At 74.6% G+C, this 194,635-nt stretch carries 180 protein-coding genes, 1 tRNA gene, 5 pseudogenes and 2 riboswitches; of the genes and pseudogenes, 104 read left to right on the forward strand and 82 right to left on the reverse strand.

From position 1 onward, the window contains the following. Window positions 1-151 (reverse strand): annotated as a pseudogene (locus tag ABD990_RS20355) (sarcosine oxidase subunit beta); the annotation flags it as partial. 104 nt (window positions 152-255) lie between these two features. Between ABD990_RS20355 and ABD990_RS20360 the strand changes: the two are divergent. Continuing rightward, window positions 256-909, forward strand: coding sequence for a GntR family transcriptional regulator (locus ABD990_RS20360; protein ID WP_345382213.1), 654 nt, complete (start codon window positions 256-258; stop codon window positions 907-909). A gap of 343 nt (window positions 910-1,252) precedes the next feature. On the opposite strand, the gene ABD990_RS20365 is transcribed toward ABD990_RS20360, so the two are convergent. Together ABD990_RS20365 and ABD990_RS20370 are read right to left on the reverse strand one after the other, a co-directional pair. Then, a complete protein-coding gene (locus ABD990_RS20365; RefSeq protein ID WP_345382214.1) occupies window positions 1,253-3,394 on the reverse strand; it encodes a TPM domain-containing protein in 2,142 nt (713 codons plus the stop codon). 23 nt (window positions 3,395-3,417) lie between these two features. Beyond that, window positions 3,418-3,918 (reverse strand): HIT family protein, encoded by a 501-nt coding sequence (locus ABD990_RS20370; protein ID WP_345382215.1) that lies wholly within the window; start codon window positions 3,916-3,918, stop codon window positions 3,418-3,420. 273 nt (window positions 3,919-4,191) lie between these two features. Here ABD990_RS20370 and ABD990_RS20375 point away from each other — a divergent pair, with 273 nt between their 5' ends. Together ABD990_RS20375 and ABD990_RS20380 are read left to right on the forward strand one after the other, a co-directional pair. Beyond that, on the forward strand, window positions 4,192-4,596 hold the full coding sequence (locus ABD990_RS20375) for an SRPBCC family protein (protein WP_345382216.1): 405 nt from the start codon (window positions 4,192-4,194) through the stop codon (window positions 4,594-4,596). Window positions 4,597-4,607: 11 nt separating this feature from the next. After that, entirely contained in the window at window positions 4,608-5,579 is a 972-nt protein-coding gene (locus tag ABD990_RS20380; protein WP_345382217.1) for a PfkB family carbohydrate kinase, read from the forward strand. A gap of 20 nt (window positions 5,580-5,599) precedes the next feature. Here ABD990_RS20380 and ABD990_RS20385 read toward each other — a convergent pair whose 3' ends face one another. Further along, window positions 5,600-6,160, reverse strand: a complete 561-nt coding sequence (locus ABD990_RS20385; RefSeq protein ID WP_345382218.1) for a TetR family transcriptional regulator — start codon at window positions 6,158-6,160, stop codon at window positions 5,600-5,602. Between the two features lie 82 nt (window positions 6,161-6,242). On the opposite strand from ABD990_RS20385, the gene ABD990_RS20390 reads away from it, so the two are divergent. Further along, a complete protein-coding gene (locus ABD990_RS20390; RefSeq protein WP_345382219.1) occupies window positions 6,243-7,145 on the forward strand; it encodes an SDR family oxidoreductase in 903 nt (300 codons plus the stop codon). A gap of 61 nt (window positions 7,146-7,206) precedes the next feature. On the opposite strand, the gene treS is transcribed toward ABD990_RS20390, so the two are convergent. Continuing rightward, window positions 7,207-9,465, reverse strand: coding sequence for a maltose alpha-D-glucosyltransferase (gene treS / locus ABD990_RS20395; protein ID WP_345382220.1), 2,259 nt, complete (start codon window positions 9,463-9,465; stop codon window positions 7,207-7,209). A 188-nt stretch (window positions 9,466-9,653) separates the two neighbouring features. Next, complete coding sequence (locus tag ABD990_RS20400) at window positions 9,654-11,165, reverse strand: aminotransferase class V-fold PLP-dependent enzyme (protein ID WP_345382221.1); 1,512 nt, start codon at window positions 11,163-11,165, stop codon at window positions 9,654-9,656. Between the two features lie 56 nt (window positions 11,166-11,221). Continuing rightward, window positions 11,222-11,335: riboswitch (SAM riboswitch) on the reverse strand. Window positions 11,336-11,820: 485 nt separating this feature from the next. Between ABD990_RS20400 and ABD990_RS34455 the strand changes: the two genes are divergently transcribed. The 11 genes from ABD990_RS34455 (at window position 11,821) to ABD990_RS20450 (ending at window position 21,774) form a co-directional block, all read left to right on the forward strand. After that, on the forward strand, window positions 11,821-11,907 hold the full coding sequence (locus ABD990_RS34455; RefSeq protein WP_425569633.1) for a putative leader peptide: 87 nt from the start codon (window positions 11,821-11,823) through the stop codon (window positions 11,905-11,907). Window positions 11,908-12,129: 222 nt separating this feature from the next. After that, a complete protein-coding gene (locus ABD990_RS20405) occupies window positions 12,130-12,471 on the forward strand; it encodes a hypothetical protein (protein ID WP_345382222.1) in 342 nt (113 codons plus the stop codon). Between the two features lie 7 nt (window positions 12,472-12,478). Further along, a complete protein-coding gene (locus tag ABD990_RS20410; protein WP_345382223.1) occupies window positions 12,479-14,332 on the forward strand; it encodes a hypothetical protein in 1,854 nt (617 codons plus the stop codon). Further along, window positions 14,316-16,736 (forward strand): hypothetical protein, encoded by a 2,421-nt coding sequence (locus ABD990_RS20415; RefSeq protein ID WP_345382224.1) that lies wholly within the window; start codon window positions 14,316-14,318, stop codon window positions 16,734-16,736. Before ABD990_RS20410 ends, ABD990_RS20415 begins: the two co-directional genes overlap by 17 nt. Window positions 16,737-16,748: 12 nt before the next feature. Then, window positions 16,749-18,050: a YeeE/YedE family protein gene (locus tag ABD990_RS20420; protein WP_345382225.1), complete on the forward strand. Its 1,302-nt coding sequence runs from the start codon at window positions 16,749-16,751 to the stop codon at window positions 18,048-18,050. Window positions 18,051-18,070: 20 nt separating this feature from the next. Then, the gene (locus ABD990_RS20425) at window positions 18,071-18,313 is read left to right on the forward strand and encodes a hypothetical protein (RefSeq protein WP_345382226.1); all 243 of its coding nucleotides are present in this window, start codon (window positions 18,071-18,073) and stop codon (window positions 18,311-18,313) included. Between the two features lie 189 nt (window positions 18,314-18,502). Beyond that, window positions 18,503-18,814 carry a hypothetical protein gene (locus tag ABD990_RS20430; protein ID WP_345382227.1) on the forward strand — a complete coding sequence of 104 codons (312 nt, stop codon included), beginning with the start codon at window positions 18,503-18,505 and terminating at the stop codon, window positions 18,812-18,814. A gap of 139 nt (window positions 18,815-18,953) precedes the next feature. After that, a complete protein-coding gene (locus ABD990_RS20435) occupies window positions 18,954-19,937 on the forward strand; it encodes an NAD(P)H-dependent flavin oxidoreductase (RefSeq protein ID WP_345382228.1) in 984 nt (327 codons plus the stop codon). Between the two features lie 161 nt (window positions 19,938-20,098). Next, on the forward strand, window positions 20,099-20,518 hold the full coding sequence (locus ABD990_RS20440; protein WP_345382229.1) for a TraR/DksA family transcriptional regulator: 420 nt from the start codon (window positions 20,099-20,101) through the stop codon (window positions 20,516-20,518). 322 nt (window positions 20,519-20,840) lie between these two features. Further along, window positions 20,841-21,566, forward strand: a complete 726-nt coding sequence (locus ABD990_RS20445; protein ID WP_345382230.1) for a hypothetical protein — start codon at window positions 20,841-20,843, stop codon at window positions 21,564-21,566. Window positions 21,567-21,573: 7 nt separating this feature from the next. After that, window positions 21,574-21,774, forward strand: coding sequence for a hypothetical protein (locus tag ABD990_RS20450; protein WP_345382232.1), 201 nt, complete (start codon window positions 21,574-21,576; stop codon window positions 21,772-21,774). 425 nt (window positions 21,775-22,199) lie between these two features. On the opposite strand, the gene ABD990_RS20455 is transcribed toward ABD990_RS20450, so the two are convergent. Next, on the reverse strand, window positions 22,200-23,336 hold the full coding sequence (locus tag ABD990_RS20455; protein WP_345382233.1) for an MBL fold metallo-hydrolase: 1,137 nt from the start codon (window positions 23,334-23,336) through the stop codon (window positions 22,200-22,202). A gap of 67 nt (window positions 23,337-23,403) precedes the next feature. After that, complete coding sequence (locus ABD990_RS20460; protein ID WP_345382234.1) at window positions 23,404-23,991, reverse strand: TetR/AcrR family transcriptional regulator; 588 nt, start codon at window positions 23,989-23,991, stop codon at window positions 23,404-23,406. 144 nt (window positions 23,992-24,135) lie between these two features. Between ABD990_RS20460 and ABD990_RS20465 the strand changes: the two genes are divergently transcribed. Then, window positions 24,136-24,630, forward strand: a complete 495-nt coding sequence (locus tag ABD990_RS20465) for a MarR family winged helix-turn-helix transcriptional regulator (RefSeq protein ID WP_345382235.1) — start codon at window positions 24,136-24,138, stop codon at window positions 24,628-24,630. Between the two features lie 89 nt (window positions 24,631-24,719). After that, the gene (locus ABD990_RS20470; RefSeq protein ID WP_345382236.1) at window positions 24,720-27,341 is read left to right on the forward strand and encodes an MFS transporter; all 2,622 of its coding nucleotides are present in this window, start codon (window positions 24,720-24,722) and stop codon (window positions 27,339-27,341) included. A 227-nt stretch (window positions 27,342-27,568) separates the two neighbouring features. Here the strand turns inward: ABD990_RS20470 and ABD990_RS20475 are convergent, their stop codons facing one another. Continuing rightward, window positions 27,569-27,994, reverse strand: a complete 426-nt coding sequence (locus ABD990_RS20475; RefSeq protein WP_345382408.1) for an organic hydroperoxide resistance protein — start codon at window positions 27,992-27,994, stop codon at window positions 27,569-27,571. Between the two features lie 102 nt (window positions 27,995-28,096). Between ABD990_RS20475 and ABD990_RS20480 the strand changes: the two genes are divergently transcribed. Further along, entirely contained in the window at window positions 28,097-28,681 is a 585-nt protein-coding gene (locus tag ABD990_RS20480) for a TetR/AcrR family transcriptional regulator (RefSeq protein ID WP_345382237.1), read from the forward strand. A 250-nt stretch (window positions 28,682-28,931) separates the two neighbouring features. Here the strand turns inward: ABD990_RS20480 and ABD990_RS20485 are convergent, their stop codons facing one another. After that, a complete protein-coding gene (locus tag ABD990_RS20485) occupies window positions 28,932-30,269 on the reverse strand; it encodes an amidohydrolase family protein (RefSeq protein WP_345382238.1) in 1,338 nt (445 codons plus the stop codon). 32 nt (window positions 30,270-30,301) lie between these two features. Continuing rightward, entirely contained in the window at window positions 30,302-31,474 is a 1,173-nt protein-coding gene (locus ABD990_RS20490) for a CoA transferase (protein ID WP_345382239.1), read from the reverse strand. 43 nt (window positions 31,475-31,517) lie between these two features. On the opposite strand from ABD990_RS20490, the gene ABD990_RS20495 reads away from it, so the two are divergent. The 3 genes from ABD990_RS20495 to ABD990_RS20505 all read left to right on the forward strand — a co-directional run bounded on the left by ABD990_RS20495 (window position 31,518) and on the right by ABD990_RS20505 (window position 33,664). Next, window positions 31,518-32,573 carry an enoyl-CoA hydratase/isomerase family protein gene (locus ABD990_RS20495; RefSeq protein WP_345382240.1) on the forward strand — a complete coding sequence of 352 codons (1,056 nt, stop codon included), beginning with the start codon at window positions 31,518-31,520 and terminating at the stop codon, window positions 32,571-32,573. Then, entirely contained in the window at window positions 32,563-32,997 is a 435-nt protein-coding gene (locus ABD990_RS20500; RefSeq protein WP_345382241.1) for a DUF5709 domain-containing protein, read from the forward strand. Before ABD990_RS20495 ends, ABD990_RS20500 begins: the two co-directional genes overlap by 11 nt. A 70-nt stretch (window positions 32,998-33,067) precedes the next feature. Then, window positions 33,068-33,664 (forward strand): hypothetical protein, encoded by a 597-nt coding sequence (locus tag ABD990_RS20505; RefSeq protein WP_345382242.1) that lies wholly within the window; start codon window positions 33,068-33,070, stop codon window positions 33,662-33,664. 28 nt (window positions 33,665-33,692) lie between these two features. On the opposite strand, the gene ABD990_RS20510 is transcribed toward ABD990_RS20505, so the two are convergent. After that, on the reverse strand, window positions 33,693-34,403 hold the full coding sequence (locus tag ABD990_RS20510; protein ID WP_345382244.1) for a response regulator: 711 nt from the start codon (window positions 34,401-34,403) through the stop codon (window positions 33,693-33,695). Next, window positions 34,400-35,593: a sensor histidine kinase gene (locus ABD990_RS20515; protein WP_345382245.1), complete on the reverse strand. Its 1,194-nt coding sequence runs from the start codon at window positions 35,591-35,593 to the stop codon at window positions 34,400-34,402. Before ABD990_RS20515 ends, ABD990_RS20510 begins: the two co-directional genes overlap by 4 nt. A 276-nt stretch (window positions 35,594-35,869) precedes the next feature. Here ABD990_RS20515 and ABD990_RS20520 point away from each other — a divergent pair, with 276 nt between their 5' ends. After that, complete coding sequence (locus tag ABD990_RS20520; RefSeq protein ID WP_345382247.1) at window positions 35,870-36,238, forward strand: DUF6223 family protein; 369 nt, start codon at window positions 35,870-35,872, stop codon at window positions 36,236-36,238. Window positions 36,239-36,258: 20 nt separating this feature from the next. Here ABD990_RS20520 and ABD990_RS20525 read toward each other — a convergent pair whose 3' ends face one another. From ABD990_RS20525 to ABD990_RS20540, 4 genes are all read right to left on the reverse strand, one after another. Continuing rightward, window positions 36,259-37,284 carry an alpha/beta fold hydrolase gene (locus tag ABD990_RS20525; RefSeq protein ID WP_345382248.1) on the reverse strand — a complete coding sequence of 342 codons (1,026 nt, stop codon included), beginning with the start codon at window positions 37,282-37,284 and terminating at the stop codon, window positions 36,259-36,261. A gap of 172 nt (window positions 37,285-37,456) precedes the next feature. Beyond that, a complete protein-coding gene (locus ABD990_RS20530; protein WP_345382249.1) occupies window positions 37,457-37,741 on the reverse strand; it encodes a hypothetical protein in 285 nt (94 codons plus the stop codon). Between the two features lie 191 nt (window positions 37,742-37,932). Then, window positions 37,933-38,439 (reverse strand): cupin domain-containing protein, encoded by a 507-nt coding sequence (locus ABD990_RS20535; protein ID WP_345382251.1) that lies wholly within the window; start codon window positions 38,437-38,439, stop codon window positions 37,933-37,935. Window positions 38,440-38,471: 32 nt separating this feature from the next. Then, window positions 38,472-39,017 (reverse strand): DUF1772 domain-containing protein, encoded by a 546-nt coding sequence (locus ABD990_RS20540; RefSeq protein ID WP_345382252.1) that lies wholly within the window; start codon window positions 39,015-39,017, stop codon window positions 38,472-38,474. Between the two features lie 194 nt (window positions 39,018-39,211). Between ABD990_RS20540 and ABD990_RS20545 the strand changes: the two genes are divergently transcribed. Continuing rightward, window positions 39,212-40,372, forward strand: coding sequence for a sensor histidine kinase (locus ABD990_RS20545; protein WP_345382253.1), 1,161 nt, complete (start codon window positions 39,212-39,214; stop codon window positions 40,370-40,372). A gap of 38 nt (window positions 40,373-40,410) precedes the next feature. Then, window positions 40,411-41,060: pseudogene (locus tag ABD990_RS20550) on the forward strand (response regulator transcription factor). Here the strand turns inward: ABD990_RS20550 and ABD990_RS20555 are convergent. The 4 genes from ABD990_RS20555 to ABD990_RS20570 form a co-directional block, all read right to left on the reverse strand. Further along, window positions 41,057-41,362: an antibiotic biosynthesis monooxygenase family protein gene (locus ABD990_RS20555; RefSeq protein ID WP_345382254.1), complete on the reverse strand. Its 306-nt coding sequence runs from the start codon at window positions 41,360-41,362 to the stop codon at window positions 41,057-41,059. The pseudogene ABD990_RS20550 and the gene ABD990_RS20555 overlap by 4 nt on opposite strands. A gap of 82 nt (window positions 41,363-41,444) precedes the next feature. Beyond that, the gene (locus ABD990_RS20560; RefSeq protein ID WP_345382255.1) at window positions 41,445-42,431 is read right to left on the reverse strand and encodes a LacI family DNA-binding transcriptional regulator; all 987 of its coding nucleotides are present in this window, start codon (window positions 42,429-42,431) and stop codon (window positions 41,445-41,447) included. Then, a complete protein-coding gene (locus ABD990_RS20565) occupies window positions 42,428-43,171 on the reverse strand; it encodes a DUF2306 domain-containing protein (protein ID WP_345382256.1) in 744 nt (247 codons plus the stop codon). Before ABD990_RS20565 ends, ABD990_RS20560 begins: the two co-directional genes overlap by 4 nt. Window positions 43,172-43,295: 124 nt before the next feature. Then, the gene (locus ABD990_RS20570) at window positions 43,296-44,318 is read right to left on the reverse strand and encodes a LacI family DNA-binding transcriptional regulator (protein ID WP_345382257.1); all 1,023 of its coding nucleotides are present in this window, start codon (window positions 44,316-44,318) and stop codon (window positions 43,296-43,298) included. Between the two features lie 189 nt (window positions 44,319-44,507). Here ABD990_RS20570 and ABD990_RS20575 point away from each other — a divergent pair, with 189 nt between their 5' ends. The 5 genes from ABD990_RS20575 to ABD990_RS20595 are packed head-to-tail and all read left to right on the forward strand — an operon-like array spanning window position 44,508 to window position 49,172. After that, window positions 44,508-45,431 carry a sugar phosphate isomerase/epimerase family protein gene (locus ABD990_RS20575; RefSeq protein ID WP_345382258.1) on the forward strand — a complete coding sequence of 308 codons (924 nt, stop codon included), beginning with the start codon at window positions 44,508-44,510 and terminating at the stop codon, window positions 45,429-45,431. Window positions 45,432-45,445: 14 nt separating this feature from the next. Next, window positions 45,446-46,444, forward strand: a complete 999-nt coding sequence (locus ABD990_RS20580; protein ID WP_345382259.1) for a Gfo/Idh/MocA family protein — start codon at window positions 45,446-45,448, stop codon at window positions 46,442-46,444. Continuing rightward, on the forward strand, window positions 46,441-47,331 hold the full coding sequence (locus tag ABD990_RS20585) for a sugar phosphate isomerase/epimerase family protein (protein ID WP_345382260.1): 891 nt from the start codon (window positions 46,441-46,443) through the stop codon (window positions 47,329-47,331). The genes ABD990_RS20580 and ABD990_RS20585 overlap by 4 nt, the downstream gene beginning before the upstream one ends. Before the next feature lie 60 nt (window positions 47,332-47,391). Beyond that, complete coding sequence (locus tag ABD990_RS20590; protein ID WP_345382261.1) at window positions 47,392-48,825, forward strand: sugar porter family MFS transporter; 1,434 nt, start codon at window positions 47,392-47,394, stop codon at window positions 48,823-48,825. Beyond that, window positions 48,822-49,172 (forward strand): universal stress protein, encoded by a 351-nt coding sequence (locus ABD990_RS20595; protein WP_345382262.1) that lies wholly within the window; start codon window positions 48,822-48,824, stop codon window positions 49,170-49,172. Before ABD990_RS20590 ends, ABD990_RS20595 begins: the two co-directional genes overlap by 4 nt. 310 nt (window positions 49,173-49,482) lie before the next feature. Here the strand turns inward: ABD990_RS20595 and ABD990_RS20600 are convergent, their stop codons facing one another. The 3 genes from ABD990_RS20600 to ABD990_RS20610 form a co-directional block, all read right to left on the reverse strand. Next, complete coding sequence (locus ABD990_RS20600; protein WP_345382263.1) at window positions 49,483-49,977, reverse strand: Hsp20/alpha crystallin family protein; 495 nt, start codon at window positions 49,975-49,977, stop codon at window positions 49,483-49,485. A gap of 456 nt (window positions 49,978-50,433) precedes the next feature. Further along, on the reverse strand, window positions 50,434-51,882 hold the full coding sequence (locus tag ABD990_RS20605; protein ID WP_345382264.1) for a serine/threonine-protein kinase: 1,449 nt from the start codon (window positions 51,880-51,882) through the stop codon (window positions 50,434-50,436). Window positions 51,883-52,019: 137 nt separating this feature from the next. Then, entirely contained in the window at window positions 52,020-52,427 is a 408-nt protein-coding gene (locus ABD990_RS20610; protein WP_345382266.1) for a cupin domain-containing protein, read from the reverse strand. Window positions 52,428-52,522: 95 nt separating this feature from the next. On the opposite strand from ABD990_RS20610, the gene ABD990_RS20615 reads away from it, so the two are divergent. Then, window positions 52,523-52,975: a DUF4383 domain-containing protein gene (locus ABD990_RS20615; RefSeq protein ID WP_345382267.1), complete on the forward strand. Its 453-nt coding sequence runs from the start codon at window positions 52,523-52,525 to the stop codon at window positions 52,973-52,975. A 3-nt stretch (window positions 52,976-52,978) separates the two neighbouring features. Here ABD990_RS20615 and ABD990_RS20620 read toward each other — a convergent pair whose 3' ends face one another. The 8 genes and pseudogenes from ABD990_RS20620 to ABD990_RS20650 all read right to left on the reverse strand — a co-directional run bounded on the left by ABD990_RS20620 (window position 52,979) and on the right by ABD990_RS20650 (window position 60,447). Then, window positions 52,979-53,434, reverse strand: a complete 456-nt coding sequence (locus ABD990_RS20620; RefSeq protein WP_345382268.1) for a MaoC family dehydratase — start codon at window positions 53,432-53,434, stop codon at window positions 52,979-52,981. Further along, window positions 53,431-53,835 (reverse strand): alpha/beta fold hydrolase family protein, encoded by a 405-nt coding sequence (locus ABD990_RS20625; RefSeq protein ID WP_345382270.1) that lies wholly within the window; start codon window positions 53,833-53,835, stop codon window positions 53,431-53,433. Before ABD990_RS20625 ends, ABD990_RS20620 begins: the two co-directional genes overlap by 4 nt. 26 nt (window positions 53,836-53,861) lie before the next feature. Further along, a pseudogene (locus ABD990_RS34460) lies at window positions 53,862-54,035 on the reverse strand (alpha/beta fold hydrolase); the annotation flags it as partial. Between the two features lie 79 nt (window positions 54,036-54,114). Further along, window positions 54,115-54,885: an ABC transporter ATP-binding protein gene (locus ABD990_RS20630; protein ID WP_345382271.1), complete on the reverse strand. Its 771-nt coding sequence runs from the start codon at window positions 54,883-54,885 to the stop codon at window positions 54,115-54,117. Further along, window positions 54,878-55,648: an ABC transporter ATP-binding protein gene (locus tag ABD990_RS20635; RefSeq protein WP_345382272.1), complete on the reverse strand. Its 771-nt coding sequence runs from the start codon at window positions 55,646-55,648 to the stop codon at window positions 54,878-54,880. The genes ABD990_RS20630 and ABD990_RS20635 overlap by 8 nt, the downstream gene beginning before the upstream one ends. Beyond that, window positions 55,641-57,638 (reverse strand): ABC transporter permease, encoded by a 1,998-nt coding sequence (locus ABD990_RS20640; protein WP_345382273.1) that lies wholly within the window; start codon window positions 57,636-57,638, stop codon window positions 55,641-55,643. The genes ABD990_RS20635 and ABD990_RS20640 overlap by 8 nt, the downstream gene beginning before the upstream one ends. A gap of 73 nt (window positions 57,639-57,711) precedes the next feature. Next, window positions 57,712-58,944 (reverse strand): ABC transporter substrate-binding protein, encoded by a 1,233-nt coding sequence (locus ABD990_RS20645; protein ID WP_345382274.1) that lies wholly within the window; start codon window positions 58,942-58,944, stop codon window positions 57,712-57,714. A 126-nt stretch (window positions 58,945-59,070) separates the two neighbouring features. After that, the gene (locus tag ABD990_RS20650) at window positions 59,071-60,447 is read right to left on the reverse strand and encodes a 4-hydroxyphenylacetate 3-hydroxylase N-terminal domain-containing protein (protein WP_345382275.1); all 1,377 of its coding nucleotides are present in this window, start codon (window positions 60,445-60,447) and stop codon (window positions 59,071-59,073) included. A 211-nt stretch (window positions 60,448-60,658) separates the two neighbouring features. Between ABD990_RS20650 and ABD990_RS20655 the strand changes: the two genes are divergently transcribed. From ABD990_RS20655 to ABD990_RS20680, 6 genes are all read left to right on the forward strand, one after another. Beyond that, entirely contained in the window at window positions 60,659-61,819 is a 1,161-nt protein-coding gene (locus ABD990_RS20655) for an acyl-CoA dehydrogenase family protein (RefSeq protein WP_345382276.1), read from the forward strand. After that, on the forward strand, window positions 61,816-63,069 hold the full coding sequence (locus ABD990_RS20660; RefSeq protein WP_345382277.1) for an acyl-CoA dehydrogenase family protein: 1,254 nt from the start codon (window positions 61,816-61,818) through the stop codon (window positions 63,067-63,069). Before ABD990_RS20655 ends, ABD990_RS20660 begins: the two co-directional genes overlap by 4 nt. 76 nt (window positions 63,070-63,145) lie before the next feature. Further along, window positions 63,146-63,919: a crotonase/enoyl-CoA hydratase family protein gene (locus ABD990_RS20665; RefSeq protein ID WP_345382278.1), complete on the forward strand. Its 774-nt coding sequence runs from the start codon at window positions 63,146-63,148 to the stop codon at window positions 63,917-63,919. A gap of 57 nt (window positions 63,920-63,976) precedes the next feature. Continuing rightward, the gene (locus ABD990_RS20670) at window positions 63,977-65,518 is read left to right on the forward strand and encodes a class I adenylate-forming enzyme family protein (protein ID WP_345382279.1); all 1,542 of its coding nucleotides are present in this window, start codon (window positions 63,977-63,979) and stop codon (window positions 65,516-65,518) included. A gap of 127 nt (window positions 65,519-65,645) precedes the next feature. Next, window positions 65,646-66,362: a TetR/AcrR family transcriptional regulator gene (locus ABD990_RS20675; protein WP_345382280.1), complete on the forward strand. Its 717-nt coding sequence runs from the start codon at window positions 65,646-65,648 to the stop codon at window positions 66,360-66,362. A 274-nt stretch (window positions 66,363-66,636) separates the two neighbouring features. Beyond that, complete coding sequence (locus tag ABD990_RS20680) at window positions 66,637-67,248, forward strand: UdgX family uracil-DNA binding protein (protein ID WP_345382281.1); 612 nt, start codon at window positions 66,637-66,639, stop codon at window positions 67,246-67,248. 21 nt (window positions 67,249-67,269) lie between these two features. Here the strand turns inward: ABD990_RS20680 and ABD990_RS20685 are convergent, their stop codons facing one another. The 3 genes from ABD990_RS20685 to ABD990_RS20695 all read right to left on the reverse strand — a co-directional run bounded on the left by ABD990_RS20685 (window position 67,270) and on the right by ABD990_RS20695 (window position 70,228). Then, complete coding sequence (locus ABD990_RS20685) at window positions 67,270-67,896, reverse strand: YigZ family protein (RefSeq protein ID WP_345382282.1); 627 nt, start codon at window positions 67,894-67,896, stop codon at window positions 67,270-67,272. Between the two features lie 318 nt (window positions 67,897-68,214). After that, a complete protein-coding gene (locus ABD990_RS20690; protein ID WP_345382283.1) occupies window positions 68,215-68,526 on the reverse strand; it encodes a hypothetical protein in 312 nt (103 codons plus the stop codon). Between the two features lie 10 nt (window positions 68,527-68,536). Beyond that, window positions 68,537-70,228, reverse strand: coding sequence for a sodium:solute symporter family protein (locus ABD990_RS20695; protein WP_345382284.1), 1,692 nt, complete (start codon window positions 70,226-70,228; stop codon window positions 68,537-68,539). 296 nt (window positions 70,229-70,524) lie between these two features. Here ABD990_RS20695 and ABD990_RS20700 point away from each other — a divergent pair, with 296 nt between their 5' ends. After that, window positions 70,525-71,316 (forward strand): DeoR/GlpR family DNA-binding transcription regulator, encoded by a 792-nt coding sequence (locus ABD990_RS20700; RefSeq protein ID WP_345382285.1) that lies wholly within the window; start codon window positions 70,525-70,527, stop codon window positions 71,314-71,316. Between the two features lie 48 nt (window positions 71,317-71,364). Here the strand turns inward: ABD990_RS20700 and ABD990_RS20705 are convergent, their stop codons facing one another. Beyond that, entirely contained in the window at window positions 71,365-72,183 is an 819-nt protein-coding gene (locus ABD990_RS20705) for a FadR/GntR family transcriptional regulator (RefSeq protein ID WP_345382286.1), read from the reverse strand. Window positions 72,184-72,312: 129 nt separating this feature from the next. On the opposite strand from ABD990_RS20705, the gene ABD990_RS20710 reads away from it, so the two are divergent. The 8 genes from ABD990_RS20710 (at window position 72,313) to rutA (ending at window position 81,427) form a co-directional block, all read left to right on the forward strand. Further along, window positions 72,313-73,155 (forward strand): HpcH/HpaI aldolase/citrate lyase family protein, encoded by an 843-nt coding sequence (locus tag ABD990_RS20710; RefSeq protein ID WP_345382287.1) that lies wholly within the window; start codon window positions 72,313-72,315, stop codon window positions 73,153-73,155. A gap of 169 nt (window positions 73,156-73,324) precedes the next feature. After that, window positions 73,325-73,849 (forward strand): MaoC family dehydratase, encoded by a 525-nt coding sequence (locus ABD990_RS20715; RefSeq protein WP_345382288.1) that lies wholly within the window; start codon window positions 73,325-73,327, stop codon window positions 73,847-73,849. Next, complete coding sequence (locus ABD990_RS20720; protein ID WP_345382289.1) at window positions 73,846-75,051, forward strand: CaiB/BaiF CoA transferase family protein; 1,206 nt, start codon at window positions 73,846-73,848, stop codon at window positions 75,049-75,051. The genes ABD990_RS20715 and ABD990_RS20720 overlap by 4 nt, the downstream gene beginning before the upstream one ends. A gap of 1 nt (window position 75,052) precedes the next feature. Next, window positions 75,053-76,216 (forward strand): acyl-CoA dehydrogenase family protein, encoded by a 1,164-nt coding sequence (locus ABD990_RS20725; RefSeq protein ID WP_345382290.1) that lies wholly within the window; start codon window positions 75,053-75,055, stop codon window positions 76,214-76,216. A gap of 28 nt (window positions 76,217-76,244) precedes the next feature. Then, a complete protein-coding gene (locus tag ABD990_RS20730; RefSeq protein ID WP_345382291.1) occupies window positions 76,245-77,894 on the forward strand; it encodes an amidase in 1,650 nt (549 codons plus the stop codon). A gap of 59 nt (window positions 77,895-77,953) precedes the next feature. Further along, window positions 77,954-79,345, forward strand: a complete 1,392-nt coding sequence (locus ABD990_RS20735) for an MmgE/PrpD family protein (protein WP_345382292.1) — start codon at window positions 77,954-77,956, stop codon at window positions 79,343-79,345. After that, window positions 79,338-80,420 carry an LLM class flavin-dependent oxidoreductase gene (locus ABD990_RS20740; protein WP_345382294.1) on the forward strand — a complete coding sequence of 361 codons (1,083 nt, stop codon included), beginning with the start codon at window positions 79,338-79,340 and terminating at the stop codon, window positions 80,418-80,420. The genes ABD990_RS20735 and ABD990_RS20740 overlap by 8 nt, the downstream gene beginning before the upstream one ends. After that, a complete protein-coding gene (gene rutA, locus ABD990_RS20745) occupies window positions 80,375-81,427 on the forward strand; it encodes a pyrimidine utilization protein A (protein WP_345382295.1) in 1,053 nt (350 codons plus the stop codon). The genes ABD990_RS20740 and rutA overlap by 46 nt, the downstream gene beginning before the upstream one ends. A 145-nt stretch (window positions 81,428-81,572) precedes the next feature. Here rutA and ABD990_RS20750 read toward each other — a convergent pair whose 3' ends face one another. Together ABD990_RS20750 and ABD990_RS20755 are read right to left on the reverse strand one after the other, a co-directional pair. Next, entirely contained in the window at window positions 81,573-82,835 is a 1,263-nt protein-coding gene (locus ABD990_RS20750; RefSeq protein ID WP_345382296.1) for a C40 family peptidase, read from the reverse strand. Window positions 82,836-83,300: 465 nt separating this feature from the next. Continuing rightward, window positions 83,301-84,410, reverse strand: coding sequence for a glycosyltransferase family 4 protein (locus tag ABD990_RS20755; protein ID WP_345382297.1), 1,110 nt, complete (start codon window positions 84,408-84,410; stop codon window positions 83,301-83,303). 133 nt (window positions 84,411-84,543) lie between these two features. On the opposite strand from ABD990_RS20755, the gene cobF reads away from it, so the two are divergent. The 3 genes from cobF to ABD990_RS20770 all read left to right on the forward strand — a co-directional run bounded on the left by cobF (window position 84,544) and on the right by ABD990_RS20770 (window position 87,700). Then, window positions 84,544-85,326, forward strand: coding sequence for a precorrin-6A synthase (deacetylating) (gene cobF / locus ABD990_RS20760; RefSeq protein WP_345382298.1), 783 nt, complete (start codon window positions 84,544-84,546; stop codon window positions 85,324-85,326). Window positions 85,327-85,363: 37 nt separating this feature from the next. Further along, on the forward strand, window positions 85,364-86,821 hold the full coding sequence (locus ABD990_RS20765) for an AI-2E family transporter (protein WP_345382299.1): 1,458 nt from the start codon (window positions 85,364-85,366) through the stop codon (window positions 86,819-86,821). A gap of 189 nt (window positions 86,822-87,010) precedes the next feature. Then, on the forward strand, window positions 87,011-87,700 hold the full coding sequence (locus ABD990_RS20770) for an ATP-binding protein (protein WP_345382300.1): 690 nt from the start codon (window positions 87,011-87,013) through the stop codon (window positions 87,698-87,700). A gap of 27 nt (window positions 87,701-87,727) precedes the next feature. On the opposite strand, the gene ABD990_RS20775 is transcribed toward ABD990_RS20770, so the two are convergent. Next, window positions 87,728-88,408, reverse strand: a complete 681-nt coding sequence (locus ABD990_RS20775; protein WP_345382301.1) for a TetR/AcrR family transcriptional regulator — start codon at window positions 88,406-88,408, stop codon at window positions 87,728-87,730. A gap of 94 nt (window positions 88,409-88,502) precedes the next feature. On the opposite strand from ABD990_RS20775, the gene ABD990_RS20780 reads away from it, so the two are divergent. Further along, entirely contained in the window at window positions 88,503-89,135 is a 633-nt protein-coding gene (locus ABD990_RS20780) for a DUF5709 domain-containing protein (protein ID WP_345382302.1), read from the forward strand. Here ABD990_RS20780 and ABD990_RS20785 read toward each other — a convergent pair. Both ABD990_RS20785 and ABD990_RS20790 read right to left on the reverse strand, forming a co-directional pair. Next, window positions 89,113-89,529: an SsgA family sporulation/cell division regulator gene (locus ABD990_RS20785; protein WP_345382303.1), complete on the reverse strand. Its 417-nt coding sequence runs from the start codon at window positions 89,527-89,529 to the stop codon at window positions 89,113-89,115. The two genes, ABD990_RS20780 and ABD990_RS20785, sit on opposite strands and share 23 nt — an antisense overlap. A 173-nt stretch (window positions 89,530-89,702) precedes the next feature. Beyond that, window positions 89,703-90,179 carry a hypothetical protein gene (locus ABD990_RS20790; protein WP_345382305.1) on the reverse strand — a complete coding sequence of 159 codons (477 nt, stop codon included), beginning with the start codon at window positions 90,177-90,179 and terminating at the stop codon, window positions 89,703-89,705. Between the two features lie 163 nt (window positions 90,180-90,342). Between ABD990_RS20790 and ABD990_RS20795 the strand changes: the two genes are divergently transcribed. Beyond that, a complete protein-coding gene (locus ABD990_RS20795) occupies window positions 90,343-92,028 on the forward strand; it encodes an AMP-binding protein (protein WP_345382307.1) in 1,686 nt (561 codons plus the stop codon). A 190-nt stretch (window positions 92,029-92,218) separates the two neighbouring features. Then, the gene (locus ABD990_RS20800; RefSeq protein ID WP_345382308.1) at window positions 92,219-92,398 is read left to right on the forward strand and encodes a hypothetical protein; all 180 of its coding nucleotides are present in this window, start codon (window positions 92,219-92,221) and stop codon (window positions 92,396-92,398) included. Window positions 92,399-92,403: 5 nt separating this feature from the next. Here ABD990_RS20800 and ABD990_RS20805 read toward each other — a convergent pair whose 3' ends face one another. Beyond that, the gene (locus ABD990_RS20805; RefSeq protein WP_345382309.1) at window positions 92,404-93,039 is read right to left on the reverse strand and encodes a flavin reductase family protein; all 636 of its coding nucleotides are present in this window, start codon (window positions 93,037-93,039) and stop codon (window positions 92,404-92,406) included. A 33-nt stretch (window positions 93,040-93,072) separates the two neighbouring features. On the opposite strand from ABD990_RS20805, the gene ABD990_RS20810 reads away from it, so the two are divergent. Continuing rightward, window positions 93,073-94,137 carry a cobalamin biosynthesis protein gene (locus ABD990_RS20810; RefSeq protein ID WP_345382310.1) on the forward strand — a complete coding sequence of 355 codons (1,065 nt, stop codon included), beginning with the start codon at window positions 93,073-93,075 and terminating at the stop codon, window positions 94,135-94,137. 1,288 nt (window positions 94,138-95,425) lie between these two features. On the opposite strand, the gene ABD990_RS20815 is transcribed toward ABD990_RS20810, so the two are convergent. Beyond that, window positions 95,426-96,286 carry an SURF1 family cytochrome oxidase biogenesis protein gene (locus tag ABD990_RS20815; protein WP_345382311.1) on the reverse strand — a complete coding sequence of 287 codons (861 nt, stop codon included), beginning with the start codon at window positions 96,284-96,286 and terminating at the stop codon, window positions 95,426-95,428. A gap of 481 nt (window positions 96,287-96,767) precedes the next feature. Between ABD990_RS20815 and ABD990_RS20820 the strand changes: the two genes are divergently transcribed. From ABD990_RS20820 to ABD990_RS20855, 8 genes are all read left to right on the forward strand, one after another. Continuing rightward, entirely contained in the window at window positions 96,768-97,967 is a 1,200-nt protein-coding gene (locus ABD990_RS20820; protein ID WP_345382312.1) for a right-handed parallel beta-helix repeat-containing protein, read from the forward strand. Between the two features lie 24 nt (window positions 97,968-97,991). Further along, window positions 97,992-99,512, forward strand: a complete 1,521-nt coding sequence (locus ABD990_RS20825; protein ID WP_345382410.1) for a cobyric acid synthase — start codon at window positions 97,992-97,994, stop codon at window positions 99,510-99,512. After that, window positions 99,509-101,701, forward strand: a complete 2,193-nt coding sequence (locus ABD990_RS20830) for a putative cobaltochelatase (protein WP_345382313.1) — start codon at window positions 99,509-99,511, stop codon at window positions 101,699-101,701. Before ABD990_RS20825 ends, ABD990_RS20830 begins: the two co-directional genes overlap by 4 nt. A 55-nt stretch (window positions 101,702-101,756) precedes the next feature. Further along, window positions 101,757-102,371, forward strand: coding sequence for a cob(I)yrinic acid a,c-diamide adenosyltransferase (cobO, locus tag ABD990_RS20835; RefSeq protein ID WP_345382315.1), 615 nt, complete (start codon window positions 101,757-101,759; stop codon window positions 102,369-102,371). Continuing rightward, a complete protein-coding gene (locus ABD990_RS20840; RefSeq protein WP_345382316.1) occupies window positions 102,365-103,753 on the forward strand; it encodes a cobyrinic acid a,c-diamide synthase CobB in 1,389 nt (462 codons plus the stop codon). Before cobO ends, ABD990_RS20840 begins: the two co-directional genes overlap by 7 nt. A 38-nt stretch (window positions 103,754-103,791) precedes the next feature. Then, window positions 103,792-104,190, forward strand: coding sequence for a cobalamin biosynthesis protein (locus ABD990_RS20845; protein ID WP_345382318.1), 399 nt, complete (start codon window positions 103,792-103,794; stop codon window positions 104,188-104,190). 162 nt (window positions 104,191-104,352) lie between these two features. Beyond that, window positions 104,353-105,564 carry a uroporphyrinogen-III C-methyltransferase gene (cobA, locus tag ABD990_RS20850; protein WP_425569630.1) on the forward strand — a complete coding sequence of 404 codons (1,212 nt, stop codon included), beginning with the start codon at window positions 104,353-104,355 and terminating at the stop codon, window positions 105,562-105,564. Beyond that, window positions 105,561-106,145, forward strand: a complete 585-nt coding sequence (locus ABD990_RS20855) for a histidine phosphatase family protein (protein WP_345382319.1) — start codon at window positions 105,561-105,563, stop codon at window positions 106,143-106,145. Before cobA ends, ABD990_RS20855 begins: the two co-directional genes overlap by 4 nt. A gap of 9 nt (window positions 106,146-106,154) precedes the next feature. On the opposite strand, the gene ABD990_RS20860 is transcribed toward ABD990_RS20855, so the two are convergent. After that, window positions 106,155-106,230 (reverse strand) — tRNA-Gly (locus ABD990_RS20860). Window positions 106,231-106,411: 181 nt separating this feature from the next. Then, window positions 106,412-106,583, forward strand: a riboswitch (cobalamin riboswitch). Between the two features lie 4 nt (window positions 106,584-106,587). On the opposite strand from ABD990_RS20860, the gene ABD990_RS20865 reads away from it, so the two are divergent. Together ABD990_RS20865 and cobT are read left to right on the forward strand one after the other, a co-directional pair. After that, complete coding sequence (locus ABD990_RS20865; protein WP_345382320.1) at window positions 106,588-107,016, forward strand: hypothetical protein; 429 nt, start codon at window positions 106,588-106,590, stop codon at window positions 107,014-107,016. Beyond that, entirely contained in the window at window positions 107,013-108,734 is a 1,722-nt protein-coding gene (cobT, locus tag ABD990_RS20870) for a nicotinate-nucleotide--dimethylbenzimidazole phosphoribosyltransferase (protein WP_345382321.1), read from the forward strand. Before ABD990_RS20865 ends, cobT begins: the two co-directional genes overlap by 4 nt. 66 nt (window positions 108,735-108,800) lie before the next feature. Here the strand turns inward: cobT and ABD990_RS20875 are convergent, their stop codons facing one another. Both ABD990_RS20875 and ABD990_RS20880 read right to left on the reverse strand, forming a co-directional pair. Beyond that, window positions 108,801-109,397 carry a flavodoxin domain-containing protein gene (locus tag ABD990_RS20875; RefSeq protein ID WP_345382322.1) on the reverse strand — a complete coding sequence of 199 codons (597 nt, stop codon included), beginning with the start codon at window positions 109,395-109,397 and terminating at the stop codon, window positions 108,801-108,803. Then, window positions 109,351-111,210, reverse strand: a complete 1,860-nt coding sequence (locus ABD990_RS20880; protein WP_345382323.1) for a wax ester/triacylglycerol synthase domain-containing protein — start codon at window positions 111,208-111,210, stop codon at window positions 109,351-109,353. The genes ABD990_RS20875 and ABD990_RS20880 overlap by 47 nt, the downstream gene beginning before the upstream one ends. Before the next feature lie 341 nt (window positions 111,211-111,551). On the opposite strand from ABD990_RS20880, the gene ABD990_RS20885 reads away from it, so the two are divergent. Continuing rightward, complete coding sequence (locus ABD990_RS20885; protein WP_345382324.1) at window positions 111,552-111,947, forward strand: hypothetical protein; 396 nt, start codon at window positions 111,552-111,554, stop codon at window positions 111,945-111,947. A 130-nt stretch (window positions 111,948-112,077) separates the two neighbouring features. Here ABD990_RS20885 and ABD990_RS20890 read toward each other — a convergent pair whose 3' ends face one another. The 3 genes from ABD990_RS20890 to ABD990_RS20900 all read right to left on the reverse strand — a co-directional run bounded on the left by ABD990_RS20890 (window position 112,078) and on the right by ABD990_RS20900 (window position 114,546). Beyond that, a complete protein-coding gene (locus tag ABD990_RS20890; protein WP_345382325.1) occupies window positions 112,078-113,502 on the reverse strand; it encodes a DNA polymerase IV in 1,425 nt (474 codons plus the stop codon). A 41-nt stretch (window positions 113,503-113,543) separates the two neighbouring features. Continuing rightward, window positions 113,544-113,927 (reverse strand): helix-turn-helix transcriptional regulator, encoded by a 384-nt coding sequence (locus ABD990_RS20895; RefSeq protein WP_345382327.1) that lies wholly within the window; start codon window positions 113,925-113,927, stop codon window positions 113,544-113,546. 79 nt (window positions 113,928-114,006) lie between these two features. Next, window positions 114,007-114,546, reverse strand: a complete 540-nt coding sequence (locus tag ABD990_RS20900; RefSeq protein WP_345382329.1) for a DsbA family protein — start codon at window positions 114,544-114,546, stop codon at window positions 114,007-114,009. A 46-nt stretch (window positions 114,547-114,592) separates the two neighbouring features. Between ABD990_RS20900 and nhaA the strand changes: the two genes are divergently transcribed. Then, window positions 114,593-115,927, forward strand: coding sequence for a Na+/H+ antiporter NhaA (gene nhaA, locus ABD990_RS20905; RefSeq protein WP_345382331.1), 1,335 nt, complete (start codon window positions 114,593-114,595; stop codon window positions 115,925-115,927). Between the two features lies 1 nt (window position 115,928). Here nhaA and ABD990_RS20910 read toward each other — a convergent pair whose 3' ends face one another. Continuing rightward, window positions 115,929-116,597 carry a 4'-phosphopantetheinyl transferase family protein gene (locus ABD990_RS20910; RefSeq protein WP_345382332.1) on the reverse strand — a complete coding sequence of 223 codons (669 nt, stop codon included), beginning with the start codon at window positions 116,595-116,597 and terminating at the stop codon, window positions 115,929-115,931. A gap of 327 nt (window positions 116,598-116,924) precedes the next feature. Next, window positions 116,925-117,110 (reverse strand): hypothetical protein, encoded by a 186-nt coding sequence (locus ABD990_RS20915; RefSeq protein ID WP_345382333.1) that lies wholly within the window; start codon window positions 117,108-117,110, stop codon window positions 116,925-116,927. Window positions 117,111-117,428: 318 nt separating this feature from the next. On the opposite strand from ABD990_RS20915, the gene ABD990_RS20920 reads away from it, so the two are divergent. From ABD990_RS20920 to phaZ, 7 genes are all read left to right on the forward strand, one after another. Next, window positions 117,429-118,532 carry an NAD(P)/FAD-dependent oxidoreductase gene (locus tag ABD990_RS20920; RefSeq protein ID WP_345382334.1) on the forward strand — a complete coding sequence of 368 codons (1,104 nt, stop codon included), beginning with the start codon at window positions 117,429-117,431 and terminating at the stop codon, window positions 118,530-118,532. A gap of 33 nt (window positions 118,533-118,565) precedes the next feature. After that, window positions 118,566-119,762 carry a cytochrome P450 family protein gene (locus tag ABD990_RS20925; protein ID WP_345382335.1) on the forward strand — a complete coding sequence of 399 codons (1,197 nt, stop codon included), beginning with the start codon at window positions 118,566-118,568 and terminating at the stop codon, window positions 119,760-119,762. 58 nt (window positions 119,763-119,820) lie between these two features. After that, window positions 119,821-121,854 (forward strand): ATP-dependent Clp protease ATP-binding subunit, encoded by a 2,034-nt coding sequence (locus ABD990_RS20930; protein WP_345382337.1) that lies wholly within the window; start codon window positions 119,821-119,823, stop codon window positions 121,852-121,854. 226 nt (window positions 121,855-122,080) lie between these two features. After that, entirely contained in the window at window positions 122,081-123,082 is a 1,002-nt protein-coding gene (locus tag ABD990_RS20935) for a LacI family DNA-binding transcriptional regulator (RefSeq protein ID WP_345382338.1), read from the forward strand. A 623-nt stretch (window positions 123,083-123,705) separates the two neighbouring features. Continuing rightward, entirely contained in the window at window positions 123,706-124,701 is a 996-nt protein-coding gene (iolG, locus tag ABD990_RS20940) for an inositol 2-dehydrogenase (RefSeq protein WP_345382339.1), read from the forward strand. Window positions 124,702-124,730: 29 nt separating this feature from the next. After that, the gene (locus ABD990_RS20945) at window positions 124,731-125,027 is read left to right on the forward strand and encodes a hypothetical protein (protein ID WP_345382340.1); all 297 of its coding nucleotides are present in this window, start codon (window positions 124,731-124,733) and stop codon (window positions 125,025-125,027) included. A 25-nt stretch (window positions 125,028-125,052) separates the two neighbouring features. After that, entirely contained in the window at window positions 125,053-125,865 is an 813-nt protein-coding gene (gene phaZ / locus ABD990_RS20950) for a poly(3-hydroxyalkanoate) depolymerase (RefSeq protein WP_345382341.1), read from the forward strand. A gap of 134 nt (window positions 125,866-125,999) precedes the next feature. Here the strand turns inward: phaZ and ABD990_RS20955 are convergent, their stop codons facing one another. Then, window positions 126,000-126,548, reverse strand: coding sequence for a hypothetical protein (locus ABD990_RS20955; RefSeq protein WP_345382342.1), 549 nt, complete (start codon window positions 126,546-126,548; stop codon window positions 126,000-126,002). A 113-nt stretch (window positions 126,549-126,661) separates the two neighbouring features. On the opposite strand from ABD990_RS20955, the gene ABD990_RS20960 reads away from it, so the two are divergent. Continuing rightward, on the forward strand, window positions 126,662-127,543 hold the full coding sequence (locus ABD990_RS20960; protein WP_345382343.1) for a crotonase/enoyl-CoA hydratase family protein: 882 nt from the start codon (window positions 126,662-126,664) through the stop codon (window positions 127,541-127,543). Between the two features lie 3 nt (window positions 127,544-127,546). Here ABD990_RS20960 and ABD990_RS20965 read toward each other — a convergent pair whose 3' ends face one another. The 5 genes and pseudogenes from ABD990_RS20965 to ABD990_RS20980 form a co-directional block, all read right to left on the reverse strand. After that, window positions 127,547-127,693, reverse strand: a complete 147-nt coding sequence (locus ABD990_RS20965; RefSeq protein WP_232869325.1) for a DUF1059 domain-containing protein — start codon at window positions 127,691-127,693, stop codon at window positions 127,547-127,549. Between the two features lie 59 nt (window positions 127,694-127,752). Further along, window positions 127,753-128,490, reverse strand: a complete 738-nt coding sequence (locus ABD990_RS20970) for an SDR family oxidoreductase (RefSeq protein ID WP_345382344.1) — start codon at window positions 128,488-128,490, stop codon at window positions 127,753-127,755. Window positions 128,491-128,499: 9 nt separating this feature from the next. Then, window positions 128,500-128,643: a hypothetical protein gene (locus tag ABD990_RS34465; RefSeq protein WP_425569631.1), complete on the reverse strand. Its 144-nt coding sequence runs from the start codon at window positions 128,641-128,643 to the stop codon at window positions 128,500-128,502. Between the two features lie 61 nt (window positions 128,644-128,704). Next, window positions 128,705-128,989: pseudogene (locus ABD990_RS34470) on the reverse strand (HoxN/HupN/NixA family nickel/cobalt transporter); the annotation flags it as partial. A gap of 17 nt (window positions 128,990-129,006) precedes the next feature. Further along, window positions 129,007-130,403, reverse strand: a pseudogene (locus ABD990_RS20980) (glycosyltransferase 87 family protein). Between the two features lie 9 nt (window positions 130,404-130,412). Here ABD990_RS20980 and ABD990_RS20985 point away from each other — a divergent pair. Further along, window positions 130,413-130,778: a hypothetical protein gene (locus ABD990_RS20985; protein ID WP_345382347.1), complete on the forward strand. Its 366-nt coding sequence runs from the start codon at window positions 130,413-130,415 to the stop codon at window positions 130,776-130,778. A gap of 199 nt (window positions 130,779-130,977) precedes the next feature. On the opposite strand, the gene ABD990_RS20990 is transcribed toward ABD990_RS20985, so the two are convergent. Then, on the reverse strand, window positions 130,978-132,606 hold the full coding sequence (locus tag ABD990_RS20990) for an alpha-keto acid decarboxylase family protein (RefSeq protein WP_345382348.1): 1,629 nt from the start codon (window positions 132,604-132,606) through the stop codon (window positions 130,978-130,980). Between the two features lie 102 nt (window positions 132,607-132,708). Between ABD990_RS20990 and ABD990_RS20995 the strand changes: the two genes are divergently transcribed. The 4 genes from ABD990_RS20995 (at window position 132,709) to ABD990_RS21010 (ending at window position 136,309) form a co-directional block, all read left to right on the forward strand. Continuing rightward, the gene (locus tag ABD990_RS20995; RefSeq protein WP_345382349.1) at window positions 132,709-133,182 is read left to right on the forward strand and encodes an Lrp/AsnC family transcriptional regulator; all 474 of its coding nucleotides are present in this window, start codon (window positions 132,709-132,711) and stop codon (window positions 133,180-133,182) included. A 67-nt stretch (window positions 133,183-133,249) separates the two neighbouring features. Next, on the forward strand, window positions 133,250-134,287 hold the full coding sequence (locus tag ABD990_RS21000; protein ID WP_345382350.1) for an ABC transporter substrate-binding protein: 1,038 nt from the start codon (window positions 133,250-133,252) through the stop codon (window positions 134,285-134,287). A 9-nt stretch (window positions 134,288-134,296) separates the two neighbouring features. Continuing rightward, entirely contained in the window at window positions 134,297-134,830 is a 534-nt protein-coding gene (locus ABD990_RS21005; protein WP_345382351.1) for a MarR family winged helix-turn-helix transcriptional regulator, read from the forward strand. A gap of 150 nt (window positions 134,831-134,980) precedes the next feature. Beyond that, window positions 134,981-136,309, forward strand: a complete 1,329-nt coding sequence (locus ABD990_RS21010) for an MFS transporter (protein WP_345382352.1) — start codon at window positions 134,981-134,983, stop codon at window positions 136,307-136,309. A gap of 15 nt (window positions 136,310-136,324) precedes the next feature. On the opposite strand, the gene ABD990_RS21015 is transcribed toward ABD990_RS21010, so the two are convergent. Then, the gene (locus ABD990_RS21015) at window positions 136,325-137,314 is read right to left on the reverse strand and encodes a LysR family transcriptional regulator (protein ID WP_345382353.1); all 990 of its coding nucleotides are present in this window, start codon (window positions 137,312-137,314) and stop codon (window positions 136,325-136,327) included. A gap of 220 nt (window positions 137,315-137,534) precedes the next feature. Here ABD990_RS21015 and ABD990_RS21020 point away from each other — a divergent pair, with 220 nt between their 5' ends. Then, window positions 137,535-138,821: a Glu/Leu/Phe/Val dehydrogenase dimerization domain-containing protein gene (locus tag ABD990_RS21020; protein ID WP_345382354.1), complete on the forward strand. Its 1,287-nt coding sequence runs from the start codon at window positions 137,535-137,537 to the stop codon at window positions 138,819-138,821. 23 nt (window positions 138,822-138,844) lie between these two features. Here the strand turns inward: ABD990_RS21020 and ABD990_RS21025 are convergent, their stop codons facing one another. Then, window positions 138,845-139,348, reverse strand: a complete 504-nt coding sequence (locus ABD990_RS21025; protein ID WP_345382355.1) for an SRPBCC family protein — start codon at window positions 139,346-139,348, stop codon at window positions 138,845-138,847. After that, window positions 139,345-139,866: a MarR family winged helix-turn-helix transcriptional regulator gene (locus ABD990_RS21030; protein WP_345382356.1), complete on the reverse strand. Its 522-nt coding sequence runs from the start codon at window positions 139,864-139,866 to the stop codon at window positions 139,345-139,347. Before ABD990_RS21030 ends, ABD990_RS21025 begins: the two co-directional genes overlap by 4 nt. Window positions 139,867-139,940: 74 nt before the next feature. On the opposite strand from ABD990_RS21030, the gene ABD990_RS21035 reads away from it, so the two are divergent. Beyond that, window positions 139,941-141,770 carry an ABC transporter ATP-binding protein gene (locus ABD990_RS21035; protein ID WP_345382357.1) on the forward strand — a complete coding sequence of 610 codons (1,830 nt, stop codon included), beginning with the start codon at window positions 139,941-139,943 and terminating at the stop codon, window positions 141,768-141,770. 4 nt (window positions 141,771-141,774) lie between these two features. Here ABD990_RS21035 and ABD990_RS21040 read toward each other — a convergent pair whose 3' ends face one another. After that, complete coding sequence (locus ABD990_RS21040; RefSeq protein ID WP_345382359.1) at window positions 141,775-142,746, reverse strand: aldo/keto reductase; 972 nt, start codon at window positions 142,744-142,746, stop codon at window positions 141,775-141,777. 127 nt (window positions 142,747-142,873) lie between these two features. On the opposite strand from ABD990_RS21040, the gene ABD990_RS21045 reads away from it, so the two are divergent. After that, entirely contained in the window at window positions 142,874-143,722 is an 849-nt protein-coding gene (locus ABD990_RS21045) for a dioxygenase family protein (protein WP_345382360.1), read from the forward strand. A gap of 115 nt (window positions 143,723-143,837) precedes the next feature. Here ABD990_RS21045 and ABD990_RS21050 read toward each other — a convergent pair whose 3' ends face one another. Together ABD990_RS21050 and ABD990_RS21055 are read right to left on the reverse strand one after the other, a co-directional pair. Next, window positions 143,838-144,560, reverse strand: a complete 723-nt coding sequence (locus tag ABD990_RS21050; RefSeq protein ID WP_425569632.1) for a dienelactone hydrolase family protein — start codon at window positions 144,558-144,560, stop codon at window positions 143,838-143,840. A gap of 52 nt (window positions 144,561-144,612) precedes the next feature. Continuing rightward, entirely contained in the window at window positions 144,613-146,088 is a 1,476-nt protein-coding gene (locus tag ABD990_RS21055; protein ID WP_345382362.1) for a DUF2235 domain-containing protein, read from the reverse strand. Window positions 146,089-146,318: 230 nt separating this feature from the next. Here ABD990_RS21055 and ABD990_RS21060 point away from each other — a divergent pair, with 230 nt between their 5' ends. From ABD990_RS21060 to ABD990_RS21070, 3 genes are all read left to right on the forward strand, one after another. Continuing rightward, on the forward strand, window positions 146,319-148,070 hold the full coding sequence (locus ABD990_RS21060) for an ABC transporter ATP-binding protein (RefSeq protein WP_345382363.1): 1,752 nt from the start codon (window positions 146,319-146,321) through the stop codon (window positions 148,068-148,070). A gap of 62 nt (window positions 148,071-148,132) precedes the next feature. Further along, window positions 148,133-150,067 carry an ABC transporter ATP-binding protein gene (locus tag ABD990_RS21065; protein ID WP_345382413.1) on the forward strand — a complete coding sequence of 645 codons (1,935 nt, stop codon included), beginning with the start codon at window positions 148,133-148,135 and terminating at the stop codon, window positions 150,065-150,067. A 168-nt stretch (window positions 150,068-150,235) separates the two neighbouring features. Continuing rightward, window positions 150,236-151,402 (forward strand): acyl-CoA dehydrogenase family protein, encoded by a 1,167-nt coding sequence (locus tag ABD990_RS21070; protein WP_345382364.1) that lies wholly within the window; start codon window positions 150,236-150,238, stop codon window positions 151,400-151,402. A 149-nt stretch (window positions 151,403-151,551) separates the two neighbouring features. On the opposite strand, the gene pruA is transcribed toward ABD990_RS21070, so the two are convergent. Together pruA and ABD990_RS21080 are read right to left on the reverse strand one after the other, a co-directional pair. Then, on the reverse strand, window positions 151,552-153,177 hold the full coding sequence (gene pruA, locus ABD990_RS21075; RefSeq protein ID WP_345382365.1) for an L-glutamate gamma-semialdehyde dehydrogenase: 1,626 nt from the start codon (window positions 153,175-153,177) through the stop codon (window positions 151,552-151,554). Between the two features lie 22 nt (window positions 153,178-153,199). Continuing rightward, complete coding sequence (locus ABD990_RS21080; protein WP_345382366.1) at window positions 153,200-154,105, reverse strand: proline dehydrogenase family protein; 906 nt, start codon at window positions 154,103-154,105, stop codon at window positions 153,200-153,202. Window positions 154,106-154,243: 138 nt separating this feature from the next. On the opposite strand from ABD990_RS21080, the gene ABD990_RS21085 reads away from it, so the two are divergent. The 6 genes from ABD990_RS21085 to ABD990_RS21110 all read left to right on the forward strand — a co-directional run bounded on the left by ABD990_RS21085 (window position 154,244) and on the right by ABD990_RS21110 (window position 160,989). Then, window positions 154,244-155,392: a PucR family transcriptional regulator gene (locus ABD990_RS21085; RefSeq protein ID WP_345382367.1), complete on the forward strand. Its 1,149-nt coding sequence runs from the start codon at window positions 154,244-154,246 to the stop codon at window positions 155,390-155,392. Window positions 155,393-155,540: 148 nt separating this feature from the next. After that, entirely contained in the window at window positions 155,541-156,860 is a 1,320-nt protein-coding gene (locus ABD990_RS21090; protein WP_345382368.1) for a SpoIIE family protein phosphatase, read from the forward strand. 56 nt (window positions 156,861-156,916) lie between these two features. Then, the gene (locus ABD990_RS21095; RefSeq protein WP_345382369.1) at window positions 156,917-157,675 is read left to right on the forward strand and encodes an ATP-binding protein; all 759 of its coding nucleotides are present in this window, start codon (window positions 156,917-156,919) and stop codon (window positions 157,673-157,675) included. A gap of 217 nt (window positions 157,676-157,892) precedes the next feature. Beyond that, window positions 157,893-159,530 carry a PP2C family protein-serine/threonine phosphatase gene (locus ABD990_RS21100; RefSeq protein ID WP_345382370.1) on the forward strand — a complete coding sequence of 546 codons (1,638 nt, stop codon included), beginning with the start codon at window positions 157,893-157,895 and terminating at the stop codon, window positions 159,528-159,530. Then, window positions 159,527-160,630, forward strand: coding sequence for a cobalamin B12-binding domain-containing protein (locus ABD990_RS21105; RefSeq protein WP_345382371.1), 1,104 nt, complete (start codon window positions 159,527-159,529; stop codon window positions 160,628-160,630). Before ABD990_RS21100 ends, ABD990_RS21105 begins: the two co-directional genes overlap by 4 nt. Further along, window positions 160,627-160,989: an STAS domain-containing protein gene (locus ABD990_RS21110; RefSeq protein ID WP_345382372.1), complete on the forward strand. Its 363-nt coding sequence runs from the start codon at window positions 160,627-160,629 to the stop codon at window positions 160,987-160,989. Before ABD990_RS21105 ends, ABD990_RS21110 begins: the two co-directional genes overlap by 4 nt. A gap of 6 nt (window positions 160,990-160,995) precedes the next feature. Here ABD990_RS21110 and ABD990_RS21115 read toward each other — a convergent pair whose 3' ends face one another. Beyond that, entirely contained in the window at window positions 160,996-162,231 is a 1,236-nt protein-coding gene (locus tag ABD990_RS21115; protein WP_345382373.1) for a sensor histidine kinase, read from the reverse strand. Between the two features lie 54 nt (window positions 162,232-162,285). On the opposite strand from ABD990_RS21115, the gene ABD990_RS21120 reads away from it, so the two are divergent. Continuing rightward, window positions 162,286-162,942 (forward strand): response regulator, encoded by a 657-nt coding sequence (locus ABD990_RS21120; protein WP_345382374.1) that lies wholly within the window; start codon window positions 162,286-162,288, stop codon window positions 162,940-162,942. Window positions 162,943-163,001: 59 nt separating this feature from the next. Here the strand turns inward: ABD990_RS21120 and ABD990_RS21125 are convergent, their stop codons facing one another. Next, a complete protein-coding gene (locus ABD990_RS21125; RefSeq protein ID WP_345382375.1) occupies window positions 163,002-163,796 on the reverse strand; it encodes a peptidoglycan-binding domain-containing protein in 795 nt (264 codons plus the stop codon). A gap of 294 nt (window positions 163,797-164,090) precedes the next feature. Between ABD990_RS21125 and ABD990_RS21130 the strand changes: the two genes are divergently transcribed. Genes ABD990_RS21130 through ABD990_RS21140 form a run of 3 tightly spaced genes read left to right on the forward strand, consistent with a single transcriptional unit; the run spans window position 164,091 to window position 165,726 of the window. Then, window positions 164,091-164,492 carry a hypothetical protein gene (locus ABD990_RS21130; RefSeq protein WP_345382376.1) on the forward strand — a complete coding sequence of 134 codons (402 nt, stop codon included), beginning with the start codon at window positions 164,091-164,093 and terminating at the stop codon, window positions 164,490-164,492. A gap of 26 nt (window positions 164,493-164,518) precedes the next feature. Next, window positions 164,519-165,097, forward strand: coding sequence for an RNA polymerase sigma factor (locus tag ABD990_RS21135; RefSeq protein ID WP_345382377.1), 579 nt, complete (start codon window positions 164,519-164,521; stop codon window positions 165,095-165,097). Beyond that, complete coding sequence (locus ABD990_RS21140) at window positions 165,094-165,726, forward strand: zf-HC2 domain-containing protein (RefSeq protein ID WP_345382378.1); 633 nt, start codon at window positions 165,094-165,096, stop codon at window positions 165,724-165,726. The genes ABD990_RS21135 and ABD990_RS21140 overlap by 4 nt, the downstream gene beginning before the upstream one ends. Window positions 165,727-165,741: 15 nt before the next feature. Here the strand turns inward: ABD990_RS21140 and ABD990_RS21145 are convergent, their stop codons facing one another. Next, complete coding sequence (locus ABD990_RS21145) at window positions 165,742-166,020, reverse strand: DUF2795 domain-containing protein (RefSeq protein ID WP_345382379.1); 279 nt, start codon at window positions 166,018-166,020, stop codon at window positions 165,742-165,744. Window positions 166,021-166,312: 292 nt separating this feature from the next. Here ABD990_RS21145 and deoC point away from each other — a divergent pair, with 292 nt between their 5' ends. After that, window positions 166,313-167,026 (forward strand): deoxyribose-phosphate aldolase, encoded by a 714-nt coding sequence (gene deoC / locus ABD990_RS21150; protein ID WP_345382380.1) that lies wholly within the window; start codon window positions 166,313-166,315, stop codon window positions 167,024-167,026. 88 nt (window positions 167,027-167,114) lie between these two features. Continuing rightward, the gene (locus tag ABD990_RS21155; RefSeq protein ID WP_345382381.1) at window positions 167,115-167,882 is read left to right on the forward strand and encodes an SDR family NAD(P)-dependent oxidoreductase; all 768 of its coding nucleotides are present in this window, start codon (window positions 167,115-167,117) and stop codon (window positions 167,880-167,882) included. 10 nt (window positions 167,883-167,892) lie between these two features. Here ABD990_RS21155 and ABD990_RS21160 read toward each other — a convergent pair whose 3' ends face one another. After that, window positions 167,893-169,266 carry an NtaA/DmoA family FMN-dependent monooxygenase gene (locus ABD990_RS21160; protein ID WP_345382382.1) on the reverse strand — a complete coding sequence of 458 codons (1,374 nt, stop codon included), beginning with the start codon at window positions 169,264-169,266 and terminating at the stop codon, window positions 167,893-167,895. A 19-nt stretch (window positions 169,267-169,285) separates the two neighbouring features. Then, window positions 169,286-170,440, reverse strand: coding sequence for an LLM class flavin-dependent oxidoreductase (locus tag ABD990_RS21165; RefSeq protein WP_345382383.1), 1,155 nt, complete (start codon window positions 170,438-170,440; stop codon window positions 169,286-169,288). Window positions 170,441-170,628: 188 nt separating this feature from the next. Between ABD990_RS21165 and ABD990_RS21170 the strand changes: the two genes are divergently transcribed. Next, a complete protein-coding gene (locus ABD990_RS21170; protein ID WP_345382384.1) occupies window positions 170,629-171,516 on the forward strand; it encodes an alpha/beta fold hydrolase in 888 nt (295 codons plus the stop codon). Further along, entirely contained in the window at window positions 171,513-172,652 is a 1,140-nt protein-coding gene (locus tag ABD990_RS21175) for an LLM class flavin-dependent oxidoreductase (protein ID WP_345382385.1), read from the forward strand. Before ABD990_RS21170 ends, ABD990_RS21175 begins: the two co-directional genes overlap by 4 nt. A 90-nt stretch (window positions 172,653-172,742) precedes the next feature. Here ABD990_RS21175 and ABD990_RS21180 read toward each other — a convergent pair whose 3' ends face one another. The 4 genes from ABD990_RS21180 to ABD990_RS21195 form a co-directional block, all read right to left on the reverse strand. Continuing rightward, entirely contained in the window at window positions 172,743-172,931 is a 189-nt protein-coding gene (locus ABD990_RS21180; protein ID WP_345382386.1) for a hypothetical protein, read from the reverse strand. Between the two features lie 52 nt (window positions 172,932-172,983). Then, window positions 172,984-174,579 (reverse strand): AMP-binding protein, encoded by a 1,596-nt coding sequence (locus ABD990_RS21185; RefSeq protein ID WP_345382388.1) that lies wholly within the window; start codon window positions 174,577-174,579, stop codon window positions 172,984-172,986. A gap of 34 nt (window positions 174,580-174,613) precedes the next feature. Beyond that, complete coding sequence (locus ABD990_RS21190) at window positions 174,614-177,019, reverse strand: CaiB/BaiF CoA-transferase family protein (protein ID WP_345382389.1); 2,406 nt, start codon at window positions 177,017-177,019, stop codon at window positions 174,614-174,616. Window positions 177,020-178,288: 1,269 nt separating this feature from the next. Beyond that, the gene (locus ABD990_RS21195; protein ID WP_345382390.1) at window positions 178,289-179,497 is read right to left on the reverse strand and encodes a saccharopine dehydrogenase family protein; all 1,209 of its coding nucleotides are present in this window, start codon (window positions 179,495-179,497) and stop codon (window positions 178,289-178,291) included. 133 nt (window positions 179,498-179,630) lie between these two features. Here ABD990_RS21195 and zwf point away from each other — a divergent pair, with 133 nt between their 5' ends. Then, window positions 179,631-181,127: a glucose-6-phosphate dehydrogenase gene (gene zwf, locus ABD990_RS21200; protein WP_345382392.1), complete on the forward strand. Its 1,497-nt coding sequence runs from the start codon at window positions 179,631-179,633 to the stop codon at window positions 181,125-181,127. Here the strand turns inward: zwf and ABD990_RS21205 are convergent. Next, complete coding sequence (locus ABD990_RS21205; RefSeq protein ID WP_345382393.1) at window positions 181,124-181,732, reverse strand: hypothetical protein; 609 nt, start codon at window positions 181,730-181,732, stop codon at window positions 181,124-181,126. The two genes, zwf and ABD990_RS21205, sit on opposite strands and share 4 nt — an antisense overlap. Window positions 181,733-181,868: 136 nt before the next feature. On the opposite strand from ABD990_RS21205, the gene ABD990_RS21210 reads away from it, so the two are divergent. After that, the gene (locus ABD990_RS21210) at window positions 181,869-182,642 is read left to right on the forward strand and encodes a DNA-formamidopyrimidine glycosylase family protein (RefSeq protein ID WP_345382394.1); all 774 of its coding nucleotides are present in this window, start codon (window positions 181,869-181,871) and stop codon (window positions 182,640-182,642) included. A gap of 10 nt (window positions 182,643-182,652) precedes the next feature. Here ABD990_RS21210 and ABD990_RS21215 read toward each other — a convergent pair whose 3' ends face one another. Continuing rightward, entirely contained in the window at window positions 182,653-182,892 is a 240-nt protein-coding gene (locus tag ABD990_RS21215; protein ID WP_345382396.1) for a hypothetical protein, read from the reverse strand. A gap of 144 nt (window positions 182,893-183,036) precedes the next feature. Between ABD990_RS21215 and ABD990_RS21220 the strand changes: the two genes are divergently transcribed. After that, entirely contained in the window at window positions 183,037-183,519 is a 483-nt protein-coding gene (locus tag ABD990_RS21220; protein WP_345382397.1) for an STAS domain-containing protein, read from the forward strand. A 158-nt stretch (window positions 183,520-183,677) separates the two neighbouring features. On the opposite strand, the gene ABD990_RS21225 is transcribed toward ABD990_RS21220, so the two are convergent. Together ABD990_RS21225 and ABD990_RS21230 are read right to left on the reverse strand one after the other, a co-directional pair. Continuing rightward, complete coding sequence (locus ABD990_RS21225) at window positions 183,678-184,886, reverse strand: NAD(P)/FAD-dependent oxidoreductase (protein WP_345382398.1); 1,209 nt, start codon at window positions 184,884-184,886, stop codon at window positions 183,678-183,680. Window positions 184,887-184,949: 63 nt separating this feature from the next. Beyond that, window positions 184,950-186,764: an NAD(P)-binding domain-containing protein gene (locus ABD990_RS21230; protein ID WP_345382399.1), complete on the reverse strand. Its 1,815-nt coding sequence runs from the start codon at window positions 186,762-186,764 to the stop codon at window positions 184,950-184,952. Window positions 186,765-186,894: 130 nt separating this feature from the next. Between ABD990_RS21230 and ABD990_RS21235 the strand changes: the two genes are divergently transcribed. The 4 genes from ABD990_RS21235 to ABD990_RS21250 all read left to right on the forward strand — a co-directional run bounded on the left by ABD990_RS21235 (window position 186,895) and on the right by ABD990_RS21250 (window position 191,128). Beyond that, window positions 186,895-187,875, forward strand: coding sequence for an aldo/keto reductase (locus tag ABD990_RS21235; RefSeq protein ID WP_345382400.1), 981 nt, complete (start codon window positions 186,895-186,897; stop codon window positions 187,873-187,875). A gap of 243 nt (window positions 187,876-188,118) precedes the next feature. Further along, window positions 188,119-188,958 (forward strand): glycine betaine ABC transporter substrate-binding protein, encoded by an 840-nt coding sequence (locus tag ABD990_RS21240; RefSeq protein WP_345382401.1) that lies wholly within the window; start codon window positions 188,119-188,121, stop codon window positions 188,956-188,958. Beyond that, on the forward strand, window positions 188,943-190,166 hold the full coding sequence (locus ABD990_RS21245; RefSeq protein ID WP_345382402.1) for a quaternary amine ABC transporter ATP-binding protein: 1,224 nt from the start codon (window positions 188,943-188,945) through the stop codon (window positions 190,164-190,166). Before ABD990_RS21240 ends, ABD990_RS21245 begins: the two co-directional genes overlap by 16 nt. 2 nt (window positions 190,167-190,168) lie before the next feature. Continuing rightward, window positions 190,169-191,128 carry an ABC transporter permease gene (locus ABD990_RS21250; RefSeq protein WP_345382403.1) on the forward strand — a complete coding sequence of 320 codons (960 nt, stop codon included), beginning with the start codon at window positions 190,169-190,171 and terminating at the stop codon, window positions 191,126-191,128. A 69-nt stretch (window positions 191,129-191,197) separates the two neighbouring features. Here ABD990_RS21250 and ABD990_RS21255 read toward each other — a convergent pair whose 3' ends face one another. The 3 genes from ABD990_RS21255 to ABD990_RS21265 form a co-directional block, all read right to left on the reverse strand. Then, window positions 191,198-192,271 (reverse strand): zinc-dependent alcohol dehydrogenase family protein, encoded by a 1,074-nt coding sequence (locus tag ABD990_RS21255; protein WP_345382404.1) that lies wholly within the window; start codon window positions 192,269-192,271, stop codon window positions 191,198-191,200. Window positions 192,272-192,291: 20 nt separating this feature from the next. Beyond that, window positions 192,292-193,947, reverse strand: coding sequence for a purine-cytosine permease family protein (locus ABD990_RS21260; protein WP_345382405.1), 1,656 nt, complete (start codon window positions 193,945-193,947; stop codon window positions 192,292-192,294). Window positions 193,948-194,207: 260 nt separating this feature from the next. Then, window positions 194,208-194,635: Hpt domain-containing protein (locus ABD990_RS21265; protein WP_345382406.1), on the reverse strand; the 428-nt coding region annotated here is incomplete at its 5' end.

Raw genomic sequence — 194,635 nt, forward strand, 5'->3', positions numbered from 1 at the left:
CCGCCACATTCGTGATCCCATGGTTGCGGGCCAGATAGTGCGCGGTGGCCAGGCCATGCCCACCCCCACCCACGATCACCACGTCATAGCTCTTCTTCGGCTCGGGCGTACGCCACAGGAAGTCGGGATGCTCCGGGAGCTGCTCGGCCATGCGGGACTCCGTCCGACGGTCTGCAGGATGAGATCGTGCAGACTGGTATATCAATCGTGAGGTACGGTAGGGACAGCAACGACGATCGGTCAAGGGGAGGGCACATGAGCGTGGCGCTCGTGGGAGAGGGCGGGTCGCTGGCCGAGCGCGCGTACACCGCGATCCGGGACAGGCTCGTCATGCTCGAGATCAGGCCCGGAGATCCGCTCAACGACGACCGTCTGGCCACCGAGCTCGGCACCGGCCGGACCCCGGTGCGCGAGGCGTTGAAGCGGCTGGAGGGGGACCGGCTCGTCGTCGCCTACCCGCGGCGGGGCACGTTCGCGACCGCCGTCGACATCACCGACCTCGCCCACCTGTCCGAGGTCCGGCTCAGCCTGGAACCCCTCGCCGCCCGGTCCGCCGCCCGGAACGCGGGCGCCACCGACCGCGCCACGCTGGGCGAGCTCGCCGAGCGGATCGCCGCGCTCGACACCTCCGGCGACCCGCGCGAACTGCTGCGCGCGGACGTCGAGGTGCACCGGGCGCTGTACCGCGCCACCGGCAACCCGCACCTCGAGGACGTCTGCGTGCGGCTCGACAACCTCGCCACCCGGATCTGGGTGCTCTTCCTCGACCGGCTCCCCGCATTGCCCGGACACATCCACGAGCACGCCGAGCTGCTCGGCGCCGTCGTCGCGGGGGAGGAGGAGAAGGCGGCGGAGCTCGCCCTCGCCCACGTCGTCGGATTCGAGAAGGCGATCCGCGCCCTCCTGTGAACTGCACGCACCGCCCTCGCGGTCGTCGATGAGCGAACGGCGCTCTCGCTCATTCCTAGTGAGCGAACGGCACTCTCGTTCAGATCTAGTGAGCGAAGGTGCCGCTCGCTCAGCCGCGGTGCGCTGCGCTCCCGGCTCCCGCGACCCGCGGCCACCGGTGAGCGAACGGCGCTCTCGCTCATTCCTAGTGAGCGAAGGTGCCGCTCGCTCAAGCCCCGGCGCGCCCCATCGATCACGGTTTCCGCGCCGCCTTCCCGCGGCCGTCGGTGAGCGAGCGGCGCCCTCGCTCATTCCTAGTGAGCGAGAGCGCCGCTCGCTCATCGACCTGGCGCACGGGCCGTGGTCAGAACCGGCCGCCGCCGCCTCGCCGGCCGCGGCTCGAGGAGCCGCCGAAGCTGCCGGGGACGCGGCCGCCGCGACCACCGCCACCGCCGAAGCCCCCGCCGCCTCCTCCGCCGAAGCCGCCGCCGAACCCGCCGCCGAAGCCGCCGCCGAAGCCGCCGCCGCGGTAGCCGCCGCCTCGCATCGCCTCGGACAGGATCCCGCCGAGCACGAGGGCACCCAGCTCGCCGCCGAGAGCGCTCCCCGTGCCGGATCCGCCCGACCAGTGGGAGACGTCCGCCCGCGCGAGCTCGAGGGCCTCCTGCGCTCGCGCCTCCGCCTGCTGAGCCTCCCGCAGCGCCCCCGCCGGATCGCCGCCCGCGGTCGCCGCTGCGAGGTGCCGTTGCGCCTCGGCGAGCCGCGTCCGCGCGGGCGCCCCGACCGCGCCGCGGCGGGTGGACACGAAGTCCGACGCGGCCGCCACCGTCGACCGGGCCGTCACCAGCGCCTGCTCGAGCGCGGCCGCGGCCCGGCGCGCCCGCTCCGCGCTCTCCCGCGCGTCGGCGATCGCGGCGTCGAGCGCTGCCCCCGCCTCGTCGAGCAGCCGCAACGCCGCGATGGGGTCGGGCAGCCCCGCTGCGCCCCCATCCGTCGGAACGCCCGCGCCGCCACCACCGCCCGCGCTGCCGCCACCGCTACCGCCGGCGCCACCGCCCCCACCACGCGAGCCGCCGCCCGCACCACCCGAGCCTCGCGCCGCCACCTCCGCGGCCTCCACCGTCGCCCGCGCCCGGGCGAGCACCCCGGCGTCGACTCCCGGCAGTGCAGAGGCCTCGGCGAGGTCCTGCACCACCTCCGCCCGTGCGGCCGGCACCCGAGCAGCGGCCTCGGCCAACTCGGTGCCGCGGCGGGTGATGCCGGCGAGGAGGGTCTCGGCCTGCGTCGCCGCGTCCTCCGCCGCCCGCCCGTCGACCACGGCGTACGCGGGTTGCGACGCACTTAACCGAGCCCGGGCCTCGTCGAGCTCCTTCTGCGCGTCGGCGAGCAGCGCGCGGACCTGCGGCAGGTCGTCCGCCACCGGTTCCAGCGCCGTGGGCGCCCAGCGCGCGGCGAGCTCGGTCCACTCCCGCTCGGCGTCGGGCACCCGCGCGGTGAGCCCGAACAGCCGGGCGGCGAGGCCGGCGACGTAGCCGGCGGCGTCGGCCTCGAGGGCCCGGAGCCGGTCGAAGGCCTCGACCTGCGCGTCGAGCCGGTCGTCGGCCTGCGTCGCGAGCCGGATGATCTCCGCGTGCAGCGCGCGCTGCTCGGGCTCGGTCTCGGGGACCTCGTCGTCGAGCCGCTGCCGGATCTCGAACGCCGCGAGCATGTCCGCGCGCGAGGCCTCCAGCGCGGCGGCGAACCCCGCGACCGCCTCCTCGCCGAAGTGGGTGCGGGCGGCGGCGAGTTCGCGCTCCGAGGTGCCGACGGCGTCGTCGACCTGCAGGAGCGCCTGGCTCGACCGGTAGGCGAGGTCCTGGGTGGACTCGCCGGGCGCGGGATCGGGCGGTCCGGCCGGCGGCTGCGTCGGCGCCGGAGCCTGACGCGACGGCCGCCGCCACCGGCTGACCAGCCAGGCCGCTCCGCCGGCGACCGCCACCCCACCGCCCACCAGCAACGGGATGGACACCCCGCTCCCGGTCTGCCGCAGCCCGTCTGCCAGACCGACGGCGGCGCCGGCCCAGTCGCCGCGCGACAGCGCCGGTTCGACGGTGTCCCGCCGGATCCGGAGGATCGACGCGTCGGACTCCGGGAAGCCGTCGTCGACCGACAACCCGTAGACCCGGTCCTCGGTCGCGACGGCGAGCAGCACCTGGTCCCGCCCGAGCTGGGAGGTCGTGGCGGTGGCGTCGGCCCACTGCTGCCCGTCCCGGCCGTCGAACGACCGCACGTACACGACGAACAGGTCGTAGCCCCGGTCGGCGCGCAGCCGGGCGATCGCCTCGGTCACCCGGGCCCGTCCGCCGGCGTCGAGCGCCCCTGCCCGGTCGGTGACGCGGTCGGGCACCCGGAAGGGCGGGTCGGCGGCCGCGCTGCCGGGGAGCAGCAGGAACGGCAGGACGAGCAGGACGGCGAGCGCGGCGCACCGGCGCACGATGATCTCCTTCGGCAGGGCGACGTCCGCCATCCTGGCCCTCCGCCCCGGCGGGTCTACAGCCCGCCCGTGAGCAGCGACCGCAGCTCGAGGGCGATCCGCTCCTTCAGCTCGTCGTGCCCCGGTCCGGCGGCGTGCTCGGGCGCGTGCAGGTCGGGGTAGCGCCAGACCGGCAGGAACTTGTACTCGTCGGGTTCCCACTCGTACCGGGCGTGCACGTGTCCGTGCAGGTGCGGCCAGGTGTTGCCCAGCACCTCGTAGTTGACCCGACGGAACTCCGGGTCGGCGCGCAGCGCGGTGCGCACGGCCTGCCCGAGGAGCGACAGCTCGTACAGGAACCGGGTCCGCTCGGGCCCGCCGAGGTCGTCGAGGTGCTCGACGTCCGCCCGGTGGATCAGCAGGCAGTACCCGGGCAGCTTCTGGTGGTCGCCGAACACCGCGAAGCCGGACGCCGTCTCGGCGATCAGGTTCGGCGGCTTCTCACCGCGCCGGAGGGCCTCGAGCCGGGTGTCCGGCTGGTCCCTCTCGCCGCGCCGCAGGGCCTCGCTCTGGCTCATGCGCCGACGGTAGGACGACCTGCCCGCGACCGCAGCCGGTGAGTCCTCACGCGACGGTTCCGGCCCGTTCCTGCGGAGAGGGTGCTTTGACGGACGGCGGCACACGTTATCGGTAGGGGTCGCGGATGCCGCCCGCCCGCGGTGCCCCCCTGATCGCCGCCTGCGGTACGTCCCGGCCGCCCTGCACCGCGGATGGTGATCACGAGCGGGACGGAGGTGCGCGACCGTCGGGGGGTGCGTGGGAAGGTGGCGGCCCGAGCGGAAGGAGTGCCCGTGTCCACTCTCCCGAGCCGGCACGTCGCCGTCCGGATCGAGGCGCCGGCGGCCGCGGTCTACGCCTTCGTCGCCGACCCCACGAACCTGCCGCGGTGGGCGGCCGGTCTCGCCTCCTCGGCCGTCGAGCTCCACGAGGGCCGGTGGGTCACCGAGTCGCCGATGGGCACGGTCGAGGTCGCCTTCGCACCGCGGAACGACTTCGGGGTGCTCGACCACGACGTCACGCTGCCGAACGGCGAGGTCGTCTCCAATCCGGTACGGGTGCTCCCCAACGAGGACGGCTGCGACCTCGTGTTCACCGTCCGGCGGCGCCCGGACATGAGCGAGGAGGACTTCGAGCGGGACGTCGCCGCCGTCCAGGCCGACCTCGACACCCTGGCCCGCCTGCTCGGCCCGTCGTGAAGGACGACGGCATGGGTCCGGGCGTGCTCGGGCGGGTCGTCGTGATCGGCGCGGTGAACGTCGACATGGTCGTCCGGGCGCCGCGGCTACCGGGTCCCGGCGAGACGGTGGTCGGGCCGGCGGTGGAGCGGTTCGGCGGCGGCAAGGGCGCCAACGCGGCGGTCGCCGCGGCCCGGGCAGGCGCCGAGGTCCGGTACATCGGTGCCGTCGGGGCCGACGACGTGGGTGCCGGCGCGCTGGCCGAACTCCGGGCCGAGGGGGTCGACGTCGACGGGGTCGCGGTGCTCGACGGGGTGCCGACCGGGGTCGCGCTGATCGCGGTCGACGCGGACGGCGAGAACCAGATCGCCGTCGGGGCCGGGGCGACCGCCGCCGTCGACGCGGAGGCCGTCCGGTCCGCGGTCGCCGGCTCGGCAGGCTGGGCCGGCTGTGTGCTCGTCAGCACGGAGATACCGGAGGAGGCGGTCGCCGCAGCGGTCGAGGCCGCCGCGGCGGAGGGCATCCCGTGTGTCGTGAACTCCGCCCCGGTGCTGCCGGTGCTCGGCACGCTGCTGACGTACGGGCCGGTGCCGACCCCCAATGCGACCGAGAGCCGCGACCTCGCGGCCCTGCTGTCCGGCGGCGGTGGCGGGCTCACGGAGGACACGGTCGAGGGCCGGGCGACCGCGCTGGCCCGGCGGGCGAAGGCCGAGGTCGTCGTGACCCTCGGTGGCGACGGGGCGCTCGTCGTCGACCCCGGCGGCAGGGCCGAACGTGTCCCGGCCCATCCGGCGCCGGAGGTGCGGGACACGACGGGCGCCGGCGACACCTTCAACGGCGTCCTCGCGGCCGGACTGGCGGCGGGGGAGCCGGTGGCCGGAGCCGTGCGGCGGGCGGTGGTGGCTGCCGCGTTGTCGGTCGGGGCGAGCGGCGCGCGCGCCGGCATGCCGGACGTACGACGGATCGAGCTCGAGCTGGCCGCGGCGGAGCGGCGACGGCCCTGAGACGGCGACGCACGGGTGCGTCAGCGGGTGAGGGAGCGCAGTCGGTCGACGGACTCCCGCATGACCTCCGCCAGGTCCCGCTCCTCCGGCCCGGTGACCCAGCGCTCGAAGGCCACCCGCAGCACGGCGATCCCCGCCTCCGCGGCCAGCCGCGCGTCCGCCTCGGCCACGCCGCGCCGGCCCAGTCCGCCCGCCAGGGCCGCCGAGAGCCTGGTCATCTTGATCAGCTCGCGCTCCTGCAGCTCGCCGTTCGCCGTGATGACGAGGTGGCGGCGGCGGGCGAAGTCCCGGTTGCCGCCGAGCGCGGCCGCGGCGGCGTCGAGGGCCACGCCGACCGCGGTCATCGGCGACGCCGCCTCGGGAGCGCCGACCAGCGCGTCGACCATGTGGCGCTCCAGGTCGGTCGAGCCGGCGAAGAGCACCTCGCGCTTGTCGGGGAAGTGCCGGAAGAAGGTGCGCGCCGTGAGCCCGGCGCGCGCGGCGATCTCGGCGACCGTCGTCTGCTCGAAGCCGCGCTCCACGTAGAGATCCAGGGCGGCCTCCCGCAGGCGCCCCTTCGCGTTCGGCTCCCAGCGACCCACTCGTGACATCCTAGTGATGACACTCGCTGACATCGAGGCGTAGGGTGATGTCATCAAGTGACATCACCACGGGAGGATCCCCATGCGCGTCTTCGTCACCGGGGCGTCCGGCTGGATCGGCTCGGCCGCCGTCCGCGAGCTGCAGCGGGCCGGACACCAGGTCCTCGGGCTCGCCCGCTCGGACGCCGCCGCGGCCGCCGTCGCCGCCCTCGGCGCCGAGGTGCACCGCGGCGGGCTGGACGACCTCGACGCCCTCCGGGCCGCCGCGACCGGCTCGGACGGCGTCGTCCACCTCGCCTACCACCACGACTTCACGCAGATGGCCGAGGCCGCCCGGATCGACGGGGCGGCGATCGACGCGATCGGTGAGGTCCTCGCGGGCACGGACCGCCCGTTGCTCGTCGCCTCGGGTGTCGCCGGGTTCGCGTCCGGTCACCTCGCGACCGAACGCGACGAACCGGATCCCGCCGTCCACCCGAGGACGGCGAACGCCGCGGCGGCGCTCGCCCTGGCCGACCGCGGCGTGCGCTCGTGCGTCGTGCGCTTCGCCCCGACGGTGCACGGCGACGGCGACCACGGGTTCGTCGCCCGGCTGGTGGAGATCGCCCGGGCGAAGGGCGTCTCGGCCTACGTCGGCGAGGGGACGAACCGGTGGCCGGCGGTGCACCGGCTCGACGCCGGCGCGCTGGTCCGGCTCGCGGTGGAGCGGGCACCGGCGCGCTCGGTCCTGCACGCCGTCGCCGAGGAGGGCGTGCCCACGCGCGCGATCGCGGAGGCGATCGGGCGCGGGCTCGACCTGCCGGTGGTCCCGGTACCGGCCGACCGGGCCGTCGAGCACTTCGACTGGCTCGGCCGCTTCTTCGCCCTGGACTGCCCCGCCGCCAACGAGCTGACGCGCACGGAGCTCGGCTGGGAGCCGACGCACGCCGGTCTCCTCGACGACCTGGCGCAGGGGCACTACTTCCGCACCCCGCGCGCCGCCTGACGTCGTGCGCGGTGACTGGTGCCGGAGCACCACTCACCGCGCACGGGGCGGCGGAGCCGCGTCAGTCGGGCGGCACCTCGAGCAGGAGCGAGTGGCCCTGGTGCGGCTCGAGCTCCACGACGAAGGCCTGCAGGTCGTCGACCACGCCGACCTCCTTGTCGGTGAACATGTCCGTCACCCGGCTGCCGGGGACGAGGTGCTCGGAGCGCACCGTGCCGGTCACCGCCTCGGCCGCGAAGTTGAGCACCGTGACGTGCATCCGGCGGCCGCCGTCCTCGCCCGGGTCGAGCTCGTGGACCAGCACGAGCATGCCCCGGTGGGAGACGTCCGGGATGTCGACCTGCCGCGCGACGGCGATGCCGTAGCGGGACCGGACGGCCAGGATCGCCTGCAGCTGCCGGGCGAAGCTGCGCTCGTCCTCCAGCTGCTCGGGCAGGGGGCCGTAGAGCGAGCGGCCGCGCGGCATCCCGGACGCCGACTTCACCGCGTGCGGGGCCACGCCCATGAGGTCGTGCGCCGCCCGGTGGATCCAGCGGGTGTCGCCCTCGGCGATCAGCTCGGCGACCTGGTCGGCCGGCAGGGGGAGCATGCCCGTGAGGTCCCAGCCGGAGAGGGCGAAGACGCCGGGCTGCAGGGCGTTGTACATCGCCAGCAGCAGGTGCACCCGCATGATCTCGGGGACGTCGTCGTCGGTGACCGCGTCGAGCGAGGAGAGCCCGAGCGTCGCGGCGATGACGGACGCGGTGGTGCAGGCGATGCCGTTGGTGGTGAACACCCGGTTGTACGGCGCGTTCTCGCCGGTCAACGCGGCGGTGAGGTCCGCGCGCACCCGCTCCGCGAGCTGCTCGCCGGTGAGCTGCTCGCCGGCGAAGTGGTAGACGTCGTCGCGGTGCCCGGTCGCCCAGTGCACCAGCTCGTAGGTCAGCTCGTCGTGGTTCTGCAGGGCGTGCACCAGCCCGGCCGGGTCGACGCCGAGCTCCAGCGAGGTCCGCTGGGTCAGCCGAAGGAACTCGGTGTCCCCGGTGACCAGCGCGTGGTGGTAGGCGGGCCGGTTGACGAAGTCGTAGGACAGGTCCGGGCCGCCCTCGGAGGTGGCGCGGATGTCGTCGATCGTCAGGTTCAGCTCCTGGAAGGTGAACCCGCCGAGCTTGCGCACCATGCTGGCGATCAGGTGGTTCGCCGCGGAGGAGAGCGGGTGCCCCTCCGACCAGGCCGGGAGCCCCTCCGCGCTCTTCTCGACGCCGAGGAAGCCGTTGGCGTCGAGCCGCAGCGCCCCGGAGCCGAGGTCGGCCAGCGAGTGCACGGCGTCCCCGATCACCAGGCGCATGCCGGCGAACGAGGGGTCGAGCCAGTTGATCGAGGGCTGGCCGTCCTTGAAGTAGTGCAGGTACACCCACCGCCGGGCCACGCCGTCGACGCCGACCACCGGCTTGGTCGCGCTCCAGTTCGTCTCCTTGACGCCCGGGGCGTAGAAGATGACCCGCTGCAGCCGGCCGATGATGTAGCCGGCCTTCTCCAGCGCCTCCTCGGTGGGCACGTCCAGGTTGACCGAGTCCCGGCCCGGCGGGACCTCGGGCAGGAGGTTCCAGTCCTCCTCCTCGATCTCCACCATGTGGTAGATGCCGGGGTAGTCGCCGTACTTCAGCTCGGCGAGCCGGAAGTCCGCGCCCTTGCCCGTGTGGCCGGGCACGATGTCGTCGATGATCGTGCCGCCGGACCAGGTGGCCATGCCGCACATCGCGCGGAACTCGGCCTCCGTGCCGAACGCCGGGTCGATCTCCGTGCCGATCCGGTCGAAGTGGCCGTCGACGCTGGAGGTGTACTGCCAGCCGGCGATGCCGCCCGCGCGCTTGACCGGGCCGGTGTGGATGGCCTCGATCCCGATCGTGCAGAAGGCGTTCCACAGCGCCTCGTCGCCCAACGAGGCCAGGAAGGACTCGCCGGGACGCGTGATCAGCGAGATCGGGTAGGCCGTGAACCACACGGACGCGGACTCGACGGCCTGGCGCGGGCCCGGGTCGGCGAACGGGTTCTGCCACATCGTGCCCTGGCCGGAGAACTGCCGGGCGATCTCGTTGGCGTCGGCGAGCATCGACTGGCTGAGCAGCCACGACACGTACGCCGGGTTCTCGCCGGTGGCCGCGCCGTCCTTCGCCACCGACCGCCGGACGACGGGCGACTTGGCCCGGGCGCGATGGCGGAGCGTGCGGGGACGCGCGGGATGCAGGTGCTCCGCGTAGGTGATCTCGCTGGGCTCGTGGGGGTGCTGCTCCGCGGTCTCCTCGGACTGCGCTCGAGACAGCGCTGCGTCGTCTGCCATCTACTCTCCGTGCTCGCCGCGACCCGGTCGTCGCCCGGGGGTGGGTGTACCACCCGCGTCAGCGGGGAAACGACGGTGACGCGCCGACGATGCGCCCGTCCACCCGACCGCACAGGCCGAACGGGCCTGCCGCACCGCTCGGCGACGGGCGCCCGTCCGCGCGGGGTCGGTGCGGGGTCGGCGCGGGCTCAGTGCCCGCAGGCCGCCCCGCCCGGTCCGGCGACGGTGCCGAGCTTCAGCGGGTCGAGGTCGCGCGGGTCCGGGGCCGGGGTCCACCGGCCGTCGACCTCCCGGTAGTCCCACTCCGGGCCCGCGCCGGCGATCGTGCGGACGGCCTCGACCAGCCGGTCGACGTCGGCCCCGGTCGTGTTCAGGCCGAGGCTGACGCGCACCGCGTCGGCCCCGCCGGCGAGGCGGGCGAGCAGCGGGTGGGCGCAGAAGCGGCCGTCCCGCACGCCGATCCCGTGCTCGGCGGACAGCGCCGCGGCGACGAGCCCGGCCGGGACGTCCGTGACGGTGAAGGAGGCGACGGCGACCCGGTCCGGCGCGTCGGCCCAGATCCGCAGCGGGCGCACGCCGGCGATCCCGGACAGGCCGTCGACCAGGCGGGCGAGCAGGGCGCGCTCGTGGGCGGGGGCGATCTCGTCGATCACGGGGTCGAGGGCGCGGCAGGCCGCGGCGATCGCGGCGGCGCCCAGGACGTTGGGCGTGCCGGCCTCGTGCCGGTGCGGCGCCGGGGCCCAGCTGACCTCGGTCGCCCGGTCCTCGACGCCGACCGAGCGCACCGCGCCGCCGCCGGCGAGGTACGGGGTGGCGACGTCGAGCCAGTCCCGCCGCCCGATCAGCGCGCCCGCGCCGTAGGGGGCGTAGAGCTTGTGCCCGGACAGCACGACGTAGTCCACACCGGACGCGCCGATGTCGACCCTGCGGTGCGGGGCGAGCTGGGCGGCGTCGAGCACGACGCGGGTGCCCGCGGCGTGCGCGATCGCGCAGATCTCGTCGATCGGCAGGATCTCGCCCGTGACGTTGGAGGCGCCGGTGATCGCCAGCAGGGCGGTGGGCTCGGCGGCGAGCGCGTCCCGCAGCAGGTCGAGGGTCTCGCCGACGGTGTCCGGGGCGCGCAGCACGCGGTGGTCGGTGCCGCGCCAGGCCAACAGCGTGGCGTGGTGCTCGACGTCCAGGCACAGCGTCGCGCCGGGGACCGCGCCGGCGAGCAGGTTGAGCGCGTCCGTGGTGTTGCGGGTGAACACGACGACGTCGTCGGCGCGCGCCCCGACGAACCGGGCGACGGTCTCCCGGGCACCCTCGAGCACCGAGGTGCAGACCTGCGAGGCGTACCCGGCGCCGCGGTGCACGCTCGAGTAGTAGGGGAGGAGCTCGGCGACGTGGTCGGCGACCGCACGCAGGGCGGGGGCGCTCGCGGCCAGGTCCAGGTTCGCGTAGGGCACGGTGCGGCCGTCGACGAGCGGGACCGGGAGCCCGGTGCCGACGAGCTCCGGCAGGGGCGTCGGTGCCGGGGCCGTGGTGGTCGAGGTGGTGGTCGAGGTGGTCGAGGTGGTGGTCGGGGCCGTGGTGGTCGGGGTCGCCGCCGCGGCGGGCGCGGTGCGCGCGGGCTCCTCGGCGGCGGTGCAGCCCGGAGCCTCGGCGCAGCGCGGCGCCGAGTCGATCTGGGTGTCGACCTGGGTGCGGACGTCGGACATCGTGGATCCTCCCGGATCACTCAGGACCCGGGACGGCACGAGGTGCCGCACACGAGGGTCCGCGCTTGCCGGCCGCGGGTCCGCGGCGGCCCGGTCGTCACCCGGAGCACCCCACCGCGGAGGAGGGTTGCCGGCCAGCGAGCCGGGGCTTGGCGCTGGCGCTCTTGACCTGACGACGACGGTAGGTGTCGATCCGGGGCCCGGTCAAGTGTGATCCGGGCCGCGGAATCGGCGCCGAGAATGACCGGACAGTGCGGTCGTCGGCGTTCCAGATCGGCGGTGAATGTCCGATCTCCGGGGCGGCTCGACCCATTTCCTCGGCATTTCCGTCCCTTTTGCCCCGGGCCGGGACCGCTGGTCACTCTGCGTTCATGAGCGGCGAGAGCAATGCTGTCATCCGGTCGGGGAGGGCATCGTAGAATCGCCAGGTCGAGCCGTTGGCGCGTGATCGGTTCCCGGCTCGACCGACACGATCGCGTGAAGAATCGGGCCCGCGTCACACGCTGCTCCGGGCCTGTTCCGGCGCCGATGAACCGCCGAAACGAGTGACCTGGGCCACGGAGAAGGGCCCGAGATGGCCCGGAACGGGCGTGGGACGACCCTCTGTCCGACCCCATGATCTCCACTGCTCCGTCCGGATGACACAGTTCCGGTCGTGCGCCTCACCGACCGCTTCGCCTATCGACGTCACGTCGATCTGGGTCGCGTGGCGAGCGCGCTGTGTAGTGCGCCGGTGAACTGAGGCCCGGGCCCCGCCGGCCCCGCCCCCTTCACCCTCGCGTTCCCCGCGGCGCACCGCCGTCCCCGTTCGCCCGGCCTCGGTCCGGGCCGCCGACCGGTGCGCCGGGCCGTGCCCACCGCCGTCCGCCCCACCGCCGCCGCTGTCCATGCGGACCGTCCGGCGTTCCCGGGCCGCGGTCCGCCGCCGTCCGCTCCCCAGATGAGAAGAAGTGGAGACACTGTCGTGCCGCGACACCGATACCGACCACCTCGGTCGGCACTGACCCGGCTCGCCGGGTCCGCGACCCTGGCGGGCGCCGCCGTGGTCGGCCTCACCGGGCCGGCCCAGGCCGCCACGCCGGACCTGGTGCCGGACCTCGCGCCGCTGCTCACGGCCCACTACGACCCCGCTGACGGTACCGGGCCGGCCCCCGCGCCGGAGGCGCCGTACGTGGAGCCGTCGTACACGGCGTTCGAGCAGGGCGACCTGCTCGGCCAGGGCCGCGACTTCGCTCCCGCCGGCGTCCCGATCGCCGGGCTGACCCAGTCGGCGGTGGGCGCGCCCAGCCGACTCCTGCCGAGCTGAGGCCGGGATGCGCGCACAGAGGCGAAGCCTGCGGAGCCGACCATCCGCACCGAAGAAGATCCTGCTCGGGCTGCTGGCCCTGGGGGTCCTCGCCGGGGTGACCACCATCCCGGGCGGCGACGCGTACGCCGACGTCCAGACCGTCAGGTCCGCCGTGAAGGGGGCCGACGGCAAGGACTACTGGGTCGAGAACAACATCGACACCGACGCCGCCGAGGACTCGCCCGACGCGTCCACGCGACCGGAGTACATGGTCGTGTGGGCCGGTGACGAGAACGTCGCCGACACGGTGGTCCCGGACGTCAAGAACCTGCCCGGGTCCCTGACGAACCCGACCGACAAGGTTCGCAACGCCCTGCCGGGCCCGGACTTCATGGCGGTCGTGGACGTCACCAAGGGCTCGCCCAGCTACGGCAAGGTCGTCAACACCGCGACCGTCGGCCCGCTGGTCGAGAACGAGCCGCACCACATGCAGTACTCGTGGCGCAAGGGCGACAAGATCTACGCGGGTGGCCTCTACTCGGCGGCCACCTACGTCTTCGACGTGTCCGCGCTGCCGGAGCTCACGCTCTCCGGCATCAGCCTCCCCAGCCAAACCCTCTGCGGGTCGGTGCCGGACGCGTACTGGGTTCTGAACGATGGAACGGCCTACGGGACCTACATGGGCGGCCCGGTCGTCCCGGGTCCCTGCACCTACTCCCACGGTGAGGTCCGCACCGGCAACGGTTTCGCGGGCACGCCGGGCGAGGTCGTCCGGTTCGGTCCGGACGCGCAGAAGCTGGTCGAGGCCCCGGCCGCGACCACCACGCCGGAGGACCCGACGCAGTGCCTCAACATGCCGGCGCTCGGCCGGCCCAGCTGCGCCAACCCGCACGGCATCCAGGTCCGCGAGGACCTGGACACGATGGTCACGAGTGACTACGCCGAGCCGCGGACGATCATCCTCGACCCGGTCAAGGCGCCGTCCCCGTACCTGCGTCGGCCCACCGTTCGGACGTGGGACATCTCCGACCTGAACAACCCGAAGGTCAAGGCGGTGTCCTACCTGCCGACCGGTCCGCGTTCGAACGGTCGGGACCCGCTGCACAACGAGAACCGTGCGGCGATGGAGACCACGGTGACCAACCTGCCGGGTCACAAGGGCGCCTTCGCCCAGACCATGCAGGGTGGCGCACTGTTCTACACCCCGGACATCACCGCACCCGAGCCGCGGTGGAAGGAGATCTACGACCTCTCCGCCGCGGTGAGAGAGCTCGACCCGAAGGCCGGCGACAACGGCGGCCCGAGCTCCAACGGCGGGTGGCTGCAGACCAGCCCGGACGACAAGACGCTGTACCACGCCATCATCGGCCGCAAGCCCGGTGCGCTGGGCAAGGACGATCCCGGCACCGCCGGCGGCGTGATCGCGCTGGACATCGAGAAGCTGGTCGAGGCGGGCGACGAGGCTGCCTGCTCGATCGACACCGCCGAGGAGATCGCCCGCGGTGGCGCGGAGTCCGACTGCCCGACGCTCAAGGGGCACCAGGTCATCAACCCGGGCAAGGCCGCAGGCGGCCCGCACTGGGGTGCCCTGGACCACCTCGAGCTGGGTGACGACGGCTTCTACCACGAGACCGACCAGCCGAAGCGCCTGGCGACCACGAACTACTTCGTGGCCCGCACCGGCACGGACGGCGACCACAAGGTCTGCCTCGTGGACATCGGGCGAGACGGCGAGCTGACACTCGACGAGGACTTCCGCGACGAGAACACGGGTGACACCTGCATCTCGTTCAACCGGGAGAGCTGGCCGCACGGCTCCTTCGGCAACGCGAAGCCCCACTCGATGCTGTTCGTGGCGAACGATGCCGACATCAAATGACACCCGGCACCGGGTCTCCCGGCCGCGGCGCGCCGCGGTGCGCCGCGGCCGGGCGGCCGCCGCCGGTGTGCCCGGCCCCGTGATCGGCCGGGTGATCGGCCCGGTGATCCGTCCCGTGGTCGGTGCCGTGGTGGTGCTCCCGCTCGCCCTGGTGGCGAGCGGGGGCACCGCCCTCGCCGACGCCGCGACCCCGGCCGCCCGTGCGGCGGCGGCCCTGGGGGAGCAGGCGGGTCCGGCGGCGGTGCTGCTGCGGGTGGCGCTGCTGGCGGGCACAGCGGTCGCGGGCGGGATCACCCTGGTGCACGGGATGCTCGGTCTGCTCGACGGGGACGGCCGGCGCGCACCGCGGGACTCCTCGCGTGGCCTGTTCGGGGGTGACGCCCCGCGCGGGCTCCTGGTGACGGCGTGGGTCGCGGCGGGCGTCGTGGCCGCCGCGGCCGAGATCACGCACCTGACGGGATCGGTGTCGGTGCTCGGCACCGTCGCGCACGTGGTCCTCGGGCTGCTGGCCGCCGCTCTGCTCGGGACCCGCTGGTCGGCCGGGCCGGGGGCGCTGCTGCTGGTGCTGCTCGCCGCTCAGCTCGGGTCGGCGCACACCGGCCTCGCCTTCGCGCTCGACGCGACGTACGCCGTCGCGGCGGGGGTGCTCGTCGGCGTCACGGCGGCCGCCGCCGAATCGCGGCGGGCGGGGCTCGCGCCGGGGCCGGGGGCGGGGGAGCCCCCGGCCGGGTCGTCACGGTCCGGGTCGTCACGGTCCGGGTCGTCACGGTCCGGCCCCTCACGGTCCGGCTCGTCGGTGTCCGGGCCGGCCGGGCGGTGCCCGGGGCCCGGGCTGCCCGCGGCCGGCGCGCGTAGCCGTGCGGCCGCGGAGGCGCCGACGGTGCCGTTCACGGCCGAGACCCTCGCGGGGGTCGACGACGAGGTGGCACGGGACGCGCGCCCGCGGTCCGGGGTGCTCGCCCGGGTCGCGATCACCGCGGGGTTCGTCGCCGTCGTCGCCGGGACCGCGCAGGTCGTCGTCAGCGGGCCGGACACCGCTCACGACCTCACCGGGAGCGGGTACGGCCTGGCCGGGCTCGCGGCCGTCGTGCTGCCCGTGCTCGTGGTGGCGGGCTGGGCGGTGGCGCTGCTGCCGGCCGGGCGGCTGCGGGCCCGGGAGCTGTACCGCATCGCCTGGGGCGCCGGTGTCGCCGGCATCGCCGCGGCGGCGCTGCTCGCGACCCTGCCCCTTCCCGGGCCGGGTCCGGAGCCGGGCCGGCCGCTGCTGCGCACGGTCGACGCCGGGGCCGGGCGGCTCGCCGTGCTGGTCGCCCCGATGCGGCCGGGCCCGAACCTGGTCCGCCTCTCCGGGACCGGCTACCCGCCGCCCGGCACCACCAGCGGCACCGCCAACGGCACCGCCAACGGCACCGCCGTCCAGCCCGTCGCGCTCGCGACCGGCGGACACGACCACGGTCCGAGGCTCCCCACCGCGGCGAGCGTCTCGACCGATCCGACGTCCGCCCCCGCCGTCCCGTTCACGGCGCGGGACGGTGCGGCGGGCGGCTGGGCCGTCGTCGACCTGCCCGCAGGGGCGAGCACGCTGACGGTCTCGGCCGGCGGCGTGACGAGCACCGTCCCCGTCGACACCGGGTCGGCGACGGCCACCCCCGCTCCGCCCGCTCAGGCGGCCCTGATCGGCCCGGACGGGCCGGAGTGCGCGGCGGCGCTGCTCGGCGACCTCGTCGGGCAGCGACCCGGCGACGTGACCCCGGAGGCCGGCACCTGTCCGTCGGACGCCCTGTCCGACGCGGACGCCGGAGCGCTGCGGGCCACGGTCCGCACGCTCACCGACCACGGCGTGCGCAGCGTGCGCGTGATGGGGGACGGCTCGCCCCGCTCGCGCGCGGCGGCGGAACTCGTCCGGACCCGGGCCGCCGAGGCCGGCGCCCGGCTCGTCGAGCGGCCCGACGCCGACAGCGCCCTGATCGTCGTGTCCGGCTGGACGCCGGCCGCGGCGACCCTGCGGGAGGCCTCGGCGCGAGCCCTGGAGACGCCGACGCACCTGGGCGGAACGTATCTCGCCCCGTGGTTGTTGACGGGTCAGGTCGTCACCCGGACGTCGTCGTCCGTGGTGCCGCTGGCCTTCAACCCGCAGGACCAGCGCGCCAAGCGCTACGCCGGTGAGGTCGGTGCCGCCTTCCCCGGTGAGGCGCCCTCGACCTCCGGATACGTGCGCTGGGCCGCCCACTCGGGAGTCCCGCTCGACGACCGCCCGACCCTGTTCGGCGCGGCGCCGGTCGACGTCCCGATGACCGTCAACGCCCCGGGCGACGCCGGCGGGCACCACGGCGGGGGCAACCCGGCCGCGTGGTTCCCGAACGGCACGGTCGTGCCGGTCAGCGCCCCCCTCGATCCCTCGTGAAGGAGACCAGTCATGTCCGTGCTCGATGATCCGGTCGGCGGGCCGGCGGGGAAGCCGCTGGTCCGGGCCCTGCGTGGGGTCCCCGCCCAGGAGCGCGCCGCGTTCGGCCCGGCCGACCGCGCGGCGCCGCCGGTGCAGTGGGTTCCGACGGCCGTCGCCGTGCTGCTCGCGGCCCTGCTGCTGTGGGGCATCTCGCGGGTGGCGCCGGCCACGACGGTCGGCACCGGGGCGCTCGGCCTCGCCCTCGGCTTCACGCTGTTCCACTCCCGCTTCGGCTTCACCTCCGGCTGGCGTCAGCTGGTCGCGGTCGGGCAGGGCGCGGCGATCCGGGCGCACATGGTGATGCTCGGCGTGGCGACGGTGCTGTTCGGCGTGATCTTCGCGACCGGGATCGGGCTGTCCGGGGACCCGCGCGGGTACGTATCGCCGGTCGGGATCGGACTGGTGGTCGGCGCCTTCCTGTTCGGCGTCGGCATGCAGATCGGCGGCTCCTGCGCCTCGGGCACGCTGTTCGCCGTCGGCAGCGGGCAGAGCGCGATCGTGCTGACGCTCTTCGGCTTCATCGTCGGCTCGGTGTTCGCCGCGCTGTCCTTCCCGTTCTGGAACGACGTCGTGCCGCAGGGTCCGGCGATCTCGCTGGTCGACGTCCTCGGCGGCATCCCCGGCGCCGTCGCCGCGTCCCTGCTGGTGATCGTGCTGATCATCGCCGCGACCTACTGGGTGGCGAAGCGGCGCACCCCGCCGCCGGTCGAGCGGCCGCCGTCGGCCCGCGGGATCGCCCGCGTGCTGCGCGGCTCGTGGCCGCTGTGGGTCGGTGCGATCGTGCTGGCCGTGCTGAACGCCGCGGTGCTGTTCGTGTCGGGCCAGCCGTGGGGCGTGACGTCGGCGTTCGGGCTCTGGGGGGCCAAGGCCCTGCAGTGGTTGGGCGCGGAGCCGCAGAACTGGGCGTTCTGGCAGCAGCCCGCGAACGCGAAGTCGCTCGCCGGCCCGGTCCTCGCCGACCGGATCTCGGTGCTCGACCTGGGCATCATGATCGGCGCGCTGTTCGCCTCCGCGGTCGGCGGCGCGTTCCTGCTGCACAAGCGGATCCCGTGGAAGCTCGCCGTCGGCGCGGTGGTCGGCGGGATCCTGATGGGGTACGGCGCGCGGCTCGCAGGGGGCTGCAACATCGGCGCCTACTTCTCCGGCATCGCCTCGTTCAGCCTGCACGGCTGGATCTGGGGTGCGGTCGCGCTGGCCGGGACGTGGGTCGGGCTGCGGCTGCGGCCGCTGTTCGGGCTCGCGAACCCCAGGCCGGCCGACTCGATCTGCTGATCGCCAGAAAGGAAACCTCGATGATCCGCATGACCTCCGCCGTCCTCGGCGGGATCGCCCTCACCACGCTCGCCGGCGGCGTGCTCGTCGGCACCGCCAACGCCGCTCCGGTGATCGCCGGGCCGCCGACCGAGCCCGGCCCCGCCGTCGCCGGGAACCCGCTGTGGGCCACCGACCACGTGCCGGTCCCGGTCGACGACCCGACCTTCGGCGCGTTCGATCTGCTCGCGCCGGCCTACGGCCTCGTCGGCGGCGTCGACTAGCGCCGACCTGCCCACCGGGGACCGGAGCCGCCACGACCTCGCGAGCGGTCGTGGCGGCTCCGGCACGTCCGGGCCGTTCCCCCGCTCGGCGGCCGCTCGTCGGTCCACACGGGCCGTTCGCGGACCGGCGGGGTGAGCAAGCTCCCGGGTACTACCCGCCGCAACCGTCCGGACGACAGGCTGACGACCATGCTGTTCATCGGGGCCGCGGCCGACGAGTCGACCGACGAGCACGAGGGCTTCGTCGCCGGGCTCGACGCCGCGGGGCGGGCCACCGACATCTGGACGGACGTCCGGGACCGGCTCTCCGGGTACGCCGCCGTCGTCGCCCGCTGCGAGTGCGGGTGGTCCGGTCTGCCGCAGCCGGCCGACGCCGCGGGCCTGCGGGCCGCCGAACGGGAGTGGATCGACGGCCACTTCTCCGCGGTCGTCGGAGCGGGGCCGTGGCCGGACGAGGTGTTCCTGCGTTCCCCGGCGCAGGCGACGTCCGCCGTGACGTGAGCCGGAGTCCATTGACGATCCTCCCGGCCGCCGGGCACGATCACGACCACGAGAATTAGTCGATCGTTCGTTCAGGAGCGCACCCGCGACGGCGCCGAGCCGGGCGCGGGCGTTGCCGGCGGGCGGGAGCGGAGCAAGGATGCGGACGCGCTTCACGGAACTGTTCGAGGTCGAGCACCCCGTCGCGCAGGGCGGGATGCAGTGGGTCGGGCGGGCACCGCTCGTCGCCGCCGTGGCCAACGCGGGAGGGCTCGGGTTCATCACGGCCCTCACCCAGCCCACCCCGGAGGACCTGCGGGCGGAGATCCGGCGGTGCCGGGAGCTCACGGACCGCAACTTCGGCGTCAACCTCACGATCCTGCCCGCGATCACGCCGCCGCCGTACGCGGAGTACCGGCAGGTGATCATCGACGAGGGCGTGCCGTTCGTCGAGACCGCGGGCTCCAACCCGATCGAGCACCTCGAGCACTTCCACTCGGCCGGGATCAAGGTGATCCACAAGTGCACCTCGGTCCGGCACGGGCTCAAGGCGCAGCGGCTCGGTGTCGACGCCCTGTCGATCGACGGCTTCGAGTGCGCCGGGCACCCCGGCGAGGACGACGTCCCCGGGCTGATCCTGCTGCCCGCGGCGGCCGACGCCCTCGAGATCCCGTTCATCGCCTCCGGCGGCTTCGGCGACGGGCGCGGCCTGGCCGCGGCGCTCGCGCTCGGCGCGGACGGCATCAACATGGGCACCCGGTTCATGGCGACCGTCGAGTCCGGCATCCACCAGAACGTCAAGGACCGGCTGGTCGAGGCGGGGGAGCGGGACACCCAGCTGATCTTCCGCCAGCTCCGCAACACCGCCCGCGTGGCCGACAACGCCGTGTCCCGCGAGGTCGTGGAGAAGCTGAACAACGGCGCCAAGTTCGAGGACATCCGGGACCTGGTCGCGGGCAAGCGCGGCTCGGTGGTCTACGAGACCGGCGACCTCGACCACGGCATCTGGTCGGCGGGCATGGTGCAGGCGCTCATCCACGACATCCCGACCTGCGAGGAGCTCATCACCCGCATCGTCCGGGACGCCGAGGAGATCATCACCGGCCGGCTCGCCGGGATGGTGGGCGCCCCCGCGGCGGTCTGACCCCCGGAGTCGCGCTCCGGGCTTCCGCGAGTCGGGCTGTGGGCTCCCGCGAGTCGGGGTGTGGGCTTCCGCGAGTCGGGGTGTGGGCTTCCGCGAGTCGGGAGTTCCGGCAACGCGAGTCGGGAGCTGCGGTCGGCGGCCGGGGCCGGGAGAGTGGACGTGTGCCTCTCGATCCCGGCCCCCGGCCCGACGCGGGCGACCGTCCGGCCGAAGCGCGGGCTGCGGACTCCGCTCACGCGGCAGACCGGATCGCGGCAGCCGGCGCCACCGCGGTCGCCCGGGCCGCAGCGCTGGAGGTGCAGGTCGCGGCGCTCGCCGAGCAGCAGGCGCTGACCACGCACGACGACGAGCACGATCCCGAGGGCGTGACGATCGGCTTCGAGCGCGCTCAGCTCCTGGGCCTGCTCAGCGGGGCGCGCGATGAGATCGCCGCGCTCGACCGCGCCGCCGACCGTCTCCGCGACGGAACCTACGGCCGCTGCGCACGGTGCGGCGCCGTTATCCCGGACGTCCGCCTCGAGGCCCTTCCCGCCACGGACACGTGCCTGACCTGCGCCGATCTCCGGCGGCGCCGCCGCTGATCCTCGCTTCCACGGATCATGGTCAGGCCTGGCACTCGACATGCCGGTACGCCGCACACACCGAGCCTTCTGGCCGGCCGGGGGCGCTCGCCACACCCTCCCTGGCCCTCTCACACCTACCGCGGCTGCCTCTCACACCTGCGGTGCCGCGGCACACCCCGTCGACGGCCCGTGTTGCGCCACACCGGGTGTGCCGGCGCTCTCGTTCGGCAGGCTCAGAACCCGGCGTCCAGGCTGAGCCGCCGTCGGGTGACCGTTCGCGATCGTGACTGCTTCTCCCGAAGGCCCCGGTGGCGGCTGCTGGTCCCGGCACGCTCCGTCCATGGACTCCTACCGTCTCCGCACCCGGCGCTCCTTGCTCGACGAGGGGTTCACCGCCGCCGAGATCCGCCGCATGCGCGCCACGGGCGCGCTCGCCCCCGTCCGTCGGGGCACCTACGCCGACCCGGCCGACGAGCGCCTGGAGATGCCGGAGGCCCGCCACACCCTCCTCGTGCACGCCACGGTGCCGCTGCTCGCCAAGGGGTCGGTGGTGAGCCACGCGTCGGCGGCGGTGCTGCACGGACTGCGTCTCTGGGCGGTGCGGCTCGACCGGGTGCACGTGACCCGGGACGCGACCAGCGGTGGCCGCACCTCCCGCCGCTTCCACCTGCACACCGCGCGGTTGCGGGAGGACGAGGTCGTCGAGAGCGACGGGGTCGCGGTCACGTCGTTGGCGCGAACGGCCGTCGACCTCGCCCGGACGCTGCCGTACGAGCAGGCCGTCGTCGCCGTCGACTCCGCCTTCGACCTGCGGCGGGCGCATACCCCCGATCGCGTTCCGCTCGCGCGGGGAGTGGGAGGAGGCGATCAGCAAAGCCTCCGGGTGGCCCGGCGGGCCGGCGGCCCGGCGGATCGGACGGTTCGCGGCCGACGGGGCGGAGAGTGCGGGGGAGTCGCGCAGCCGGATCGCGCTCGCGGCGGCGGGTCTTCCCCCGCCGGTCCTCCAGTTCGCGATCCCGGGAGTCGCGCGGGGCGTCGACGGGCGGGTCGACTTCGCCTGGTGTGACGAGCGCGTGGTCGGCGAGTTCGACGGCCGCGTCAAGTACGGACGGCTCCTCCCGCCCGGACAGGAGCCGGGCGACGCGGTCTTCGCCGAGAAGATCCGCGAGGACGCGATCCGCGCCGCGGGATGGACGGTGTTGCGCTGGACCTGGGGCGAGCTGCGCGACTTCGGCCCGGTCGCCGCCCGCCTCCGCCGCGCCCTCGACGGGTGATCGACACCTCGCACAACTCAAGTGGCGCGGCGCGGGTCGTCGACGGGGTGTGCGGGGGACCTTCGGGGTGTGGGACGGGGTCCTGCCGGGTGTGGCGCGCTGCTGCGGGTGTGGGGTGACCTTGGAGGGCCGATGAGCGCTACGAGGGGCTCCGGAACGCGAGACGGCGCCGCGCTTCCACGGCTGATCGGCACCTCGCACACCCGAAGCGGCGTCGCGCGGGTCGTCGACGGGGTGTGCGGGGGACCTTCGGGGTGTGGGACGGGGTCCTGCCGGGTGTGCCGCGCTCCTGCGGGTGTGGGAGCCACCTTGGAGGGCCGATGAGCGCTATGAGGGGCTCCGGAACGCGAGACGGCGCCGCGCTTCCACGGCTGATCGGCACCTCGCACACCCGAAGCGGCGTGGCGCGGGCCGTCGACAGGGTGTCAGGCGACGGCGCGGCGGGCGAGCCGGACGCGCAGCGTGCGGTCCGGCTCGGGCGCGGCGATCGCCCCCGGCACGCCGCCGAGGCACTCGAGCTCGCCCCGGTCGACGAGGTAGCGCACGTGCGAGGCGGTCTCGGCGAGCGCGCCGATCCGCATCGCGCCGACCTCCTTCCACGGCCGCGACCAGGTCAGCCGGGCCGCGAGCTCCCACATCGTCGGCTCGCCCGCCTCGCGGACGATCGCCAGCAGCTCCCGGCACCGCTCGGCGTGGTGCGCCTGCAGGGCGCGGGAGCGCGCGGCGAGCCCCCGGAACCGGTACTCGTGCGCGGGCAGCGCGGTGAGCCCGCCGTGCTCCTCGTCGGCGACGGCGACCCGCTCGAGCGAGTCGAGGAAGGTCTCGAGCGCGGGCACGTCGGCGCTGGTCAGGCCGATGTTCGGGGTGATCCGGGGCAGGACGTGATCGCCGGTCAGCAGCACGCCGGCGTCGGCCTCGAGCAGGCAGATGTGGCCGGGGGTGTGTCCCGGCGTCCACACCGTGCGGACCGTGCGGCCCGCCAGCGGGAGCGGGTCGCCGTCCTCGAGCAGGAGGTCCGGCTCGGCCATCGCGGAACCGTCCGGGCCGCCGGAGTGCGGTCCGGTGAGCTCACCGACCTCGGTGTCGGAGGCGCCGCACCCGCAGAGCCAGCCGGCCATGACCCGGCGCCGCTCGTCGGGGCCGCCGGAGTTCCAGCGCTGCGGCAGCGTCGCGGCTTCCATGCGGTGCATGGCGATCCACGCCCCGCTGCGCGCGGCCAGCCGACCGGAGAGGCCGTGGTGGTCGGGGTGGACGTGCGTGGCGACGATGCCGACGACGTCGTCGAAGCTCGCGCCCGCCGCCTGCAGACCGGCGACGAGGGCCGACCATGTCTCGTCCGTGTCCCACCCCGGGTCGACGACGACCACGCCGTCGTCGCCGGGGACGAGGTAGCAGAGCGTGTAGCGCAGCGGGTTGTGCGGGATCGGCACCGGCACGGACCACAGGCCCGCCTCCAGCCGCTCGACGGGCGGGAGCACCTTCGCGGCCCACGCCTCGCGCTGCGCGGTCCCGACGACCTCCACGCCCGCGGGGACACCGCCCGCGGGGACCTTCTGCACCACCCGCCACCCACTTCCTGGACGCCGAACGTCCGAAAACCTGTCCGGACGGTAACCCGGCGCGGGCCGCTCACTCAACCGAGCGCAGCAGGAAGGTGACGAGGCGCTCGGCGTAGCCCTCGACGTCGATGTCCGGGCGCAGCCGCTCCGGGGTGGACGAGACGTGCAGGGCGACGCCGCCGCACAGCGTGTCGAGCAGCAGCGTGACCGGGGTGTCGGCGGCGATCTCGCCGCGCTCGATCCCGCGCCGGACCATCGCCCGCGCCGCGCGCACCTGGGCCTCGCGGTGCCGCTCCCAGCGCTCGGCCACGCCGGGCAGCTGCGACGCGTCGAGCCCCATCCGCTCGAACGCGCGCCCCGACGGTCCGAGGTGCATCTCCAGGAGCTGACGGGCCAGTCGGACGAGGTCGCCGCGCAGGGTGCCCGTGTCGACGTCCGCGACGGGCGGCACGCGGTCGGCGAGCGCGCCGACCAGCAGGGCCTCCTTGCTCGGCCAGCGCAGGTAGATCGACGCCTTGCCGACGCCCGCGCGCCGGGCGACCGCCTCGACGCTGAAGCCCGCCCAGCCCTGGGACCCGAACAGCTCGACGGCCGCGCGCGTGACCCGCTTGTCGACGTCGGGATCGCGCGGGCGGCCCGCGGCGGGGGAGGCGCTCATGGCGGGTCCAGGCTAGTCGCGCACCGGGCGGACGAGCCCGCCGCAACCGGTCGGAGGGACCACGACGGACCAACGTGACGGACCCGAAATTGCATGGCACAAGCATCGGCGTATACTTGCGTGTAGCAAACAAGGGAGAGGCCCGTGATCAGCACCTCGACGGCGTCCGACCTCGTGGAGGCGATCCGCGAGTTCGTCGGCCTGGGCCGCCTCGCGCGGCAGCTGGCCGACGCCGAGCCGCCCGTGGAGGGCGCGTGCGTGCTCCACCCGTCCCGGGCCGGGCTGCTCGGCCTGCTCGTGACGGAGGGAGAGCAGCGCCTCGGGGTGCTGGCCGCCGCGCTCGACGTCGACGCGTCCGTGGTCAGCCGACGCGTCGCCGTGCTGGAGGAGGCCGGTCTCGTCGCCCGCCGGCCCGATCCGCAGGACCGCCGCGCGCACCTGATCGGCGTGACCGAGTCGGGCCGCGCCGCGCTCGCCGCGCACCGCGAGCACAACGCCGAGCAGATCGCCGCCGCCCTCGCCCACCGCACGGACGAGGAGGTCGGCCGGATCGCCGCCGAGCTCCGCGGGCTGGTCGCGGACCTGCACCGGATCCCGCCCGCGCCGCGCCGGCGCTCCGAACCGGCCGCGACCCGGTAGCCGCCGGCGACCGGGTACGCCCGGTACCGACCCGCACCATCCCGAGAAACCCGCGAGATCCGCGAGACGCGAGAGACGAGGAAGCACGCGTGTCCACCACCCGCGCCGAGACACCGGTCGCGCCGAGCGCGCCGGCAGCGCCCCCGACGAGCGGGCAGGAGGACGGCATGACGCACCGGCAGGTCCTGCAGGCGCTCTCCGGCATGTTGCTGGCGATGTTCACCGCGTTCCTGTCGGCGACGATCGTCTCGAACGCGCTGCCGACGATCATCACGGACCTGCACGGCTCGCAGAGCCAGTACACGTGGGTCGTCACCGCGACGCTGCTGTCGTCGACGGCGAGCACCCCGATCTGGGGCAAGCTCTCGGACCTCTTCTCGAAGAAGCTGCTGGTCCAGCTCGGCATCGTCTTCTACATCGGCGGCTCGATCCTCGCCGGCTTCTCGCACTCCGTCGACGTCCTGATCGTCTGGCGCGCCGTCCAGGGCCTGGGCCTCGGCGCGCTGCAGTCGCTGATCATGATCGTGATCGCGGCGATGATCAGCCCGCGGGAGCGCGGCCGCTACACCGGCCCGATCGCCGCGGTGATGTCGCTGGCCACCGTCGCCGGCCCGCTGATCGGCGGCCTGATCGTGGACAGCGCCCTCGGCTGGCGCTGGTGCTTCTGGGTCGGCGCGCCGTTCGCGGTGGTCGCGCTGGTCGTCGTGCAGCGCACGCTGAACCTGCCCGTCGTGAAGCGTGCGGTGACGATCGACTACCTGGGCGCGGCCCTGATCGCCGCCGGGGTCTGCGATCTGCTGATCTGGGTGACCCTGGCGGGCGACGAGTTCGCCTGGGGCTCCGGCACGTCGTGGCTGCTCCTGGCGATCGGCGTCGTCCTGCTGGGCCTCGCGGTGTTCGTGGAGTCGCGGGCCGCGGAGCCGATCGTCCCGCTGTACCTGTTCAAGGAGCGCACGACCACGCTCGCGGTGATCGCGAGCATCGCCGTCGGCGTCGCGATGTTCGGCGGCGCGGTCTTCCTCGGCCAGTACTTCCAGATCGCGCGCGGCTACTCGCCCACCGCGTCCGGGCTGCTCACCCTGCCGATGATCATCGGCTCGACGCTCTCGGCGACGGTCTCCGGCATGCTGATCACCAAGCTCGGGAAGTGGAAGGTCTTCCTGGTCGTCGGCGCGATCCTCATGGTCGGCGGGTTCGGGCTGCTGTCCACGATCGACCACGCGACGAACATCTGGCTGATGGGCGTGTACCTCGCGGTGCTGGGCCTCGGTATGGGCATGACCATGCAGAACCTCGTGCTGGCGGTGCAGAACACGGTCGAGGTCACCGACCTGGGCGCGGCGTCGTCGACGGTGACCTTCTTCCGGTCGCTGGGCGGCACCGTCGGCGTCTCGGTGCTGGGCGCGGTCCTCGCGACCCGGGTCGCCGACCTCACCGCGCAGGGCCTCGCCGACGCCGGGGTGCCGGCCACGGGGGCCGCCTCCGGTGAGGTGGGTATCGGCTCGCTGAACGAGCTGCCCGCCTTCGTCGCCGACATCGTCCGCGGCGCCTACGGCGACGGCACCGCCCGGATCTTCCTGGTCGCGGGCGCGCTGGCGATCGTCACGCTGCTCGCGGTCGTGTTCATCAAGGAGGTCCCGCTGCGCACGCTCAGCGGGATCCAGCAGCAGGCCGGGGCGGACGGCGTGAACGGGGCGGACGGCGTGAACGGGGCGGACGGCGCGGCCCCGGCCGTCGCGCCCGCCGGCGCCGTGCCGGCCGTCGCCGCTCCGGCTGCCGCGGCCGCCGCCCCGGTGACCACCTCGACCCCCGTCGAACTGCCCGCCGACCGGGGCCGCCACACGATGCCGCGCCACGCGACGAGCGAGCGCCGAGCCGACCCCGACGGCGTCGGCCCCGCGGTCTACGGCTTCGTGAGCGGCCCCGGCGGGGCGGGGATCGGCCACGCCGTCGTCACCCTGACCGCCGGGACGGGGGAGCAGATCGCGCGGGCCGCCACCGACCCCGACGGCGGCTTCGAGTTCCACCTGCCCACCGGCGGCACCTTCCTGCTGGTCGTCTCGGCGGGGACGCTGCGGCCCTCGGCGTCGATGGTCGCGGTGGCCGACCGCCCCGTGTGGCACGACGTCGTGCTGGGCGGGGGCGGCGAGGTGTCCGGGACGGTGTCGCGGGGCGAGCCCGGTGTCCCCGCCGCCGGGGTGACCGTCACGCTGATCGACGCCCGCGGCGACGTCGCCGGCACGGCCCGGACGGACGGGGCCGGCCGCTACCGCGTCGCCGGGGTCTCCGGCGGGGCCTTCACCCTGGCGGTCGCCGGGCCGGGCGTGCCCGTGGCCACCTCGGTGAGGCTGACCGACGGGGCGCCGCTGGTCCACGACGTCGTCCTGCCGAACCGGGCCGAGCTGCGCGGCACCGTGACCGCGGCGAGCAGCGGGCGGGGCGTGCCCGACGCCGTCGCCACCCTGGTCGACGCCGACGGCCACGTGGTCGGGTCGACGACCACGGACGGCGAGGGCGGGTTCGCCTTCGTCGACCTGCCGAGCGGCACCTACACCCTCACCGCCGCCGGGTACGCGCCGGACGTCCAGGTCGTGCGCGTCGACCCCGGATCGACGACGCAGGTGCGGGTCGCCCTCGGCGCGGCGGCCCCGGGTGGGATCCCGGCGCCGGGTCTCCCGAGCCGTGCGCCCCAGCCCGTCGCGGGTGACTGAGCCGCGGACGACCGAACCCGGGACGACCGAACCCGGGACGATCTCCCCGGGCGGGACTCCTCGGCGCTCCGGGCACGATCGCCCGGGCACGATCCCGGGCGTGGTCGATCCCGACCCGTCGCGGGCGACCGAGTTGACGAACGACGGCGGGCCCGGCACCTCGCGGTGCCGGGCCCGTGGCTGTCAGCCCGTGTATCAGGCGGCGTGTCCGCCGGTCTGCCGGCCGGTCACTCGACCGTCGCGTCGACCGTCACCGGGATGTTGCCCCGGGTGGCGTTCGAGTACGGGCAGACCTGGTGCGCGGCCTCGACGAGCTCGTCCGCGGTGGCCTGGTCGACCCCGCCGATCTCGGCGTGCAGGGCGACGGTCAGCGCGTAGCCGCCCTGGTCGTTCGGCCCGATCCCGACCTCGGCCGACACCGACGAGTCGCTGATGTCGATCTTCTTCTGCCGGGCGACCGCCTTGAGGGCCGAGTGGAAGCAGGCCGAGTAGCCGGCCGCGAAGAGCTGCTCGGGGTTGGTGGCCCCGCCCGCGCCGCCCATCTCCTTCGGAGTGGCCAGGTCGAGGTCGAGGATCCCGTCCGACGAGCGGACGTGGCCGTTCCGGGCGTCCCCGCTGGACATGGCGGCGGCGGTGTAGAGGACCTGCACGATCGGCTCCTTCGGTAGAACGAACGGTCTTTCCTGCTGACGCCGACTCTGGCACGGCCCGCCGGGAAGCGCAAGACCGATCGTTCTGTCTGCTACGGTGGCCGCATGCCCGCCCGGCTCGCCGTCCCGCCTTCCCGGGGCGGCCCACGCCCGTCGGAGGCCCGTGACCGGCTGCTGCGCACCGCGTCCGCGCTCTTCTACGGCGAGGGGATCCGCGCGGTGGGCGTCGACCGGGTGATCGGCGAGGCCGCGGTCAGCCGCGCGACCTTCTACCGCCACTTCCCGAGCAAGGACGATCTGGTCGTGGCCTACCTGCGCGAGGTCGACCAGGCGGTCCGCGCCGTCGCGGCGGCCGTGCCGGAGGGGGCGCCGCGGCTGCGGACCGTGGTCGGGAAGATGGGGGAGCAGCTGTGCTCCGCCGGGTTCCGGGGGTGCGCGTTCATCAACGCCGCCGCGGAGTACCCCGATCCGGACAGCCCCGTGCACCGGGCGGTCGCCGAGCACCGGGCATGGTTGACGGCGCTGTTCGTGCGCGAGCTCGGGATCGCCGGGCATCCCGATCCCGAGCAGGCCGCGGCGCAGCTGATGATGCTGCGGGACGGCGCGATGGTCGCCGGCTACCTCGCCGACGCGGTCCGGGCCCGGGAGACGTTGGCGCGCGGGCTCGAGGGGCTGCTCACCCAACGCTGAGCCGGGGCTGCTCACCCGGCGCTGAGCCGGGGCTGCTCACCCGGCGCTGAGCCGAGTCGCGGCGGGCTTCCTCCGGTCGTGAGGAGTGATCGTGCTCGGGCGCAAGGGTGTCGCCGTCCCGCACGCGTAACCGCGAGCACTGCGGCCGCCGTCCGCCGCTGCTCATGATCACCGCCTCTGGACGTGTGCGGTCGGATTCCTACCGTCCCGATCCAGGAACGGTGATCACAGCGGGAGGCCTTGCACCCGCTCAGCCTCCGTACACCCACCTGCCTCCGATCATCGTCCCGCGCACCGCGTGCGCGGACGGCGCGGTCAGGACCTGGGCGAGGGGTCGGTCCAGCAGGACGAGGTCGGCGGGGTCGCCGGGGACGATCCGCCGGGCCGGCCCGCCGGGGTCGTCGGGAGGCGCGAGGTAGGCGTCGAGGGCCTGTCGGGCGGTGAGGGCCTCGCCCGGGGTGAGCGGCGCGCCGTCCGGTGTGCGCCGGGTCGTCGCTGCTCCGATGACAGTCCACGGGTCGACCGGGCCGTAAGGGGCGTCGGAGGAGAACGCCACCGCGACCCCCGCCTCGAGCAGGCTCCGGCAGCGGTAGAGGTCGCCGTGCTCCTCCGCGGGCACCTCGCGCCGGAAGAGGTCGCCGCGGTCGGCGAGGAACCCCGGCTGCGTGACGACGGCGAGCCCGCGCAGCGCCGGGACCAGCTCCTCCGGCACCAGCGCCGCGTGCTCGACCCGGTCCGCGGGGTGCCGCCCGGCCTCGTCGAGCGCGGCGAGCAGCAGCACCAGCGACTCGCGGGTCACGCTGTGCACGGCGACCCCCCGACCGGCCGCGTGGGCGGCGCCGATCCGCGCCACCAGCTCGTCGAACGGCGGCAGGCCCGAGTCGGCGAGCACGATCTTCAGCGGGCCGACCGCGGCCTTCGACGGTACGGTCGCGTCGAGCGGCAGGCCGAGGAGCGTCACGCGCTGCGGGACCGCGGTGAGCGCCCGCGCGGCCTCGTCCGCGAGATCCGGGGTGGCGTCGATGACGGCGGTGATCCCGTACCCCGCCAGCTCCCTGCCGACCTCGGTGAGGTCCGGGAGGACGGCAGCGGGCAGCCGCGTGCGGAGCCAGTCGTCCGCGCGGAACAGCCGGCCGGTCGGGGTGCCGTCGGCCGCGCGCTCGACGCCGGCGTGGTCGAGCGGGCCGAGCGCCGCGAGGGCCCGGGAGTTGAGGACCCACAGCGCGCCGCTGCGGTGCTGGACCCGGACCGGCCGGGCGGGGTGGAGGGCGTCGAGGGTGCGGGCGTCGAGGTCGTCGCCCGGGTAGCCGGTGCCCCGGACCCAGCCGTGCTCGTCGGCCACCGCCGTGCCGAGCGCCGCGGCGAGGCGTGCCGGGTTCGAGCAGTCGACCGAACGGCGGGCCGCGGCCAGCGCGTGCAGGTGGACGTGGTGGTCGACGAGCCCGGGCAGCAGGGCGGCCCCGCCGCAGCCCAGGGCGGGACCGCGCAGCGTGCCGGCGGGCGCGACCACGGCGACGAGCCCGTCCCGCACCCGGACGTCGACCCGCGACCCGTCCACCTCCGCGTCGCGCAGCACCAGGTCGCTCATCGGAGGTCCCTCGGCGTCCCGCAGCAGGTCGCTCACCGGATTCCCAGCTCGGCGAGGACGGCCGCGGTGTCCGCGCCCGAGCCCGGCGCCGGTCCCGGCACCGGGCGCGCACGCGGGGCCGCGACCGGCACCGGGCCGGACGGCGTGTCGACCACCCACCCCGAGCCGTCCCGCCGAGCGCACTGTCCAGGGGTGCCGTCGAGGGTCCGGGCGACCACCTCGGTCATCGCGACGTCGTGCAGCGTGCCCGGCACGGTGAGGGCGAGCGCCGCCGCGGTGAGGCCGGTGAGCGGGTCGGCGATCGCGTCGCCGGCGAAGACCGGCAGCTCTGCGGCGTCGCGGGCGACGAGCCCGGCCGAGGCCGCGACGTCGTCGCCGAACCCGATCCGGTTCGACGCCCGGCCGGCCCCGGTGATCGAGATCCACGTGGCGCCGCGCGCGACCGCGGCCTCGGCGTCGAGCCCGAACCCGCGCAGGGCCCGCGGCCGGGAGGCCTCGATCACGATGTCGGCGGCGTCCACCAGGGCCGCGAGGGCCGCGCGGTCCGCGGGGCCGGCGGGATCGAGCACCACGGAGCGTTCGCCGTGGTGCAGCAGCGCGTGGAACCGCGGCTCCCCGCGCCGCGCCCCGTCCGGCCGCGTCGGCGTCTCCACGGTGACCACGCGGGCCCCGGCCCGCCCGAGCAGGTGGGCACACAGGGGGCCCGCCCACAGCGCGCCGAACGACACGACGAGCCGGCCCGCCACCGACCGCGGGGCGCCGAACGACAGCGGGGTGCACTTCGTGGCGCGGATCGGCGCCGCCGCGACCCCCAGCAGTTCGGCGCGCTCGGCGAGGTCGTGCGCCGGCATCCGGGCCAGCGCGGCGGAGAGCAGCGGCCACGGGTCGTCCTCCGGCAGGGGGTGCTCGACGAGCGCGCCCAGCAGCGCCGGATCGTCCGGCCGGGCACACGAGACGGCGGCCCAGCCCGCCGCGAGCGGCAGGAGCCGGCAGCTCCCGCCCACCGACACCCGCCCCGCCCGCCGGTGGCCGGTGAAGGCCGCGCGCTCGGCGAGCAGGGCGGCCCCGTCGAGCCCGAACAGGGACCCGAGCTCGGCGGCGACCGACGCCGCGCGGCCCGGCGGGACCAGTGGCGGGCCGTCCGGGTGCCCGGTCAGCGGCACGACGCCCGACGCCGCCCAGTCCGCCGTGGCGTCCGTCCCCACGCCGGCACCCTAACCCCGGTCGTGGCGCTAGAGTCACCGCGCCATGACGCCACCCCTGGTTCCGCCCGCCGAGCTGGCCGGCCCGGGGCCGCTGCTCGGCGCGGACGCCCGCGTCCACACCCCGCTGCTTGGGGTGGATCTCACGGCGCCGCCGGCCGACGTCGAGCGGCTCGCGCGGATCGCGGGGGAGTCCGACCGGATCCTCGTGGGTGTGGGCGAGCCGGACCCGGGGTGGGCGCCCCTGGTCGGCGCGCTGGCGCTCACGCTGGTGCCGGTCGGGCGCGACACCGGGCCGGAGCACGTCGGCGTCGACGATCCCGCGGCGGCGCTCGCCGGCCTGCACGCCGCGACGGAGGCGAACCCGCAGGCCGCGACCGTCCTCGCCGGGCTGCTGCGGTGGTCCGTCGACCTGCCGGTGCCGGCCGCGCTCGACGCCGAGTCCTTCGCCTACTCGACCCTGCTCGGCGGGGCGGAGTTCCGCGGCTGGCTCACCCGGCGGGGGCCGCGCCCGCTGCCCCCGCCGGTCGAGGAGCCGGTGCGGGTCACGCGGGCGGGCCGCGTCCTGCACCTCACCCTGAACCGGCCCGAGCGGCGCAACGCCTACGGCCGCCAGGTGCGCGACGCCCTCGTCGACGCGCTCGACCTGGCCCTGCTGGACCCGGCCGTCGAGCAGGTGGTGCTCGACGGCGCCGGCCCGGCCTTCTGCGCCGGCGGCGATCTCGACGAGTTCGGCACCGCCCCCGACCTCGCCACGGCCCACCTGGTCCGGACCCGGGCCGGCGCCGCCCGGCCCGTGCACGCGCTGCGCGACCGCGTCGAGGTCCGGCTGCACGGGCCGTGCGTGGGCGCGGGGATCGAGGTGCCGGCCTTCGCGGGCCGGGTCGTGGCCGCCCCGGACACGACCATCAGGCTGCCCGAGGTCGGGATGGGGCTGATCCCCGGCGCCGGCGGCACGGTGAGCCTGCCGCGGCGCATCGGCCGGTGGCGGACCCTCCACCTCGCCCTCTCGGGCACGCCCTGCGACGCGGCGACGGCGCTCCGCTGGGGTCTCGTCGACGCCGTCGCCGAGCAGTGCCAGGCTGACGCGCATGAGCCGTGACGACAACGGGCCCGACGTGGACACCGACCAGCTGGAACCCGAGGACACGCTGGACTACCGCGGGGTCGAGGACGTGCTCGACGAGGGCTACTCCCCGCCGGAGCGTCCCTGGGCGGTGAACGACTACGGCATCACGCCCTCGGACGAGCACACCGGCGAGGACCTCGACCACCGGCTCGCCCGCGAGATCCCGGACGACTGGGGCGACGACGACGAGGACGCGGACTGGCAGTCCGACACCTCCGACACGGACGGCGAGCTGCGCGACGACCAGGTCGGCAACGCGCGTGCCGGGCGGCTCGTCGACTACGACGACGGCGGCGTCACCGACGACGACGCGGACGCCTGGGCGCGGGACGCCGGGGTGGACGGGGCCGGGGCCTCCGCCGAGGAGGCCGCGGTGCACGTCGTGGACGACGAGTGACGACGAGCGACGACTCGTGAGGACGGGTGACGCCGGTTAACGGCTCCGGCGCGATGATCGTGGTCGGGCCATGACCGGACGACCGACCAGAACGGGGATCGACGTGGCCGCGTCCCCGCTGCCGCGCTGGATCGTGCCCCTCCTCGTGCTCAGCGACCTCGTCGTGCTCGGCGTCCTCTACGCGGTCCTGGGCCGGCCCGGGCTGCTGTTCGGGGTGCCGCTGCTGGTCGGCACGGTGATCGCGCTGCTGGTGCTCCGGCTCGTCACCGCCCCGCACCGGCGCCTGCTCGCGGACCTGCGGGCCGGGGCCGTCGGGCCGCTCGTCCCGAGCGGCGCGGCCGGGGCCACCCGGCCGGGGCCGTATCGGCACGGGTCGTCCGGCGCGGACGACCCGTTGTGGTGGTGGCCGGCCGACGGACCGGCGAGCGGGGACGACTCCTGTCCCGACCGGGACCACCGGCCCGGCGCGGAGCACTCGTGTGGCGGCTCGTGGACCTCGGACTCCGGCCCGGGCCGGTCGGAGTCGGGCGGGTCGGAGCCGGGCTGGTCGGGTTCCGGGGCCGCCTCCGGCTGGTCGGGTTCCGACACGTCGTCGAGCTCCTCCTCGGACTCGTCGTCGAGCTCCTCCTCGGACTCGGGCTCCTCCTCGTCCTCGTCCTCGGACTGACTTCTGGGCCGGGCCCGAAGTGCCGTGGTCAGGCGGGATCGGGGGGTTCGACGATCCGGTGCCGGTAGGCGAGCGCCACCAGCTGGGCGCGGTCGCGGGCGCCGAGCTTGGTCATGGCCCGGCTGACGTGGGTCTTGGCGGTGGCGTGGCTGATGGTCAGCTCGGCGGCGATCTCGGTGTTGCTCAGGCCATGGGCGACCAGGGCGACGATCTGCCGCTCGCGGGCCGTGAGCTGGGCCAGCGCCTCGGCGTCGAGTCGCGGCGGTGCGGCCCGGGCGGTGAGCCGGGCGATCAGCCGCCGGGTCAGCCCGGGGGACAGGAGGGCCTCACCACCGGCGACGACCCTGATGCCGCGCAGCAGCTGGGCGGGCTCGGTGTTCTTGATCAGGAACCCGGCCGCGCCGGCGCCGAGGGCGTCGACGACGTACTCGTCGTGGTCGAAGGTCGTGAGGATGAGGACGTGGACGCCGGCGAGGTCGGGATCGGCGGCGATCTCGCAGGTGGCGCGCAGCCCGTCGACGCCGGGCATGCGGATGTCCATGAGCACGACGTCCGGGCGGGTCCGCCGGGCCAGCTCCACCGCGGTGGCCCCGTCGCCGGCCTCGCCCACCACGACCATGCCGGGCTCGGTGTCGACGAGGACCCGGAAGCCGCCCCGCACCAGGGCCTCGTCGTCGACGATGAGCACGCGCACGGGCGCGGGCACCGGGTCGACCGGGAGGTCGTCGCGGGCGGTCATCGCGTGCCCGGAACAGGGAGTTCGGCGCACACCTCGAACCCGCCGTCGGGGTGGGGGGCCGCGGTGAGGCGGCCGGACAGCGCGCGGGCGCGCTCGCGCATCCCGTCGATGCCGTGTCCGCACGGGGTGCCCGCGGCGGACCTGAGGCCGTCGTCGCGGATCCGGATGAGCAGCCGCGAGGGTTCGTAGGTCAGCGCCAGCCGGACGGTGCGGGCCCCGGCGTGGCGGATCACGTTGGTCAGCGCCTCCTGGACGATCCGGTAGGCGGCCAGGTCGACGGGGGCGGGCAGGGGCCGCGGCTCGCCGTCGACCTCCAGCTCCACCTGCAGGCCGGCGGCCTCGGCCGGGTCGACCAGGTCCGTGAGCCGGTCGAGCCCGCCCCGAGGAGCGCGCGGTTCCGCCGGCGGTTCCTCGGCCGGGCCGTCGTCCCGCAGGATGCCGAGGATCGTGCGGACGTCCGTGAGGCCGTCGTCGCAGATCGTCTTGATCGCGGCGAGCGCCTCGCGGGCCTGCCCGGGCCGCCGGTCGACGACGTGCAGGCCGACCCCCGCCTGCACGCTGGCGGTCGCCAGGGTGTGCCCGACGACGTCGTGCAGTTCGCGGGCGATGCGCAGCCGTTCCTCGGCCGCGAGCCGGCGGGCCCGCTCCTCGCGGGCCTGGGTCTCCCGGGCGTGCCGGGCGCGGGTGGCCGCGAGCACCGCCCGGTGGTACCCGACGGCCGCGCCGGCGCTGCTGGCCGTGGCCGTCAGCAGCACCGCATCGGGCACCACGCCGACGGTCTCGACGTCGCCGAGCACGACGCGGATCGCCAGGATCTGGATCAGCGCGGTGCCCGCGGCACCCGCGGCACCCCACCGCCAGCCCCGGAGGGCCGCGAGGGTGTAGCAGCCGATCAGCGGGGCCAGCGCGACCAGGCGTCCGGGATAGGGGGCGAGGAACCAGACGACGGGGACCACGTCGAGCACGGCCAGGGCCACGACCGGGTGGCGGCGGCGCACGGCGATCGCGGCCGCGATCGCGACGACCAGCACCACCGCTCCGGCGTCGAGGGGTCGGGCGTCCGGCACGGCCGGGCCCACCCCGGCGACCGTGGCGGCGAGGAGTGTCACCGCCACGCAGATCCCGAGACCCGCGTCGGCCGCCGGCGCCGACAGCACGCCGCGCCCCGCCCCGCCCCTGGTGTCGATCATGCGCCCGTCCTCGACCCGCACCCGTCGCCTCCGGTCCATGGTCGCGGGTCTCGCCGCGCGAGCGCATCCACCGCGAGCGGTGTCCGGCACTACGCCCCGGGTCGACGCCGGCTACACCCGGCGGCTGACCCTACGCCGTGGGTATCGGCCGGAAGTGACGACCGTCGTCCGACGCGCACGCCCTGCCCCGGCGCCCACCATCGCTCCCATCGCGCACGGCGCACCGGCCTCGACCGACCCGGCAGGCCGGCTCACCACGACCGGGGGGAGCCCTCGATGTCCGTCCACCAGCTGCTCGCCGCACCCGACGCCGCTGACCTCTCCGTCGCCGTCGGCGGCTACGTGATCGGCACGGGGCGGACGGTCCCCACCGTCGCCGCCGTGCTGGCGCTGGCCGGCGTGGCCGTCGCCGTGCTGGCGCTGGCCCGCCCCCGCGGTCGTCCCGGCACCAGGCGGGCCGCGGCCCTCGTCGGACTGGTGCTGGGGCTCGTCGGCGCGGGCGTCGGCGGGCTGCACGCGGCCAACTCCGCCGGGGGTCTCGGCACCGGCAACGGGCTGGCCGGGGCCGTCGCGGCCGTGGCGCTGGGGCTGATCGGGGCGGTCGTCGCCGGGTTGGCGCTGGCCCGGTCGCGCCGCACCGCCTGACCCGGTCCGACCCGGTCCGGTCAGACGGGGACGACCGCGGCCTCGGCCCGTCGGCGGCTCGCCGTCAAGCGGCGCCGGAACGAGTCCGTGTCGCTGCGCACCGGTCTGGTGGTGTGCAGGAAGTCGAGGAGCGCCTCGGCGAAGCGCGCCGGGTGCTCGGAGTGGGGAAAGTGCCCGGTGCGCTCGAAGACCTCGAGCCGGCTCTGCGGGAGCCGGTCGTGGGCGGCGAGGGTGTGGTCGAGGGGGATCACGGCGTCGTCCGTGCCGGCGACGAGGAGCACCGGGAGGTCGGCGAGCAGGTAGAGCCGGCCCGTCCCGTCGAGGCGCTGGCCGGACCAGGTGAGCGCGCTGCGCACGGTGTGGATGAAGGCCTCGCGCGCACCGTGGTCGGCGAAGGAGGCCAGGGCGCAGGCCAGTTCGTCCAGGTCCGCGAGCGGTACCCCCGGGACGAGCCGCACGGCCCGGTGGCAGAGCTCGGCGATCCGGCGCGGGGTGAGCGTGTGCGCGACCTTCAGGACCGCGGCGGCGCCCGGCAGGCTCGCGGCGCGCAGCGCGATGCTCACGTCCGGGCCGAGACCGCCGCTGGCGTCCAGCACGAGGCGCTCGGTGAGCTCGGGGAACTGGTAGGCGAACTGCATCGCGACACCGCCGCCGAACGAGTGCCCCACCACGGTGGCCCCGTCCAGGCGCAGGGCGAGCAGGAGATCGCGCAGGCCGGCGGCGTAGGCGCCGAGGGAGTAGTCGCCGGTCCGGGGCTTCGCCGACGACCCGTGGCCGAGCAGGTCCGGCGCGACGACGTGCGCGTGCCGTCCGAGCAGGGGCAGCGCCGGCAGCCACGTGGCCGAACTGCTCGCGAGCCCGTGCAGGAGCACGACGGTCGGCCCGCCGCTGCGCCGCCCGCTCTCCAGGTAGGTGACGCGCTGGTCGTGCAGGACGATCTCGCGGCGGGCGACGGAGGCGGGTGCCGTCGAGCGGGAGCGGCGGTGGAGCCGGTGGGCGCGGGGCGGCACGCCGGGCGTGAGGCCACGTCGGGGAAGCTGGCTCATCTCGTCCTTCGGTCGCGGGGCCCTCGGGGACGGGTGTCGATCCCCTCGGCATCGGTGGAGCAGAGCGCCGGTGGTATAGCCGCTTCCGCGATCGATAGTCGGGAGACTGCTGTCGGGGGCGTCACACGGGGTGACCGCGACCGACCCGGAGCGCGGGCCTGCGCCGGCTCCACTACCTCCGCCACTGCCGCCGACACGTCGCCCACACCGCGGTGACCAGGCCGAGCACCGTGAGGAGGGGGATCGGGAGGCAGCACCCGCAGCCGCCGACCGAGACCTCCGAGCCGCGCCGGGTGCGGGTCGAGACGAAGGGCACGGGGCCCCAGAAGCCGACGCGGGTACGCGGTCGGACACCGCCGTGCGGGCGCAGGCCCGGGCCGGCGGCCCGCGCACGACGGGGGCCGAACAGGATGCGGTCGAGCAGCCTGCGCCGGATCTCGGCGACGAGACGGCTCACCGCTCCTCCCCGCTCACGCTGCCGGGTCCCTGCGGATCATGCCCCACGCTCACTCCTCGGTCGGCGTCGTCCGGTGCCGCGGCGGACCCGGTCGGGGCCGCCGATCACCACCCGGGCGGGGGTGTTCCCGCCCCGGAGCGGCTCAACCTCACCGACCGCACGCCGGAGCGGCCCCCGGCTGGACGAGCCGCCTACCGGTGACGACGGCCGTGCAGCCGGGCGAGCAACCGCCAGGCCGGACGCTGCACGAGATCGGGGACGCCGTGCAGGGCGAAGGGCAGGCCGTGCCGGACGTTGATCGCGGCCAGCTCCCCGAGCGGCGGCACCCGGCCGGCGCGCGCCAGCGCGCGGAACTGCTCCTCCAGCGGGCCCGCCGGCGTCTCGCGCATCCGGATCCGTGCGGGCTCGTCGAAGGGATTGGAGAAGGCGTGGACCACCGTGGGCGGCACCGTGGCGGTGTCGCCGGCGCGCAGCTCACGGGTCTCCGCACCGACGACGACCCGCAGGCGTCCCTCCAGCACGGTGAAGGCCTCGGTCTGGACGAGGTGACGATGGCGCGGCGGGCCGCCCAGTCCCGGCGGGAGGAGCGCGTCGACCTCGAACAGCGCGCCGGCGGTGTCGCGGCCCGAGGCCCGGATGGTCACCGCCTCCCCGGTGGGCAGGCGGAGGACGGGGGACGGGGGGCCGAGGTCGGACATCGCGGGCTCCTGCCGGGTCGGGTCGGACCGGTTCACCGGGGGAGCCGCTCGCCCGTCGAGCCCGCCGAGCCCGTAGCGGCGGCCGGTGCGGTCGCCCGGACCTGCCGCAGGAGCGCGGTGAAGGCGAGGGCGGCGGTCACGGCGCCACCGGCGAGGCGGACCCGGTGCCCGGCGACGAACTCGGCCGCGACCCGGCGCAGCTCCTCGGCCGGATGGGTGCCGATCGGGTCGACGAACATGATCTCGTTGCGTGGCCAGAAGAAGAACACGGAGAACAGGAACTCGCAGGCGACGAACACCGCGGCGGCCCCGGCGACCCACCACCGCAGCCGTGGGTCGCGCCAGGTCAGCACGACCGAGGCGAGGCCGGTCACCACGACCGCGAGGCCGAGCGGCGGGAAGTAGTCGGCCGGGCCGCCCGCCACCAGGAACTCCCGCGCCCGGTCCAGCGACGCGGGCGGGTCGGCGAAGATGTTCGGGTACAGCATCACGGTCTCGGCGGCCACGCCGCCGAAGGACAGCAGGGCCGCCCACACGAGGACGACGAGCGCCGTCGTCGTGACGGTGGTGCGGGACATGGGGTCCTCCTCCGCTGGATGGTCCCGGGACGGACGGCCCGGGTCGGGCGAGGGGGACGCTAGGTCCGGGAGCAGGCGGGGGTCTGCCGCCCGGGCGCGCGATCACGTGTCGCTTCTCGACGTACGGGCGGCGGCCTGGTCGTCGCCCCCGAGCGCCTGCCGCGGCGCTGCGCTCCGCTCTACTCTCGACGATCGTGCAGGCCCTCCGCCCCACCCGCGTCGAGGTGCTCCTCGGTGTCGCGGTGTTCTGCCTCGTCGCCGTGGCGGTGATCGGTGACGCCGGCCCGGGCGGCCGGTCGGTCGCCGGCTCCGTGACCGCGTTCGCGTTCGCCGTCGGCTTCGCCGCCCTGGTGCTCGCCGCCCGGGCCTGGCCGGTGCCGGTGCTGCTCGCGACGGCGGTCGGGCTCGTCGCCTACTACGTCCTGGACCTGCCGCCGATCGGCCTGGCCGCGCCGATCGCGGCCGCCCTGTTCGTCGCCGCCGAGCGGGGGCGTGTGCTGTGGGCCGCAGGCGTGGCCGGGTGCCTGCTCGCGGCGTCCGTCGGCGTGCGGCTGACCGAGGGCGACGACGCGGCGATCGTCCTCGGCCTCGAGCTCGGCTCCGAGGCCGCGCTCGTGCTCGCGGTCGTCGCCCTCGGCGACGCGGTCCGGAGCAGGCGGGCGCTGCGGGCCGAGCTCACCCGCCAGGTGGACGCCGCGGAGGAGGAGCGTCGCCGCGAGGCCGCCCGGCAGGTCGACGCCGAACGGGTGCGCATCGCGCGCGAGCTGCACGACACGCTCGGGCACACGATGTCCGTGGTCACGCTGCAGGCGGCGCTGGGGGAGGAGGCCCTCGCCGACGGCAAGCCGGCCGAGGCGCAGGCCGCGCTCGCCGCCATCGGCGCCGCGGGAGCCGGCGCGATGACCGAGCTGCGCGCCACCCTCGGGACCCTGCGTCGCGACACCGGTGCCCCGGAACCCGCGCCGGGCCTCGACCGGCTCCCCGCGCTGGTCGACGGGGTGCGCCGGGGCGGGCTGCCGGTCGAGCTCCACGTCCGCGCGGACACCGCCGCGCTCCCTGCCGTCGTCGCCACCACCACCTACCGGCTGGTCCAGGAGGCGCTCACCAACGTGCTGCGGCACGCCGAGGCCGGCCGCGCCGACGTGACCGTCGAGGCGGGCGGTGGATGGCTGCTCGTCGAGGTCGCCGACGACGGGCGCGGCGCCCCCGGGGCGGCCGCCGTGGAACCCGGCCACGGTCTGCGCGGCATGACCGAGCGGGTCTCCCTGCTCGGCGGCGAGGTGCAGGTCGGCACCGGGGAGGGCGGGGGCTTCCGGGTCCGCGCCCGCCTCCCGATCGGCAGGGCGAGCACGTGAGCGGACGTGCGGGCCCACCATCGGACCCCACAGGCCCCGTGCGCGTCGTCCTCGTCGACGACCAGCACCTCGTCCGCGCGGGCCTGCGCGGGCTCCTCGAGCGCGACCCCGACATCGCCGTCGTCGGCGAGGCGGGCGACGGTGCGACCGGGCTCGCCGTCGTGCGGACCGAGCGGCCGGACGTCGTCCTGATGGACGTGCGCATGCCCGGTACGGACGGGCTCCGGGCCACCCGCGAGATCCTGGCCGACCCGGCCCTCCGGCGGGTCCGGGTCGTCATGCTCACGACCTTCGACGACGACGAGTACCTGTTCGAGGCCATCCGTGCCGGTGCAGCGGGGTTCCTGCTCAAGGACACCCGGCCGGACGCCCTGCGCGACGCGGTGCGCACCGTCGCCGGCGGCGACGCGCTGCTCTCGCCCGCCGTCACGCACCGGGTGCTCGCCGCGGCGGCCCGCGCGGCCGCGCCACCGACCGGATCGCCTGCCTCACCCCGCGCGAGCGGGACGTCCTCGCGCAGGTCGGCCGCGGCCGGTCGAACGCGGAGGTCGGCGCCGCGCTGCACCTGAGCCCGGAGACCGCCCGCACCTACGTCAGCCGGCTCCTCGCAAAGCTGGGCGCGCGCGACCGGTCGCAGCTCGTCGTCATCGCCTACGAGAGCGGCCTCGTGCGCCCCGGCGACTCCTAGTCCCCGCCGCGCGAGTCGACCACGACCTCGTGCCACGTCAGCTCGCTGTCGCCCTCCTGCAGCCCCTCCATCCGGGTGCGGGTCTCGGCGAACGCCTCGTCCTCGTGCCAGGCCTGCCAGTCCGCGCGGCTCTGCCAGGTCCCGACCACGACCCGCGAGTTCTGGCCGTCCAGGGGGATGAGCAGCTGCCCGCCGACCCAGCCGGGCCGCCCGCGGGCGGCCGCGAGCCGGTCGCGCATCGCGGCGTCCCACTCCGGCTCGGACCCTTGCTTCAGCGTGATCTCGGTGATCACCGTCATCATGTCGATCGCTCCTTCCGGCGGCGTGGTCCGCCCCGGGTTCCCGTTCCGGGCCCTCGGCAGTCGCAACGGGTTCCCGGAACGGTCAGGCGCTGTCCCGCACCACGACGTGGGCGGGGAAGCGGCGCACCGCGTCGCCCGGGTCCCAGCGGCCCTCGATCGCGGCGAGGACGACCCCGGCGAGCGGCGTGTCGCCGCCGGTGAGGTCGGCGCGGACCGAGGTCAGCCGCGGGCGGAGCAGGTCGCAGAAGGGGTCGTCGTCCATCCCGATCACGGCGACCCGGCCGGGCACGTCGACGCCGGCGTCGGTGAGGGCGCCGAGCAGCAGGCCGGCGTGCCGGTCCGTCGGCCCGACGACGCCGTCCGGCAGCCCGTCCCGCAGCCACCCGTCGACGACCCGGGCAGCGGCGTCGACCTGGGGGCGCATGGGCACGTGGTGCGCCTCCAGCCCGCGCTCCCGCGCGGCCGCCAGCGCCTCGGCGATCCGGTTCCCCACCACCTGGTCCGCCGCCAGGTCCTCGTGCGACCCCAGAACCGCGATCCGCCGGCAGCCCCGGTCCGCGAGACGGCCGGCGGCGGCCCGGCCGAGCTCGCCGTCGTCGAGCACGACGGTGGCCGTGAGCTCGGACGACCGGCGACCGAGCGCGACCGGCACGGTGCCGGCCTCGGCGAGCATCGCGACGCTCTCCTCGGTGAACCGGTCGAGCGTGGCGACGACGGCCGCGGGGCGCAGCGCCAGCCACGCCCGGGCGGCGGCGAGCCCGCTGACCGTCGGGTCGCCGTGGATGAGGAAGGTGTAGCCCGCCTTGCGCACCTCCGACGCCACCTGCACCAGGCCGAAGAAGGGCAGCCGGTCGCTCATGATCGCGCTGCCGTCGACGTGTCCGACGACGAGGTCGCTGCGCCCCCGGCGCAAGGACCGCGCGCTCACGTGCGGGACGTACCGCAGCGCCTCCGCCGCGGCGAGCACCTTGGCGCGCGTCTGCTCCGGGATCCGGGCGCCGGGCGTCCGGTTGAGCACGTAGGAGGCGGTCGCCCGGGACACACCCGCCTGGCGGGCGACGTCGCTCATCGTCGCGGCCCGGGGTCCTGCCGCGCCGTGCGTTCCGTTCGGACCGGTCGTGCCGTCCACCTGGCCGATCCTGCCAGCCACCACTCCGCCACGATCAGGTTCAGTACCCAAGACGCCCAGACGGAGACACCGACGGCCTGCGCGATCACCGTGGGTGCAACGTCGGCGCCCGACAGGGCGCCCGGTGCGTACACGGCCAGGCAGAGTGGTGACCACACGCGATTGGCCACGATGGACCATGTCAGGGCGACGCTGCGTACCATCCAGGCCCGGTGCTGCGCGTACCGGCGCCGGCGGGCGGCCCGGTGACCGAGCACGCCGGTGATCAGCCACAGGACGCCCAGCGCGGTGTTGCCCGCCTGCTGCACCGGGCCCATCTGCCCGAAGGGCGCCACCGCGAGGACCGCCAGGCCGCCGGGCAGCACGCCGGCGAACAGGTACAGCCGCCCGCTCCACCGGTGCACCCGCGGGTGCGTGCGCCGCAGCCACGGCCAGACCTGCAGCACGCTGGTCAGCAGCGCGACCGTGCCGAAGGCGATGTGCGCCACGAGCATCGGGTAGAAGTGCGGCAGCTCGGGCTGCGGCGAGACCCGCGAGCGCGCGGGGTCGAGCCCGACGTAGGGCGGCAGGGCGGTGACGAGGAAGAGGACCGCCAGGAGCCCGAGCGGGAGGACCCAGGGGCGGCGCCAGAAGGGCGGTGCCGCGGGCGGCGGGATCGGGGACGCGGTGGGTGCGGCCATGTCCCGATCGTTCGACGGCACGGCGCGCGGCGGCAGCCGACCGGCCCCCGGGTACGGGGTGGGGGAAACCGGAGCAGGGCACATCGCCGCAGCTCGGGCACGGTCGTGAGTGGCGAGTGCCCTTCTAGGGGCAGTTGCCGCGCCCGGGGGGAGCGGTGGTGCCGCGGACGACCAGCTCGGGGGTCAGCACGGTCTCGCCGGGGTCGAGGTCGGGGTCGTCCAGCCGGGCGGCCGCGGCACGGACGGCCTGCCGGGCGAGCCGGCCCGCGTCCTGCCGGACCGTCGTGAGGTCGACGTGCGAGAGCCGGGCGAGCCGGTCGTCGTTGTACCCCACCACCGAGACCCGGCCCGGGACGTCGATCCCGCTGCGGCGCAGGGTGTCCAGCAGTCCGAGCGCGCACCGGTCGTTGCCCGCGACCACCGCCGTCGGCAGCTCCGGCTCGGTGAGCAGGGCGTGCGCGGCCGCGATGCCGGCGTCCTCGTGGTAGGCGCCGGGCAGCACCCGCGCGCGGTCGGCGAGGCCGTGCGCCGCCATGGCGTCGAGATAGCCGGTGCGACGGGCGGCGGCGTTGGACCCGGTGCCGCCGTCGACGTGCACGATCTCCCTGTGCCCCAGGCCGGCCAGGTGGTCGACGGCCTGCCGGATCCCGTCCGCGTCGGCGCTGTGCACGCTGTCGAGCCCCGCCGCGGCCCGGCCCACCACGACGGCGACGGTGCGGGCGCCGAGCTCGGCGAGGAAGGCGTCGTCGACGTCCGGCCCGAGCAGCACGATGGCCTCGGCGCGGTGGGCGAGCAGGCCGTCGACCGCCGTCGCCTCGTCCCGGCCGGGGGTGCGCGCGGAGAGCAGCACCTCGTAGCCCAGCCGCTCGGCCTCCGGGTAGATCGCCTCGACGAGGTCGGCCTCGAACGGCTCGCGCACCGTCATCAGCACACCGAGGGTGCGGCTGCGCCCGCGGGCGAGCAGCCGGGCGGCGCCGTCCGGCCGGTAGCCGAGCTCCTCGGCCGCCGCCAGCACGCGCGAGCGGGTCTCGGCGGAGGCGCCCGGCTGGTCGCGGAAGACGAGGGAGACCAGCGCGCGCGAGACTCCGGCGCGGGCCGCGACGTCGACCATGGTCGGCCGGCGGCGCGGCGGGAGGGGCGTGGCCATGGCGGCATCCTTGCAGGTCATGGACGGGCGGTGGATCACCGCGGGATGCGTTCACGAGTATGTCTTGACATGCGCACCTTGCGGTCACCATAGTGTGCCACGGAGCGACTAGAGCGCTCTAGTTCCACGACGAGGGCGTCACTTCACGGGCGCCCACGCACACGGCACCGAGGACCGGGAGACAGCAGCGTGGCCCCTTCATCGACGATCCGGATCGGCTCCGCGCCCGACTCGTGGGGCGTGTGGTTCCCGTCGGATCCCGCGCAGACCCCCGCCGACCGGTTCCTCTCCGAGGTCGCCGGCGCCGGCTACGAGTGGATCGAGATCGGTCCCTACGGCTACCTGCCCACGGACCCGAACGCGCTGCGGGACCAGCTGGACAAGCACGGCCTCAAGGTCAGTGCCGGCACCGTGTTCGAGCACCTGCACCGGCCGGACTCCTGGGAGGACGTCTGGAAGCAGGTCACGGACGTCGCCTCGCTGACCGCGGCGGTCGGCGGCGAGCACATCGTGGTCATCCCGGACACCTGGCGCGACCACAAGACCGGCGCCCCGCTGGAGGACCGCGTCCTGTCCGACGAGCGGTGGGGGCTGCTGACCACCGGGATGGACGAGCTGGGCCGCCGCATCCTGGAGGAGTACGGGCTGCGGGTCCAGTTCCACAGCCACGCCGACTCGCACGTCGGGTACCAGCACGAGATCGAGCGGTTCTGCGAGAACACGAACCCCGACTACGTGAACCTCTGCCTCGACACCGGGCACGTCTCGTACTACGGCGGCGACAACGTCGCGCTGATCAAGAAGTACCCCGAGCGCATCGGCTACCTGCACCTCAAGCAGGTCGACCCTGCGGTGATCGCCCGCGTCGAGGCCGAGGACATCCCCTTCCCGGACGCCGTGAAGCTCGGCGCGATGGTCGAGCCGCCGCTGGGCGTGCCGGACATGCGCGAGCTGCTCGCCGCCGTCGAGGAGCTCGACCGGGACATCTACGCGATCGTCGAGCAGGACATGTACCCCTGCCCGCCGGACCACCCGCTGCCCATCGCGCGGCGCACGCACACCTACCTCGCCGGCTGCTCGGGCCGGCTCGACATCGGCACCCCGAAGGCCTGAGAGGACGCGAAGACATGTCGGACGATCTGCGTATCGCCGTGGTCGGCGTGGGGAAGATGGGCTCCTTCCACGTCGACAGCCTCACCCGTCGCGTCCGCGGTGCCCGCGTGACCGTGGTCAACGACTTCTCCCCCGAGCAGGCGGAGAAGGTCGCCGCCCCGGTCGGCGCCCGCACCGTCGCCGACCCGTTCGAGGCCGTCGGGGCCGACGACGTCGACGCCGTCGTGCTGGCCAGCCCCGGCTTCGCGCACGAGAAGCAGGTCCTGGCCTGCCTCGAGCGCGGCATCCCGGTGCTGTGCGAGAAGCCGCTGACCATGGACGGCCCCTCGTCCTACGAGGTCGTGAAGGCGCAGGCCGAGAGCGGCCGCGACCTGATCCAGGTCGGTTTCATGCGCCGCTTCGACACCGAGTACGTCGCGCTGCGCGAGCTGATCGCGAGCGGCTCGGTCGGCGCCCCGCTGATGCTGCACTGCACGCACCGCAACCCGGCGGTGCCGGACTCCTTCACCTCGGAGATGGCCATGGCCGACTCCGTGGTGCACGAGGCGGACTGCACCCGCTTCCTGCTCGGCGAGGAGGTCGTGGCGGTCACCGTGCTGCGCGGGGCGGCGACGTCCGCGGCGCCCGAGGGCGTCTCGGACCCGATGCTCGTGCTGTTCGAGACCGAGTCCGGCCGGCTGGTCACCGTCGAGAGCTTCGTGCGCACCCAGGTCGCCTACGAGGTCCGCACGGAGCTCGTCGCCGAGAAGGGCAGCGCCACGATCGGGCTCGACCAGAACCTGGTGGTCAAGCAGGCCGGCCGCTGGGGCGGCACCATCGCCCCCGACTTCGTGGTGCGCTTCGGGCAGGCCTACGACACCCAGATGCAGCGCTGGGTGGATGCCGCCCGCCGCGGCACGATCGACGGCGCGAACGCCTGGGACGGCTACGCCGCCGCCGCGATCTGCGAGGCCGGCGTGCAGGCCGTCCGCACCGCCGGGCGCGTCGAGGTGAAGCTGGAGGCGCGGCCGTGAAGCTCGCGCTGGACCCGCAGATGTTCTACGCCACGCACTCGGTGCACGAGCTGCCCGACGTGGTCGCGAAGATGGGCTACCGCTGGATGGAGCTGTCGCCCAAGGCGGACTTCATCCCGTTCTTCCAGCACCCGCGCGTCGACGACGCCGGGGTGGCGAAGCTGCGCAAGCGCGCGGCGGACGCCGGGGTGGGGATCGCCTCGGTGCTGCCGGTGCTGCGCTGGTCCGGTCCCGGCGAGGAGGAGCGCCAGGCCGCGGTGCGGGCCTGGAAGCGGGCCATCCAGATCACCGTCGACCTCGGCGTGGACACGATGAACTCGGAGTTCAACGGCCGCCCGGAGGGCGCGGAGTTCGCCGAGGCGCAGTTCCTGCGGTCGATGGACGAGCTGATCCCGGTGTTCGAGCGCGAGGGCATCACGCTGGTGCTCGAGCCGCACCCGGACGACTTCATCGAGGACGGGCACGCCGCGGTGCAGATGGTGCGCGGGCTGAACCGGGACTGGATCTCGTTCCTGTACTGCACCCCGCACACCTTCCACCAGGGCGGTACCGGCGGAGACCCGGCCGGGATCATCGGCGCGGCCGGCGACAAGGTCACCTACGTGCACCTGGCCGACACCCTGGACCACACGGCGTCGAACGGGCTGCGCTACATCGTCAACCCGCCGGGGTCGACCGCGCGGGTGCACCAGCACGCCGAGATCGGCCGCGGCGAGGTCGACTTCGACGCGGTGTTCGCCGCGCTCGCCTCGGTCGGGTTCGACGGCGTGGTCTCGTCCTGCGTGTTCGGCTGGGAGGAGGACGCCGAGGGCATCAGCGTGCGGCAGCGGGAGAAGGCTACCGCCCTGATCGAGAAGCACTTCGGCGCCGACCGCCTCAACGCCTGATCGTCCGGCCGCGAGGGGCCGGTGCCCCTCGCGGCACCGCTCCCCTCGCGAAGGATTCCCTTGTCCCACGACACGCACGACGCCGTGCCGGCCGTCAGCACGGAGGTCCCCGGCCCGCACACCCGGCGGCTGAAGCTCCTGACGGTCGTCGCGACCTTCGGCGGCCTGCTCTTCGGCTACGACACCGGCGTGATCAACGGCGCCCTGCCGTACATGACCGACGACCTGGGTCTGACCCCGGCGACCGAGGGCATCGTCACCAGCTCCCTGCTCCTCGGTGCGGCCCTCGGCGCCTTCCTCGGCGGGCGCATCTCCGACCGCCGCGGCCGCCGCACCATGATCCTCTGGCTGGCGGTGCTGTTCGCCGTCGGCACCCTCGTCTGCACCTTCGCGCCGGGCGTCGGCGTGATGGTGTTCGGCCGGGTGGTGCTGGGCCTGGCCGTCGGTGGCGCGTCCGTCACGGTGATCGCCTACCTGTCCGAGGTCTCGCCCGCGGAGCGGCGCGGCCGGCTCGTCACACAGAACGAGCTCATGATCGTCTCCGGGCAGCTGCTCGCCTTCGTCTGCAACGCCGTGATCGGCGGGATCTGGGGCGAGGCCGGCGGCGTCTGGCGCTGGATGCTGGTGATCGCCACGCTGCCCGCGGTCGCGCTCTGGATCGGCATGCTCGCGATGCCCGAGAGCCCGCGCTGGCTGGCGTCGCGCGGCCGGTTCGGCGAGGCGCTCGCCGTGCTGCAGCAGGTGCGGGACGCAAAGCGGGCGGAGGCCGAGCTGGCCGAGGTCCGCGCGTTGGCGGAGGAGGACCGGGCCGCGCAGACCGCGGGCTGGCGCGACCTCGCCGTGCCGTGGATCCGCCGCATCGTGGTCGTCGGCCTGGCGATCGCCGTCATGCAGCAGATCACCGGCGTGAACTCGATCATGTACTACGGCACGCAGATCCTCACCGAGTCCGGCTTCGACCGGAACGGCGCGTTGATCGCGAACATCGCCAACGGCGTGATCTCCGTGGTGGCCACGTTCGTCGGCATCTGGCTGCTCGGGCGGGTGCCGCGACGGCCCATGCTCATCGCCGGGCAGATCGGCACCTTCTGCGCGCTGCTGCTCGTCGGCGTCTTCTCGCTGGTCCTGCCCGAGGGTGTCGGCCGCGCGTCGGTCGTGCTGGCGCTGACCGTGACCTTCCTGGCCTTCCAGCAGGGCGCGATCTCCCCGGTGACGTGGCTGATGCTGTCCGAGATCTTCCCGCTCAAGCTCCGCGGCCTCGGCATGGGCGTGTGCGGGCTGATGCTGTGGATCGTGAACTTCCTGGTCGGCCTGCTCTTCCCGATCCTGGTGGCGGGCATCGGGATCTCCGCGACGTTCTTCCTGTTCGCCGGTCTCGGGGTGTGCGCCATGCTGGTGGCGAAGGCGATCGTGCCGGAGACCAAGGGGCGGACCCTGGAGCAGCTCGAGCGGGAGTTCAAGCAGGCGGGCGCTCCGGCGGAGGTGGCGCGGTGACGGTGGTGGTGGCGGTCCCGGACTCGCCCGAGGGGCGGACGGCCCTGTCGGCGGCGATCGACGAGGCACGGCGCCGCGAGACGGACCTGGTCGTGCTGAACCTCGCGCTCGACCCGCTCGACGTCATCGGGATGCCGAGCGACCTGCCCATCACGGTCCGGGAGCGCACCGGGCACGCCGACCTCGCCGACTGCGTCCTCGCCGCCCTCGACGAGTACGAGGGCAAGGTCGACCTGCTCGTGATCGGGATGAAGCGCCGCACCCCGATCGGCAAGGCGCTGCTCGGGAGCCTCTCCCAGCGCCTGCTGCTGGAGGCCGACGTCCCGGTGCTTGCCGTCAAACGCTGAACGGCACAAGGCGTCGGCCGGGCCGCAGTGCTCGCGGATCCGGGTGCGGGCTGAGGTGCCCGCGGTCCGGCAGGCGGTGCTCGCGGATCCGCGTGCGGCGGGCAGTGTTCGCGGTTCCGCATCCAGCGCCGTCGACCATGATCAGTGGTCGTGGACGGAGCCGGTCGATCTTCGACCGTCGCGGTCCAGGAGCGACGATCATGAGTGGTTCCCGCACTCCGGTGCCCGACGACGTAACGGCACCCCGTCCTGAGGACGGGGTGCCGTCGTTCATCGGTCGTTCTTCGACCGGGGGATCCGGCCGACGGGATCACTCCCGCTCGGAGCCCTTCTCGGCCTCCTGCGCCGGCAGCTCGGCGGTCGTGACCTGCACCGGGATGCTGGTCACGCCCGGCTTGCGGGGCTCGGCGTAGGCGCCGGCCACGCGGACCTTCAGCACGCCCGCCTCGTAGGTGGCGCTCACCGCGTCGGCCGTGACGTGCTGCGGCAGGGCGAAGCTGCGGCGGAAGGAGCCGTAGCGCACCTCGCGGAACCGGCGGCCGTCGGCGTCCTCGCGCCGCTCGTCACGGCGCTCGCCGTGCACGACCAGCCGGCCCTCCTCGACGTCAACGTGCACGTCCGAGGCGGGGTCGAGGCCCGGGACCTCCAGGGAGACCAGGGCGTCGTCGCCGTCGCGGGTCACGTCGGCGGCCGGGGTGGAGCCGCTGTCCGGGCGCGGGAAGCGCACGGGCGAGGGACCGAACGCGCGGCGGACGAGGGCGTCGAACTCGGCGAAGGGGTCGCGACGCGGGATCAGGGTGCTCATGATGTGTCTCCTCGATGCTGGTCGCTGGCGCGGTTCGCAGCGTCTGACTGAGTAAACCTGAGCCTGACCGGCTCAATTCCCGACGGCGAGGAGTAGTTCGGGTCACACTGAGGACGGCCCGAGGGCCGTCTCGAGGCGCTGTGCGGAAGGGGAGCGGTGAGCGGTTTCGACGCGGAGAACGAGCGGTCCGACGCGGGCGATCCGGTCTGCTGGCTGCATCGCCTGTGCCCGGCCTGCGGCGCCATGCCCACCGATGACCCCACCGCCCCATCGGACCGGTGCTGGCGGTGCGGGGAGCCGTTCGTCGAGGAGTGACAGGCCTTCCGTGAGCGCGACAGCAGTCGGCGAAACATAGTCAGCTCCCCGAGACCTGCAGCACCGCGGAGTCGGCGAGCTGCCGCCGGCTGGGCGGACCGGACGGTAGGAGAACCAGCAGACCCAGGGCTTGCCGCGTGATCAGTAGTTGAAGGACAGGCAGATGACCGCCGCATGCGCGGTGGCCTTCGTTTGAGTCACGACGACGGCGCCCTTGTCGTCCGTAATCGTGCACGTCAACGTCGTGTCGCCCTTCGACGACGTACTGGTTGCGTGAAGTGAAGGCGTCGCGTCCTTACCCCAGCCCCCGGTCGGCACGACAAGCGTCCAAGGTCCATCGATCTGTGACGACGACACTTGATCACCTCGGGCGTCGGTGTAGCCGATCAGCGCTGGGTAGTTCGTCTCGATCGTGTAGGTGAAGCTCGACGTCTTCTCCTTGGCGGAGCGGGTGTCGAAGATGTTTCCGGAGCCGCCGTTCGGAGATGCCGTCGCTGGGGCGATCGTCGGCGCGGTCGTGGCGATGGGTGCGGCAACCGTGGTCGGCGCCGGCGTGGCGCTCGTGCCGACCGCAGCCTGCGTGGTCGAGACCCGTCCCAGTGCCACACCGGCGCCTACCGCCACCAGGAGGGCGAGCACGGCTCCGGCGGCGAGCACAGGCCGGAAACGGCGTCGAGGACGCTCCTCCTTCCGTACATCGCCGGCGTCCGGTCGCTCGGGCAACGGCAGGGCCGCGGTCGGCGGTGGGGCGTAGAGCGCCTGGTGTGCCGCCGCAGCGAGATCACGCGCGGTCGGGAAGCGGTCCTCCGGCTGCTTGGCCAGCGCGCGCAGGACCACGCCGTCGAGCGCGGGGGACAGGCCGGGCCGGGCGACGCTCGGCAGCGCGGGCTGGGAGGCGAAGTGGGCCCGCATCAGGGACGGGAGACTCGTCGCGTCGAACGGTCGTCGGCTCGTGAGGCACTCGGCGAGCACACAGCCGAGTGCGTAGATGTCGGACCGTGCATCCGGCTTCCCACCCTCGAACCGCTCGGGTGCCATGTAGGCCAGAGTGCCGACGGTCGCTCCGGCTTGCGTCAACGCGGTGTCGACGTCGTCGAGCGAGCGGGAGATGCCGAAGTCGAGCAGGTACACGAAGTCCGACGGACCGACGATCACGTTCGAGGGCTTCACGTCCCGGTGCACGAGACCGTGCCCGTGCGCGTCGGCGAGCGCCTCCGCGATCTGCCCGACGATCGCGACGGCCCGCGCCGGCTCGAGCGGGGCCTCCGCCAGGATCTCGTCGAGCCCGCGCCCCTCGATCAGGCGCATGTCGAGGAAGAGCCTGCCGTCGATCTCGCCGAAGTCGTGGATCGGCACGACGTGCGGGCTCGACAGAGCCGCGGCGTTGTGCGACTCCCTGCGGAAGCGCTCGCGATACTGCGGATCCTGAGCGAACTGCGGGCTGAGGAGCTTGAGTGCCACGGTCCTCGATCGTCTGGTGTCGAAGGCCCGGTGGACCTCGCCCATGCCACCCCTGCCGAGCAGGTGTTCCAGTCGGTACGGCCCGATCATCGCGCCGCCGGTCTCCGTCTTCGGGGTGTCGCTCGTCATGCCGTCCTTGCCCTTGCCCGTGCCTCGTTCGGACGGGAGATCGGGACGGATCAGCGGGCGTTACCGATTTGACCGAATCGTCACCGGAGCGTGATCATCGAACACGAGCGTGCGCGCCTGCTCCATCCGCAGCACAGTCACGCCGATGACGCCGGCGGTGTCGACGAACCCGTGGAGCCGCAACGCTGCTCGGGCTGCAGCCGGCGCAGGCCGCCGACCTCGGTGGGGGCGCCGGTCGGGTTGGGTCCGTAGATCGCGAGCATCCGGGCGTGGACCGGGGCCCGGTAGCGCCCGGTCGAACCGGCGGGCACGTGGACGACGCTGCCCCGTGGCGCCTCGACCGTCTCGCCGTCGCACTCGACGACCAGGGTGCCCTCGAGGACGTAGTTGACCTCGTCGTGCGGGTGCCGGTCCACCCACTCCTCGCCGGTGAGCTCCCACTCGGTCACGGCCACCGACCGCCATCCCCGTGGGTCGGCGGGGAGGAAGGCGTGGCTGCGCGGGCTGCCCTCGAGGGCACCCGGCCGGTGGAGGATCGGGGGCACGGGCGGGTCCTTCCGACGGCGTCGGCCGAGGTTTACCCGGGCCGGCAGCGGTGACACCCACGACGACCCAGCCTGAACGCCGACCGGAGGGCACCATGGGCCTCGCCGACATGCCGCAGCAGCGCAGCGCCGTCCGGGTCGCGGCCGCGACGATCGCGGCGGTGTTCCTGCTGGTCGGGATCCTCGGGTTCGTCCCGGGCGTCACGACCGCCTACGACGAGCTCGGGGGCGCGGGTCACCACTCCGGCGCCATGCTGCTGGGCCTGTTCCAGGTGTCGGTGCTGCACAACCTCGTCCACCTGGCGTTCGGTGTCGTCGGCCTGCTGGCCGCCCGGTCCGCGCGCGGAGCCCGCAACTACCTGATCGGCGGCGGGGTGGTCTACGCGGTGCTGTGGCTCTACGGCCTGCTCATCGACCCGAACAGCGCCGCGAACTTCGTGCCCGTCAACGACGCCGACAACTGGCTGCACCTCGCCCTGGCCCTCGGGATGGTCGGGCTCGGGGTGTTCCTCGGCCGGCGGGTCGCGCCGGCCGCCCCACGGGCGTGACGACTACTCCATCCACACGATGATCATGTCCGCGACGCAGGCGGGGCGCTCGGAGCCCTCCAGCTCGACGACGGCGCGGAAGGTCACCTTCGCGCCCCCGCGGACCGGCTCGGCGCCGACCACGCTGACCGCCGCGCGCACCCGGGACCCGACGGGCACGGGCGCGGTGAAGCGGACCTTGTCGAAGCCGTAGTTCAGGCCGAAGGTGGCGGAGGGGACAGTGGCCACCTCGCCGATCATGATCGGGACCAGCGACAGCGTGAGCATGCCGTGCGCGATGGTGGTGCCGTACGGGCCGGCGGCGGCGCGCTCGCGGTCGACGTGGATCCACTGGTGGTCGTCCGTCGCGTCGGCGAAGGTGTCGACCCGCGGCTGCTCGACCGTGCGCCACGAGCTGTGTCCCAGCTCGGTGCCGGGTTCGACGGCCAGCAGGTCGGGGACGGTGGCGAAGGCGGTCACCGGGCGGTTCCTCCGGGGGGTCTCACGGCGAGACGACGGCCGGCGCCTCGCGCAGCGCCGCGGCCAGCTCGACGGGGTGGTCGATAGCCGACCGCGCCGAAGATCAGCGGGTCGACCTTCCAGGCGTAGCCGCCGGGCACCGGGCGCACCGAACCCTCGGCGATCGCCCGCAGCACGCCCGGATCGGCCTCGGGCTGCGGCGGGGTGAGCCGGAACCGGGCGGCCACCTCGTCGAGGTCGGCGAAGGTCCGGGTGGCGCGCGGCGGGCGCCACTCCGGGACCTCCTGCGGGGAGCCGTCGACCACGATCGAGTCGACGAGCACGGTGGCCGCGACGGCGGCCGGGTCGAGCACCGCCGCCCCCGCCACCACGAGCCCGCCGATGCTGTGCCCGACCTGCACGGCCGGTCCGTCGAAGGCTGCCGCACGACGGCCAGGACGTCCTCGGACCACGAGTCGAGGTGGTACACCCCGCGGCGGCCCGAGTCGCCGTGCCCGGCCAGGTCCAGGACGACCACGGCGAACCGGTCGGGGAGCGCGGGCAGCAGGTGCTCCCACCAGCCCGCGTGCGCGGACGTGCCGTGCACCAGGACCAGCGGCACCGTGCCGGGACCGGCCGGCGCCGGTAGGCGACCGGCACCCCGTCGGCGGAGGTGGCGGTCGCCGGACCGAGGACGGCGGTCATCCGGCGAGCGTGCCCTCGGTGTCGGCGAACTGCTCGGAGCCGAAGTAGGCCGCCTCGACGAGGTGCCGGTCGCGGAGCAGGTCGGCCGCCGGCCCGGTGAGGACGACGCGGCCGTGGTTGAGGATCACGCCCCGGTCGGCGATCGACAGCGCGAGCTCGATGTGCTGCTCGACCAGCACCAGCCCGATGCCGTCCTCCTTGGCGAGGTCCCGGATCGCCGGCAGCATCTCCTGCACGATCTTCGGCGCGAGCCCGAGGCTCATCTCGTCGATGATCAGCACCTTCGGCCGGGCCAGCAGCGCCTTGGCGATGGCCAGCATCTGCTGCTCGCCGCCGGACATCAGGCCCGCCCGCCGCGAGTCCAGGTCGCGCAGCACCGGGAACCGGTCCAGCACCTGGGCCTCGCGCGCCGGGTCGGGCTTCCGCGCGGCCAGCCGCAGGTGCTCGCGTACCGTGAGGCCGTAGAAGATGCCGCGGTCGTCCGGCACGAGCAGCACGCCGGCCCGCGCGATCTGGTGCGGGCGGCGCCGCCCGAGCGGGGCGCCGAGCACCCGGACCTCGCCGCCCAGCAGCGGGACGAGCCCGACCATGGCGAGCAGCGAGGTCGTCTTGCCGGCGCCGTTGGGGCCCAGCAGCGCGACGACCTCGCCGGGGCCGACGGACAGCGAGAGCCCGCGGATGGCCGGCACGCCGTTGTAGCCGGCCGCGAGGTCGACGGTCTCGAGCAGCGGCTCCTGCGCGGAGCTCTGCACAGCGGACTCAGGCATGGCTCGCCTCCACCGGGGCGCCCAGGTAGGCCGCCACCACCGTCGGGTCGGTCCGGGCCTCGGCCGGGGTGCCGGTGAAGATCTGCTTCCCGAACTCCAGCACCGTGACGACGTCGCAGACGCCCAGGACCAGGGACATGTCGTGGTCGATCAGCAGGATGCCGGGGCCGGAGTCGGCGATCGACCGAACCCGCGCCGCGAAGGCCTGGCTCTCCATCGAGTCCAGGCCCGCGGCCGGCTCGTCGAGCAGCAGGACCTCGCAGCCGCCGGCGAGCGCGCGGGCCACGCCGACGAGCTTCTGCTGGCCGAGGGTGAGGTCGCGGGCCAGGGTGTCGGCGACGTCGCCGAGCCCGACGACCTCCAGGGCCCGGGCCACGACGTCGTCGCTCGCCTTGCGGCGGGGCACGAAGACGTCCCGCACCAGCGTCCGCCACCCCCCGGTGCGGGCCGCGACCAGCAGGTTCTCCGCGACGGAGAGGTTGCCGAACAGCTCGCCGGACTGCCAGGTGCGGGACAGGCCCGCCGTCCGGCGCTGGTGCGGGGGGAGTGCGTCGATCCGGGCGCCGTCGAGGACGATCTCGCCCTCGCAGGCGGTGAAGCCGGTGACGGCGTCGACGAAGGTCGTCTTGCCCGCGCCGTTCGGCCCGATGAGCCCGACGACCGTGCCCGGCTCCACGTCGATGGTGACCGAGTCGTTGGCCACGAGCCCGCCGTAGCGGACGGTGAGGTCGCGCGTGTGCAGACCCTTCTGTGCATCAGACACGGGACGGCTCCTTCGGGGGCGCGGCCGGCGCGACGGGTTGGGCGGAGGGCGGCCCCGAGCGCGAGAGTTTCCGTCTCACCCAGGCCACCTGCTCGCGGGTGGCGCCGGCGATGCCGACCGGGTTGAGGATGGCGGTGATGATCAGGCCGAGGCCGGAGATCAGCGCGTAGTACTCGCCGAGGTCGAACACGCCGCGGAGAAGCGTGTAGACGATGCCGAGCGGGCCGAGGACGCCGGCCACGATCGCGCCGCCCACGCTCGTGATGCCGCCGAGGTACGCGACCGCGAGCACCTGCAGGCCGGCGAACACGGTGAACGACTCGGCGGAGAGCTGGCCGCGGCTGAACCCGATCAGACAGCCCGCGATGCCGGCGATGAACGCCGAGATGGCGAAGCCGATCAGCTTGGTCTTGCGGACGTCGATGCCGCTGGAGGCGGCGGCGCGCTCGTTGGCGCGCACCGCGAGGAACGCCCGGCCGGTGTCGCCGGAGGCCACCCGGATGAACACCCAGACGAGGATCGCGGCGATGACGAGGACGGTGAGCGAGAAGGCGATCCGGGACAGGTCGCGGCCCTCGCGCACGCCCAGGTTGAGCCCGAACAGCGTGGCGTCCGCGATCGGGTTCCCCTCGGGCGGGCTCAGTGTGTAGTTGTTGAACACGAACCGCTCGATGGCCAGCGCCGCCGCGATCGTGATGATCGCGAGCTGGGCGCCGCGGATCCGGAACGCCGGCAGCGCGACCAGCATGCCGAGGGCCGTCGCCACCAGGGCGGAGAGGATCAGCGAGAGCGGGAACGGGATCCCCCACGAGCTGGTCATCTTCGACAGCGCGAAGCCCGCGGCGCCCGCGAAGGCGCCCTGCGCGAGCGAGATCTGGCCGAGGTACCCGGTGAGCACCACGTAGGACAGCGCCAGCAGCATCACGATGATCGACGTGGTGACGCCGAACCGGTAGGTGCCCGAGGTGAGCGACAGCGCCGCCACGCCCAGGACCAGCAGGATCACGGCGGGGACCGGCTTGAGCCGGGGGATCGAGACGTCGGGCAACCGGATCGTCTGCAGCGAGCCGCGCGAGGGGAGACGCTTGCCCTGCACGAACAGGATGATCATCACGACGGCGAACGGGATGACCTGGTCGAGCCCGGACTGCGCCCACTGCGGCCACCAGGGCTTGGTGACCAGCAGGCCGATCAGCGACTGGAACGCCCCGAGCAGCAGCGCCGAGACCACGACGACCGCGATGGACTCCATGCGCGCCACCAGCAGCACCGCGAGCGCGGGCACCACGAGCAGGGTGTAGTTGTCCGGGTTCAGGCCGGTCAGCGAGCTGCCGAGCATGACGGCGACCGTGCCGAGCATGACCGCGACCACCTGCGCCACGGCGGCGAGCCGGTCCGGCGAGAAGCCCATCAGCACGGCGGCCCGCTCGTTCTCCGACGCCGCCCGGGTCGCCACGCCCGCGCGGGTGAAACGCAGGTAGGCCCACACCACGGCGGCGAGCACGACCATGATCGCGGCCATGATGATCTCGCGGGTCGGCAGGTCGGTGCCGAGGACGCTGATCGAGCCCTCCGGCAGCAGCGACGCCACGTCGATGTTGTTGGGCCCGAAGCGGAGGACGACGAGCGCCTGGAGCGTGATCATCACGGCGACCGAGACGACCACCTGCGCGAGGACCGGGGCGTGGCGCACCGGCCGGAAGATCAGGTAGTGCACGACGAGGCCGAGCACGAACGCCGTGGCCAGACCGATCAGCGCCGCCACCTCGGTGGGCGGCCGGCGGTCGAACTCGATCGAGCCGATCGGGAACACCAGGGTGCCGTCCAGGCGGAGCTGCGCGAACACGTAGGCGCCCCACATGGCCATGGCGCCCTGGGCGAAGTTGATGATGCCGGTGGCGCGGTGCACCAGCAGGAGGCCGGTGCCCAGGCCGATGTAGATCGCACCCAGCCCCAGGCCCAGGACGACGAACTGCAGGAACGTCCCCACCGGGACTCCTTCCTTCGGTCGGTGGCCGGGGCGGGCGACCGCTCGGGTCGCCCGCCCCGGCGAGCTGGACCGCCTAGGCGGCGCTCATCTTCGACGGGTCGAGGTCGATGAAGCCCTTGGGGTCGACCGGCTTCAGCGAGCTGTCGGGTTGCACCTCGAAGAAGATCGCCTGGTGGCTGCAGGACGACGGCCGGTTGGCCCACTGCTGCCCGTCGCAGGTCACCGGCGGGCCGGCGAAGGTGGGCATGTCCTTGACCTTCTTCATCGCGTCGGTGATGGACTCCGGCGTGATGTCGCCCTGGATGCCCTTCATGACGTTCGCCAGGTTGACCATGCCGGCGAAGGAGTAGAGCGAGCGGGCGGACTGCTGGTCGCCGCGGTCGATCTCCTCCATGGAGGCCGCGAAGTCGTCGAGCTGCTTCTGCACCTCGGCGGGGGCGTTCGCCTTCGCCGCCGGCACCCAGACGCGGGGCTGGATGATGGCGCCCGCGGCCTGGTCCTTCATGTCCGCGATGAACTGCGAGCAGGAACCCGCGAAGATCGTGCCGTCGTAGCCCTGCTGGCGCAGCGCCTTGAACAGGCCGGTGCAGCCGTCCTCGGTCATCGCGATGATGCCGGCGACGTCCGGGTTGCTCGACAGCTCGGTGGCGGCCAGGACGTTGAAGTTCATGTTGCTGCCGGGGGCGTAGAGCGGCGACACGGTCATGCCGAGGTTCTTCGCGGCCGGCATCACCAGCTTGTCCACGTACCCGTGGCTGGCCGGGTTGTCGGTGACCGCCAGCGAGGCGTTCTTCTTGCCGAGCTGGTCGAGGATCGTGACCATGCCGAGCGCGCTGGTCTCGAGCGGGCCCGTGAAGTAGAAGGCCTGGCCCCACGGCAGCGCGTCGGGCACCGCGGACCCGCCGAGCTCGCCCACGATCGGGATCTTCGCCGAGGTGAGCACCGGCGCGGCGGCGCCGATCGACGCGTCGTAGGCGTCGAAGACGACGGCGACGTTCGACTGCACGAACTGGTTGGCGCAGTTCACTGCCGTTTCGGGGCTGCCGTCACCGGCGCAGAGCTGGATCTTCACGGGCCGGCCGTTGATCCCGCCCAGCTTCTCGTTGATGTACCGCTCGGCGGCCTCGGCGCCGTAGCCGGTCTGCGGGTAGGCCGCGGCACCCTCCATCGGGGCCTGGACGCCGACCAGCACCGGTTCGCCCGTGAGGCCGCCGGAGGCGTCGGAGGAGCCCTCGCCGGAGCTGCACCCGGCGAGGGCGAGGGCCACGGCCGCGAACGAGGCGACGGCGGCGAGCGTTCTCTTCATCGAGATCCATCCCTTTCGGCGGGACACGCTGGGGTTTCGGGGAGTACGCGGGCAGGGGGGAGCGGCCCGGCGGGGGCGCCCACGTCGTCGGGGACGCGTCCCGCCGGGCCTGCTACCGGCGAGGGACTAGCTCGCCAGGCCTGCGGCCTTGAGACCGAGCGCGCGGGCCCGGTCCAGGTCGTAGTTCTTGCGGGTGACCAGGCGCTGGGCGTAGAGCCCGCCGCCGGACTGGATGTTGGTCACCAGGTGCCAGCCGCCGTAGGCGTCGGCCGTGGTGTCCCGGATCGCGTGGAAGAGCTTGGAGCGGTACTCGCCCGAGATGCCGCCGCCCGTGCTCATGTACTTCTCGAGGTAGGGGTGCAGCGTCGGGTTGTCGAAGTCCGCCATCGACGGCGCGGTGACCACGGCACCGCCCGCGATGTCGTGCAGGTGGCGCACCATCACGCCGAACTGCGAGGCGCCCTGGTACTTCGTGACGTTGGTGAACATGTCGTCCGGGTAGAAGTAGCCCTCGGGCGTGCTGTGGGCGTTCGCGATCGCGGCCTCGAGCCCGGCCCGCAGCAGCGTCGCGTGGATCATCATCTCGTCGATCTTCTCCCGCACGTGGGAGACCTTCGCCGTGCCGTTGGCCTCGGCGATCAGGTGGGCGAGCCCGACGAGCTCGTCCGCCTGCTGGACCATGAAGGAGATGCCGCCGAGGCGCTCCCACAGGCCCAGGGAGTGGGCGAACACCGCGGCGTGCTCGGTCTCGCCGTCGAGGAAGACGCGCTCGTCGGGGACGAACACGTCGTCGAAGATGCACATCGAGTCCGGCATGGACTCGTGGGCGGACACCGGGAAGTCCCGCGGGTCCCCGTGCAGCGGGTGGTAGGTGGTGTTGGTGATGTGCACGCCGGGGGAGTTGACCGGGACCGCGCAGGCGATCGCGTAGTCCTCCTCGCCGGGGCGCATCGTCTTGGTCGGCATGACCATGAGGTCGTGGCCCAGCGCGGCCCCGCTGATGTGCAGCTTGGCGCCCCGGATGACCACGCCGTCGTCGCTGCGGGAGACGACCCGCACGTACGCGTCGGGGTCCTCCTGCTTGCCCGGGTGCAGGCTGCGGTTGCCCTTGGCGTCCGTGATGCACTCGGTGATCCGGATGTCCTCCCGGCGGGCCTTCTCGACGTAGGCCTCGATGCGCGGGATGTACTGCGGCACGGAGCCCTCGAGCCGGCCGGCGGCGACCAGGACCGTCATCAGCGACTGGTAGGTCACGTTGAGGACGAGGTCGAGCTCCATGAGCTCGGGGATCCGGTCCCGCAGCTCCTGCACGCTGCGCGGGGCGCTGACCACGGGGTTCACGGCGTCCGGTGCGGCGGAGTAGTACTTGTCGTAGCCGTCCGCCACGGACTGCAGCGGTACGGCGAGACCGGGCTCGGCCTCCATGTCCTCGATGAGCCTGCCCTGGAAGTAGACCTTCCGGCCGTCCTTGAGGGACTCCTTGTACTCCTGGCCGGTCAGCATGCGTTGGCGCTCCAGATCGTCGGCGGATGGACGACGCCGGCGGCCGGCCCGGGGAGGGTCCGGCGAGTGATTGTGACGTCGTCGTCATGTGGCAATATCGACCGTGATCGGGGTCATGTCAACCACCAGATTCCGGGCGATCGTCCAGCTCGTAGGCGGTCCACAAATGTGAGATTGACACCGACGTCACATCGGCTGCACGCTGGCGGCCGTGTACGCAGAGCAGCGTGAACCCGAGTTCGGGTGGACCGACGAGCACCGCGGGCTGCGGGAGACCGTGCGGCGGGTGCTGGCCGACCGGGCGCCCGTGTCCCGGGCCCGCGAGCTGGCCGAGGCGGGGGAGCGGCACGACCCCGCGCTGTGGTCCGAGCTCGCCGAGCAGGTCGGGGTGCAGGGCCTCGCCCTCCCCGAGCGGTACGGGGGGTTCGGCGGCACCCTGCTCGACCTCGCGATCGTCGTCGAGGAGATGGGGCGGGTGCTGCACGGCGGCCCGTTCCTGCCGACCGTCGGGCTCGCCGCCCCCGTCCTGCTCGCCGCCGACGACCGCGCCGCCGAGAGCGCGCCCGCGGCCGAGTACCTGCCCCGGATCGCCGACGGCAGCCTGACCGCCGCCCTGGCCGTCGAGGCCTGGGACGACGCCGGGCGGCCCGCCGTGACCGTGACGGCCGACGCCGGCGGCCGGCTGACCGGCACCGTTCCCGTCGTGCTCGACGGTGGCGACGCCGACCTGCTGGTCGTGGCCGCCCGTGGACCGGCCGGACCCGCTCCGTACCTGGTCGACGCGGGTGCCACCGGGCTCACCCGGACCCCGCTGGAGACCCTCGACCTCACCCGCCGCGCCGCCCGGATCACCCTCGACGGCACGCCCGGCCGCGCCCTCGGCGACCCCGCCCGCGGCGGCGCGGTGCTCGCCCACGCCCGGGCCGTCGCGTCCGTACTGGTGTCGGCGGAGCAGGTCGGCGGGATGACGGCCGCGACCGAGCTCACCGCCGAGTACGCCCGCACCCGGCGGCAGTTCGGCCGGCTCATCGGCTCCTTCCAGGGGGTGAAGCACCGGCTGGCCGACATGGCCGTCCGGCGGGAGATGGCGCACTCCGCGGCGTACTACGCCGCCTGGCAGGAGCCGGGCACGCCCGAGTTCGCGCAGGCCTCCGCCATCGCCCGCGCCTACTGCGGCGACGCCTTCCTGCAGACCGGGCTCGACACGATCCAGCTGCACGGCGGCATCGGCTTCACCTGGGAGCACGACGCCCACCTCTACCTGCGCCGGGCCCGCGCCGACCGGGCGCTGCTCGGCTCGCCGCAGCTCGCCCGGGCCGAGCTGGTGCCCGCCGCCCTGTCCCGCGCCACGACCGAGGGGGTTCCCGCATGACCGTCACCGAGCCCGTCACCGACCGGGTCACGCTCGCCCCGGAGGCGACGGACGCGGAGATCGTCGCCGCCGTCGAGGCGTGGCTGCACGCGCACCTGCCCGAGGACTGGCGGGCGGCCGTCGCGCGGGGCGACCTCGCCGCCGTCGAGGCGATCCGCGAGGACCCCGAGCGCGGGCCCGCCTGGTTCGACCTGCTCGGCGACTCCGGCCTCGCCACCCCGACCTGGCCCGCGGAGCACGGCGGGCTGGGGCTGCCCGCGGACCGCGGCGCCGTCGTCACCGAGACGCTCGCGCGGTACCGCGCCGAGCGGCACAACCGTGACTTCGTCGGCCTCGTCCTGGCCGGCCACACGATCCTCGAGTGGGGCACGCCGGACCAGAAGGCCGAGCGGCTGCCGGCACTGCGGCGCGGTCGCGAGTTCTGGTGCCAGCTGTTCAGCGAGCCGGGTGCGGGGTCCGACCTCGCCGGGCTGACCACGCGCGCCGTCCGGCAGGCGGACGGGACCTGGCTCGTCAACGGGCAGAAGGTGTGGAACTCCTACGCCCACCTCGCCGACTTCGGGCTGCTCATGGCCCGCACGGACCCGAACGCGCCCAAGCACCGCGGGATCACGTACTTCCTGCTGGACATGCGCACGCCCGGCGTCGAGCCGCGGCCGCTCAAGCAGATGACCGGCAACGCCGAGTTCAACGAGACCTTCCTCACGGACGTCGTGGTTCCCGACTCGGCGCGGATCGGGCCGGTCAACCAGGGCTGGTCGGTCGCGATCACCACTCTGATGCAGGAGCGCAACGGCCTGTCCGGGCGGCCGGCCGTCGGGGAGGGGGAGGCGGACGAGCTCGTCGCCCGTGCCGTCGGGACCGGCGCCTGGGCGGACCCGGTGCTCCGCGACCGGCTGCTCGAGGCCTACGTCGAGGAGAAGGTCCTCCAGATGACGACCGTGCGCAGCTTCGTCGCCTCCGGCGCGGCCGCCCCCACGGCCGAGGGGTCGATCCGCAAGCTCGCGCACTCCGTGCTCGCCGAGAAGCTCGGCGTGCTGGGCACCGAGCTGGAACCCGACGGCGCCGTGGCCTGGGAGCCCGAGGCCGGCAGCGAGGCGGCCGACCGGTTCCTGGCGATGAAGACCTACTCCATCGCCGGCGGCACGTCCGAGATCCAGCGCAACATCATCGCCGAGCGGGTGCTGGGGCTGCCGAAGGATCCCGACCCCGACCGGCACCTGCCGTTCGCCGAGCGCGGCCGCGGCTGACGCCGGTCGCCCACCCACCACGTCCCCGATCACGTCCCCGATCACGTCCCCCGCTCACGAGCCCGAAGGAGCGCCCGTGTCCGACCGCCCGCCCGTCCACGTCGACACCCCGGCCGAGGGGGTCCTGCTCGTCACCCTCGACCGGCCGGAGGCGCGCAACGCCGTCAACTCCGCCCTGGCCGAGGCCGTGGCCGAGGCGATGGACCGCCTCGACTCCGACCCCGACCTGCGCGTCGGCGTGATCACCGGGGCGAACGGCACGTTCTGCTCCGGCATGGACCTCAAGGCGTTCGTGCGCGGCGAGCGCCCCTACGCCGGCGGGCGCGGCTTCGCGGGACTGGTCGAGCGCGGCCCGGAGAAGCCGCTGATCGCCGCGGTCGAGGGGTACGCCCTCGCGGGCGGGTGCGAGATCGTGCTGGCCTGCGACCTGGTCGTCGCCGGCGAGGGCGCGATGTTCGGCATCCCCGAGGCCAAGCGCGGCCTGGTGGCGGCGGGCGGCGGGTTGCTGCGGCTGCCCGAGCGCATCCCGTACCACGTCGCGATGGAGCTGGCCCTGACCGGCAACCACATGCCCGCGCAGCGGATGGCCGAGCTCGGCCTGGTCAACCGGCTGGTGCCCACCGGCGGGGCGCTCGACGCGGCCCTGGCGCTGGCCGCCGAGATCACCGCCAACGGCCCGCTGGCCGTGCGGATCAGCAAGAAGATCGTCGCCGAGTCGCTCGGCTGGCCCGCCGAGGAGAAGTGGGCCCGTCAGCGCGAGGTCGCCGATCCCATCTCCTCCTCGGAGGACGCCCGCGAGGGCGCGCTCGCCTTCGCGGAGAAGCGCGCGCCCGTCTGGCGCGGCAAGTAGGCACCCCTCCCGCTCCCATCCCGCTCCATCCCGCTCGGTTCTCGACGAGGAGATCCCATGACGGCCCCGCTCGCGTTCTCCCTGGGCGAGGCGCTCCCGCTGTCCGCGGAACGCCATCCCGACAAGGCCTGCTTCCTGTTCCCCGACGGCACGGAGCACTCGTTCGCCCTCACCAACTCGCGGGTGAACCGGCTCGTCTCGGCGCTGCAGGCGCACGGGATCGGGCGGGGGGACCGGCTGGCGGTGCTCGCGCTCGACTCGCACCGCTACGTCGAGATCGTGCTCGCCTGCCTGAAGCTCGGCGCGGTGTTCATGCCGCTGAACTACCGGCTCATGCGGCCCGAGGTCGACGTGTTCCTCGAGCGCGGGCGGGCCGTCGCGATGTTCCACGACGCCCGCTACTCCGGGCTGCTGTCCGGGCTGGCCGAGCGGCACCCGTCGCTGCGCCTGGTGGTCGAGCTGGAGACGGACTTCGACCCGCTGCTGGAGACCGGCCGGGACGTCGAGCCGCCGGTCGTCTGCCAGGACCGCGACCTGCTCGGCCTGGCCTTCACCTCCGGCACGACGGGCACGCCGAAGGGCGTGCTGCAGTCGCAGGGGATGATGAAGGCGATCGTCGAGCACGGCATGATCGTCAACCAGCCGCGGCCGGACGACATCCGCTACGTCGCCGCCCCCGCCTTCCACGTCACCGGCATCGCCGGGCTGCTCGGTGGCGTCGCCTTCGGGTTCACCTCGCTGCTGCTCCCGCAGTTCGACGCGCAGACCGTGCTCGGGTTCATGGCCGAGGACCGGATCACCGGTGCGTTCCTCGTCCCCACGATGATCAGCACGCTGCTGCAGCAGCCCGGGGTCGCCGACCACGGCTACGACCGGCTGCGGCTGATCTACTACGGCGCCGCGCCCATGTCGCCGACCCTGCTGCGCCGCGCGATGGACGTGTTCGACTGCGACTTCCTGCAGCTGTTCGGCGCGGGCACCGAGGCCGGCCTGCAGGCCTTCCTCACCCCGGAGGAGCACCGGCTGGCGCTCGCCGGCCGGCCGGAGCTGCTGGGCTCGATCGGGCGGCCGGGCTACGGCATCGCGCTGCGGCTGGTCGACGAGGACCTGAACGACGTGCCGGACGGCGAGGTCGGCGAGATCGCCACCCGCAGCGACATGGTCATGGACGGCTACCTCGACATGCCCGAGGAGACCGCCCGCGCCTTCGCCGGCGGCTGGTTCCGCGCGGGCGACATGGCCTACCGGGACAAGGACGGCTACCTCTACCTGCACGGCCGCAAGAAGGACATGATCATCCGGGGTGGCGAGAACATCTACCCGGTGGAGATCGAGACCGTGCTCGCCGAGCACCCGGCCGTGGTGCAGTGCGCCGTCGTCGGAGTGCCGGACGAGCACTGGGGCGAGACGGTGCGCGCGTTCGTGACCGCGCCGTCGTGGACCGGCACGGACGAGGAGCTGGCCGCGGAGCTCGTGGAGCTGTGCCGGGGCAGGCTCGCCCGGTACAAGGTGCCCGCCGACGTGGTGCGCCGGGACGAGCTGCCGATGAACGCCAGCGGCAAGATCCTCAAGCGCGAGCTCAGACGGACCGGATCGTGACGCCCCGAGCCGCGATGGTGCAGGTCACGGCCGGTAGACTTGCACGTCCGGACGGTGACACCTGCGGCCGACCGCCGGTGCGGGGGCCGCGATGACCGCGGGCCGCACGGCCCCGAAGGGACGGACCATGGCATCGCGCGGCGGCAGCACCCGCGGCAGGCGGGTGACCGGCGCCAGCGACCCGCAGCAGCAGCGGCGGGACAGCGGCCCGCAGACCGACAAGGGCCAGCAGCGCCGCGACCAGCTCCTCGACGCGGCCCACGCCGTGTTCGTGCGCAAGGGGTTCGTCGACGCCCGGGTGGCCGACATCGTGGCCGAGGCGCGGGTCGCGCAGGGCACCTTCTACAGCTACTTCGACTCCAAGGACACGATCTTCCGCGAGGTCTGTGAGATCGTCGTGGAGAAGATGATGGCGGACGTCGCCGCCGCCACCGTGGTCCCGCCCGACGCGTCGATGCTGGAACGCATCCGGGCCGGTCTGCGCGGCTACATCGAGGTCTACCGGGAGAACGCCCGGATGATCGCGCTGATGGAGCAGGTCGGCACGTTCACCCCGGAGATGCGCGAGACGCGGCTGCACGTCCGGGAGGCGTGGCTGGGGCAGCTCGAGCGGGTGCTCAAGCGGCAGCAGGCCGAGGGGATCGCCGACCCGACGCTGGACCCGTCGATGACGGTGCAGGTGCTGGGCGCGATGGCGGACCACACCTGCTACGTCTGGCTCTCCCTCGGCAAGCCGTTCGAGGAGGAGGACGTGCTGGAGTCGCTCACCACGGTGTGGGCGCGCACCATCGGCGTCGAGGACTCCACGGCCTGGCGCACGGCGAGCGGCTCCGCCCCCGCCTGACCGCGAGTCGCGCCGCCGGCTCCCGCGAGCCGCGCTGTGGGCTTCCGCGAGTCGCGCTGTGGGCTTCCGCGAGTCGCGCTGTCAGGTTCCGCGAGTCGCGGGTTCCGGCAGCGCGAGTCGCAGCGGCACACCCGTTCTGGACGTGAGCGAGCGGCGCTCTCGCTCAGTAGGTGTGAGCGAGAGCGCCGTTCGCTCAGGGGTCAAGGGGCAGGGGCGGGTTCCGGCAGCGCGGGTCGCGCGTTTCGCGAGGTCCGCGGGCGGGCACTGTCCCCGCATGACCGAGCCGGCCGCCGACGCCCCGTCCGTGTCCGATCTCGAGCAGCTGCGCGAGGTGGAAGCCGCCTGCACCGGCTGCGACCTCTACAAGACGGCCGGGCCGACCGTCGGGGGAGAGGGCCCGGGCAGCGCCTGGCTGATGCTCGTCGGCGAGCAGCCCGGGGACCAGGAGGACAAGGCCGGCAAACCGTTCGTCGGGCCCGCCGGCCGGATCCTCGACCAGGCCCTCGACGAGGCCGGCATCGCCCGCGACGAGGTGTTCGTGACCAACGCGGTCAAGCACTTCCGCTTCGAGGAGCGGGGGAAGCGCCGGATCCACAAGCAGCCGACCGTGCGCCAGGTCCGGGCCTGCCGCCCCTGGCTCGACGCCGAGCTGCGGCTGGTCGCGCCGCCCGTCGTCGGGATGCTGGGCGCGGTCGCCGCGAAGTCGCTGCTCGGCCAGGACTTCCGGATCACCGAGCACCGCGGCGAGCGGCTGGAGCAGGACGGGCGGACCTTCGTACCGACGGTGCACCCCTCGTCGATCCTGCGGTCGGACCCGGCGCAGCGCGAGGAGCTCCTGTCCGCGTTCGTCGCCGACCTCAAGGTCATCGCCGGCGCGCGGCCCTGAGCCGGGGACTCCGGCCGTGGGTCAGGTGCCGACCTCGACGTCGGCCTCGCCGACCTCGACCGCCTCGACGCTCCCGCCGGTCTGCGCGGCGAGCCACGCGCGGAAGGCCTCCGGGTCGGCCGCGGTGGCGGTGATCTCGACCTCCCGCCCGTAGGCGACGTCGACGACCGCGTGCCCGGCCGCGCGCAGGGCGTTCTCCACGCGGCCGGCGTCGGCGTGCGGCACGGCGAGCAGGAACCGGGTGTGCCGGACCCGGCGGAGCACCCCGACGAGGTCGACCGTCTCCGACACGGCCCGGCCGTAGGCGCGCACCAGCCCGCCGGCGCCGAGCTTGACGCCGCCGAAGTACCGCGTGACCACGGCGACGACGTCCGTGAGCCCGCGGCGCAGCAGCACCTCCAGCATGGGGACGCCCGCGGTGCCGGCGGGCTCGCCGTCGTCCGAGGAGCGCTGGATCTCGCCCTCCCGCCCGACCCGGAAGGCCGTGCAGTTGTGCGTGGCCTGCCAGTGAGTGCGCCGGACCTCGGCGATCACGGCGGAGGCGGCCTCGGCGTCCGGCACCCGGACCAGCCGGCACAGGAAGCGGGACCGCTGGATCTCGATCTCGTGCTCGCCGTCCCGGGCGATCACGAGCAGCGGGTCCGGCACGGCGGCCACGCTACCGGCAGCGCCGGGCCGCGGGCGTCATCCCCGAAATTCGGTACGCGGTGTGACGCCGCTCGCGTTACCCGGAGGTTCGGTAACGATTCAGAAGATCGGCTCGTCACACCGGACGAGGGTCGGCGACAGGCCCTCACGACTGAAGAAGAGATCCCGATGGGAAGGAAGAGATGACCGCGTTCTGGACCACGGTCCGCAGCACTGTCCGCAGATTCGACGACTGGACGCTCCAGGCGTTCAACCCGCAGTACCCGGTCGGCTCGCGCAGCTGATCCCCACGCGGAGCCGACCGGGCACGGTCCGGCTCTAGTGAGCGGGGGGACCGGCAGTGTCGCCGGCCGTCCCCCCCACCGCGGCGTGCTTCAATGGACGCAGCCGCACCCACAGGGCGAACAGCGCCGCGACCACGATCATCACGATGCCGCTCCACAGGTTGATGTTCCAGTTGCCCGCCTTGGCGATGTCGGCCTGGTCGGTCGCGACCAGACCCACGATGAGCAGCACGAGCCCGTAGACGCCGTAGAGCAGCGCCAGCACGGTCCGCAGGTCGAACAGCCGCGCCGCCGTCATGGAGACAGGGGCGTCCTGCCCGGTCCGGGTTCCGTTCGGTTCCGCCATGGTCCGCCCCTTACCAGAAGATGATGTAGAGAACGGCGGTCAGGACGAGCACGCCCACCGCGAGGAGCGCGGGGCTGCGGTACCAGCCGGCGTCGTCACCCTCCGCGGAGTGGACCCGCTCCTCCTTCGAGGTCAGGCTCCACACGAGCCCGGTCAGCTCGGAGGCCGGCTTCGGGCTGGTCACCATCGACACGCCCGTCGCGACGAGCACGCCGACGATGAACGCGGCGCTCGCGCCGACGAAGCTGCCCGCCTGGCTGGAGAGGGCCAGGACGCCGGTGGTGGTCAGGATGTTGACGACCACCGCGGCCGCCGTGCCCGCGAGCAGCCCGATCCACGCCGACGGGCCGGTCATCCGCCGCCAGAACAGGCCGAGGATGAAGATCGCGAACAGCGGGGCGTTGAAGAAGCTGAACAGCGACTGCAGGTAGTCCATGATGTTGCCGGACCCCGAGGCGATGAACGCCGTGCCGATCGCCAGGACGCAGCCGATCACCGTGATCCAGCGGCCGACCTGCAGGTAGTACCGGTCCGAGCGACCCGGTTTCACCCAGTCCTGCCAGATGTCGTAGGTGAACACGGTGTTGAACGAGCTGATGTTCGCCGCCATGCCGGCCATGAACGCCGCGAGCAGGCCCGCGATCGCCACGCCAAGGATGCCGTTGGGCAGCACTTCCTTCATCAGCAGCGACAGCGCGTTGTTGTAGGTGACGTCCGTCTGGCCGCCGGCCTTGAGCGCCTGCAGCTGCGGCACCAGCACCGCGGCGATCATGCCGGGGACGATGATGACGAGCGGGATCAGGGCCTTCGGGTACGCGCCGATCAGCGGCGTGCGCTTGGCCGCGGACATGCTCTTCGCGGACAGCGCGCGCTGGACCTCGGCGAAGTTCGTGGTCCAGTAGCCGAAGGAGAGCACGAAGCCGAGGCCGAACACGATGCCGACGACCGACCACACCGGGTTCTCGATCTCGGTGAGCGTGGTGCCCGGCCACGAGGACAGCTCCTCGGGCCCGCCCGGCCCGTTGGCGACGGCCTGGGTCAGGCCGCTCCAGCCACCGACCCGGTTGAGCCCGGCGACGGTCATCGGGATCAGCAGCGCGAGGATCACGAAGAACTGCAGGACCTCGGTGTAGATGGCCGCCGACAGCCCGCCCAGGGTGATGTAGCAGAGGACGACGAGCGCGGCGACGGGGATCGCGAGGCCCAGCGACCAGCCGAGCAGCGCCTCGAGCAGCAGGCCCAGCGAGAACAGGTTCACGCCGGCGATCAGCACGGACGACAGTGCGAAGATCACGCCCTGCACGCGCTGGGTCGTCCGGTTGAACCGCTTGTAGAGGAACTCGGGGACCGAGCGGGCCTTCGAGCCGTAGTAGAACGGCATCATCACCAGCGCGAGGAAGACCATCGCCGGGATCGCGCCGATCCAGTAGTAGTGCACCGTCGGGATGCCGTACTGCGCACCGTTGGCGACCATGCCGATCAGCTCGAGGGCGCCGAGGTTCGCCGAGATGAAGGCGAGGCCGGTGACCCACGCGGGCATCGAGCGGCCGGACAGCAGGAAGTCCAGGCTCGACGACACCGAGCGGCGGGCCGCGTAGCCGATGCCGAGCACCAGGACGAAGTAGAAGGCGACGAGCAGGTAGTCGAGGACGCTGGCGTCCAGCCGGAGGTCCGTCTGTGCCTGGGCAAGGATGGTCGTCATGCGAGTCCGCCTCGCAGCCGGGCCGCCGTGCGGCCCCGTCCGGTTCGCGTCATAGCGGCTCCCTCGCCGTCCCGGTGCGGTACGTGTCGGGTGGCAAGGTACCCCGTCCCGCGCGGAACTGAACATTATCCGACAGACTGAATCGGTCGAGCGTGTGCGAACTCGGAAGGGATGTTCCTCCGGCCGAGGGGATGATCCTGCGCGGGGCCCGTCCGGAGCTGTCCGGTCGGCCCGTTGACGCCCGTGTGGTGACGTTGCATTGTGTGCGATGTGGTGCGGGACGAGGGTGTGCGGTCGTGAGCCTCCTCGCGCGTCAACGTCAGGCGCTCATCCTCGAACAGGTCCGTGAGCGCGGGGCCGTCCGCGTGTCCGACCTGGCCGAGCGGTTCGGCGTCTCGGACATGACCGTGCGCCGCGATCTCGACGTCCTGGCCCGGCGGCGGCTCGTCGACAAGGTGCACGGGGGCGCGACGGCGGTGGGCCCGGTCGCGTCGACCAGCACGGACGAGCCCGGGTTCGCGGTGAAGTCCGGCCGCCAGCAGAAGGAGAAGGAGGCCATCGCCGAGGCGGCCGCCCGGTTCGTCGAGCCCGGTACGGCGATCGGGCTCTCCGCCGGCACCACGACCTGGGCGCTCGCCCGCCGCATCACGGACGTCGCCGACCTGACCGTCGTCACCAACTCGATGGCGGTCGCCGAGGTCCTCCACGCCGCCCGCCGCCCGGACCGCACGGTGGTGCTGACCGGCGGGATCCGGACACCGTCGGAGGCGCTGGTCGGGCCGGTCGCCGTGGCGGCGCTGCGCTCGCTCAACCTCGACGTCGTGTTCCTCGGCGTGCACGGGATGAGCGCGGCCAGCGGTTTCACCACGCCGAACCTCATGGAGTCCGAGACCGACCGCGCGCTGGTCGAGGCCGGTCAGCGGCTCGTCGTGGTCGCGGACAGCACGAAGTGGGGGACCGCCGGCATCTCCACGATCGCGGAGCTCGCCGAGGCCGACGTCCTCGTCACGGACGACGGCCTCGACGCCGACGCCCGCGCGGTGCTCGAGGGCGAGGTGGACCAGCTGGTCCTCGCCCCCGCTCGCTGAATCGACCGGCGGTGGTGGCCGGAGCGACCGTCGCCACTCGCGAGAGGGTCAGGGGCGTGGGCGGCCGCGCCAGGTGCCCGGGTGCTCGTAGAGCTCGCGGAGGTCGAGCAGGTGGTCGCGCATGGCCTGCTCCGCCTGGTCGGCCTCGCCCCGGGCGATGTGCTCGGCGATCGTGGTGTGGCACGCGTCGACCTCGTCCCACTGCTCCCGTGCGACGGCGGCGCGGTCGAGCCTGGTGCGCAGGACGTCCCCGACCGGCTGGCCCATCATCGTGAACATCAGGTTCCCGGTGGCCATGAGGATCGTGGTGTGGAAGTCGAGGTGCGGGACGAAGCCGCTGGGGTCGCGGGGGTCCCGGGGCGCGGTCGCGGCGGCGCGCAGGGCCTCGACCGTCTCCGCGTCGGCGCGCTGGGCGGCGAGCCGGGCCGCCGCGGGTTCCAGCAGCAGGCGGGCCTCGAGCAGGTCGCCGATCCGCAGCTGCGGGGTGGCGACGAGGACGCCGAGCGCGCTGCCGACGTCCTCGACCAGCTTCGTCGGGTCCGGCGCGCTGACGAACGACCCGCCCTGCACCCCGCGCCGCGTCTCGATGAGGTGCTGGCTGGCCAGCGACCGCAGCGCCTCCCGCACGGTGGAGCGGCTGACCCCGAACATCCTGGTCAGCTCGGTCTCGGCGGGCAGCCGGGCGCCGGGCCCGAGGATGCCCTGCATGATCTGTGAGCGCAGCTCGTCCGCCACCTGTCGGTAGGCCGGGCGCACGCGCTGGACCCGCAGGTGCGCGACCGGCGGGCCGGATCGCACGGCCGGGTCCGACGACGCCGGGCCGCCGGCCGGGGGAGCCGCGGCACCGCGCTCCGGGGTCGGGGCCATGTGATCACGCTCCGGGTGGTCTCGCGCCCCGGCGGGACCGCGGGGGCGTCGACGGGCTCCGCCGCCGTCCGCAGCCTACCCACGGCCCCGGGTGGACCGGAGCGATCCGGCGTGGAAACGTCCGACATCGTGACCGACATCGTGCGGCCGACCGCCGCCCCCGACCTCCTCGGCGCCCGGACCTTCCTCTTCGTGCCCGGGGACCGGCCCGAACGCTTCGCCAAGGCCGCCGCGTCCGGCGCGGACGTCGTCGTGCTGGACCTCGAGGACGCCGTCGCCCCGGCGGCCAAGCCGGCCGCCCGGGAGGCCGTCCGGGAGTGGCTGGCCGCGGGGAACCCGGGGCTGGTGCGGATCAACCCGCCCGGCACCGAGTGGTACGAGGCGGACGTCGTCGCCGTGGTCGCGGCGGGGTCGGCGCCGGTCATGCTGCCCAAGGCGCAGGACCCGGCCGAGGTGGCCGCCCTGGTCGCGGCCCTCGGCGCGGACGCCCGGGTCGTGCCGCTGGTCGAGACGGCCCTCGGGGTGCACCGGGCCGTCGAGGTCTGCGGGGTGGCGGGCGTGGTGCGGGCCGGGTTCGGCAGCGTCGACCTCGCGAGCGAGCTGGGCGTCGACCCGGTCGACCGGGAGGCGCTGCGCTACGCGCGCTCCGCGCTGGTGCTGGGCAGTCGGGCCGCCGGCGCGGGCGCCCCGATCGACGGCGTGACGACGGCGGTGCGCGACGAGCAGGTGCTCCTCGAGGACTGCGTGCACGGCCTGTCGCTCGGCTTCACCGCGAAGATGTGCATCCACCCCACGCAGGTCGGGCCGGTCGCCACCGCCTTCTCGCCGACGCGCGAGCAGGTCGAGTGGGCCCGCGCCGTGGTGGGTGCGTCGGCCGGGGGAGGGGTCGCCGTCGTCGACGGGAAGATGATCGACCGGCCGGTGGTGGAGCGGGCGCGGGCCCTGCTGCTGCGCGCCGGCGAGAGCGCCTGACGGGCCGGCCGACGGGACCGTCCGCGGTCGGGCGGACTTCGGCCGGGCTCTTGTCCGCGAAACGTCTGACGATTAGCGTTCGGCACGGGGCAGGACACCCAGCAGGGCACCGCGCAGACCACAGATCACCGCGCGGAACCACCGCGCGCAGCTGAAGGAGGATCCGCACGTGACCGTGAAGCCGGGCTGGCAGGGACGGTTCTACGAGGACTTCGAGGTCGGCGACGTCTACCAGCACCCACTGGGGCGCACGATCACCGAGACCGACAACACCTGGTTCACGCTGCTGACGATGAACACCAACCAGGCGCACTTCAACGCGCAGGTGGGGCAGTCGTCGGAGTTCGGCCGGATGCTGGTGGCCTCCCCGCTGACCATCGCGATCGCCATGGGGCAGTCCGTCACCGACACCACGCAGAACGCCTTCGCGAACCTCGGGGTCGACGAGCTGAAGCTCACCGCCCCGGTCTTCGCCGGCGACACCATCTGGTCGGAGTCGATCGTGCTGGACAAGCGGGAGTCGGGCAGCCGGCCGCACGCCGGGATCGTCACGATCAAGACCCGGACGCTGAACCAGGACGCCGTCGAGGTGCTGTCCTTCAAGCGCACCTTCTACGTCCACAGGCGGGACAGCGCGGGCGCGGGGTCGCTGTTCCCGCAGGCGGCGAAACCCCTGAGCCTGGAGGACGCGTGAGACCCCTCGAGGACGTCCGGATCGTCTCGCTCGAGCAGTACGGGGCGGGCCCGTTCGGCTCCATGCACCTCGCCGAGCTGGGCGCGGAGATCATCAAGGTGGAGGACCCGTCCGTGGGCGGGGACGTCGGGCGGTCCGTGCCGCCCTACGCCGAGGGCGGCGACTCGCTGTTCTTCCAGTCCTTCAACCGGGACAAGTCCTCGATCACCCTGGACATCCGCACGCCCGGGGGCCGCGCGGTGTTCGAGGACCTGGTCCGCACCGCCGACGCCGTGTACTCGAACCTGCGCGGCGACGTCCCGAAGAAGCTCGCGATCCGCTACGAGGACCTCAAGGAGGTCAACCCGCGGATCGTCTGCTGCTCGCTGACGGGCTTCGGGATGACGGGCCCGCGGTCGAGGGAGCCCGGCTACGACTACGTGCTGCAGGCCCTGGGCGGGTGGATGTCGCTGACCGGCGAGCCGGGCGGGGCGCCGCAGAAGACCGGGTTGTCGCTGGTGGACTACTGCGGCGGGTACGTCGCCGCGATCTCGCTGCTGGCGGCGATCCACGGGGCGCGGCGGGACGGCGTCGGCACGGACTGCGACCTGTCGCTCTACGACACCGCCGTCAGCCTGCTGACCTACCCGGGCACCTGGCACATGACCGCGGGCTACGAGCCGGCCCGGACGCACCACTCGGCGCACCCCTCGCTGATCCCGTTCCAGGCGTTCGAGGCCGCCGACGGCTGGCTGGTCGTCGGCTGCGCCAAGGAGAAGTTCTGGCAGCGGCTCACCGTGGTGATGGACCGCCCGGAGCTGGCCGAGGACCCGCGCTTCGCCACCTTCGCCGACCGCAACCGGAACCGGGAGGTGATCATCCCGCTGCTGGAGGAGATCTTCCGGACGCGCACGGTCGCCGACTGGCTCGCCCCGATGTACGCGGCGTCCATCCCGTGCGCCCCGATCAACGACGTCGCCGGGGCGCTGGTCGACCCGCACACGCTCGAGCGGGACCTGGTCGCCGAGACGGACAACGACACGTTCGGGCAGGTCCGGACGCTGCGCAGCGCCGTGCGCGTCGGGCCGCCGGGCGCCGACCGCGCCCCCACCCGGGGCGCCCCGGCGATGGGCGCGGACACCGAGCGGGTGCTGCGCGAACTGGGGTACGACGACGCGAGGATCGCCGCGCTGCGCGAGGCGGGCGCGCTGGGGAAGGACTGAGATGGATTTCCAGCTGAACGACGAGCAGCGCCTGTTCCGGGACACGCTGCGGAACTTCGTCGACAAGGAGATCGTGCCGGTCGCGCGGGACTGGGAGCAGTCCGGGCGCTACCCGACCGAGATCGTGGAGGGGATGAAGCAGCTCGGGCTGTTCGGGCTCGCCGTCCCCGAGGAGTACGGCGGGCTCGCCGCGGACACGGTGTCCTTCGCGCTGACCTTCGAGGAGATCTCGCGCGGCTGGATGGGCATCGCCGGGATCCTCGGCAGCCACTCCGTGTCGTGCTTCATGCTCGCCCGGCACGGCACCGAGGAGCAGAAGCAGCGCTACCTGCCGGACCTGGCGACGGGCAAGCGCCGCACCGGGATCGCGCTGACGGAGCCCGGCGCGGGCACCGACCTGCAGGGGATCCGGACCGTCGCCCGCAAGGAGGGTGACGAGTACGTGGTCAACGGGACCAAGATGTGGATCACCAACGCCCGGTACGCGGACCCGCTGCCGGTGCTGGTGAAGACCGACCCGACGGCCGCCCCGGCGCACAAGGGGATGAGCATCCTGCTGGTCGAGGCCGGCACGCCCGGCTTCGAGGTCACCCAGGACATCGGCAAGCTCGGCTACAAGGGCACCGAGTCGTGCGAGGTCGTGCTGACGGACGTCCGGGTGCCGGCCTCGCAGCTGCTCGGCGGGGTCGAGGGCCGCGGCATGCAGCAGGCGTTGTCCTCGCTGGAGACCGGCCGGATCAACATCGCGGCGCGCAGCGTCGGTATCGCCCAGCGCGCCTACGACGAGTCGCTGAACTACGCCCGGGAGCGCACCGCGTTCGGCCAGGCCATCGGGGAGTTCCAGGCCGTGCAGATGCGGCTGGCCGAGATCGCCGTGCGGCTGCAGGCGGCGCGGCTGATGACCTACTGGGCCGCCTCGCGGATGGACGACGGCGTGCGGATGGACACCGAGTCCGGCATGGCCAAGATCTTCGCCTCGGAGCAGGCGCTGGCCTGCGCGACCGACGCGATGCGCATCCACGGCGGCTACGGCTACTCCACCGAGTTCGAGGTCGAGCGGCTGTACCGGGACGCCCCGCTGATGTCGATCGGCGAGGGGACGAACGACGTGCTGCGCGGCGTCGTCGCCAAGGCCCTGCTCGCGGGGAAGGCGACCATCCGGTGACGGAACCCCGCCCGATCGGGGGGCCGGCATGAGCTCGCCCGAGGAGCTCGGCGCCCTCGCCGCCCGCCTCGGCTACACCCTCGACCCGGCCCAGGTGAAGGACATGGCCGAGGCGGTGGCGGCCGCCGAGCCGGCCACCGCAGCGCTGCGCGACCTGCCCGTGCGCCCGGAGACCGCCGACCCGTTCCGCGGTGAGGCCTGGTTGCGGGGACCCGTGAGCGGCACCTGCCCCTCCAGCGGCACTTCGCCCGCACGACCCCTGGTGACCGGCGAAGACGGGCTCGGCGGAGTGGACGGCCTGTCGCTCGACGGCGTCGAGGGGCTGCGGGCGACCGCGGCCCGGCTGCGGGGGACGGCGCCGGCGGGGGAGCGGGTCGCCGCCGCCCTCGCCGGCTTGGAACGCGTGCACGCCGAGCTGAACTGCACCATCCGGTTCCTGCACGAACGCGCCGCGGACCGGGCCGCCGAGTCGGAGCGGCGCGGCACCCCGCGGCTGCTCGAGGGCGTCCCCTTCGCGGTCAAGGACGTGATCGACGTCGAGGGCGTCCCGACCACGGCGGCGTCCCGCACCCGCGCCGACGCGCCGCCGGCCGCGGCCTCGGCCTCGGTCGTCGCGCGGCTGGAGGCGCACGGCGCGATCCCGGTCTCCAAGGACGCGACCACGGAGTTCGCGGTCGGCGGCCCGCACCCGCCGTTGACCGGGGCCTGCCGCAACCCGTGGGATCCCGGGCGCTGGGCCGGTGGCTCCTCGACCGGCACGGCCGCGGCGGTGGCGGCCGGCGCCGTCCCGTTCGGCCTCGGCACGGACGTCGGCGGCTCGGTCCGGCTGCCCGCGGCCTGGTGCGGCCTCACCGGGCTCAAGCCGACGGCGGGCGCGATCCCGCGCACCGGCGTGGTCCCGCTGTCGTGGACGACGGAGACGGTGGGGCCGCTGGCCCGTGACGCCCGCACCGTCGCGCTCCTGTTCGCCCTGCTCCGCGGCCCGGACGGGGTGGACCCGCGGATGCCCGACGTGCCGCTGCGCCCGCCGGCGGACCTGCGCGGCCTGCGCGTCGCCCTGCCCGGCGGCTATCTCACCGAGCTGTGCGACTCCGCGGTGCGCGGGGGCGTCGCCGAGCTCGCCGACGTCCTCGTCGACGCCGGCGCCGAGATCGTCCCGGGGGAGATCCCCTCGGCCGAGCGGGCCCTGCCGATCGGCTACGAGATCGTGTTCACCGAGGCCGCGGCGCTGCACCGGATCGACGCCGCGCGCTGGGACTCCTACGACCCGGTGACCGTCAGGCGGATCAGCCAGGGGATCACCACGCCGGCGAGCGACTACCTGCGCGCGCTGCAGTTCCGCGCCGAGCTGCAGGCGGAGCTCGACGGCGTGTTCGCCGGCGCCGACCTCGTCCTCGTCCCGACGACCCCGGCGACGGCCCCGCGGCTGCCGGACTGCACTGTGACGGTCGACGGCGAGCGGTACCCGCTCTACGCCGCCCAGTCCCGCGCCACGATGCTCGGCAACCTCACCGGCGCCCCCGGCCTCGCCGTGCCGACCGGCGTCGCGCCCGACGGGTGCCCGGTCTCCGCACTGCTCATCGCCCCGCCGCACGGCGAGGCGACCGCGCTGCGGGCCGCCCAGCTCTTCCAGGACCGCACCGACCACCACCTCCGCACGCCGCCGATCTCGGCGTGACCCCTTCCCAGCGCACATACGTCTGACGTATCGTCCGCCCTCGACCAGGAGGCTCACCGATGACCCTCAGTCCCGAGAAGACCGCGACCACGACCCTCGCCGCGCAGGTCGGCGAGTTCGCCGCCCGCGCCGAGCTGTCCGACGTGCCCGCCGAGGTGGTCGAGCGTGCCCGGCACCTGATCCTCGACGCCGTCGGCCTGGCCTTCGCGTCGACGGCCTACGGGTTCCCGGCGGTGGCGCTGGAGGCGCTGTCCGCCTTCGGCGGCGGCACCCATCCGGTGCTGGGCATGCCGGACCGGCTGTCCCCGCGGGACGCCGCGGTGCTCAACGGCGTCCTGATCCACGGCATGGACTTCGACGACACCCACATCCCGGCCGTCACGCACGTCTCGGCGGCCGCGCTGCCCGCCGCGATCTCCGCGGCCGTCAGCCGGGGCGCGACCACCGAGGACCTGCTGCTGGCCTACATCCTCGGCGTCGAGGTGTCCGCGCGGGTCGGGATCGGCGGGGCCGGCGGGTTCCACGACGTCGGCTTCCACCCGACCGCGGTCGCCGGCGCGTTCGGTGCCTCCGTGGCGGCCGGGAGGATCGCCGGACTCGACGCCGACGGCCTGGCCGCGGCCCAGGGCGTCGTCGGGTCGATGAGCGCCGGGCTGCTGGAGTTCCTCGCCGACGGCGCCTGGACCAAGCGGCTGCACCCGGGCTGGGCGGCGATGTCCGGGCTGACCGCCGCGAGCTTCGCGAAGGCCGGCTGGAGCGGGCCGCCCGCCGTCTACGAGGGCCGGTTCGGGCTCTACAACACCCATCTCGCCGGCCGCGAGACCCGTCCCGGGGCCGTGGGCGACCGGCTGGGGGAGACCTGGGAGCTGGTGCGCACGGCGGTCAAGCCGTACCCGATCTGCCACTTCATCCACGCCTTCGCCGATGCCGTGCTCACGCTGCGCCCGGAGATCGGCGACACCGCGATCACCGAGATCCGGTGCGCGATCCACCCGGTGCCGGCCAAGGTCGTCTGCGAGCCGGCGGAGGCGAAGTGGGCCCCGCGCGACGAGTACGACGCCAAGTTCAGCCTGCCGTTCGTCGTCGCTGCGTCGTTGACCCGCGGCCGGTTCACGCTGGCCGAGCTGGAGGACGACGCCCTCGGTGACGCCGCCGTCCTCGACCTGGCCCAGAAGGTGCGGGTCTCCGACGACCCGGACAGCGCCTTCCCGGCCGCCTACTCCGGCGCCGTCGAGATCGAGCTGGCGGACGGCCGGGTGCTGCGGCACCGCGAGCAGGTCAACCGCGGGCACGACGAGCGCCCGCTCACCAACGCGGAGGTCGTGGCCAAGTTCCGGGAGACCATCGGCCGGGTCGCCTCCGACGCCACCGCCGACCGGGTGCTGAACGCCGTGCTCTCCCTCGGCGACGGCACCCCCGCCGCCGACTTCGCCGAGGCCTGCCGTGGTTGACGTCGGGATCTTCCTGACCCACCAGCAGCCGGCGGGCCGGGACCCGGTGGAGGCGCTGCAGGAACAGCTCTCGCTGGTGCGTGCGGCCCGCGACGAGGGGCTGGACTCGGTGTTCGCGGGCCAGCACCACCTCCCCGAGTCGTTCTCGCACATCCAGCCGCTGCCCTGGCTCGCCCGGCTCGCCGCCGACGCGGGCGAGATGCGGATCGGCACCGGCATCCACCTGCTCGCGCTGCACAACCCCGTCGACACCGCGGAGAACTTCGCGAGCCTCGACGCGGTGTGCGGCGGCCGCTCGGTCTTCGGCGTCGGACTGGGGTACCGGGAGGTCGAGTACGCCGCCTTCGGGATCCCGCCGCGGCAGAAGGTCCGGCGGTTCGAGGAGAACCTGCGGATCGTCGAGGCGCTGTGGTCCGGCGAACCGGTGTACGCGGCCGACGACTGGTGCCGGCTCGACGGCGTGCGCGCCACGACGCTGCCCGCGCGTCGCCCGCCCGTCTGGATGGCCGCGAACTCCGACGCCGCCGTCCGCCGGGCCGCCCGGCTCGCCGACACCTGGATGATCAATCCCCACGCCACGACGTCGACCATCCGGCGCCAGCTCGACCTGTTCCACGCGGAGCGCGCCGCCGCGGGCCGGGAACCGGTCCGCGAGCTCCCGCTGATGCGGGAGATCTACTGCGCGCCGACGCGGGAGCGGGCGCTCGAGCTGGCGCGGCCGCACCTGGCCGGGAAGTACGCGGTCTACGCCGACTGGGGGCAGGACCGTGTCATGCCCGAGAAGGAGTCGTTCCGAACGGATTACGCGGACCTCGCCGAGGACCGCTTCGTGGTGGGCTCTCCGGAGGACTGCCTCGCGGCGCTGCTGCCGTGGCGGGACCTGGGTGTCGACCACTTCGTCCTGCGCACCGACTGGGCGGGCATGCCGGTCGAGGACGCCCTGGCCTCCGTCCGGCTGCTCGCCCGCGAGGTCGCCCCCGTGCTCCGGTCCTCCCCGGCCGGTCCGTCCCCCGAGCAGAAGGAGTCGTCATGGACTTCGGCGTCTTCATCCCCATCGCCAACAACGGCTGGTTGATCTCCGAGAACTCGCCCCAGTACATGCCGTCGTTCGACCTGAACAAGCGGATCGTGCAGGAGGCCGAGGCGCAGGGCTTCGCGTTCGCCCTGTCGATGATCAAGCTGCGCGGCTTCGGTGGCAAGGTCGAGTTCTGGGACCACGCGCTGGAGTCGTTCACGCTGATGGCCGGCCTCGCCGCCGTCACCGAGCGGATCAAGCTCTACGCCTCGACGGCGGTGCTCACCCTGCCGCCGGCGATGGTGGCCCGCATGGCGACGACGATCGACTCGATCGCGCCCGGCCGGTTCGGCATCAACATCGTCTCCGGCTGGGCCAGCGGCGAGTACTCGCAGATGGGCCTGTGGCCGGGCGACGACTACTACAACTACCGCTACGACTACTCCACCGAGTACGTCACCGTGATGAAGGAGCTGTGGGAGAAGGGCCGCAGCGACTTCAAGGGGCAGTACTTCCAGATGGAGGACTGCGTGCTGTCGCCGCGGCCGTCCGGGCACATCGACATCGTGTGCGCCGGCCAGTCCGACCGCGGCATGCGAATGGTCGCCGAGCTGGGCGACTACAACTTCATCCTCAGCCCGGGCGTCAACGACCCCGAGGTCTACCGCGAGTCCACCCAGCGGCTCACCAAGGCCGCGGAGCAGACCGGCCGGGACGTCGGGTCGCTGCCGCTGTTCATGGCGATCATGGCCGACACGGACGAGGAGGCCCGCGCCAAGTGGGACTCCTACCAGGCCGGGGCGGACGCCGGGGCGCTCGGGTACATGGCCGACGAGGGCGGCAAGGACACCGGCACGGACACCGGCGGCACCGCGAAGATGATCAACCTGCCGGAGGGGGCCGTGAACTTCAACATGGCCACGCTGGTGGGCAGCTACGAGACCGTGGCGCGGCAGATCGACCTGGTCGCGGGCATGCCCGGTGTCAAGGGGATGATGTTCACCTTCGACGACTTCGAGAAGGGCGTGCACGACTTCGGCACGAAGGTGATGCCGCTGCTCGGCTGAGCGGAGCGAGCATCGACGCCGAGCGGAGCGTGCGGAGCGAGCATCGACGCCGAGCGGAGCGTGCGGAGCGACCATCGACGCCGATCCGCCGTTCCCGGGGGCCCGGTCGCGCCGGGCGGGCCCCCGGGACGGGAGCTCCTGGGGCTCAGATCCGCCGGGCGTTGTGGAACGGCATGGCCGACATGTCGGAGATCTTCACCGGCTCGCCGCTGGTGCTGGCGTGCAGGATCTTGCCGCCGCCCATGTAGATGCCCACGTGGCTCACCGGCGAGTAGAAGAACACCAGGTCGCCGGGCTGCAGCTGGTCCTTGCCGACGGCGGTGCCGAAGGTCGACTGCGCCGCGGAGGTGCGGGGGATGCTGACCCCGGCCTGCTTGAACGCCCACGAGGTGAGGCCGGAGCAGTCGAAGGCGTTCGGGCCGCTTGCGCCCCACTGGTAGGGCGTGCCGAGCTTGGTGCGGGCGGCGGCGAGGGCCTTCGCGCCGACGCCGGAGGCCTGGCCGACGACGCCGTCCACGGCGTCGTCCACCGCGCCGCCGATCGCGCCGCGGGCGGTCTGGGCGGCGCGGCGCAGCGCGTCCCGCTGCTCCTCGGCGGCCCGCTCGGCCTCGGCCTTCTGGACCGCGGCGATCCGGGCGGCGTCGGCCTTGTCGAACACCTGCGGCAACGTGCCCATCGCGGTGCCGAAGGCGGACCGCATCGAGCCGCCGACGGCGCCGGGCCCGTCCTGGACGGCCTGGAGGACCTGCGTGGGCCGGTCGTCGGTGGTGGCGCCGCCCGCCCCGTCCGTGTCGCCGTCCAGCGTGGCGTCGGCCGCGGCCAGCCGGACGGTCGGCGAGTCCACGCCAGTGGCCTCGGCGATCTCGGCGCCCGGGGTCGGCAGGCCGGTGAGGACCGCGGTGGCGCCCATGACGGTGACGGTGGCCGCGGCCGCGACGGCCTTCGGCGAGCGCACCGCGGCGGCGAGCGCGGGCAGGACGCCGGTCATCGAGATGCCGTCGCCGCCGCGCCCGGAGCCGCCCAGGCCCGAGGCGAAGAAGGAGCCGGTCAGACCGGCGGGGGGTTCGTCGGCGGGCCGGGCCGGCGGCACGGGGCGCGCCACCGCCGTCGGCGCCTCGACCGGACCCACGGGCCGGGCCGCCACGTCGGCCGCGTCGGCCGGGGGCACCGGGGCACTCGGCCCGTGGGTCGGGGGGACACCCGGAGGGGACGCCGGGGTGTCCTCGGCGGCGCGCCGGGCACGGCGGCCGCCGGAGGGCGGGGGAGCGGTCGCCCCGGTGAGCCGGGCGATCAGGTCGGCGGCGGACAGGCCCTGGCCGCCAGGGCGGTCCTCGGTGCTGTGCCGGGAGCATTCGGGCCGGGAGCTCGGCACGAACACCGGGCGCGGTGCCACACACGTGTCGGACATGCGTCGTTCCTCGCCGTCCGCGGGCGGCGTGCGGGGAGCCGGGGAGCAACCGCGCCGCGCCTGCCCCGTGCCGGGGGTGGGCGCCCGGGGGAGTGTCGGCGGGCAGGCGGGACGGGCCGACCGGGCGTGCCGGTGGACGTCCTTCCCACCGGCGGGACCGACCGTAACCGGCCCGTGATCGCCGGGAAGGCCGATCGGGCCCCGGCGCGCCGAGCGGCGTGGTCCGAGGGACGAGACGTCGATCCCGGCCGCCGAAGCCGCTCGTGGCGTTCCGGACGCAGGTCACGACCCGGCCTCGACCGGCGAACCGGGCAGCGCTCCCGCGGACCGCACGGCCGGCGGCGCCGGCCGTGATCACAGGTCGGGCACGTAACGGTGGGCGGGGATCGGACGCTTCCCGGGCCGCGGCCCGTCGGCGGTCGTGCGGGGCGTACCCCTCGCTCCCGCCGGCAAACAGGGCGGCACTCAGGGCCGGGCGAGGGCGGACTCGTAGACCTCGCGCAGCCGGCCGGCCCAGCCGCCGGCCTCGAACCGCTCGAGGTATCGGGCCCGGGCGGCGCGGCCGAGCCGGGCGCGCAGGTCCGCATCGCCCGCCAGCTCCACGATCGCATCGGCGATGGCGGCGGCGTCCAACGGCACCTGCCGGCCGACGTCCCGCGTCACGATCTCGGGCAGCCCGCCGACCCGGCTCACCACCGCCGGCACCCCGGCCGCCATCCCGCGCACCACCACGCTCGGCATCGTGTCCGTGCGGGTGGTGTGGAGCTGCAGGTCCGCGGCCTGCAGCAGCTCGCCGGGGTCGCCGTGGTGCCGGAACACGACCCGGCCCTCCAGCTCCTCCTCGCGGCCGACGCGCGCCTCCAGCCAGGGGCGCAGCGGCCCGTCGCCGGTGAGCACCACGGTGACCGGGAGGTCCCCGGGGAGCTCGGCGACGGCGTCGAGCAGCAGGTCCTGGCCCTTGCCCCGGCGCATCGGCGCGGCCGACACGGCCAGCACCCCGCCCTCGCCGACGCCCAGGCCGCGGCGGACCCGGGCCCGTACGGCCGGATCGGCCGGGCCGGGATCGGTGACGCCGTCCGGCAGCACCACGAGGCCCTGCTCCGAGCCGGCGACCCGCCGGTACCAGTCCCGCTGCAGGCGGGAGATCGCGATCGTGCGCGTGACGAACCGCTTCCGGGCCAGCGTGCGGGCGGTGCGCCGCATCCGGTCGAGCCGGTCCGCGGGCTCCTCCTCGATGCGGTGCAGCGTGGACACCACCGGGATCCGCAGCCGGGAGGCGGCCGCGCTGCCGGCGACGTCGGCGTTCGGCGCGTGCGTGTGCACCAGCCGGACCCGGTGCTCACGCAACGTCTCGAGCACCCGGGGCACGGCCCGCGGGTCCCACGGCGCCAGCCCGTGCTCGACGACGACGGCCCCGCACCGGCGGAGCGCGGCGGCCCGCGCCCCGTCGCCGCCACCGGAGATGCCGACGACCACGAGCTCCAGGTCCGCCGCGCGCGCCGCCCGGGCGAGGGCCTCCAGGCCGTACTCGCCCCCGTCGGGGTGCAGCGTGTCGACGAGGTGCGCCACCCTCACGTCCCGGTCCTCCGCTCGCTCGAGTTCACCCGGTCGAGCCCGCGACCCTACCCGGCCGGTGACGCTGCGCGACGCGGCGAACCCGGTCCGGAGGTCGGGTCCGGTCCGCCCGGCGGCCGCATAGGGTGTCGCCGTGCGCACGGTGTACGTGATCGGGATCGGCTCGGGGGACCCCGACCACCTGACGTTGCAGGCGGTGGCCGCGCTGAAGCGCGTCGACGTCGTGTTCGTCATCGACAAGGGCGAGGTGAAGGAGGACCTCACCGCGCTGCGGACCGAGATCCTCCACCGGCACCTCGACCCCGGCAGCTACCGCGTGGTCGAGGCCGCGGACCCGGAGCGGGACCGCCGGGCGGGCGCCGGGGAGGCCGGGCGCTCCGAGAGGTACACGGCCGCCGTCGTCGACTGGCAGGACCGGCGCGGGTCGCTCTACGGATCGATGATCGCCGAGCTGGCCGACGGCGAGACCGGCGCCTTCCTCGTGTGGGGCGACCCCTCCCTCTACGACGGCACCCTGCGGCTGCTGGAGGGCATCGAGGGGATCGAGGTCGTCTCGTACCCCGGCATCTCGAGCGTGCAGGCGCTCGCCGCCGCCCACCGGCTCATCCTCAACCGGGTCGGGCGCCCCGTGCTCATCACCACCGGCCGGCGGATCGCCGCCGGCCTGCCCGCGGACGTCGACGACATCGTGGTGATGCTGGACGGTGGAACCGCCTTCGCGCAGCTGCCGGACGACGAGATCGCCGATGTGGAGGTGTACTGGGGGGCATACGTGGGCAGCCCGGACGAGCTCCTGGTCTCCGGACCGGTGCTCGAGGTCCGTGACGAGATCGTGAGGCTGCGGGCCGAGGCACGGGAGCGCAAGGGCTGGATCATGGACACGTACCTGCTGCGGCGGCATCCCGGGGACCGCTGAGCGGGCCGACCGCACGGGCGGGACGGGGGTGGCGGGTGTGAGCGACCGAGGCGGGCCGGGTCGTGCGGCGCGCGAGGCGCGCGGGCGTCCGGACGAGGAGGGGCGCGCGATCCCGGCCAACGGGACCGGGCTCGGCGGGGCGGCCGTCGGGGGCGACCCCGACGCCGTCCGGAACGGGACGGTCGACGGGGTCGACGGGCGGGCCGACGGAGCGGTCGACGGCGCATTGGACCACAGGTCGGACGGCGTGGTGGACGGCACCGGGGACGGGTCGCCGCTCGCCCCGCCCGCCGCCCCGGTGACCGCCGCGGTGACCCCACGCCCCGACCGCGGCGCGGTGATCGGCGGCGGGCTGACCTGGCTCGCGACGTGGAGCTGGCGGATCCTGCTCATCGCGTGCGGCGCCATCCTGCTCGGCCTGGTGGTCGGTGCGCTCTGGTCCATCGCGCTGCCGGTGCTGCTCGGCGTGATCCTCGCGACCGTGCTCCGGCCGCCGGTGCGCTGGCTCGTGCGGCACCGGATCCCGCCGGCCGCGTCCGCGGCGCTCGTCCTCGTCGCCGCCCTCCTGGTGATCGGCGGCATCATCACCCTGCTGGCGCCGCAGGTGGCGGGCCAGTCGGACGAGATCGCCTCCGGGGTCACCGGCGGGCTCGCGCAGATCCAGCAGTGGGTGTCCGGGCCGCCGTTCAACCTCGGCCAGGGACAGATCGGCGCGATGATCGACTCCGTCACGCGCCAGCTGCAGTCCAGCGCGTCGACGATCGCGGGCAGCGTGCTGACCGGGGTGTCGGCCTTCGCCAACGGCCTGCTCAACATCGTGCTCGCCGTCGTGCTGGCCTTCTTCTTCGTCAAGGACGGCCCGCGGTTCCTGCCGTGGCTCACCGGCGTGACCGGCGCGCGGGCGGGGCGGCACGTCGCCGGCGTGCTGCAGCGGGCGTGGCGCACCCTCGGCGGGTTCATCCGCACCCAGGCGCTGGTGGCGCTCGTCGACGGCTTCTTCATCGGCATCGGCCTGGTGATCCTCGGCGTGCCGCTGGCCCTGCCGCTCGCCGTGCTGACCTTCTTCGGCGGGTTCGTGCCGATCGTCGGCGCGCTGGTCGCCGGGGCGCTGTCCGTGCTGGTCGCGCTGGTGACCAAGGGCGTGACGACGGCGTTGATCGTGCTGGCGATCATCATCCTGGTGCAGCAGATCGAGGGCAACGTCCTGCAGCCGATCCTGCAGAGCCGCAGCCTGAACCTGCACGGCGCCGTCGTGCTGCTGGCCGTCACCGCGGGCGGGGCGATCTGGGGCATCGCCGGGGCGTTCCTGGCCGTGCCGGTCGCCGCCGTCGCCGCCGAGGTGCTGCGCTACATCGGTGAGGAGATCGACCGGCGGTCCGGGGCGCGGGCCGCGCCGCCGAGCGCGGAGCCGGAGGGGCAGTCGGGGTCGCCCGTGGCCGAGCGGTCCGACGGCGCGACGGCCGACGGGGCCGCGACGGGCGACACGAGAGCCTGACGCCCGTCGGTCGACGCGCCTGCGCCACCCGGACGGATGGTCGTGGGCCGTCCGGACCGCCTTCCGACGGGGTACGCGCGACGAGCGGTGTCAGGGGCTCGACCAGCGGTGTTTGTGGGCCCGGCCCGCGGGGCCATCCCAGAAGCGTCCGGCCCGAGACGCTCCCCGTACCGAGAGGCCCTCACCGTCATGACCTGTCCGGCACAGATCCCGCACCCGGACGCACCCGCCGCCGGGGTCGACACCACCGCGGTTCCCGCCACCGGGACCGACACCGAGACCGCCACCGCCGCCGCCGCGCTCGACCCGCTCGCGGTGCTCGCCGAGGTGACCGGCGACACCGAGCGCGCCGAGGCCGACCTCACCGGCCTGGCCGACTCCGTCGAGTACGTCCACCGCACCTGGCCCGCCCGCGCCGACCGGCTCTCCGTCATCCGGCACGAGCTCCTCGGCTGGCTCGCCCCGCTGGGGCTGACCCCCGAGCAGCGCGACGACGTCGTGCTCGCGGTCGACGAGGCCGCCGCCAACGCCGTCCGGCACGCCTACCCGGAGGGCCGGCCCGGCGACGTCGAGCTCACCCTGTGGACCGAGGGCGAGGCGCTCTGCATCGAGATCACCGACCACGGCAACTGGCGGCCCGCGCAGGGCGAGGGCGGCACCGTCCCCAGCGACTCCCACGGGGGCCGGGGCATGCTGCTCATGCAGCACATGGTCGAGACGGTGCTCGTGCACTTCGACGGCCGTGGCAGCCGCGTGCTCCTGCGCCACCCCTTCGGGCGGCCCGGCGAGGCCGCGGTTCCCGAGGCGAGGATGCCCGAGGCCGGTCCCGGGACCGGGGCGGGCGGGGTCGACGCGGACGTGGCGCCGCACGGACGCTGACCCGGCGTTCGCCCGACGGCCGCGCCGTCAGCCCCGCCCGACGGGGGCGAAGAGCGCGTCGACCGCGCGCGTGACGTGCCCGACCACCGTGTCGGGGTCCGCGGCGACCACCGCCTCGGTGCGGATCACCTTGCGCAGCAGCGCGATCCCCAGCAGCCAGGCGAGGGCGAGCTCCGCGCGCAGGTCGGCGTCGGCGGGGTCGTCCGTGCCGACGAGCCGGGCGAGCGTGCCGCCGTACGCCACCCGCAGCTCCTCCCGGACCGTGGCGGCGGCGTCGGTGTTGCCGGCCGAGCGCAGCGCGGCGAGGAAGAGGGTGACGTCGTCGGCCGAGCCGTCGTCCGTCGCCAGGATCGCGGCCAGCGTGCGGGGCAGCACCTGCTCGGGCGGCCCGTCGTGCAGCAGGTCCAGGGCCTGCCCGGTGACCGCCTCGGCGAACAGGCCCTCCTTCGACCCGAAGTGCCGGAACAGCAGGGCCTGGTTCACACCGGCACGCTCGGCGACGGCGCGCACGGTCGTGCCCTCGTAGCCGGCGCTGGCGAACAGCTCCCGGCCGGCCGCGAGCAGCGCGCGGCGGGTCACGGCGGCGTCGCGGGGGCGGATCGGCCGGGGCGCGGCCGTCGACCGGTCCGTGCCGCCGCGCATGATCCCGCCCGAGATCCCGCCCGTGCCGCCCTCCGCGCCGCTTTCCGCGCTGCTGCCGCTGGTCATGCCCTATCCGACCACGTCGCGTGTGCGGAGGCGGCGTCCGGGGTAGGCGTCCACGAGGGCGCGGACGGCGCCCGGAACTTCGGATGGGAGGACCATGGCGAAGCACGAGGCGGACGAGAAGGGCCTCGACACCGCGCCGGACCTGGTGGAGGCCCTCCATCTCGGCAACGAGGAGGCGTTGACGGGCCCGTCGGGCGGCGACCCGCTCGACGCCGGCTACGTACCCGCGGACCGGCCCTACGGCGTCGACGACCCGACGGTCACCGCCGCCGGGATGCGCGAGGGCGAGTCGCTCGACGACCGCCTCGAGCGCGAGGAGCCCGAGGACGCGACCCACGACACGACACGCACCGGGCGGCTGGTCCCGCGGGACGCGGGCCCCGACGGCCGGGCCACCGACGAGGACCCCGCGACGGTGGCGGAGGACGTCGGCGTGGACGGGGCGGCGGCGTCGGCCGAGGAGGCCGCGGTGCACGAGCTCGACCAGGACATGGAGCCGGTGCTGGACGAGTCCCCGGCCGACGACCCGGAGGTCGCGCGGCAGCTGTCCGAGGACCAGCGGCCCGGCGAGGCCGAGGAGGACGCGGTCAGCGACTTCGCGGAGGAGACGGAACCGCAGGAGCGGCCGGGCGCCGCCTCGCGGATCGACGCGAACCCGGACACGGGCGGTGTGCCCGGGGTCGACGGGGCCCGGGACGCCGGGATCAGCCCTCGCAGCTCTGGGTGATCTGCTCGATCACCCGGTCGAGGTCCAGGGCCGCCGACTCCTCACCGAGCGGAACCAGCTCCGCCGACGACTCGACGAAGTGCCGCAGCAGGTCCCGGTCGACCTCGAGCACGGCGCGGCCGTCGGTGGAGCGGATCTCGATCTCCACGATGTCGTAGCCCTGGACCAGCTGCGGGCTCATCCGGATGTCGCCGTAGCCGGCCGACCCGGACAGCGCCTCGACGACCAGGTCCCGCGCGACGAGCCACTCGACCCACCGATCCTGCCTGGTCCGGACGGCGAGGGTGACCGCGAACGGGTCGGTCGCGGTGTACGTCCACCGCGTGACGACGGGCGCGGGCTGTCCGTGCAGCACGGTGAACATGTCCTGCTGGACCGAGTCGCTGGTCATCATGGCGTGGCTCCCTGGCGCTGGCCGCCCGGCGGTGTGGGCGGCTCTCACGGGTGGAATCGGCGGCGCTCGTCGGAACGCAGCAGGTTCGCGGTCCTTTCACCCTTTCTGGTGACCGGTTCCGCGACGGACGGCGGTGTCGGGGGCGGGTCCGAGCCGCTCTGCGGAGCCGGGGGTCAGCCGCGGGTGGCCGCGGAGACGACCCAGATGCCCGTCGGCCCCGCCCGGACCGGCTGGACCAGCGTGACGTGCGCGGTCCCGCCCGAGGGGTCGGTGAGGTCGACCGAACCGGGTGTCGTCGACGTCGGCTCCGGGTCGGTCCAGCCGTAGGTGGTGGTGGCGTAGCTGATCGCGACCTCCTCCGGGTCGAGGGTCCACGGCTGCGCGCCGCCGTCGACCTTCGTCTGGAGGTCCTGCGCGGCCGCCAGGTCGGTGACCGGCCACAGCAGGGGCGTCCCGGTCGGCGCGGCCTGGGGGACCGTCGTCGGCGAGGTCTGCTGCGTCCGTGAGGTCGCCGACGGGGCCGCCGATCCGGACGGTGCGCTCGCGCCCGGGCCGGAGGGGGGCGCGGCGCCCCCGCAGGCCGCGAGCAGCAGGGTCAGCACCCCCGCCGTCAGGAGTCCGCCGACCGCGCGCGCCTTCGCCCCGTCCACGCGCGGCACGCTAGTTGCGGCGTGCGCCTCCCCGGTGGCGACGCACCGACCACGTTCGAGGGGAGAAGGGCGTCGACCGGACCTGCCCGACCGGACGTGGCGCGGCGGGCGATCTCGAATAGGGTTCCCGCAGAGCAGAGCCGCCGACCCCTGGTGAGGTGCAATGTCCGAGAGCAGCACGGCCTTCTACGCGGCGCGGGACTTCCTCCTCGCGCACCGCACGGACTACGACACCGCCGTGCGCGACTTCCGCTGGCCCGAGCTCACGGAGTTCAACTGGGCGCTCGACCACTTCGACGCCGTCGCCGCGGATCCGGAGCGCGGTGCGCGCAAGGCGCTGTGGATCATCGAGGCGGACGGCAGCGACGCGTCCTGGACCTTCGCCGAGCTCTCCGAGCGGTCCAACCGGGTGGCGAACTGGCTGCGCGAGCGCGGTGTCGCCCGCGGCGACCGGATCGTCCTCATGCTGGCCAACCAGCTCGAACTGTGGGAGACGCTGCTCGCGGCGATGAAGCTCGGCGCCGTCGTCATCCCCGCGACCACGCTGCTCACCGCCGAGGACCTCCGCGACCGGGTGGACCGCGGCAACGCGAAGCACGTGATCGTCGGCAAGGACGACACGGGCAAGTTCGACGACGTCCCGGGCGACTACACCCGCATCTCCGTCCGGGGCGCGCCCTCGGGCTGGGAGGACTACACCGACGCGTACGAGAAGTCCGCGGTGTTCACCCCGGACGCGCCCACCCGGGCCACGGACACCCTGCTGCTGTACTTCACCTCGGGCACCACCGCCAAGCCGAAGCTGGTGGAGCACACGCACCAGAGCTACCCCGTGGGCCACCTGTCGACGATGTACTGGATCGGGCTCGAGCCCGGGGACGTCCACCTCAACATCTCCTCGCCCGGCTGGGCCAAGCACGCGTGGTCGAACGTCTTCGCGCCCTGGATCGCCGAGGCGACCGTGCTCGTCATGAACTACACCAAGTTCGACGCGTCCAACCTGCTCGGTGTGCTCGACAAGTACGGCGTCACCAGCTTCTGCGCCCCGCCCACGGTGTGGCGCATGCTGATCCAGGCCGACCTGTCCGGGCTCCGCATCCCGCCGATTAAGGTCGTGGGCGCGGGCGAGCCGCTCAACCCCGAGGTGATCGAGCAGGTCGAGAAGGCCTGGGGCCTGAAGATCCGCGACGGGTTCGGGCAGACCGAGTCCAGCGTCCAGATCGCCAACCCGCCCGGCTCGCCGATCAAGCCCGGCTCGATGGGCCGGCCGATGCCCGGGTTCCCGATCGCGCTGATCGACCCCGCGACGGGGGAGAAGGCCGACGAGGGCGAGATCTGCATCGACCTGGCGCAGCGACCGATCGGGCTCATGGTCGGCTACAAGGACGACCCCGAGCGCAACGCCGAGGCGATGGCCGGCGGCTTCTACCACACCGGCGACGTCGGGTCCCGGGACGCGGACGGGTACATCACCTACGTCGGCCGGGCCGACGACGTCTTCAAGGCCTCCGACTACCGGATCAGCCCGTTCGAGCTGGAGAGCGTGCTGATCGAGCACCCGGCGGTGGCGGAGGCGGCGATCGTGCCCTCGCCGGACCCGGTGCGGCTGGCGGTGCCGAAAGCCTACGTGGTGCTCGCCGCCGGCTACGAGCCGACCGAGGAGACGGCGAAGGACATCCTGCAGTTCGCGCGGGACAACCTGGCTCCGTACAAGAGGATCCGCCGGCTGGAGTTCCACGAGCTGCCCAAGACGATCTCCGGCAAGATCCGCCGGGTCGAGCTGCGGGGGCGTGAGGGCGACCTGCACGCCGACCCGGAGGCGACGCCGTCGGGCGAGTTCACCCTGTAGGTGCCGTGGCCGGGCGGGTCCGCCGCCCGGCCGTCGGGTAGGGATTCGCACGGGCCGTGCCCCCGGGGCGCGGCGCGCGACGGCGGGTCACCGCCGGCGGTCGCCGCCTCACCGGCGGTGGCGCACGACCGGATCGTGGAGGGGACGGATGGCCGCAGGCGACGGGGCGTACAGGCCGGGGAGCGGACCGATGGCGGGCGTGCTGGCGGACATGCCCGAGGTCTTCGGGCGGTTGCTCGCCGAGCACGTGCCGGACCGCCGCGGCCGCTGTTCGGCCTGCCGCAACGCCGGCTCCGGCGTCGTCTGGCCGTGCACCCTGCACCAGATCGCCACCCGCGCCGCCGACCTGCACGCCCGCCGGGCACGGTAGGCCGATCAGTCCTCGCGGCGGTAGTGGCCCGGCCACTCGTCGTAGGGGATGCGGGTGATGTCGAGGACCTTGCCGATCGTCGACCACTCGTTGCGGCCCAGGCGGGCGAGCGGCCGGAGCCGGTCGATCGCGGGCAGGCTGTGGCCGCGCGCGTCGGTCTCGAAGACGTCGGCGTCGATCGCGGCGTGCAGGACCCGCCCGATCACGACGGTGGAGTCGCCCAGCTCGAGGGCGTGCTCCAGCCGGCACTCCAGTGCCACGGGCGACTCGGCGACCCGCGGCGGCGCGACGGTCAGGCTCGGCTCGGCGGTCAGCCCGACCTCGGCGAACTCCGAGACGCCGGCGGGGAAGTTCGTGCCGGTGGCGTTGACCGCCTCGAACATCGCCTCGTTCGCGAGGCACACCACGAACTCGCCGGTCTCGGTGGCGTTGCGCAGCGAGTCCTTCTTGCCGACGGACGTGAACTGCACCATCGGCGGGTCCACGCACGAGACCGTGAAGAAGGAGTGCGGGGCGAGGTTGTCGACGCCCGCGGTCGAGCGGGTGGAGACCCAGGCGATGGGCCGCGGGACGACGACGCTGGTCAGCACCTTGTAGAAGCGGCCGTGCCCCAGCTCGCCGGGGTCGATGTCCGTGCGCATGCCCCGATCATCCCCCGGGATACGGTGACCGGCATGCGGCGTCCCCTCCTCCCTCGGTCCCCCGGCTCGACGCGGGCGTGGGGCCTGGCGCTCGGGGTGGCGGCCGACCTCGTCCTCGCCGATCCCCGGCGCGGGCACCCGGTCGCGGGCTTCGGCCGGATCGCCGCCGGGCTGGAACGACGGCTGTACACGGACTCCCGGGCCGCCGGTGCGGTCTACACCGGGGCGCTGGTCGGTGGTGCGGTGCTGGCCGGCGTGGTGGGGGAGCGCGTGGTCGGGCGGGGTGTCGGGTGGACCGACTCGCGCGGGCGGGGTGTGCAGGTGGGTGCTGCGGGACGCGCGGTGGGCCGGTGCTCGGTGGCTCCGCGCGCCGGGAGTGGGCTGGGCCCGGTGACGTCCGTGCTGCTCACCGCGGCGGCGACGTGGGCCGTGCTCGGCGGCACGTCGCTGGTGCGCGAGGGGGCGGCGCTCGGGAGATCGCTGGAGCAGGGCGATCTGGAGGCCGCGCGGGCCCGCATCCCGCACCTCTGCGCCCGGGACCCCGCCCTGCTCGACGCGGCCGGGATGGCCCGGGCGGGCGTGGAGTCGCTGGCGGAGAACACGTCCGACGCCGTGGTCGCCCCGCTGGTGTGGGGCGCAGTGGCGGGTGTGCCTGGGCTCCTGGGGTACCGCGCGGTCAACACGCTCGACGCGATGGTCGGGTACCGCTCCTCCCGCTACACCCGCTTCGGCTGGGCCTCCGCGCGCCTGGACGACCTCGCCAACCTGCTTCCCGCCCGGCTGGCAGCGCTGCTGACGGCGGTGGTGGCTCCGCTCGTCGGCGGGCGCCCGGGCGCCGCGCTGGCCGCCTGGCGCCGCGACGCCCGCGAGCACCCCAGCCCGAACGCGGGGCCGGTGGAGGCCGCGGCCGCCGGGGCGCTCGGGGTCCGGCTCGGCGGGCGGACCGAGTACGCGTACGGCGCGGAGGACCGGCCCGTCCTCGGCCACGGCCCCGCCCCGGTACCCGCCGACCTCGTCCGCGCGGCCCGGCTCTCCCGCGCGGTCGGGCTGGCCGCCGCGGGTGTGGCGGTGATCGTGGCGTCGCGCCTCCGCCGCTGAGCTTCCGGTCGCCCCAGGTCAGGGGTGTGTGGAGACACCTTTGCAATGCTCGCGCATCCGGGTGCGGAAGCGGGTGGCGTCGGAGTGGAGCCCGCGCTCATGACGCGCCGACCGCCGGACCGCCCCTCAGGTCCTGCGCCTTCATGATCGCCGGCCGTGACCGATACCGGCCATGGGTGGCCGCCAGGTGTCACAAGCGGCGATCTGGACGGTGATCGCGGCCGAGATCGCCCGCCCCTCCTCGATCAACAGGAGCTGAGGGCTCGGTAGGCGGTCGAACTCAGCCCTCAGCTCCTTCTCGATGCGGCGCGCGGCAGGCCGGGCTGACGGCAGTGGTGATCGCTGCTGGTGGTGCAGGGCGGTCGTGGGTGGCCGGGAGGTACCGCCGGTGGTGATGACCGCAGGAGCCAAGGGCTGGATCAGCGGTCCAAGTCGGCGCTGGGCTTCCTGTCGACCCAGGTCAAGGGTGTGTGGAGACACCTTTGCAATGCTCGCGCATCCGAGGGCGGAAGCGGGTGGCGTCGGAGTGGAGCCGGGGCTCATGACGCGCCGACCGCCGGACCGCCCCTCAGGTCCTGCGCCTTCATGATCGCCGGCCGTGACCGATACCGGCCATGGGTGGCCGCCAGGTGTCACAAGCGGCGATCTGGACGGTGATCGCGGCCGAGATCGCCCGCCCCTCCTCGATCAACAGGAGCTGAGGGCTCGGTAGGCGGTCGAACTCAGCCCTCAGCTCCTTCTCGATGCGGCGCGCGGCAGGCCGGGGCCGCGGCAGCGGTGATCGCTGCTGGTGGTGCAGGGCGGGTCGTGGGAGGCCGGGAGGTACCGCCGGTGGTGATCACGGCAGGAGCCCAGGGCCTCGGCCGGCGAGAGAACTCCGCCGCGAGGTCTTACGTGGCGTGTGCAAGCCGCGACGGCAGCGGAGATTGCTGATGACGATGCGGGGCGGCCGTCGAGGGTTGCCAGAGACCGCGACGGTGATCACAGTGCGGTGGGGTGCGCGGTCACGCTCGATCGTCACCCGTGGCGCAGGGCAGCCGCCCCCTGGCCGGGAGGTACCGCGGGCCGTGATCACGAGGCCCTGATCACGAGGCCCTGATCACGAGGCCCTGATCACGAGGCCCTGATCACGAGGCCCTGATCACGAGGCCCTGATCACGAGGCCCTGATCACGAGGCCCTGATCACGAGGCCCTGAGCACGAGGCCCTGATCACGAGGCCCTGATCACGAGGCCCTGATCACGAGGCCCTGATCACGAGGGCCGCGATCACGAGGGCCGCGGCGGCGTCAGTGGGGGGCGGGGGTGTCGCGGTCGTCGGCGTCGGGCTTGCTCGGGGCGGGGTCGTCGTCGACGGAGGGGTCGAGGTCCCGGCCCGCGAGGGCGTCCCGCAGGCTCGCCCGGGTCTCGCGCCTGCCGCGCCGCTGCAGCAGCTCGAGCCGGATGAAGTAGCCGAGCGCGATGATCGCGATGGCGCCGAAGGTGAGCCACTGCAGGGCGTACGAGCCGTTGGTGAACGGGGCCGCGGTGGTGGCGGGGGTGACCGGGATCGGTGTCAGGACGCCCGGCTGGCCGGCGGCGAGCTGGACGTACCCCTCGACCATGTCGCGCGTGCCGGTCGCGGCGGCCAGCCGGCCGGAGTTCGCCGCGTAGATCTGCAGGTGGCCGCCCTCGGTGGACGGCGCACGGCCGCTGGTGTCGGCCTCGTTCACGCGGAGCCGGCCGCTCAGGGTGACCGGCCCGGGGGGCGCGGCGGGGAAGTCCGGGATGGCCGCGCCGTCGTCCGTGGTGATCGAGCCGCGGTCGACGGCGACGGTGCGGCCGTCGTCGAGCCGGACCGGGGTGAGCACCTCGGAGGCGGGCTTGCCGTCGACGACCCGCAGCCGGACCAGCGCCTCGGCCTCGGGAAGGTACGTGCCGGAGAGCGTGATCTGACGCCATTCGTCGTCGGCGTCGATCACGGTGCCGGGCACCAGCTGCGCGAACGGCACCGGCGGGGTGGTGTTCGCGACGTCGATCGCGTGCTGCTGCGCCCGGCGCTGCTCCTCGCGCCCGAACTGCCAGGGGGCGAGCAGCGTGTAGCACGCCACGGCGAAGCCGACGACCACCACCACGAAGGCGATCCAGCCGGGGCGCAGCAGGAAGCGCATGCCCCTACGGTAGGCGTCCCGCCGAGGAGGGGTGCCGCCGCCTCGACGCCGGCCGCGCTCCGGCAGCACCGGTCGGGACGGCCTCCGATCGCCGGGAGTGCCCGCGGTCACCCGGTGGGCTGGCACGTGTCACCCGGCCCGGTGGAGCTCGGCGTCGCGCTGCTCACCCACCGCCATCCTTCGCGCATCCCGAGGAGCGCGGCCTCCGGCCGCGACCGGGTCACGTCTGAGGGGGCGTTCCATGAGGGGGAGTGCTGTGCGCGGGGCACCGCGGACGGACAGGGGCCGCACGGCCCGCCCGGTGCTGATCGCGGTGATCGCCGCGGGGATCGCGGTCGCCGGCGCGGGCACCGCGGGCGCCGCGGAGCCCGCTGCGGGGGGCCAGGCAGCACCCGCTGTGGGCCGGGCAGCACCCGCCGTGGGCCAGGCAGCGCCCGCCGCGGGCCAGGCAGCACCCGCTGTGGGCCGGGCAGCACCCGCCGTGGGCCAGGCAGCGCCCGCCGCGCAGGTAGCGCCCGCCGCGGGCCGGGCAGCGCCCGCCGCGGTCCCGGCGCAGGCCCCGCCGCCGGGAGCGATCCCGGTCGGCTGCGGGAACGCGCCCCCGGACCTCGCCGCGGCCATCGCGGCGGCACCGCCGAACGCCACCGTCACCGTCTGCCCCGGCACCTACCCGGGCGGCATCACGCTCACCAAGCCGATCACGCTGCTCGGCGCCCGGGTCGGCGTCGACGCCCGCACCGGCCGGACGGACCTCAGGGCGGAGTCCGTGGTCGACGGCAGGGGAGGCTCGGGCTTCACCGTCGCCGCCGGCGTCTCGAACGTCCGCATCGACGGGTTCACGATCAGCAACCCCACGCAGTCCACCGCGACGACGGGCGGCGTCCTCGCCGTCGGCCGCGGCTCCGGCATCACGATCACGAACAACGTGGTCACGCGCTTCAGCTTCGGCGTGAACATGAACTCGAACGGTCAGATCGCCAGCTCGGTGACCCGCAACCGTTTCGCGGAGAACAACGGCGCCGGCGGCCAGGCGGGCGTCTTCCTCTCGTCGGGGCCCGCCAACAACCTCACGATCTCGGACAACCTGTTCAGCGGCCACGACGGCAACGCCGCGGCGGCCGTCAACACCGCGGGCGACCCGGCCAACCCTTCGACGGGCCTGCGCATCGAGCGCAACCAGAGCATCGACGACGCCACCTTCGCCGTCGTCACCAACGCCGACGGCACGGTCGTCGCGAACAACCAGGTGGTCCGTCGTCCGACGGCCACGACGGCCGTCGGCACGGGCATCCTCGTCGGCGGGGCGACGAGGAACGTGGCGATCACCGGCAACGTCCTCACCGGCGGGGCGAAGAACGGCATCTCGGTGGGTCAGGCCTTCAGCGCGGTGAAGAACACCGGCCTGCTCGTCGGCACCAACACGGTGGTCGGACGGCTGAACGGCATCCGGTTCGAGGACCAGACGTCCGGCACGATCCGCGGCAACACCGTCGCCCAGGGCACCGGTACCGGCATCCTGCTCGAGGGTGCGAACAGCGGCGTCACCGTCACGGGCAACCGCTCCTTCCAGAACGCCGTCTCCGACTGCAGCGACCAGAGCAGGGGCAGCGGCACCGCGGGCACCTGGACGGGCAACCTCGGCCTCCGCAGCACCCCGCCGGGCCTCTGCCGCCTGTTCTGACGGAGACTGCTCGGCGTGGATCCGATCGGCGCCCTGCTGGTGGCGGGTACGACGTCCGACGCCGGCAAGAGCGCCCTGGTGGCGGGCATCTGCCGCTGGCTGCGCCGGCGGGGGGTGTCCGTCGCCCCGTTCAAGGCCCAGAACATGAGCAACAACTCCGTCGTCACCGTCGACGGCGGGGAGATCGGCCGGGCCCAGGCCATGCAGGCGCACGCCTGCGGGCTGGAGCCGAGCGTCGCGTTCAACCCGGTGCTGCTCAAGCCGGGCAGCGACCGGACCTCGCAGGTGGTGGTCCGGGGCCGGGCGGACGGGCACGTCTCCGCGCTGTCCTACCGGACCCGGACCGCCGCGCTGCTCGAGGTCGTCACGGAGACCCTGGCCGAGCTGCGCTCCCGCTTCGACGTCGTCGTCTGCGAGGGCGCAGGCTCGCCGGCCGAGATCAACCTGCGGGCGACCGACCTGGCCAACATGGGCCTCGCCCAGGCCGCCGACCTGCCCGTGATCGTGGTGGGGGACATCGACCGCGGCGGCGTGCTCGCGCACCTGTTCGGCACGCTCGCCGTCCTCGACCCGACGGACCAGGCCCGGATCGCCGGCTTCGTGATCAACAAGTTCCGCGGCGACCCCGCCCTGCTCGCGCCCGGGCTGGACCAGCTCCGGGCGCTGACCGGGCGGCCGACCCTCGGCGTGATCCCCTGGTCGGACCGGCTCTGGCTCGACGCCGAGGACTCCCTCTCCGCGGTCGCCGACGGGGTGCTCGGGCGCCCGGCACCGCCGCTCGGCGCGCAGTGGCTGCGGGTCGCGGTGGTCCGGCTGCCGCGGATCTCCAACGCGACCGACGCGGAGGCCCTGGCCTGCGAGCCCGGCGTGGCCGTGCGGTACGTGACCGAGCCGTCGCGGCTCCTCGATGCGGACGTCGTCGTGCTGCCCGGGTCCAAGGCGACCGTCTCGGACCTGGCCTGGCTCCGGGCGTCGGGCCTGGCCGACGCGATCGCGACGCACGCCGCCGACGGCAAGCCGGTCCTGGGGATCTGCGGCGGGTACCAGATGCTCGGCCGGCGGATCACCGATTCGGGTGTGGAGGTGCCCGGCGGCGCCGACGTCGCCGGGCTCGGGCTGCTCGACCTGGAGATCGCGTTTGACCCCGAGAAGCACCTCGGCACCCCCAGCGGGACCGCGTCCGGCGAGCCGGTGACCGGCTACGAGATCCACCACGGCCGCGTCGTGCGCTCCGGGGACCCGCAGCTGCTCGACGGGGAGGGGTCCGACGCCGGCACCGTCCTCGGCACCCACTGGCACGGGCTGCTGGAGAACGACTCCTTCCGCCGCCTCCTGCTGGCCCGGCTCGCCGAACAGTCAGGTCGGTCCGGGTTCCGTGCGGCCCCCGACACGTCGTTCGCCGCCGAGCGGACCGCCCAGCTCGACCTGCTCGCGGACCTCGTCGAGCAGCACCTCGACCTGGCGTCACTCGAGCATGTGATCAGTCACGGTGCTCCCGCGGATCTCCCGGTGCTGGGGACCGGTCTGGCAGAGTCGCGGCGATGAGCACGACCGCGAGCAGCACGACCTTCCCGTTCTCGGCGGTCGTCGGGCACGACGACCTGCGTCTCGCCCTGATCCTCAACGCCGTGCACCCGGGTGTCGGCGGGGTGCTGGTGCGCGGCGAGAAGGGCACCGCCAAGTCGACGGCGGTGCGGGCGCTCGCGGCGCTGCTGCCGGCGGTCGAGGTGGTGCAGGGGTGCCGGTTCGGCTGTGACCCGGCGGCACCCGATCCGTCCTGCCCCGACGCGCCGCACTCCGGCGGCTCCACGACCAGGCCCGCGCGGCTGGTCGAGCTGCCCGTGGGGACCACCGAGGACCGGCTGGTCGGCTCGCTCGACCTGGAGAAGGCGCTGTCCGAGGGCACCCGCGCCTACCAGCCCGGGCTGCTGGCCGAGGCGCACCGCGGCGTGCTCTACGTCGACGAGGTCAACCTGCTGCACGACCACCTCGTCGACCTGCTGCTCGACGCCGCCGCCATGGGCCGCGCGCACGTCGAGCGGGACGGCGTCTCGGTCTCCCACGCGGCGCGGTTCCTGCTGGTCGGGACGATGAACCCGGAGGAGGGCGAGCTGCGGCCGCAGCTGCTCGACCGGTTCGGGCTGACCGTCGAGGTCCGCGCGGCGCGCGAGGTCGACACCCGCGTCGAGGTCGTCCGGCGGCGGATGGCGTTCGAGGCCGACCCGGCCGGGTTCGCGGGGGCCTGGGCCGCGGCCGACGCCGAGGTCGCGGCGCGCATCGTCGGCGCGCGGGACCGGGTCGGGGCAGTACGGCTGAGCGACCGGGAGCTGCGGCGCATCGCGTTCGTGTGCGCGCGGTTCGACGTCGACGGCATGCGCGCCGACCTCGTCATCGCCCGGACCGCGGTGGCGCACGCGGCGTGGCGGGGCGCCGCGGCCGTCGCCGAGGAGGACGTGCGGGTCGCGGCGCGGCTCGCCCTGCCGCACCGGCGCCGCCGCGACCCCTTCGACGAGCCCGGCATCGACGAGAAGGACCTCGAGGAGGCGCTGCGGGAGGCCGAGGAGGACCTCGGGCCCGACGACCCGACCGACCCGACCGACCCGACCGACCCGACCGACCCGGACGACGATCCGGGCGGCGGGACCCCGGACGACGGCGACCCCGGCCCGGACGGCGGCCCCGACGGCTCGACCGACCCCGACTCTTCGGCCGGCGGCGACGGGGAGGCCGGACCCGCCCGGGCCCCGGCCCCGCCCCGCGGTCGGGCCGACCGGCCCGGCCCCGACCAGCCCGCCCCGGACCGGCCCGGTCCCGAGCAGCCCGGCGGCAGCGCAGGACCCGACGCGGGCGAGCCGGTCGAGGCCCCGCAGGACCGTCCGGAGGTCATGGGCGCCGGCGGCGCGATGCCCGTCGGGACCCCCGCCCGGCTGAGCCGTGTCGCGGCGCGGCGGTTCACCGTTCCGGGCGTCGGTGACGGCGCACCGGGCCGTCGCTCCCGCGCCCGGACCGACACCGGACGCGTCGTCCGGCCCGCGGACGCCACCCCCCGCCGGGCGGCGGACCTGCACCTGCCCGCGACGATCGCCGCCGCGGCCCCCTTCCAGCACGAGCGCGGCCGCCGCGGCCCGGGCCTGCTGCTGCAGCGTGCCGACCTGCGCGCGGCGCTGCGCGAGGGCCGTGAGGGGAACCTGGTGCTGTTCGTCGTCGACGCCTCGGGGTCGATGGCCGCCCGCAAGCGGATGGCGACGGTGTCCGGCGCCGTGCTGGCCCTGCTCCGGGACGCCTACCAGCGCCGGGACAAGGTCGGCCTGGTGACCTTCCGCTCCGCCGGCGCCGAGCTCGTCCTGCCGCCGACGACCAGCGTCCCGACGGCCCAGGTCCGCATGGCCGCGATGCGCACCGGCGGCCGCACCCCGCTCGCCGACGGCCTCCTGCTCGCCCGGCGGACCCTCGCCGCCGAGCGGGTGCGGGACCCGCGGCGCCGCCCGCTCGTCGTCCTGCTGACGGACGGACGGGCCACGGTGGCCGCGAAGCCCGGCGGGGACCCCGTGGCCGACGCCCGTCGCGCGGCCGGACTGCTCGCCGCCGACGGCGTGCACACCGTGGTCGTCGACTGCGAGTCCGGCTTCGTGAAGCTCGGTCTCGCCGGTCGGGTCGCCGCGGCCGCCGGCGCCCCCGTGATCGCGGTCGACGACCTCACGGTCGCCGATCTCACCTCCGCCGTGAGTGCCTAGTGCCCCTGGCGGGGCAGTAGACACTCACGATCACCACTGACCAGGGAGGACGACGATGCCCCAGGGCAGGGTCTCGACCGTTCCGCAGGACGGGCTCACCACGCGCCAGCGCCGCAACCGCCCGCTCCTGGTGGTCCACACCGGGGAGATGAAGGGCAAGTCGACGGCGGCCTTCGGGCTGGCCCTGCGCGGCTGGAACCAGGGGTGGTCGATCGGCGTGTTCCAGTTCGTGAAGTCGGCGAAGTGGAAGGTCGGCGAGGAGGAGGCCTTCCGCGCGCTCGGCCGGCTGCACGAGCAGACCGGCGAGGGCGGGCCCGTGGAGTGGCACAAGATGGGCTCGGGCTGGAGCTGGAGCCGCAAGACCGGGACCGAGGAGGACCACGCCGCCGCGGCCCTCGAGGGCTGGCGGGAGATCCGCCGCCGGATCGAGGACCAGGTCCACGAGGTCTACGTGCTCGACGAGTTCACCTACCCGCTGAAATGGGGCTGGGTGGACGTGCACGAGGTCGTCGAGGTGCTCACCGCGCGCGAGGGTCGCCAGCACGTGATCGTCACCGGGCGGGACGCGCCGCCGGAGCTGATCGAGGCCGCCGACCTCGTCATGCAGACGACCAAGATCAAGCACCCGATGGACGCCGGGCAGAAGGGGCAGCGGGGGATCGAGTGGTAGCCCGCGCGCTCGTCGTCGCGGCCCCGGCGTCGGGGTCCGGGAAGACGACGGTCGCCACCGGCCTCATGGCCGCGCTGACCCGGCGGGGGAGCGCCGTCGCGCCGTTCAAGATCGGGCCGGACTACATCGACCCCGGCTACCACACCCTTGCCGCCGGACGGCCGGGCCGGAACCTCGACCCGGTCCTCGTCGGCGAGCAGCGGATCGGGCCGCTGGTGCGGCACGGGGCCGCCGGCTGCGAGATCGCCGTGATCGAGGGCGTCATGGGGCTGTTCGACGGGCGGGTGGCCGACGGCTACGGCTCGACGGCCCAGGTCGCGGCCATGGTCGGCGCGCCCGTGGTGCTCGTCGTGGACTGCCGCGGGCAGTCGCGGTCCGTGGCGGCGCTGCTGCACGGGTTCCGCAGCTTCGACCCGACGCCGCGGAGCGCAGGCGGAGCGGCCATCGGCAGAGCACGCCTCGCGGGGGTGATCCTCAACCGGGTCGGGTCGGCGCGGCACGAGGAGGTGCTGCGCGCGGCGTGCGACGAGATCGGGCTGCCGGTGCTCGGCGTCCTGCCCCGGCGTGCCGAGCTGGCCGTGCCCTCCCGGCACCTCGGTCTGGTGACGGCGGTGGAGCACGGTGCGGCGGCGACCGCGGCGGTCGACGCGATGGCGGCGCTGGTGGCCGAGCACGTCGACCTCGACGCGGTCGTGCGGGTCGCCGAGCCGCTCCCGCCCGGTCCGGGCTGGGAGCCGGCGGCCGAGCTGGGCGGCTTCCGCGCCCCGGCGGGGCTCCGGACGGCGGTGCTGGGCGGGGAGGCGTTCAGCTTCGGCTACGCCGAGCACGTCGAGCTGCTGGAGGCGGCGGGGTCCGAGGTCGTGCTCGTCGACCCGCTGCGCGACGAGACGCTCCCCGCAGGTGTCGGCGGGCTCGTCCTGCCCGGGGGATTCCCGGAGGAACACGTCCGCGACCTCGGCGCCAACACCGGGCTCCTGGAGGCGATCCGCGCGCTGGCGGCCGCCGGGGCGCCGGTCCGCGCCGAGTGCGGCGGGCTGCTCTACCTGTGCCGGGAGCTCGACGGCGTGCCGCTGGTCGGGGCCCTCGACGCCACCGCCGCGATGACCGGCCGGCTGACCCTCGGCTACCGGGACGCCGTGGCGCTGAGCGACTCGACGGGCTTCGCCGCGGGGCAGCGGGTCAGCGGGCACGAGTTCCACCACTGCGCGGTCACGCCGCGTGCCGGAACGGCCGCGGCGTGGGGCTGGCGCGGCGGGGAACCGGAGGGGTTCGTCGTGGGCGGGGTGCACGCGTCGTTCCTGCACACGCACCCGGCGGGCACGCCGGACTCCGTGACCCGCTTCCTCGCGGCGCACGTTCCCGCAGCTCAGGTCGGGTCGTGAGCGGCAGCTGCCCTTCTGGGGGCAGTTGCGGCTCACGGGTGGTGGTGGGGATCGGGGCGCGGCGCGGGGTGTCGGCCGGGGCGGTGCGGGCCGCGCTCGAGGTCGTGCGGGACGCGGTCGGCGAGGAGCCGGACGTCGTCTACGCCTCGGTGGAGGCCAAGGCGGGGGAGCAGGGGATCCTCGCGGCGATCGCGCCCGCGGGGCTGGAGGTGCGGCCCGCGGCGGCGCTCGCGGCGGTCGCCGTGCCGGGCAGCGCGCGCGTCGGCGAGGCGGTCGGCACCCCCTCCGTGGCCGAGGCCGCGGCGCTGCTCGTGGCGGCCGAACACGGCCCGTGCCCGCGGCTCGTGGTGCCCAAGACGATCGTGGGGGATGTGACGGTCGCCGCCGCCCGCGTCGAGCACACCTCCTTGACCAGCGGGAACTCCCCATCGGGATAGGCGAGCACAGGTCGGGACCGTTCAGCTCGGATCGTCGGCTCGTTATGCTTCCGCGGTCGGCGACAGGGAACCCGGGGTGGCACCGGGTGTGCCCGCTCCCGCTCTCCAGGGCACGCCGGCCCACGACCAGCCCGCCGGGGCGATCCGCGGAAGGACCTGCACGTGACCCAGCACGACCAGTACCTCGTCGGCCTCGAGCTCGCCGGGCGCAAGGTGGTCGTCGTCGGGGGAGGGCAGGTCGCGCAGCGCCGGGTCTCCCGGCTGATCGCGTCGGGCGCGCTCGTCGAGGTGGTCTCGCCCGAGGTGACCCCGGCCGTCGAGGGCATGGCCTCGGCCCGCGAGATCACCTGGACGCCGCGCCGGTACGCCGACGGCGACCTCGACGGCGCCTGGTACGCCCTCGCCTGCACGGACGACCCGGAGGTCAACGCGGCCGTCGGCGCCGAGGCCGAGCGCCGCCGGGTGTTCTGCGTCCGGGCGGACGACGGGCGCCTCGGCACCGCCGTCACCCCCGCGACCGGGCAGTACGACGGCCTCACCGTCGGCGTCCTTGCCCACGGCGCCCACCGCCGTTCCGCCGCCGTGCGGACCGCGCTGGTCGAGGCCCTGCAGGCCGGCGTGGTGTCCGACTCCGCCGACCCGGTGCTGCCGGGCGTCGCGCTGGTCGGCGGCGGGCCGGGCGACCCGGAGCTCATCACCGTCCGCGGGCGGCGGCTGCTGTCCCGGGCGGACGTCGTGGTCGCCGACCGGCTCGGGCCGCGCGACCTGATCGAGGAGCTGGGTCCGGACGTCGAGGTCATCGACGCCTCCAAGATCCCCTACGGCCGCGCGATGGCCCAGCAGCGGATCAACGAGCTGCTGGTCGAGCACGCCAGGGCCGGGAAGTTCGTCGTGCGGCTCAAGGGCGGTGACCCCTTCGTCTACGGACGCGGTTTCGAGGAGGTCCAGGCCTGCGCCGCGGCCGGGGTGCCGGTCACGGTCGTCCCCGGGATCACCAGCGCCTTCGCCGCGCCGGCCGTGGCGGGGATCCCGGTCAGCCACCGCGGGGTGGCGCACGAGATCGTCGTCGTGTCCGGGCACGTCGCGCCGGACGACCCGCGCAGCCTGGTCGACTGGGAGGCCCTCGGCCGGATGCGCGGCACGATCGTGCTGATGATGGCCGTCGAGCGGATCGCGCAGTTCGCCGCCGCGCTGATCGAGTACGGCCGGCCCGCCGACACCCCGGTCGGCGTGATCCAGGACGGCACCACCCGCATCCAGCGCACCCTGCGTGCCACCCTCGGCACGGTCGCGGTGCAGGTCGAGGAGCAGGAGATCAGCCCGCCGGCGATCGTCGTGATCGGCCCGGTGGCGGGGCTGTCGGCCGAGGGGTGAGCACCGCACCGGTGCTGCACCTGGTCCGGCACGGCGAGAGCACCTGGAACGCCGCCGGGCTGCTGCAGGGCCGCACCGCGCACGTGGGGCTGACGGCGCGGGGCCGCACCCAGGCCCTCGCGGTGGCGCGGGCGCTGCGGGTCGCCGCGGTCACCGTGGTCCTCACGAGTCCGCAGCGGCGGGCGGCGGAGACGGCCGCGGTGATCGGGCGGGTCCTCGGCCTGCCGGTGCGGGACTGCCCCGGGCTGCGTGAGCAGTCGCACGGTGAGTGGGAGGGCCGACCGGCGGCGGACTGCGCGGCGGCGCTGGCGGCCGCGGACCCGGACTGGGCGCCACCGGGCGGCGAGACGGGCCGGGAGCTGCACACGCGGGCCGCGCGGCTGCTGCGCGGGTTGCCCACGGCCGGAGCGGTCGTGCTGGTGACCCACGGGGAGACGCTGCGGGCGCTGGTCGCCGCAGCCTGCGGGCTGTCGGTCGAGGAGGCGCCGCGGGAGCTCCCGCCCAACGGCACGGTCGTCGACCTGCGACCGGTCGGGCCGGGCAGGTGGGAGCGGGCGGGACGCGTGCCTCAGCTCCGCTGACGAAGGTCGTGGAGCGGACGACGGGACTCGAACCCGCGACCCTCACCTTGGCAAGGTGATGCGCTACCAACTGCGCTACGTCCGCACTGGCACCCGGTCTCCCGGGACCCGTCGGGCTGCTCGCACCGACACGGACAACAGTACCCCACCCGCGGCCGTGCTCCGACCAGGGGGTGATCACCCGGCGCGACGGGCCGATGCGGCAGTGAGCCTCACCGATCGACCGGGTGTGACCCCGGGCGGCTTGCTTCTCGGGCCGCCGCGTGATGTCGTCGTGGTCGACGGCAGTGGAGGAAGCCGGTGTGAATCCGGTGCGGTCCCGCCACTGTGACCGGGGAGCGCGTCCCCGCCCGATGGCCACTGCCCCGCGGGGCGGGAAGGCCGGGAGGCGCGTGTCGATCCGGGAGCCAGGACACTCGCCGCCGTCGCACGGTTTTCGACGATGAGGGCGCGGACCCTCGAGGAGGCCTGGATGACCGGCGACGGTCGCGCCACCGCTGCGCGCACCCCCACCGTGACGGTTCTCGGGACCGGCGGGGGTGATCCCGACACCGCCGACACCGCCGCGGGCGCCGACCTGCTCGCCGCCGCCGACGCCGTCCTCGCCACCCCGGACGTCGAGTCGACGGTCCTGTTCTACGCGGAGGCCTGGCGCGTCGAGCGGCTGCCCGACCTGGCCGGGGCGGTCGCCGCCGTCGCCGACCTGGTCGGCCTCGGGTCGCGGCGGGTCGTGCTCGCGGTGCCCGGAGACCCCGCCACCAGCCCGGGCTGCCGGGCGCTGCTCGACGGCCTGCGGGTCGCCGGGATTCGCGCCGAAGCCCGCCCCGGTGTCTCGCTGGTGCCGCCGCGGCTGAGCCCGATGCCGTGGTGAGCGGGGACTTCTACGAGGTCGTCCACGGTCGGCGGGACGTCCGGACCGGCTTCCTGCCGGACGAGCCCGTCGACGACGCCGCGCTGCGCCGCGTGCTCGAGGCCGCGCACGCCGCGCCGAGTGTCGGGTTCTCACAGCCCTGGGACTTCGTCGTGGTGCGGGACCGGGCGACCCGCGAGCGCGTGGCCGGGCTGGTCGCGGCCCAGCGGGACGCGTTCGCCGCGTCCCTGCCCCGCGCCCGGGCGGAGGCGTTCGGCGCGCTCAAGGTCGAGGCGGTGCTCGACACCCCGGTCAACGTCGTGGTCACCTCGGATCCCACGCGCGGGGGCCGGCACGTCCTCGGCCGGTACGGGCGCCCCGAGATGGCCGCGCACTCCACGGCCTCGGCCGTGCAGAACCTGTGGCTGGCGGCGCGGGCCGAGGGCCTCGGCGTCGGCTGGGTCAGCTTCTTCGACGACGCCGGGCTGCGCGCCCTCGCCGACCTGCTCGGGCTGCCCGCGCACGTCGAGGTGGTGGCGTACCTGTGCCTGGGGCACGTGCGCGAGTTCGCGCCGGAGCCGGAGCTGGCGACCGCGGGCTGGGCCCGCCGGCGTCCGCTCGGGTGGGCGGTGCACCAGGAGCGGTACGGAGACCGGGCGCTGCCCGGGGAGGTGGCGATGACCCTGCTCGACGAGACCGTGGCCGCGATCCGGCCCGCCGACGCCGCCGCGGCGGCGGAGGCCCGGGACCGGCTCGACCGGATGACCAAGCCGCGCGGCTCGCTCGGTCGGGTCGAGGACCTCGCGGTGCGGCTGGCCGGGATCGCCGGGCAGTGCCCGCCACCGGTGCCCGAGCCCGCGGCCGTCGCGGTGTTCGCCGGGGACCACGGCGTGCACGCCCAGGGGGTGAGCCCCTGGCCGCAGGAGGTCACCGCCCAGATGGTCGGGAACTTCCTGGCCGGCGGGGCGGTCGTCAACGCGTTCGCCCGCCAGCTCGGCGCCGAGGTCCAGGTCGTCGACGTCGGCGTCGCGGCTCCCCTCGACCCCGTGCCCGGGTTGCTCCCGCGCCGGATCGCCGACGGCACCGCGGACATGACGACCGGTCCGGCGCTGACCCGCGACCAGGCCCGTCGGGCGGTCGAGGCCGGCATCGAGGTGGCGCGGGACCTGGTCGCCGCCGGCAACCGGTGCCTGGTGACCGGCGACATGGGCATCGCCAACACCACCGCCGCGGCCGCGCTGATCTGCGCCGTCACGGGCGCGGACCCCGCCGAGGCGACCGGGCGGGGCACCGGGATCGACGACGAGACGCTCGTCCGCAAGACGGCTGTCGTCCGGCAGGCGCTGGCGCTCCGTGCGCCCGACCCGGCCGACGGGCTCGGCCTCCTCGCGGCGTTCGGCGGGCTCGAGCACGCCGGGATCGTCGGGTTCGTCCTCGGCGCCGCCGCGCTGCGCGTGCCTGTGCTGCTCGACGGCGTCAACGCCGGGGCCGCCGCCCTCGTCGTCTCGGCGCTCGCGCCCGACGCCGTGGCCGCCTGCGTCGCCGGGCACCGCTCGGCCGAGCCGGGGCACCGGATCGCCATGGCGCACCTCGGCCTGGAGCCGCTGCTCGACCTCGGCATGCGGCTGGGGGAGGGGACCGGCGCCCTGCTGGCCCTGCCGGTGGTACAGGGGGCGGCGCGGGCGCTCGCCGACGTCGCCACCTTCGACGCCGCGGGGGTGGCGGACAAGGACGCCTGAGGAGCGGACGAGCCGGCGCGCCGACCGGCGCGAACGATCACTGGATCGCGAACCCGGAACCGCGCGTCACGTGGTGGACGCCCCAGGCGGCGCACCGGTCCGAGTCGGATTCCCGACGGTGGTCCTCGCCTGCCGGACCAGACCGGCGGCCCAGGCGCGCGCGCGGTCGGTCTCCCCGTCCTTGAGCGGGCCCTCTCCGTTGTCCTGCACGTAGAAGGGCTCGGGGTCGGCGATGACCTCGTATCCGTGGTGGCGGAGCCGTCGGGCGATACCCGGGGCGGCACCGCCGGCCATGCGAGCGGCGATGCGCGTGTCGAAGGCGGCGGCGGGCCGATGGTCACCGGTCTTCGGCAGCTCGTGGAACCAGTCCCGGACGCCCGGACCCTCGGCGCCGGGTTCGAGGTCGTGGCGCTCCTCGGGGTCCTTCTTCTGCTCCGCCGACACGCCCATCTTGCGGCTCAGCCCGGTGGTCATGCCGCGCATGTGCGTGGGCCCGCCGACGATCAGCAGGTCCGCGGCCGCTGCCCGTTGCGGGTCGGCGTCGCCGACCCGGTGCAGCTCGACCTGGGCGTCGGGCCGGGCGTCGGCCACGCCCGCAGCGACCGCCTCGGCGACCTCATGGGTGTTGCCGTACAGGCTTTCGAACACCACTGCGACTCGCATGGTCGTCTCCTGTCTCCCGGTCCAGCTGGGATCTGACGGCGTCGAGGTTGCGGGTCCATGCCCGTTGCAGGTGGTGTCGCAACAGGGGGGCCAGGGGGCGTAGGGGCCCGCGGGGGCGCAGCCGGGTGCGGAGGACCAGTCGGGATCCCGACCCGGCAGGGTGGACGAGGCCTTCGAGGTGCACGTCGAGGTGTCGTGAGGTGCTGGTCGCGGTCCAGCGCCGCGGGGCCTCGAAGTCGACGTAGGTCACGGTGCTCTCGCCGACGCCGAGCCCGAACCGCATGCGGAACCGTGTACCGGCCCCGATCGGTGCGGGGGTGAGCTGCTCGACGGCGAGCAGCCGCGGGTTCCAGTCCGGCTCGTGGCGGGGATCGGTCATGAAGGCGAACACCGTGGCCGGGTCGCGGCCGATCTCGACGGAGTTCTCGATCACTTCCCGGGCGTGCGCGAGAGGAAGCCGGGGGTCGGGTGCGGCGGGCAACCGTCGGCCCGCCTGCGCCGCGTGCACCAGCGCGGTGAAGGAGTGCTCCATCTCGGCGGCGACCACGTCCAGGTCGCTGACCTCGCCGGCGGCGTTGATCCCGACGTGCAGCGTGCCGGCGTACGACAGGGCGGCGACGTCGAGCGCGAGCCCGCGGATCAGTGGCGCGACCGGACAGGCCTCGAGCAGGCGGGCGCCGGCCAGCCACAGCGGCCCGGTGGGCCCGGGCACGTTGGTGACGAAGAGGTTGATCCGCCGCCCGCCGACCCGCCGCATCCAGCGCACGGCCCGCCTGGCCAGGGGCAGCGGCAGGTGGAGGACGACGAGCACGTCGCCGCCGCCGGACCGCAGCCGGCCTTTCAGGCGGGCGGTGCTGTCGCGGATGTCGGCGAGCCGACGCAGCGGGTCCGGTTCGGCGACCGGTAGGTCGACCAGCAGGATCCCGGTCGGCTGGCCCGACCCGCGTGACCCCACCGGCACCGACGCGCGGAGGCCAGCGGCCGGCAGCGGATCGCCGCGGCAGAGCAGGAGCTCCCGCAGCCCACTGGTCACCGCGGCCAGCAGCAGGTCGTTGACCGTCACACCCCACCGGTGGCCCGCCGACCGCAGGTCCTCCAGCGGCCGGCGCACCGCCGCCAGGTGCCGCTCCGACCCTGTGAGGAGCGAGAGCGACGTGACCGGCGCCCGGGTGCGGAGGTCGCCGGCGGCGTGGGCGATCCGCGACAGGCCCGTCCGGACTCGGCCGGTAATGCTTCTCGCCCGGACCGCCGCCTCTTCAGGTGGGCCCCCTCCGCCTTCGGCGGGCCCGCGGGTCGGTGGTCGGGTGACCCGCGGCGGGTCCTCGACATCGGCCCCGGTGTCCAGCAACGACGTGGCGAGCGCGACGCCGGCGAGCCCGTCGGCGAGCACGTGGTGGACGACGACGATCAGCCCGAACAGATCCTCGCCGAGCCCGTCGACCACCTCGGCGCGCCAGAGGGCACCGCGCACGCCCAACGGGCGCACGATCTGCTGCGCGGACCAGGAGAGGAACTCCTCGCCCGGCGGCAGCGACACCACCCCGACCTGCCTCTCGGGTTCCGGATCGGCGTCGTCGACCCAGAACGGCCTCCCGCGTCCCCGGCCCGGCACGACGACCCGTCTCCGCAGCGCCGGCACCCGCTGAGCCCGACGGGCCAGCTCCGCGCGCACCCGCTCGGTGTCGACCGTCCCGTCCGTCCGCCGAAGGGGGCCGGCATCGAACACACCCACCAGAGCGATCTGGAACGGCGCCGACGGCTCGTCGACCCAGACGGTGGCCAGTTCGCCCAGGCTCAACCGCCGCACGCCCATCCCGCACCTCCTCCGCCGCGTCCACCCGTGTCGGCACGGCCACCGCGGGCGGGTACCGAACGCGGCCGTCGACGCGGCTCGCGAACACCGGACCGTGTCCGGGCGGGTGCACGCGGCTCGCGACGCTAAGGCCTCGGCAGCGGGGACGGCCATAGCCGAACGCCCCCGCCCGCCCCGGACCGAAGGTCCCCGTAATCCCGCTGCGGTGCCGCCGCCCGGCGGTGCCGAACGGCGTCGCTCCCCGGGCCACCCGCCCCTCCCCGGCCGGCCGCGGCGAGCGCACGGTCGACACGGCGATGACCGCCTCGAAAGCAGGACGGCGACCTGGAGGTCGACTCACCATGATCACGATCCGGAACGCCGGAGGAGTCGCACTGTTCCTGTTCGGCACCACCTTCCTCTGGCTCACCCCCGCCTTCGCGACCGCGGGCCTGGACACCACCGGCTTCTGGTGGAGCCTGACCCAGGTCCTCGCGCTCCTGACGCTCGCCGGATTCACCGTCGCCACCTGGGGATTGTTCCGGCGCACCACCTGGTGGCGGACCATCGCCCTCCTCGCGGCCGGCCTGGGCGTGCTGACCCTGATCCCCTACCTGATCGCCGCACGGACCGCCGGCGAGACCACGCCATGGTTCACCGCCCTGATCCTCGCGGTCGGCTGCGCGGCCGTGTTCCTTCTCCTCCTGGCACCGAAGCCGAGGACCTGGATCCACCGCCACGTCATGGCCGGGCGATGACCTCGGCGACGTCTCCGCGGATTCCGTCGGACTGCCGCTGGCCGCCCCTGAGCGCAGCCGGGATCATGTCCGGTACGCCAGGCGGATCCGGCTCCACTCGTGATGGCCGTCGACCGTCGCCCTGTGCGCGTCAATGCGTCGGCGAGGGCAACCGCCAGCTCTCGACGGGGTCGGCGAAGGAGAGGGCCGGGTCGTCGGCGGCGAAGGTGCGGGCCGGACCGGGCCCGGTCGCGCGCGTCTCGAACCGGATCGTGACCCGGCCGTGCCCCGCGCCCTGCACCCAGCCGTGCCCGTGCTCGGTGTGCGCGACGTCGTCGCCCGCCCGCCAGGGGCTCGCCGGGTCCCGCGGGCCGTGCCGCCCGCCGGGGCGCGGCCCGAACTCGGTGCCGGGCTCCGGATGGGCCTCCTCCGTGGTCTCGACCGTGAGCACCGTGTCCGCCTCGACGGCGTCCGCGGGCTCCGCGAGCGGCGCCGTGGTCCACCCCGACCCCGACGGCACGGCCTCGAACAGCGCCGGCGGCGGGCTCTCCGACAACCCCGACAGCGACACCCCGACCAGCCGGACCCCGCCCTCGGGCACCGCGGTGCGGGCGAGCCGCTGCGCGACGGCCGTCAGGGTGGCCAGGTCGGTGGAGGCGAAGGCGGTGGTCTCGGAGCGGGTGTGGGTTTCGAAGTCCGCGTTGCGTGCCTTCACCGTGACGGTCCGCGCCGCGCGTCCGTCGACGACGAGCCGGCGGTGGGCCGCCGCCGTCATGCGCCCGACCTCGCGCAGGACGTCGGCCATCGCGGTGAGGTCGTGCTCGAAGGTGGTCTCCGCCGAGATCTGCTTGCTCGCGCCGCGCGGGGCGACCGGCCGCTCGTCGATCCCGCGGGCGAGCCGGTGGAGCTCGGCGCCGACCGCCGTACCGAGGACCCCGGCGACCTCGCGGGCGTCCATGGCGGCGAGGGCGCCGATCGTCTCGATGCCGACCTTGCGCAGCGCGGCCTCGGCCACCGGCCCGACGCCCCAGAGCGAGCGCACCGGCAGCGGGTCGAGCACCTCGCGCTCGACCTCCGGCGCGACGACCTTCAGTCCGTCCGGCTTCGCCAGCTCCGACGCGATCTTCGCGACCTGCTTGCCCGATCCCGCCCCGACGGACGCCGGCAGCCCGGTGCGCGCCCGGACCTCGGCCCGCAGCGCGACGCAGAACTCCTCGACCTCGCCGGCGGAGGCGCCGGCGAGGGCGGGCGGTTCGAGGAACGCCTCGTCGACCGACACCGGCTCGAGCACCGGCGCGGCCTCGCGCAGCACCGCCATGACCTCCTCGGAGATCACCGTGTAGAGCGGGAACCGGGGCGGCAGGACGGTCGCGTGCGGGCACCGGCGGCGCGCCTGCCCCATCGGCATCGCCGACCGCGCGCCGAACACCCGCGCCTGGTAGCTGGCGCCCGCGACCACGCCGCGCCCGCCCGTGCCGCCGACCAGCACCGGCCGGTCCGCCAGGGTGGGACGGGTGAGCTGCTCGACGGACGCGAAGAACGCATCCATGTCGAGATGCAGGACCCACCGGCTCACCCCGCCATTGTGACGGTCGGGTCCGACGGAGCCGGCGGTGCTCAGTGCCGGGGCCGCGGCGGCATCCCCTGCTCCTGGGTGAACGCCACGGTGAAGGAGAAGGGATCCGCATACCCGACCCGGCGGGCGACCGCGGCGACCGTCGCCGACGGGTCGGCGAGGTACTCCGCGGCCAGGCTCATCCGGCGCTGCCGAAGGTAGGCCAGCGGCGCGGCGCCCACCACGTCGCGGAAGCGCAGCGCGAACACCGGTGCGGCGACCCCGGCCTCGGCCGCGAGGGCCGCGACCGTCCACGGCCGCGCCGGGTCGGCGTCGATCGCCGCGAGCGCGGGCCCGACGACGGGATCCGCGGTCCCCGGCACGCGCGCGGCCGGTCGATCCGGGGCCGCACGGGTCCCCGGGAACGAGGAGCCGGGCGCCGTCATGCCGCTCAGCGTAGGCGGGTGCCCGCAGGTCCGACGAGGGTGCTCGCCTGCTCGGGGCAGCGGCTCGCGCCGCGGGGGCTCAGGACTCCGAGGGCACCGAGGTCAGGGCGGCGATCAGCCGGTCGGCGCGGACCTCTCCGAGGTACGGTTCGCCGTTGACGAACAGCGTCGGCGTGCCCCGCACCCCGCTGCGCACCCCCGAGTTGAAGTCGGCCTCCACCCGGTCCTCGACCAGCCGCGTCGCCGGCCAGACCACCCGGTCCGGGTCCACGCCCGCCGCGAGGGCGTGTTCGCGCAGGTCGGCCTGGGTGAGGCGGGGCGGGCCGGGGGCGTAGAGGCTGTCGTGCATCGGCCAGAACCGGCCCTCGAGCGCCGCCATCTCGGACGCCGTGGCCGCGGCCAGCGCGTGCGGGTGCAGCTCGTGCAGGGGGAAGTGCCGGAAGGCGAAGCGCAGCTCGGCGCCGAGCCGCTCCCGGACCTCCTCGATCACCGGTGCGGCGGCCCGGCAGTAGGGGCACTCGAAGTCGCCGTACTCCACCAGCGCCAGCGGCGCGTCGATCCGCCCGGCGACGTGGTCGTACGCCCCGAGCGGCGGGTCGAGCTGTCCGATTGCGCCCACCTCCTCGCGCCGAGGGTTCGCCGCCGGGCAGGATGATCCGGTGGCGGTGACGACCCTATCCGAGCGCGGGGAGCTCTCCCGCGCCGCGCGGCAGTTCCTCCGCACGGAGTCCGGCTCCGCGGTGATGTTGATCGGCGCCGCCGTGGTCGCGCTGCTCTGGGCGAACCTCCCGCTCGGTTACGAGGCCTTCTGGCACACCCAGCTGGCCATGAACCTGGGCGAGTGGTCGCTGAGCCTGGACCTGCGGCACTGGGTCAACGACGGTCTGATGGTCCTGTTCTTCTTCAGCGTCGGGCTGGAGATCGCGCGGGAGATGACCCTCGGCGAGCTGCGCGGCTTCCGGGCGGTCGCGGCACCGGCGGCCGCGGCGATCGGCGGGCTGGTGATCCCCGCGCTGGTCTTCCTCGCCTTCAACTTCGGCACGGAGGCCCAGAACGCCTGGGGCATCACGATCTCCACCGACACCGCCGTGCTGCTCGGCGTGCTCGCCCTCGTCGGTCCGCGCTGCCCCGACCAGCTGCGGGTCTTCCTGCTCGCGCTGGCGATCGTGGACGACATCGGCGCCGTCATCGCCATCGCCGTCTTCTACACCGAGCAGGTCAACGTCCTCGCGTTGTTCCTCGCGATCCTGCTCTTCGCGGCGCTCCTCGGGCTGCGGTTCGTCCGGTTCTGGCGCACCCCGTTCTACGCGGTCATCGGCGTGGTGATGTGGGTTGCGGTGCTCCTGTCGGGCGTGCACCCGAGCGTCGTCGGCGTGGCGCTGGGCCTGCTCGTCAACGCCTACGCCCCGCAGCGGCAGAACATGAAGCGCGCCCTGATCGTCGGCAAGACCTTCATCCTGGACCCGACGCCCGAGCGCGCGCTCGCCGCCCAGGCCGCGGTCACCGAGGCGGTCTCGCCCAACGAGCGGCTGCAGCTGAGGATCCAGCCGTGGTCCAGCTACGTGATCGTCCCGCTGTTCGTGCTGGCCAACGCCGGCGTGGTGCTGTCCCGCGAGACGCTCACCGCGGCCTTCGCGTCGCCGTTGACCTGGGGGATCATCGTCGGGCTCGTGCTGGGCAAGCCGATCGGCGTCACGATCGGCACCTGGTTGGCGCTGCGGACCGGGATCGGCCGGGTGCCGGACACGCTGCGGTGGGGCCAGCTGTTCGGCGGCGCCGGTCTCTCGGGCATCGGGTTCACGGTCGCGCTGTTCGTCACCGAGCTGGCGCTCGACGACGAGCTCCTGGTCAGCGAGGCCAAGATCGGCATCCTGACCGGGTCCGTGCTCGCCGCCCTGGTCGGCTGGCTGGTGTTCCGGGTGGCGGGGGAGCGGGGCGGGCAGTGCTCGCCGTCCGGGCTGCCGACGTTGCCGCCGCGGCCGTGGCGGCCGGTGGAGTAGCTCAGCGCAGGATCGCGTCGCCGTCGTGCACCCGGACCTCGGGCGTGACGGGACCGAGCCCGGCCAGCGCCGCCGGGTGCCCGGGGCCCGCGTCGAGGTCGACGACCCACGCGGCGTCGGGCCCGTCCGTCCAGGCCTCGACCGTGCCCGTCGGACCGAGCGTGATCGCGTCCATCGGGCTGGCGAGGCCCTCGCCGGTGGCCTTGAGGAGGGCCTCCTTGCGCGTCCAGATCGTGAGGAACGCCCGGGCGTCGGCCGGGGGGCGGGCGCGCTCGGCGGGGGAGAGGGCGTGCTCGGCGAGGCGGTCGAGGTCGGAGAGGTCGCGGACCTCCTCGACGTCCAGGCCGACCGGTCCGTCGTCGCTCAGCGCGACGCCGACGCGGTCGCCGGAGTGGGTCAGCGAGAAGGCGGGCGCGGTGCCGCCGGCGAGCCGCGGCTTGCCGTGGGGCTTCCCGCAGCGGCAGGTCCGGTCCAGCGCGATCCAGGCAGGATCGGTGTCGAGGCGGGCGCCGAGCAGGAGCCGGGTGAGGGCGTGCGCGGCGAGGTACCGGGCCTGGTCGGCGGGCCGGCGGAAGGCGGTGAGGCGGGTGCGCTCGTGCGCGTCGAGCAGCGCGACGAGCTGCGGCGCCGACGAGGGGTCGACGGGTCGGGCCCACCAGACGTCCGGCACGGGTCGAGGGTAGTCGGTCGCGAGACACCGCCCGCTCCGATGGAACTCGCCCAAGCTCACAGCGCGACTCGCGGAAGCTCACAGCGCGACTCGCGGAAGCTCACAGCGCGACTCGCGGAAGCTCACAGCGCGCCTGGCGGGAGCAGCACGTCCCGCGAGTCGGGCACCACGGTCCGCGAGTCGGGGTCTGGGCTTCCGCGAGTCGGGCTCTGAGTTCTCGTGAGTCGCGCTGTGAGCTTCCGCGAGTCGGCGTTCCACCTCCCTCGGGACCCCTCGCGCCCGAGGGTGCGGCGGGCCGGTCCCAGGAGTGGCCGGCCCCGCCGCGGTTCAGCCGCTGCGACGTGCGGCGTAGTCGGTGCGGAAGTGCACCGGAGTGGTGCTCGCCCGGCCCGTGCGGGCGAGGGCGCGCGGCGCGTCCCGACCGACGGCCTGCGGGGTCTTCCCGCGGGCGGCGGCGCGGCGGGCGGCGCGGTTGGTGGGCTGCCGGGTCTGGCTGGTGTCACGTACTCGCACGAGGACCTCCCGATGGAGATGAGGGGCCGCCCCGAGGGCGGTGTGCGCGTCCTCCCGGGGCTCCGGACGCGTCGGCGACGGAGGACGACGTCGAAAGCCGTGGACCGCGGGCCGCAACACCTGCGCGATCCGGGGAGGGAGGACGTCCGGCCACTGCGGGGCGGCCCGGACGGACAGGAACCGGCCGGCGCGGATCCGCGCCGGGATCGGGCGGCGGCTCTCCGGTGGAGGCGCCGCGCCGTCTCACAGGGTGATGAGGTCCATGGCCGAGACCCTAGGGACGCCTCCCGCCCCGTGCGACCGATTTACGGTGGACCAGTGGACGGCTTCCCGGACGTGATCGTGATCGGCGGCGGGATCGCCGGCGCGTCGGTGGCCTACGAGATCGCGGGGACGCGCTCGGTGCTCCTGCTGGAGGCCGAGTCGTCGCTCGCGGTCCACTCGACCGGCCGCTCGGCCGCGACCTACATTCCCGGCCACGGCACGGCCGTCTTCCGCGCACTGATCCGGGCGAGCGCGCCGCGCTTCCCCGCCCTCGCCGAGGAGCTGGGGGTGCCGCCCTTCCTGCGGCCGCTGACCGTCGTCTGGGCGGCGTTCGACGAGCACGGCGAGCGCGAGTTGCAGCACCTGCTCGCCGAGTGGGCCACCGAGCCGGACGGGCCGCACGCGCTCACCGCGGCCGAGACCGCGAAGGCCTGCCCGGGGCTGCGGGAGGTGCGGTCCGGCGCGATCACCGAGGCGGCGGCGGACGCCGACGCGATCGGCCTGCACGGCGCCTACGTCCGTGGGCTGCGCCGTCAGGGTGGCCGGGTCGTGCAGGGCGCCCGGGTCGCCGCGATCGCGCGGGCCGGCGGGACCTGGCGCGTCGAGACCGAGGCGGGCACGTGGACCGCGCCCGACGTCGTCGACGCGGCCGGGTCGTGGGCGGACGCCGTCGCCGCCCTGGCCGGGGTGCCCCAGGCCGGGCTCACCCCCTACCGCCGCACCATCGCCGTCTCCCCGTGCACGCTGCCGGACGGCATGCCGATGCTGATCGACGCCGCCGAGCGCTTCTACTGCAAGCCGGAGGGCGACGCCCTGCTCCTGTCGCCCGGCGACGAGACGCCCGCCGAGCCCGGCGACGCCCGCCCGGACGAGCTCGACGTCGCGCTCGCCCTCGAACGGGTCGAGGAGGCACTGCACCTGGGCCTGCGCTCGGTGCGCACCGCGTGGGCGGGCCTGCGGACGTTCGCACCGGACCGCGATCCGGTCGTCGGAGCGTTCCCGGAGTTCCCCGGCTTCCACTTCTTCGCCGGTCAGGGCGGGTCCGGGATCGAGTCCGCACCCGCGCTGGCGGCGCTGGGGGCCGCCGTCGTGACGGGCGCGCCGGTACCCGCGGACGTCGGCGTCCGGCCGGACCAGGTGTCTCCGGCACGCTTGTAAGCGTGCGCTGACTTCATGCGGCACCATGGGGGCATGGCGCCGACCACCACCTCCGGCCTCGAGCTGTTCGAGGGGCCGTTCTGGAGCGATCCCTACCCGGCCTACGCCGAGCTGCGCGCGGACGAGCCGGTGCGCAGGCTCGACCTGCCCGACGGCCCGATGTGGATCATCGCGCGCTACGAGGACGCGCGGGCCGCGTTCGTCGACGCCCGGTTCTCCAAGGACTGGCGCCACACCCTGCCGGCCGACCAGCGCGCGGCGATGCCCGCGGCGCCGACGCCGATGATGCTGCTGATGGACCCGCCGGACCACACCCGGCTGCGCAAGCTCGTCAGCCGCTCGTTCACCGCGCGGCGGATGTCCGAGCTGCGCCCGCGCGTCCAGGAGATCGCCGACGACCTGCTCGCCGCCCTGCCCGCCGACGGCACCGTGGACCTCATGGCGGACTACGCCTTCCTGCTCCCGGTCCGCGTGATCTGCGAGCTCCTCGGCGTGCCGGCGGAGGACCGCGACGACTTCGGCAGCTGGTCGTCGACGATGATCGACGAGTCGCCGCAGGACGAGAAGACGGCCGCCTCGCAGAAGCTGTCGGAGTACCTGGCCGCCCTGATCGACCGCAAGCGCACGGAGCCGGACGACGCCCTGCTCAGCGCCCTGACCCAGGTCTCCGACGAGGACGGTGACGCCCTGTCCCAGGAGGAGCTCGTCGCCATGGCGATGCTGCTGCTCATCGCCGGCCACGAGACCACGGTCAACCTGATCGGCAACGGGATCCTGGGCCTGCTCACCCACCCCGACCAGCGCGAGATCCTGGCCGAGAAGCCGGAGTTCTGGCCCGCGGCCGTCGAGGAGTTCCTGCGCTGGGACTCGCCGGTCACCAACGCGCCGGTCCGGTTCGCCGCCGAGGACGTCGAGGTCGCGGGCACGACGATCCCCGAGGGCGCCGTCGTCATGCTCGGGATCGCCGCGGCCAACCGCGACGACGCCCGCTTCGCCGACGCCGCCCGGCTCGACGTCACCCGCGACGACCGCGGCCACCTCGCCTTCGGCTACGGCCTGCACCACTGCCTCGGCGCCCCGTTGGCCCGGATCGAGGGCGAGGTCGCGCTGCGCAGCCTGTTCACCGCCCGTCCCGGGATGGAGCTGGCGGCGCAGGACGTCACCCACCGGCGGAGCACGCTGATCCGCGGCCTCACCGCGCTGCCGGTCCGGCTCGGCGCGCCCGCCTGAAACCGGGGCCGCACGGGTACAACGGAGGGACACGTCGCCGAGCCGGAGGTCGCGCGCGATGCCCCAACCCCAGGACCCGTTCGGCGGCGGGCTCGGCCCGCTGGAGGACCTGCTGCGCGGCCTCGTCAACGGCCTCGGCTTCCCGGACGACGACCGGGAGGACGAGCCGCGCGAGGAGCAGCGGGCCCCGAACCGTCCCCGGCGCACCTCGACCCGGCGGCTGGACCGGCACGGGCGGGACCTGACCGCCGAGGCCCGGGCGGGCCGGCTGGACCCGGTGATCGGCCGGGACGCCGAGATCGACCAGGTCGTCGAGGTGCTGGCGCGGCGCACCAAGAACAACCCGGTGCTGGTCGGGGAGCCGGGCACGGGCAAGACGGCGATCGTCGAAGGGCTGGCCCAGCGGGTCGCCGCCGGCCGGGTGCCGGTGGCGCTGCGGGACGTCCGGGTCGTCGCGCTCGACCTGGCCGGGATGGTCGCCGGCACGAAGTACCGCGGCGAGTTCGAGGAGCGGCTCACCGCGGTGATCGACGAGATCACCGCGGCCGGACGGTCGCTGGTGATCTTCGTCGACGAGCTGCACCTGGTCGTCGGGGCCGGGTCCGCGCAGGACCAGGCCATGGACGCGGCCAGCATCCTCAAGCCCGCCCTCGCGCGGGGCGACCTGCAGCTCGTCGGGGCGACGACGCCGGAGGACCACCGCCGGTACATCGAGCGTGACGCCGCGCTGGACCGCCGGTTCGAGGTCGTGCGCGTGCCCGAGCCGACGCCCGAGGCCACCGCCGACATCCTGCGCGGGCTGCGGCCGAAGTACGAGGAGCACCACCACGTCCGGATCACCGACGCGGCGATCGACGCCGCCGTCGCCCTCTCCGTGCGCTACCTGCGCGACCGGTATCTGCCGGACAAGGCCGTGGACCTGATCGACCGCGCCGCGGCCCGCTCCGGGTTGCGCCCGCGCGGGAACCAGCCGGACCACCGCGTCGAGGAGCTCGTGCGGGCCCGGGAGGTCGCCGCGGACGCCGGGGACCCGGAGCGTGTGGCGATGCTCGACCGCGAGCTCGAGCGGCTGGTACTGGAGAACGGCCCGCGCGACCGGGAGATCACCGCGCGGGAGGTCGCCGAGGTCGTCGCCGACCGGACCGGCATCCCGGTCGCCGACCTCACCACCTCGGAGCGCAGGCGCCTGCTGGAGCTCGAGGACCACCTGCACCGCCGGGTGGTCGGGCAGCACCGGGCCGTCGAGGCCGTCGCCGACGCGGTGCGCAGCGCGCGGGCCGGGCTGGCCAGTCCGGACCGGCCGTCGGGCTCGTTCCTGTTCCTCGGCCCGACGGGCGTCGGCAAGACCGAGCTGGCCCGCGCCCTGGCCGCGGCGCTGTTCGGGTCCGACGAGCGGATGGTCCGGCTCGACATGAGCGAGTACGGCGACCGCGCGTCCGCCACCCGGCTGATCGGCGCGCCGCCCGGCTACATCGGGCACGACGAGGCGGGCCAGCTCACCGAGCCGGTGCGGCGTGACCCGTACACCGTGGTGCTGCTCGACGAGATCGAGAAGGCGCACGCGGACGTCGTCGCCACGCTGCTGCAGGTGCTCGACGCGGGGCGGCTCACCGACTCCCGGGGACGCACCGTCGACTTCCGGCACGCGATCGTGGTGATGACCAGCAACCTCGGGGCCGAGGAGATCCTCGCGGCGGCCGCGGCGGGCCGGCCCGTGGAGTCGATCCGTGAGCAGCTCATGTTCGCCGTCCGACGGCACCTGCGGCCGGAGTTCCTCAACCGGATCGACGACGTCGTCCTCTTCGAGGCGCTCGACCGGGCCGAGATCCGCGAGATCGCCGAGCTGATGCTGGCCGGCACCCGCGCGCGGCTCGCGGCCCAGGGCGTCGAGCTCGTGGTGGAGCCGGCGGCGCTGGACCGGCTCGCCGAGCTCGGTCACCGGCCCGAGTACGGGGCGCGGCCGCTGCGCCGGGTGGTCGCGCGGGAGGTCGAGCGGCGGCTGGCGCGGCTGCTGCTGGCCGAGGAGTTGCGGTCCGGCGGGCGGGCGCGGCTCGCCGTGGTCGACGGGGAGCTCTCGCTGACCGCTGACTGAGCGGCGGGGCGGGCCTGGCGGCTGCCGGCCGAGATCGCGCAGCGGGCCCGCGTGCACGGCCTGCGCCGCGCCGGCTGCACACGAACGCGACCCTCGTCGAGGCGATCGCGCTCCACCGCTCGGCGGGCCACCGGGAGGTCCCGCCCTTCCCTACGCCCAGCACTGGTTCGCCGAGGACCTGACCGGCGCCGGGTAGGGTCGCGACGAGCCGTCCCGGGGAGGTGCGATGACGGGCCGCCGCCCCACGCTGAAGGACGTCGCGGCGCGGGCCGGGGTCTCCCGGGCGACCGCCTCCCTGGTCATCCGCGAGGAGCGCGGGCCCAGCGAGGCCTCGCGCGAGCGGGTGCGGGCGGCCGCCGCCGAGCTCGGCTACGTCCCCGATCCCACGGCCCAGGTGCTCCGGAGGCGGCGCAGTCGGCTGCTCGGCGTCGTCTTCACCGCGCGGGACGCCTTCCACGCCGACCTGCTCGACGGCATCTACCCGGCCGCCGAGGAGCGCGGCTACACCGTGGTCCTCGGTGCGGTCTCGCCGGTGCGACGGCAGGAGCGGGCGGTGGAGGCGCTGCTCGCGTCGCGGTGCGAGGCGCTGGTGCTGCTGGCGGGGCGGTACGGCTCGGCCGAGCTGAAGGGGCTCGCGGCGCGGCTGCCGGTCGTCGACGTCGGGCGGGTGGGGGACGGCTCGGCGCACGTCGACGCCGTGGAGAGCGCCGACGACGAGGGTGTCGCGGCGGCCGTCGACCACCTCGTCGGGCTGGGGCACCGGGCGATCGTGCACGTCGACGGCGGCGATCAGCCCGGCGCCGACGAACGCCGCCAGGGCTACCGGGACGCGATGCGCCGCCACGGACTGGACGTGCGGGTCCTCCCGGGCGACAACACGGAGGTCTCGGGCGCGGCGGCCGTGGCCGAGCTGCTCCCGGACCTCCCCACCGCGATCCTCGCGAACAACGACCAGTGTGCGGTCGGGGTGCTCGACGCCCTGCGCCGGCAGGGGATCGACGTGCCCGGCCGGGTCTCGGTCGTCGGCTACGACGACAGCCAGCTCTCCCGCCTCGCCCACGTCGACCTCACCACGGTCGCGCAGGACTCGGCCGAGATCGCGCGACTCGCCGTCGGGTGCGTGCTGGAGCGTGCGGACGGGGCCGATGCGGACGCGGTCGAGCCGCGCCGGATCCGGCTGCGTCCCCGGCTGGTGGTGCGGGGGACGACGGGGCCGCCGGGGGAGTGAGGGGCGGCGCGAGCTGTCCTGCACGACCTGGAGGGCCCGAGCCGAGTCCCGACGCCAGGATCCGGTGAGCGAGGCGCGGCCCATCGGTTCGACCCCGCCACACCCGTTGCTGCCCGGCGGCACAACCGAGAGGATCGCGGCACAGCCGGTCGACGGGATGTGCCGCGCTCGAGAGGGTGTGGCAGGCCGACGCTCGCCCAGGACTTCACAGTCGACCTGCTCTGCCTCGTCAGAGATGAGCGTCACGGTCGTCGGGCCTTGGAGCAGCCATGACTTCATCTCGAGCGGGGAGGCCCGCCCGGCGCCACGATCCGGACGGTGAGCCGGAGCACCCGTTCGAGCGCGTCACACGCCGTCGACCGGATGTGCGACGGAGGCTTCTGGTGTGAGAGCCGACCCGGCGGGATGTGCGGAGGCCCGGCCGGGTGTGCTGTGGGCAGAAGCAGCGTCCGGCAGCGTGAGCGGTGGAGCGGGCGACACGGCAGGCGGCGCCGGGTAGGTCGTCGGGGCTTGACGCCGTTCGCCACCCACCCCACACTTCTCCCCGGGCACGCGTTAGATCGATCTAAACGACGTCGACGACCCCGGCGCCCATCGGCGCCCCTCGGTGCGAAGGAGCTCCCATGCTGCGAGTGGCCCTGTTCGGATGCGGCCGGATCGGGCGGGTGCACGCGTCCGCCGTCGCCGCCCACCCCCGGGCCGAGCTCGCGTGGGTGTGCGACCCGATGGAGGCGGCCGCGAAGGAGCTGGCCGGGCAGTACGGCGCCGAGGCGACCTCGGACGTCGCGGCGGTGCTGGCCGACGAGTCCGTCGACGCCGTGATCGTCGCCTCGCCGACGCCCACCCACGTCGACCTGCTGACCGCCGCCGTCAAGGCGGGCAAGGCCGTGATGTGCGAGAAGCCCATCGACCTCGACCTCGCCCGGGTGGACGCCTGCTGGGCCGAGATCGACTCGCTGTCCCCGACCGTCATGGTCGGCTTCAACCGCCGCTTCGACCCCTCCTTCCGAGAGGTCCGCGACCGGGTCGCCGCGGGAGAGATCGGCCGGCTCGAGCAGCTCGTGATCACCAGCCGCGACCCCGCGCCGGCGCCGAAGGCCTACATCGAGACCTCCGGCGGGCTCTTCCGCGACATGACCATCCACGACTTCGACATGGCGCGCTTCCTGCTCGGGGACGTCATCGAGGTGCAGGCCATGGGCGCCACCCTGATCGAGCCGTACATCGCGGAGGTCGGGGACATCGACTCCGCCGTCGTGGTGCTGCGCGCGGCCGACGGCGCGCTCGCCCACATCACCAACTCGCGGCGCTGCGTGTTCGGCTACGACCAGCGCGTCGAGGCCTTCGGCGCCACGGGCATGCTCACCGCGCAGAACCAGCTGCCGACCAGCGTCCGCTACGCCGGCGCGGACCGCAGCGAGGCCGCCTCGCCGTACCAGAACTTCTTCCTCGAGCGGTACAGCACCGCGTACGCCCTCGAGCTCGACCACTTCGTGACCGCCGTCGAGTCCGGCACCGCGCCGTCGCCGACCTTCGCCGACGGCCGGGCCGCTCTGGTCCTCGCCGACGCCGCCGCCGAGAGCCTGCGCACCGGGCGGACCGTCCGCGTCGAGGGATGAGATCCGGGCGCGGTGGCGTTGTCCGGATCATGACGATCCTCGCCACCGCGCCGATCCGCGCGCCGCGCACCCTCGACGACCTGTTCGCCGACGCCCTGCGCGACGCCGAGCGCATGGCCCCGGGCCTGCTCCTGCTGGCGTTCGACGGCTCGGACGAGGTCGAGGCCGACGCCCGCCGCCTGCTCACCACCGACCCCGGCTGCGCCTTCGTGCGGTTCACCGTGCACCGCGAGGACGGCGAGGTCGTGGTCGAGGTGCGGGCGCCCGAGTCCCGCCCGGAGATCCTCGAGGGGCTCGTGGTGAGGGCCATGTCCGCGGGACGCTGAGCCGGAGATCGGCCAGACTGGGCGCATGACCGGCACCCTCGGCGAGGTGACCACCCGCACCGTCGGAGGGCGCACGCTCCGCGTCGCGATCCGTCGCGGCGACGGCTCCCGCACCCCGTTGCTGCTGCTCAACGGCATCGGCGCGCGCCTGGAGATGCTCGAACCGTTCGTGGAGGCGTTGCCGCGCGAGCTCGAGGTGATCCGGTTCGACGTGCCGGGCGTGGGCGGATCGCCCGCACCCCGCAGGCCCTACCACATGACGACGCTGGCGTTGACCGTCGGCACACTGGTGCGGGAGCTGGGCCACGAGAAGGTCGACGTCCTGGGCTACTCCTGGGGCGGCGGGCTCGCCCAGCAGGCCGCGCTCACCGGCCGGGGCTGGGTGCGCCGGCTGGTGCTGGTGGCGACCGGTACCGGCTCGTTGATGGTGCCGGGCCGGCCCGGGGTGCTGAGCAAGATGCTCACCCCGCGGCGCTACCGGGATCCGGCCTTCGCGGCGCGGGTCGCCGGGGAGATCTACGGCGGCACCATGCGCACCCACCCCGAGCGGGCCGCCCGCCTGCTGCAGGCGTCCGGTGAGGGGTACGAGCGCGGCTACTTCTTCCAGCTCCTCGCGGGCGCGGGCTGGACCACGCTGCCGGCCCTGGGGCTGATCGCCGCCCGCACGCTGATCGTCTCCGGCGACGACGACCCGATCATCCCGCTGGTCAACGCCCGGCTGCTGCACCGCGGCATCCGCGACTCCCAGCTGCACGTCTACCGCGGCGGGCACCTCGCGCTGCTCACCGAGCCCCACGAGCTCGCGCCGGTGATCGACCGGTTCCTCGCCGCTCCCTGACCGGCGCCGCCGTCGACGCGCGTTCGGCGATGCCCGTCACCCCCGCCCGGTCACACCCGCCCGGTCTCCCCCGCTCGGTCACACCCGCCCGGTCATCGCCGCCCGGTCATTGCCACCCGCTCATTGCCGCCCGGTCACCGCCCCGGCGCCGCACGCGGGTCGCCGATCGCCGGCGTCACGGCCACGTAGGTCACCGCGGCCGCGCACCCCGCCACGACCAGCGCCGCGCCGCTGCCGGGCTCGCCGACCGCGAGCGCGCGGAAGGCGGCGCCTCCCGCGAGCGCGAGACCCAGCAGCACCGCCACGGCCAGTACGGCACCGGCCGGCCCGGGCCGGCGACGCACCACGGCCACCGCCACGACGAGGATCGCCGCGACGGCCGCGCCGGTGAGCGGGAAGTCCGGGCCGGCCACCGGCACCCGCCAGCCGAACAGGACGCCGACGTAGGCGGCCCAGGTCAGGCCCGCCCGCAGCGCGGGCGCGCGCATCGGCCCCGGCTGCGCGACCACCGACAGCGCGAGCAGCCCCGCCGCGACCAGCACCGCGACCACGGCGAGCGCGGTCGCGGTCCAGGTCAGCGACGCCAGCCCGAGGTAGGCGGCGGCCACCCCGACCCCCACGCACACCGCGCCCGCCCAGCCCAGCGGGCCGGGACGGTGGCGCCTGCGCGCGGTGTCGTTCATGCTGCCGGTGTCGCCGTCGGTCGCCGCCGCGTTACCGCAGGTCGGCGCGGGTCGTGCGCGGCAACTGCCGCGAGAGGTGCAGTTCGCGCGCACGGGGGAGGCATGATCGGGGCATGACCTACGAGACCCTCGACTACACGGTGCGCGACGGGATCCTCACCCTCACGCTCAACCGGCCCGACAACCTCAACTCCTTCACCCTCACCATGGCGGACGAGCTGATCGCGGCCTACGACCGGGCGAGCGCCGACGACGAGGTGGGCGCGATCGTCGTGACCGGGGCCGGCCGGGCGTTCTGCGCGGGGATGGACCTGTCCTCGGAGGGCAACGTGTTCGGCCTCGACGAGTCGCAGCAGCCGACCCTGCGGGACCTGGAGGAGCGCTTCGAGGACCCGGAGATCGTGCGCGGCGTCCGGGACACCGGCGGGCAGGTCTCGCTGGCCGTCTACCGCTGCACCAAGCCCGTGATCGCGGCGATCAACGGCGCCGCGGTGGGCATCGGGGCGACCATGACCCTGCCGATGGACGTCCGGCTGGCCTCGGAGAACGCCCGGATCGGCTTCGTGTTCGGCCGGCTCGGGATCGTGCCGGAGGCGGCCTCGACCTGGTTCCTGCCCCGGATCGTCGGGATCAGCCGGGCCCTGGAGTGGGTCTACTCGGCCGACATCCTCAGCGCCCAGGAGGCGCTCGACGGCGGCCTGGTCCGGTCCGTCGTCCCCGCCGACCAGCTCCTCGAGGAGGCCTACGCGCTCGCCCGCAAGTTCGTCGACGGGCACTCGCCGGTCGCCACGGCGCTGATGCGGCAGATGATGTACCGCAACAGCGCGGCGCCGCACCCGGTCGAGGCGCACCGCGTCGACTCGCTCGCGATGTTCTACACGTCCGTCGCCGACGGGAAGGAGGGCGTGCGCGCGTTCCTGGAGAAGCGGCCGGCGGAGTTCACCGGCCGGGCCAGTGCGCTGCCGCCCTTCGTCCCGTGGCAGGCCGACGACTGATCCTCAGTACGCGATGAAGAGGATCTCGTCGCGCGAGTACTCGTGACCCGGGTGCTTCTCCTTGAGGTGCGCCTGGGTCTTGGCGACGAGGTCGTCCTCGTCCGTGCCCTCGATGTGCTCACCACAGGGGCAGTTCAGCCGTGTCTTCATCCGGCTCTCCTCTCACGGGGTATGCACCGACCCTAATGCGGGATCGCGGCGCCGTGTGATCACCCCCGGCCGATGAACGGCATGGTCGTGGCCGTGATCGTGAGGAACTGGACGTTCGCGTCGAGCGGGAGGTTCGCCATGTAGCGGACGGCGTCGGCGACGTGGCCGGCGTCGAAGGTCGGCTCCGGCCGCACCGACCCGTCCGCCTGACGGGCGCCCGTGGCGATGCCGGCCGTCATCTCCGTGGCCGCGTTGCCGATGTCGATCTGCCCGCAGGCGATGCCGTAGGCCCGGCCGTCGAGCGACAGCGACCGGGTCAGCCCGGTGATCGCGTGCTTGGTGGCGGTGTAGGCCGCGCTGCCCGGCCGCGGGACGTGCGCGGAGATCGAGCCGTTGTTGATGATCCGGCCGCCCTGCGGGTCCTGGCCGCGCATGACGGCGAAGGCCGCCCGCGCGCAGAGGAACGACCCGGTGAGGTTGGTGTCGACGGTCGCGCGCCAGTCCGCGACCGCGATCTCGTCCGGGGTGCCCGAGGGGCCGAAGGTGCCGGCGTTGTTGACCAGCAGGTCCACCCGGCCCCACTCGGTGACCGCGGCGTCGAACAGGGCCGCGACGGACTCCTCGTCGGCGACGTCCGTGGGCACCACCAGCGCGGCGTCGAACCCCTCCGCGGTCTCGGCCAGCGGCTCCGGCCGCCGGCCCGCCAGGGCCACCGCCCAGCCGTCCTCCAGCAGGGCGCGGCCGACGACCCGGCCCAGCCCCGATCCCGCTCCGGTCACCACTGCGGTCCGCTGCACGGGAGGTTTCTACCGCGATCGGTCCGCGACGGCCCAGCGCTGCTCGATGCGGCCGTAGCGACAGATCGCCAGCGCGCCGAGCCAGGTGGGCACGAACAGTGCGACCACGAGGTGGCCCACCACCTCGAGGTCGAGCCCGGCGAGGGCGGCCATCGGCCCCGTGGTGTTCGACTTTCTCGCCCAGCAGCTGCAGCAGCTCGATCAGCCCGATGACGAGTGCCACGACCACGCTCAGTGCGGTGACGGTGAGGTTGTAGAACACCTTGGGGACCGGGGTGACGAAGGCCCACTGGTAGGGGGCGGACATGGACACCCCGTCCGCCGTGTCGAACAGGCTCGTCCCGGCGGCGAACAGCACCGGGATGACCAGGATCGCGTACGAGGGCAGCTGCGCGGCCGCGGCTCCGACGGCCGGGACGAGCAGGGTGACCTCGGTGGCGGTGTCGAACCCGATGCCGAACACGAACCCGACCACCAACGTGTGCCAGGGCTTCGACACGGGGCGCTGAATGGGCGTTATGGAACCATCCTGCGATTTCGCCGGTGGTGGAGAAGTGCGGTCGCGGTGAGAAGGACCGCGAATCCGGCGAGGTAGACGTCGGGTTGCAGCGAGATCGCGCCGGTCGCCGGGACGGGCCCCACGGCGGGACCCGGCAGTTTCGTGACGACGGCCGCGGCGACCAGCAGCAGCGCGGCGAGGCCGAGCCACGCCCGGCGGACGACGAGGAGCACCAGCAGCGGGACGCACCAGACGAAGTGGTGCGACCAGGCGAAGGGCGCCACCGCCGCCGACGCCAGCCCGACGACCGTGAGCGCGAGCAGGTCCTCCCCGCGCCGGTACACCCGGACGGCGACGGCCAGCGTGACGGCCGTCAGCAACGCCGCCGGCATCAGGTAGACCGGCACGGTCTCGCCGAGGGTCCGGGCCACCAGGCCGGCAAGGGAGTGGTTGCTCGTCCCGGCCACGTCCGAGATCCGGTTCGCGGCCGCGAAGGTGCCGCGCAGCCAGTACTGCACCGAGTCGGCAGGGGCGACGGCGAATCCGAGGCCGGTCGCCGCGACGACCGTCCCGACGGCCACGCCTGCTTCCCGCCGGCGGCCGGTGAGCAGCAGGAACACCACGAACAGCAGGGGCGTGAGCTTGAGCGCCGCAGCGAGCCCGAGGCCGGCGCCGCGCCACCGGCAGGGCCGGCCGGTGAGGTCGAGCAGCACCAGCGCGAGCAGGACGACGTTGATCTGGCCCAGGTAGAACGTGGTGCGCACCGGGTCGAGCCACAGCGCCGCCGCCACCAGCAGGGCGACCGTGCCGGCCGGGAGCGCCCGCCCGCGAGCGCGGTCGCCCGCCGGACCACCAGGACGAGCAGCAGCACGCCGAGCGCGGTCCAGAGGATCTTCAGCAGCGGCACGGGCAGCAGGGTCAGCGGCACGAACAGCACCGCGGCCACGGGCGGGTACACGAACGGCAGGTCGAGCAGGACCCCGCCGGCGTACAGCGGCCGGTGCTCCAGCAGGTGCTCGCCACCGGCCCGGTAGACCTGCAGGTCGATCATCAGCGCGTGCGCGCCGGGCCAGCGCGTGACCACCGCGAGCTGCAGCGCGACCAGCACCGCGGCCCCGACCCAGGCGGCGGTGCAACCGAGCGGGGTGCTAAACCGGGGGAGGCGAGGTCCGGTCGTGTGTGGTCCGGTCGTGCGGGGTCGTGAGCGGGGGAGCGTCACCCGGCGACCGTAGAGCCCGGCGGGCTCGCCGTGGTGAGCACCGTCGGACCCGCGTTCGCGAGGAAACCGCGGCCGCCGTCCAGGTGATCGCCGTCCGGGACCGTTGCGGGCCGGGAGCGGCCGGGAACGTGCCCGGACGGCGATCATCGACCCGGGAAGCCGGGCAAATGTGACGGCGGCCACATCATCTGCCATGCTGACGCCATGCGTTCCGCCTACGCGCACACCGCCGAGATCGAGCTCGCCGAGGGCGGCGACCGGGCCGCCCCGGGCGCGGCGATCACCGCTGCACTGTGCGGGAGCTGGGACCACGAGCCGCCGTGCCCGATCGCCTCGCACCGCACCGCGTCGTCCCGCAAGGGCAGCCGGGTCCGGCTACGGGTGCTCTTCGCCTGCGACGTCGACCTGGAGGACGAGGTCCGCAGCCGGATCGACGCCGCCCTGGCCCGCGGCCTGCTCACGGGGCCGGACGGCACCGTGTCCCGCTGGTCGCTGCGCGACGCGCTGCCCGGCAGCGTGCAGGAGTGCGAGCGGGCGGACGCCGAGCGCCTGCTCGGCAGCGACGCCTGACGGGGTCCTCCCGGCGGCGTCCCGGTCCCGATCACCTGCGGCCTGACCCCAGATCGCCTGACGGCGGCCCTCCCGGTGGCGTCCCCGGTCCCCCGGCCACCCGCAGGCCGGCCCCTGATCGCCCGAGGGCGCCGCGCCGACCGCGGACCGGTTCGCCGAACGATCGTCGACCAGCCGTCGCTCGACCGAGGAGGTCGGGTCAGCGGCCGTGGTGGCGGTCCGCGAGCCCCCGCAGCCCGGTCGGGACGTCCAGGGCGTCGAGGCGCACGTGGAGCACGGACATCCGATCGTCGGCGAGGGCCTCGACCAACGCGGCGTCGAGCTCGGCGGGCGTGGCGGGGCTCGCCGTGCGCAGGTCGGCGCCCGGCGCGAAGGCGCGGGCCAGGGCGCACCAGTCCCAGGCCGCGACGTCGTTGTAGACCGCCTGCGGGCTCTGCAGGGCGCGCTCGATGGTGTAGCCGGAGTTGTCGACCAGCACCACGACGGGGTTCGCCCACCGGGCGAGCGTGCCGAGCTCCTGCACCGTCATCTGCGCGGCGCCGTCGCCGATCACCAGCACCGGGCGGTGGTCCGGGTCCGCCAGCGCGCAGCCGAGGGTCGCGGGCAGGGCGTAGCCGATGGACGACCACACCGGCTGCGCGACGACGTCGACCCCGGCGGGCAGCGTGATCCCGGCGGCGCCCCAGAAGGAGGTGCCGATGTCGGTGACCAGCCGGGCGTCCCGCGGGAGCCGGTGCTGGAGCGTCGCCCAGAGCGTGGCCTGGTCCAGCTCGCCGCCCGCCTCGGGCCCGGCGGGGGGCAGGTCCGGCAGCTCGCGGCGCAGGCTCCCGTCCATCAGTTCGGCCAGCACGTCCAGACCGGTCGCGAAGGGCACGCCGGGGAACTCGACGCCGGCGACCCGCGCGCCGCGGACCCCGAGGTGGATGGTGTGTGCCGGGTCGTCGCGGTGGGTGAACATCCCCGTGACGGCATCGGCCATGAGCGTGCCGGCCTCGATCAGCACGTCCGCGGTCTCCACGGCCAGCACCGCCCGCTTGGCCCCGATCTCCCCGACGTAGACGCCCGCGAAGTACGGGTCGTCGGCGGGGATCGCGGCGCGGCCGCTGGTCAGGGTGACGACGGGGGAGGCCGCGGCGTGCACGAGCCGCCGGAACGCCTCCTGGGTGCGGGTGCGCTCCACCAGGTGCCCGGCGATCACGGCGGCGCTCCGGGCGTCCTCGAGCAGTGCGGCGCAGGCCCGGCGGAAGCCCTCGACGGCGACCGGGTCGGCGGTCGCGACGGGCAGCGGTCGCCCCAGCCGCGCGGGGTCCACCGGGGCGACGGCCACGTCGGCCGGGATCGCCAGGTAGACGGGCCGCAGCTCGCACACCGCGGTGGCCAGCACCGCGTCGATCCGCTCGGCCGCGTCCTCCGCGGTGAGCACGGCGCCGTCCGCGGTCACCTCGGCGTAGGCCCGGGCGAACCGGCCGAAGTCGCCGTCGCCCAGGGTGTGGTGCAGCACCGCCCCGCGCGCGGCCGCGGCCCGCGGCGGCGCGCCGGTGATCTGCACGAGCGGGACGTTCTCGGCGTAGGCCCCGGCCACGGCGTCGATCGCCGACAGCTCGCCCACGCCGAAGGTCGTGACCAGCGCGCCGATGCCGCGGGTGCGGGCGTAGGCGTCCGCCGCGTACCCGGCGTTGAGCTCGTTGGGCGAGCCGATCCACTCGAGCAGCCCGGTCTCCAGGGCGGAGTCGAGCAGGGAGAGGCTGAAGTCGCCGGGCACGCCGAAGAGGTGCCGGGCGCCGAGCGCGTGCAGCCGGTTTGCGAGGTACTGCGCGACGGTGACCATGGGCCCCAGGACACGCCGACCGCGCGTCCTGCGCAACACACGACCTTTTGATGGCACAGAATGCGCAACGACAGGCGCACCGACCCGTCAGGAGTGGTCACTGTGCTCGACCGGACAGACGCCCGGATCCTGCTCGCGCTCGACGCCCAGCCACAGGCGACCGTCGTCGCGCTCGCGGAGCGGCTGGGCCTGGCGCGCAACACCGTCCAGGCGCGGCTGCGCCGGATGGAGGCCGACGGCGCGTTGTCGCCCGTCACCGTGCGGGTGCGGCACGAGCGGGCCGGCTACCCCGTGCTCGCCTTCCTCACCCTGGCCATCGACCAGGCCGACTCCGACCGCACGCTCGCCGACATCGCCGAGGTGCCCGAGGTGTGCGAGGTGCACGCGATCACCGGCGACGGCGACCTGCTGGTCCGGGTGGTCGCCCGGGACACCGCGGACCTGCACCGGATCACCCTCGCGGTGCTGCGCTGCCACGGCGTCGTCCGGTCCAGCACGGCGATCTCGATGGTCGAGTCCGTCCCGATGCGGATGGCACCGGCGCTGGCCCGGCTCGCCGACCCTCCCGGGCGGTAGGACGCCCGGCGGTCCGGCGAACCGGACGATCTCGACAACCACGGCCAGCCTTACCTAAGTTACGACCATGCTGTCGACCGTCCTCGACCCTGACCTGCGCGTCCCCGTCGTCACCGACTCCACCCGCCGCCAGTTCCTCGCCGTGCTCGGCGCCGCGGGACTGCTGGCCGGCTGCTCCTCCACGGCCGGGACCGGCCCCGCCGGCCCGGCGACCCGGACCGTGCAGCACCCGCTCGGCACGGCGGAGGTACCGGTCGCCCCGGCCCGGGTCGTGGCCCTCGACCGGCGCGCGGCGCTGCCGCACCTGCTCGCCCTCGGGATCACGCCGGTCGGGGCGCTGACCTACGAGAGCATCATCGGCACGCCGTTCCCGCCCGTGGTCGCCGACCGGGCCGCCGGCGTCGCGGTCCTGCCCACCGGCGGCGGGGCCGACGACCCGGACGTCGAGGCCGTCGCCGTCCTGCGTCCGGACCTGGTGATCGGCTGGACCTCGGGGATCGAGGAGCAGTACGCGGCGCTGTCCCGGGTCGCGCCCACCGTCGCGGTCGACGTCGACTTCACCGACGCGGCGGTCGGCCTGCGGGCGATCGCGGCCGCGGTGGGGCGGGAGGCGGAGGCCGAGCGGGTGATCGGTGCCTTCGCCGAGCGCCGCGCCGCCCGCTTCACCGAGCTCGGTGACATCGGGACCGTGTCCGTGGTGCTCGGGATCGGCGGCGGCCAGTTCCGCGTCTACACCCCGACCGGCTCGTCCGTGGCGCGCTGGGTGGCCGAGGCGGGCGGGTCCGTGGTCCCCACCCTGGCCGAGGCGACCGGCGAACCGTACGGCGACGAGCACGTGCTCATCGGCCCGGAGAGCCTGGGGCAGGTCACCGGGGACACCGTGGTCGTCATGTTCAACACCGGCGACGCCGGCGAGGCGGCGCTCGCCGAGCTGGAGGGCTCGCCGCTGTGGACGGGCCTGCCCGCGGTCCGGGCCGGTCGGGTGGTGCGGATCAACTCGCAGGAGTCGGTCGGCTCCTACGGGTTCCAGGGCTACGACTCGGTGCTCGACTCGCTCGTCGACCAGTGGGCGGCGTTCGGCCGGTCCCCGGGGGGACGGCCGTAGGATCCGGCCGTGCCCGTCGACCCCCCGCCCGACAGCGACTTCCTGTCCCTCGCCGGCATCGCGATCGACGAGACGCAGCGCCGCCTGCCCGGGACGGACCGCTCGGCGATGGCGATGGTCCTGCTGCTCACCCGGGTGGCGAGCGGACTGACCTACGACCTGGAGTCCACGGTGCACCGCCCTGCGGGCTGGAGCTGGTCGGCCTGGCGGTTGCTGTTCACGATCTGGGTGGCGGGCCCGCTGGAGTCCCGGCGGGCGGCCGAGCTGTCGGGGATGAGCCGGGCCGCCGTGTCCAGCCTGACGAACACGCTCAGCGCCGCCGGGCTGCTCGACCGCACGCCCGGCTCGGCCGACGGTCGCTCCGTGGTCCTCGCCCTCACGGAGAAGGGCACGGCGGCGATCGACGAGACCTTCCTGCGGCACAACGCCCGCGAGGCGGAGTGGGCGCGCCTGCTCGACCCCGAGGACCTCGCCACGCTCAACCGGCTGCTGGCCAAGCTGGCGGCCGCGGCGCACGAGGCGGACTGGGTCAACCGGCGCTGACCGAAGCCGACCGGGATTGACCGGCCCCTGACCAGCGGGACCGGCTCCCGCTGCCCTCGACCCCTGGCCGTCGGGCGCCGGAGGGGTTACGGTTCCCGTCGGTCAAAACTTTGACCGGTTTTCCCAGTGCCGGGAACGAGGGGATTTCCGATGACGCAGACCCCGGGGTCGGCCGCGCCGACCGTCCACCCGCCGTCCAGGCAGTTGCGCCGCGTGATCGGCGCGAGCCTCGTCGGCACGACGATCGAGTGGTACGACTTCTTCGTCTACGCCTCGGCCGCAGGCCTGGTGTTCGGCAAGCAGTTCTTCCCGGGCCTCGACGGCACCGCGGCGCTGCTCGCCTCCTTCGCCACGATCGGCGTCAGCTTCATCGCCCGGCCGATCGGCGGGGTGGTGTCCGGGCACCTCGGTGACCGGTTCGGCCGCAAGCCGGTGCTGGTCGCCACGCTGCTGCTGATGGGCCTGTCGACGGTCGGGGTCGGCCTGCTGCCCTCGTACGCGTCGATCGGCGTCGCGGCCCCGATCCTGCTGGTCTGCCTGCGGATGCTGCAGGGCCTGTCGGCCGGCGGCGAGTGGGGCGGCGCGGCGATGATGTCCGTCGAGCACGCCCGGCCCGGGCGCCGCGGCTACTACGGCGCCTACCCGCAGATCGGCGTGCCGATCGGTCTGCTGCTGGCCAACCTCGTGTTCTTCGCGGTGTCGGCGACGACGACTCCCGAGCAGTTCCAGGCGTGGGGCTGGCGGATCCCGTTCCTGCTGTCGATCGTGCTGATCGTCGTCGGGTTCTGGGTGCGGGCCCGGGTCGCCGAGAGCCCCGTGTTCGAGGACCTGCGCGACCGCCGCGAGCGCCGGTCCGCCCCGCTGGCCGAGGTGCTGCGGCGCAACCGCCGCGAGCTGCTGGTGGCGATCGGGCTGTTCGTGGCGAACAACATGATCGGCTACATCCTGATCGCCTTCATCACCTCCTACGGCACCCGCCAGCTCGGCCTGTCCAGCACGACGATGCTGGTCGTCGGCATGATCGGGGCGGTCGCGTGGGGCGTGTTCACGCTGCTGGCCGGGCACTGGTCCGACACGTGGGGCCGCCGGCGCACCTACCTCGTCGGCATCGTCGCGCTCGGGGTGTGGTGCTTCCCGTTCTTCCTGCTCTTCGACACCCGCTCGGTCGGCCTGCTGGTCGTCGCGGTCGTGGTGCTGGCCTTCGGCCTCGGGCTCACCTACGGCCAGCAGGCCGCCACGTACGCCGAGATGTTCCCCGCGCCCGTCCGCTACTCCGGCGTCTCGTTCGCCTACGCCTTCGGCGCCATCCTCGGCGGCGGCTTCGCGCCGCTGCTCGCGACCTGGCTGATCGCGGTCAGCGGGACCTCGCTGTCGGTCTCGGCGTACATGTTCCTCATGTGCCTGGTCACGCTGGCCGCGGTGCTGGCCCTGCGCGAGGGCACGCCCGCCGAGCGCGAGGCCTTCGTCACCGCGAGCTGACGGGGCGGGCCGGGGTCAGGGGAGCGGCAGCCGGGGTCCGTGCGGGTCCGGAACGTCCGCGCCGGCGGGCAGCCCGAAGCTCGCCTCCGCGCCGAGCCCCTTCGCCGCGGCGACCTCCCGCACGGCGGCGATCACCAGGTGCAGCGCGGGACGCCGGGTGGCCCTGGTCCGGTAGGCGATCGACACCGTGCGCATGACGGGCTCGGTGAGGGCGACGACGTCGATCGCGTCGTCCGTCCCCGGCGGGCGCTGCACCAGCCCGAGGTCCGAGACGAGCGTGACCCCGAGCCCGGCCGCGACGAGCGCGAGGGCCGTGAACTGCTCCTCGACCTCGTGCGCGGTGGCGGGTTCGAACCCGGCCCGCCGGCAGGCGACGCGCACCGCCCGGCCGAAGTGCGAGCGCGGGCCGGCGAGGATCCACGGCTGGTCGGCCAGCTCGCCGAGGGTCACCGTCGCGCCGGGGACGGTGCCGGCCGGCACCGCCGCGTAGAGCCGCTCGACGGCCACGACCTCACGGGTCAGCGCCGGGTCCCAGGACATGGGGTGCCCGGAGTAGTCGATCACGAAGGAGAAGTCGAGGGCCCCGTCGCGGACCGCGCCCGCGGTCTCCTCGGGCGCGAGCTCGCGGGTGCGTACCTGGACACCGGGGTGGTCGGCGGCGAGCGAGGCCAGCGCCGCGGGCAGCAGGCCCGACGCCACCGAGGCCCACACCCCGGCCGTCAGCCGGACCGACCGCGCCTGCTGGGCCTCCTCCACGGCGAGCTCGGCGCGCTCCACCGACGCCAGGATCTCCTCGGCGTGCTCGGCGAGCACCATGCCCAGCTCGGTGAGCTGCACGCGGCGGCCGAGCCGCTCGAAGAGGGTGCCGCCGACGTCCCGCTCCAGCTGCGCGAGCTGCTGCGACACGGCCGACGCGGTGTAGTGCAGCGCCGCCGCGGCGGCGGTGACCGTGCCCCGCCGGTGCAGCTCCCGGAGCATGCGCAGGCGCGACAGGGAGAGCTCCACCCGGCCCACGGTAGGTGGGTGATCCGGCTCGTGCAGGAACCGTGAACGCGACCCTCCACGATTCCTTGATGGACGCCGGCCGCGGCGCTGCCGCACAGTGGGGGCACCGGCGAAGATCGCCGGTCAGCCCGGCACGACCCCCACGCCGCCCCGGACGGGACCCGGCGCGGTCCGGCGTGCCCGAACCACACCAGCACAGACCGCCGGGAGGACAGCCGACGTGACCACGATGCAGGAGCCCATGGGATCGCCGGGGACACCGATCGAGGTGCACGCGACGCCGGCAGCCGCCCCCGTGCCCGCTGCGCGGGACCGCGAGCCCTACCTGCGCGTGACGTGGACCGATCCGGTCACGGGCGCCCGCGGCCACCTCGTCGTGCACACCCTGCGCTCCGGCATCGCCACCGGCGGCACCCGGATGCGGGCCGGCTGCACCCTGTCCGAGGTCGAGGACCTGGCCCGCGGCATGGCCGCGAAGACGGCGGCGTTCGACCTGCCGGTCGGCGGGGCGAAGGGCGGCATCGACTTCGACCCGAAGGACCCGCGCGCGGTCGGCGTGCTGGAGCGCTTCTGCCGGGCCATGCGCCCGTGGATCGACGCCCACTGGGTCACCGCCGAGGACCTCGGCGTGCCGCAGCACCTGATCGACGAGGTGTTCGCGCGGATCGGGCTCGGCCAGTCCTACCACGCGGCCATCCGGCGCTCCGCGGATCCGGCGGCCACCCTGGACCGCGTCCGCCGGGGTCTCGCGGCCCGCGTGCCCGGCGGCCTGCTCGGCGACGTCATCGGCGGGTACGGTGTCGCGCACGCCGGCCTCGGCGCGGCGGCCGCGCTCCGCCGGCCCGTCGAGCGCACCACCGTCGCGATCCAGGGCATCGGCACCATGGGCGGCGGCGCGGCCTGGTACCTGCACGAGGCCGGCATGCGGGTGGTCGCGGTGGCCGACGCCGCCGGCACCCTGTACGACCCGATCGGCCTGGACGTCCCCGCGCTGCTCGAGCTGCGCGACGCGTTCGGTGAGGTCGACCGCACACGGCTGCCCGCCGGGGTGGAGCTCCTGCCCCGCGCCGCGGTCGTCGGGCTGCCGGCGGACGTGTTCGTGCCGGCCGCGATCTCCTACGCGATCACCCCCGACAACAGCTACGACGTGGCCGCGAAGGTCGTCGTCGAGGCTGCGAACGCCGCCACCACCCCGGAGGCCGAGGCCATGCTCGCCGCCCGTGGCGTGCCCGTGGTGCCGGACTTCGTGGCCAACGCCGGTGCCGCGGCCTGGGCCTGGTGGCTGCTGCTCGGCCGGGTCGGCATGACCCGTGACGACGCCGTCACGGCCGAGGAGTCCTTCCGCATGCTGCGCACGCAGATGGCGGACAAGGTCCGGCTGCTGCTCGACCGGTGGGTCTCGGACGGCGTCCCGCCCCGCCGGACCGCACTGGGCCTGGCCGTGAGCGAGCTCGACGACGCCACGCCGGACGGCACCGCGGGCGGGCCCGCGCTCGTCATCCCCTGACGTCCGACAGCCCGCCGGTGTGCTCAGCGGGTGGCGCGGCTGCCCGGGACCTCGTCGGCGTCGAGGTGGCGGAGCAGGTTGGCCACGAAGCGGTCGCCCGTGTGCTGCAGCGTCACGTTCATCAGCCCGACGACGGCCGGTGAGGCCAGCCGGGACAGCGGCAGCTCCACGTGCAGGGTCAGCCGGATCGCCAGGTGGGTGCCGCCGGGTGCGTCCCGCAGCAGGTACCAGCCCTCGGCGCCGGTGAACTCGTGCGTGTCCGGCGGCGGCTCGTGCGTGTAGTCGATGCGGGACTCCTCGGGCCCCTCGGTGAACCGCATCCGCTCGGTGAAGGTCGGCTGGATCCCGACGCCGAGGACGGCCAGGCGCATCATGCTCCACCGCCAGCGGTCGCCGTCCGTCTCGATGCCGGTCAGCAGCGGGGTGAGCCGGGGGAGCAGCTCCGGGTCGGTGAGCACGGCCCAGATGTCGGGCCGCCGGGCCGCGACGACGGCCTCCGACTCCGTGGTGGTGGTGAAGCGGTTCACGAGGCCGAGGTTCCCGTTCCGGTTCCCGGTTGCACCTCACCCGGCACGGAGGGACCGGAGGGGCCGGACCGGTCCGCCTCCGTGTCGGTGTCCGCGTCCGCCCCGGCCGCGCGCAGCCGGCGCAGGATCCGGGCGAGGTCGGCCCGGTCCCGCTCGTCGAGCCCGGCGAAGAGACTCTCGGACTCGGCGTGCCGCGCCGCGCGGATCTCCCGCGCCAGGTCCGCGCCCTTCGGGGTCAGCCCGACGAGCGTGGCCCGCCGGTCCGCCGGGTCGGGGCTGCGCGCGGCCAGCCCCCGTCCCTCCAGGTCGTCCACCACCTCGGTCGCCGAGCGCGGCGCGATGCGCAGGTGCTCGGCCAGCGCGGACAACCGCACGGGGCCGTGCCGGGCGAGCACGCCAACCGCACGGAACTGGGACGGCGTGACGTCCCACGGCGCGAGCGCCTGCTTCGACCGGCTGCGCATCAGGCGGGCGACGGCCCAGAACGCCTCGCCGAGCGTCTCCTCCCCGTCGGTCACGGGAATACCGTACCAGCGACTCGTGTTGCTCCCTCATGTTGAGGTAACCTCAGTAAACGCCGAGAGGGGGGCACTTGGACACGCCCACAGGGAACACCCCCGGCCGCCCGGACCGTCCCGACCGCCCGGGCCGCCGCGCCCCGTCGGCCGCCGAGAAGCAGCAGGCCCGCGAGGTCTCGCTGCGCCGGATCGGCCGGCTCTTCACCCCGTACCGCGGGCCGCTCGCGCTGGTCGTGGCGATCATCGTCGCCTCGTCCGTGGTGGGCATGGCCTCGCCCTTCCTGCTCCGCGAGGTGCTCGACGTCGCGCTGCCGAACCGCGACGTCCCGCTGCTGGCCTGGCTGGTCGGCGGCATGGTGGCCGTCGCCGCCGTGACCGCCGCCTTCGGCGTGGTCCAGACCTGGATCTCGACCCGCGTGGGCCAGCAGGTCATGCACCGGCTGCGCACGGACGTCTTCGCGCACCTGCAGCGCCAGTCGCTCGGCTTCTTCACCCGCACCCGCACCGGCGAGGTGCAGTCCCGCATCACCAACGACATCGGCGGCATGCAGTCCGTGGTCACGACCACGGCGACGTCGATCGCCTCGAACCTCACCACGACCGTCGCCACGCTCGTCGCGATGCTCGCCCTGTCCTGGCAGCTCACGCTGATCTCGCTGGTCGTGCTGCCGCCCGCGATCCTGCTGTCCCGCCGGGTCGCCCGGATGCGCCGCAGCATCACCGCCCGTCAGCAGCGCGAGCTCGCGGACCTCAACGTGACGATCGAGGAGGGCCTGTCGATCTCCGGCATCCAGCTGAGCAAGACGCTCGGCGCCGGCCCCGCCCTCGTCGACCGCTTCACCGGTTCCTCGGAGCGGCTGGTGGACCTCGAGCTGCGCAGCCAGCTGGCCGGCCGGTGGCGGATGGCCACCATGAGCATCATCTTCGCCGCGATCCCCGCGGTGATCTACCTGTCCGCCGGCCTGCCAATCACCGCCGGGGCGGCCGGGGGAGCACTGACCGTCGGCACGCTGATCGCCTTCACGAGTCTGCAGGGCAGCCTGTTCCGGCCCCTCACCGGCCTGCTCGACGTCGGCGTCTCGCTGGTCAGCTCGCTGGCCCTGTTCGCCCGGATCTTCGAGTACCTGGACCTGCCGGTCGAGGTCGAGGACCCGGCCGAGCCCGTCGCCGTCGACCCGGCGCGGGTGCGCGGGCACGTCCGGTTCGAGGACGTGACCTTCGCCTACCCGGGCAGCGACACCGCGGCCGTCGCCGGCGTGAACCTCGACGTGCCCGCCGGGACCACCCTCGCCCTGGTGGGGGAGACCGGCTCCGGCAAGTCCACGCTGGCCTCCCTGGTGCCACGGCTGCGCGACCCCGACTCCGGCCGGATCACCATCGACGGCGTCGACGTGCGGGACATGCGCCTGGCCGACCTCGCCCGGATCGTCGGGGTGGTGGGTCAGGAGACCTACCTGCTGCACGCGACGGTGCGGGAGAACCTGCGGCACGCCAAGCCCGACGCCACCGACGCCGAGATCGAGGCGGCCGCCCGGGCCGCGCAGGTCCACGACCTGCTCGCGAGCCTGCCGGAGGGCTACGACACCGTCGTCGGCTCCCGCGGGTACCGGTTCTCCGGCGGCGAGAAGCAGCGCATCGCGATCGCCCGCACCCTGCTGCGCGACCCGAAGGTGCTCGTCCTCGACGAGGCCACCAGTGCCCTCGACACCGAGACCGAGCGCGCGGTGCAGCGCGCCTTCGGCGAGCTGGCGAAGGGGCGCACCACGATCACCATCGCGCACCGGCTCTCCACGGTCCGCGACGCCGACGAGATCGCCGTGCTCGACCACGGCCGCGTCGTCGAGCGGGGGACGCACGACGCGCTGGTCGCCGACGAGGGCCGCTACGCCGCGCTCGCGGCGTGACGGCTCACGCGAAGCCGGCCACCTCGTGCGGCCGGTACGGCTCCTCGAGGAACGCGATCTCCTCGCCCGTCAGCGAGACGTCGACCGCCGACAGGGCGTCCTCGAGGTGCTGACGCTTCGTGACCCCCACGATCGGCGCGGTCACCGTCGGCTTCGCGAGCAGCCAGGCCAGCGCGATCTGCGCCGGCAGCAGGCCCCGGCGCTCGGCGAGGTCCAGGACCCGGTCGACGATCACGCGGTCCTCGTCCCGGTAGAGGCTCCGGCCGAACCCGTCCGTCTCGGTGCGCGCGGTGGTCGCGTCCCACGGCCGGGTCAGCCGCCCGCGGGCCAGCGGGCTCCACGGGATCACCCCGACGCCCTGGTCCGCGCACAGCGGCAGCATCTCCCGTTCCTCCTCGCGGTAGAGGAGGTTGTAGTGGTTCTGCATGGTCGCGAACGGCGTCCAGCCGTGCCGCTCCGCGGTGTGCTGGGCCTTCGCGAACTGCCAGGCCCACATCGACGAGGCCCCGATGTGGAGCACCTTGCCCGCCTTCACGACGTCGTGCAGCGCCTCCATCGTGACCTCGATCGGCGTGTGCGGGTCCCACCGGTGGATCTGGTAGAGGTCCACGTGGTCCACGCCGAGCCGGCGCAGGCTGGCGTCGAGCTCGCTCGTGATCGCCTTGCGCGACAGGCCCTGGCCGTTCGGGCCGGGCCGCATCCGGCCGTTGACCTTGGTGGCCAGCACGATCTCGTCCCGGTGCCCGTACTCGGCGAGCACCTTGCCCAGGATCTCCTCGCTGCCGCCCGCCGAGTAGACGTTGGCGGTGTCGACGAAGTTCACCCCGGCCTCGAACGCGCGCAGGACGAGCGGCCGCGCGTCCTCCTCGCCGAGCGTCCAGTCGTGCCGCCCGCGCCCGGGCTCGCCGAAGCTCATGGCGCCCAGGCAGATCCGCGAGACGTCCAGACCGGTCGATCCCAGCTTCACGTACTGCATGCGCTTCCTCCCTGCTGTTCCACCCAGACGTTCCCGATCGCGACCTTTGACAGTCGTCCCCCGTGCGCCTATCTTGCTTGAGAGTTCAGTTGAACCTTGAACGAACGTGGACGGACGGAGTCGGACGATGCCGGTGCACCCCTACGAGACCCACCTCGCCCGGGTCGCGCAGGCCGGTGAGCACGCCCCGTGGACCCCGGCCGACGGGCCGCTGCCCGCCCTCTACCTCAGCCACGGCGCCCCGCCGCTGTTCGAGGACCCGGCGTGGATGGCGGAGCTGTTCGCCTGGGCGCGGTCGATGCCGCGGCCGGAGGCGGTGCTGATCGTGTCGGCGCACTGGGAGGAGGCGCCGCTCGCGATCTCCAGCAGCGCCACGCACGTCACCCCGGTCTACGACTTCGGCGGCTTCGACCCGATGTACTACCGGATGCGCTACGACACCCCGGACGCGAGCGCCCTCGCCCGGCGCGTGCTCGGCGCGCTGAGCAGCGAGCACGTCCACGAGACCGGCCGGGGCCTCGACCACGGCGCCTGGGTTCCCCTGAAGGTCATGTACCCGGAGGCGGACGTCCCGGTGCTGCAGCTGAGCCTGCCCACCGCCGATCCGGCGACGCTGCTCGGCCTCGGCGGGAAGCTGCGGGCCCTGCGCGAGGAGGGCGTGCTGGTGATCGGCTCGGGCTTCACCACGCACGGGCTGCCCTTCCTGACCCGCGAGGCGATCACGGGCGGCACCGCGCCGGGCTGGTCGCGGCAGTTCGACGCGTGGGCCGCGGAGGCCCTGGCCCGCGGCGACGTCGACGAGCTGGCCGCGTACCGCGCCAAGGCGCCCGGCATGCCCTACGCGCACCCGACCGTCGAGCACTTCACCCCGCTCTTCGTGACGCTCGGCGCCTCCACCGATCCCGAGGCGCCGCGCCGGTCCACGATCGACGGCTTCTGGTGGGGCCTGTCCAAGCGCTCCTTCGCCGCCGCCTGACCTCCTCCCCGCGAGTCGGGCCGTGGGCTTCCGCGAGTCGCGCTGTGGGCTTCCGCGAGTCGCGCTGCGGGCTTCCGCGAGTCGCGCTGTGGGCTTCCGCGAGTTGCGCGGTCGATCACGCCAGGTGGGTCCGGAAGAACGCGTCGATGCGCTTCCACGCGTCGGCGGCGCTCTCCGGCTCGGGGCCCATCCCGGTGACCCGCAGCAGGGGCCGCAGGACGCGCGGCCCGTTCTGCTGCTCGTTCAGGAACGAGTGGTTGGCGGCGGGGTACTCGGCGACGTCGTGCGGTACGCCGGCCCGGGTCAGCGCGGCCTCCAGCTTCCCGGCGGCGCCCTTGAGCGAGACGTCCTTCGCCCCGTAGCTGGCGACGATCGGGCAGGCCCCGGCCACCGCGGCGTCGAGGTCCTTGGGCAGCTGCCCGTAGTTGACCGACGACGCGTCGAACCCGCGCGACGCCGTCAGCAGCGCGAAACCGCCGCCCATGCAGAAGCCGATCACCCCCACCTTGCCGGTGCAGTCCGGGTGCTCGGCCAGCTCGGCCCGGGCCGCCTCGATGTCGGCGAAGGCCCGGCCCTGTCCCGAGAACAGGGCGCGGAAGGTCGAGACCAGGCACTTGCGCGCCCCGCCCGCGCTGAACAGGTCCGGCGCGAGGGTCAGGTAGCCGCGCGCGGCGAGCCGGTCCGCGTGCCGGCGCATCTCGTCGTCCAGCCCGAAGGCCTCGTGCACCACCACGACGCCCGGCCACGGGCCCGCGCCCTCCGGCCTGGCCAGGTGGCCGCGGAGGGTGCGGGAGCCGCCGGTGGCGGCGGCGCGGGCGGTGAGGTCGATGTCGGTCACGAGGTGTCTCCCGGCGGTCGGCGGTCGCTGGGCGCACGCTAGCGCGGTCCGATCAGGACAGCCGCCCGACGGTCAGCGCGATCTCGCCGGCGTTGTTGCCGTAGCAGCCCAGCGCGTCGTTCGGGTACGCGTACAGGTATCCCTCGTCGCGCACCTCGGCGGTGGCGCCGGTCCCGATCGGGATCACGGTGTCGTCGGCCTCCGGGGTCGGGGCGTTCGCCACCGAGCCCACCAGGGAGAACCACGCCAGGTCGTTGTGCCGGCGGCTGAAGGCCAGCTCGGCGCGGGGGTTGCCGACCACCCGCCGCAGCATCCCCTCGAGCCGGTCCAGGACGGCGCTGAACGCGCCCCCGGACAGGTGCCACCGCGTGTCGCCGGCCGGGCCGCAGGACCGGCCGGCGCTCGACCAGCGCCCCTCCGCGGTGAACCGGTACTCGCCCTTCTCCAGCCACAGGCCCGTCGCCGTCCACACCCGGTCGGCGGGCACGGTGAGCCGGGCGGTCTGCCCGGCGGCGAGGGTCGTCGTGCGGCGGTAGCCCTGCGCGGCCTGCCGCTGCAGCGCGACCTCCGAGACGGCCGGCTCGGGCCGGGAGGTGTCGACGCGCGGGACGGTCCGCGGGCGCGGCTGGAAGGCGATCTCCAGGGCGGCGCCGACGAGCCCGTCCGCCAGGGTGTGCGCGGGACCGGTGGGCGACGGGGCGAAGTCGGCCAGGGCGGACAGCTCGAAGGTCAGGTGCGTGGCCTGGGCGGCCATCCACGCGAGTGCCGCGTCGCTGAGCCCCTTCTCCGCGTACCCGCCGCCGACGTCGCCGTGGTCGCCCGGGAACCAGACCTGCCGGACGTCCTGGCCGGGGGCAGGGGGGTCCCACAGCGTCGGGCGGAAGGCACCGCGCAGCTCGTCGAGCGACACGGCGTGCCGGGCGACCGGGATCCGCGGGTCGAGCGTGACGTCCAGGAAGGTGTAGTGCTCGCGGGAGTGCACCAGGTCGGGGATGCCGACGTACTCCGGGATGCCGAGCGCGCCGACGGTGTCCCAGACACCGACGAACTCGATCGGCGAGGTGGGTTCGCCGGAGTCGTAGGCCAGCACGAGGCCGGTGCTCCAGCCGTCGTCCGCCGGGCGGGTGCGCAGGTCCCGGTAGCGCCGGTACGCGCGGCGGACGGCGTCGGCGCGGGCGGCGGGGTCCAGCGCCGTGCCGTCGACGATGCCGACCCGGCCCACCATTCCGGCCAGGCTGCGGGCGGTGTAGGCGCCGCGGCTGAAGCCGAACAGCGAGATCCGGTCGCCCGGGCGGTAGGTGTCGACGAGGTAGCGGTAGCCGTCCGTGATCGACCGGTCGAGGCCTGCGCCGGTCAGCCCGGCGCGCAGGTTGCCGATCGGGTCCAGCCGCGAGGTGCCGACGCCCGGCACGTACCTCGCCGGTGGCGAACCGCGGTCGGCGCGGTGCGCGCGGTACAGCCGCGCCACGTTGCCGTCCGCGGCGACGTCCTGCCACGTGCCGTCGCAGCACACCACGAGCCGCCGCATCCGTCCCTCCCCGTGATCGTCCTGGGGAGAGGGTGCTCCCCGCGGCCGGGCGGTGCCAGTACGGGAGGTACGTAGTACGAGGGCCAAATGGGTGGGACACCCGACCCGGACGGGCTACCGTTGCGCGGCGCGACGATCGCCTCCGGAACCGTCGGACCGCGCGGCTATCGTCGGTCTCCCACCACACGTCCGCCCGCGGCGGGCCTCTCACGACAGGGGTGTGTCGACGCATGCTGCTGCGCCTGCTGCGGCGGTACCTGCGGCCCTACCGCGGGCCGCTGACCCTCGTCGTCGTCCTGCAGCTCGTCGGGACGATGGCGGCGCTCTACCTGCCCAGCCTGAACGCGGACATCATCGACCGGGGCATCGCCCGCGGCGACACCGGCTACATCCTCGGCACCGGCGGCTGGATGCTCGTCGTGTCGCTGGTCCAGGTCGTCTGCTCGGTCACGGCCGTCTGGTACGGGTCGCGCACGGCGATGGGCTTCGGGCGGGACGTACGGGCGGCGGTCTTCCACCGCGTCGGCGAGTTCTCCGTCCGCGAGGTCAACCGGTTCGGGGCGCCGTCGCTGATCACCCGCAGCACGAACGACGTGCAGCAGGTGCAGATGCTGGTGCTGTTGAGCTGCACCATGCTCGTCGCGGCGCCGATCATGTGCGTCGGCGGCGTGGTCATGGCGCTGCAGGAGGACGTCGGGCTCTCCTGGCTGGTCGCGGTGTCCGTGCCCGTGCTCGCGCTGAGCATCGGCGCCGTCGTCGTGCGGATGGTGCCGAAGTTCCGCCTGCTGCAGGAGCGGATCGACGCGGTCAACCGGGTGCTGCGCGAGCAGATAACCGGCATCCGCGTCGTGCGGGCCTTCGTGCGCGAGCCGCACGAGCGGGCCCGGTTCGACGTGACGAACCGCGAGGTCACGGAGGTGGCCACGGCCGCGGGGCGGCTGCAGGCGCTGATCTTCCCGATCGTGATGCTCGTGCTCAACGTCTCGAGCGTGGCCGTGCTCTGGTTCGGCGCGATCCGGATCGACGCGGGGGAGATGCAGATCGGCGCCCTCACGGCGTTCCTGGCCTACCTGCTGCAGATCCTCATGGCCGTCATGATGGCCACGTTCATGGCGATGATGGTGCCGCGCGCCGCCGTCTGCGCGGAGCGGATCGGCGAGGTGCTCGGCACGGAGTCCTCCGTCTCCCCGCCGGGCGAGCCGGTCCTGCCGGCCGCCGTCGAGGGCGTGCTGGAGTTCCGCGGGGCCACGTTCCGGTACCCGGGGGCCGACGCGCCGGTGCTGCGCGGCATCTCCTTCACCGCCCGCCCCGGCGAGACCACGGCGGTCATCGGCAGCACCGGTGCGGGCAAGACCACGCTGCTCTCGCTGGTGCCGCGGCTGTTCGACGTGACCGAGGGCGCCGTGCTGGTCGACGGGGTCGACGTCCGCGAGCTGGACCCCGAGGACCTGTGGCGGCGGATCGGGCTGGTGCCCCAGAAGCCGTACCTGTTCTCCGGCACGGTCGCGAGCAACCTGCGCTACGGCGACCCGGCCGCCACGGAGGCGCAGCTGTGGGAGGCGTTGCGGATCGCGCAGGCCGAGGAGTTCGTGCGGGCGATGGGCGGGGCGGGGCCGGAGGACACAGGCCTCGACTCGCCGATCTCCCAGGGTGGCACGAACGTCTCGGGCGGCCAGCGGCAGCGCCTCGCCATCGCCCGGGCCCTGGTCAAGCGGCCGCCGATCTACCTGTTCGACGACTCGTTCTCCGCCCTCGACCTGGCCACGGACGCCCGGCTGCGGGCGGCGCTGGCCCCGGTCACCGCCGCGGCGACGGTGGTGGTCGTGGCGCAGCGGGTGTCCACGGTGGCCGGCGCCGACCGGATCGTGGTGCTCGAGGACGGCGTGGTCGTCGGGATCGGGCGGCACGAGGAGCTGCTGGCCGGCTGCCCGACCTACGCCGAGATCGTCGAGTCCCAGCTGGGCGTGGAGGAGGCGGCGTGACCACCACCGCACCCGGCGGTCGTCCCCGGCAGGACGCCGACACCGTCTCCGCCGCGCGCGGCATGGCGGCCCAGCGCCGCGGCGGCGGGCCGCCGTGGGGCGGCATCGGCCAGCCCACGGAGAAGGCCGCCACGTTCGGGCCCTCGGCGAGGCGGCTGGTCGGCCGGCTCGCGCCGGAGCGGCTCGGCGTGCTGGTCGTGGTGGCGCTCGGCGTGGTCAGCGTGGCGCTCAACGTCGTCGGCCCCCGGATCCTCGGCCACGCCACGGACGTGATCTTCGCCGGCGTGATCGGCGCGCAGCTGCCCGCGGGGCTCACCGCGGCGGAGGCGGCCGAGCAGGCGCGCGCGGCGGGGAACGGCACCGTCGCCACCCTGATCGAGTCCCAGGGCGTGGTGCCGGGGCAGGGGATCGACTTCCGGGCGCTCGGGGTCGTGCTGCTCGGCGTGATCGCGATCTACCTGGCGGCCTCGGTGTTCTCCTACGCGCAGGGCTACCTGCTCAACGGCATCGTGCAGCGCACGGTGTTCGTACTGCGCCGGGAGGTCGAGGACAAGATCCACCGGCTGCCGCTGCGGTACTTCGACGGCCGGCAGCGCGGCGAGGTGCTCAGCCGCGTCACGAACGACGTCGACAACGTCCAGCAGTCGCTGCAGCAGACGTTGAGCCAGCTGCTGACCTCGCTGCTGACGATCGTCGGCGTGCTGGCGATGATGGTCGCGATCTCGCCGCTGCTCGCGCTGGTCGCGCTGGTCACCGTGCCCGTGTCGATCTGGCTGACCCGGGCGATCGGGCGGCGCTCGCAGAAGCAGTTCGTGGCGCAGTGGCGCAACACCGGGATCCTGAACGGCCACATCGAGGAGGCGTTCACCGGGCACGAGCTGGTGCGGGTGTTCGGCAGGCGGGCCGAGGTCGAGGAGCAGTTCCGGGCGAAGAACGAGGCGCTCTACGGCGCGAGCTTCCGGGCCCAGTTCATCTCCGGGATCATCATGCCGTCGATGATGTTCGTCGGGAACCTGAACTACGTGCTCGTGGCCGTGATCGGCGGGCTGCGCGTGGCCTCGGGCTCGCTGACCCTCGGGGACGTGCAGGCCTTCGTCCAGTACTCGCGGCAGTTCACCCAGCCGCTCACCCAGGCGGCGTCGATGGCGAACCTGCTGCAGTCCGGCGTCGCGTCGGCCGAGCGGGTGTTCGAGCTGCTCGACGCCGAGGAGCAGACCCCGGACCCCGCCGTGCCGGAGGTGCGCACCGAGCGCCGCGGGCGGGTGGCCTTCGAGCACGTCTCCTTCCGCTACGAGCCCGAGCGGCCGCTGATCACGGACCTCTCGCTGGTCGCCGAGCCGGGCCAGACCGTGGCGATCGTCGGGCCCACCGGCGCGGGCAAGACCACACTGGTCAACCTGGTCCTGCGGTTCTACGAGCTCGACGGCGGCCGGATCACGCTCGACGGCGTCGACATCGCCCGGATGTCCCGCTCGGACCTGCGGTCCGGGATCGGCATGGTGCTGCAGGACACCTGGCTGTTCCACGGCACGATCCGGGACAACATCGCCTACGGCCGGCCGGGCGCCGGCGAGGAGGAGATCCTCGCCGCGGCCCGCGCCACCTACGTCGACCGCTTCGTCCGAAGCCTGCCCGCGGGCTACGACACGGTGATCGACGAGGAGGGCACCGGCGTCAGCGCGGGGGAGAAGCAGCTGATCACGATCGCGCGGGCCTTCCTCGCCGATCCCTCGCTGCTGATCCTCGACGAGGCCACCAGCTCCGTCGACACCCGCACGGAGCTGCTGGTGCAGCGGGCGATGGCGGCACTGCGCGCGGAGCGCACGAGCTTCGTGATCGCCCACCGGCTCTCCACGATCCGGGACGCGGACCTGATCCTGGTCATGGAGGAGGGCTCGATCGTCGAGCAGGGCACGCACGAGGAGCTCCTCGCCGCGGGCGGCGCGTACCACCGCCTCTACCAGGCCCAGTTCGCCGGGGCGACCGCGGAGGACTGACCGGCCGTCAGGGCCGGGCGTCCCGCCGGTTGGCGCAGCCGGGACCTCCGAACCGTGCGCAGGGCGACGGACGGGGGCAGGGTGGAAGACCTCACACGGCCTGGCCCGGCCACGGCCGCGAGTTCTATATTCTGCAGAATCTACAGCGGCGCGACGAGGGGTCCGAGCATGAGCACGTTGAGCACCGAGGAACGCGCGGTCGTCGACACGGTCCGCGACTGGGTCGACCGCGAGGTCAAGCCGGTCGTCCGGGACCTCGAGCACGCCAACGAGTACCCCGAGAAGCTCATCGAGCAGATGAAGGAGCTCGGGATCTACGGGCTGGCGATCCCCGAGCCGTGGGGTGAGGCGCCGGTCTCGATGCCCTGCTACGCCCTGGTCACCGCCGAGCTGGCCCGCGGGTGGATGTCACTGGCGGGGGCGATGGGCGGGCACACGGTGGTCGCGAAGCTGCTGCTGACCTTCGGGACCCAGGAGCAGAAGGACCGGTACCTGCCCCGCATGGCCACCGGCGAGCTGCGGGCCACGATGGCGCTGACCGAGCCCGGCGGCGGGTCGGACCTGCAGAACATGGCCACCCACGCGCGCCTCGAGTCGTCCCCGGACGGCGACGAGTACGTGATCAACGGGTCGAAGACGTGGATCTCGAACGCGCGGCGGTCGGGGCTGATCGCGCTGCTGTGCAAGACCGACCCGAAGGCCGAGCCCAAGCACAAGGGCATCTCGGTGCTGCTGGTCGAGCACGGCCCGGGCCTGACGGTCTCGAAGGACCTGAAGAAGCTCGGCTACAAGGGCGTCGAGGCCTGTGAGCTGATCTTCGACGACATGCGGGTGCCCGCCGAGGCGGTGCTGGGCGGGGCGCCCGGCAAGGGCTTCGCGCAGATGATGAAGGGCCTGGAGACCGGGCGGATCCAGGTCGCCTCCCGGGCGCTGGGGGTCGGGCGGGCGGCGTTCGACGACGCGCTGCGCTACAGCCAGGAGCGGGAGAGCTTCGGCAAGCCGATCTGGCAGCACCAGTCCATCGGCAACTACCTGGCCGAGATGGCCACCAAGCTGACGGCCGCGCGCCAGCTGATCCTGTTCGCCGCCGAGAAGTTCGACGCCGGCGAGCGCTGCGACATGGAAGCCGGCATGGCCAAGCTGTTCACCTCCGAGATCGCCATGGAGGTCGCGCTCAACGCGGTGCGCATCCACGGCGGCTACGGCTACTCCACCGAGTTCGACGTGGAGCGCTACTTCCGGGACGCCCCGCTGATGATCGTCGGCGAGGGCACCAACGAGATCCAGCGCAACGTGATCGCCGCCCAGCTCGTCAAGCGCGGCGGCATCGACTGACCTACTGAGCGAACGGCGCTCTCGCTCACTAGGTATGAGCGAGTGCGCCGTTCGTGCAGAAAAGGCGCTGGATGACGTGCAGAAAAGGCGCCGGGTGAGCGAACGGGCCGCCCGCTCACTAGGTATGAGCGAGAGCGCCGTTCGCTCAGTCAGTGCATGTGCGGGTAGGTGTGGTCCGTGGGCGGGACGAGGGTCTCCTTGATCGCCCGGGGGCTGGTCCAGCGCTGGACGTTGAGCATCGAGCCCGCCTTGTCGTTGGTGCCCGAGCCGCGGCTGCCGCCGAAGGGCTGCCGGGAGACGATCGAGCCGGTGGGGCGGTCGTTGACGTAGAAGTTGCCGGCGGAGTGCCGCAGCACCCGGTGGGCCTCGTCGATCGCCGTGCGCTCGGTGGCGAACACGGCCCCGGTAAGGGCGTAGGCGCTGGTCCGGTCCACGAGATCCAAGGTCGGCAGCCAGTCCGCGTCGTCGTAGACGTGCAGGGCGAGCACGGGGCCGAAGTACTCGGTGGTGAACGCCTCGTCGCCGGGGTCGCTGCCGACGAGCACGGTGGGGTCGACGAACCAGCCCTCGGCGTCGTCGCTACCGCCGCCGACCAGGACGTCGAGCGAGGCGGTGTTCTTGGCCCGGTCCAGCGCCGTGCGGACCCGGCCGAAGGCGCGGGCGTCGATCAGCGCGCCACCGAAGTGGCGCAGGTCGGTGACGTCGCCGTAGGTGAGCGAGGCGGTGACCTCGGCGAGCTCCTCGCGCAGCGCCGGCCACAGCGAGCGCGGCACGTAGGCGCGGGAGGCCGCGGAGCACTTCTGCCCCTGGTACTCGAACGCGCCCCGGACCAGCGCGGTGGTCAGCGGCGCCGGGTCGGCCGAGGGGTGCACGACCACGAAGTCCTTGCCGCCGGTCTCGCCGACGATGCGCGGGTAGCTGCGGTAGGTGTCGAGGCTGTCGGCCAGTGTGCGCCACAGGGTCTTGAACGTGGCGGTGGAGCCGGTGAAGTGCAGGCCGGCGAAGCCGGGGTCGGTGAGCGCGACGCGGGAGACGGCGAGCCCGTCGCCCGTGACCAGGTTGATCACGCCCGGCGGCAGGCCGGCGGCCTCGAGCAGGCGCATCGTGTACTCGGCGGCGAGCTGCTGGGTCGGCGTGGGCTTCCAGACGACCGTGTTGCCCATCAGCGCGGGCACCGTCGGCAGGTTCCCGGCGATGGCCGTGAAGTTGAACGGGGTGATCGCCACGACGAACCCGTCGAGCGGGCGGTGGTCCATCCGGTTCCACTCACCGGGCACGCTGCGCGGCTGCTCGGCGAGCACGCGGCGGGCGTAGTGGACGTTGAAGCGCAGGAAGTCGATCAGCTCGCACGCGGCGTCGATCTCGGCCTGCTGCACGGACTTGGACTGGCCGAGCATGGTGGCGGCGTTGAGCGTGTCCCGCCAGGGCCCGGCGAGCAGGTCGGCGGCGCGCAGCAGGACCGCGGCGCGCTCGTCGAAGGGCAGGGCGGCCCACTCCGGCGCGGCGGCCTTCGCGGCGGCGACGGCCTCGGCGACGTCGCCGTCCGTGGCGTTGGCCGACACCCCGATCATCGATCGGTGCCGGTGCGGCTCGACGACGTCGAACCGCTCGCCGGCAGCCATCCGGCGCCGGCCCGCGATCGTCATCGGCAGCTCCGGGCACTGGCCGCGCAGCTCGGCGAGCCGCGCCTTGAGCGAAGCGCGTTCCGCGGTGCCGGGGGCGTAGGTGCGGACCGGCTCGTTGGCCGGCTCGGGCACGCGGGTGATCGCATCCATGATCGACTCCTCGGACGACGGATCAGCGGGTGACGAGGGCGCGGAGCAGGAAGCCCAGGTTGGCCGGGCGTTCGGCGAGGCGGCGGGCGAAGTAGCCGTACCAGTCGGCGCCGTAGGGGACGTAGACGCGCATCCGGTGACCGGCGGCCGCGAGCCGGTGCTGCTCGGGGACCCGGACGCCGTAGAGCATCTGGAACTCGAAGGTCTCCGGGTCGCGGCCGGACCCCTCGGCCAGCGCGATCAGGCGCGGATCGTGCGTGGCGACCATCGGGTGCCCGGGGCCCGCCAGGAGGATGCGCAGGCAGCGTTCGTACGAGGCGTCGACCTCGGCCTTCGCGGTGAAGGCGACGGAGGCGGGCTCGGCGTAGGCGCCCTTGACCAGGCGCACGCGGGACCCCTCCCGGGCCAGGTCCGCGCAGTCCGCCTCGGTGCGCCGCAACGCCGCCTGCACGACGGCGCCCACCCAGGGGTGCTCGGCGCGCAGCTTGGCGACCGTCTCCAACGTGCCGTCGACGGTCGTGTGGTCCTCCATGTCGACGGTGACCGTGGTGCCGGCCCGGTCGGCGGCGGCGCAGATGGCGGCGGCGTTGTCCAGCGCGAGGGTGCCGGGCAGGGCCGCACCCAGGGCGGAGAGCTTCACCGACACCTCGGCCCGGTCGGCGAGGCCGTGCGCGGCGAGCCCGTCGAGGGCGGCCACGTAGGCGTCCCGGATCGCCGCGGCGCGGGTGGCGTCGGTCGTGTCCTCGCCGAGGTGGTCGAGGGTGACGAGCAGGCCGGCTGCGGTGAGCCCGCCCGTGGTGGCCAGGGCGTCGTCGAGGGTGTCGCCGGCGACGAACCGGTCGACGACCCGGCGGGTCGCGCGGGCGTCCGTCACGAGGCGGCGGACGAGCGGGCGGCGGCTGAGGGCGAGGACGGACGAGCTGAACACGGCAGGTCTCCCTTCCGGCCTCCGGCGGGGCGGGCGGGACCGACCACCGCCGGTGTGGGGTCACGGTAGGGAGTTCCCGTTCCCCTGCCTATGGACGATCGTCCGGGGTTTCGACCCGTTCCTTCGTACACTTGTCCGATGGAGCTGCAGGAGCTCGTCGACGAGGTCTCCCGGGTGCTGGGCGAGCCCGTCGTCCTCGAGGACCGGGACTTCAACCTCGTCTGCTCCGGGGTGCACCCCGACGAGCTGGACCCCGTCCGGCAGCGGTCCATCCTGCACCGCCGGTCGGCGCCCGAGGTGCAGGACTGGTTCGAGCGCTTCGGCATCGCGACCAGCGAGCGCCCGGTGCGCACGCCCGCGGACCCGGGGTTCGGGGTGGTCGCGCGGGTGTGCCTGCCGGCCCGGTGGAACGGAGTCACCTACGGCTACCTCTGGGCGCTCGACGCCGGCGGGCGGCTCGCCGGTCCGGACGCCGACGAGCGGCTCGACCGCGTGATGCGGCACGCCGCCCGCGCCGGGACGATCATGGCCGGGCAGGCGCGCACCCGCGAGCACCTCGCCGAACGGGCCCACGACCTGCTGGCCGGCGACCCCGCCACCGCCGAGATCGCCGCCGCCGAGATCGACCGGCTCGGCGCGCTGGTCCGCGACGTCCCGGTCCGCGCGGTGGCCCTGCACCTGGCCGACGGCGGCCCCGTGCCGCCGCTCAACCTGTGGCGGCTGCCCCGCGCCGCCGTCGCGACCGCCGCCGACGATCCCGCCGATCCCACGGTGCTGCTGCTGACGCCGTCGGGCGACGCGGACCACCTCGCCGGGGTCGCGCGCCGGCTGTACGCGGACCGGCTCGAGGGCGTCGACCCCGCCCGGCTCGTCGCCGGGATCGGCGGGGAGCGGGCGGACCTGATCGGGCTGCGGGACAGCGTCCGCGAGGCCCGGCTCGCCGCCCGGGTGGCGCACGAGGTGCCGCGCCTGCGGCCGATCGCCCGCTGGGACGCACTCGGGCCCTACCGGCTGCTGGCCTGCGGGCCGCGGCCGGCGCTGCGGGAGGGCGCGGTCGACCCCGCGGTGCGCCCGCTGTTCGATCACCCGGTGCTCGCCGGGACGGCGGCGACCTACCTGGACCTGGCCGGCAACGCGCAGCGGACCGCCGACGCGCTCGCGATCCACCGGCAGACCTTGTACTACCGGCTGGGTCGGATCGCGCAGCTCACGGGCCTGGACCTGGCCGACGGGCGGGACCGCCTCACCCTCCACCTCGCCCTCACCTTCCGGCCGTTGGTCGGGTAGGGGAACGAGGCGCCGGACACGGCTACGCGGAGCGGCCCCCGTGCCCTAGCATCGACCGGGACCGACGGAACCCGGGCACCGTTCAGCACAGTGCGGTCGCGCGACGCACGAGGAGCGGACCGTGTCGGACGGAGCGGGGAATGCCGGTGTGCGCACACCCGGCCGGGTCAAGGCGGTGCACGCGACGCGGCTGATGGTGACCGGGCCGGAGGAGGCCTTCGACCGGCTCACCCGGGTCGCGGCGATCGTCCTGCGCACGCCCATGATCGCCCTCACCGTGGTCGACGACGTCCGGAGCTTCCTCAAGGGCGCCCCGCACCCCGAGGCCATCACCGGTCCGGCGGGGATCTACGAGTGCTCGGTCTACGACGCCGCCTGCCACGTCGTGATCGACGCCGGCGACGAGATCTGCGCCCCGGACGTCTCGCTCGAGCCCCGGCTGCGCGACCTGCCGCAGATCAAGGAGTTCGAGGCCGCGGCCTGGCTCGGCGTGCCGGTCCTCGATCCGGACGGCTACGTCGTCGGCAACTTCTGCGCCATGGACCGGGTGGTCCGGGAGTGGACGGACGAGCAGCGCGAGGCGCTGCGTGGGCTGGCCCGGGCCGCCGGTGGCGAGATCGCGCTGCGGCTGGCCCTGCGGGACGCGGCACGGGCCACCGTGGAGGCCGAGCGCCGGGCCGCCGAGGCGGCCGAGCTGGCCCGCACCCTGCAGGCGAGCCTCCTGCCCCCGGCCCCGCCCGTGGTGCCCGGCGTGGCGATCGGGGTCCGGTTCGAGCCGGGCGGGACCGGCGTCGAGGTGATGGGGGACTTCTACGACCTGGTGCCCGTCGGCGGCGGCTTCGGTCTCGTGGTCGGCGACGTCTGCGGCAAGGGCGCCGCGGCCGCGCGGACCACGGCCCTGGCCAGGTCCGCGGTCCGCACGGCCGCGCTGACGGAGGCACTGGACGGCGGCGGCGAGGACGTGCTGCGGACGGTCAACGAGGTGCTGCGGGGCTGGTTCGCCGACCCCCTGTTCGGCGGCCGCGTCGGCTTCGTGTCCGCCGTGTACGCCACCTTCCACCGGCCCGCCGCGGGCGGGTCGTGGCGGGTGGACGTGGCCGGCGGGGGGCACCCGCCGGGGCTGGTCCGGCGCGCCTCCGGCGGGATCGAGCACCTCAGCGGCGGCGGGATGATCCTCGGCCTGGCCCCGGACGCGGTGATCGGGATGCAGCGGCTGCAGCTCGCCGTGGGCGACGAGCTGGTGCTCTACACGGACGGCGTGACCGAGGCACATCGCGTGGGGGAGCCCGAGCAGTTCGACGAGGCCGGGCTGGCCGCGGTGCTGGCGGCGCTGCCGCCCGACCACCCGCCACAGCGCACGGCGGAGGCGCTGCTCAGGGCCGCCCGCGGGCGGGCGGACGGCCGTTCGCCCGACGACGCGGGCGTGGTCGTCGTCCGGATCGGGCACCCCGGGTGCACGGGGCGTTAGCGCCCGCACCGGTGTGGACGAGTACCGGGTGAGCGAGGGGAAGGGGGACACGGGGGGTGACCGTTCCCGAGTACGGCGACGTGTCGTCGCTGCTGCGTGCCGTCACCGCCGCCGAGGGCGGGACGGCGCACGTGCACCTGGAGGGGCGTCTCGGCCCCGGGACCGCGCCGGACGCCGCGGCGCACCTCGCGCGGCTCCTGCAGGGCTACGACCGGGTCGTGGTGGTCCTCGACGACCTGCGGGTCGAGCGGTTGAGCCTGCTCGCCGTGCTGGCCCGGGCGGCGCGGGACGCCGGCGGCTGGCCGGAGGCGCGGCTCGCGCTGGTGGCCAGGGGCACCCAGCTCCGGCAGATGCTGCGGGCGGCCGGGGTGGCCGACCGGGTCGCCGTCGCGCACGACGCCGCCCTGGCCCTCGACCGGGCCGAACGGCGACCGGCCGTCGTCGACGCGACCTGGAGCTTCCCGCCCGAGCCGGAGATGGTGGGGCGCGCCCGCCGCGCGGTGGACCGCAGGCTGGCGGCGTGGGCCTACCCCGGCGACGCCGAGGACGTCGCGCTCGTGGTCAACGAGCTGGTCGCGAACGCCGTCGAGCACGCGAAGACCCCGTTCACCCTGACCGTGACGCTGGACCGGGACGGGCTGCGGATCGTCGTCGGCGACCGTTCACCGCTCCCACCCGTCCTCCGGCCGCAGGATCCGGGCGCCGCCCGGGGGCGCGGCCTGCAGCTGGTCGACTCGCTCGCCGCGGAGTGGGCGGTCGTCGACCGGGGCGAGGGCAAGATCGTGTGGGCGCTCCTGGTGCCCGACCCCGGCTGACCCGGGTCGATGCAGGGCTGATCCGGCGCGGACCCGGAGCAGATCCGAAGCAGATCGGGGCGGGGGGAATGATCGCGTTCCGGGCGGTGTTGGACGGAGTTCGTGCCCTTTGGACAGGGGACACGACCATGCGCGACACTGACCCGACCGATCGCGAACGGGAGTAGGTGAGAAGGGGTCGCCCGGCGCCCCCGCATCCGTGACGGAGCCCGAGCACGTGACCGGAGGGTCGATCCTGGAGATCGACCCGAGGACCGACACCGCGCCGTACCCGGCCGTGGTGGCGGACGCTGCCGGGATCGTCCAGGCCCTCAACCAAGCCGCGCGCGCCCTCCTCCCGGCCGTGCGCGTCGGCGACACCCTCACCGCGACCGGCCCCGGCTGGCTGGCCGAGTCGCACGCGAAGCTCTCCGCCGACAACGATCCCGACACGGCCGCCCAGGGCTGGGTCGACCGCCGCAGCCTCGAGGCGCACCCCGTCCGGCACGACGACGGCACGGTCACCTGGTGGCTCGTCGACGACACCGACACCCGCCTCGCGCGGGAGGCGCTGCGCACCGAGCAGGCTCGCACCGCGTTCCTCACCGAGGTGTCGACCGCGCTGCTCGGGTCGCTCAACATGCAGCGCTGTATGGAGATCACCGCGGCCCTGGCCGTCGAGAACCTCTGCGACGCCGCGATCGTGATGGCCCCGGCCTCCCGTGGCCGCTACCCGACGGTGACCGGCGTCCGCGGCGCGGCACCGGTGCACGACGTGCTCGACGTCGACCCCGAGGAGGTCGCCGGGCTCGCCGAGGCCCTGCAGGGCTTCCCGCCGGTGCCCTCGCGCTGGCTCGATCCGATGGCGGTGCCCGGCTGGCTGCGGCCCGAGGGGTTCGGCGGGGTCGGCTCGATCGTCGTGACCCCGCTGCCCGGGCACGGGGTGCCCGCGGGTGCGCTGATCCTGATCCGCGGGGTCGGCGCCGCCGAGTTCAGCGAGGACGAGGAGGTCGTCGCGCGGCTGTTCGCCACCCGCGCCGGCGTGGCCATGTCCGCGGCGCGGATGTACGACCAGCAGGCGTCGATCACCGAGACGCTGATGCGGGACCTGCTGCCGCCCGCGGTCGACCAGCTGTCCGGGGTGGAGTTCTCCGCCCGGTACCGCGCGTCGCAGGACGGCGACCGCGTCGGCGGGGACTTCTACGACGTGCACCCCGCGAGCGGTGGGGAGGGGGAGGACGGCGCCGAGTCGCTCGTCGTCCTCGGGGACGTCTGCGGCAAGGGTCTCGACGCCGCCGTCCTCACGGGGAAGATCCGCAGCACCCTGCACGCGCTGCTCCCGCTGGCCGGCGACCACGTCCGGATGCTGGGCCTGCTCAACGGCGCGCTCCTGAACACCCACGACGCCCGGTTCGTCACCCTGGTGCTCGCCTCGGTCGCCCGGGCGGGTGCCGGGGTGCGGCTGCGCCTGACCTGCGGCGGCCACCCGGCGCCGCTCGTCGTCCGGGCGGACGGGCGCGTCGAGGAGGCCGCCACCCGGGGCACCCTCATCGGCGCGATGCCGGAGGTCAGCGCGACCACCGCCGAGGTCACCCTCGGCCCCGGCGAGACGTGCCTGATGTACACGGACGGCATCACCGAGGCGAAGGGCGGCCCCTTCGGCGACGAGCTGTTCGGCGAGCAGCGCCTGCAGCGGGTGCTCGGCGAGTGCGCCGGGATGCCCGCCGAGGCGGTCGTCGAACGGGTGCAGATGCTGGCGTCGCAATGGGTGGGCCGCGGCGCGCACGACGACATGGCCGTACTGGCCATCACGGCTCCCCGCGGACAGCACCTGACCGCGGTCGGGGGGCATGGACGAGGCAGGTACACCGCATGACCGATCCGACGACCCGTACCCCGACCGGGCCGGAGGAGACCCTCCCGCACCACTCCCTCCAGCAGTACGTCGACGCGTTGTGGACCGCCGCGATCGCCGGCGACGAGTACGCGGCCACGGACGTGGTGTTCGCGGCGCTCGACGCCGGCGTCGACCCCGAGGCCGTCCTGCTCGACGTGGTGGGGGCCGTGCAGCGCAGGGTCGGCCGCGAGTGGGCGGCCAACCGGATCACCGTCGCGCAGGAGCACACCGCGACCGCGATCGACGAACGCGTCGTCGGCGCCGTCGGGCACCGGGTGCGCACCGAGCCGCACCGCGGCCGGATCGCCGTGGCGTGCGTCGACGGCGAGTGGCACGCCCTGCCGGCCCGGCTCCTCGCCGAGGTGCTGCGGCTGCGCGGGTTCCGGGTCGACTACCTCGGCGCCCAGGTCCCGGCCCCGCACCTCGTGGAGCACCTGCAGCGCACCGCCCCGGACGCGGTCGCCATCTCGGGCTCGATCGCGACCCGGCTGCCCACCGCACACGCCACCATCACCGCGTGTCGGGCCACGGGTGTCCCGGTGATCGCCGGCGGTGCCGCCTTCGGCCCGGACGGCCGGTACGCCCGGCTCCTCGGCGCCGAGGCCTGGGCGCCCGACGCGCGCGCCGCCGCCGACCGGCTCGCGGCCGGCCCGCTGCCCCGGCCGGAGAACAGCACCCAGGCCATCGACGACCTGCCCCACCTCGGGGACCAGGAGTACACGATGGTCACCCGGACCACCCCGCAGCTGGTCAAGGCGGTGTACACGGGCCTGGAGCACCGGCTGCCGGTGATGGCGCGCTACACCGACCAGCAGCGCCAGCACACCGCCGAGGACATCGAGCACATCGTGCAGTTCCTGGCGACCGCCCTCTACACGGGCGACGACGAGCTGTTCGGGCAGTTCCTGCAGTGGACGGCCGCGATCCTGGAGGCCAGGTCGGTGCCGGCGGGCTTCCTGGTCCCCGCCCTCGAGCTGCTCGGCGCCGAGCTGCGCGACTTCCCGCGGGCCACGGCCCTGCTGGAGGGCGCGCGGGAGCAACTGTCGGACTCCCTGGTCGGCGCGAAGGAGTCCGCATGACGGCGGGGCAGCGGTTCACCTGCAGCTGGGCGGTCGTCGGACGGCGGACCGGCCGGCTCACCCTCGTCGGCGACCTCGACTACGACCACGCGAACGAGATCAACCGCGTGCTCGTCGAGGGCCTCGAGGCGCACCCGGGCCTGCGCGCGGTGCACCTCGACTGCGCGGAGGTCGCCTTCTGCGACTCCTACGGGCTCGCTGCCCTGCTCCTGGCGCACCGGCACGTCCGGGCGGTCGGGGCGCGGCTGCATCTGGACAACCTGCAGCCCGGCCTCACCCGCCTGCTGGAGCTCACCCGCACCCTCGACTACCTCACCGCCGACGCCACACCTTCGCGGGCGGAACAGCTCGACACCTGAGCACCGTCAGGCCGGGTCCGCCGGCACGTCCACGGCGACGACCGTGCCGGAGGAGGGGCCCGGGCCGATGCGCAGCCGGCCACCCGCGGCCTCGATGCGCACCGCGTGCGAGGCCAGGCCGATGTGCCCGCCGCCCGGGCCGGCCGCGTCGGGCCCGAGGCCGACGCCGTCGTCGGCGACGACCAGCCCGGCGCGCCCGTCGGCGAAGGTCAGGGTGACGTGCGCGGTGCGGGCGCGGGCGTGCTCGGCGACGTTGGCCAGCAGCTCGCGGGCGGTCCGATGGAGCAGGGGATCGGCGGTCGTGCGCAGGTCGGACGGCCAGCCGTCGGCCCGGACGTCCGCGGTGAACCCGCCGCGCGCGCCCGCGGTCGCGGCGAGCTCGCGCACCGCCGCCGGCAGCCCGGCCTTGGCCAGCACGGCCGGGTGCAGCTCGGCGACCGTGGAGCGCAGCAGCCGGGACGTCTCGGTGAGCGCCCGGTCGAGCCGGTCGAACGCCTCGGGGTCCGCGGAGTCCCGGGCGTCGTCGAGGTCCATGCGCGCGGCGAGGACGTACTGGAGCGCGCCGTCGTGCAGGTGCTCGGAGAGCGAGGTGCGTTCCCGCTCCTCGAGGTCGCCGAGCTCGGCGAGCAGCTCGCCGCGGGTCTGCACCAGGCCCCCGATCTGCTCGACCCGGGAGCGCTGGATCCGGGAGAGCCCGATGCAGCCCGCGGCGACCCCGGCCGCGATCACCGCGCGCAGCAGCAGCGAGCTCCACGGTTCCTGGTTGGCCTCCCTCGTCGCGATGCTCGCGACGAGGTAGACGACCACCGTCGGGACCACGACGGCCGCGCACACGCGGGGGCGCAGCTGGGTCGCGGCGAGCACCGGGAGCAGGAGGAACCCGGTGATCAGGACGTCCGAGGTCCAGCTCTGCGGCGTCGCCACCCCGGTGAGCAGGGTCAGTGCGGCGAGCACCACGAGGTCGCCCAGCAGCGCGATCCACGCGAGCCGGATCGCGCGATCGCCGCCGCGGTGTACCCACACCGCGACCGCGAGCGCGAACACCGCGTAGCAGGCGGCGATGACCGCGCAGGTGACGAGAGAGTGCGCGGGCGGCACGAACGCCACGGTCAGCGCCACGAACACCACCAGCACCCAGCGCAGCGCGACCTGCAGCCGGACGCCGCGGCGGGCGTGCTCGACCGCCACCGCCAGCACGGCGGGGCCGCCGGGCGGCGCAGGGGGGCCGGTCGGAGTGCTCATCCATCCGCCCTTCGGTCGTGGTCCCCGCATCCTGATCCTCCCTATGCTTCACCCGTGACCGCCGGCCGAGGGGGCGACGCGCGCATCCGCGTGCTGGTCGCCGACGACCACCCGTTCTTCCGCGACGGCGTGGCGCGCGGCCTCGTGCAGAGCGGCCGGATCGAGGTCGTCGGCGAGGCCGGCGACGGCCGCGAGGCGCTCGAGGTGATCCGGACCGAGTCGCCGGCCGTGGCGTTGGTGGACTACGAGATGCCCGACATCGACGGGCTGGGGGTCGTCCGCGCCGTCGTCCGGGACGGACTGAGCACCCGGATCCTGCTGCTGTCCGCGCACACCGAGAGCGCCGTCGTGTACCAGGCGCTGCAGGAGGGCGCGGCCGGCTACCTGGCCAAGGACGCCCGGCGCGCCGAGATCGTGCAGGCGGTGCTCGACGTCGCCCACGGCCGCACCGTCGTCCCGCCCGAGCTCGCGGCGGGCCTGGCCGGCGAGATCCGGATGCGGGCCGCGTCGGACGGGCCGGTGCTGAGCGAGCGGGAGCGCGAGGTGCTGGCGGCCTTCGCGCGCGGACTGTCGATCCCGCAGGTCGCGAAGGAGCTGGTGATCGGGGTCAGCACGGTCAAGACCCACACCCAGCGGCTCTACGAGAAGCTCGGGGTGTCGGACCGCGCCGCGGCGGTCGCGGTCGCGATGCGGCGGGGGCTGGTGGAGTAGGCCGCCGCGGAGACGGCGGCGGGCCCGCGCGGTCGCACGGGCCGTCGGCCGGGTCGGTGTCACATGCCCGGCATTCCTCCCGTCTTCGCGGAGCCTGCCGTCTGGTTGGTGCCTGCCGTCTGGTTCGTGCCTCCCATCTGGTTACCGCCGTTCATCTGGTTGTTGCCGGTCGCCAGCATCTTCGTGAGCGCGGCCTGGGTGGCGGCGTTCATCTGCCCGGTCTGCGGAAGCCCGGCGTCGCGCTGCAGGTAGGTGATCGCCTGGGTGGTCTGGGCGTTCATCACGCCGGTGACCGGGCCCTCGTAGTAGTTCAACTGGCCAAGCTCCTTCTGCAGCGTCTCGATCGCGGCCGAGGGCGCCGGCGGCGCGGGCGGGGTGACGTGCCCGCCGCTCGACGAGCCGCCGTTCGCGGCGGTGCCCGCGGCGCCGGTGCCGGTCGGGACGCGGGGGGACGGGACCGGCGCGTGGTGCACCGGCACGGTGGCGGCCGGGACGGGGTCGGCGGCCGGGGCCGGGGCGGCGCCGGGGCCGTAGCCGAGCCCGTAGACCAGGCCGCCGGCGATGCCCGCCGCCGCGACCAGGGCGGCGACGGTCAACCCGACCCGGCGCCAGGTGGCCTTCGGGCCGGGGACGTCGGCCGGGTGGTCGACCCCCGTGTACGCGCCGTGCGAGCGGGCCCAGTCGTAGAGGGCGGGCGAGTACGGCGCGTCCGCGAAGGGGTCCTCCGCGCGGACCCGGCCCTGCGTCTGCCCGGCCGGGGCGGCGGGGGCGTCCTGCGGAGCGCCCTGGACCTCGCGGGAGCGCGGGTCGCGGGGGTCCTGCGGGGCGGGGGCGAGGGTGTCGGTGGTGCTCATCGTGGTTCTCCTTCCGAGGTCCGGGGCCGTTCGCCCCGTCGAGGAGAACTCTGCTGCGGTTCCCGCCCCGCCACCGTCGGGCCGCCGGCCGATCTCCCGCCCGACACCGCTGTCGGGCGATCGGGGGACAGCGGGGTCGGGAGCGGGAAACACCCCGCAACCGGGCGACGACATTCCTCGGGCCCCCGCGCGGGAAGGTCACGGGACGGTCACGATCGGGGGCGGGGGCAATCCCGCGGGCCCGTCCTGCCGTAGCACGAGAGCCGGGGGAGTCCGGCCAACGAGAGGAGCCCCATGACCCGCTCGCACGCCGCGTCCGCCGTCTCACCCGCGGTGGTGACCCTGCTGCGCGTCCTGGCCGCGCTGTCCGTGCTGATCATCGTGGTGCAGGGGGTCACCGCGGGGGAGATGCTGTCGCGCAGCGAGACAGCGGGGGCGCTGCACGCGAGCGGTGCGATCGTGACGCACGTGCTCACCGGCCTGACGGCCGTCGCCGCGTTCCTCGTCGTCCGGGCCACGCGCGGCCCGTGGTGGCCGCTGGCCGTCGCCGTCCTCCTGTTCGTGGCGACCTTCCTGCAGGCCGCTCTCGGCAGCGGCGGGGTGATGGGGGTGCACGTGCCCCTCGCCATGGTCTGCCTGGTGGCCGCCGTCTGCGTACTGGCGTGGTCGTTCGTCGTGGGCCGGACCCGGGCCTGAGCCCGGGCGTACGGGGGGAGCCCGCGATGGCGTGGCGGGCCCGGCCGGTCGACGGATTCCCGGACGACCTGCTGCTCGCCGGCCTGGCCTCGGGGGACGCCGAGCTGTCGGTCGCGTTCGTGCGGCGCTTCCAGAGCCGGGTCTTCGGCGTCGCGATGGCCGTGGTCGGCGACCCGCGCCAGGCCGAGGACGTCGCGCAGCAGGCGTTCGAGCGCGCGTGGCGGCACGCCGCGGTGTTCGACCCCCGCCGCGGCTCGGTGACGACCTGGCTGACCGCGATCACGCACCACCTCGCCGTCGACGCCGTGCGGGCCCGCCGTGCCGCACCCGTCAACCCGCTGGACCTCGAGGAGGTGCTCGGCGCGGCCCCGGGCGGGCCCGAGGGGGCGACGCTCGCGGCCGAGTCCGCCGCCGAGCTGCGGGCCGCGATCCGCGCCCTGCCCGCCGAGCAGGGCCGCGCCCTGGTGCTCGCCGCCTTCCGGGGTCTGACGGCCCGGGAGGTCGCCGAGAGCGAGGGCATCCCGGTCGGCACGGCGAAGACCCGGATCCGGTCGGCCATGCTCCGGCTGGCCGCCGTCCTCGAGTCGAAGCGGGGCCGATCGTGACCGGCCCGGAGTGCACCCGTTGCCGCGAGCTCGCGCCGGAGCTCGCGCTCGGCCTGCTCGACGGGCAGGAGCGCGCCGAGGCGCTCGCCCACCTGGAGGGCTGCCCGGCCTGCCGGGCCGAGGTGGCCGGGCTCGCGGGCCTGCACGACCGGCTGCGCGCGCTCGTCCCGCCCGTCGAGCCGCCGGCCGGGTTCGAGGAGCGGGTGCTGCGCCGGATCGGCCCCGTGCGGCCCCGGCGCCGGGTGCCGGGGTGGGGCCGCGCCGCCGCGGCGGCCGCCCTGGTCGGAGCCGCGTTCGCGGGCGGCTGGCTGGCCGGCACGACGACGACCGGACCCTCGGCTCCCGCGGTCGCCGCCCCGTTGCTGGCCGGCGACCGGCACGTCGGCGACGTGCTGGTGAGCCGCTCCCGGCCCGACGTGCTGTCGGTGTACCTGGAGGTGCCCGCACCGGGCCGACTGACCTGCGACCTCCTCCGGCAGGACGGCACGGTGGCCGCCTCCACCGTCTACGACGCCTCGGGCGGCACCGAGTGGTGGGGCGTGGAGCGCCCGGCCGACGCCGTCGCGAGCGTCCGGATCGCCGACGCGGCAGGCGGGGTGGTCGCGTCGGGGAAGGTGCCGCGGCCCTGAGGACCCGATCGGCCCCTACGCGGGCTCGACCGGTCCGGGTCGCGGCATCGCCGCCCGGGAGGCGATCACGCCGGCGAGCACGGAGTCGAGGTCCGGGTAGGTGCGGTAGGGAAGCCGGGCGAGGCGGTAGGCCGTCACCGTGTCGGCGCCCCGGGCGGCGGCCCCGGCGATGATCTCCCAGCGCTCCGCCGGGTAGCGGACGTCGCGCAGCACGTCGACGAGCCGTTCGTGCAGCGAGCGCGGGGCCCGTGCCAGTGGCAGGCGGGCCCCGCGGGCGTCGGACGGTTCGGGCATCCTGGCGGCCTCCCGTCGGGCCTGGGGCCGCAGGTGGTGTCGACGACCCGGTGCCGCAGCAAGGTACGGACGGTCCGGGCGCGCGGGCAAGGTCCTCGACCGGTCGGCGGCGGGTCCTCGGCCGGCCGCGCGCCCCGTCCCGCCGCGTGCTGCGGCGTTCGGCCCCGTGCTGCCCCGTGCTGCCCGCGTGCCGCCCCGTGCTGCCCCGGGTGGCGGCTCTCGGCCCCGTGCGGCCGCGTGCGGCTCCGGTAGCGTCGGCTGCGACCCCGCCCGCCGTCCCCGGAGCCCGCGCATGACCCCGGCCGCCCCCGCGATCGCCGCCATGATCGACCACGCGATCCTCAAGCCCGAGCTCACCCGTGACCAGGTCGACGCCGAGCTGGCGCTGGCGGCCCGGTACGGCGTGTTCAGCGTGTGCGTGCGGCCGTGCGACGTCGCCCACGCGGTCGACGCGCTGGCCGGCAGCGGCGTGGCGGTGGGCACCGTGCTCGGCTTCCCGCACGGCACCACCTCCACGGCGGGCAAGGTGGCCGAGGCGCGGCAGGCGCTCGCCGACGGCGCGGTCGAGCTGGACATGGTGCTCACCATCGGGCTGCTGCGCAGCGGCCTGCTCGCGGACGTCGAGGCGGACATCGCCGCCGTCGTCGCCGAGGCGGGGGACCGGGTCGTCAAGGTCATCCTGGAGACGGCGTTCCTGACCGGGGACGAGATCGTGGCGGGCTGCCGCGCCGCCGAGGCGGCCGGCGCGGCGTTCGTGAAGACGTCGACCGGCTTCGCCGGCGGCGGCGCGACGGCCGAGCACGTGGCGCTCATGCGGGCATCCGTGGGCCCGTCGGTGCAGGTCAAGGCCTCGTGTGGGGTGCGGGACCTGGACACCCTGCTCGCCCTGCACGCGCTGGGCGCCACCCGCTTCGGCACCAGCGGGAGCGCGGTGATCCTCGACGACGCCGCGGCGCGGGACGCGGTCCGCCCGGTCGTCGCGCGGACCGAGGGCGGGTCCTACTGACCCGAAGTTGAACGAACGTTTGACAAGATCATGGACGGCGGCCTAGCGTCGGTCCGCCCCGTCGCCGACGCCCGTGAGGTGTGTGCCCGTGTCCCGTGAGCTCGAGGGGCAGGTCGCCCTCGTCACCGGTGCGACGTCCGGTCTCGGCCGGCGCTTCGCCGAGGTCCTGGCCGGTGCCGGCGCCGCCGTCGCCGCGGCGGGCCGGCGGGCTGACCGGCTGGAGGAGCTGGCCAAGGAGGTCGAGGCCGCCGGCGGCCGGTGCGTTCCCGTGCCGCTCGACGTCTCGCGCGCCGAGGAGATCCCCGCCGCGGTCGACCGCGTGGAGGCCGAGCTCGGGCCGGTCACGATCCTGGTCAACAACGCCGGCGTGCCGGACGCCAAGCGCGCACACCGCATGCCGCTCGAGGTCGTCGACGCCGTGCTCGGCACCAACGTCCGCGGCCCGTGGCTGCTGGCCACCGAGGTGGGCCGCCGGCTGATCGCCGCCGAGCGGCCCGGACGCATCGTCAACATCTCCTCGATGAGCGCCTTCGACTACCGCAACGGCGGCGCCGCGGCGCTCTACTCGGTGAGCAAGGCGGCGCTGAACCGGATGACCGAGGTACTCGCCGTGGAATGGGCCCAGCACCGGATCAACGTCAACGCGATCGCCCCGGGCGCCTTCCTCACCGAGATGATGGAGGGGATGATCGAGCGCCTGCACACGGACGCCGAGGGCCTCGCGGAGCCGTTCCCGCGCAAGCGCCTCGGCATCCCGGAGCAGCTGGACAGCACGCTGCTCTACCTGTGCTCGCCGGCGTCGGAGCTGGTCACCGGCACGGTGATCAAGGTCGACGACGGCCAGCACCAGCGCTAGCGCCTCGCCGTCAGTCCGACACCGCGGTCCCGAGGTCGCCGGTGGCGGTGGTCGGGGCCGGCGTGAGCCCCAGGTGCTCGCGGAGCGTGGTGCCCTCGTACTCCCTGCGGAACACCCCGCGCTCCTGCAGCAGCGGGACCACGGTGTCGGCGAACTCGTCGAGCCCGCCGGGCGTGATGTGCGGGACGAGCACGAACCCGTCCGACGCGTCCGCCTGTACGAACTCGTCGAGCAGCTCGGCGACCCGGCCCGGCGTGCCGATGAAGTTCTGCCGGCCGGTCACCTCGATGATCACCTCGCGGGTGCTCAGGTGCTTGGCCTCGGCGAGCTCGCGCCACTCGTCGGCCGTCTTGACCGGGTCCCGGTACATCCGCACGCTGGCCCGGCCCCGGGAGATCGTGTTCTCGCCGACGACCGGGTCCACGGTGGGCAGCGGGCCGTCCGGGTCGTGGTCGGACAGGTCCCGGTTCCACAGCTGCTCGAGGAACTTGATCGCGGTCGCCGGGCTGACCTGCTGGTACCGGACGTGCCGGGCCCGCTCCTGCGCCTCGGCCTCGGTGTCGCCCAGCACGAACGTGGCCGCAGGCATGATCTTGAGGTCGTCCGGCGAGCGGCCGTACTTCGCCAGCCGGCCCTTGACGTCGGCGTAGAAGGCCTGGCCGGCCTCGAGCGTGCCGTGCCGGGTGAAGATCGCGTCCGCACCGGAGGCGGCGAACTCGCGGCCCTCCTCGGAGTCGCCGGCCTGCAGGATCACCGGGCGGCCCTGCGGGCTGCGCGGCACCGGGAAGCGCCCGTGGATGTCGAACTGGTCGGAGCGGATGGCGAACTCGCCGGCGGGGCGCCAGAACTCGCCGGTCTCCTTGTCCGCCACGATCTCGTCGCCGCGCCAGGAGTCGAACAGCTCCCAGGTGGCGGCGAGGAACTCCTTGGCGCGCAGGTACCGCTTCTCCTGCGGCAGGAAGCCGCCGCGGCGGAAGTTCTCGCCGGTGAACTCGTCCCAGGAGGTGACGACGTTCCAGGCGGCGCGGCCCGCCGAGAGGTGGTCCAGCGAGGCGAACTGGCGGGCGACCTCGTACGGCTCGTTGAAGGTCGAGTTGATCGTCCCGGCCAGGCCGAGCCGGTCGGTGACGGCGGCCAGCGCGGCCAGGACCGTGAACGTGTCCGGCCGCCCGACGACGTCGAGGTCGTAGATCTGCCCGCCCTGCTCGCGCAGCCGCAGGCCCTCGGCGAGGAACAGGAAGTCGAACCGGGCCCGCTCGGCGGTCCGGGCGAAGTGGACGAACGAGTCGAACTCGATGTGGCTGCCGGCCTCCGGGTCGCTCCACACCGTGGTGTTGTTGACGCCGGGGAAGTGCGCGGCGAGGTGGATCTGCTTGCGCGGCATGCGAAGTCCTCCCGGGCGGTCAGGCGGCGTAGCGGTCGGCGGGGCGGTGGAGGCCGAACAGCCCGCGCAGGGTGTCGGCCTCGTAGGCGGTGCGGAAGGCGCCGCGGCGCTGCAGCTCGGGGACGAGCCCGCGGGTGATCCGTGCGAGGTCGTGGTCGACCGAGCCCGGGCGCAGCCGGGCTCCGGCCAACCCGGCCTCCTGCCACTCCAGCAGCAGGTCGGCCAGCTCGGCGGGCGTGCCGGCGAGGATCCGGGCGTCGCTGATCAGCTCGCGGCCGAGCCGGGAGTCCATGCGGCCCTTGCGGTCCCGCGCGGCCTCGGCGGACTCGTCGAGGAACACCACGACGTCGCCGAGCACGTGCAGCGGCTCCTCCGCCCGCCCGGCGGCCTCCTGCTCACGACGGATCTCGGCGAGGATCGGGGCCACGTCGGCGGTCTCCTGCGGGGTGACGAACCCGAGGTCGCAGGAGCGGGCGACGAGCCGGTAGGCGTAGTCGCGGTGCGCCAGCGCCGCCACCAGCGGCTGGCCCTGCGGCGGGCGCGGGGTGATCGACGGGCCCCGCACCGAGAAGAACCGGCCCTCGAAGTCGATGTAGTGCAGCTTCTCCCGGTCGACGAACCGGCCGGTCGCGGCGTCCCGGATCTCGGCGTCGTCCTCCCAGCTGTCCCACAGCCGCCGGACGACCTCGACCCAGTCCGCGGCCTCGTCGAACAGGTCCGGCGCGTCCTCGCGGGAGATCTCGCGGCGCCCGACGAGCGCGGCCTCGTCCGGGCGCGTTGACACCCGGACCCGCACCCCGGCGCGGCCGGTGCTCACGAAGTCCAGCGTCGCGATGCCCTTGGAGAAGTGGAAGGGCTCGGTGTGCGTGGTGACCGCGGTCGGGACGATCCCGACGTGCGAGGTCAACGGCGCGACCCGGGCCGCGACGAGCAGCGCGTCGAGCCGGCCGCGGACCTGGTCGGTGCGCTCGTCCGGTTCGAAGGGGCGTGAGGACTGGATCGCGAACCCGTCCTCGATCGTGACCAGGTCGAGGAGGCCGCGCTCGGCCTCGACGACCTGGTCGGCCCAGTAGCCTGCGTCGAACAGCGCGGTGGGGCGGGCCTCGGGCTCGCGCCACGAGGCGGGGTGCCAGCCGGTGCCCTCGAGGGCGACGGCGAGGTGCAGCGGGGTCATCCGACAGCTCTCCCTGAGGTGGGTCGGGGACGGGGGTGCGTGCGTCAGCGCGCGCGACAGCCGGTGGTCGTGACGAGGCAGCGGTCGATCCACCGCCGCTGCGTCAACATGAGCGTCCGTACCCCGGGGACCACGACACCGACACTAACCGTGGGCGCGGCCCGGGACGACGTCGTAGGGTCCGAAGCGTGGCAGGGACGACACGGACCACACCGGACGCGGACGGCTACGCCCTCGCGTACGAGCGCGCCGGCAGCGGGCATCCGGTGCTGCTGCTCCACGGCTGGCCGGGGGACCGCGGCGACTGGGCGGCGGTCGCGCAGCTGCTCGCCGGGGCGGGAACGGCCGACGTGACCTGGCCGGACCTGCGCGGGTTCGGCGAGTCGGACAAGCACGTCGGCGGCGACGTCGCGGCGGCGGGCCAGGCCCGCAGCGCGCTCGCGCTGCTCGACGAACTCGGGATCGAGCGGGCCGTCGTCGCGGGCTACGACGTCGGCAGCCGGGTCGCACAGACCCTGGCCGCCGAGCACCCCGACCGGGTCGCGGCGCTGGTCCTCGCGCCGCCGCTGCCCGGTGCGGGCCGGCGCGTACTGGAACCCGAGGCCGCCGCCGAGTTCTGGTACCAGCACTTCCACCGGCTCGGGCTGCCCGAGCAGGTGATCGACGGCCGGCCCGACGCCGTGCGCGCCTACCTGCGGCACTTCTGGGACCACTGGTCCGGCCCGGACTTCACCGTGGAGGAGGAGCGGCTCGACCGGCTGACCGAGCGGTACTCGCCGCCGGGCGCCTTCACGGCGTCGATCGGCTGGTACCGCAGCGGCGCCGGGATGATCGCGCGCTCGCTCGCCGAGGAACCGCCCACGAGCCGGATCACCGTCCCGACCACGGTGCTCTGGCCCGAGCACGATCCGCTGTTCCCGCGCGCCTGGTCCGACCGGCTCGACGACTGGTTCGAGAAGGTGGACCTGCGCCCGCTCGACGGCGTCGGCCACTTCTCGCCGGTGGAGGCGCCGGAGCGGTGGGCCGCCGTGCTGACCGAGGTGATCGGCGGGCTGGTGGACGGGGGCCGCGGGTGAGCCTCCCGCTGTCGATCCTGGACCTCTCGCCCGTCCCCGCGGGCGGGACGGCCGGCGACGCCCTGCGCAACTCGATCGACCTCGCGCAGGCCGCGGAGCGGGCGGGCTACCACCGCTACTGGGTGGCCGAGCACCACCTCGCGACGGGTGTCGCGTCGGCGTCGACACCGGTGCTCGTCGCGCTGATCGCGGCGGCCACCGGGCGGATCAGGGTGGGCTCCGGGGCCGTGCAGCTCCCGAACACCCGGCCGGTGCAGGTGGCCGAGCAGTTCGGAACGGTGGCCGCGGTCCATCCCGGACGGATCGACGTCGGACTCGGACGGTTCGACCTGCACCGCATCCTGCGGCTGATCCGGCGCGGGCCCACAGGCCGGAAGGGCGGGCGGGCACCGGAGACCCGGACGGTCGACGGGCTGCTGCTGCCGAAGCCGGGGACGGTGCCGTCCGACCTGGCCCTGTACGGCTGCCTCGCCGAGCTGCTGGGCTTCGACCCCGACCAGGAACCACCGGACTACGACCGCCAGGTCGGCGAGATCCTCGCCTACTTCGCCGGCACCGCCCGCGGCCCGCACGGCGAGCCGCTGCACGTCCTCCCGGCCGAGGGCGCCGACGTCGAGGTGGTCGTGCTCGGTTCCACGCCGGGGGAGAGCGCGCGGGTCGCCGGGGAGCACGGGCTGCCCTTCGCCGTGAGCTACCACCTCGTGCCGCACCTGGTGCTCGACGCCGTCGCCGCCTACCGCGAGGCGTTCAGGCCCGGCCGGGTCGCCGAGCCGCACGTGATCGTGTCGGCGGACGTCGTGGTCGCGGAGACCGACGCGCGCGCCCGGGAGCTCGCCGCGCCCTACGGGCAGTGGGTGCTCGACATCCGCTCCGGGGGTGGTGCGCGGCCGTACGTGACACCGGCCGAGGCGCTGGCCCGCGAGTGGACGCCGGACGAGCGGGCCGGGGTGGCCGATCGGGTCGACACCCAGTTCGTCGGCGCCCCGGACACCGTGTGCGGGAAGCTCGCCACGCTCGCCCGGGTGACCGGCGCGGACGAGCTGCTGGTCACCACGATCACCACCGACCACACCGACCGGGTCCGCAGCCACGAGCTGCTCGCGCAGGCGTGGGGGGCGGCGCGGACCGGGGGGTGACCAGGGCGGGAGGCGGCAGCTCGGGCCGGGATTCCGCGCTCCTCGTGACGAGCCTGCCGACCGTCGCCCCGCGCCGGACCCGGCCACGGTTCACGGCCGGTCGAGCCCGGGCCCGCGGAGCACGATCTCCAGGCCGGCCCGGAACTCCTGCTCCGCGCTGACACCCTGTGCCTCTCGCGCGATCTCGGACAGCACCGGAAGGTCCGACAGCTCCGCCAGCCTGGCGGTGCCCGTACCGGAGAGTGGGCTGAAGTGCTGCACCTGGAGCGCGCCGAGCACGTGGCTGAGGTACGCCCGGAAGGCGCCTGATCTCCCTGGCTGCAGGGGGCGTCTAGCGTCCCCGCTGCCGCAGCAGGAACCGCTGGATCTTGCCGCTGGGCGTCTTGGGCAGCGCGTCGACGAGGTGGACGCGGCGGGGGTAGGCGTGCGCGGCGTAGCGGGTCCGGACCAGCTGCGCCAGCTCGTCCGGCAGGTCCGGGCCCGCCTCGACGCCCTCGCGCAGCACCACGAACGCCTCGACCACCTCGCCGCGCAGCTCGTCCGGCATGCCGACGACGGCGACCTCCGCCACCGCGGGGTGCGTCGACAGCACGGACTCGACGTCGAACGGCCCGATCCGGTAGCCGGCCATGATGATCACGTCGTCGTCGCGGGCGGAGAAGTAGAGGTAGCCGTCCGCGTCGGCGCGGCCCGCGTCGCCGGTGAGGTACCAGCGGCCGTCCTCGCTGAACCGGTCGCCGCGGACCCCGCCCGCGTAGCCGTCGAACCACAGCAGCGGGCTGGCCGGCACGTCGAGCGCGACCCGGCCGGGAGTGTCCGGCGCGACCTCCTCCTCGGCGTCGTCGGCGAGGACGGCGACCCGGAAGCCGGGCAGCGGGCGGCCCATCGAGCCGGGCCGGATCTCGGCCCGCAGGCCCGGGTGCCAGGCGTTGGCGACGACCATGCCGAGCTCGGTCTGCCCGTAGTGGTCCCGCACCTCCACGCCGAGGACCTCGCGGCCCCACGTCACCAGGTCGGGGTTCAGCGGCTCGCCCGCGCTCGAGCAGGTGCGCAGCCGCAGCCCTTCGGGCGGGGCGATGCCGGAGGCCCGCAGCCCCCGGTACACCGTCGGGGCGGCCGCGAAGGCCGTGACGCCGAACCGGCCGAGCACCTCCCAGGTGGCCTGTGCGGAGAAGCCGGCGTCGAGCAACAGCGTGCGCCGGCCGGTGGCCAGTGGGGCGAGCAGGGCGTAGTAGAGCCCGTAGGCCCAGCCGGGGTCGGCGGCGTTCCAGAAGACGTCGTCGGCGGTGACGTCGAGCGCCAACTCCTGGTAGGCGACCATCGACGCCAGGGCCTTCGCCGGCACGATCACGCCCTTGGGCCTGCCGGTGGTGCCGGAGGTGTAGAGCTGCACCATCGCCCCGTCCGGGCCGCCGACCGCCGCCGGGGCGCCGGTGGGGGAGGCGCCGGCCAGCCGCTCCCACTCCGCCGACCCGACCGTGACGACGGTCCACGGCGCGTCGGCCGGGATGTCCTCGCCGGGATCGAGCTTCGGCCGCTGGTTCCCGTCCGTGATCACCACGCTCGTGCCGGAGGCGGTGAGCCGCAACGCGATCGCCTGCGGGGCGAACGCGGTGAACAGCGGCACGTACACCGCGCCGAGGCGCACCACCGCCAGCACCGTGACGAGCAGGTCCGCGGTCTTGGGCAGCAGCGTCGCCACCCGTGAGCCCGGCCCGACCCCGAGCCCGGCGAGCCCGGCGGCGAGCCGCTCGGACCGTTCGCGCAGTTCGCCGTACGTGAGGTCGACGGCCGACAGGTCCCCGGCCACCAGCGTGGCCGCCACGTCCCCGGCCGGGTGCCGGTCGCACAGTTCCTCCGCCAGGCAGAGGTCCGGCCGGGAGTAGTGCTCCCGCAGCTCGGCGGCCCGCGTCGTCGCGTCGGTCATGGACGCGATCGTGGCACAGCCCGGCCGGGGATCCTCAGACCGTGACGCCCTCCTTCTCCAGCGCGTCGAGCTCCGCCGCGGACAGGCCGAGGATCTCGGTGAGGACCTCGCGGGTGTGCTGGCCGAGGGCCGGTGCGGCGCCCTGCGGGCCCATCGCGCTGCGCGAGGCGACCCAGCCGACGGACGGCAGCCGGCGGGGGCCGATCACCGCATGCACGGTCTCGGGGAAGAAGCCGCGCGCGGCGAGGACGGGGGAGCGGTAGACCTCGTCCACCCGGGCCACGGCCTCCGCGCCGACGCCCTTGGCCTGCAACGCCCCCGCCGCCTCCGCGGCGGTGCGCTGCGAGGTCCACGCGGTCACGAGCGCCTCGAGCTCGTCCTCGTGCACCCGCCTGGCCGCCAGGGTGGCGAACCGCGGGTCGTCGGCCAGCTCGGGCGCGCCGAGGACCACGGCCAGGGCGGCGAACCGGTCGTCGTCCTCGCAGGCGATCGCCACCCACTCGTCGTCGCCGGCGCAGCGGAAGGTCCCGTGCGGGCAGGCCAACTCGTCGCGGTTGCCGATCACGGGCACCTCGCCGCCGGTGGCGCCGGCGAACAGCACGGGCCACGGGAACGCGGCGAGGCAGGCCTCGAACATCGCCGTCTCGACCCGCACGCCCTCGCCGGAGGCGCGGGCCTGGTAGAGCGCAGCCACGGTCGCGATCGCCGTGGTGATCCCCGCCATCGGGTCCGGGAGGGACATGACGAGGTCGGTCGGTCCACCCCGGACGTCCCCGTTGGACGACGCGATGCCGCTGAGCGCGTCGATCAGCGAGCCGTAGGCCGTGCGGTCCCGGTAGGGGCCGGACTCGCCGAAGCCGGTCATCGACACGGCGACGATCCGCGGGTTGATCTCCTTGAGCGTCTCGTACGGCAGGCCCATCCGGGCGAGCGCGCCGGCGCTCATGTTGTCGATCACGACGTCCGCGGTCGCGATCAGCCCGCGCAGCAGCTCCATCCCGCGCGCGGTCTTCAGGTTCAGCGCCACCCCGCGCTTGCCCTGGTTGTACTGGTTGAAGTAGCCGGAGCGGTCCACCCCGACGATGCCGTCGGCGTACGGCCCGAGCCCGCGCGTGGTCTCCAGCCGGGTCCCGGTCTCGACCCGGACGACGTCCGCGCCCAGGTGGGCGAGCTGCATCGCGGCGAACGGGCCGGCCCACACCCACGTCAGGTCGATCACCCGCACGCCCTCGAGCGGGCGCTCGGCGGGCGTGCCGGAGCCGGCCGGGTGCGCGGTGGGACCGGACCAGAGCCCGGCGGCGTCGGCCTCGCCCCGGGCCGGCGCGGGGTCGCGCGGCGGGGGGGCGGTGCCGTTCACACGCCACGGCCGTCCGGGCACCGGCAGCGACTCGCCGGGAGCGCCGCCGAGCGCGGCCGGGGGCAACGACCCGCGCGCGGCGAGGTGGTCCCACTCCAGGATGTCGCGCGCGCCGTGGATCGGGGCCGCCGCGATGCGGTGGGTGTGGGCGAGCTCGAGGAACTCGGCGAGGGTGAACTCCGCCAGGTGCTCGCCCACGAACACGTCGAGGACGTCCGCGTTCTCGTCCCGCCCCGCCGTCGTCTCGAAGATCTCCAGGGAGCCCCAGTCCGGGTCGCCGAGCATCGTCACCAGGCGGCGGAACTCCTCGTCGCGGGTGATCTGCATGAGCACGGTGCCGTCGCGGCAGGGGTAGAAGCCCCACGGCCCCACGCTCCGGTTGCCCTGCCGCACCGGCAGCTCGCCGGTGTAGTGGTAGCGCGACATCGCGGTGGCCAGGACGCTCGCGACCGAGGCCTGCAGCGAGACGTCGAGCCGCTGGCCGAGCCCGCTGCGGCGGCGCTCGACCAGGGCCCCGAGCAGGGAGAGCACCGCGCCGCACGCCGCGTGCACGCTCGCCAGCTCGCCGCGGTAGCGCAGGGGGAGCGGGTCGGGCCCGCGCAGCGTGGTCGAGTTGATCGACAGCAGGCCGCCCGCGGCCAGGGCGAGCAGGTCGGTGGTGGGGTGCGGGCCGTCGCGGTGGGTGCGGCCGAAGGTGGAGACGTCGACGACGACGAGCGCGGGCCGGGCGGCCTCGATCTCGGCGACGAGGTCGTCGCCGATCCAGTCCGCACCGTCCCGGGTGGACCGGATCAGCACGTCGGCGCGGGCCGCGAGCGCGCGTACCGCGGCGTCGTCGGCGGTCACGGACCGCTTGCCCGCGTGGAAGTACGCGAAGGAGGCGCTGCGCTCGGCGTCGGGCACCGACTTCGCGAAGGGGCCGAGGGTGCGGAACGGGTGGCCCTGCGGCGGCTCCAGCAGCACGACCTCCGCCCCGAGATCGGCCAGGAGCCGGCCCGCGTAGGCCGCGGCCAGCGTGTCCCCGGCCTCGAGGACGCGCAGGCCCGCGAGCGGGTGGTCGAACGACTGCGAACGTGACGTCATCGTCATTTCCTTCCGACGGTGACGCACGCTACAGGGCGAGCGGGATCAGCGGGAGGGGGGTCGGGGGCGGTGGGCGGGAGGAGCAGGGGCGGGAGGAGCAGGTCGGCGAGCGGAGTCGGAAGGAGCAGGAGCGAAGTCGGGAGGAGCAGGTCCGGGAGCGGGAGCGGGACGGAGCAGGAGCGAAGTCGGGAGGAGCAGGTCCGGGAGCGGGAGTGGGAGTGGGAAGGAGCGGGGGAGTGGGGCGGAGCAGCAGGTCGGGGGCTGCGGTCCGGAACACCGAGCCCACCGCGAGTCGGGAGTTCCCGCACCGCGAGTCGGGCTGTGGGCTTCGGCGAGTCGGGCTGTGGGCTTCGGCGAGTCGGGCTGTGGGCTTCGGCGAGTCGGGCTGTGGGTCCCCCGGGGCTTTGCGAGTCGTGCCGGTGCTGCATCGAGGGGCAGGCGGCGGACCGCGGAGGGAACGAAGGCCTTCCGGAGCCCGCAGGAGCACCCGGCACACCTGTCGTCGCCTCTCACATCCGCTCCGGTTCGCCGCCACAACTGGGAGGTCGGCGGCACACGTCGTCGACGGCCGGTGCGGCGCCCCAATGGGTGTGCGAGGCGGGGCGTCGAGTCGCTCGCCGGGGCCCGCCGGGCTGGCCCCTCGACAACCTGGCGCGCAGGTGCTCATACACCCGGTTCGTCGCGGCGCAGGCCGTCGACAGGGTGTGTCACGCACCTGGCGGGTGTGAGGCCCGGCCAGAACGGTTGTGCCGCACCGCGCCGGGTGCAGCGGGACGAGCGCCACCCCGGTGGGTCCTCGTCACCCTGCCGGTCCTCGTCACCCTGCCGGTCCTCGTCACCCTGCCGGTCCGCGTCACCCTGCCGGTCCGCGTCACCCTGCCGGTCCGCGTCACCCTGCCGGTCCGCGTCACCCTGCCGGTCCGCGTCACCCTGCCGGTCCTTGGCATTGCGCCGGTCCTTGGCACTGCGGCGGTCCTTGGGACTGCGGCGGTCCTTGGCACTGCGCCGGTCCTCGCCACCCCGCTGCGTCCTCGGCACTGCGTCGGGCCTTGGCACTGCGCCGGGCCTTGGCACTGCGTCGGGCCTTGGCACTGCGTCGGGCCTTGGCACTGCGTCGGGCCTTGGCACTGCGTCGGGCCTTGGCACTGCGTCGGGCCTTGGCACTGCGTCGGGCCTTGGCACTGCGTCGGGCCTCGGCACTGCGTCGGGCCTCGGCACTGCGTCGGGCCTCGGCGCTCCGCCGGGCCTCGGCACTGCGCGGGGAGCTCGCTACTGCGCCGTGGCCTCGTAGGTGTGGCCCGCCTTGCGGAGTCGCTCGATCAGGGTGTGGCCCATCGCGGTGACGGGGGTGAGGGAACCGCTGCGGTCGGGGAGGTCGTCGAGGGCGAGGCAGAGCGCGCTCTCCCCGAGCATGACGGCGGTGGCGGCGTAGCCCGGGTCCCCGGACCCCGCGACCGTCGCGGTGACCGTGCGGCCGTCGACCGTGGTCCCGGTCAGGGTGTGCCGGAAGAAGCCTTTCGCGCGGGCCTGCTCACCCGGTCCCGTCCCCGGCTTCGGCAGCACCCGCTCCAGCAGCGCGCGGGTGGGCGGGAACGCCGCCCCGCCGACCATCGCGCCCATCGCCCCGGTGATCGCGACGGCCGCGACCGCACCGGCGACGCCGCGCCCCGCGGCCATCCGCTCCTCGTAGCGCAGGCCCCGGCCGTAGGACCACTCCTGCAGGGCGTTGCTGCGCCGCACGATCCGGGTGTTGAAGGGGGCCATGACGAACGCGGCCGTCCACGAGCCGTCCGGCTCGCGACGCGGCGGGCCGGCGTCGCGCGGCTGACGCGGCGTCGGCTCGGCGGCGGGATCCGGGCTGAGCGAGTGCGGGCGCAGGGCGATCCGCCGCGCCGCCGGGTCGCCCGCCACGCTCTCGACGTGCCCGAGCAGGGAGGCCAGGGTCCCGCCGCTGAACCCGCCGCGCGCGGTCGCGACCGCGCGCACCCGATCGAGGTCTGCGCCCGCGGCCTCGTGGAGCAGCAGGGTGCCGAGGTCGGAGGGGATGGAGTCGTAGCCGCAGGAGTGCACGATCCGCGCGCCGGACCCGCGGGCCACCGCGTCGTACCGGTCGATCGCCTCGCGGACGAACAGCACCTCACCGGTCAGGTCGCAGTAGTGCGTCCCGGCCCGGGCACAGGCCTCGACCAGCGGCAGCCCGTACCTCGCGTACGGACCCACCGTCGTCGCGACGACGCGGGCCGAGCCCGCGAGCGCCGCCAGCGAGGCCGGGTCGGTCGAGTCGGCCGCGACGAGCGGCCAGTCGTGGGCCCGCTCCGGCAGCCCCGCCCGCACCTGCTCCAGCTTGTCCCGTGACCGCCCGGCGAGCGCGATGCGCACGCCCTCGGGCGCGGCGTCGGCGAGATAGCCGGCCAGCAGGGCTCCGACGAACCCCGTGGCGCCGAAGACGACCAGATCGTGCTCCCGCTGCGTGCTCATGCCCGCATCGTGCCGGGTGTCCGGCGCGCCCGCGCGCGGTGGCCGATCACGCAGCAGGACGGCGCAGGCCGGAACGGCTAGGGTCGGCCGCGACGTCGCGTGCCCACCGGTCCGTCTCCCGAGGAGTCCCCGCGTGCCCGAGTCCCGCCCCCAGACGATCGCCTACCCCGGCCCCGGCTCGCGTCCCTTCCGCCGCGACCAGGAACCGCTGGTGCCGCACGTCATCGTGCTGTTCGGCGCCACCGGTGACCTGGCCAAGCGCAAGCTGCTGCCCGGGCTCGCGTACCTCTGCGAGTCCTCGTTGGCCCCCGAGGTCCGCATCGTCGGTACGGCGATGGAGGACATGTCCACCGAGGAGTTCCGCGAGCTGGCCCACCACGCCGTGCAGAACTTCGGCACGCACAAGGCGAACGACGACGCGTGGGCCGGGTTCGCCGACAAGCTGACCTACGTCCCGCAGGGCGCGGGGCCGGAGGGGCTGACCGCGGCGGTGAAGGAGGCCGAGGCCAGGCTGGGCGAGGACGTGCACCGGCTGCACTACCTGTCCGTGCCGCCGAAGGCCGCGCAGGCCGTGATCGCGATGCTGCGGGACGCGGACCTCGTCGACCGCGCGCGGGTCGTCATGGAGAAGCCCTTCGGGCACGACCTGCCCAGCGCGATCGAGCTCAACGACTACGTGCACAAGGTCTTCGACGAGTCGCAGATCTTCCGGATCGACCACTTCCTCGGCAAGGAGGCGGCGCAGAACATCCTCGCGTTCCGCTTCGCCAACGGCCTGTTCGAGCCGATCTGGAACCGCAACTTCATCGACCACGTCCAGATCGACATCCCCGAGACGCTCGGGCTGGACCAGCGCGCCAACTTCTACGAGTCCACCGGCGCGTTCAAGGACATGGTCGTCACGCACCTGATGCAGGTGATGGCGTTCGTGGCGATGGAGCCGCCGACCGCGCTGGAGCCGCGGGCGATCAGCGAGGAGAAGAACAAGGTCTTCCGCTCGCTGCTGCCGGTGCACCCGTGGGACGTGGTGCGCGGCCAGTACGGCGGCTACCGCGAGGAGGAGGGCGTCGCCCGGGACTCCGACACCGAGACCTTCATCGCGCTCAAGGTCGGCCTGGACAACTGGCGCTGGGCGGGCGTGCCGTTCTACCTGCGCACCGGCAAGAAGATGGCGGAGGGCCAGCGGATCATCTCGATCGCCTTCAAGGAGGCGCCGCGGACGATGTTCCCGGCCGGCTCCGGCGTCGGCACCCAGGGCCCGGACCACCTGACCTTCGACCTCGCCGACTCCTCCAAGGTCTCGCTGTCCTTCTACGGCAAGCGCCCGGGCCCGGGCTTCCGGCTGGAGAAGCTGTCGATGCAGTTCTCCACGCAGGAGACCGAGTCCGCCGGCGACGTGCTCGAGGCCTACGAGCGGCTGATCCTCGACGCCATGCGGGGCGACCACACCCTGTTCACCACGGCCGAGGGCATCGAGTCGCTGTGGGAGCGGTCGATGCCGCTGCTGGACGACCCGCCGCCGGCGAAGAACTACCCGGTGGGGTCCTGGGGGCCGAACGCGATCCACCAGCTCATCGCGCCCAACGCCTGGCGGCTGCCGTTCGAGCGGGCCTGGCGCGAGCGCCGTTAGCGGTCCCAGAGGGGGTGCGGGTCCCGGCCGGCGAGCATGAGGAAGCGGTCGCGCCAGGACACGTCCGCGGGCACGGGGCCCAGCGGCGCGCCGAACCACCCTGCCTCGCGCCAGCGCGCCGCCTCCGGCTCGGTGCGCTCCCACAGCGCCCGGGCCAGGTGCTCGGTCAGCGGGTTCACCGATCCGCGGTGGACGGACACCTCGTGCGCCATGAGCGCGGCGCCGACCGCCCGCCGCCAGAGCAGCTCCTCGGCGCGGAGCGCGTCGTCGCCGGTGGGGGCGGTCGGGTCGGCGACGGCCGCGGCCGCCGCGCAGGCCTTCTCCGAGGCCTCGCGGGCGAGCGCGGGCAGGTCCTGCCGGTGCTCCAGGTCGGCGACGTCGGCGAGGTGCGCGGGGTCGGCCGCCCGCCCCGCCAGCAGGTCCGGCAGGGCGGCGACGGTGCGGACGTGGTGGCGGACCAGGGCGTCGAGCGGGGTCGGCCGGGCGGGATCGGGCCCGTCGGGCAGCGGCGGGACGCGGATGCGCCACTGGTCGGGCGCCACCCCGTCCAGCACCTGGTTCAGCACCCGCTCGGCCTCGATCAGGCATTCCGCCGCACGCAGCATCGGCGCTCCCGTCCACATCGGTGTCGACGTCCCGCCGACGATCACAGCACGGGCCCGTCTCCGCACCGGCCGGATGGAGCAAAGTGAGTCACCCGGCCGACGGGTGGGACCGCGCCGCGGCGCGTAGCGTGCGGGAGTGGCGGAGGGTGACTCCATCGCGCGGCTGGCCGCCCGGCTGCACGCGGCGACGGCGGGCCGCACGGTCGTCGCGAGCACGTTCCGGCATCCCCGCCTGGCGCTCGCCGACCTCGCGGGACAGCGCATCGAGGCCTGGCGGCCGCGGGGCAAGCACCTGCTGATGCGGACCTCGGCCGGGTCGACCCTGCACTCGCACCTGCGGATGAGCGGGTCGTGGTCGGTGCTGGGCCCGGGGAAGCGGCTGCCGCGGTCGGTGGAGGCCCGCGTGCTGCTGCGGCTCGACGACGACCGCACGCTGGCCGGGATCGCCCTGCCCGTCCTCGACCTGGTCCGGACCCGGGACGAGGACCGCGTCGTCGGGCACCTGGGCCCGGACCTGCTGGGCGAGGACTTCGACGCCGACCTGGCGGCGCGGCGGCTGCGCGCCGCCCCGGACACCGCCGCCGTGGCGGCGCTGCTGGACCAGCGGCGGGTGGCGGGGCTGGGCAACTTGTGGGCGGGCGAGCTGTGCTTCCTGCACCGCGTCGACCCCTGGCGGCCGATCGGCGAGGTCGACCCGGGCCCGCTGCTGGCCGGCGCGCGGGCTCGGCTGCGCGAGGCCGTCGTCAGCAACCCGCGGCAGGTCACGACGGGCGACCCGCGCCGTCCGCACTGGGTCTACGGCCGCGCCCGCCGGCCGTGCTACCGCTGCGGCACGCCCGTCGCCTTCCGGCCCGCCGCGCGCACCCCGCACGGCCGGGAGACCTGGTGGTGCCCCGGCTGCCAGCGGTAGGCGGACGGGGCTACTCGGGGGTGCCCTGCCGCCAGTCCCCGCTGGTCCCCGAGCTGGGTCCGCCCTCCCCACCGCGCGGGCCGTCGGGATCCTCGTCGGATGCGTCGGGGCCGTCGGGGCCGGTCGCGGGCTCGTCGACGGCCCGGTCGCGCGGGTCGCCGTGGTCCATCCGGTCCTCCCGGTCCCGGTGGAAGGCACGCGGGGGCCCGTCGGGGTCCGGCCCGGTCTCGGAGGCGGGATCGGTCGCCATGGGCCCGGGTTCCCCCGTTCACGGCGGCCAATCGTGTACGCCGGGGGCCGGCCGCCGCGCCCTGCCGGCTGCGGGAGGGTACGGTCGTGGACACACTGGTCCGGAGTCGAGAAGCCTGCTCCCACGCCGAGAGGACGAGATCCCGTGAGCCCCGCTCCCGACAGTGCCGAGCGCGCCGACACCGGCGCCGTGCCGGGCCTGCCCGAGGTCGCGGCCTGGTGCGGTGCGGCAGGCGCCTGGGAGCGGCTCGACGAGCCCGACAGCGGCATCCAGCTCCACCTCTGCCGCGTGGGCGAGCGCATCCGGGTACTGGCCGTCCGCGGCGAGATCGACGCCGCCGAGGCCACCGCCTTCCAGAACGCCGCGATCGACCTGGTCCGCACCGCGAAATACCTCGTCGTCGACCTGACGGGCGTCCGCTTCCTGGCCTCCCGCGGGCTCGCCGCGCTGGTCCGCACGCAGCGCGCGGCCGACGACGTCGGCTCGCGTGTCGCCGTGGTCACCGGCGGCAGCCGGGTGGTGCTGCGGCCGATGCAGGTGACCGGCGTGGACACCCAGCTGCACCTCGTCGACTCCCTCGAGGACCTCGAGCGCCCCGACGGGTCGGCCCTGACCGGTCGGCACTGACGGGTCGGCACTGACGGGTCGGCACGGACGGGTCGGCCCGGAAGCCGCCGACCTGCAGGAACGCCCCGGCGCGCACGCCCAGGTTGGCCGCGTACGCGTGGGTGTGCCGGTCGACGCCCGTGCCGGCGCGGGGAGGTACCCGGAGGGTCGGCCGGATGCTACTTCTCTGTGACGGCCGCCACGTCGGGCACCGGCTTCCCGGCGGCGACGAGCTCGCTGCCGCGCTCGTAGTCCTCGTCCGCCTCGTGCGTCGCCACACCGACCGCGCGGCCCTGCTCGTCGGCGTACCACACCGTGAAGGCGCCGCCGCCGTGGTCGACCAGGCGGGCGCGGTCGTAGCCGTCGCCCCACGCGGCGTACTTGAGGGTGCGCTCGCCGATCTCGGTCCAGAATCCGGGCACGGCGTCCCAGCGCAGGTCCGCCCCGGCGGCGACGCCGCCGGCGACCGTGCCCATCGCCTCCGCCTCGCCCCAGTGCTCCACCACGAGGTGCCGGCCCGCGGTGGCGTTGCGCGCGTAGGCCACGTCGCCGGCGGCGTACAGGCCTGGCGCGGAGGCACGCATGTGCTCGTCGACGACGACCCGGTCCTGTTCGACCCGCAGCCCGGCGGCGCGGGCCAGCGTGACGTGGGGGTCGATCCCGCCCGCGACCAGCACCAGGTCGGCCTCCAGCGGCTCCCGCCCGGACACCCGCACCCGGCGAGGGCGCGCGTCGGGGTCGCCGAGCGGCTCGATCGCCTCGACCTGCGCCCCGCCGATCAGCGTGACGCCGTCCTCGACGAGCCAGCCCGCGATCCGCCGGCCGGCGTCGGGACCCAGTCGCTTCTCCTGCGGCAGGTCCTCGGCGCTCACGACCGTGACGTCGAGGCCGCGCCGGGCGAGCGAGGCGGCGGCCTCGCAGCCGATGAACCCGGACCCGACGACGACGGCGCTGCGGGCGGTCAGGGCGGCCGAGCGCAGCTCCTCGGCGCTGTCGAGCGAGCGCAGCATGGCGACGGCGGGCGCGTCCGCTCCCGGCACCGGGAGCGGCTTCGGGGCGGACCCGGTGGCCAGCACGCAGGCCTTGAACGTGACCCGGCCGCCGCCGGACAGCTGCGCGACCCGCTCCTCCGCGGACAGCGTGGTCACCGTCTGGCGCAGCAGCAGGGTGATCCCGCGGGCGGTGTAGGTGGTGGCGGGCGTCAGTTCCGTGTCGCCCGCCTCCGACTCGCCGCGCAGGTAGTCCTTCGACAGTGGCGGCCGGAAGTACGGCGCGGCCGTGTCGTCCGAGACGAGCACAACGGCGCCGTCGCCGCCGTGGTCGCGGTAGCTGGTGGCGGCGGCGAGGGCGGCCGGTCCGCCGCCCACGACGAGGAGCTCGACATGCATGTGACGCGGGATACCCGACGGCGGTGATCCACTACCCCGCCGCCGGGTACGCCGGGACCCGCGTCAGCTGGTGTGGTGGACCTCCTGGAGGCCGTACACCGGGGTCGGGATCCCCTCGAGCCGGGCCTTGAGCTGCAGCGCCAGGTAGAGCGAGTAGTGGCGGCTCTGGTGCAGGTTGCCGCCGTGGAACCAGAGCCCCTCCTGCTGGGTGGGCTTCCACATGTTGCGCTGCTCGCCCTCCCACGGACCCGGGTCCTTGGTGGTGTCGGAGCCCAGCCCCCACACCTTCCCGACCTTGTCCGCGACCTCCTGGCTGATCAGGTCCGCGGCCCAGCCGTTCATCGAGCCGTACCCGGTCGCGTAGACGACGAGGTCCGCCTCGAGCTCGGTGCCGTCGTCGAGCTTCACCGTGTGCTCGGTCAGCTCGACGACCTGGCCCTGCACGAGCTTCACGTCGCCGTTCGCGATCAGGTCGGCGGCGCCGACGTCGATGTAGTAGCCCGAGCCGCGGCGCAGGTACTTCATGAACAGGCCGGAGTCGTCGTCGCCCCAGTCGTGGCGGAAGCCCGAGGCCTCCAGCCGCTCGTAGAAGTCCTTGTCCCGCTCCTTGATCGCCGCGTACACCGGCTGCTGGAACGTGTGCATGATCCGGTACGGGATGGACGCGAAGGTCATGTCGGCCTTCTGCGTGGTCATCCCGGCGGCGAGCGCGCGCTCGGAGTACAGGTCGCCGAGGCCGAGGTCCATCAGGGAGTCGGACCTCACGATGTGGGTCGAGGAGCGCTGGACCATCGTGACGTCGGCGCCCACCTCCCACAGCGCGCCGCAGATGTCGAAGGCCGAGTTGTTCGACCCGATGACCACGACCTTCTTGTCCTTGTAGGCGTCCGGGCCCGGGTGCTTCGAGCTGTGGTGCTGCTCGCCCCGGAAGACGTCCTGGCCGGGCACCTGCGGCACGTTCGGCTTGCCGGACATGCCGGTGGCGAGCACGAGCTGCTTGGGGTGGAGGGTGATCTCCTCGCCGTCGCGGTCGACGACGACGGTCCACTCCTTCGTCTCCTCGTCGTAGGAGGCGGACCTGCAGGTCGTGGAGGACCAGTAGTTGACCTCCATGACCTTCGTGTACATCTCGAGCCAGTCGCCGATCTTGTCCTTCGGCGCGAAGACCGGCCAGTTCTTCGGGAAGTCGAGATAGGGCAGGTGGTCGTACCAGACCGGGTCGTGCAGGCACAGCGACTTGTACCGGCTGCGCCACTGGTCGCCGGGCCGCGGGTGCCGGTCGACGACGACGTGCGGGACCCCGAGCTGCTTCAGCCGGGCGCCCAGGGCGATGCCGCCCTGCCCGCCGCCGACCACGAGGACGTAGGGCTGGCGGGTGCGGCCCACCTCCTCCTGCTCGGCCCGGCGGGCCTCGGCCCACGTCACGCGCTCCCGGTTGACGCCGTGCTCGGCGCCCATGGGCCGCCGCTCGCCCTGCGGCTCCTCGTGCCCCTTCAGCTCGTAGAGCGTGGTGAGGAAGGTCCAGGCGCCCTCGTCGGTGAGCCGCACGTGCCCGCGGCCGCGGCCGACGGCCGTCTCGAAGCCGATCCAGGCGTCGACCACGCCGTCGGCCTCGGTCGGCTCCTCGGTGGTGTGGAAGTTGCGGGCGTCCGTCGACTCCATGGTGGACCGCAGCAGGTCCGCGACGCCGTCGCGGTTCTCGACGGTCCTGATGTTCCAGGTGAACGCGATCAGGTCGCGCCAGAACGAGGTCGTCGCGAAGAGGCCGGCCGCCCGCTCGGCGTCCCGGGCCGCGAGGGCGGCCTCGAAGTCGGCGAGCCACGTGTCGACCCGCTCGCGGGCCGCGGTGGCGCTGGCCGGTTCGAGGGTCTGGGTCATGCGGACCTCCCTGTCCGTCTCCCGTAGCTGTGGTGCGTGCCACTCCAGCCAAGCCGCCCACGCCCCGGGGATCAAGGGTTGCAGCGCCGTTGCAACCTCCGGCGGTCCCCGGATGTGGCAGCGTGGGGCGGTGACCTCCGTACGCCGAATCGGGATCGGGCTGGCCGCGGTCGGCAGGCCCGCGTACATCACCGCCGGTCGGGAGCGCGACCTCGGCGACGCGCGGGACGTCGAGGCCCTGCGCGAGCGCACGTGGGCGGTGCTCGACGCGGCCTACGCGGCGGGGATCCGGTACGTCGACGTCGCCCGCTCCTACGGCCGGGCAGAGGAGTTCCTGGCCGGGTGGCTGGCCGCGCGCCCCGGGACCGGGGACGTCGAGATCGGGTCGAAGTGGGGGTACCGGTACGTCGGCGACTGGCGGCGCGACGGGGTGCCGGTGGCCGGCTCGATGTCGGGCGTCCACGAGGTCAAGGACCACTCCGTCGAGGCGTTCGCGGAGCAGTCCGCCGAGTCGCTGGCGCTGCTCGGGAAGCGGCTCGCCGTGTACCACGTGCACTCCGCCACGCTCGACACCGGCGCGCTCGACGACGCCGAGCTCCACCGGGCGATGGCCGACCTGCGCGAGCACGGGATCCGGGTCGGGATCTCGACCTCCGGGCCGCGGCAGGCCGAGGCCGTCCGGCGCGCGCTGGAGGTCACGGTGGACGGCGAGTCGCTGTTCACCTCGTTCCAGAGCACCTGGAACATCCTCGAGCCCTCCGTGGGTCCGGCGCTGGTCGAGGCCGCGGACGCCGGGGCGAGGGTGATCGTCAAGGAGGCGGTCGCGAACGGGCGGCTGGCCCCGGGCGGCGCGACGAACTCCCGGGACGACCGCGTGGCGAACCTGGCCGAGGAGCTCGGCACGAGCGTCGACCGACTGGCGTTCGCCGCGGTGCTGGCCGAGCCGTGGGCGGGGATCGTGCTCTCCGGCGCCGTCGACCCGGCGCAGGTGGCGAGCAACGTCGCCGCCACGCAGCTCACGATCCCGGCCGAGGTGGAGGACGAGCTGCTCGACCTCGCCGAGCCGGCCGAGCAGTACTGGGCCGCCCGCGCCGCCCGCGCCTGGGCCTGACCCGCACGAATCGATCCGAAGAGGGGTTACCTGCGTCACGGGTTCGGGTAGAAAGCTCCCAACCTGGTCCGGACGCACCCGGCGTGCCGGCCGCGGGGAAGGGAAGAACGGCCGATGCTCAGGACATCAGCACGTCGCCGCGCCGGCGCGGTCCTCTGCTCGCTGGGGATTGCCGCGGTGCTCGCCGCATGCGGCGGGGGCGGCACCTCCGGCTCGACCTCCGGGTCCGGTTCGGGGGGTGGGATGACGGTCAAGGCCGGCGAGTTCCCCTGGAGCGCCGCCACGCTGACCAACGCGATCCTCACCGAGGTGGCCGCGCAGCACCCGGAGCTGGGGGTCTCCCAGATCGACACCACCGCGCTGGGTCCGGCCCCGGCCTGGGCCGGCGCGCAGCGGGGCGACGTCGACCTGCTCGCCGAGGTCGCGCTGCCCAACCAGCAGCAGCTGGCCGACCAGGCCAAGGACCGGATGAGCCTGGTGCACCAGACCTACGGCGGCGCCGCCCAGGGGTGGTTCGTGCCCAGGTACGCCACGGAGCCCGGGCAGCCGCTCGCCGGCCTCACCAGCGTCACGCAGCTCAACGACTACGCCGCCGCACTCGGCAACAAGCTCGTCGATGCGGACCCGAGCTTCATCACCACCCAGCAGAACGCCAAGCGGCTCGCGGGCTACGGCCTGACCCTGCAGCAGGTCACCTCCAGCGAGGCCGCCCAGCTGGCGGAGCTGAAGCGGGCGTACGACCGCAAGCAGCCGATCCTCGTGTACCTCTACCACCCGCACTGGGTGTTCACGCAGTTCGACATGGTCCAGCTGACCGAGCCCACGCCGTACCAGCCCGACTGCTTCACCACCGGCAACGGGGCCTGCGCGATGCCGGACTACTCGGCCTGGACCGCGGCGAGCACGACCCTGCAGCAGCAGGCCCCGAAGTTCTACGCGATGCTGCAGAAGTTCGAGATCCCCGTGGCGGACGTCGAGGCCATGCAGAAGAGCGTCGACGTCGACAAGCAGCCCGCCGACCAGGTCGCGAAGCAGTGGCTCGCGGCGAACCAGCAGCGCGTGCAGCAATGGCTGGCGGGCTGAACGGCGCCGAGCCGGTGATCCGCTGCCGGGACCTGACGAAGGTCTTCGGCAGCGGGTCCGCGGCCGGCCGTGCCTTGGACATGGCCCGCGAGGGCGCGTCGCGCGGGGAGATCCAGCAGCGGACCGGGGCGACCCTCGCCGTCCGCGACGTCTCGTTCGCCGTCGAGCCCGGCGAGCTGTTCGTCGTCATGGGGCTGTCCGGCTCGGGCAAGTCGACGCTGGTCCGGCTGCTCAACCGGCTCATCGAGCCCAGCGGCGGCTCGGTGGAGATCGACGGGCGCGAGCTGCGCGGGCTCTCGGACGCGCAGCTGCGGCAGCTGCGCAACCGCCGGATCAGCATGGTGTTCCAGCACTTCGCGCTCCTGCCGCACCGCACCGTGCTGCAGAACGCCGCGTACGGCCTGCAGATCCGGGGGACGAGCGAGGGGGAAAAGCGGGAGCGCGCGCAGTGGGCGCTCGACCAGGTCGGGTTGGGCGACCGCGGGGACGCCTACCCGGGGCAGCTCTCCGGCGGCATGAAGCAGCGCGTCGGGCTCGCCCGTGCGCTGGCCAGCGACACCGACGTGATGCTGATGGACGAGCCCTTCTCGGCCCTCGACCCCCTCATCCGCCGGGACATGCAGGCGCTGCTGATCCGGCTGCAGAAGGAGCTGTCCAAGACCATCGTCTTCATCACCCACGACCTCAACGAGGCGATGCGGTTGGGGGACCGAATCCTGCTGCTCAAGGACGGACGGCTCGTCCAGCTCGGCACCGGGCCGGAGATCCTCGCCGCGCCCGCCGACGACTACGTCGCCGACTTCGTCTCGGACGTCGACCGCACGCGGGTCCTCACGGCCGAGGACGTGCTCCGCGAGCCGCGGCTGGTGGCCCGGCTCGAGGAGCGCCCGGCCGACGTGCTCCGGCGGCTCGGCGCGGCCGAGGCCACCGGCGCCTACGTCGTCGACGACGACCGGCGGATCCTCGGCGTGGTCCACGACGAGTGGCTGGGCCAGGCGGCCGCCTCCGGCCGCGAGCGGATCGACCCGGGGGCCCTCGACGACGGCTTCGCCACCACCGGCCCCGACCGGCCGCTCATCGAGATCCTCGGTCGGCTCGGCCGGCACGCCGTGCCCCTCGCCGTCGTCGACGACCGGGGCCGGCTGCTCGGGGTCGTCCCGCGGGCGGCCGTCCTCGCCTCCCTCGCCGCCGTCCCGACCAGGAGCTGACCATGCCTCGCATCGAGGTCGGCACGTACGTCGACCAGTTCATCACCTGGCTGCTGCGCACGGTGCCGGGGTTGTTCGACGCGATCAGCGTGGTCATGACCGCGCTGGTGGACGTGATCGTCCTGGCCCTCGCCCGGCCGTCGTTCGTGGTCTGGGTGGTGCTGCTGACCCTGGCCGCGCTGCTCGTCCGCGGCTTCGGGTTCGCGCTCTTCACCGCCGTCGCCTTCCTGCTCGTCGCGGCGATGGACCTGTGGGAGGAGACGATGGAGACCCTCGCGGTCGTGCTGGTGGCCGCGGTGATCGCGACGGCGATCGGGGTGCCGCTGGGCATCTGGGCGGCGCGCCGGCAGGGCGTCAGCGTGGTGCTCCGCCCGATCCTGGACTTCATGCAGACCACGCCGGTGTTCGTCTACCTCATCCCGGCGGTGTTCTTCTTCGGCGTCGGCGTGGTGCCCGGGGTCGTCGCGACCACGATCTTCGCGATCCCGCCCGCGGTCCGGCTCACCGAGCTCGGCATCCGCGGGGTGGACCCGGAGGTGGTGGAGGCCGCCCACGCCTTCGGCGCGCACCCGCGGCAGATCCTGCGCGAGGTGCAGCTGCCGATGGCCCGGCCGTCGATCATGGCCGGCGTCAACCAGGTGATCATGCTCGCGCTGTCCATGGTGGTCGTCGCGGGGCTGGCCGGCGCCGGCGGGCTGGGCAGCGTCGTCGTGACCGCCGTGACGCAGCTCGACGTCGCGGGCGGTTTCGAGGGCGGGCTCGCCGTGGTGATCCTGGCCATCTACCTCGACCGGCTCACCGCGGCCATGGCCCAGCGGCCCGGTCGGGGCCTGTGGGCGCGGCTGCGCCGCCGCCGGGCCCCGGCCACGGCGGTGCCCCCGGAGGACGGGGAGGCGCCCGTCGGCACCCCGGACGCGGACGCTCCGGTCCCGGCCGGCGCGGGCGACCCGACCGTGCGCTGACCGCGGGAGGGGTGAGCGAGCGGCGCGTTCGCTCAGTCCTGGTGAAGGACGGCGCCGCTCGCTCACTCCTCAGCGGACCCGGAGGACGGGCTTGCCGGGCGCGCGGTCGGGGGAGTCGAGGTAGGCGTGGGCGGCGGCGACGTCGTCGAAGTCGAAGACCCGGTCGATCACCGGCGCGAACACGCCGGCCGCCAGCCCGGAGCGCACGAAGGCGATCGCCCGGCGCAGGGCGGCGGGATCGCCGGTGATCTCGAAGACGCGGTAGCGGCGTAGCCACACCGCCGCGTACCCGCCGCCGGGCAGGGGAGTGGGCAGCCCGGACAGCCCGCCGTGCACGATCACGCTCGCCCCGGGCGCGCAGGCCGCGACGAGCTGACCCACCTGTGGACCACCGACGGCGTCGAGCACCAGGTCCGCACCGGGGCCTGTCCCGGACCCGCTCCCGCAACCGGGCGTGGGATCGCCGGGGTCCGCCCGCGCGAAGGCCGCACGCAGGGCGTCGGCCAGCGAGCCGCCGCCGGGGACCTCCCGGCCGTCGCCCTCGTACGGCCCGGCGACCACGACCTCCGTCGCCCCCGCCTCCCGCAGCGCCGCCTCCGGCCCCGGCGCGGGGACGGTCGCGACCGGCGCCGCGCCGAGGTACCGCAGCACCTGCAGTGCCGCCACACCGATGCTGTTCGCCGCCGCGGTGACCACGACCCGGTCGCCGGGCCGCACCCGCAGGATCTCGGCGACCATTCCGTACACGGTCACGTACGGCATCCAGACCGCCGCGCCCGTGATCGCGTCCATCCCCTCGGGCCGGCGGACCAGCGCCGCGGCCGGCACCACGGCCTCCTCGGCGTAGACCGGATGGTCGTTCTGGGAGAAGGCGGGGATCACGCTGACGGCGTCGCCCGGGGCCCAGCCGTCGACCTCCGGCCCGACCTCGAGGATCTCGCCGGCCGCCTCCGTGCCCAGCCCCGCCGGCAGCCGCGGGTCCTCCAGGTAGGTGCCGCGGCGGAAGTTGACCTCCGCGCGGTTCAGGCCGACCGCGTCGACCCGGAGGCGGACCTCGCCGGGGCCCGGCGCCCGGACGGGGAGGTCCTCGATGCGCAGTACCTCGGGCCCGCCGAGCTCGTGGAACCGGATCATGCGTGCCATGCCCGTGAAACTAGCCGCGATCAGCCCTGCGCGGGCAGGACGTGGTCACCCACCTTGTCCGTGGACAGGCACAGCGAGCAGACGACCGCGTCATGCGTCTCGCACCTCGTGACGTCCGGCCGCTCGAAGTCCTGCCGGCAGACGTGGCAGTGCAGGACCTCGCCGGACGGGTTGCCGTGCTCGTCGAACCTCGGCCGGTCGAGGCCGTCGTCCGTGCGCCGCAGGTAGTACCTCCCCCGGGTCGCGATGGCCAGGAGCGGCGGCAGCACCACGGCCAGGCCGATCGCGACCAGCGGCGAGAAGGGCTGGATCGCGGCGCCGAACACCCCGAAGAACACCAGGATCGACACACCCGCCGACACGATCATGGAGCCGAAGCCCACGGGGTTGACCGCGTAGAGCATCCCGCGGCGGAACTCGGGCGTGATCGGCGACAGCTTGAGCACGTACTTGTTGACCGCGATGTCGACGGCCACCACCACGACCCAGGACATGCCGCAGTTGGCGTAGAAGCCGAGGATGGTGTTGAGGAAGTCGAACATGTTCGCCTCCATCAGCACCAGCGCGATCAGCAGGTTCACGCCGAGGAACACCAGCCGGCCCGGGTAGCGCTTCGTGACCCGGGTGAACGAGTTGGTCCAGGCCAGCGAGCCGGAGTAGGCGTTCGTGACGTTGATCTTGATCTGGGAGATCACGACGAGGACGACGGCGAGCGTCATCGCCAGCCACGGCGGCAGGATGTCGCGGTAGATCTCCAGGAACTGGTGCACCGGCTGGTTGGCGACGGCGGCGCCGTCCGCCACGGTGGCGATCAGGTACACCGCGAGGAACAGCCCGACGACCTGCTTGATCGCGCCGAAGACGACCCAGCCCGGGCCGGCGAGGACCATCGCGGTCCACCAGCGGCGGGAGTTCTCGGGCGTCTTCGGCGGCATGAAGCGCAGGTAGTCGATCTGCTCGGCGATCTGCGCGATCAGCGACAGGCACACGCCGGCGGCCAGCATGACGGCACCCAGGCTGGGCGTGCCCTGGCCGTTCTCGCCCTGGTAGGCGAAGAAGGAGCTCACGGACTCGGGGTGGCTGACCAGCAGGTACACGAACGGCGCCACCATCAGGACCAGCCACAGCGGCGTGGTCCACAGCTGCAGCTTCGACAGCAGCGACATCCCGTACACGACCAACGGGAAGATGATCAGCGTCGAGAGTGCGTAACCGAGCCAGAGCGGGATGCCGAGCCCGAGCTCGAGGCCCTGGGCCATGATCGAGCCCTCGAGGGCGAAGAAGATGAAGGTGAACGTCGCGAAGATGACGTTCGTGACGACGGAGCCGTAGTAGCCGAAGCCGGAGCCGCGGGTGATCAGGTCGAGGTCGAGGTTGTAGCGCGCGGCGTAGTAGGCCAGCGGGAAGCCCGTGGCGAAGATGACGACGGCGAACACGAGGATGCCCCAGAGGGCGTTGGTCGTGCCGTAGGAGATGCCGATGTTGGCGCCGATGGCGAAGTCGGCGAGGTAGGCGATGCCCCCCAGCGCGGTGACCCCGACGACGCCCGTCGACCACTTCCGGTAGCTGCGCGGGGCGAAGCGGAGCGTGTAGTCCTCCAGCGTCTCCTTCGCGGCGGTCCCGACGTCGGCCGTCACCCCGGCGGGGGTGCTCGCCTCGCGGTTCTCGATGCTCATGCGGGCTGCCTTTCCGGACATCGTCCGTTCGGGGGTGACGTTCGGTGGTGCGGTGGCCAGGGAACAGGCCGGCGCTAAACGATCGCCAAGTGCTGCTGCCGGCGGCGCGGCGCTGATCGGCGTCCCTGGTCGCGGGGCCCAGGGGGTCTCTCGGCGGAACGTTCGACATCTCAGCGTCAGACGGGCCGACGATCAGGGCGTCTGATGCGTCGAAATCTCACTGTTCGCGGAGAGGTACCGGAGGTCGACGCCCACCGTGCTCACGGACTGGCCACGAGCAGGCGCAGGGCCTGCGCGACACGCGCGTGCTCGCCCGCGATCTCCTCGACGACCGGGCCCGGCACGGCGGGCCCGTGGGACTCGGCCCGCCGGCACAGCCGGGCCATCGCGGTCGCGCCGACGGTGTCGCCGAGGCCCTTGAGCGTGTGCGCGGCGCGCTGTGCGCCCTCCGCATCGCCCGCGGCCACCGCCGCGCGGAGGGTCTGCACGAGCGGCGGAGTCTCGCTGAGGAAGTCCTCCACCAGCCCGGACAGCGCGCCGGGATCACCGCCGACCAGCTCGCGGAGGCGATCGAGCGCCGCCGGGTCGAGCGCCGCCGGGTCGAGCGCCGCCGGGTCGAGCGCCGCCGGGTCGAGCGCCGCCGGGTCGAGCGCCGCCGGGTCGAGCGCCGCCGGGTCGAGCGCCGCCG

The sequence above is a fragment of the Pseudonocardia yuanmonensis genome (assembly GCF_039542425.1).
GTDB lineage: Bacteria > Actinomycetota > Actinomycetes > Mycobacteriales > Pseudonocardiaceae > Pseudonocardia > Pseudonocardia yuanmonensis.

Bases quoted from the DNA above. Each gene is read 5' to 3' on its own strand.
- ABD990_RS20690 (WP_345382283.1), bottom strand. From the start codon at position 68,526: ATGGCGGAACCGAACGGAACCCGGACCGGGCAGGACGCCCCTGTCTCC.
- ABD990_RS20695 (WP_345382284.1), bottom strand. From the start codon at position 70,228: ATGACGACCATCCTTGCCCAGGCACAGACGGACCTCCGGCTGGACGCC.
- ABD990_RS20565 (WP_345382256.1), bottom strand. From the start codon at position 43,171: ATGGCCGCACCCACCGCGTCCCCGATCCCGCCGCCCGCGGCACCGCCC.
- ABD990_RS20965 (WP_232869325.1), bottom strand. From the start codon at position 127,693: ATGAAGACACGGCTGAACTGCCCCTGTGGTGAGCACATCGAGGGCACG.
- ABD990_RS20435 (WP_345382228.1), top strand. From the start codon at position 18,954: ATGCGGACGCGCTTCACGGAACTGTTCGAGGTCGAGCACCCCGTCGCG.
- ABD990_RS20400 (WP_345382221.1), bottom strand. From the start codon at position 11,165: ATGTCCGACGTCCGCACCCAGGTCGACACCCAGATCGACTCGGCGCCG.
- ABD990_RS20945 (WP_345382340.1), top strand. From the start codon at position 124,731: ATGACGATCCTCGCCACCGCGCCGATCCGCGCGCCGCGCACCCTCGAC.
- ABD990_RS20660 (WP_345382277.1), top strand. From the start codon at position 61,816: ATGACCGTCACCGAGCCCGTCACCGACCGGGTCACGCTCGCCCCGGAG.
- ABD990_RS21240 (WP_345382401.1), top strand. From the start codon at position 188,119: ATGACGGTCAAGGCCGGCGAGTTCCCCTGGAGCGCCGCCACGCTGACC.
- ABD990_RS20885 (WP_345382324.1), top strand. From the start codon at position 111,552: ATGATCACGATCCGGAACGCCGGAGGAGTCGCACTGTTCCTGTTCGGC.
- ABD990_RS20785 (WP_345382303.1), bottom strand. From the start codon at position 89,529: ATGATGACCAGCGACTCGGTCCAGCAGGACATGTTCACCGTGCTGCAC.
- ABD990_RS21110 (WP_345382372.1), top strand. From the start codon at position 160,627: ATGACGGCGGGGCAGCGGTTCACCTGCAGCTGGGCGGTCGTCGGACGG.
- ABD990_RS20360 (WP_345382213.1), top strand. From the start codon at position 256: ATGAGCGTGGCGCTCGTGGGAGAGGGCGGGTCGCTGGCCGAGCGCGCG.
- ABD990_RS20485 (WP_345382238.1), bottom strand. From the start codon at position 30,269: ATGAGCGACCTGGTGCTGCGCGACGCGGAGGTGGACGGGTCGCGGGTC.
- ABD990_RS21045 (WP_345382360.1), top strand. From the start codon at position 142,874: ATGCCGGTGCACCCCTACGAGACCCACCTCGCCCGGGTCGCGCAGGCC.
- ABD990_RS21055 (WP_345382362.1), bottom strand. From the start codon at position 146,088: ATGCGGCGGCTCGTGGTGTGCTGCGACGGCACGTGGCAGGACGTCGCC.
- ABD990_RS20630 (WP_345382271.1), bottom strand. From the start codon at position 54,885: ATGCCTGAGTCCGCTGTGCAGAGCTCCGCGCAGGAGCCGCTGCTCGAG.
- ABD990_RS21205 (WP_345382393.1), bottom strand. From the start codon at position 181,732: ATGCTGCGTGCGGCGGAATGCCTGATCGAGGCCGAGCGGGTGCTGAAC.
- ABD990_RS21255 (WP_345382404.1), bottom strand. From the start codon at position 192,271: ATGGCACGCATGATCCGGTTCCACGAGCTCGGCGGGCCCGAGGTACTG.
- ABD990_RS20800 (WP_345382308.1), top strand. From the start codon at position 92,219: ATGGCGGGCGTGCTGGCGGACATGCCCGAGGTCTTCGGGCGGTTGCTC.
- ABD990_RS21160 (WP_345382382.1), bottom strand. From the start codon at position 169,266: ATGCCGCGCAAGCAGATCCACCTCGCCGCGCACTTCCCCGGCGTCAAC.
- ABD990_RS20770 (WP_345382300.1), top strand. From the start codon at position 87,011: ATGACCTGTCCGGCACAGATCCCGCACCCGGACGCACCCGCCGCCGGG.
- ABD990_RS20865 (WP_345382320.1), top strand. From the start codon at position 106,588: ATGAGGGCGCGGACCCTCGAGGAGGCCTGGATGACCGGCGACGGTCGC.
- ABD990_RS20410 (WP_345382223.1), top strand. From the start codon at position 12,479: ATGCGCGCACAGAGGCGAAGCCTGCGGAGCCGACCATCCGCACCGAAG.
- ABD990_RS21060 (WP_345382363.1), top strand. From the start codon at position 146,319: ATGCTGCTGCGCCTGCTGCGGCGGTACCTGCGGCCCTACCGCGGGCCG.
- ABD990_RS20540 (WP_345382252.1), bottom strand. From the start codon at position 39,017: ATGTCCCGCACCACCGTCACGACGACGGCGCTCGTCGTCCTCGTGTGG.
- ABD990_RS20895 (WP_345382327.1), bottom strand. From the start codon at position 113,927: ATGACGGCGCCCGGCTCCTCGTTCCCGGGGACCCGTGCGGCCCCGGAT.
- ABD990_RS20420 (WP_345382225.1), top strand. From the start codon at position 16,749: ATGTCCGTGCTCGATGATCCGGTCGGCGGGCCGGCGGGGAAGCCGCTG.
- ABD990_RS20650 (WP_345382275.1), bottom strand. From the start codon at position 60,447: ATGCTGACCGGCCAGGAGTACAAGGAGTCCCTCAAGGACGGCCGGAAG.
- ABD990_RS20520 (WP_345382247.1), top strand. From the start codon at position 35,870: ATGTCCGTCCACCAGCTGCTCGCCGCACCCGACGCCGCTGACCTCTCC.
- ABD990_RS20930 (WP_345382337.1), top strand. From the start codon at position 119,821: ATGCCCCAACCCCAGGACCCGTTCGGCGGCGGGCTCGGCCCGCTGGAG.
- rutA (WP_345382295.1), top strand. From the start codon at position 80,375: ATGGACTTCGGCGTCTTCATCCCCATCGCCAACAACGGCTGGTTGATC.
- ABD990_RS21010 (WP_345382352.1), top strand. From the start codon at position 134,981: ATGACGCAGACCCCGGGGTCGGCCGCGCCGACCGTCCACCCGCCGTCC.
- ABD990_RS20510 (WP_345382244.1), bottom strand. From the start codon at position 34,403: ATGACCGCCCGCGACGACCTCCCGGTCGACCCGGTGCCCGCGCCCGTG.
- treS (WP_345382220.1), bottom strand. From the start codon at position 9,465: ATGGCAGACGACGCAGCGCTGTCTCGAGCGCAGTCCGAGGAGACCGCG.
- ABD990_RS20670 (WP_345382279.1), top strand. From the start codon at position 63,977: ATGACGGCCCCGCTCGCGTTCTCCCTGGGCGAGGCGCTCCCGCTGTCC.
- ABD990_RS20390 (WP_345382219.1), top strand. From the start codon at position 6,243: ATGCGCGTCTTCGTCACCGGGGCGTCCGGCTGGATCGGCTCGGCCGCC.
- ABD990_RS20675 (WP_345382280.1), top strand. From the start codon at position 65,646: ATGGCATCGCGCGGCGGCAGCACCCGCGGCAGGCGGGTGACCGGCGCC.
- ABD990_RS21105 (WP_345382371.1), top strand. From the start codon at position 159,527: ATGACCGATCCGACGACCCGTACCCCGACCGGGCCGGAGGAGACCCTC.
- ABD990_RS20425 (WP_345382226.1), top strand. From the start codon at position 18,071: ATGATCCGCATGACCTCCGCCGTCCTCGGCGGGATCGCCCTCACCACG.
- ABD990_RS20730 (WP_345382291.1), top strand. From the start codon at position 76,245: ATGAGCTCGCCCGAGGAGCTCGGCGCCCTCGCCGCCCGCCTCGGCTAC.
- ABD990_RS20480 (WP_345382237.1), top strand. From the start codon at position 28,097: ATGCCCGCCCGGCTCGCCGTCCCGCCTTCCCGGGGCGGCCCACGCCCG.
- ABD990_RS20925 (WP_345382335.1), top strand. From the start codon at position 118,566: ATGGCGCCGACCACCACCTCCGGCCTCGAGCTGTTCGAGGGGCCGTTC.
- ABD990_RS20750 (WP_345382296.1), bottom strand. From the start codon at position 82,835: ATGTCCGACACGTGTGTGGCACCGCGCCCGGTGTTCGTGCCGAGCTCC.
- ABD990_RS21250 (WP_345382403.1), top strand. From the start codon at position 190,169: ATGCCTCGCATCGAGGTCGGCACGTACGTCGACCAGTTCATCACCTGG.
- ABD990_RS21230 (WP_345382399.1), bottom strand. From the start codon at position 186,764: ATGACCCAGACCCTCGAACCGGCCAGCGCCACCGCGGCCCGCGAGCGG.
- ABD990_RS21165 (WP_345382383.1), bottom strand. From the start codon at position 170,440: ATGACCCCGCTGCACCTCGCCGTCGCCCTCGAGGGCACCGGCTGGCAC.
- ABD990_RS21245 (WP_345382402.1), top strand. From the start codon at position 188,943: ATGGCTGGCGGGCTGAACGGCGCCGAGCCGGTGATCCGCTGCCGGGAC.
- ABD990_RS21215 (WP_345382396.1), bottom strand. From the start codon at position 182,892: ATGGCGACCGATCCCGCCTCCGAGACCGGGCCGGACCCCGACGGGCCC.
- ABD990_RS20875 (WP_345382322.1), bottom strand. From the start codon at position 109,397: ATGCGAGTCGCAGTGGTGTTCGAAAGCCTGTACGGCAACACCCATGAG.
- ABD990_RS20580 (WP_345382259.1), top strand. From the start codon at position 45,446: ATGTCGGACGATCTGCGTATCGCCGTGGTCGGCGTGGGGAAGATGGGC.
- ABD990_RS20370 (WP_345382215.1), bottom strand. From the start codon at position 3,918: ATGAGCCAGAGCGAGGCCCTGCGGCGCGGCGAGAGGGACCAGCCGGAC.
- ABD990_RS21195 (WP_345382390.1), bottom strand. From the start codon at position 179,497: ATGAGCACGCAGCGGGAGCACGATCTGGTCGTCTTCGGCGCCACGGGG.
- ABD990_RS20705 (WP_345382286.1), bottom strand. From the start codon at position 72,183: ATGGCCCCGACCCCGGAGCGCGGTGCCGCGGCTCCCCCGGCCGGCGGC.
- ABD990_RS20415 (WP_345382224.1), top strand. From the start codon at position 14,316: ATGCCGACATCAAATGACACCCGGCACCGGGTCTCCCGGCCGCGGCGC.
- ABD990_RS20880 (WP_345382323.1), bottom strand. From the start codon at position 111,210: ATGGGCGTGCGGCGGTTGAGCCTGGGCGAACTGGCCACCGTCTGGGTC.
- ABD990_RS20535 (WP_345382251.1), bottom strand. From the start codon at position 38,439: ATGTCCGACCTCGGCCCCCCGTCCCCCGTCCTCCGCCTGCCCACCGGG.
- iolG (WP_345382339.1), top strand. From the start codon at position 123,706: ATGCTGCGAGTGGCCCTGTTCGGATGCGGCCGGATCGGGCGGGTGCAC.
- ABD990_RS20810 (WP_345382310.1), top strand. From the start codon at position 93,073: ATGCGGCGTCCCCTCCTCCCTCGGTCCCCCGGCTCGACGCGGGCGTGG.
- ABD990_RS20445 (WP_345382230.1), top strand. From the start codon at position 20,841: ATGGACTCCTACCGTCTCCGCACCCGGCGCTCCTTGCTCGACGAGGGG.
- ABD990_RS21260 (WP_345382405.1), bottom strand. From the start codon at position 193,947: ATGAGCATCGAGAACCGCGAGGCGAGCACCCCCGCCGGGGTGACGGCC.
- ABD990_RS20495 (WP_345382240.1), top strand. From the start codon at position 31,518: ATGACGCCACCCCTGGTTCCGCCCGCCGAGCTGGCCGGCCCGGGGCCG.
- deoC (WP_345382380.1), top strand. From the start codon at position 166,313: ATGACCCCGGCCGCCCCCGCGATCGCCGCCATGATCGACCACGCGATC.
- ABD990_RS20775 (WP_345382301.1), bottom strand. From the start codon at position 88,408: ATGACCAGCGGCAGCAGCGCGGAAAGCGGCGCGGAGGGCGGCACGGGC.
- ABD990_RS21085 (WP_345382367.1), top strand. From the start codon at position 154,244: ATGGAGCTGCAGGAGCTCGTCGACGAGGTCTCCCGGGTGCTGGGCGAG.
- ABD990_RS20365 (WP_345382214.1), bottom strand. From the start codon at position 3,394: ATGGCGGACGTCGCCCTGCCGAAGGAGATCATCGTGCGCCGGTGCGCC.
- ABD990_RS21070 (WP_345382364.1), top strand. From the start codon at position 150,236: ATGAGCACGTTGAGCACCGAGGAACGCGCGGTCGTCGACACGGTCCGC.
- ABD990_RS20525 (WP_345382248.1), bottom strand. From the start codon at position 37,284: ATGAGCCAGCTTCCCCGACGTGGCCTCACGCCCGGCGTGCCGCCCCGC.
- ABD990_RS34465 (WP_425569631.1), bottom strand. From the start codon at position 128,643: ATGGCCGCCCTCGCCGGGCTCGACCTCGAGGTGGTGGGCCACCTCGTG.
- ABD990_RS20605 (WP_345382264.1), bottom strand. From the start codon at position 51,882: ATGACGAGCGACACCCCGAAGACGGAGACCGGCGGCGCGATGATCGGG.
- ABD990_RS21040 (WP_345382359.1), bottom strand. From the start codon at position 142,746: ATGCAGTACGTGAAGCTGGGATCGACCGGTCTGGACGTCTCGCGGATC.
- ABD990_RS20600 (WP_345382263.1), bottom strand. From the start codon at position 49,977: ATGAGCACCCTGATCCCGCGTCGCGACCCCTTCGCCGAGTTCGACGCC.
- ABD990_RS20430 (WP_345382227.1), top strand. From the start codon at position 18,503: ATGCTGTTCATCGGGGCCGCGGCCGACGAGTCGACCGACGAGCACGAG.
- ABD990_RS20615 (WP_345382267.1), top strand. From the start codon at position 52,523: ATGGGCCTCGCCGACATGCCGCAGCAGCGCAGCGCCGTCCGGGTCGCG.
- ABD990_RS21225 (WP_345382398.1), bottom strand. From the start codon at position 184,886: ATGCATGTCGAGCTCCTCGTCGTGGGCGGCGGACCGGCCGCCCTCGCC.
- ABD990_RS21065 (WP_345382413.1), top strand. From the start codon at position 148,133: ATGGCGGCCCAGCGCCGCGGCGGCGGGCCGCCGTGGGGCGGCATCGGC.
- pruA (WP_345382365.1), bottom strand. From the start codon at position 153,177: ATGGATGCGATCACCCGCGTGCCCGAGCCGGCCAACGAGCCGGTCCGC.
- ABD990_RS21135 (WP_345382377.1), top strand. From the start codon at position 164,519: ATGGCGTGGCGGGCCCGGCCGGTCGACGGATTCCCGGACGACCTGCTG.
- ABD990_RS20680 (WP_345382281.1), top strand. From the start codon at position 66,637: ATGACCGAGCCGGCCGCCGACGCCCCGTCCGTGTCCGATCTCGAGCAG.
- ABD990_RS20780 (WP_345382302.1), top strand. From the start codon at position 88,503: ATGGCGAAGCACGAGGCGGACGAGAAGGGCCTCGACACCGCGCCGGAC.
- ABD990_RS20815 (WP_345382311.1), bottom strand. From the start codon at position 96,286: ATGCGCTTCCTGCTGCGCCCCGGCTGGATCGCCTTCGTGGTGGTGGTC.
- ABD990_RS20460 (WP_345382234.1), bottom strand. From the start codon at position 23,991: ATGAGCGCCTCCCCCGCCGCGGGCCGCCCGCGCGATCCCGACGTCGAC.
- ABD990_RS20830 (WP_345382313.1), top strand. From the start codon at position 99,509: ATGAGCACGACCGCGAGCAGCACGACCTTCCCGTTCTCGGCGGTCGTC.
- ABD990_RS20955 (WP_345382342.1), bottom strand. From the start codon at position 126,548: ATGAACGACACCGCGCGCAGGCGCCACCGTCCCGGCCCGCTGGGCTGG.
- ABD990_RS20805 (WP_345382309.1), bottom strand. From the start codon at position 93,039: ATGCGCACGGACATCGACCCCGGCGAGCTGGGGCACGGCCGCTTCTAC.
- ABD990_RS20960 (WP_345382343.1), top strand. From the start codon at position 126,662: ATGACCTACGAGACCCTCGACTACACGGTGCGCGACGGGATCCTCACC.
- ABD990_RS21145 (WP_345382379.1), bottom strand. From the start codon at position 166,020: ATGCCCGAACCGTCCGACGCCCGCGGGGCCCGCCTGCCACTGGCACGG.
- ABD990_RS20570 (WP_345382257.1), bottom strand. From the start codon at position 44,318: ATGGCCACGCCCCTCCCGCCGCGCCGCCGGCCGACCATGGTCGACGTC.
- ABD990_RS20985 (WP_345382347.1), top strand. From the start codon at position 130,413: ATGCGTTCCGCCTACGCGCACACCGCCGAGATCGAGCTCGCCGAGGGC.
- ABD990_RS20735 (WP_345382292.1), top strand. From the start codon at position 77,954: ATGACCCTCAGTCCCGAGAAGACCGCGACCACGACCCTCGCCGCGCAG.
- ABD990_RS20500 (WP_345382241.1), top strand. From the start codon at position 32,563: ATGAGCCGTGACGACAACGGGCCCGACGTGGACACCGACCAGCTGGAA.
- ABD990_RS20795 (WP_345382307.1), top strand. From the start codon at position 90,343: ATGTCCGAGAGCAGCACGGCCTTCTACGCGGCGCGGGACTTCCTCCTC.
- ABD990_RS20560 (WP_345382255.1), bottom strand. From the start codon at position 42,431: ATGAGCGACGTCGCCCGCCAGGCGGGTGTGTCCCGGGCGACCGCCTCC.
- ABD990_RS20380 (WP_345382217.1), top strand. From the start codon at position 4,608: ATGGGTCCGGGCGTGCTCGGGCGGGTCGTCGTGATCGGCGCGGTGAAC.
- ABD990_RS21130 (WP_345382376.1), top strand. From the start codon at position 164,091: ATGACCCGCTCGCACGCCGCGTCCGCCGTCTCACCCGCGGTGGTGACC.
- ABD990_RS21125 (WP_345382375.1), bottom strand. From the start codon at position 163,796: ATGAGCACCACCGACACCCTCGCCCCCGCCCCGCAGGACCCCCGCGAC.
- ABD990_RS20555 (WP_345382254.1), bottom strand. From the start codon at position 41,362: ATGATGACGGTGATCACCGAGATCACGCTGAAGCAAGGGTCCGAGCCG.
- ABD990_RS20725 (WP_345382290.1), top strand. From the start codon at position 75,053: ATGGATTTCCAGCTGAACGACGAGCAGCGCCTGTTCCGGGACACGCTG.
- ABD990_RS21185 (WP_345382388.1), bottom strand. From the start codon at position 174,579: ATGACCGACGCGACGACGCGGGCCGCCGAGCTGCGGGAGCACTACTCC.
- ABD990_RS21115 (WP_345382373.1), bottom strand. From the start codon at position 162,231: ATGAGCACTCCGACCGGCCCCCCTGCGCCGCCCGGCGGCCCCGCCGTG.
- ABD990_RS20645 (WP_345382274.1), bottom strand. From the start codon at position 58,944: ATGAAGAGAACGCTCGCCGCCGTCGCCTCGTTCGCGGCCGTGGCCCTC.
- ABD990_RS21190 (WP_345382389.1), bottom strand. From the start codon at position 177,019: ATGACGTCACGTTCGCAGTCGTTCGACCACCCGCTCGCGGGCCTGCGC.
- ABD990_RS20935 (WP_345382338.1), top strand. From the start codon at position 122,081: ATGACGGGCCGCCGCCCCACGCTGAAGGACGTCGCGGCGCGGGCCGGG.
- phaZ (WP_345382341.1), top strand. From the start codon at position 125,053: ATGACCGGCACCCTCGGCGAGGTGACCACCCGCACCGTCGGAGGGCGC.
- ABD990_RS20515 (WP_345382245.1), bottom strand. From the start codon at position 35,593: ATGATCGACACCAGGGGCGGGGCGGGGCGCGGCGTGCTGTCGGCGCCG.
- ABD990_RS20505 (WP_345382242.1), top strand. From the start codon at position 33,068: ATGACCGGACGACCGACCAGAACGGGGATCGACGTGGCCGCGTCCCCG.
- cobO (WP_345382315.1), top strand. From the start codon at position 101,757: ATGCCCCAGGGCAGGGTCTCGACCGTTCCGCAGGACGGGCTCACCACG.
- ABD990_RS21000 (WP_345382350.1), top strand. From the start codon at position 133,250: ATGCTGTCGACCGTCCTCGACCCTGACCTGCGCGTCCCCGTCGTCACC.
- ABD990_RS20990 (WP_345382348.1), bottom strand. From the start codon at position 132,606: ATGGTCACCGTCGCGCAGTACCTCGCAAACCGGCTGCACGCGCTCGGC.